The 230,686-nt window shown below is 61.8% G+C and carries 207 protein-coding genes and 1 tRNA gene (1 of these 208 cut by a window edge); 74 read left to right on the top strand and 134 right to left on the bottom strand.

The features are described from left to right. The 3 genes from LJY18_RS21010 to LJY18_RS21000 all read right to left on the bottom strand — a co-directional run. Nucleotides 1–626, bottom strand: the 5' portion of a protein-coding gene (locus LJY18_RS21010) for an efflux RND transporter periplasmic adaptor subunit (protein ID WP_238044123.1). It extends 406 nt beyond the left edge of the window; 626 of the gene's 1,032 nt are visible here — the first part of the coding sequence; its start codon is at nucleotides 624–626; its stop codon lies beyond the left edge, outside the window. Nucleotides 627–725: 99 nt separating this feature from the next. Beyond that, entirely contained in the window at nucleotides 726–1,520 is a 795-nt protein-coding gene (locus tag LJY18_RS21005) for an ABC transporter permease (protein WP_269137902.1), read from the bottom strand. Beyond that, entirely contained in the window at nucleotides 1,517–2,449 is a 933-nt protein-coding gene (locus tag LJY18_RS21000) for an ABC transporter ATP-binding protein (RefSeq protein ID WP_238044121.1), read from the bottom strand. Before LJY18_RS21000 ends, LJY18_RS21005 begins: the two co-directional genes overlap by 4 nt. A 276-nt stretch (nucleotides 2,450–2,725) precedes the next feature. Here LJY18_RS21000 and LJY18_RS20995 point away from each other — a divergent pair, with 276 nt between their 5' ends. After that, nucleotides 2,726–3,613 (top strand): DNA-3-methyladenine glycosylase family protein, encoded by an 888-nt coding sequence (locus LJY18_RS20995; protein WP_238044119.1) that lies wholly within the window; start codon nucleotides 2,726–2,728, stop codon nucleotides 3,611–3,613. Between the two features lie 6 nt (nucleotides 3,614–3,619). After that, complete coding sequence (locus LJY18_RS20990) at nucleotides 3,620–4,117, top strand: methylated-DNA--[protein]-cysteine S-methyltransferase (RefSeq protein ID WP_238044117.1); 498 nt, start codon at nucleotides 3,620–3,622, stop codon at nucleotides 4,115–4,117. Between the two features lie 142 nt (nucleotides 4,118–4,259). Here LJY18_RS20990 and LJY18_RS20985 read toward each other — a convergent pair whose 3' ends face one another. The 4 genes from LJY18_RS20985 to aroC form a co-directional block, all read right to left on the bottom strand. Then, nucleotides 4,260–4,451, bottom strand: a complete 192-nt coding sequence (locus LJY18_RS20985) for a PLDc N-terminal domain-containing protein (RefSeq protein WP_238044115.1) — start codon at nucleotides 4,449–4,451, stop codon at nucleotides 4,260–4,262. 119 nt (nucleotides 4,452–4,570) lie between these two features. Further along, complete coding sequence (locus LJY18_RS20980; protein ID WP_238044113.1) at nucleotides 4,571–5,116, bottom strand: 1,2-dihydroxy-3-keto-5-methylthiopentene dioxygenase; 546 nt, start codon at nucleotides 5,114–5,116, stop codon at nucleotides 4,571–4,573. Between the two features lie 82 nt (nucleotides 5,117–5,198). Continuing rightward, a complete protein-coding gene (locus LJY18_RS20975; RefSeq protein ID WP_238044111.1) occupies nucleotides 5,199–6,347 on the bottom strand; it encodes an MFS transporter in 1,149 nt (382 codons plus the stop codon). Nucleotides 6,348–6,483: 136 nt separating this feature from the next. Next, nucleotides 6,484–7,575, bottom strand: a complete 1,092-nt coding sequence (gene aroC / locus LJY18_RS20970) for a chorismate synthase (RefSeq protein ID WP_238044109.1) — start codon at nucleotides 7,573–7,575, stop codon at nucleotides 6,484–6,486. A gap of 350 nt (nucleotides 7,576–7,925) precedes the next feature. Here aroC and LJY18_RS20965 point away from each other — a divergent pair, with 350 nt between their 5' ends. Together LJY18_RS20965 and LJY18_RS20960 are read left to right on the top strand one after the other, a co-directional pair. Then, on the top strand, nucleotides 7,926–8,915 hold the full coding sequence (locus tag LJY18_RS20965; RefSeq protein WP_238044107.1) for an alpha/beta hydrolase: 990 nt from the start codon (nucleotides 7,926–7,928) through the stop codon (nucleotides 8,913–8,915). A 52-nt stretch (nucleotides 8,916–8,967) separates the two neighbouring features. Next, on the top strand, nucleotides 8,968–9,759 hold the full coding sequence (locus LJY18_RS20960) for a hypothetical protein (RefSeq protein ID WP_238044105.1): 792 nt from the start codon (nucleotides 8,968–8,970) through the stop codon (nucleotides 9,757–9,759). Nucleotides 9,760–10,195: 436 nt separating this feature from the next. On the opposite strand, the gene LJY18_RS20955 is transcribed toward LJY18_RS20960, so the two are convergent. The 4 genes from LJY18_RS20955 to uraH all read right to left on the bottom strand — a co-directional run bounded on the left by LJY18_RS20955 (nucleotide 10,196) and on the right by uraH (nucleotide 17,712). After that, on the bottom strand, nucleotides 10,196–12,706 hold the full coding sequence (locus LJY18_RS20955) for a glycoside hydrolase family 65 protein (RefSeq protein ID WP_238044102.1): 2,511 nt from the start codon (nucleotides 12,704–12,706) through the stop codon (nucleotides 10,196–10,198). Further along, nucleotides 12,696–14,393, bottom strand: coding sequence for a trehalose-phosphatase (gene otsB / locus LJY18_RS22600; protein ID WP_238044100.1), 1,698 nt, complete (start codon nucleotides 14,391–14,393; stop codon nucleotides 12,696–12,698). The genes LJY18_RS20955 and otsB overlap by 11 nt, the downstream gene beginning before the upstream one ends. Then, entirely contained in the window at nucleotides 14,390–16,816 is a 2,427-nt protein-coding gene (gene ppsA / locus LJY18_RS20945; protein WP_238044098.1) for a phosphoenolpyruvate synthase, read from the bottom strand. Before ppsA ends, otsB begins: the two co-directional genes overlap by 4 nt. A gap of 542 nt (nucleotides 16,817–17,358) precedes the next feature. Next, entirely contained in the window at nucleotides 17,359–17,712 is a 354-nt protein-coding gene (gene uraH / locus LJY18_RS20940; RefSeq protein ID WP_238044095.1) for a hydroxyisourate hydrolase, read from the bottom strand. 421 nt (nucleotides 17,713–18,133) lie between these two features. On the opposite strand from uraH, the gene puuE reads away from it, so the two are divergent. The 8 genes from puuE (at nucleotide 18,134) to LJY18_RS20900 (ending at nucleotide 27,124) form a co-directional block, all read left to right on the top strand. Beyond that, complete coding sequence (gene puuE / locus LJY18_RS20935; protein ID WP_238044093.1) at nucleotides 18,134–19,063, top strand: allantoinase PuuE; 930 nt, start codon at nucleotides 18,134–18,136, stop codon at nucleotides 19,061–19,063. Next, nucleotides 19,060–19,575: a 2-oxo-4-hydroxy-4-carboxy-5-ureidoimidazoline decarboxylase gene (gene uraD / locus LJY18_RS20930; RefSeq protein WP_238044091.1), complete on the top strand. Its 516-nt coding sequence runs from the start codon at nucleotides 19,060–19,062 to the stop codon at nucleotides 19,573–19,575. Before puuE ends, uraD begins: the two co-directional genes overlap by 4 nt. Nucleotides 19,576–19,614: 39 nt before the next feature. Further along, nucleotides 19,615–20,610, top strand: coding sequence for an allantoicase (gene alc / locus LJY18_RS20925; protein WP_238044090.1), 996 nt, complete (start codon nucleotides 19,615–19,617; stop codon nucleotides 20,608–20,610). 79 nt (nucleotides 20,611–20,689) lie between these two features. Continuing rightward, nucleotides 20,690–21,193, top strand: coding sequence for an ureidoglycolate lyase (locus tag LJY18_RS20920; protein ID WP_238044089.1), 504 nt, complete (start codon nucleotides 20,690–20,692; stop codon nucleotides 21,191–21,193). 47 nt (nucleotides 21,194–21,240) lie between these two features. Beyond that, nucleotides 21,241–22,509, top strand: a complete 1,269-nt coding sequence (locus tag LJY18_RS20915) for a urate hydroxylase PuuD (protein ID WP_238044087.1) — start codon at nucleotides 21,241–21,243, stop codon at nucleotides 22,507–22,509. Nucleotides 22,510–22,701: 192 nt separating this feature from the next. Continuing rightward, a complete protein-coding gene (locus LJY18_RS20910) occupies nucleotides 22,702–24,252 on the top strand; it encodes a cation:proton antiporter domain-containing protein (protein ID WP_238044085.1) in 1,551 nt (516 codons plus the stop codon). 416 nt (nucleotides 24,253–24,668) lie between these two features. Further along, on the top strand, nucleotides 24,669–26,165 hold the full coding sequence (locus LJY18_RS20905) for a nucleobase:cation symporter-2 family protein (RefSeq protein ID WP_238044083.1): 1,497 nt from the start codon (nucleotides 24,669–24,671) through the stop codon (nucleotides 26,163–26,165). An 86-nt stretch (nucleotides 26,166–26,251) separates the two neighbouring features. Continuing rightward, complete coding sequence (locus tag LJY18_RS20900; RefSeq protein WP_238044081.1) at nucleotides 26,252–27,124, top strand: outer membrane protein OmpK; 873 nt, start codon at nucleotides 26,252–26,254, stop codon at nucleotides 27,122–27,124. 101 nt (nucleotides 27,125–27,225) lie between these two features. Here the strand turns inward: LJY18_RS20900 and LJY18_RS20895 are convergent, their stop codons facing one another. The 3 genes from LJY18_RS20895 to moaA all read right to left on the bottom strand — a co-directional run bounded on the left by LJY18_RS20895 (nucleotide 27,226) and on the right by moaA (nucleotide 30,151). Then, the gene (locus tag LJY18_RS20895; RefSeq protein ID WP_238044079.1) at nucleotides 27,226–28,032 is read right to left on the bottom strand and encodes a methyltransferase domain-containing protein; all 807 of its coding nucleotides are present in this window, start codon (nucleotides 28,030–28,032) and stop codon (nucleotides 27,226–27,228) included. Nucleotides 28,033–28,230: 198 nt separating this feature from the next. Beyond that, complete coding sequence (locus LJY18_RS20890; protein ID WP_238044077.1) at nucleotides 28,231–29,049, bottom strand: substrate-binding periplasmic protein; 819 nt, start codon at nucleotides 29,047–29,049, stop codon at nucleotides 28,231–28,233. Between the two features lie 73 nt (nucleotides 29,050–29,122). Continuing rightward, a complete protein-coding gene (moaA, locus tag LJY18_RS20885) occupies nucleotides 29,123–30,151 on the bottom strand; it encodes a GTP 3',8-cyclase MoaA (protein WP_442964511.1) in 1,029 nt (342 codons plus the stop codon). A 156-nt stretch (nucleotides 30,152–30,307) separates the two neighbouring features. Between moaA and LJY18_RS20880 the strand changes: the two genes are divergently transcribed. Further along, nucleotides 30,308–30,952 carry a TetR/AcrR family transcriptional regulator gene (locus tag LJY18_RS20880; RefSeq protein WP_238044073.1) on the top strand — a complete coding sequence of 215 codons (645 nt, stop codon included), beginning with the start codon at nucleotides 30,308–30,310 and terminating at the stop codon, nucleotides 30,950–30,952. 157 nt (nucleotides 30,953–31,109) lie between these two features. Here the strand turns inward: LJY18_RS20880 and LJY18_RS20875 are convergent, their stop codons facing one another. Together LJY18_RS20875 and LJY18_RS20870 are read right to left on the bottom strand one after the other, a co-directional pair. Then, nucleotides 31,110–31,547, bottom strand: coding sequence for a GlcG/HbpS family heme-binding protein (locus tag LJY18_RS20875; RefSeq protein WP_238044071.1), 438 nt, complete (start codon nucleotides 31,545–31,547; stop codon nucleotides 31,110–31,112). Nucleotides 31,548–31,707: 160 nt separating this feature from the next. After that, a complete protein-coding gene (locus LJY18_RS20870; protein WP_238044068.1) occupies nucleotides 31,708–32,613 on the bottom strand; it encodes a LysR family transcriptional regulator in 906 nt (301 codons plus the stop codon). A gap of 116 nt (nucleotides 32,614–32,729) precedes the next feature. On the opposite strand from LJY18_RS20870, the gene gcl reads away from it, so the two are divergent. The 7 genes from gcl (at nucleotide 32,730) to LJY18_RS20835 (ending at nucleotide 41,308) form a co-directional block, all read left to right on the top strand. Continuing rightward, complete coding sequence (gcl, locus tag LJY18_RS20865) at nucleotides 32,730–34,505, top strand: glyoxylate carboligase (RefSeq protein WP_238044066.1); 1,776 nt, start codon at nucleotides 32,730–32,732, stop codon at nucleotides 34,503–34,505. Between the two features lie 58 nt (nucleotides 34,506–34,563). Further along, on the top strand, nucleotides 34,564–35,346 hold the full coding sequence (gene hyi / locus LJY18_RS20860) for a hydroxypyruvate isomerase (protein WP_238044064.1): 783 nt from the start codon (nucleotides 34,564–34,566) through the stop codon (nucleotides 35,344–35,346). A gap of 11 nt (nucleotides 35,347–35,357) precedes the next feature. After that, the gene (locus LJY18_RS20855) at nucleotides 35,358–36,248 is read left to right on the top strand and encodes a 2-hydroxy-3-oxopropionate reductase (protein WP_238044062.1); all 891 of its coding nucleotides are present in this window, start codon (nucleotides 35,358–35,360) and stop codon (nucleotides 36,246–36,248) included. A gap of 236 nt (nucleotides 36,249–36,484) precedes the next feature. Continuing rightward, nucleotides 36,485–37,756: a glycerate kinase type-2 family protein gene (locus LJY18_RS20850; protein WP_238044061.1), complete on the top strand. Its 1,272-nt coding sequence runs from the start codon at nucleotides 36,485–36,487 to the stop codon at nucleotides 37,754–37,756. Then, complete coding sequence (gene pyk / locus LJY18_RS20845; RefSeq protein WP_238044060.1) at nucleotides 37,756–39,171, top strand: pyruvate kinase; 1,416 nt, start codon at nucleotides 37,756–37,758, stop codon at nucleotides 39,169–39,171. The genes LJY18_RS20850 and pyk overlap by 1 nt, the downstream gene beginning before the upstream one ends. Before the next feature lie 216 nt (nucleotides 39,172–39,387). Beyond that, nucleotides 39,388–40,305 carry an urea transporter gene (locus LJY18_RS20840; protein ID WP_238044059.1) on the top strand — a complete coding sequence of 306 codons (918 nt, stop codon included), beginning with the start codon at nucleotides 39,388–39,390 and terminating at the stop codon, nucleotides 40,303–40,305. A gap of 163 nt (nucleotides 40,306–40,468) precedes the next feature. Beyond that, nucleotides 40,469–41,308: an ion transporter gene (locus LJY18_RS20835; protein ID WP_238044058.1), complete on the top strand. Its 840-nt coding sequence runs from the start codon at nucleotides 40,469–40,471 to the stop codon at nucleotides 41,306–41,308. A gap of 186 nt (nucleotides 41,309–41,494) precedes the next feature. Here the strand turns inward: LJY18_RS20835 and LJY18_RS20830 are convergent, their stop codons facing one another. The 10 genes from LJY18_RS20830 to LJY18_RS20785 all read right to left on the bottom strand — a co-directional run bounded on the left by LJY18_RS20830 (nucleotide 41,495) and on the right by LJY18_RS20785 (nucleotide 53,058). Continuing rightward, complete coding sequence (locus LJY18_RS20830; protein ID WP_238044057.1) at nucleotides 41,495–42,361, bottom strand: hypothetical protein; 867 nt, start codon at nucleotides 42,359–42,361, stop codon at nucleotides 41,495–41,497. 259 nt (nucleotides 42,362–42,620) lie between these two features. Then, nucleotides 42,621–43,601 carry a transcriptional regulator ArgR gene (gene argR, locus LJY18_RS20825; RefSeq protein ID WP_238044056.1) on the bottom strand — a complete coding sequence of 327 codons (981 nt, stop codon included), beginning with the start codon at nucleotides 43,599–43,601 and terminating at the stop codon, nucleotides 42,621–42,623. A 41-nt stretch (nucleotides 43,602–43,642) separates the two neighbouring features. Beyond that, entirely contained in the window at nucleotides 43,643–44,407 is a 765-nt protein-coding gene (locus LJY18_RS20820; protein WP_238044055.1) for an ABC transporter ATP-binding protein, read from the bottom strand. Between the two features lie 18 nt (nucleotides 44,408–44,425). After that, nucleotides 44,426–45,538 carry a succinylglutamate desuccinylase/aspartoacylase family protein gene (locus LJY18_RS20815; RefSeq protein ID WP_238044054.1) on the bottom strand — a complete coding sequence of 371 codons (1,113 nt, stop codon included), beginning with the start codon at nucleotides 45,536–45,538 and terminating at the stop codon, nucleotides 44,426–44,428. Nucleotides 45,539–45,548: 10 nt separating this feature from the next. Next, nucleotides 45,549–46,247 (bottom strand): ABC transporter permease, encoded by a 699-nt coding sequence (locus tag LJY18_RS20810; protein WP_238044053.1) that lies wholly within the window; start codon nucleotides 46,245–46,247, stop codon nucleotides 45,549–45,551. 16 nt (nucleotides 46,248–46,263) lie between these two features. After that, nucleotides 46,264–46,953, bottom strand: a complete 690-nt coding sequence (locus tag LJY18_RS20805) for an ABC transporter permease (RefSeq protein WP_238044051.1) — start codon at nucleotides 46,951–46,953, stop codon at nucleotides 46,264–46,266. A 116-nt stretch (nucleotides 46,954–47,069) separates the two neighbouring features. Then, nucleotides 47,070–47,849: an ABC transporter substrate-binding protein gene (locus LJY18_RS20800; protein ID WP_238044050.1), complete on the bottom strand. Its 780-nt coding sequence runs from the start codon at nucleotides 47,847–47,849 to the stop codon at nucleotides 47,070–47,072. Between the two features lie 573 nt (nucleotides 47,850–48,422). Beyond that, complete coding sequence (gene acs / locus LJY18_RS20795; protein ID WP_238044049.1) at nucleotides 48,423–50,378, bottom strand: acetate--CoA ligase; 1,956 nt, start codon at nucleotides 50,376–50,378, stop codon at nucleotides 48,423–48,425. Between the two features lie 436 nt (nucleotides 50,379–50,814). Further along, nucleotides 50,815–51,390 (bottom strand): hypothetical protein, encoded by a 576-nt coding sequence (locus LJY18_RS20790; protein ID WP_238044048.1) that lies wholly within the window; start codon nucleotides 51,388–51,390, stop codon nucleotides 50,815–50,817. Between the two features lie 114 nt (nucleotides 51,391–51,504). Further along, nucleotides 51,505–53,058 (bottom strand): sigma-54-dependent transcriptional regulator, encoded by a 1,554-nt coding sequence (locus LJY18_RS20785; protein ID WP_238044047.1) that lies wholly within the window; start codon nucleotides 53,056–53,058, stop codon nucleotides 51,505–51,507. Nucleotides 53,059–53,312: 254 nt separating this feature from the next. Between LJY18_RS20785 and phhA the strand changes: the two genes are divergently transcribed. The 6 genes from phhA (at nucleotide 53,313) to ggpS (ending at nucleotide 61,137) form a co-directional block, all read left to right on the top strand. Next, entirely contained in the window at nucleotides 53,313–54,098 is a 786-nt protein-coding gene (phhA, locus tag LJY18_RS20780) for a phenylalanine 4-monooxygenase (RefSeq protein WP_238044046.1), read from the top strand. Between the two features lie 91 nt (nucleotides 54,099–54,189). After that, entirely contained in the window at nucleotides 54,190–54,543 is a 354-nt protein-coding gene (locus tag LJY18_RS20775) for a 4a-hydroxytetrahydrobiopterin dehydratase (RefSeq protein ID WP_238044045.1), read from the top strand. After that, on the top strand, nucleotides 54,540–55,733 hold the full coding sequence (locus LJY18_RS20770; protein ID WP_238044044.1) for an amino acid aminotransferase: 1,194 nt from the start codon (nucleotides 54,540–54,542) through the stop codon (nucleotides 55,731–55,733). Before LJY18_RS20775 ends, LJY18_RS20770 begins: the two co-directional genes overlap by 4 nt. 189 nt (nucleotides 55,734–55,922) lie before the next feature. After that, entirely contained in the window at nucleotides 55,923–57,260 is a 1,338-nt protein-coding gene (locus LJY18_RS20765) for a DUF2254 domain-containing protein (RefSeq protein ID WP_238044042.1), read from the top strand. 233 nt (nucleotides 57,261–57,493) lie between these two features. Then, on the top strand, nucleotides 57,494–58,759 hold the full coding sequence (locus tag LJY18_RS20760; RefSeq protein WP_238044040.1) for an MFS transporter: 1,266 nt from the start codon (nucleotides 57,494–57,496) through the stop codon (nucleotides 58,757–58,759). Nucleotides 58,760–58,866: 107 nt separating this feature from the next. Then, nucleotides 58,867–61,137: a glucosylglycerol-phosphate synthase gene (gene ggpS / locus LJY18_RS20755; protein ID WP_238044038.1), complete on the top strand. Its 2,271-nt coding sequence runs from the start codon at nucleotides 58,867–58,869 to the stop codon at nucleotides 61,135–61,137. Nucleotides 61,138–61,227: 90 nt separating this feature from the next. Here the strand turns inward: ggpS and LJY18_RS20750 are convergent, their stop codons facing one another. The 4 genes from LJY18_RS20750 to LJY18_RS20735 all read right to left on the bottom strand — a co-directional run bounded on the left by LJY18_RS20750 (nucleotide 61,228) and on the right by LJY18_RS20735 (nucleotide 64,820). Next, nucleotides 61,228–61,644 (bottom strand): VOC family protein, encoded by a 417-nt coding sequence (locus tag LJY18_RS20750; protein WP_238044036.1) that lies wholly within the window; start codon nucleotides 61,642–61,644, stop codon nucleotides 61,228–61,230. Further along, a complete protein-coding gene (locus LJY18_RS20745) occupies nucleotides 61,641–62,081 on the bottom strand; it encodes a YciI family protein (protein ID WP_238044034.1) in 441 nt (146 codons plus the stop codon). Before LJY18_RS20745 ends, LJY18_RS20750 begins: the two co-directional genes overlap by 4 nt. 134 nt (nucleotides 62,082–62,215) lie before the next feature. Then, complete coding sequence (gene fusA / locus LJY18_RS20740) at nucleotides 62,216–64,318, bottom strand: elongation factor G (RefSeq protein ID WP_238044032.1); 2,103 nt, start codon at nucleotides 64,316–64,318, stop codon at nucleotides 62,216–62,218. A 178-nt stretch (nucleotides 64,319–64,496) separates the two neighbouring features. Next, a complete protein-coding gene (locus tag LJY18_RS20735; protein WP_238044030.1) occupies nucleotides 64,497–64,820 on the bottom strand; it encodes a hypothetical protein in 324 nt (107 codons plus the stop codon). Nucleotides 64,821–65,368: 548 nt separating this feature from the next. Here LJY18_RS20735 and glgA point away from each other — a divergent pair. From glgA to LJY18_RS20690, 9 genes are all read left to right on the top strand, one after another. Continuing rightward, nucleotides 65,369–66,928, top strand: coding sequence for a glycogen synthase GlgA (glgA, locus tag LJY18_RS20730; protein WP_238044028.1), 1,560 nt, complete (start codon nucleotides 65,369–65,371; stop codon nucleotides 66,926–66,928). Between the two features lie 13 nt (nucleotides 66,929–66,941). Beyond that, a complete protein-coding gene (gene treZ, locus LJY18_RS20725) occupies nucleotides 66,942–68,720 on the top strand; it encodes a malto-oligosyltrehalose trehalohydrolase (protein ID WP_238044025.1) in 1,779 nt (592 codons plus the stop codon). Then, the gene (malQ, locus tag LJY18_RS20720; protein WP_238044023.1) at nucleotides 68,710–70,788 is read left to right on the top strand and encodes a 4-alpha-glucanotransferase; all 2,079 of its coding nucleotides are present in this window, start codon (nucleotides 68,710–68,712) and stop codon (nucleotides 70,786–70,788) included. Before treZ ends, malQ begins: the two co-directional genes overlap by 11 nt. After that, a complete protein-coding gene (locus LJY18_RS20715; protein WP_238044022.1) occupies nucleotides 70,785–73,619 on the top strand; it encodes a malto-oligosyltrehalose synthase in 2,835 nt (944 codons plus the stop codon). Before malQ ends, LJY18_RS20715 begins: the two co-directional genes overlap by 4 nt. Then, complete coding sequence (locus tag LJY18_RS20710) at nucleotides 73,597–73,836, top strand: DUF2934 domain-containing protein (RefSeq protein ID WP_238044019.1); 240 nt, start codon at nucleotides 73,597–73,599, stop codon at nucleotides 73,834–73,836. The genes LJY18_RS20715 and LJY18_RS20710 overlap by 23 nt, the downstream gene beginning before the upstream one ends. Nucleotides 73,837–74,057: 221 nt before the next feature. Beyond that, the gene (gene glgX, locus LJY18_RS20705) at nucleotides 74,058–76,175 is read left to right on the top strand and encodes a glycogen debranching protein GlgX (protein ID WP_442964512.1); all 2,118 of its coding nucleotides are present in this window, start codon (nucleotides 74,058–74,060) and stop codon (nucleotides 76,173–76,175) included. A gap of 17 nt (nucleotides 76,176–76,192) precedes the next feature. Further along, the gene (locus LJY18_RS20700) at nucleotides 76,193–76,993 is read left to right on the top strand and encodes an endonuclease/exonuclease/phosphatase family protein (RefSeq protein ID WP_238044015.1); all 801 of its coding nucleotides are present in this window, start codon (nucleotides 76,193–76,195) and stop codon (nucleotides 76,991–76,993) included. Next, nucleotides 76,990–78,237 (top strand): cardiolipin synthase ClsB, encoded by a 1,248-nt coding sequence (gene clsB / locus LJY18_RS20695; RefSeq protein ID WP_238044014.1) that lies wholly within the window; start codon nucleotides 76,990–76,992, stop codon nucleotides 78,235–78,237. The genes LJY18_RS20700 and clsB overlap by 4 nt, the downstream gene beginning before the upstream one ends. Further along, nucleotides 78,234–79,244, top strand: coding sequence for a lysylphosphatidylglycerol synthase domain-containing protein (locus LJY18_RS20690; protein WP_238044013.1), 1,011 nt, complete (start codon nucleotides 78,234–78,236; stop codon nucleotides 79,242–79,244). The genes clsB and LJY18_RS20690 overlap by 4 nt, the downstream gene beginning before the upstream one ends. Nucleotides 79,245–79,285: 41 nt before the next feature. Here LJY18_RS20690 and glgB read toward each other — a convergent pair whose 3' ends face one another. The 6 genes from glgB to LJY18_RS20660 all read right to left on the bottom strand — a co-directional run bounded on the left by glgB (nucleotide 79,286) and on the right by LJY18_RS20660 (nucleotide 88,289). Next, on the bottom strand, nucleotides 79,286–81,526 hold the full coding sequence (gene glgB, locus LJY18_RS20685; protein WP_238044012.1) for a 1,4-alpha-glucan branching protein GlgB: 2,241 nt from the start codon (nucleotides 81,524–81,526) through the stop codon (nucleotides 79,286–79,288). Continuing rightward, a complete protein-coding gene (gene treS, locus LJY18_RS20680; RefSeq protein WP_238044011.1) occupies nucleotides 81,523–84,852 on the bottom strand; it encodes a maltose alpha-D-glucosyltransferase in 3,330 nt (1,109 codons plus the stop codon). The genes glgB and treS overlap by 4 nt, the downstream gene beginning before the upstream one ends. Before the next feature lie 14 nt (nucleotides 84,853–84,866). Next, the gene (locus LJY18_RS20675; RefSeq protein ID WP_238044010.1) at nucleotides 84,867–86,882 is read right to left on the bottom strand and encodes an alpha-1,4-glucan--maltose-1-phosphate maltosyltransferase; all 2,016 of its coding nucleotides are present in this window, start codon (nucleotides 86,880–86,882) and stop codon (nucleotides 84,867–84,869) included. Between the two features lie 281 nt (nucleotides 86,883–87,163). After that, complete coding sequence (locus tag LJY18_RS20670) at nucleotides 87,164–87,472, bottom strand: hypothetical protein (RefSeq protein WP_238044190.1); 309 nt, start codon at nucleotides 87,470–87,472, stop codon at nucleotides 87,164–87,166. Beyond that, nucleotides 87,451–87,630, bottom strand: coding sequence for a hypothetical protein (locus LJY18_RS22540; protein WP_269137900.1), 180 nt, complete (start codon nucleotides 87,628–87,630; stop codon nucleotides 87,451–87,453). Before LJY18_RS22540 ends, LJY18_RS20670 begins: the two co-directional genes overlap by 22 nt. Nucleotides 87,631–87,932: 302 nt before the next feature. Further along, nucleotides 87,933–88,289, bottom strand: coding sequence for a winged helix-turn-helix domain-containing protein (locus LJY18_RS20660; protein WP_238044009.1), 357 nt, complete (start codon nucleotides 88,287–88,289; stop codon nucleotides 87,933–87,935). A 283-nt stretch (nucleotides 88,290–88,572) separates the two neighbouring features. Between LJY18_RS20660 and LJY18_RS20655 the strand changes: the two genes are divergently transcribed. The 3 genes from LJY18_RS20655 (at nucleotide 88,573) to arsJ (ending at nucleotide 91,297) form a co-directional block, all read left to right on the top strand. Continuing rightward, nucleotides 88,573–88,926, top strand: a complete 354-nt coding sequence (locus LJY18_RS20655; protein WP_238044008.1) for a metalloregulator ArsR/SmtB family transcription factor — start codon at nucleotides 88,573–88,575, stop codon at nucleotides 88,924–88,926. A 23-nt stretch (nucleotides 88,927–88,949) separates the two neighbouring features. Continuing rightward, nucleotides 88,950–89,954, top strand: coding sequence for an ArsJ-associated glyceraldehyde-3-phosphate dehydrogenase (locus LJY18_RS20650; RefSeq protein ID WP_238044007.1), 1,005 nt, complete (start codon nucleotides 88,950–88,952; stop codon nucleotides 89,952–89,954). Nucleotides 89,955–90,067: 113 nt separating this feature from the next. Beyond that, nucleotides 90,068–91,297: an organoarsenical effux MFS transporter ArsJ gene (arsJ, locus tag LJY18_RS20645; protein WP_238044004.1), complete on the top strand. Its 1,230-nt coding sequence runs from the start codon at nucleotides 90,068–90,070 to the stop codon at nucleotides 91,295–91,297. Here arsJ and LJY18_RS20640 read toward each other — a convergent pair whose 3' ends face one another. From LJY18_RS20640 to LJY18_RS20625, 4 genes are all read right to left on the bottom strand, one after another. Beyond that, nucleotides 91,298–92,659 (bottom strand): hypothetical protein, encoded by a 1,362-nt coding sequence (locus LJY18_RS20640; RefSeq protein WP_238044002.1) that lies wholly within the window; start codon nucleotides 92,657–92,659, stop codon nucleotides 91,298–91,300. It abuts the gene before it with no gap. Nucleotide 92,660: 1 nt separating this feature from the next. After that, nucleotides 92,661–93,821 (bottom strand): ACR3 family arsenite efflux transporter, encoded by a 1,161-nt coding sequence (gene arsB / locus LJY18_RS20635; protein WP_300651397.1) that lies wholly within the window; start codon nucleotides 93,819–93,821, stop codon nucleotides 92,661–92,663. Between the two features lie 225 nt (nucleotides 93,822–94,046). Then, nucleotides 94,047–94,352, bottom strand: coding sequence for a chaperone modulator CbpM (locus LJY18_RS20630; protein WP_238044000.1), 306 nt, complete (start codon nucleotides 94,350–94,352; stop codon nucleotides 94,047–94,049). A gap of 3 nt (nucleotides 94,353–94,355) precedes the next feature. Beyond that, nucleotides 94,356–95,309: a DnaJ C-terminal domain-containing protein gene (locus tag LJY18_RS20625; protein ID WP_238043998.1), complete on the bottom strand. Its 954-nt coding sequence runs from the start codon at nucleotides 95,307–95,309 to the stop codon at nucleotides 94,356–94,358. A 1,112-nt stretch (nucleotides 95,310–96,421) separates the two neighbouring features. On the opposite strand from LJY18_RS20625, the gene LJY18_RS20620 reads away from it, so the two are divergent. Then, nucleotides 96,422–96,634: a cold-shock protein gene (locus LJY18_RS20620; RefSeq protein ID WP_069516724.1), complete on the top strand. Its 213-nt coding sequence runs from the start codon at nucleotides 96,422–96,424 to the stop codon at nucleotides 96,632–96,634. Between the two features lie 197 nt (nucleotides 96,635–96,831). On the opposite strand, the gene LJY18_RS20615 is transcribed toward LJY18_RS20620, so the two are convergent. The 4 genes from LJY18_RS20615 to dnaX all read right to left on the bottom strand — a co-directional run bounded on the left by LJY18_RS20615 (nucleotide 96,832) and on the right by dnaX (nucleotide 101,486). Next, nucleotides 96,832–97,980, bottom strand: coding sequence for an acyl-CoA dehydrogenase family protein (locus LJY18_RS20615; RefSeq protein ID WP_238043996.1), 1,149 nt, complete (start codon nucleotides 97,978–97,980; stop codon nucleotides 96,832–96,834). A gap of 333 nt (nucleotides 97,981–98,313) precedes the next feature. After that, nucleotides 98,314–98,913: a recombination mediator RecR gene (gene recR, locus LJY18_RS20610; RefSeq protein ID WP_238043994.1), complete on the bottom strand. Its 600-nt coding sequence runs from the start codon at nucleotides 98,911–98,913 to the stop codon at nucleotides 98,314–98,316. Nucleotides 98,914–99,103: 190 nt separating this feature from the next. Then, a complete protein-coding gene (locus LJY18_RS20605; protein WP_238043992.1) occupies nucleotides 99,104–99,430 on the bottom strand; it encodes a YbaB/EbfC family nucleoid-associated protein in 327 nt (108 codons plus the stop codon). A gap of 4 nt (nucleotides 99,431–99,434) precedes the next feature. Beyond that, complete coding sequence (gene dnaX / locus LJY18_RS20600) at nucleotides 99,435–101,486, bottom strand: DNA polymerase III subunit gamma/tau (protein ID WP_238043990.1); 2,052 nt, start codon at nucleotides 101,484–101,486, stop codon at nucleotides 99,435–99,437. A gap of 558 nt (nucleotides 101,487–102,044) precedes the next feature. Here dnaX and LJY18_RS20595 point away from each other — a divergent pair. Both LJY18_RS20595 and LJY18_RS20590 read left to right on the top strand, forming a co-directional pair. Then, nucleotides 102,045–102,266 carry a hypothetical protein gene (locus LJY18_RS20595; RefSeq protein ID WP_172151094.1) on the top strand — a complete coding sequence of 74 codons (222 nt, stop codon included), beginning with the start codon at nucleotides 102,045–102,047 and terminating at the stop codon, nucleotides 102,264–102,266. A gap of 58 nt (nucleotides 102,267–102,324) precedes the next feature. Next, entirely contained in the window at nucleotides 102,325–102,612 is a 288-nt protein-coding gene (locus tag LJY18_RS20590; RefSeq protein ID WP_238043987.1) for a DUF3509 domain-containing protein, read from the top strand. Between the two features lie 214 nt (nucleotides 102,613–102,826). Here LJY18_RS20590 and LJY18_RS20585 read toward each other — a convergent pair whose 3' ends face one another. From LJY18_RS20585 to LJY18_RS20550, 8 genes are all read right to left on the bottom strand, one after another. Continuing rightward, a complete protein-coding gene (locus tag LJY18_RS20585; RefSeq protein ID WP_238044188.1) occupies nucleotides 102,827–103,330 on the bottom strand; it encodes a hypothetical protein in 504 nt (167 codons plus the stop codon). A 124-nt stretch (nucleotides 103,331–103,454) separates the two neighbouring features. After that, a complete protein-coding gene (locus LJY18_RS20580) occupies nucleotides 103,455–104,165 on the bottom strand; it encodes a hypothetical protein (RefSeq protein ID WP_238043985.1) in 711 nt (236 codons plus the stop codon). Beyond that, nucleotides 104,162–104,758, bottom strand: a complete 597-nt coding sequence (locus LJY18_RS20575; protein ID WP_238043984.1) for an RNA polymerase sigma factor — start codon at nucleotides 104,756–104,758, stop codon at nucleotides 104,162–104,164. The genes LJY18_RS20580 and LJY18_RS20575 overlap by 4 nt, the downstream gene beginning before the upstream one ends. A 1-nt stretch (nucleotide 104,759) precedes the next feature. After that, nucleotides 104,760–106,484, bottom strand: coding sequence for a vWA domain-containing protein (locus LJY18_RS20570; RefSeq protein ID WP_238043982.1), 1,725 nt, complete (start codon nucleotides 106,482–106,484; stop codon nucleotides 104,760–104,762). Nucleotides 106,485–106,564: 80 nt separating this feature from the next. After that, on the bottom strand, nucleotides 106,565–108,004 hold the full coding sequence (locus LJY18_RS20565; RefSeq protein ID WP_238043980.1) for an aminotransferase-like domain-containing protein: 1,440 nt from the start codon (nucleotides 108,002–108,004) through the stop codon (nucleotides 106,565–106,567). A 249-nt stretch (nucleotides 108,005–108,253) separates the two neighbouring features. Beyond that, entirely contained in the window at nucleotides 108,254–109,069 is an 816-nt protein-coding gene (locus LJY18_RS20560; protein ID WP_238043978.1) for an OmpA family protein, read from the bottom strand. Beyond that, nucleotides 109,069–109,389, bottom strand: a complete 321-nt coding sequence (locus tag LJY18_RS20555; protein ID WP_238044183.1) for a DUF4398 domain-containing protein — start codon at nucleotides 109,387–109,389, stop codon at nucleotides 109,069–109,071. Before LJY18_RS20555 ends, LJY18_RS20560 begins: the two co-directional genes overlap by 1 nt. Before the next feature lie 40 nt (nucleotides 109,390–109,429). After that, on the bottom strand, nucleotides 109,430–110,257 hold the full coding sequence (locus tag LJY18_RS20550; protein WP_238043976.1) for a substrate-binding periplasmic protein: 828 nt from the start codon (nucleotides 110,255–110,257) through the stop codon (nucleotides 109,430–109,432). 114 nt (nucleotides 110,258–110,371) lie between these two features. On the opposite strand from LJY18_RS20550, the gene LJY18_RS20545 reads away from it, so the two are divergent. Continuing rightward, nucleotides 110,372–111,310, top strand: coding sequence for an alpha/beta fold hydrolase (locus tag LJY18_RS20545; protein ID WP_238043973.1), 939 nt, complete (start codon nucleotides 110,372–110,374; stop codon nucleotides 111,308–111,310). A gap of 75 nt (nucleotides 111,311–111,385) precedes the next feature. Here the strand turns inward: LJY18_RS20545 and LJY18_RS20540 are convergent, their stop codons facing one another. Both LJY18_RS20540 and LJY18_RS20535 read right to left on the bottom strand, forming a co-directional pair. Beyond that, nucleotides 111,386–112,315, bottom strand: coding sequence for an electron transfer flavoprotein subunit alpha/FixB family protein (locus LJY18_RS20540; RefSeq protein WP_238043971.1), 930 nt, complete (start codon nucleotides 112,313–112,315; stop codon nucleotides 111,386–111,388). After that, on the bottom strand, nucleotides 112,316–113,065 hold the full coding sequence (locus tag LJY18_RS20535; RefSeq protein WP_238043970.1) for an electron transfer flavoprotein subunit beta/FixA family protein: 750 nt from the start codon (nucleotides 113,063–113,065) through the stop codon (nucleotides 112,316–112,318). 319 nt (nucleotides 113,066–113,384) lie between these two features. On the opposite strand from LJY18_RS20535, the gene LJY18_RS20530 reads away from it, so the two are divergent. Then, nucleotides 113,385–115,049, top strand: coding sequence for an electron transfer flavoprotein-ubiquinone oxidoreductase (locus LJY18_RS20530; protein ID WP_238043969.1), 1,665 nt, complete (start codon nucleotides 113,385–113,387; stop codon nucleotides 115,047–115,049). A 71-nt stretch (nucleotides 115,050–115,120) separates the two neighbouring features. Here the strand turns inward: LJY18_RS20530 and LJY18_RS20525 are convergent, their stop codons facing one another. The 5 genes from LJY18_RS20525 to LJY18_RS20505 form a co-directional block, all read right to left on the bottom strand. Continuing rightward, the gene (locus tag LJY18_RS20525; protein ID WP_238043968.1) at nucleotides 115,121–115,690 is read right to left on the bottom strand and encodes a DUF1285 domain-containing protein; all 570 of its coding nucleotides are present in this window, start codon (nucleotides 115,688–115,690) and stop codon (nucleotides 115,121–115,123) included. A gap of 10 nt (nucleotides 115,691–115,700) precedes the next feature. Further along, nucleotides 115,701–116,303: a DUF4823 domain-containing protein gene (locus LJY18_RS20520; RefSeq protein WP_238043967.1), complete on the bottom strand. Its 603-nt coding sequence runs from the start codon at nucleotides 116,301–116,303 to the stop codon at nucleotides 115,701–115,703. Nucleotides 116,304–116,367: 64 nt separating this feature from the next. Next, complete coding sequence (locus LJY18_RS20515; protein WP_238043966.1) at nucleotides 116,368–117,258, bottom strand: radical SAM protein; 891 nt, start codon at nucleotides 117,256–117,258, stop codon at nucleotides 116,368–116,370. 69 nt (nucleotides 117,259–117,327) lie between these two features. Next, a complete protein-coding gene (locus LJY18_RS20510; RefSeq protein ID WP_238043965.1) occupies nucleotides 117,328–118,296 on the bottom strand; it encodes a GTP 3',8-cyclase MoaA in 969 nt (322 codons plus the stop codon). A gap of 89 nt (nucleotides 118,297–118,385) precedes the next feature. Then, nucleotides 118,386–119,024 carry a TetR/AcrR family transcriptional regulator gene (locus tag LJY18_RS20505; protein WP_238043964.1) on the bottom strand — a complete coding sequence of 213 codons (639 nt, stop codon included), beginning with the start codon at nucleotides 119,022–119,024 and terminating at the stop codon, nucleotides 118,386–118,388. 76 nt (nucleotides 119,025–119,100) lie between these two features. Here LJY18_RS20505 and LJY18_RS20500 point away from each other — a divergent pair, with 76 nt between their 5' ends. Further along, nucleotides 119,101–120,234, top strand: coding sequence for an aminotransferase class V-fold PLP-dependent enzyme (locus tag LJY18_RS20500; RefSeq protein ID WP_238043963.1), 1,134 nt, complete (start codon nucleotides 119,101–119,103; stop codon nucleotides 120,232–120,234). A 320-nt stretch (nucleotides 120,235–120,554) separates the two neighbouring features. Here the strand turns inward: LJY18_RS20500 and LJY18_RS20495 are convergent, their stop codons facing one another. From LJY18_RS20495 to LJY18_RS20435, 13 genes are all read right to left on the bottom strand, one after another. Then, nucleotides 120,555–121,337 (bottom strand): TatD family hydrolase, encoded by a 783-nt coding sequence (locus LJY18_RS20495; protein ID WP_238043961.1) that lies wholly within the window; start codon nucleotides 121,335–121,337, stop codon nucleotides 120,555–120,557. 93 nt (nucleotides 121,338–121,430) lie between these two features. Then, the gene (locus LJY18_RS20490; protein ID WP_003245164.1) at nucleotides 121,431–121,787 is read right to left on the bottom strand and encodes a PilZ domain-containing protein; all 357 of its coding nucleotides are present in this window, start codon (nucleotides 121,785–121,787) and stop codon (nucleotides 121,431–121,433) included. Nucleotides 121,788–121,823: 36 nt separating this feature from the next. Next, the gene (locus LJY18_RS20485; RefSeq protein ID WP_238043959.1) at nucleotides 121,824–122,810 is read right to left on the bottom strand and encodes a DNA polymerase III subunit delta'; all 987 of its coding nucleotides are present in this window, start codon (nucleotides 122,808–122,810) and stop codon (nucleotides 121,824–121,826) included. Further along, nucleotides 122,803–123,435, bottom strand: a complete 633-nt coding sequence (gene tmk / locus LJY18_RS20480; RefSeq protein ID WP_238043957.1) for a dTMP kinase — start codon at nucleotides 123,433–123,435, stop codon at nucleotides 122,803–122,805. Before tmk ends, LJY18_RS20485 begins: the two co-directional genes overlap by 8 nt. Before the next feature lie 10 nt (nucleotides 123,436–123,445). After that, on the bottom strand, nucleotides 123,446–124,498 hold the full coding sequence (gene mltG / locus LJY18_RS20475) for an endolytic transglycosylase MltG (protein ID WP_238043955.1): 1,053 nt from the start codon (nucleotides 124,496–124,498) through the stop codon (nucleotides 123,446–123,448). A 3-nt stretch (nucleotides 124,499–124,501) separates the two neighbouring features. Further along, nucleotides 124,502–125,317, bottom strand: coding sequence for an aminodeoxychorismate lyase (gene pabC, locus LJY18_RS20470; RefSeq protein WP_238043953.1), 816 nt, complete (start codon nucleotides 125,315–125,317; stop codon nucleotides 124,502–124,504). Beyond that, nucleotides 125,317–126,561 (bottom strand): beta-ketoacyl-ACP synthase II, encoded by a 1,245-nt coding sequence (gene fabF, locus LJY18_RS20465; RefSeq protein WP_238043951.1) that lies wholly within the window; start codon nucleotides 126,559–126,561, stop codon nucleotides 125,317–125,319. The genes pabC and fabF overlap by 1 nt, the downstream gene beginning before the upstream one ends. A 271-nt stretch (nucleotides 126,562–126,832) precedes the next feature. Continuing rightward, on the bottom strand, nucleotides 126,833–127,069 hold the full coding sequence (gene acpP / locus LJY18_RS20460) for an acyl carrier protein (protein ID WP_025167424.1): 237 nt from the start codon (nucleotides 127,067–127,069) through the stop codon (nucleotides 126,833–126,835). Between the two features lie 196 nt (nucleotides 127,070–127,265). Then, the gene (gene fabG, locus LJY18_RS20455) at nucleotides 127,266–128,009 is read right to left on the bottom strand and encodes a 3-oxoacyl-ACP reductase FabG (protein WP_238043949.1); all 744 of its coding nucleotides are present in this window, start codon (nucleotides 128,007–128,009) and stop codon (nucleotides 127,266–127,268) included. Nucleotides 128,010–128,025: 16 nt separating this feature from the next. Beyond that, nucleotides 128,026–128,961 (bottom strand): ACP S-malonyltransferase, encoded by a 936-nt coding sequence (fabD, locus tag LJY18_RS20450; RefSeq protein WP_238043947.1) that lies wholly within the window; start codon nucleotides 128,959–128,961, stop codon nucleotides 128,026–128,028. A gap of 149 nt (nucleotides 128,962–129,110) precedes the next feature. Continuing rightward, nucleotides 129,111–130,121: a phosphate acyltransferase PlsX gene (plsX, locus tag LJY18_RS20445; protein ID WP_238043945.1), complete on the bottom strand. Its 1,011-nt coding sequence runs from the start codon at nucleotides 130,119–130,121 to the stop codon at nucleotides 129,111–129,113. A gap of 3 nt (nucleotides 130,122–130,124) precedes the next feature. After that, complete coding sequence (gene rpmF, locus LJY18_RS20440; protein WP_079201670.1) at nucleotides 130,125–130,307, bottom strand: 50S ribosomal protein L32; 183 nt, start codon at nucleotides 130,305–130,307, stop codon at nucleotides 130,125–130,127. Nucleotides 130,308–130,320: 13 nt separating this feature from the next. Next, a complete protein-coding gene (locus tag LJY18_RS20435) occupies nucleotides 130,321–130,848 on the bottom strand; it encodes a YceD family protein (protein WP_238043943.1) in 528 nt (175 codons plus the stop codon). 111 nt (nucleotides 130,849–130,959) lie between these two features. Between LJY18_RS20435 and LJY18_RS20430 the strand changes: the two genes are divergently transcribed. Next, nucleotides 130,960–131,538, top strand: a complete 579-nt coding sequence (locus LJY18_RS20430; protein WP_238043942.1) for a Maf family protein — start codon at nucleotides 130,960–130,962, stop codon at nucleotides 131,536–131,538. A gap of 48 nt (nucleotides 131,539–131,586) precedes the next feature. Here LJY18_RS20430 and LJY18_RS20425 read toward each other — a convergent pair whose 3' ends face one another. Genes LJY18_RS20425 through rluC form a run of 3 tightly spaced genes read right to left on the bottom strand, consistent with a single transcriptional unit; the run spans nucleotide 131,587 to nucleotide 134,198 of the window. Next, nucleotides 131,587–132,567, bottom strand: a complete 981-nt coding sequence (locus LJY18_RS20425; RefSeq protein ID WP_238044181.1) for a S49 family peptidase — start codon at nucleotides 132,565–132,567, stop codon at nucleotides 131,587–131,589. Next, the gene (locus tag LJY18_RS20420; RefSeq protein WP_238043941.1) at nucleotides 132,560–133,252 is read right to left on the bottom strand and encodes an HAD-IA family hydrolase; all 693 of its coding nucleotides are present in this window, start codon (nucleotides 133,250–133,252) and stop codon (nucleotides 132,560–132,562) included. Before LJY18_RS20420 ends, LJY18_RS20425 begins: the two co-directional genes overlap by 8 nt. Further along, nucleotides 133,245–134,198, bottom strand: coding sequence for a 23S rRNA pseudouridine(955/2504/2580) synthase RluC (gene rluC, locus LJY18_RS20415; protein ID WP_238043938.1), 954 nt, complete (start codon nucleotides 134,196–134,198; stop codon nucleotides 133,245–133,247). Before rluC ends, LJY18_RS20420 begins: the two co-directional genes overlap by 8 nt. 579 nt (nucleotides 134,199–134,777) lie before the next feature. Here rluC and rne point away from each other — a divergent pair. Next, entirely contained in the window at nucleotides 134,778–137,870 is a 3,093-nt protein-coding gene (gene rne / locus LJY18_RS20410) for a ribonuclease E (protein ID WP_238043936.1), read from the top strand. Nucleotides 137,871–138,062: 192 nt separating this feature from the next. On the opposite strand, the gene murB is transcribed toward rne, so the two are convergent. The 8 genes from murB to LJY18_RS20370 form a co-directional block, all read right to left on the bottom strand. Continuing rightward, a complete protein-coding gene (gene murB / locus LJY18_RS20405; protein WP_238043934.1) occupies nucleotides 138,063–139,082 on the bottom strand; it encodes a UDP-N-acetylmuramate dehydrogenase in 1,020 nt (339 codons plus the stop codon). Next, nucleotides 139,079–139,543: a low molecular weight protein-tyrosine-phosphatase gene (locus tag LJY18_RS20400; protein WP_238043932.1), complete on the bottom strand. Its 465-nt coding sequence runs from the start codon at nucleotides 139,541–139,543 to the stop codon at nucleotides 139,079–139,081. The genes murB and LJY18_RS20400 overlap by 4 nt, the downstream gene beginning before the upstream one ends. Continuing rightward, nucleotides 139,543–140,307, bottom strand: a complete 765-nt coding sequence (kdsB, locus tag LJY18_RS20395; protein ID WP_238043930.1) for a 3-deoxy-manno-octulosonate cytidylyltransferase — start codon at nucleotides 140,305–140,307, stop codon at nucleotides 139,543–139,545. The genes LJY18_RS20400 and kdsB overlap by 1 nt, the downstream gene beginning before the upstream one ends. Beyond that, on the bottom strand, nucleotides 140,308–140,493 hold the full coding sequence (locus tag LJY18_RS20390; protein ID WP_238043928.1) for a Trm112 family protein: 186 nt from the start codon (nucleotides 140,491–140,493) through the stop codon (nucleotides 140,308–140,310). It abuts the gene before it with no gap. A gap of 62 nt (nucleotides 140,494–140,555) precedes the next feature. Then, nucleotides 140,556–141,560, bottom strand: a complete 1,005-nt coding sequence (gene lpxK, locus LJY18_RS20385; RefSeq protein ID WP_238043925.1) for a tetraacyldisaccharide 4'-kinase — start codon at nucleotides 141,558–141,560, stop codon at nucleotides 140,556–140,558. A gap of 13 nt (nucleotides 141,561–141,573) precedes the next feature. Then, nucleotides 141,574–142,002: an ExbD/TolR family protein gene (locus LJY18_RS20380; protein ID WP_238043923.1), complete on the bottom strand. Its 429-nt coding sequence runs from the start codon at nucleotides 142,000–142,002 to the stop codon at nucleotides 141,574–141,576. Then, the gene (locus LJY18_RS20375) at nucleotides 141,999–142,631 is read right to left on the bottom strand and encodes a MotA/TolQ/ExbB proton channel family protein (RefSeq protein WP_238043922.1); all 633 of its coding nucleotides are present in this window, start codon (nucleotides 142,629–142,631) and stop codon (nucleotides 141,999–142,001) included. Before LJY18_RS20375 ends, LJY18_RS20380 begins: the two co-directional genes overlap by 4 nt. Nucleotides 142,632–142,703: 72 nt before the next feature. Further along, nucleotides 142,704–144,917: a DNA internalization-related competence protein ComEC/Rec2 gene (locus LJY18_RS20370; protein ID WP_238044179.1), complete on the bottom strand. Its 2,214-nt coding sequence runs from the start codon at nucleotides 144,915–144,917 to the stop codon at nucleotides 142,704–142,706. Nucleotides 144,918–145,068: 151 nt separating this feature from the next. Here LJY18_RS20370 and LJY18_RS20365 point away from each other — a divergent pair, with 151 nt between their 5' ends. Beyond that, complete coding sequence (locus tag LJY18_RS20365; RefSeq protein ID WP_238043920.1) at nucleotides 145,069–145,602, top strand: DUF2062 domain-containing protein; 534 nt, start codon at nucleotides 145,069–145,071, stop codon at nucleotides 145,600–145,602. 51 nt (nucleotides 145,603–145,653) lie between these two features. Here LJY18_RS20365 and LJY18_RS20360 read toward each other — a convergent pair whose 3' ends face one another. Genes LJY18_RS20360 through LJY18_RS20350 form a run of 3 tightly spaced genes read right to left on the bottom strand, consistent with a single transcriptional unit; the run spans nucleotide 145,654 to nucleotide 148,839 of the window. Next, nucleotides 145,654–146,898 (bottom strand): lipoprotein-releasing ABC transporter permease subunit, encoded by a 1,245-nt coding sequence (locus tag LJY18_RS20360; RefSeq protein WP_238043917.1) that lies wholly within the window; start codon nucleotides 146,896–146,898, stop codon nucleotides 145,654–145,656. Further along, entirely contained in the window at nucleotides 146,898–147,581 is a 684-nt protein-coding gene (gene lolD / locus LJY18_RS20355) for a lipoprotein-releasing ABC transporter ATP-binding protein LolD (protein ID WP_238044176.1), read from the bottom strand. The genes LJY18_RS20360 and lolD overlap by 1 nt, the downstream gene beginning before the upstream one ends. A gap of 7 nt (nucleotides 147,582–147,588) precedes the next feature. Beyond that, nucleotides 147,589–148,839 carry a lipoprotein-releasing ABC transporter permease subunit gene (locus LJY18_RS20350; RefSeq protein ID WP_238043915.1) on the bottom strand — a complete coding sequence of 417 codons (1,251 nt, stop codon included), beginning with the start codon at nucleotides 148,837–148,839 and terminating at the stop codon, nucleotides 147,589–147,591. Between the two features lie 95 nt (nucleotides 148,840–148,934). Here LJY18_RS20350 and LJY18_RS20345 point away from each other — a divergent pair, with 95 nt between their 5' ends. From LJY18_RS20345 to LJY18_RS20335, 3 genes are read left to right on the top strand one after another with little or no spacing between them, the layout of a single operon-like run. Beyond that, on the top strand, nucleotides 148,935–149,513 hold the full coding sequence (locus tag LJY18_RS20345) for a PilZ domain-containing protein (RefSeq protein ID WP_238043912.1): 579 nt from the start codon (nucleotides 148,935–148,937) through the stop codon (nucleotides 149,511–149,513). Between the two features lie 13 nt (nucleotides 149,514–149,526). After that, on the top strand, nucleotides 149,527–149,832 hold the full coding sequence (locus LJY18_RS20340; RefSeq protein WP_238043910.1) for a phosphodiesterase: 306 nt from the start codon (nucleotides 149,527–149,529) through the stop codon (nucleotides 149,830–149,832). Beyond that, a complete protein-coding gene (locus tag LJY18_RS20335; RefSeq protein WP_238043908.1) occupies nucleotides 149,829–150,554 on the top strand; it encodes a glycerophosphodiester phosphodiesterase in 726 nt (241 codons plus the stop codon). The genes LJY18_RS20340 and LJY18_RS20335 overlap by 4 nt, the downstream gene beginning before the upstream one ends. Nucleotides 150,555–150,764: 210 nt before the next feature. On the opposite strand, the gene sthA is transcribed toward LJY18_RS20335, so the two are convergent. The 9 genes from sthA to LJY18_RS20290 form a co-directional block, all read right to left on the bottom strand. After that, nucleotides 150,765–152,159, bottom strand: coding sequence for a Si-specific NAD(P)(+) transhydrogenase (gene sthA, locus LJY18_RS20330; RefSeq protein ID WP_238043907.1), 1,395 nt, complete (start codon nucleotides 152,157–152,159; stop codon nucleotides 150,765–150,767). Between the two features lie 121 nt (nucleotides 152,160–152,280). Continuing rightward, nucleotides 152,281–152,511, bottom strand: coding sequence for a (Na+)-NQR maturation NqrM (nqrM, locus tag LJY18_RS20325; RefSeq protein WP_238043905.1), 231 nt, complete (start codon nucleotides 152,509–152,511; stop codon nucleotides 152,281–152,283). Further along, nucleotides 152,508–153,533, bottom strand: coding sequence for an FAD:protein FMN transferase (locus LJY18_RS20320; RefSeq protein ID WP_238043904.1), 1,026 nt, complete (start codon nucleotides 153,531–153,533; stop codon nucleotides 152,508–152,510). Before LJY18_RS20320 ends, nqrM begins: the two co-directional genes overlap by 4 nt. A gap of 2 nt (nucleotides 153,534–153,535) precedes the next feature. Beyond that, nucleotides 153,536–154,762 carry an NADH:ubiquinone reductase (Na(+)-transporting) subunit F gene (gene nqrF, locus LJY18_RS20315; RefSeq protein WP_238043903.1) on the bottom strand — a complete coding sequence of 409 codons (1,227 nt, stop codon included), beginning with the start codon at nucleotides 154,760–154,762 and terminating at the stop codon, nucleotides 153,536–153,538. Between the two features lie 15 nt (nucleotides 154,763–154,777). Next, complete coding sequence (nqrE, locus tag LJY18_RS20310) at nucleotides 154,778–155,386, bottom strand: NADH:ubiquinone reductase (Na(+)-transporting) subunit E (protein ID WP_238043901.1); 609 nt, start codon at nucleotides 155,384–155,386, stop codon at nucleotides 154,778–154,780. Then, complete coding sequence (locus LJY18_RS20305; RefSeq protein WP_238043899.1) at nucleotides 155,386–156,060, bottom strand: NADH:ubiquinone reductase (Na(+)-transporting) subunit D; 675 nt, start codon at nucleotides 156,058–156,060, stop codon at nucleotides 155,386–155,388. Before LJY18_RS20305 ends, nqrE begins: the two co-directional genes overlap by 1 nt. Further along, nucleotides 156,057–156,845, bottom strand: a complete 789-nt coding sequence (locus tag LJY18_RS20300; RefSeq protein ID WP_238043897.1) for a Na(+)-translocating NADH-quinone reductase subunit C — start codon at nucleotides 156,843–156,845, stop codon at nucleotides 156,057–156,059. Before LJY18_RS20300 ends, LJY18_RS20305 begins: the two co-directional genes overlap by 4 nt. Continuing rightward, nucleotides 156,838–158,049 (bottom strand): NADH:ubiquinone reductase (Na(+)-transporting) subunit B, encoded by a 1,212-nt coding sequence (locus LJY18_RS20295; protein ID WP_238043895.1) that lies wholly within the window; start codon nucleotides 158,047–158,049, stop codon nucleotides 156,838–156,840. Before LJY18_RS20295 ends, LJY18_RS20300 begins: the two co-directional genes overlap by 8 nt. A gap of 3 nt (nucleotides 158,050–158,052) precedes the next feature. After that, complete coding sequence (locus tag LJY18_RS20290; RefSeq protein WP_238043893.1) at nucleotides 158,053–159,390, bottom strand: Na(+)-translocating NADH-quinone reductase subunit A; 1,338 nt, start codon at nucleotides 159,388–159,390, stop codon at nucleotides 158,053–158,055. Nucleotides 159,391–159,663: 273 nt separating this feature from the next. On the opposite strand from LJY18_RS20290, the gene LJY18_RS20285 reads away from it, so the two are divergent. After that, nucleotides 159,664–160,224: a chalcone isomerase family protein gene (locus tag LJY18_RS20285; RefSeq protein WP_238043891.1), complete on the top strand. Its 561-nt coding sequence runs from the start codon at nucleotides 159,664–159,666 to the stop codon at nucleotides 160,222–160,224. Between the two features lie 62 nt (nucleotides 160,225–160,286). Here the strand turns inward: LJY18_RS20285 and LJY18_RS20280 are convergent, their stop codons facing one another. Continuing rightward, the gene (locus LJY18_RS20280; RefSeq protein ID WP_238044174.1) at nucleotides 160,287–161,753 is read right to left on the bottom strand and encodes a glyceraldehyde-3-phosphate dehydrogenase; all 1,467 of its coding nucleotides are present in this window, start codon (nucleotides 161,751–161,753) and stop codon (nucleotides 160,287–160,289) included. A gap of 149 nt (nucleotides 161,754–161,902) precedes the next feature. Between LJY18_RS20280 and mfd the strand changes: the two genes are divergently transcribed. After that, nucleotides 161,903–165,340 (top strand): transcription-repair coupling factor, encoded by a 3,438-nt coding sequence (gene mfd / locus LJY18_RS20275; RefSeq protein ID WP_238044172.1) that lies wholly within the window; start codon nucleotides 161,903–161,905, stop codon nucleotides 165,338–165,340. An 11-nt stretch (nucleotides 165,341–165,351) separates the two neighbouring features. After that, on the top strand, nucleotides 165,352–165,891 hold the full coding sequence (locus LJY18_RS20270; RefSeq protein ID WP_238043889.1) for a CsiV family protein: 540 nt from the start codon (nucleotides 165,352–165,354) through the stop codon (nucleotides 165,889–165,891). A 74-nt stretch (nucleotides 165,892–165,965) separates the two neighbouring features. Here LJY18_RS20270 and LJY18_RS20265 read toward each other — a convergent pair whose 3' ends face one another. From LJY18_RS20265 to LJY18_RS20250, 4 genes are read right to left on the bottom strand one after another with little or no spacing between them, the layout of a single operon-like run. Beyond that, on the bottom strand, nucleotides 165,966–166,703 hold the full coding sequence (locus LJY18_RS20265) for an S-methyl-5'-thioinosine phosphorylase (protein WP_238043887.1): 738 nt from the start codon (nucleotides 166,701–166,703) through the stop codon (nucleotides 165,966–165,968). A 10-nt stretch (nucleotides 166,704–166,713) separates the two neighbouring features. Then, nucleotides 166,714–167,712, bottom strand: coding sequence for a beta-N-acetylhexosaminidase (gene nagZ, locus LJY18_RS20260; RefSeq protein ID WP_238044170.1), 999 nt, complete (start codon nucleotides 167,710–167,712; stop codon nucleotides 166,714–166,716). 25 nt (nucleotides 167,713–167,737) lie between these two features. After that, nucleotides 167,738–168,259, bottom strand: a complete 522-nt coding sequence (locus LJY18_RS20255) for a L,D-transpeptidase (protein WP_238043885.1) — start codon at nucleotides 168,257–168,259, stop codon at nucleotides 167,738–167,740. 48 nt (nucleotides 168,260–168,307) lie between these two features. Beyond that, nucleotides 168,308–169,015 (bottom strand): TetR/AcrR family transcriptional regulator, encoded by a 708-nt coding sequence (locus LJY18_RS20250; RefSeq protein WP_238044167.1) that lies wholly within the window; start codon nucleotides 169,013–169,015, stop codon nucleotides 168,308–168,310. A gap of 268 nt (nucleotides 169,016–169,283) precedes the next feature. Here LJY18_RS20250 and lexA point away from each other — a divergent pair, with 268 nt between their 5' ends. Both lexA and sulA read left to right on the top strand, forming a co-directional pair. Beyond that, nucleotides 169,284–169,892: a transcriptional repressor LexA gene (gene lexA / locus LJY18_RS20245; protein WP_238043882.1), complete on the top strand. Its 609-nt coding sequence runs from the start codon at nucleotides 169,284–169,286 to the stop codon at nucleotides 169,890–169,892. A gap of 194 nt (nucleotides 169,893–170,086) precedes the next feature. Beyond that, a complete protein-coding gene (gene sulA / locus LJY18_RS20240; protein ID WP_238043880.1) occupies nucleotides 170,087–170,560 on the top strand; it encodes an SOS-induced cell division inhibitor SulA in 474 nt (157 codons plus the stop codon). A gap of 119 nt (nucleotides 170,561–170,679) precedes the next feature. Here sulA and LJY18_RS20235 read toward each other — a convergent pair whose 3' ends face one another. From LJY18_RS20235 to LJY18_RS20205, 7 genes are all read right to left on the bottom strand, one after another. Next, nucleotides 170,680–170,913, bottom strand: coding sequence for a hypothetical protein (locus LJY18_RS20235; RefSeq protein WP_238043878.1), 234 nt, complete (start codon nucleotides 170,911–170,913; stop codon nucleotides 170,680–170,682). 77 nt (nucleotides 170,914–170,990) lie between these two features. After that, complete coding sequence (locus LJY18_RS20230) at nucleotides 170,991–171,509, bottom strand: DUF6586 family protein (RefSeq protein WP_238043876.1); 519 nt, start codon at nucleotides 171,507–171,509, stop codon at nucleotides 170,991–170,993. 76 nt (nucleotides 171,510–171,585) lie between these two features. Beyond that, nucleotides 171,586–174,195, bottom strand: coding sequence for a type I DNA topoisomerase (gene topA, locus LJY18_RS20225; protein ID WP_238043874.1), 2,610 nt, complete (start codon nucleotides 174,193–174,195; stop codon nucleotides 171,586–171,588). A 258-nt stretch (nucleotides 174,196–174,453) separates the two neighbouring features. Beyond that, nucleotides 174,454–174,690 carry a DUF1653 domain-containing protein gene (locus LJY18_RS20220; protein ID WP_238043872.1) on the bottom strand — a complete coding sequence of 79 codons (237 nt, stop codon included), beginning with the start codon at nucleotides 174,688–174,690 and terminating at the stop codon, nucleotides 174,454–174,456. Between the two features lie 78 nt (nucleotides 174,691–174,768). Next, a complete protein-coding gene (gene fadA / locus LJY18_RS20215; protein WP_238043870.1) occupies nucleotides 174,769–175,944 on the bottom strand; it encodes an acetyl-CoA C-acyltransferase FadA in 1,176 nt (391 codons plus the stop codon). Between the two features lie 30 nt (nucleotides 175,945–175,974). Then, a complete protein-coding gene (fadB, locus tag LJY18_RS20210) occupies nucleotides 175,975–178,122 on the bottom strand; it encodes a fatty acid oxidation complex subunit alpha FadB (protein WP_238043869.1) in 2,148 nt (715 codons plus the stop codon). Between the two features lie 1,322 nt (nucleotides 178,123–179,444). Continuing rightward, on the bottom strand, nucleotides 179,445–179,882 hold the full coding sequence (locus LJY18_RS20205) for a hypothetical protein (protein ID WP_238043868.1): 438 nt from the start codon (nucleotides 179,880–179,882) through the stop codon (nucleotides 179,445–179,447). A gap of 86 nt (nucleotides 179,883–179,968) precedes the next feature. Between LJY18_RS20205 and LJY18_RS20200 the strand changes: the two genes are divergently transcribed. Further along, nucleotides 179,969–180,409, top strand: a complete 441-nt coding sequence (locus LJY18_RS20200) for a universal stress protein (protein WP_238043867.1) — start codon at nucleotides 179,969–179,971, stop codon at nucleotides 180,407–180,409. Between the two features lie 44 nt (nucleotides 180,410–180,453). Here the strand turns inward: LJY18_RS20200 and LJY18_RS20195 are convergent, their stop codons facing one another. Next, nucleotides 180,454–181,140: a DUF6901 family protein gene (locus tag LJY18_RS20195; protein WP_238043866.1), complete on the bottom strand. Its 687-nt coding sequence runs from the start codon at nucleotides 181,138–181,140 to the stop codon at nucleotides 180,454–180,456. A 63-nt stretch (nucleotides 181,141–181,203) separates the two neighbouring features. After that, a complete protein-coding gene (locus tag LJY18_RS20190) occupies nucleotides 181,204–183,117 on the bottom strand; it encodes an ATP-binding cassette domain-containing protein (protein WP_238043865.1) in 1,914 nt (637 codons plus the stop codon). A 318-nt stretch (nucleotides 183,118–183,435) separates the two neighbouring features. On the opposite strand from LJY18_RS20190, the gene LJY18_RS20185 reads away from it, so the two are divergent. Then, a complete protein-coding gene (locus LJY18_RS20185; RefSeq protein WP_238043863.1) occupies nucleotides 183,436–185,364 on the top strand; it encodes a transglycosylase SLT domain-containing protein in 1,929 nt (642 codons plus the stop codon). 84 nt (nucleotides 185,365–185,448) lie between these two features. Here the strand turns inward: LJY18_RS20185 and LJY18_RS20180 are convergent, their stop codons facing one another. Then, nucleotides 185,449–186,252 carry an MOSC domain-containing protein gene (locus LJY18_RS20180; protein WP_238043861.1) on the bottom strand — a complete coding sequence of 268 codons (804 nt, stop codon included), beginning with the start codon at nucleotides 186,250–186,252 and terminating at the stop codon, nucleotides 185,449–185,451. On the opposite strand from LJY18_RS20180, the gene LJY18_RS20175 reads away from it, so the two are divergent. Next, on the top strand, nucleotides 186,251–186,736 hold the full coding sequence (locus LJY18_RS20175) for a DUF1499 domain-containing protein (protein WP_238043859.1): 486 nt from the start codon (nucleotides 186,251–186,253) through the stop codon (nucleotides 186,734–186,736). The genes LJY18_RS20180 and LJY18_RS20175 overlap by 2 nt on opposite strands. A gap of 74 nt (nucleotides 186,737–186,810) precedes the next feature. Here the strand turns inward: LJY18_RS20175 and LJY18_RS20170 are convergent, their stop codons facing one another. The 8 genes from LJY18_RS20170 to LJY18_RS20135 form a co-directional block, all read right to left on the bottom strand. Continuing rightward, a complete protein-coding gene (locus LJY18_RS20170) occupies nucleotides 186,811–187,746 on the bottom strand; it encodes a chemotaxis protein CheV (RefSeq protein WP_238043856.1) in 936 nt (311 codons plus the stop codon). Between the two features lie 128 nt (nucleotides 187,747–187,874). Then, a complete protein-coding gene (gene yegS, locus LJY18_RS20165; RefSeq protein ID WP_238043854.1) occupies nucleotides 187,875–188,771 on the bottom strand; it encodes a lipid kinase YegS in 897 nt (298 codons plus the stop codon). A 202-nt stretch (nucleotides 188,772–188,973) separates the two neighbouring features. Then, nucleotides 188,974–190,308 (bottom strand): ATP-binding protein, encoded by a 1,335-nt coding sequence (locus LJY18_RS20160; RefSeq protein WP_238043851.1) that lies wholly within the window; start codon nucleotides 190,306–190,308, stop codon nucleotides 188,974–188,976. Nucleotides 190,309–190,335: 27 nt separating this feature from the next. Further along, entirely contained in the window at nucleotides 190,336–190,953 is a 618-nt protein-coding gene (locus LJY18_RS20155; protein ID WP_238043849.1) for a chemotaxis protein CheC, read from the bottom strand. After that, a complete protein-coding gene (locus tag LJY18_RS20150) occupies nucleotides 190,954–191,313 on the bottom strand; it encodes a response regulator (RefSeq protein ID WP_269137896.1) in 360 nt (119 codons plus the stop codon). A gap of 155 nt (nucleotides 191,314–191,468) precedes the next feature. Further along, complete coding sequence (locus tag LJY18_RS20145) at nucleotides 191,469–193,028, bottom strand: FGGY-family carbohydrate kinase (RefSeq protein WP_238043845.1); 1,560 nt, start codon at nucleotides 193,026–193,028, stop codon at nucleotides 191,469–191,471. A gap of 85 nt (nucleotides 193,029–193,113) precedes the next feature. Beyond that, the gene (locus LJY18_RS20140) at nucleotides 193,114–194,700 is read right to left on the bottom strand and encodes a glycerol-3-phosphate dehydrogenase/oxidase (protein ID WP_238043843.1); all 1,587 of its coding nucleotides are present in this window, start codon (nucleotides 194,698–194,700) and stop codon (nucleotides 193,114–193,116) included. Next, a complete protein-coding gene (locus tag LJY18_RS20135; protein ID WP_238043841.1) occupies nucleotides 194,697–196,292 on the bottom strand; it encodes an FAD-binding oxidoreductase in 1,596 nt (531 codons plus the stop codon). The genes LJY18_RS20140 and LJY18_RS20135 overlap by 4 nt, the downstream gene beginning before the upstream one ends. Nucleotides 196,293–196,418: 126 nt before the next feature. Here LJY18_RS20135 and gliR point away from each other — a divergent pair, with 126 nt between their 5' ends. After that, nucleotides 196,419–197,450: an AraC family transcriptional regulator GliR gene (gliR, locus tag LJY18_RS20130; RefSeq protein WP_238043839.1), complete on the top strand. Its 1,032-nt coding sequence runs from the start codon at nucleotides 196,419–196,421 to the stop codon at nucleotides 197,448–197,450. 37 nt (nucleotides 197,451–197,487) lie between these two features. On the opposite strand, the gene LJY18_RS20125 is transcribed toward gliR, so the two are convergent. Further along, complete coding sequence (locus LJY18_RS20125; RefSeq protein ID WP_238043838.1) at nucleotides 197,488–198,702, bottom strand: molybdopterin molybdotransferase MoeA; 1,215 nt, start codon at nucleotides 198,700–198,702, stop codon at nucleotides 197,488–197,490. Next, nucleotides 198,699–199,238 (bottom strand): molybdenum cofactor biosynthesis protein B, encoded by a 540-nt coding sequence (moaB, locus tag LJY18_RS20120; RefSeq protein ID WP_238043837.1) that lies wholly within the window; start codon nucleotides 199,236–199,238, stop codon nucleotides 198,699–198,701. Before moaB ends, LJY18_RS20125 begins: the two co-directional genes overlap by 4 nt. 68 nt (nucleotides 199,239–199,306) lie before the next feature. Here moaB and mobA point away from each other — a divergent pair, with 68 nt between their 5' ends. The 3 genes from mobA (at nucleotide 199,307) to LJY18_RS20105 (ending at nucleotide 200,422) form a co-directional block, all read left to right on the top strand. Then, nucleotides 199,307–199,891 carry a molybdenum cofactor guanylyltransferase MobA gene (mobA, locus tag LJY18_RS20115; protein WP_238043836.1) on the top strand — a complete coding sequence of 195 codons (585 nt, stop codon included), beginning with the start codon at nucleotides 199,307–199,309 and terminating at the stop codon, nucleotides 199,889–199,891. 79 nt (nucleotides 199,892–199,970) lie between these two features. After that, on the top strand, nucleotides 199,971–200,192 hold the full coding sequence (locus LJY18_RS20110; RefSeq protein WP_238043835.1) for a YgdI/YgdR family lipoprotein: 222 nt from the start codon (nucleotides 199,971–199,973) through the stop codon (nucleotides 200,190–200,192). 153 nt (nucleotides 200,193–200,345) lie between these two features. Beyond that, a tRNA-Pro gene (locus LJY18_RS20105) sits at nucleotides 200,346–200,422 on the top strand. A gap of 160 nt (nucleotides 200,423–200,582) precedes the next feature. On the opposite strand, the gene LJY18_RS20100 is transcribed toward LJY18_RS20105, so the two are convergent. From LJY18_RS20100 to LJY18_RS20090, 3 genes are all read right to left on the bottom strand, one after another. Further along, nucleotides 200,583–201,467 (bottom strand): chemotaxis protein CheV, encoded by an 885-nt coding sequence (locus tag LJY18_RS20100; protein WP_238043834.1) that lies wholly within the window; start codon nucleotides 201,465–201,467, stop codon nucleotides 200,583–200,585. Between the two features lie 208 nt (nucleotides 201,468–201,675). Continuing rightward, nucleotides 201,676–201,912 carry a glutaredoxin family protein gene (locus LJY18_RS20095; RefSeq protein WP_238043833.1) on the bottom strand — a complete coding sequence of 79 codons (237 nt, stop codon included), beginning with the start codon at nucleotides 201,910–201,912 and terminating at the stop codon, nucleotides 201,676–201,678. Between the two features lie 89 nt (nucleotides 201,913–202,001). Beyond that, nucleotides 202,002–203,141, bottom strand: a complete 1,140-nt coding sequence (locus LJY18_RS20090; protein WP_238043832.1) for a DUF5610 domain-containing protein — start codon at nucleotides 203,139–203,141, stop codon at nucleotides 202,002–202,004. Between the two features lie 307 nt (nucleotides 203,142–203,448). On the opposite strand from LJY18_RS20090, the gene LJY18_RS20085 reads away from it, so the two are divergent. Further along, entirely contained in the window at nucleotides 203,449–204,702 is a 1,254-nt protein-coding gene (locus LJY18_RS20085; RefSeq protein ID WP_238043831.1) for an OprD family porin, read from the top strand. Between the two features lie 64 nt (nucleotides 204,703–204,766). On the opposite strand, the gene LJY18_RS20080 is transcribed toward LJY18_RS20085, so the two are convergent. Beyond that, nucleotides 204,767–205,975, bottom strand: coding sequence for an ammonium transporter (locus LJY18_RS20080; protein WP_238043829.1), 1,209 nt, complete (start codon nucleotides 205,973–205,975; stop codon nucleotides 204,767–204,769). 393 nt (nucleotides 205,976–206,368) lie between these two features. Between LJY18_RS20080 and LJY18_RS20075 the strand changes: the two genes are divergently transcribed. From LJY18_RS20075 to LJY18_RS20065, 3 genes are read left to right on the top strand one after another with little or no spacing between them, the layout of a single operon-like run. Then, entirely contained in the window at nucleotides 206,369–206,686 is a 318-nt protein-coding gene (locus LJY18_RS20075; RefSeq protein ID WP_238043827.1) for a DUF883 family protein, read from the top strand. Nucleotides 206,687–206,697: 11 nt separating this feature from the next. Next, nucleotides 206,698–207,081, top strand: a complete 384-nt coding sequence (locus tag LJY18_RS20070) for a phage holin family protein (protein ID WP_238043824.1) — start codon at nucleotides 206,698–206,700, stop codon at nucleotides 207,079–207,081. Further along, nucleotides 207,078–207,413, top strand: a complete 336-nt coding sequence (locus LJY18_RS20065; RefSeq protein ID WP_238043822.1) for a hypothetical protein — start codon at nucleotides 207,078–207,080, stop codon at nucleotides 207,411–207,413. The genes LJY18_RS20070 and LJY18_RS20065 overlap by 4 nt, the downstream gene beginning before the upstream one ends. Before the next feature lie 141 nt (nucleotides 207,414–207,554). Here the strand turns inward: LJY18_RS20065 and LJY18_RS20060 are convergent, their stop codons facing one another. Further along, a complete protein-coding gene (locus LJY18_RS20060; protein WP_238043820.1) occupies nucleotides 207,555–207,932 on the bottom strand; it encodes a DoxX family protein in 378 nt (125 codons plus the stop codon). A gap of 324 nt (nucleotides 207,933–208,256) precedes the next feature. Here LJY18_RS20060 and LJY18_RS20055 point away from each other — a divergent pair, with 324 nt between their 5' ends. From LJY18_RS20055 to LJY18_RS20045, 3 genes are all read left to right on the top strand, one after another. Then, the gene (locus LJY18_RS20055) at nucleotides 208,257–209,588 is read left to right on the top strand and encodes a deoxyguanosinetriphosphate triphosphohydrolase (RefSeq protein ID WP_238043818.1); all 1,332 of its coding nucleotides are present in this window, start codon (nucleotides 208,257–208,259) and stop codon (nucleotides 209,586–209,588) included. A 3-nt stretch (nucleotides 209,589–209,591) separates the two neighbouring features. After that, nucleotides 209,592–210,656: an FUSC family protein gene (locus LJY18_RS20050; protein WP_238043816.1), complete on the top strand. Its 1,065-nt coding sequence runs from the start codon at nucleotides 209,592–209,594 to the stop codon at nucleotides 210,654–210,656. 137 nt (nucleotides 210,657–210,793) lie between these two features. Continuing rightward, nucleotides 210,794–212,599, top strand: coding sequence for a hypothetical protein (locus tag LJY18_RS20045; RefSeq protein ID WP_238043814.1), 1,806 nt, complete (start codon nucleotides 210,794–210,796; stop codon nucleotides 212,597–212,599). A gap of 355 nt (nucleotides 212,600–212,954) precedes the next feature. Here the strand turns inward: LJY18_RS20045 and LJY18_RS20040 are convergent, their stop codons facing one another. Then, entirely contained in the window at nucleotides 212,955–213,299 is a 345-nt protein-coding gene (locus LJY18_RS20040; RefSeq protein ID WP_238043812.1) for a YggL family protein, read from the bottom strand. 236 nt (nucleotides 213,300–213,535) lie between these two features. On the opposite strand from LJY18_RS20040, the gene dacB reads away from it, so the two are divergent. Continuing rightward, on the top strand, nucleotides 213,536–214,975 hold the full coding sequence (dacB, locus tag LJY18_RS20035; protein WP_238043810.1) for a D-alanyl-D-alanine carboxypeptidase/D-alanyl-D-alanine endopeptidase: 1,440 nt from the start codon (nucleotides 213,536–213,538) through the stop codon (nucleotides 214,973–214,975). A 27-nt stretch (nucleotides 214,976–215,002) separates the two neighbouring features. Here dacB and LJY18_RS20030 read toward each other — a convergent pair whose 3' ends face one another. The 7 genes from LJY18_RS20030 to recQ all read right to left on the bottom strand — a co-directional run bounded on the left by LJY18_RS20030 (nucleotide 215,003) and on the right by recQ (nucleotide 223,894). Further along, entirely contained in the window at nucleotides 215,003–215,431 is a 429-nt protein-coding gene (locus LJY18_RS20030; RefSeq protein ID WP_238043808.1) for a hypothetical protein, read from the bottom strand. A 107-nt stretch (nucleotides 215,432–215,538) separates the two neighbouring features. Then, nucleotides 215,539–216,702 (bottom strand): MFS transporter, encoded by a 1,164-nt coding sequence (locus LJY18_RS20025; protein WP_238043806.1) that lies wholly within the window; start codon nucleotides 216,700–216,702, stop codon nucleotides 215,539–215,541. A 271-nt stretch (nucleotides 216,703–216,973) separates the two neighbouring features. Beyond that, nucleotides 216,974–217,267 (bottom strand): SelT/SelW/SelH family protein, encoded by a 294-nt coding sequence (locus LJY18_RS20020; protein ID WP_238043804.1) that lies wholly within the window; start codon nucleotides 217,265–217,267, stop codon nucleotides 216,974–216,976. 139 nt (nucleotides 217,268–217,406) lie between these two features. Next, a complete protein-coding gene (locus LJY18_RS20015; protein ID WP_238043802.1) occupies nucleotides 217,407–219,461 on the bottom strand; it encodes a FimV/HubP family polar landmark protein in 2,055 nt (684 codons plus the stop codon). 297 nt (nucleotides 219,462–219,758) lie between these two features. Further along, nucleotides 219,759–221,162, bottom strand: coding sequence for a DHA2 family efflux MFS transporter permease subunit (locus LJY18_RS20010; RefSeq protein ID WP_238043800.1), 1,404 nt, complete (start codon nucleotides 221,160–221,162; stop codon nucleotides 219,759–219,761). Continuing rightward, the gene (locus LJY18_RS20005) at nucleotides 221,162–221,602 is read right to left on the bottom strand and encodes a MarR family transcriptional regulator (RefSeq protein WP_238043798.1); all 441 of its coding nucleotides are present in this window, start codon (nucleotides 221,600–221,602) and stop codon (nucleotides 221,162–221,164) included. The genes LJY18_RS20010 and LJY18_RS20005 overlap by 1 nt, the downstream gene beginning before the upstream one ends. Nucleotides 221,603–221,767: 165 nt before the next feature. Then, entirely contained in the window at nucleotides 221,768–223,894 is a 2,127-nt protein-coding gene (gene recQ / locus LJY18_RS20000; RefSeq protein ID WP_238043797.1) for a DNA helicase RecQ, read from the bottom strand. Nucleotides 223,895–224,049: 155 nt separating this feature from the next. Here recQ and LJY18_RS19995 point away from each other — a divergent pair, with 155 nt between their 5' ends. From LJY18_RS19995 to lapD, 4 genes are all read left to right on the top strand, one after another. Continuing rightward, nucleotides 224,050–224,637, top strand: coding sequence for a UPF0149 family protein (locus LJY18_RS19995; protein ID WP_238043796.1), 588 nt, complete (start codon nucleotides 224,050–224,052; stop codon nucleotides 224,635–224,637). 15 nt (nucleotides 224,638–224,652) lie between these two features. Next, nucleotides 224,653–225,054, top strand: coding sequence for a YbaN family protein (locus LJY18_RS19990; RefSeq protein ID WP_238043795.1), 402 nt, complete (start codon nucleotides 224,653–224,655; stop codon nucleotides 225,052–225,054). A gap of 285 nt (nucleotides 225,055–225,339) precedes the next feature. Beyond that, entirely contained in the window at nucleotides 225,340–226,050 is a 711-nt protein-coding gene (gene lapG, locus LJY18_RS19985; protein ID WP_238043794.1) for a cysteine protease LapG, read from the top strand. A 9-nt stretch (nucleotides 226,051–226,059) separates the two neighbouring features. Further along, nucleotides 226,060–228,000: a cyclic di-GMP receptor LapD gene (gene lapD / locus LJY18_RS19980; protein ID WP_238043793.1), complete on the top strand. Its 1,941-nt coding sequence runs from the start codon at nucleotides 226,060–226,062 to the stop codon at nucleotides 227,998–228,000. Between the two features lie 175 nt (nucleotides 228,001–228,175). Here the strand turns inward: lapD and LJY18_RS19975 are convergent. Continuing rightward, a partial coding sequence (locus LJY18_RS19975; RefSeq protein ID WP_238043792.1) for a VCBS domain-containing protein occupies nucleotides 228,176–230,686 on the bottom strand: 2,511 nt, incomplete at its 5' end.

Raw genomic sequence — 230,686 nt, 5'->3', positions numbered from 1 at the left:
ATCTCGATGCTCTGCTGCAGGCGAATCTGGCTGACGGCCTTCTGCGGGATGCGGAAGTCGACCTTGAGCGGATCGAGCACCTCCAGGTTGACGATATCCTGGCCGGCACTCAGGTAGTCGCCCGGGCTGACATGACGCAGGCCCAGGACCCCGCTGTGCGGTGCATGAATCCGGGTTTTGTCCAGGCGCGCCTGGGCCAACGCCAGGCTGGCGCGGGCAACCTGCTGCTGGGCATTGGCTTCATCCAGCGCTTGGGCATTGCTGGCGCCGCGCTGGAACAACCTCTGCGCACGCTGATGGTTTTTCTCCGCCAGAAACAGATTGGCCTGCGCTTGGGCCCGCTCGGCTCGGGCAATGGCATCGTCCAGGCTGACCAGCAAGGTTCCGGCAGCGACGGCCTGGCCTTCGCGGAAATGCAAGGATGCCAGACGCCCTTCGATTTCCGGACGAATCATCACCGACTCATCGGAGCGCAGCGAGCCGAAGGTGATCAGCTCGTCGCGCACCAGGGCTTTTTCCACCGGCACGACTTCGACCAAGGGGCCTTCAGCCGCATGCGCCAATGGCCAAACGGCCGAGAGCAGTAACAGCGATGCTGCAAATAGAAAGCGCGGACGGGCAGACATAGACAACCCCAGTAATGCCATAGCGGCTGAGTCTAACGGCCTCGCCGCGCGCTTCAGCCGTTCGAGATGTTTCCCGATATTTATTTCAAAAAATAATCGCTACTGACGCATGCCACGTCCGCTGACCAGCAGGCGAATGCACACGCCATAGAGCACTGCGGTGGCTATCAGCATGAAACCGATGGCGACACCGATGCGAATGTCCGACACGCCAAGAATGCCGTAGCGAAACGCATTGACCATGTGCAGCACCGGGTTGACCAGCGACACCGTCTGCCAGAATGGCGGCAGCAGGCTGATCGAGTAGAACACCCCGCCCAGGTAGGTCAGCGGGGTCAGGACAAAGGTCGGAATGATCGAAATATCGTCGAAGTTGCGCGCAAATACCGCGTTGATGAAGCCGCCCATGGCGAAAATTGTCGCGGTCAGCAACACCACCAGCACGGTCACGCCGAGGTGATGCACCTGCAACTGGGTGAAGAACAGCGACAACAGGGTGACGATCAAGCCTACCGCCAGGCCGCGCAACACACCGCCAGCCACATAGCCGATGAGGATGATGTGCGGCGACACCGGCGAGACCATCAGCTCCTCGATTGAACGCTGGAATTTGCTGCCGAAGAAGCTCGACACCACGTTGCCGTAGGAGTTGGTGATCACCGACATCATGATCAGTCCCGGCACTATGTATTCCATGTAGGTGAAGCCGCCCATGTCGCCGATCTGCCGGCCGATCAGGTTGCCGAAGATGACGAAGTACAGAACCATGGTGATTGCCGGCGGCAGCAGGGTCTGCGGCCAGATACGGGTGAAGCGGCGGATCTCGCGGTAGACGATGGTACGCAACGCGACCATGTTGGCGGCGAACTCGGTATTCACATAAGCCGTGCTCATACTGCTACCTTCGCCAGGTTCTTCTCGACCAGGGAGACGAACAGCTCTTCCAGGCGATTGGTCTTATTGCGCAAGCTGAGGACCTCGATGTGCTGCTGGGCCAGTTGGCGGAACAGTTCGGTAATGCCCTGACTCTTGTCGATTTGCACTTCCAGGGTGTGATGGTCGAGCAGTTGCGCCGGATAACCGATCAAATGCGGCGGCACCAGTAACGATTCTTTCAAGTCGAGCAAGAAGGTCTCCACATGCAGCTTCTTCAGCAATTCGCGCATGCTGGTGTTCTCGACGATGCGGCCGTGATCGATGATGCCGATGTTGCGGCACAACTGCTCGGCCTCCTCCAGATAATGGGTGGTGAGGATGATGGTGATGCCTTGCTGGTTCAGCTCGGTGAGAAAACTCCACATCGAGCGACGCAATTCGATGTCGACGCCTGCGGTCGGCTCATCGAGGATCAGCAAGCGTGGCTGGTGAACCAGGGCGCGCGCGATCATCAAACGGCGTTTCATCCCGCCGGACAGTTCGCGCGAGGGCACATTGCGCTTGTCCCACAGCCCCAACTGGTTGAGGTACTGCTCGGCACGCTCCTTGGCGATGCGCGCGGGAATCCCGTAATAACCCGCCTGGGTCACGACGATGTCGAAGACCTTCTCGAACTGGTTGAAATTGAACTCCTGCGGCACCACGCCGAGACAGCGCTTGAGCGCCGACGGCTGCTTGTCCAGGTCATGGCCAAACACATTCACCGTGCCGCTGGTCTTGGTCACCAGGGTCGAGAGGATGCCGATGGTGGTGGATTTGCCGGCGCCATTGGGGCCGAGCAAGGCGAAGAAATCCCCTTCGGCGACATCCAGATCGATGCCATGCAGAGCCTGGAAGCCATTGCCGTAGGTTTTGGTCAACTGCCGGATGGACAGAGCAGTACTCATAAAAATTGCACGCACCTGTAAAAAGAAGAAATCAAAAGATGGGGGCGGCGCCGCTCACTACAAGGGCAACGCGCAGCAAGTCTAGCGCCACAGCGCGGCGAATCGCAGCGTTATCGAGAGAAATTCTGGGTTGCCGGGGAAAACGGCCTCGTACAGAAGCCCATCGGCAGGCCACTCCCCCCTACAAACTCGACTGACAACCGCGAACGAGTACAGCCCGCTTTGAAAGTCAGTTTGGCGCAGACAAGTGCTCCGCACCGGGGTTATCGTCCAGGCATGAATAACCCTTCGCAAGCAACCCTGCTGCTGCCCTACAACGCCCCTTGGGACTGGCAGCAGTTCCACGATCACTTCGCCCTGCGCGCCCTGGCGGGCGTCGAACGGCTGAGCCGCGAGCGTTATTGGCGCAGCTTCCGGCTGGCAAACGTCAGCGGCTGGTTCAGCGTAAGCCCGCAGCCCGGGCATGACGCCCTGGCCTTGAGCTATAGCGCCTCGGCCATCCCCTGTCTGCCTGAATTACAGCAGCGGGTGCGGCGCATGTTCGACCTGGATGCCGAACCGCAGCGCATCGGCAGACATTTCGCCCAGGACCCCTATCTGGCCACGCTGGTCGCCCGCAATCCGGGGCTACGCCTGCCGACGGCCTTCGACCCCTTCGAGCAGGCGGTGCGGGCCATCGTCGGCCAGCAGGTCACGGTAAAAGCCGCGGTGACCATCAGCGGGCGCCTGGTCACCCGCCTGGGCGAGCCGTTACCGGTGAGCGACGGCACCGGCCTCGATCGCCTGTTCCCCAGCGCCGCGGCAATCGCCGGCGCCAACCTGGATGGCATCGGCATGCCGGGTAAGCGCGTGCAGACGCTGCAGCACTTCGCCGGACTGGTCGCCAGCGGCGCGTTGCACCTGGACCTGCGGCATGGCAGCGAAGGCCTGATCGAACGGCTCTGCGCCCTGCCCGGCATCGGTCCCTGGACCGCCGAATACATTGCCCTGCGCGCCTTCGGTGCAGCCGACGCCTTTCCCGCCAGCGACCTGGGTCTGCTGAAAGCGCCACTGTGGGGCGCTGACGGCATCGACGCCAGGCAACTCAAGGCCCGCGCCGAAGCCTGGCGACCGTGGCGCGCCTACGCCGCCGCCCACCTGTGGCACGACTATTCGCAGAGGTGAACAGCCATGTACTACCGCTACCACCACAGCCCCATCGGCCGCCTGCTGCTGGCCGGCGATGAAACGGGGTTGCAGCAACTGTTGGTGGAGATAGACGCCAAGCCCTGGCAGATCGCCGAGCACTGGCACACCGCGGCCGACGAACTGGATGAGGTGTGCCGGCAACTCGACGACTACTTCGCCGGTCGCCGGCAACGCTTCGAACTGCGCCTGGCGCCGCACGGCACGGCCTTTCAACAGGCGGTTTGGCAGGCGTTACAGGGCATTCCTTTCGGCCGGACCAGCAGTTACAGCGCCCTGGCCGAACAGATCGCCCGGCCCAAGGCGGTGCGCGCGGTCGGCGCGGCCAATGGCGCCAACCCTATCGCGGTAATCATTCCCTGCCACCGGGTAATCGGTCGCGACGGCAGCCTGACCGGCTATGCCGGTGGCCTGGCGCGCAAGGCGTTGCTGTTGCAGCTGGAAGGGGCGCAGTTACCGGAGCAGGCAACCCTGGCCCTGTGAGGCAGGCGGTGGGGACGCGCGAATGCGCGTCCCCACCTGAGCAGAAGCATCAAGCGGCAAGGCCAGGGAGTCGCAGGCCTAGCTGGAGCCGGGTGGACCCCGCCAGGCCAACACCCCCCAAACGATCTGGCGAGCCATACGTCTAGAAACGGACGTTGCCACGCGGCCCCATCAGCGCCCAGATGATCAGACCGATCACCGGCAGAAACAGGATCAACAACACCCAGAGCACTTTCTTGCCGACCTCGGTGTTGCTTTTGACGATATTGATAATGGCCCAGATGCTTAGAACCAGAATAACCAGGCCGACAAGGCCATTCATTGTAGAACCCATGAGGACACTCCTGTGTGAAGGGTTGCCCATCTAGGATAGCCATCGATGCCCGGAGTTCCGCAAGCGTTATGTTGTCCAGGCCCTGCGGCGAGGAACAGTAGCAGCCATCAAGCGGCGAATCAGTCATCCAGCCGCGGAAAACGGCTGGCGATATCATCACCGGTGAACTCGCCGACCCAGCCGTCAGCGTTGCCGAACAGGCGGATCATCACGAAGTGCGGATGCTCACCCATGTCGAACCAGTGCCGCATGCCGGCCGGCACCGAGATCAGGTCGCCCTTTTCGCACAACACGGCGAAGACGTAATCATCGATATGCAGGCTGAACAGCCCGCTGCCCACCACGAAAAAACGTACTTCGTCCTCGGCATGCCGATGCTCGTCGAGAAACTTGGCGCGCATCACGGCTTTGTCCGGGTGGTCATCGCTCACGCTGACCACATCAACCGCGACATAGCCGCGCTCGCTCATCAGTTGCTCGATCTGCGGACGGTAGGCGGCGATCACCTGCTCCTGGCTGCAGCCAGGTTCAAGCGGCGCCGAAGCCTGCCAGCGGTCGAAATGCACCCCGACGGCAGCCAGGGTGCTGGCGATATCTTCCAGGTGGGTCAGTACCTTGTTCGGCAAATCGGCAGAAGACTCGTGATAGACGCTCAGGCTGCTCATGGTCAGAATTCTCGTTGGTTATCCGTAGGCTGGGTAAAGGCACGCTGCGAGCCAAAACCCAATGACATCCTGCACGACCGGCTCATGGCCGTGGCTCGTGCATGCGCGTGGCAGTGATGGCCGCGACCAGGGCGATCAGGCTGGCAATGGCGAACGTCCAGGCCGGGCCGATGCTGTTCCAGCTATAACCGGAATAGAGCGCGCCCAGGGCGCCGCCAACCCCGGTCAGTGCAGCATACAAGGCCTGCCCCTGGCCCTGCTGGCGATCGGCGAAACTGCGCTGCACGAAGTGGATGGCCGCCGCATGAAAACTGCCAAAAGTCGCGGCATGCATCAACTGGGCGAACAACAATATCAGCAGATGATCGGCCAGGTTGCCCAGCAGCAACCAGCGCACGGCGGTGATCAGAAAGCTGGCCAACAGCACGCTGCGCAACGAATAACGTGCCAGCAGCTGGGCCATGACCATGAACAGCACGATCTCCGCCAATACCCCGAGAGCCCAGAGTTGGCCGATCAGGCCGCGCGAATAGCCCAGCGACTCCAGGTGCAAGGTCAGGAAGGTGTAGTACGGGCCGTTGCTCAGTTGCATCAGCCCCACGCTGAGGTAAAACGCCAGGATGCCGGGGCGGCGTAACTGCTGGATAAAGCCGCCATCGCCCAGCGCATTGGGGCGCATGCACGGCTCGGCGTTGGGCACCCACCAACTGCTCAGCACGATGCCAGCCATGATCAGGATCAGCGCCCAGGGATAGGCATCCAGGCTGAGCAGTTCGAACAGTTTGCCCAGACCGACCACCGCGACGATAAAGCCGATGCTGCCCCACAGGCGAATCTTGCTGTAGCGCGGCGCCTGCTCCTTGAGATGAGCGAAGGTGATGACTTCAAATTGCGGCAGCACCGCATGCCAGAAGAACGCGTGCAGCCCCATGATCAGGGCCAGCCAGGCGTAGCTCTGGCTGATGAAGATGCCGGCAAAGCACAGCAGCGTGCAGAACGCGCCAAAGCGCACGATCGCCAGGCGCTGGCCGCTGTAGTCACCCAGCCAGCCCCAGATATTGGGCGCGATACAACGCATCAGCATGGGAATCGCGATCAGCTCGCCGATGCGGGCGGCGGAAAAGCCCAGGTGATCGAAGTACAGCGCCAGAAACGGCGCCGTGGCGCCGAGCAACGCGAAATAGAAGAAATAGAAACCGGACAGGCGCCAATAGGGCAATGCGGAAGTCATGACCTGGCCACCGCCGATGGGTTCGAGGAGCGCCGCGACGAAGCCCGATAGTGCGAGTTGCAGGGCGACAACTGCAATTGCTGCAGTTGGGCTGCGCTGCGCTCAGCCTGCGCGGCCCGGCCCAACCTATCCCTGCTCAAAGCTGCGGCAGCACCGGTGTGGTCGCCCGTACATCGGCGTTCTGCGCGCGATGGCGCAGCAGGTGATCCATCAGCACGATGGCCATCATCGCCTCGGCGATCGGCGTGGCGCGGATGCCGACGCAGGGGTCGTGACGGCCCTTGGTGATCACCTCCACCGCATTGCCATCGACGTCGATCGAGCGGCCCGGCGTCGTGATACTCGAGGTCGGCTTGAGCGCCAGGTGGGCGACGATCGGCTGGCCGCTGGAGATGCCGCCGAGAATGCCGCCGGCGTTGTTGGACAAGAAGCCTTCCGGGGTCAGCTCGTCGCGGTGCTCGGTGCCGCGCTGGGCGACGCTGGCGAAACCCGCGCCGATTTCCACGCCCTTGACCGCGTTGATGCTCATCAGCGCATGGGCCAGCTCGGCATCGAGGCGATCGAAGATCGGCTCGCCCAGGCCCGGCATCACCCCTTCGGCAACCACGGTGATCCTCGCCCCGACCGAATCCTGGTCGCGGCGCAACTGGTCCATATAGGCCTCCAGCTCCGGCACCTTGTCCGGGTCGGCGCTGAAGAAGGCATTCTGCTCGACGCTGTCCCAGCTCTTGAACGGTATCTCGATCGGACCGAGCTGACTCATGTAGCCGCGAATGACGATGCCCTGGGTCGCCAGGTACTTCTTGGCAATGGCACCGGCGGCCACGCGCATGGCGGTCTCGCGGGCCGAACTGCGGCCGCCGCCACGATAGTCGCGGATCCCGTACTTGTGCTGATAAGTGTAATCGGCGTGGGCCGGGCGGAAGACATCCTTGATCGCCGAGTAGTCCTTGGACTTCTGATCGGTATTACGAATCAGCAGACCAATAGCGCAGCCGGTGGTCTTACCCTCGAACACCCCGGCGAGGATTTCCACCACATCGTCTTCCTGACGCTGGGTGGTGTGGCGGCTGGTGCCCGGCTTGCGCCGGTCGAGGTCGCGCTGCATGTCCTCCAGCGACAATTCCAGGCCCGGAGGGCAACCATCGACGATGGCGACCAGCGCCGGGCCATGGCTTTCGCCAGCACTGGTGACGGTGAACAACTTGCCGTAGGTATTGCCGGACATTTGCAGGGTACTCCGCGGGAATCAGCACCGGGCCCGGCGCAACGCTTACCCGCGCACGCCCAACCCCTACTCGATAAAGGTCGCGAGTATACCCGCGGCGCCAGCCCAGTTCACCCCAGAAGCCTGTCGGACTTGCCCCTTCCGGGTGAGGAAAAGCCCGGACTGAGGCCGCCTGATCGCAGGTTCGAGGCGAATAGCGGGCCATTTGGCGAGAAAATGCAGGCAAAATGCGCCCTTCAAGCTAAAACAGTGGCATCTGCGCAGCCAGACAGCGTTAAGCCCGGCAGGCCGCTAGAACCTTATGTCGGGGCTGACGTCCAATCCATCTCCATTGCCATTAGTGCCTACCCATGCTGCGAGTTCTCCTCTTGACCCTGACCTTGCTTGCCGGCCTGACCCAGGCTGCGCCCCATACCCTCGAACAACGACCGATTCGCCTGGCAACCGACCAGGGCACCCTGCATGGCACTCTATTACGACCGCTAAGCGACCAGCCGGTACCTGTCGCCCTGCTGGTCGCCGGCTCTGGGCCGACCGACCGCGATGGCAACAACCCCGATGGCGGGCACAACGACAGCCTCAAGCGCCTGGCCCAGGCACTGGCCAAGCATGGCATCGCCAGTGTGCGCTACGACAAGCGCGGAATCGCCGCCAGCCGGGCAGCCACCCCGGACGAGCGCGACTTGACTGTTGAGCAGTATGTCGCCGACGTGGTTGCCTGGGCTCACCTGCTCAAGGCCGATGAGCACTTCAGTCGCCTGATCCTGATCGGCCACAGCGAAGGTGCCTTGATCGCCAGCCTGGCAGCCCCCGCTGCCGCTGCCGATGCGCTGATCTCGATTGCCGGCAGCGCACGCCCCATCGACCAGGTACTGCGCGAACAACTGCACTATCGCCTGCCGCCGAAACTGCTCACGCACAGCCAGCGATTGCTTGACTCGCTGCTGGCCGGCCAACCGACCGATGCAGTGCCCGATGAGTTGCAAGTGCTGTTTCGTCCCAGCGTGCAGCCCTACCTGATATCACTGTTTCGCTATGACCCCAGCGCGGCTTTTGCCCGCCTTCGGATCCCCGCACTGATCGTCCAGGGCAGTCACGACATCCAGGTCGGCGTTGCCGATGCCGAGGCCTTGCACGCCGCCAAGACGGATGCGCAACTGCTGATAATCGAGGGCATGAACCACGTCCTGCGCATCGTCCCGCTGGACGTCAAGGCGCAACTGGCGTCCTATGACAACCCGGGCCTGCCCCTGGCACGATTGCTGACCGAGCGAGTCGTCGGCTTCATCAACGATACTGGCAAAACGCCAGCCTCCAGCGCCGGGCAAAACGGCCGATAAAGGCTGGGCCAGCCCGATACCCGCTGCTGGTATCGCGCACAGGACTGCCACGATGACCGACGCCAATGCCCCACAAGCTGTGCCTGAGGCCAGCGCCCAAGCCGTGGTTGAGAAAGTCCATCCCTGGGCGGATCTCGCACCTGAGCACTTTCGCCTGTTGCGTCTGGCGCCTCTGCCGGTCGACCGTAACACCGGCGCGCGGCCTTTGCGCTTCGTGCAACTGGGCCGGGTGGAACGGCATGCCAAGGGCCTGAGCCTGCTGCGCCTGACCCTGCACCTGCCTGGCATGCGAGTGCGCAAGGAACTGAATCTGCTGGAAGTATGGATCGACCACCGCACCAAGGAAATGCGCCTCGGCCCGGAAAAAGGCCTGCTGGTAGAGCCGGCCAATCGAGGCCTGGGGCGTTTCCTGCTGGCCCAGGGCATCGCCTGGGCCCAGCAACACTGCGCACATTACCTGGTAGAAGGCGCGGCCCTGCCGGCCAAGGACGTCCTCAGCGAAGCGGCCCGACTGCGCCGCGACCACTGCCTGCAAGCCCAGGGCTTCGTCATCGAATACCTCGATCCCCTGCAACTCAACGCCCGTTACAGCGCAGAGCGGGTCAGCAGCCTGCACAGCGATTGGCCTAGCGAAAAGGTGCAGATGGTTGACCTGCTCGATGCTGCGGCCATGTTGCAAAAAGCCGACCAGAGCCTGCGCGAACAGGAGGTCAAGCTGCGCAAGCTGGAATCGCGCCTCGAACTGTTCCGTCGCGAAGACAGCAGCTTGCGCTTCACCATTGCCTGCCTGGTGGCGTTTTGCATGTTTCAGGCCGGTTTGCTGATCTGGATGGCCACGCGCTAAGGCGACCGACCCTTTGCGCGTCCGCCTGGCGGCCAGACCCTCGCAGCCTGTCGGAATTGACCGTCCGTAGTGAGGGAAAGTCCGGTTTGAGGCAGTTTCTGCGCTCTTTTGAGGCGAATAGTCGCTCTATTTAACGAAAAATAGCGCAGAAAATGACCAAGTCCGGCTTTTCCGCAGTAGGACAGTGTTAAGTCCGACAGGCTGCTGGGCTGTCACTCGCCGCAGGCGCTACGCCATGCGCGAGGATGAGGGATCCGACGAGTCTCAGGGGCTGCCGGCTCACGGCTGCTGTAGGACGAGACGCTCGGTTTGACGCCAGCCGCGCCGTGATTGGTGGGCACACCTGCAGCGTTCCTCGTCATCGGCGTCGGCAAGCTGCTCTTGCTGGAGCCGGCGAAGGCATAACGGAGCGACTTTGCGGCGAGCACGACGACCGTCAGGGCGCGGCTTCTCCCGGATTGTGCCGCGCAGGCATGACATCCGCAGCTGCTGAACCGGCCGGGGCCTGCATGGGTGCCCGTGGCGCCGGGCGCCAGCCGCCTTCGGCGAGGTGACAGCCAAACTCCAGGACGTCGCCTGCCTTGAACGGACGCACCTGATTGCGCACGCCGATGCGTGCCGGCCCGGCCCACCCATGCGGCGCGGAAACAGTCAGTTTGTCGCAGCCGATGTCCAGGTAAAGCCAATAGCCGCGATAAAGCAGCTTGAGGTGAAGCCCTTGCAGTTCCGTCGGCAGGCACGGGCTGATCCAGATCGTGTCATCGCGGAACTCGAGTGCGGTCTGACCCCGCTGGATGAGGTCGATGGTGCCCGCCATGGCCCCAAGGTGTATGCCTTCGGGGGTCGTGCCGCCCTGGATGTCGGCAATGTCGCTCTCCAGAGCCTCGGCAAGCAGCGACCACGACCGGGGCCGGTTACTGCGGGCCTCCACCCAGGAATGAACGACGCGGCTCAGCGTAGAGCCATCGGAGGTCCGTGGCACGTAATAGTCAATCGTCTTGCGAACGGTATCCGCCTCTAGGGGATAGCCGAGCTCGCTCATCAGCTCGCGCAGTTCCTCGAAGGAGAAGAGATAGAAGAGCATCAATACATCGGCCTGCTTGGACACCTTGTACCGGTTGACCGTATCGCCTTCGGCCTCGAGGATGCGATCGAGCCGGTGGATATCGCCGTACTTCTCGCGGTAGGCGTCCCAGTCCAGCTCCTCCAGGCGGTCGTAACCTTCGAACTGGGCGATGATGCCGTCGTCCAAAAAGTCGACCCGCATCCTGCGGCTGACATTCTGCCAATGGGCGATCTCTTCTACCTGCAGGCCCAGCAGGACTTCGAGTTCATGACGGCGCTCGCCCCCAAGGTGGTCGAGGGTTTCTACCGCGCGAAGCAGCACCCAGGCCGCCATGAGGTTGGTATAGCCGTTGTTGTCGAGGCCAGGCTCTTCCCGCCACGGGTAGCGGTCGTGGAACTCGTCGGGGCCCATGACTCCGCGGATTTCATAGCGGCCAAGCTCCTCGTTGTAGGACGCGATGCTTGCCCAGAAGCGGGCAATCTCCACGAGCATTTCGGCGCCATAGAAGGACAGGAACTCCCGGTCGCCAGTCGTTTGCCAGTAGCGCCATACGTTGTAGCCAACGGCGGCGCTCACATGCCGCTGCAGGTGCGTACTGTCCGGCGTCCAGCGACCCGAACGGGGATTGAGATGCAGCACCTGGCTCTCCTCGCGCCCGCTGGAGCCACTCTGCCAGGGGTACATCGCGCCGCGGCAGGCCACCTCCCGCGCGAGCCGCCGCGCCTCCGGGAGGCGTCGGTAGCGATAGAGCAGCAGCGCCCTGGTGATCTCGGGAAGGCGGAAGTTCAGGAACGGGAAGATGAACAGTTCGTCCCAGAAGATGTGACCACGGTAGGCCTCGCCATGCAGGCCGCGGGCAGGAATTCCGGTGTCGCAGTCGACCGTATGGGGCGAAGCCGTCTGCAGAAGATGAAAGATATGCAGCCGCAGGATCATCTGCGTGCGCGCGTGGCCTTCGATGACCACGTCGCACCGATCCCACAACGCCCGCCACGCTCGGACATGGGAGCCGAGGAGATCATCGAAAGATCCCGCCTCGCTGATTGCTCTGGCCGCCGCGTCAAGAGGCTCGGAGATCGCGCGGTCCCTCGAGGTGAAGAGCGCGACCACCTTCTCAAGCGTGACCGCCTGCCCCTTCGTCGCGGCGAACGTAATATCCTGCGCGACGAACCCCTCCTCTTCGAGTACCGCGCGCGTGGCTGCGAGCGGCTCGCCGCCTTGCACAATACGGGTACGTGCCGCCTCGGCGATGCGCAGCCGCGACTGGTTTGTCTCGACGACGAGCAGGATCGCGTCTTCGCCCAACGTGCGGCTTTCCAGCGCAGTCAGGTGCTTGTTGTTGAGTTGCCGATAACGCTCGACCCCGGCATTGATGACTCGCCCGTCGAGCGCGGTTCGCACCACGATCCTGCCCGACCAGTTTTCCGGACACAGGGTGACTTCTGTCGCCGCGAGGTGGGGTAGCCCCATGTGCACGAGCCTGCGACTCACAAGCGATGTTTCCCGGCCTTGGGCATCGCGGACCCGCATGCGTCGCTCGAGCAGGCCGCGCTCGAGATCGAGCTCCAGGCTATAGGCGAGGATCTCGATGCGCCGGAGGTTGAACCAGTCGCCGTCCTCGGGGCGGAAGGTCAGCGGCAGCCAGTTTGGCAGGTTGACGAGATCTTCGTTCTCGATGACTCGCCCGGCGATATCGGTCTGCAGCCGATTGTAGCCGCCGGCAAGATAGGTGCCGGGGTAGTGGACGTCGTCCGCCTCGACCTCTCCCGCTGCGCCGCGCGTCGCGAAGTAGCCGTTGCCCAGGGTGCAAAGCGCCTCACGGAGTCCCTCCTGCGCGGGCTCGAATCCTTCATAGGCGAGTTTCCAGCCGCTATCCACCATGGCGCCTGTCCTCCAGCGTGCCGACGAGTTTGCGCAGAAAGCGCTGGACGTCGGCAGGCCGGTCCAGCACGTAGCGGGCGGCGGTCTCACGCGCCGAACACCCCACCAGGATGCCGATGCCGCGCTCGGCCAGCGCCACGAAGGCGTCCTCGTCGGTCGTGTCGTCGCCAAGGTAGAAGGGCAGCACGTCGGGGCCATGCAGCCCGAGCGCCTCCAGCAGCCAGGACACGGCCTTGCCCTTGTCCCAGTCGAAGCGAGGGCGGAGCTCGAAGACCTTCTTGCCGAGTGTCTTGCGCAGATCGGGCGTTTCGGCGAGCAACTGGTCGACGGCGGCCTCGACCATCGGCACCTCGGCCTCGGCAACTTGTCGGTAATGAACGGCAACCGCGAAGCGCTTCGGCTCGACAAGCGCCCCTTGGATCGGCGCGACCGCTTCGCGCAAGCGCTCGGCAGCGCGATCAACGACTGCCGCGAACGCCTCGCCTTGCTCGTGCTGGAGCTCGAGACCGTCAGGCCCGGCGATGTCGAAGCCGTGGCTACCTGCATAGACCAGTTCTTCGAGACCGACGAGCCGCTTGACGTCGGCACGGTCACGCCCAGAGATGATGGCCACGCGGCAAAGGCCGGCAAGTGCCTTGACGGTCGCCCGCATATCCTCGGATAGAACCGCCAGATCCGGCCGTTCGACGATCGGTGTCAGCGTCCCGTCATAGTCGAGGAACACCGCCGCCCGCCTGGCGCTCAGCTCGCGCTCGATCTGCGCATACTGTTCGAGCGCCCGCGGAACCACGGCCACGGCGCGCAAGACGGCCTCTGGAAGAATACTGAGGTGCAGATCGGCGAGATCAGCGACCACGATGTCCGCCCCCTTCGCCTTGAGCTCGGCCGCCTGGTCTGCGCGACTGATGCCGACCACCAGGCCAAAGCCGCCGGCGCGTCCCGCCTGCACGCCGCTGACCGCGTCTTCAAAGACGATGGCGCGCTGCGGATCGACGCCGAGCAGCTCGGCGGCCTTGACGAACAGGTCCGGCGCCGGCTTGCCCTTCAGGCCGAGGCGCGCGATGTCGTTGCCGTCGAGGCAGATGTCGAACAGTTCCTCCAGGCCGGCGACCTCGAGCACCGCGCGCGCATTGCGGCTCGACGATACCAGCGCCGTGCCGATGCGCCGATTGCGCAGCCGCCGAATGAGCGCAACGGCGCTGTCGAAGACCTCGACCCCATCCTGATGCAGGCTCTCGTGGAAATACTGGTTCTTCCGATTGCCGAGCCCACAGACCGTCTCGCGGTCGGGCGGGTCGGACGGCTCGCCTTTCGGCAGGGTTATGCCGCGGGCCTGCAGGAAGCTCTCGACGCCGTCGTAGCGCGGCTTGCCGTCGACATAACGCCGGTAGTCGCGTTCGATATCGAACAGGCGCAATGGCTCCCCCGTTTTCGCGGCGCGCTGACGCAGGTACTCGTCGAAGAGGCGCTTCCAGCTTGCGGCGTGCACCCGGGCGGTCCGCGTGACGACCCCATCGAGGTCGAAGATGGCGGCGGCGAAATCCTCCACGCGCACGCCCCCATCGGCGCAAGGCACGCACTGCTGCCCCGCCGCCCGCGCGGATGGCGACTTGGCAGCCGGCCGATCCCGCTGCGCGACGGCAATCGTCGCGCGCCGCCCTGGTGATGGTCGGGCCGACTTCTTCACGACGTTGGCGCCTGCGGCGCGGCAGCCTGGGCGTCGTGGCGCTGCGCTTCAGCCGCCGCGACGTGGCGCTTGACGGCTATGAAGCTGTCGGGGCTCACGGACATCGAGTCGATGCCGCAGGCGACGAGCAATTCGGCGAAGGCCGGGTGATCGCTGGGCGCCTGGCCGCACAGCCCGACCTTGGCACCGGAGCGGTGCGCGGCCGCGATCACGGTGCGGATCATCCACTCGACCGCCTCATCTTGCTCATCGAACAGCTCGGCGAGCTCGACCGAATCGCGGTCGACGCCGAGCGTGAGCTGGGTCAGGTCATTGGAGCCGATGGAGAAGCCGTCGAAGCGCTCGGCGAACGCCTTGGCCAGCACCACGTTGGAGGGAATCTCGCACATGACGTAGACCTCGAGCCCGTTCTCCCCGCGCCTGAGACCATTCTGCGCCATGACCTCGAGCACCCGGTCGGCTTCCTTGGTCGAGCGGCAGAAGGGGATCATCACCACGACGTTGCTGAAGCCCATCGCCTCGCGCAGGCGCCGAATGGCCCGGCACTCCAGGGCGAAGCCCTCACGGTAGCGTGGCGAGTAGTAGCGCGAGGCGCCGCGGAACCCGAGCATCGGGTTCTCCTCCTTGGGCTCGAACTCGGCGCCGCCGATCAAATTGGCATACTCGTTGGTCTTGAAGTCGCTCATGCGCACGATCACCGGCTTCGGGTGATGGGCGGCGGCGATCCGTGCCAGCCCGAATGCGAGGCGGTCGACGAAGTATTCGGTTTTATCGGCGTAGCCGCGCGTCAACTCGGCGATCCGGCGCTTGGCCTCCTCGTCCCGCAGGGTGTCGAAGCGCACCAGCGCCATCGGGTGAACCTTGATGTGGTTGCTCACCACGAACTCCATCCGGGCCAGGCCGACCCCGTCGGCCGGTAGCCGCCACCAGCGGAACGCGGCTGCCGGGTTGGCCAGGTTGAGCATGACCGCGGTGCGGGTGGCGGGGATGTCGTCGAGCGAGAGGGGCTTGACCTCGAACTCGCCGATACCCGCGTAGACGAAGCCCTCATCGCCCTCGGCGCAGGAGACCGTCACCTCTTGATCGTCATGGAGGATCTCGGTCGCATTGCCGGTGCCGACGATTGCCGGCAGTCCGAGTTCGCGGCTGACGATCGCCGCATGCGAGGTGCGCCCGCCGTGATCGGTGACGATCGCGGCCGCCCGTTTCATGATCGGCACCCAGTCGGGGTCCGTGGTCTCGGTGACGAGAATGGCGCCGTCCACGAACCGCTCAATCTCCTGGGCGCTGCGGATAAAGCAGACCTTCCCTGTGACGACGGCGTCGCCGATGCTCAGACCTTCGACGAGCTTGGCCCCCTTACTCTTGATGCGGTACGACTTGAGGGCCCCCGCCTCCTTGCGCGACTGCACTGTCTCGGGCCGTGCCTGGACGATATAAAGCTGACCTGAGTTGCCATCCTTGGCCCACTCCATGTCCATCGGCATGCCGTAATGCGCTTCGATTGTGCATGCCCAGCGCGCGAGCTGGAGGATCTCCTGATCGCCCAGCACGAAGGACGCGCGTTCCGCCTTCGAGGTGGGCACGTTGCGCGTGGCGTGCTCGGCGCCGGTCGCATAGAGCATTTTGAGCGTCTTGCCGCCGAGCTTTTTTTCGATGATCGGCGTGAGTGCGGTATCGCCGAGGAGCGGCTTGAACACCAGATACTCGTCCGGGTCGACCGTCCCTTGCACGACATTTTCTCCCAGCCCCCAGGCGGCATCCAGGACCACGACCTTGTCGAAACCGGTCTCCGTATCGATCGAGAACATGACCCCGGCACCGCCGAGATCCGAGCGCACCATCTTCTGTACGCCGACCGACAGCGCCACCTTGAGGTGCTCGAAACCTTTGGCCTCGCGGTAGCTGATCGCCCGGTCGGTGAACAGCGAGGCGTAGCAGCGCCGGCAGGCATCGAGCAGTGCCGCTTCACCGCGAACATTGAGGAAGCTCTCCTGCTGGCCGGCGAAGCTCGCGTCCGGCAGGTCCTCGGCCGTCGCGCTCGAACGGACTGCCACGTCCGTGTCGGCGGCGCCGGACCGACTGGAGAGCTGCCGATAGGCGTGGCAGATCTGCTGGGCAGTCGCGTCCGGCCAGTCGCCGCGCAGGAAGGCACGCCGGATGTCCTGGCCGGCCTCCTGGAGCGACGCCTTGCCTGCCTTGAAGTCGTCCAGGGCCCCTTCGATCGTGTCCTTGAGCCGGTTCGCCTCGACGAAGCGCCAATAGGCGTCGGCCGTGGTCGCAAAGCCGGGCGGCACGCTGACGCCCTCCGCACCGAGATGGCTCACCATCTCGCCGAGAGAGGCATTCTTGCCGCCGACGCGCGACACGTCGCTGCGCCCAAGGGCCTCGAACCAGATCACGTGTGGAGCGTCGGCAGTCATAGGTTCCTCCCGGCCCCTGTTCAGCGGCGCATGTGGCACGGATGCACACTGTTGCCGCAGACGGGGTCACTGCTTGATTCAGCAGGAAGCGGCGCCGTTTGCCCATCATGCTGAGATCGTTGCCAGGGGAATATTGCAGCCGCGCGTTAACCTTTTCTTTGATCTCGATTAAGCATCTGGGCCATTTATCGAGTAGCCCGCGAGCAGCTCGCCGACTCAAGCGGAACCGGGTTCAGCTATCCGCAGGGTCGCGGCGCGTCGAAATCACGCCTGGGGCTGCACCATCGGTGGCCGAACACGACGGCGCTGCCAGACTGCCCTTCGACCTCGACAAGACGAACCACTCGCGTCGACAAAGCGAGCCGGCTCGGGTCTGCCCAGCGGCCATGGCTGCGGCGAAATCGGCCATGAACCTGCCTTCGGTCGATGACCTAGCGCCACCCCACCTTTCGACACCGCTCGATACCGGTGGCGGTCGCGGGTCCTTTGGCCTCGAGCAGCCAGCGTAGCGCCTGAGCGGTTTCCGCCGCCTACCGTTGTGCTCAGCTACCGCGATAGGTGGAATAGCTGTAGGGGGAAATCAGCAGGGGGACATGGTAGTGCTCCTGGCCGGCATCGACCCCGAAGCGCAGCACCACTACATCGAGAAATGCCGGATCGGGCAACTGCACCCCGCGAGCCCGGTAATAGTCGCCCGCATGGAAGTGCAGCTGGTAGACACCACTGCGGTAATCGTCGCCCTGCAGAATAGGCGCATCGCAGCGGCCATCATGGTTGGTCACCACGCGGGTGAGCAACTGCAACTGCGCGCCTTCGACCCGATACAACTCAACAGTGATGGCGCTGCCGGGGCAGCCGTGCGCGGCATCTAGAACATGTGTGGTCAATCGTCCCATAGCTATCAGGCATCCACGCCGGCCAATGGCCACGCAGACACCGCACCTCCTCTACTGTTATTGAATATTGAATTCGGCAAATGACTCAGGCTCCAGCGGCCTTGAGCTGCGCGGAGCATAGCATGCCGCCGAATAAATCAAGACACTTTATTGATTTATTGTACACAATCACACCGACAATAACTCCGACAAGCCGCCCAACCTGTTAGGCCCATGCCTGCAAACCCTGCAGATCAGCGCATGCGCCAGGTGCACGGCCCGAGTGCCCACACAGATTCACTGGCGAGAATTGATTTAGCAATAACGCCGATTTTATATTTACAAAGTGATATTCATTTTGTATACAATTACCCCATCACGGTCGCGTCCCTCATCACCCGGGCTACGCAGTGACCGCAACACGCCAAGAAGGAAGACTGCAGTGAGCGCTGACTACCCACGCGACCTGATCGGTTACGCCAACAACCCGCCGCACCCGCACTGGCCTGGCGATGCGCGCATTGCCCTGTCGTTTGTCCTCAACTATGAGGAAGGCGGCGAGCGCAATGTGCTGCACGGCGACCAGGAGTCCGAGTCCTTCCTCTCCGAGATGGTCTCCGCCCAGCCGCTGCAGGGCGAACGCAACATGAGTATGGAATCGCTGTATGAATACGGCAGCCGCGCTGGCGCGTGGCGCCTGCTCAAGCTGTTCGACAAGCACGCGATTCCGTTGACCGTGTTCGCCGTGGCCATGGCCGTCCAGCGTCACCCCGACATGATCAAGGCCATGGTCGCGGCCGGCCATGAGATCTGCAGCCACGGCTACCGCTGGATCGACTACCAGTACATGAGCGAGGCCGAAGAGCGCGAGCATATGCTCGAAGCCATCCGCATCCTCACCGATATCACCGGCGAGCGCCCGCTGGGCTGGTATACCGGCCGCACCGGGCCACACACCCGGCGCCTGGTGATGGAGGAAGGTGGCTTCCTCTACGATTCCGACACCTATGACGATGACCTGCCCTACTGGGATCCGGCCAGCAGCGCAGCCAAGCCGCACCTGGTAATCCCCTACACCCTGGACACCAACGACATGCGCTTCACCCAAGCGCAGGGCTTCAACACCGGCGACGACTTCTACCAGTACCTGAAAGACGCCTTCGATGTGCTCTACGCCGAAGGCGTGGCTGGCGCGCCGAAAATGCTGTCGATCGGCATGCACTGCCGCCTGCTCGGGCGCCCCGCACGCATCGCCGCCCTGGCGCGCTTCATCGAGTACGTCAAAGGCCACGAGAAGGTCTGGTGCGCTCGCCGGGTGGATATCGCCCGCCACTGGCACGCCACCCATCCTTTCAAAGAGAGTGCGAAATGAGCCGTTTCCAAACCCTGACCCCATCCCGACTCAGCCGCGAAGACTTCGTCAAGGTCTTCGCCGACATCTATGAACACTCGCCCTGGGTGGCCGAGAAGGCCTATGACCTGGGCCAGGACGCGAGCATCGACGAGGTCGACGGCCTGCACCAGCGCATGGCCGACCTGCTGCTCAGCGCCAGCCATGAGATGCAGCTGGCACTGATCAGTGCGCACCCGGACCTGGCGGGCAAGGCCGCCATCCAGGGCGAGCTGACGGAATCGAGCACCGCCGAACAGGCCGGCGCCGGCATCCAGCAGTGCACCGCCGAAGAATTCGCCCGCTTCACCCAACTGAACGACGCCTATAAGGCCAAGTTCGGCTTCCCCTTCATCATGGCGGTGAAAGGCAGCAACCGGCACCAGATTCTCGCGGCCTTCGAGGAGCGTATCCACAACGCTCCGGAACAGGAATTCGCCTGCGCCCTGGCCGAGATCAACAAGATCGCCCTGTTTCGCTTGCAGCAGCTCTAGCCCGCCACTCCCCGCCCTCACTGTTAAGGCAGACACGACATGAAAGCTTACGCCGTACCCTTCGAGAAATACGTCAACCTGGCCGACGCGCGCCTCGGCACCCAGGCCATCTCGGTTACCGATGACTGGTTCGCCGACGTCAACCGCTTGTTCCAGCCGACCCCGGCGGTGTGGAAGGAAGGCGTGTTCGATGACAACGGCAAGTGGATGGATGGCTGGGAATCGCGGCGCAAGCGCTTCGAGGGTTACGACAGCGCGGTGATTCGCCTCGGCGTGGCCGGCTCGATCAAAGGTGTCGATATCGACACCAGCTTCTTCACCGGCAACTTCCCGCCGTCGGCTTCCCTGGAAGGCTGCTTCGTCGCCGAAGGCGACCCGACCGAGAGCACCGCGTGGACTGAAGTACTGGGCGCGGTTGAGCTGCAAGGCAACCAGCACCACTACCACGCAATCGACAACGTCCAGACTTTTACCCACCTGCGTTTCAACATCTACCCGGACGGCGGCGTCGCCCGCCTGCGCGTTTACGGCGTGCCGTTCCGCGACTGGAGCAACGTCGGCGACAATGAGCAGATCGACCTGGCTGCCGCCCTCAATGGCGGGCGCGCCCTGGCCTGCTCCGACGAGCACTTCGGCCGCATGAGCAACATCCTCAACCCGGGCCGTGGCATCAACATGGGTGATGGCTGGGAAACCGCCCGCCGGCGCACCCCGGGCAACGACTGGGTGATCATCGCCCTCGGCCATCCGGGTGAAATCGAACGCATTGTCGTCGATACCCTGCACTTCAAAGGCAACTACCCCGACAGCTGCTCGATCCAGGGCGCGTTCGTCAAAGGCGGCACCGACAACCAGATCGAAACCCAGAGCCTGTTCTGGCGTGACCTGCTGCCGAGCCAGAAGCTCGAGATGCACGCCGAGCACGAGTTCACCGAGCAGATCAAGACACTGGGCCCGATCACTCACGTACGGGTGAACGTGTTCCCGGACGGTGGTATCAGCCGCCTGCGCCTGTTCGGCAAAGTGAGCAAGTAAGCTCAGCCTCAATCAACAATAGCTGGGGCGCCTCCGCAATCGTCAGAGGCGCCCTAAGCTGAAGAATAAGTAGACCGTCATGCGCACACTGATCATCGAGCCTTTGAGCAAAGAAGCCTTCGCCCCCTTTGGTGACGTTATCGAAACCGAGGGCAGCGAATTCTTCATGATCAACAACGGCTCCACTCGCCGCTATCACAGGCTGGCCACGGTCGAGACAGCCCTGCCTGAGGATCAGGCGATCATCAGCATTTTCAGTGCCGAAGCCCTGGAGATGCCGCTGACCGTGCGTATGCTGGAGCGTCACCCGCTGGGCAGCCAGGCGTTCATACCGCTGCTCGGCCACCCCTTTCTGATCGTGGTCGCGCCACTTGGCGATGTACCTGAATCAGAGTTTGTCCGCGCCTTCCGCAGCAACGGCAGGCAGGGCGTCAATTACCATCGCGGCGTCTGGCACCATCCGGTGCTGACGATCGAAAAGCGGGATGACTTCCTGGTGGTTGATCGCAGTGGTTCCGGCAACAACTGCGATGAGCATTTCTTTGATGAGCATGAGCAACTGCTGCTCGCTCCCCACCAATAAGAGAAGCCTGGCGCCGGCCTGCCGGCATTGGGAATGAGGTACTGACTGTGGAAGCACATTTGACTGAGTGGCTGAATCTGGGCGTGCGCTGGATTCACATGATTACCGGTATCGCCTGGATTGGCGCATCCTTCTATTTCGTCTGGCTGGAAAACAACCTCAATCGGGTCAACCCGAAAGACGGTTTGGCCGGTGATCTTTGGGCGATCCACGGCGGCGGCATCTACCACCTGGAGAAGTACAAACTGGCGCCGCCGAAAATGCCGGACAACCTGCATTGGTTCAAATGGGAGGCCTACTTCACCTGGCTGTCGGGTATTGCCCTGATGCTGGTGGTCTACTACCTCAACCCGAGCCTGTATCTGGTCAAGCCTGGCGTCGACCTGGCACCGGCAATGGCCATCGCCATCGGCTTCGGTTCGATGATTGTGGGCTATGTGGCTTACCACTTCCTCTGTGATTCGGTCCTAGGCAAGCGTCCGGCACTGCTCGGTGCGGTGCTATTCGTGCTGCTGATCGCCGCGGCCTTTGGCTTCAACCTGATCTTCAGCGGTCGCGCGGCCTACATCCATGTCGGCGCGATAATCGGCACCATCATGGTCGGCAACGTGTTCTTCACCATCATGCCAGCGCAGCGCGCGCTGGTTAAGGCGATCGAAGACAACACCACACCCGACCCAACCCTGCCCGCCAAAGGCTTGCTGCGTTCGCGGCACAACAACTACTTCACCCTGCCGGTGCTGTTCATCATGATCAGCAACCACTTCCCGAGCACTTACGGCAGCGACTACAGCTGGCTGATCCTGGCGGGAATCGCAGCACTGGCCGTACTGGTTCGCCACTACTTCAACACCCGCCACAACAGCAACAAGTTCGCCTGGACCCTGCCAGTGGCAGCACTGGGCATGATCTGCCTGGCTTACGTCACCGCGCCGGTGCGCCCGGCAACCAACACCATCGCGGTGGCTACTCCAGCCAGCCCGCCCGCTGTCAGCGTCGCCAAGGTAGAAGAAGTGCTCGCCCCCTCGCCTGAAGCGGCCCCAGCCGGAGCAGGCACTGCCTTTACCGAGGTCAACAGGGTGATCCAGGAACGTTGTAGCGTATGCCACTCGGCGCAACCGAGCAGCCCGATGTTCAGCGCCGCGCCACTGGGTTTCATCCTCGACACCCCGCAGCAGATCAAGGCCCAGACGGCGAAGATTCAGGCCCAGGCCGTCGCCTCGCAGGTCATGCCGCTGGGCAACATCACCCAGATGACCCAGGACGAACGTGACCTGATCGGCGCCTGGATCGCCCAGGGCGCGCAGATCGAGTAAACAGTGCACAGGACAGGCACGGCCGGTCCTTCGCTCTTTTAGCCCGCCTATGCGCGGGCTTTTTGTTATCTGGCACAACATGCCTGTGCGAATCTATTTGCACCCAAACGGCCCCGCGCTAGACATGGCCTTCTGCTGGCCCGTTACAATGCCCAGCTCTAGCCCGATGCTTCACGCCGATAAGGACAGCCCATGATCGCAGCCACCTGGATCGCCTTCGCCTTTTTCATGGGCCTGGCAGTGCGCGCCATTGGTCTGCCGCCACTGATCGGCTACCTGGCGGCCGGCTTCGTCCTGGCGGTTGTCGGCGAGCCCCTCGGCATAGGCCCGGGCGATGGTGCAGCGCTGGAGCATATAGCCCACCTCGGTGTACTCCTGCTGCTATTCACCGTCGGTCTCAAGCTCAAGCCGAGCAACCTGATCAGGCGCGAGGTGATTGGCGGAGGGCTGCTGCACTTCGCCATCTCGAGCCTGATTTTCCTGCCGGCCATCCTGCTGATCCTCGACCTGCCCTGGCAGGAAGGCCTACTGCTGGCCATCGCCCTGTCCTTTTCCAGTACCGTGCTGGCGGCGAAGGTGCTGGAGGGCAGGCGCGAGCTGCGCGCCTTTCACGGCCGGGTAGCCATCGGTGTACTGATCATCCAGGACCTGATCGCCCTGCTGGTGATGAGCCTGGCCAACGGCGACGCCCCATCACCCTGGGCGCTGCTGGTATTCGCCCTGCCCCTGCTGCGTCCGCTGCTGTACCGCCTGCTCGATGCCAGCGGTCATGAGGAACTGATGGTGCTGCTCGGTCTGCTGCTGGCGCTGGTCGTCGGTGGCTATGGCTTCGAGTTGCTGGGGCTCAGTTCCGAACTCGGCGCCCTGGCGTTTGGCGCCCTGCTGGCCAAACACAAGCGGGCCGTCGAGCTGTCCAATTCGCTGTGGGGCATCAAGGAAGTGTTCCTGGTTGGCTTCTTCCTGCAGATTGGCATCGGTGGCCTGCCGGATACCAATGGCATGATCTTCGCCGTGGTCATGTCGCTACTGCTACCGCTCAAGGGCATGCTGTTCTTCGGCCTGTTCCTGATGTTCCGGCTACGCGCGCGCAGCGCCTTTCTCAGCAGCGTCAGCCTGACCAACTACAGCGAGTTCGGCCTGATCGTGGCCAGTGTGGTGCTGCCACAATGGCTCACCCCCCTGGCCATCAGCGTGGCCCTATCCTTCGTCATTTCCGCGCAACTGAACCGCTTCGTCCACCCGCTCTACGAGCGCCTGGCCAGGCGCCTGATCCCGTTTGAACGCAACATCCGCCATCCCGACGAGCAGCCGATTTCGCTGGGCGATGCGCAGATCCTGATCATCGGCATGGGCCGCACAGGCCGCGCCGCCTACGATCACCTCAAGGACAAGGGCTTCAGGCTGTCCAGCCTGGACTCCGACCCCGGGATGATCGAATTGAGCGCCAGGGCCGGGCGCCAGGTGCAATTCGCCGACGCCGAAGATCAGATGTTCTGGCAGAGCCTGGAGATGCCGGCGATCGAGGCGGTGATCCTGGCCATGAACGACCAGGAAGCCAAGATCATCTCCACCCACAAGCTGCGCGAACGTGGCTTCAAGGGACTGATCGTCGCCCACGCGATGTATGACGACATGGCCCAGCGCATTCAGGCCGCTGGCGCCGACCGCACCTACCTGACCATGAGCGAGGCCGGTACCGGCCTCGCCGAGCACGTTGCCCGTGGCCTCCGAGCGGGTGACTGAGCGGCTGTAAAAAAACGCTCAGCTGGGCCCCGACATAATTCCCCCCGGGGTCACTCGCTGCAGGCAGTGCACCCGGGATGATGGGCGCGACACAAGGCCTGACTGGCTGGCGCTGCGCGCCGAGCGGACCCTACCCGGGTCGCCCTGCGACCCGGGCGCAATCGCGAAATCGATCCCCCCCAGGCGTGAGCAATACGCCATCTGCAGCGGCAACAGATTGCCTGCCATGACACCCGCTGCGCACCGCACCAAATCTTGTACACAATAATAAAATAAATTGTTTCTACCCCTGCGAACAAATTGCTATAGTCGCAAATTCTGACCGAACAGACAGCTTATAGCTGTCGATCAGACAGAGGCGCCGTGAAGCCTCGTGCAAGCCCATGACCATATAAAAACAACTGGCAGGCTCTGACATGACCACGACTCGCACTACGCACGCCCCAGCTCCGCCTGCGGGTAGCAACGACCTGATCTATCAACTCGATGATTGCCCGGCCTTTGTCCCGGCGCTCTTCGCCGCCCTGCAACACGTGCTGGCCGCCTTCGTCGGCATCATCACTCCGACGCTGATCATCGGCGGCGTGCTTGGCCTAGGCGCCCATGTGCCCTACCTTGTGAGCATGGCGCTGTTCGTCTCCGGCCTCGGAACCTTCGTCCAGGCCAAGCGCTTCGGCCCCATAGGTTCCGGCCTGCTGTGCCTGCAGGGCACCAGCTTCGGCTTTCTCAGCGTGATCCTCAGCGCCGGCTTCATCGTCAAGGGCCGTGGCGGCAGCGAGGAGGAAATCCTCTCGACCATCTTCGGCGTGTGCTTCTGCGCCGCCTTCGTCGAAATCGTCTTCAGTCAGTTCATCAACAAGCTGCGCCGGGTCATCACCCCGGTGGTCACTGGCACCATCATCTGTCTGATGGGCCTGTCACTGATCAAGGTCGCGATGACCGACATCGCCGGCGGCTTCGGCGCCCCGGACCTCGGCGCGCTGCATCACCTGGCCCTCGGCGGCCTGGTGCTGGCCACCATCGTTGTATTCAACCGTTTCCAGTCCCAGTCGGTACGCCTCAGCGCGGTGATCGCCGGTCTGGCCCTGGGCTTCGGCGTGGCCTGGTACACCGGCCAGGTGGATTTCTCGCAAATGGCCGAAGTCCCCCTGGTCAGCGTACCGGTACCCTTCAAGTACGGTTTCAGCTTCGACTGGGTGGCCTTCGTGCCGATTGCGGTGATCTTCCTGATCACCCCGCTGGAAACCGCCGGTGACCTGACCGCCAACTCGATCATTTCCAAGCAGCCGGTGAGCGGCCCCCTGTACCTGCGCCGAATCAAGTCCGGGGTGCTGGCCGACGGTTGCAACTCGGCGCTCGCGGCCATGTTCAACAGCCTGCCGATGACCACCTTCAGCCAGAACAACGGGGTGATCCAGCTGACTGGTGTGGCCAGCCGCCACGTAGGCTTCTACATTGCCGGCCTCCTGGTCCTGCTCGGCCTGTTCCCGGCGGTCGGCGCGGTGCTGCAGCTGATGCCCAAACCGGTGCTCGGCGGCGCCACCCTGATCATGTTCGGCACCGTCGCAGTGGCCGGAATCAAAATCCTCACCGAGGCCGGCCTGCACCGCCGCAACGTGCTGATCGTGGCCATCTCCCTCGGCCTTGGCCTGGGCGTGGCTGCCGTGCCAGAGGCGCTGTCGCAGATGCCCGACGACCTGAAAAACATCTTCGGCTCACCGATCACCATCGGTGCCTTCAGCGCCATCCTGCTGAATTTCTTCCTGCCCGAAGAGCATCAAGCGCTGGAAGAGAATGACTACGACCCCGAAGCCCATCTGCACAGCGTGCTGCAAGACCCGCGGCACGCCGAGTCCGACCAACCGTCGAGCACTCTCAGTGACGGCTTCAGTCCGGCCAACCCGGCCAGCTGAACCGCCCTTCGTCATGCCAGCACCGCCCTGTGGTTCGCCGCAGGGCGTCGAGAAACCTTGTAAGTCCAAACAATAAGGAAAACCCGATGAAACTGAAGCACCTGCCTCACTGCATTGCGCTTTCTGCCGGTCTGTTCGGTGGCCAACAGGCCCTCGCTGGCGACCTGCTGTTCTGGCAAGACAACAGCCTGAGCTACCTCTACGGCAGCAACTTCCAGCGCCTCAACTTCAACAGTGGGGAACAGCGTTCGCAGACCACCTTCACCTTCGAGCACGCCAGCGGCTGGGCCTGGGGTGATGTCTTCTACTTCCTCGACTACATCGATGCCGACAACGAGCAGGCCCGCGGCAGCAACTACGGCAACCTCGAGGTCAAGGACAAGAGCGACTTCTACTATATGGAGTTCTCGCCGCGGGTCAGCCTCAGCTGGCTGACCGGCCAGGACCTGTCCGTCGGCCCGCTGAAGGACGTCAAGGCTGCCTTCACTTACGAGAAAGGCAACGGCGGCCCGGGTACCGAGAACTACCTGTACGGCCTGGGCTTCGACTGGGACGCTCCCGGCTTCACCTACCTGAAGACCAACCTGTACCGGGTCAAGATCAATAACCACATCTTCTTCGACCATGACTTCAAGGCCAGCGACGTGGGCAATGGCTACGCCACTCAGCTGACCGTGGCCGGTGCCTACCCCTTCGCCATCGGCGAGCAGGACTTCGTGGTCGACGGCTACATCGACTGGCGCTCGCCATCCAAGGACGCCGGCACCCAGACATCGGTCGGCTCCTCGATCCAGGTCAAATGGGATGCGGGCAAGGCGCTGTTCGGCAAGGAACGCAAGCTCTACGTCGGCACTGAAGTGAACATGTGGCACAACAAATACGGGATCAAGCCCATCGACGGCTCCACCGATGGTTTCGATCAGACCGCCGTACAGGCCCTGGTCAAATACCACTTCTGATGGCAACGAACTGAACCACTGCCGGATAGGCGGCAGCGGGAAGGTAAAGGGCAAGCATGCCTGGCATGCTTGCCCTTTTTTTATGCGTCACGCTCACCACCCTACCTAGGCTTGGTTGCCCGCACGATATGCGCCGGCGAGTCGAACTGCACAGTGCCATCCGCTGTGACATAGCGGCCAAGCGCCTGCTCCGCCTCGGTCAGCACCCGGGCAATCGTCGGCTCATCCAGATTCACCCCCATCACTGGCAACCAGCCGCGGACATCCGCCTCGACCATGGCCCGGATGGCGGGAAAACGCGCCGTGCCGGTGTGGCTCACGATATGCGGCGCGGCGATCCCGGCGTCGCGAAACAGCGCCTCCAGCACCTGGGTGTCGCCGAGCACGAAGGGCGCGCGCAGGGCATCGGCCGCCGCATCGCCGGCGACGCGTGCCAGCACGGCGACTTCCGCCGCATAGGCCGGGGTATGCGCCAGCGAATCCCACACGGCGACCGCCAGGTGCCCGCCCGGGTGCAAGACCCTGAACATTTCGCGCAGGGCTTGTGCAGGGTCGCTGAAGAACATCAGGCCGAACTGGCTGATCACGGCATCGAAGTGCTGGTCGGGATACGGCAGGGCTTCGGCCAGACCCTGTTGCCACTCGATCGCCGGATCGAGGCGTGCGGCCACGGCGAGCATGCCGGGGTTGGCGTCCAGGCCGGCGACCGCACCGTCAGGACCGACGCAGGCGGCCGCGGCCCGAGCCAGCACACCGGTGCCACAGGCGACATCCAGCACCCGCTGGCCCGCCTGGATATTGGCGGCGGCGACCACCCACGGCGCCCATTCCTGGAACAGGGCCGGGACGAAGAATGCCTCGTAGGCGCTGGCCGCCTCGATTTGGACTTGCAAGGCTGGGTCGCTCATCTGAAGGCCCTCCTGCGCTGTGTCGAGGCCGTCGTAGCTGCCCGCGCTACAGGCCACGGAAACCGGCCATGACCAGCTGCCTGGCAGAATCTGCAACTGGCCACGGTCTTCGATTGCTGACGACGGCGATGCGCGCCCGTCACCTCAAGCATAGAAGAGCGCGGCCGGATCCCGCGTGCGGAGCGACCGGCGCGTACCCTACTCGGTCGCCGCCTTGGCCTTCTGGCGCTTGAGGAAATCGACTTTCCACTGCTCCAGGCCCATGTACTCCGAGTCCAGGTTGGCCTCCACCTGGTATTTTTCCTTCAGTGCGGCCACCTCGGCCTGCTGCTCGAGCAGGAAGCGATCGAACTGCTGCAGAACCTCGGGATGCTTGATTGTGGAGAGGTGGAAAGTGCCGCGGGTGTTGGGCAACGCGGGATCGAACACCAAGGCGCCGGGACGAGCGCGGATGTTGTCGAGGTAGTGGGTCGCCACCACCACATTGAAGTAGGCGCCGTCGGTGTCCTTCTTCAGCGTCTGCTGGATCATCCGGCGCAAATCCTCGCTATAGGTCAGCTGGATCTGCTGGGCGTCGATACGCGTCTGATAACCCCAGGGCGTCCAGCCGTTAACCATGCCCAGGCGCTTGAGATGCTCCACTGGCTGTCCCTGGCGTTTTGGCGCAACCAGCACGCCGTCGACATAGGCGACTATCGCCTGACTGTAATGCAGGTCCTTGCCGGCCTTCTGTGTCTGCGCCCAGTTGCTGCTGTCCGGGTATTTGAAATCCACCTCGCCTTGCAACAGGGCCGACAACAAGCGCTTCACCGGCAACGGCTTGTAGCTCAGCTGCACCCCACTGTGCAGGGCGAACAGATCGAACAGCTCGCGGGCAAAGCCCTGATACTGACCCTGACTGTCGATACTGTAATGCGGCGCGAAGGCCATGTCCTCGACGCCGATGACGTAACTTTCGGCATGAGGAGCAGTGCAGAACAGCACGGCGAACAAACTGCAGACGCGAATAGGCTTCACAGCAACCCTCCAGGTTATTGTTGAGTGGGTCTAACAGGTTCTATGGGGCAGCGGGTGGCGGCTATCGAGGAACTCAGCCGCCGGTCATGCTCATGAAACGCAGCACCTGCACCTGCGCATCGGCCGCAAAGTGATGGCGTTCGGGCTTGAGTTGCAGGGCCTCCAGCAAGGCCTCGCGCAGACGCAGGCCGTCACCTGGATGACGGCGAATCAGCGCCTTGAGATCAAGCGCATGGTCATGGCCAAGGCACAGCACCAGCTTGCCTTCGGCCGTGACCCGCACCCGGTTGCAGTCGCCGCAGAAGTTGTGGCTGTGGGGCGAGATGAAACCAATCTGGGTATCGCTGCCGACGACTTGCCAGTAGCGCGATGGCCCGCCGGTCTGCTTGCTGATGCGTATCAGCCCATGGCGCTGTTCGATGCGCGCACGTACCTCGTCACTGGAACAGAAGGTGTCCTGGCGCTGGTGACTGGAGACGCTGCCCAGCGGCATCTCCTCGATAAAGCTGATGTCCAGGGCGCGCGCCATGGCGTACTCCACCAGATCGAGTACCTCGTCGTCGTTGTGGCCCTTCTGCACCACGCAGTTCAATTTGATCTTGCGAAAACCCGCCGTCCGCGCCACTTCGATACCGGCCAGCACCTGCTCGAGCTTATCGCGCCGAGTGAACGCCGCGAAACGCTCGCGCCGCAGGGAATCCAGGCTGATATTCAGCCGCGCGACACCCGCGGCGCGCAGTTGCGGCGCCAGCTCGGCCAGTTGCGAGCCGTTGCTGGTGATGGCCAGGTCGTCCAGCTCCGGGCGCTGGCCCAGGCGCGCCAGCAGGCTCAAAAGATTCTTGCGCACCAGCGGCTCGCCACCGGTGATGCGGATGCGTTTGACCCCCAGGCCGATAAAGGCATCGGCCACGGCGTAGAGTTCTTCCAGGCTGAGAATCTGCGCGCGCGGGGCGAAGACCATGTCCTCGCTCATGCAGTAGGTGCAGCGCAAGTCACAGCGGTCGGTAACCGACAATCGCAGGTAGGTGATGCGTCGACCGAAAGGGTCGAGCAGTTGCGTGTGATCCAAGGCGAGTCTCCTGTACACAAGGAGCCGAGACATTCTTGTTATGAAATTTGGTAGGCAAATAAAAACAGAAAAGCATATTTTTGTACACAATAATCTGACTTCAGGGTCAGCTTGAGCCACCTACAACGCCGGTGCTACCATGCCCGACTGCCGCCCAGCGCCGGGCGGCCCATGGAAGCACAGGGGCTTATGACCAGTATTCGCGAGCGCAACAGAGAGCTGATTTTGCGCGCAGCCAGTGAAGAGTTCGCCGACCAGGGTTTTGCCGCCAGCAAGACCAGCGATATCGCCGCCAAGGCCGGTGTGCCCAAGCCCAACGTCTATTACTACTTCAAGTCGAAAGAGAACCTCTACCGCGAGGTGCTGGAAAGCATTATCGAACCGCTGCTGGAGGCGTCGGCGCCGTTCAATCAGCCCGGCAAACCGGCTGAAGTGCTGACGGCCTATATCCGCTCGAAGATCCGCATTTCCCGCGAGCTGCCTTCCGCCTCCAAGGTATTCGCCAGCGAGATCATGCATGGCGCGCCGCATTTGTCCGCCGAACAGGCCGAGCAGCTCAACGCCCAGGCCCAGCACAACATCTCCTGCATCCAGCGCTGGATCGACCAGGGCCTGATGGCCAAGGTCGATCCGCATCACCTGATGTTCAGCATCTGGGCCGCGACCCAGACCTATGCCGATTTCGATTGGCAGATCGCCACCGTCACCGGCAAGGCGAGCCTGGATGACGCCGATTACGAAGCCGCCGCCCAGACCATCATCCGCCTGGTGATCAAGGGCTGCGAGATCGACGTAAACCAACCCAGCGCCTCCGAGCAGGTCACCCGCGCCTAGGAGCCGCACAGATCGGCAGCCACTGCGCACTGGCCGCCCGATCTGAAGCACAGGCAATCCGCAGGGGGCCACTCGCCGCAGGCAGTGCCCCATGGCTGCTCAGCGCGACGCAAAAAGTTAGCGGTCTGTCGCCTCGCGCAGCGCCGCCCGGATCGACCTACGCCGCCCCCGCATCGGCCTTGAGCCCCACCGCCTGCACCGCACCGATCGCGCACTGCTCGTCGATATCCGAAGTATCGCCGGTGATACCGATGGCGCCGATCACTTCGCCCTGCTCGTCACGGATCAAGACACCACCCGGTGCGGGTACCAGCTTGCCGTCGGCCAGGTTATTCAGCGCACCGATGAAGGCCGGGCGCTGCTGCGCGTCTGCGGCGATGGCACGCGAGCCCTTGCCCAGCGCGACGGCGCCCCACGCCTTGCCGATGGCTATCTGCGGGCGCAGCGGGCTGGCGCCATCTTCGCGCTGCAGGCTGATCAAGTGGCCACCGGCATCCAGCACGGCAACGGTCAAGGGCGCAGCGGACAGCTTCCGGCCAAGCACCAGCGCGTGGTTGCTGATGGTGGTCGCGGTGTGCAGGTTCAAAACGCTCATATCGGGAGCCCTCCTCGAGAAATGGATGGAAACAGGGCCTACACGCGCGACGTCATAACCCGGAGCGGGCAGGCCGGACAAGCCAAACACGAAAACAGTACACAATAAATATTCTTTTTAGTACATTTAAATTGTTTATTGTATACATTCATGGCCTCATTCATCCTTCCCAATATCCCGGAGTGCTGTAGATCGCTTTCAGGTAGTCGATGAAAAATCGCACCTTGGCGGGCAAATAGCGCTGCTGCGGATAGACCGCCTGGATGTCGTAGGCCGGCACGGCGAACTCATCGAGCACCGTCACCAGCTGCCCACGCTTGAGTTCCGCCTGGATCTCCCATGTCGAGCGCCAGCCGATGCCCAGGCCCTGTTTGACCCAGTCGTAAAGGAGTTCGCCATCATTGCAATCGAGATTGCCGGAAACCTTGACCGCCACCTGTTTGCCATCGCGCAGAAAGGTCCAGCCACGCTGCTGGCCACCCTGCAGGTTGAACGCCAGGCAGTTGTGCTGGGCCAGATCCTCGAGGACCTGGGGCGCAGGATGGCGCTGAAAATAGCCCGGCGAACCGCAGACCACCCGGCGATTGGGGAACAGCTTGACCGCCACGTAGTTGGGGTCGGTCACCTCGCCGATACGAATGCCCATGTCGTAGCCCTGACGTACCAGGTCGACCACGCTATCGGTCAGGTTGAACGACAGGTTCAGCTCCGGATAACGCGCCTGGAACGCCGGGGCATGGGGCGCGATATGCCGACGGCCGAACGCCGCAGGCGCCGATACGACCAGGTGCCCGCTCACCGAATGGCCGCCATGGGTGATGCTGGCGTCGGCCTCGGCGAAATCGCGCAGCAAACCGCGGGCACGCTCCAGGTATTGCTCGCCCAGATCGGTCAGCGACAGGCCACGGGTCGAGCGATGCATCAGCTTGACCCCCAGGTGGTGCTCGAGCATGTCGAGTCGCCGGCCCATCACCACCGGGGTCACCCCTTCGACCAGAGCGGCGGCGGCGAAGGTGCCGTGATCGGCCACCAGAACGAAACTGTGCAAAGCCGTATAACGATCCATTCGATACTCCTGGTACTGACAGAAATGCAGATTCCTGCAATTTACCCCATATACACCTTGGCTTCATGCTTTAGGCATGTAGAAAAAATATCGACTAAAGCCTGGAGGGATTTTTCATGGCGCGTATGAGAGCAATCGATGCAGCAGTGGCAGTAATGCGTAAGGAGGGCATAGACGTCGTCTTCGGCGTGCCGGGTGCGGCCATCAATCCGATGTATTCGGCCTTGAAGGCGGACGGTAGCATTCGTCACATCCTCGCCCGCCACGTCGAGGGTGCCTCGCACATGGCCGAAGGTTATACCCGTGCCAAGGCCGGCAATATCGGTGTGTGCATCGGTACCTCCGGCCCGGCCGGCACTGACATGATCACCGGCCTGTACTCGGCCTCTGCCGACTCCATTCCGATCCTGTGCATCACCGGTCAGGCACCCCGTGCGCGTCTGTACAAGGAGGATTTCCAGGCAGTCGACATCGAGTCGATCGCCAAGCCGGTCACCAAGTGGGCGGTCACAGTACGTGAACCGGCGCTGGTGCCGCGGGTGTTCCAGCAAGCCTTCCATGTAATGCGCTCGGGCCGCCCGGGGCCGGTATTGATCGACCTGCCGTTCGACGTGCAAATGGGCGAAATCGAATTCGACGTCGACACCTATCAACCGCTGCAGCCGTACAAGCCAGCGGCCAGCCGTGCGCAGATCGAGAAAGCCCTGCACATGCTCAACGATGCCGAACGGCCGTTGATCGTCGCCGGTGGCGGCATCTACAACGCTGGTGCCGAAGCGCTGCTGCTGCAGTTCGCCGAACTGGTCGGCGTACCAGTGATCCCGACCCTGATGGGCTGGGGCTGCATCCCCGACGATCACCCGTTGATGGCCGGCATGGTCGGCTTGCAGACCAGCCACCGCTACGGCAACGCCACCATGCTGGCCTCGGACTTCGTCCTCGGGGTGGGTAACCGCTGGGCCAACCGGCACACCGGATCGGTTGAGGTGTATACAAAAGACCGCACCTTTGTTCACGTCGATATCGAGCCAACCCAGATCGGCAGGGTCTTCTCGCCGGACTTTGGCATCGTTTCCGATGCCGGTGCCGCCCTGGCCATGTTCGTCCAGGTGGCCAGCGAGTGGAAGGCTGCCGGTCGCCTGAAAGACCGCAGCCATTGGGCTGCCGACTGCCAGGAGCGCAAGAGCACGATGCTGCGCAAGACCAACTTCGAAGACGTGCCGATGAAGCCGCAGCGCGTCTACCAGTGCATGAACAACGCGTTCGGCAAGGATGCCTGCTACGTCAGCACCATCGGCCTGTCACAGATCGCCGGCGCGCAGTTCCTTCACGTCTACAAGCCGCGTCACTGGATCAACTGCGGCCAGGCCGGCCCACTGGGCTGGACCATTCCGGCAGCACTGGGGGTGCGTGTAGCTGACCCGCAGCGCAAGATCGTGGCGTTGTCCGGCGACTACGACTTCCAGTTCATGATCGAGGAACTGGCGGTGGGCGCGCAATTCAAACTGCCCTACCTGCACATCCTCGTGAACAACGCCTACCTCGGCCTGATCCGCCAGAGCCAGCGCGGTTTCGACATGGACTACTGCGTGCAACTGGCCTTCGACAACATCAACTCCGAAGAGGTCGCGGGTTATGGGGTCGATCACATTGCCGTGGTCGAGGGCCTGGGCTGCAAGGCGATCCGCGTACGAAGCCAGGCCGAACTGCGCCCGGCCATCGAGCAGGCCGAAGCCTGGATGGCCCAGTACCAGGTACCGGTGGTGATCGAGATCATTCTCGAGCGGGTGACCAACATCGCCATGGGCACCGAAATCGACGCGATCAACGAGTTCGAGGCACTGGCCACCACCCGCGAAGATGCACCCACCAGCATCATGCCGCTGGACTGATTTGTCCGTTAACCCGTAGCCCGGATTGCATCCGGGCTACCAGAATAAGGAGCATCACATGCCCCGTTTTGCTGCCAACCTGTCCATGCTGTTCACCGAAGTGGACTTCCTGGATCGTTTTGACGCTGCCGCCGCTGCCGGCTTCAGCGGTGTCGAGTACCTGTTCCCCTACGATTTCCCAGCCGAGGCGATCAAGGCCCGCCTGGATGCCAATGGCCTGACCCAGGTGCTGTTCAACCTGCCGGCCGGCGACTGGAGCAAGGGCGAGCGCGGTATCGCCTGCCACCCGGATCGGGTCGAGGAATTCCGTGCCGGTGTCGACCAGGCCATCGCCTACGCCCAGGTGCTGGGCAACAGCCAGATCAACTGCCTGGCCGGCATTCGCCCGTCAGGGTATGACTGCGCGACCGTCGAGCAGTGCTTCGTCGACAACCTCAAGTTTGCCGCCGAAAAACTCCAGGCCGCCGGCATCAAGCTGGTCATGGAAGCCATCAACACCCGCGATATCCCCGGCTTCTACCTGAACAACACCAAACAGGCGCTGGCCATTCGCGAACAAGTCGGTAGCAGCAACCTGTACCTGCAGTACGACATCTACCACATGCAGATCATGGAAGGTGACCTGGCGCGTACCGTCGAGGCCAACCTAGCCGCCATCAACCATGTGCAGTTGGCCGACAACCCGGGCCGCAACGAGCCGGGCACTGGCGAGATCAACTACCGCTTCCTCTTCGAGCACCTGGACCGCATCGGCTACCAGGGCTGGATCGGCTGTGAATACAAGCCAGCCACCACCACCGCTGCCGGCCTCGGCTGGATGAAAGCGCACAACGCGATTTAAGGAGCACTCTCATGGCTAAAATCGGATTTATCGGTACCGGCATCATGGGCAAGCCCATGGCTGAAAACCTGCAGAAAGCAGGTCACCAACTGTTCCTCTCGACTCACCACGACCCAGCGCCAGCTGACTTGTTAGCGGCAGGCGCAATCGCCCTGGCCAACCCGAAAGAAGTCGCGCAGGAAGCCGAGTTCATCATCGTCATGGTGCCGGACACCCCCCACGTTGAAGACGTGCTGTTTCGCAACGCAGGCGTCGCCGAAGGCGTCGGCCCGAACAAAATCGTGATCGACATGAGCTCGATCTCGCCGAGCGCGACCAAAACCTTCGCCGACAAGATCAAAGCGACTGGCGCTGACTACCTCGATGCACCGGTTTCCGGCGGTGAAGTCGGCGCTAAAGCGGCCACGCTGAGCATCATGGTCGGCGGCAGTGAACAAGCCTTCGAGCGCGCCCTGCCCCTGTTCCAGGCGATGGGCAAGAACATCACGCGCGTCGGCGGCAATGGTGACGGTCAGACCGCCAAGGTAGCCAACCAGATCATCGTCGCCCTGAACATCCAGGCCGTCGCCGAAGCCCTGCTGTTCGCCGCCAGGAACGGTGCCGACCCGGCCAAGGTGCGCGAAGCGCTGATGGGTGGTTTCGCCGGTTCGAAGATCCTCGAAGTGCACGGCGAGCGTATGATCAAGGGCACCTTCGATCCGGGCTTCCGCATCAGCCTGCACCAGAAGGACCTCAACCTGGCCCTGGCCGGCGCCCGTGAGCTGGGCCTCAACCTGCCCAACACCGCCAATGCCCAGCAGGTGTTCAGCACCTGCGCCGCCATCGGCGGCAGCAATTGGGACCATTCGGCGCTGATCAAAGGGTTGGAGCACATGGCCAACTTTTCGATCCGCAAGGACTGAGCACGGCCGCGCAGACCGGTTTAAGCCACACCTAACCCGGCCTGCGGGCAACGAGCAACACAGCGGCTGACTGAGCCAAGATAGGTTGGAGCAGTCAGCCGCTGCCCCTTTCGATCTGTCCGGCAGGCGGTGTCACGGCCTGACTGCCGGGTGGGTCGATTCTAGTGCGCAGCGCCCGCTCGCGGACGCTGCGCACTAGAATCGAAATTGAATCCGCGATTACAAGAGAGCCTGTCATGCCCATCGATCCGCAAAGCCTGTTGCGCGAGCTGTTCGCCAGCGCCATCGACGCCGCCCACCCGCGCCAGGTTCTGGCCGACTGCCTGCCGGCCGACCGCACTGGCCGGGTCATCGTCATCGGCGCCGGCAAGGCCGCTGCGGCCATGGCCGAAGTGATCGAGCGCGAATGGCAGGGCGAAGTCTCCGGCCTGGTGGTGACCCGCTACGAGCACGGCGCCAATTGCAGCCGCATCGAGGTGGTGGAAGCCGCCCACCCGGTGCCGGACGACGCCGGAGAACGGGTGGCCCGCCGCGTGCTGGAGCTGGTCAGCGACCTGACGGAAAGTGACCGGGTGATCTTCCTGCTCTCCGGTGGCGGTTCTTCCCTGCTCGCCCTGCCGGCCGATGGCATCACCCTCAAGGACAAACAGGCGATCAACAAGGCGCTGCTCAAGTCAGGCGCCTCGATCGGCGAGATGAACTGCGTGCGCAAACACCTCTCGGCGATCAAGGGCGGCCGCCTGGCCAAGGCCTGCTGGCCGGCCAGCGTCTATACCTACGCGATTTCCGACGTACCGGGCGATGAGCCCACGGTGATCGCCTCCGGCCCGACCGTGGCCGACCCCACCACCTCGGCCCAGGCCTTGGCGATTCTCGGCCGCTACGCCATCGAGATCCCGAGCACGGTCAGCGCCTGGCTGCAGGATCCGCGCTCGGAAACGGTCAAGCCGGGCGATCCCTGCCTCGCGCGCAGCCACTTTCAGCTGATCGCCGCGCCGCAGCAATCACTCGACGCTGCTGCCGCCAGGGCCGAGGCCGCCGGTTTTGCCACGCTGATCCTCGGCGACCTGGAGGGTGAGTCGCGTGAGGTGGCCAAGGTGCATGCCGGCATCGCCAGGCAGGTGCTGCTGCACGGTCAGCCGATCCAGGCGCCCTGTGTGATTCTCTCCGGCGGCGAGACCACCGTGACGGTGCGAGGCAATGGCCGCGGTGGACGCAACGCCGAGTTCCTCCTCAGCCTGACCGACAGCCTCAAGGGCCTGCCCGGGGTCTACGCCCTGGCCGGCGACACCGACGGCATCGACGGTTCGGAAGACAACGCCGGCGCCCTGATGACCCCTGATAGTTACGCGCGTGCGACCGCATTGGGCCTGAGTAGCAGCGACGAGCTGGACAACAACAACGGCTATGGCTACTTCGCCGCCCTCGACGCGCTGATCGTCACCGGACCGACCCGCACCAACGTCAACGATTTTCGCGCCATTCTGATTCTCGAGAGCAAGCAATAATGATCCCGAATAAAAAAGTAAAGATACTCGCCACCCTCGGCCCTGCGATCAAAACCATCGATGACATTCGCCAGTTGGTCGAAGCCGGGGTCAACCTGTTCCGCCTCAACTTCAGCCATGGCGAACACGCCGACCACGCCCAGCGCTACGACTGGGTGCGCGAAGTCGAACAGCAGCTGAACACCCCGATCGGCATCCTCATGGACCTGCAAGGGCCGAAGCTGCGCGTCGGCCGCTTCGAGGATGGCAAGGTCAACCTGCAACGCGGGCAGACATTGCGCCTGGACCTGGACAGCACCCCGGGCAACGCCCAGCGGGTCAACCTGCCGCACCCGGAAATCATCGAAGCCCTGCAACCGGGCATGAGCCTGCTGCTCGACGACGGTCGCCTGCGCCTACGGGTGTCCGCCAAGGAAGCCGACGCGGTGATCACCGAAGTGATTGCCGGCGGCGAACTGTCCGACCGCAAGGGCGTCAACGTGCCGGAGGCCGTTCTGCAGCTGTCGCCGCTGACCGAGAAGGACCGCCGCGACCTGGCATTCGGCCTGGCGTTAGGGGTGGACTGGGTGGCTCTGTCGTTCGTCCAACGCCCGGAAGACATCATCGAAGCGCGCGAACTGATTGGCGACCAAGCCTTCCTGATGGCCAAGATCGAGAAACCCTCGGCCGTGATCCATCTGGAGGAAATCGCCCGCCTGTGTGACGCGATCATGGTCGCCCGTGGCGACCTGGGCGTAGAAGTGCCGGCGGAGAACGTGCCGCGCATCCAGAAGGACATCATCCGCACCTGCCGCCAGCTCGGCAAACCGGTGGTGGTGGCCACGCAGATGCTCGAGTCCATGCGCTTCTCGCCGGCACCGACCCGCGCCGAAGTCACCGACGTGGCCAACGCCGTGGCCGAAGGCGCCGACGCGGTGATGCTCTCGGCGGAAACCGCCTCCGGCGACTACCCGCTGGAAGCGGTGCAGATGATGAGCAAGATCATTCGTCAGGTGGAAAGCGGCCCGGACTTCCAGGCCCAGCTCGACGTCGGCCGGCCGCAGGCCGAAGCCACCGCCTCCGATGCGATCAGCTGCGCGATCCGCAGGATCAGTTCGATCCTGCCGGTGGCCGCGCTGGTCAATTACACCGAATCCGGTGCCAGCAGCCTGCGCGCATCGCGCGAACGACCGACGGCGGCGATCCTCAGCCTGACGCCGAACCTGAATACCGCACGTCGCCTGACGGTGGCCTGGGGAATCTATTCGGTGGTCAACGAGCGCCTGCACAAGGTCGAGGAAGTCACCAGTACCGCCCTGGAAATCGCCCAGGCCCAAGGCATGGCGCAGCGCGGCGACACCCTGGTCATCACCGCCGGCGAGCCCTTCGGCCAGCCCGGCAGCACCAACAGCCTGAGGATCGAAACCCTGCATTGAAGTCATAGGGCGATCCGGGCGGCGTTCGGCTGGGAAGTGGGGCGGCTTCGGAGCGGAGCGACAAGCCGCCATTCATCTGCGCCGCGACGCAAATCCACGTAGTACTGCCCGCAGCGAGTAGCGCCCTACGCCGCCGCTGCATACCGGCCAGCAAACTCCCAGGCGCCCTGATCGGCGCCGCTTTTTTATTCAGGTTTTTATTCAGGCCGAACCCGCATGCACCAGCTCTCTCTGCCACCCCGTGCGCGACATGGCTTGCGCGCGCTGCTCAACGGCTTCAGCCAGATTTTCCTGCTTAGTCACGCCGGCTGCGGCCTGCTGGTGGTGCTGGCGATCCTCATCGGTGCGCCGCACCTGCTCGGCGGCGCCTTGCTCGGCGGCGGCTGCAGCATGCTCACGGCGCGGCGCCGCGGTTACCCGCAGGCCGACATCGACGCGGGGTTATACGGCTACAACGGCATCCTCCTGGGAATGCTGATCAGCGTGCAATTCAGTTGGTCGCCGCTGCTGCCAGTGCTGATCATCCTCGGCGCAGGCCTGTCCAGCCTGGTTCTCGCGCCCTGGATGCGCGGCATGCGCGAACGTCAGTGGCTGCCGGCCTTTACCTTTCCCTTCGTCGCCCTGAGCTGGCTACTGCTGTGGCTGGCGCAGCCACTGCACCTACAGTTGCACGGCTACCCGCTCACCGCGGCGCATGGCCTCGACTGGCTTGCCACCCTGCAGGCACTGCTGCGCGGCCTGGGCCAGGTGATCTTCCTCGACCAGCCCCTAGCCGGGCTGTGCCTGTGGCTCGGTGTGCTGCTGGCCGACCGCCGCGCCGCGCTCTGGGCGCTGCTCGGTTCCGCCGCTGGCTTGAGCCTGGCGCTGTATCAGGGCTGGGAACAGCACAGCGCCCTCGCCGGCCTCTATGGCTACAACGCGACGTTGGCGGCCATCGCCTTGAACCAGATGCATCGCCAGCCGTGGGCGCCGCTGCTGGGAATCTGCCTTGCCCTGCTCCTGCAGCCGGGCTTCGGTGCCCTCGGCCTGCCGCCGCTGACCCTGCCATTCATCCTCGCCTGCTGGCTGATCCAGGCCAGCCAGCGAGTGCTACGCCAGGCCGCCGTCGACTGCACGCCAGCGCGCCCCGACTGAGAGTTTGTGGAAAAACGCGCGCCTACTGCGGCGGCCTCCAAACAAGCGTGGCGGCGCTCGATACGCTCACAACCGCAGAGCGCTTGCATTGCAGCGGTAGAACTCCCTAGGCTGGCGGGCATAGTCGTTGCCAGCCGAGTCGCAAGGGAAAACACAATCCACCATGAGTAGCTCAGACAACTGGCGCCAGCGCCTGTACATCATCATCTTCCACACCGACACCCCCGCCGGGCAACGCTTCGACAATTGGCTGTTGCTGACCATCCTGGCCAGCCTGGTAGTGGTGATGCTCGACAGTGTGAGTAGCGTTCACGATCAACATAGCGCCTGGCTGAAGGCCTTCGAATGGGGCTTTACCGCCTTGTTCGCCATCGAGTACCTCGTGCGCCTGTACTGCTCGCCCAAGCCGCTGCGCTATGCCTTCAGCTTTTTCGGCTTAATCGACCTGCTGGCGATTCTGCCGGCGATCCTCGCCCTGCTTTTCGCCGACGCCCAGTACCTGCTGATCATCCGGGTGATCCGCATGCTGCGGGTGTTCCGCGTACTCAAGCTGAGCCCCTACCTGCGCCAGGCCAATTTCCTGCTCACCGCGCTGCGCGGTAGCCGGCAGAAGATCATCGTGTTCTTCGCCACCATCGCCACCCTGGTAACCGTGTTCGGCACCCTGATGTACGTGGTCGAAGGCCCGGCAAATGGCTTCAGCAGCATCCCCAAAGGCATCTACTGGGCGGTGGTCACCCTGACCACCGTGGGCTTTGGCGACATAGTGCCGAAAACCCCGCTAGGTCAGGCACTGTCGACCCTGGTGATGATCACGGGTTATTCGATCATCGCCGTACCCACCGGGATCTTTACCGCGGAACTGGCAACGGCGATGCGCGCCGACGGCCAACTCGATCATCGCTGCCCGCACTGTGACAAAGATCGGCATGACAGCGCCGCAGCCTTTTGCAACCGTTGCGGCAGTGCGCTGTATCCAGTGCGGGCGCATGAGCAAGCTTGACCCGGCGTTCGCAGACGCGCATTGGCCGGCCCTTGGCAGCAACGCCTGACCAGGCAGCAACATGAGTTCGAAGCGCCGAATCCGCAAGCGCCACTGCATCAGTTGGCTGACTGCGCCGAGGCCGACGCGCAGAAACTGTCGCCCGGGTTAGCCCCCGGGCTGCCACCTGCGTTCGTATCAATACAGCTATTGGCCCTGGTTTTGCTGCTGCCATTGACCCCGCTTGTTGTTGCCACCCTGGTTCGCAGGCTGGCCTTGCGGAACACGCTTGATCGAGCCCTTGCCTTGCAGCTGGCTGTTGCTCTGCCCTCGCTCCCGGCCCTGATCCCGGTAACGGGGATCGCCCTGTCTTCGCTCGCGGTCCTGCCCCTGGTAGCGGGGATCGCCCTGTCTTCGCTCCCGCCCCTGATCCTGGTAACGGGGATCACCCTGCCCTCGCTCCCGGCCCTGACCCTGGTAGCGGGGATCGCCCTGCCTGCGCTCCCGACCCTGATCCCGGTAGCGGGAATCGCCCTGCCCTCGCTCCCGGCCCTGACCCTGGTAGCGGGGATCGACCTGCCCTCGCTCCCGGCCCTGATCCCGGTAGCGGGGATCGCCCTGCCTGCGCTCCCGACCCTGATCCCGGTAGCGGGGATCACCTCGTCCTCGCTCCCAGTCCTGATCCCGGTAACGGGGATCGCCCTTTCTTCGATCATATCCTTGACCCTGGTAGCGGTCGCCGCGGTTATTTCCATACCCCGGCGCGCCTTTTTGCGCGGGGTATTTCTTGTACAAGCGAGGCGGAACATGGCGATAGTCACGCACTTGCCAGGGGCCGTCATAGCGGCTGGACCAGTACCAGCCGCCGTCGCGCCAGCGGTAGTAGTAGCGCTCGCCAAAGTAGAGGTGGGCGTGGCCGAGGCTCACGTAGACCCTCAGCTCCGGGTCCCAGCGCCATTGGCCGTACGGGGGTGGATCGTAGGGCGGCCGATAACCGCCGTACCCCCCTGAATATACGGTGCAGGCAGAGAGCGGCAAAAACAGGATGAACAGGAGCAACAAGCGCAACCTCATGGAGGGGACTCCTTCGCGATGACCTGCTGAATTGGACAACAAACGAAACAGCAAATTGCTATCAGGGCGAAGCGGACTGACCGCCGGCCGGGTCGGCAGATGCCAACGGTACGGGGACAATGGCTGTCACACGACCAGATGGCCGTCAGGCTTCACCACTCATCCCCGCGCCCGCTCCGCTGGAGCCATGCCGGGTTACGGCATGCCGCTAGCGCATAGCAAGCTGCCACCGGCGCACGCCTATGCCCACGATGACAGGTTAACCGCGCTCGACCGGCGCCGAGGTGAGTTCGAAGGGGCTGTTGCTGCGCCGCTGATTGCGGTCTTCGCGCGGGGTGGCGCCGAAGAAGTTGCGGTAGGCGCTGGAGAAGTGCGGGCCGGAGGAGAAGCCACAGGACAGGCCGATCTGGATGATCGACTTGCTGGTCTGCATCAGCAGCTGGCGTGCCTTGTTCAGGCGCAGCTCCAGGTAGTACTGGCTGGGCACCCGATTCAGGTACTGCTTGAAAATGCGCTCCAACTGGCGCCGTGACACGCAGACATGCTGGGCGATTTCGTCGGTGGTCAGCGGTTCTTCGATATTCGCCTCCATCAACAGCACCGCCTGGGTCAGCTTGGGATGGCTGGAGCCCAAACGGTTCTGCAACGGAATGCGCTGACGCTCGCTGCCCTCGCGAATACGCTCGACCACCAGCTCTTCCGAAACCGCGCCAGCCAGCTCGGCGCCGTGATCACGGGCCAGCAAAGCCAGGAGCAAATCGAGCACGGCCAGACCGCCGCATGCGCTGAGGCGATCACGATCCCAGTCGAACAGGTGGCTGGTGGCGATGACCTTGGGGAAACGTTCGCTGAAATCGTCCTGCCAGCGCCAGTGCACGGCGGCGCGGTAACCATCGAGCAGGCCCAGTTGCGCCAGTGGATAGACCCCGGCGGATATCGCGCCGATCACGCAACCAGCACGCACCAGGTGCTTGAGCGCGCTGGACAAGGCCAGGGGCATGGGTGCAGGCGGCTCGTCGGCGAGCAGGAAGAGCTTATGCAAACCGTCCAGCTTGCCCACCCAGGCTTCTCCCGGGAGACGCCAGGCACCTTCGGCCGGGGGCTCGGCGTGAATGAACGACAGTTCGTAGACCACGTCCGGGTGGACACGCTGGGCAACGTGCAAGGCCTCCTCGGCCAGGGCCAAGGTCAGGGGTTTGCAGTTGGGCCAAAGCAGGAAGCCGATTCGATGGGCAGTCATGGGGGCAGTTTAGGCTCTGTTGGCGGACAAGGGTATGCCGCTCACTTAAGGCTACCAGAGAGGAACTGCTGGAGGCGTTCCGATTGTGGATTGACCAACACTTCGCGCGGGTCGCCACGCTCCTCGACCACCCCCTTGTGGAGGAATACCAACTGGTTGGACACTTCGCGAGCAAAGCCCATTTCGTGCGTCACCACCACCATGGTGCGACCTTCCTGAGCCAGATCCTGCATGACCTTGAGCACCTCGCCGACCAGCTCGGGATCGAGGGCCGAGGTCGGTTCGTCGAACAGCATCACTTCCGGCTCCATGGCCAGGGCACGGGCGATCGCCACGCGCTGCTGCTCACCGCCGGACATGTGCGCCGGGTAGGCATCCTTGCGATGGGCCACACCGACCTTGTTCAGGTAATGCTCGGCTTTTTCCCGGGCTTCGGCCTTGGCGATACCGAGGACATGCACCGGCGCTTCCATGACGTTTTCCAGGGCGCTCATGTGCGACCACAGATTGAAATGCTGGAACACCATGGCCAGCCGCGAACGCATGCGCTGCAACTGCTTGGGATCGGCGGCCTTGAGCGCGCCCTCCTTGTTGGCTACCAGCTTCAGCTCTTCGCCGTTGAGCAGAATCTTGCCACCGTGGGGCTGCTCGAGCAGGTTGATGCAACGCAGGAAGGTACTCTTGCCCGAGCCGCTGGAGCCGATGATGCTGATCACGTCACCGGCCTTGGCCGCCAGGGACACGCCCTTGAGTACTTCGTGACTGCCGTAGCGCTTGTGCAGATCCTGAACTTCGAGTTTGTACATGGTTTCCACTCTCTTGAATCAGTCGCTGAGCAAGCGACCCTGGCGAATAGGGGTACGACCGGCGACCTTGGCCAACCATAGACCGGGTTGGGCAAAGCGCATCCGTTCACGAACGTAAAGCACACCGTCGGTGGAGGCGCAGACGGTGCTGTGGCGATCGCTGAGCGGATCGATCACCTCGAACAGCGGATCGCCGGCCTTGACCCGCGCCCCCACCGGTTGCAGAAAACTCACCACTCCGGCATGCGGCGCGCAGGCATATTCGGCACCCTCGAAAGGCGTGGCCTCGCAGCAGTCCACAGGGGCGGCCGGCCAATCGCCGGCGATCAGGCCCTGCTCGGCGAGAAACGCCAGAATACTCTCGGCACTGGCTGCGGCCTGCTTCTTGCCGGTATCGGCCATGCCACCCAGCTCGACCGTGGCCGCCAGGCAAGCCAGCGGAATGGTTGCCGCGGGGAACTGCAGACCCAGGCGCAACCAGGGCAGCGAGCAGGATTCGTCGAACGAACTGCCACCGCCATCCTCGGTCACCAGCACCGCGCCGGCCTGCAGACGGGCGGCCAGCGAGCGCAACTGCGTCCACTGCTGCGGCAGCGTGTAGAGATGCACCACCGCCTCGAAGTCGCAGTGCAGATCCAGCACCACATCGGCATCGCAGGCGTGCTTGAGCAACAAGCGCTGCAAGGCCTGCAACTCGGAAGTTGGCGCAGGCAGCACATCCAGGGCGGCCTGCATCGCCGCGCGGATCAAGCGCACATTGGCCGGGCCATCCGCGCCCAGGCAGCCGTCGAGTGCCGGGGCAATAGCCTCGGTCAAGGCAAAGAAGTCACGGTTGAAATTCTTGCCGCTGGCGAATTCGAAACGCCCCTGCTGGGTCGCCTGAAACAACTGACCCAAGCCGATGGGATTGGCCACCGGCACCAGTTCGATGACGCCGGTCAGGCGGCCTTGGGCTTCGAGTTCGCGCAGGCGCCGCTTGAGTTCCACGGCGACCCGCATGCCCGGCATCTCATCGGCATGCAGCGCGGCCTGGATATAGGCCTTGCACGGGCCGTTGCCAAAGCGGAACACGCTTAAACGCCGTTCCGTGCCGGGGCAGTTCCAGGGCAACACATGATCGATCCGTTGCATGTTCAGTTCCTCAGGCCTTGCGTGGCGCCAGATAGGCCAGCCAGCGGCGTTCAGCATGTTTGAACAGGCGCACCAGGACGAAGGTCAGGCACAGGTAGAACACCCCGGCGGTGATAAACGCCTCGAACGGCAGGTAGTGCTGCGAACTGACGGTGCGTGCCGCGCCAGTGATGTCGATCAGGGTGACGATCGACGCCAGGCTGGTGGTGTGCAGCATCATGATCACTTCGTTGCTGTACTGCGGCAGTGCCCGGCGCAGCGCCGACGGCAGGAGAATTCGCCGGTACAGCTTGGCCCGCGACATGCCCATGGCTTTGGCCGCCTCGATTTCGCCATGCGGGGTCGACTTCAGACTGCCGGCGAGAATCTCTGCGCTGTAGGCACTGGTGTTGATGCCAAACGCCAGGCAGGCGCAGAAGGTCGCACTGGAAAAATACGGCCAGAGGAAACTCTCACGCACCGCCTCGAACTGGGCCAGGCCGTAGTAGATCAGGAACAGCTGCACCAGCATTGGCGTGCCGCGGATCACATAGGTATAGAGCCAGGCCGGAAAGTTCAGCAGCGGTGACTTGGACACCCGCATCAACCCCAGCGGTATCGCCAGCGCCAAGCCGAATGCCAGGGAAATCAGGAGAAGCTGCAGGGTCACCAGTACGCCGCTGAAGTACAGCGGCAGGTTTTCCCAGATCACGTTGTAGTCGAAGATCATGCGTTCGCTCCCATGCTCACAGATCGGCGGCTTTGGTGCCGACCGAGTAGCGCTTTTCCACATAGCGCAGCACCAGCAGGGACACGCTGGTCAGCACCAGATAGAGGGCGCCAACCGCCAGGTAAAAGGTGAACGGCTCACGCGTGGCATCGGCCGCGCTTTTCGCCTTGAACATCATGTCCTGCAGCCCCACCACCGAAATCAACGCGGTGGCCTTGGTCAGCACCAGCCAGTTGTTGGTGAAGCCCGGGATGGCGAAACGGATCATCTGCGGCACCAGGATGCGGAAGAACACCTTGATCCCGCTCATGCCGTAGGCGGCGCCCGCCTCGCTCTGACCTTTGGGGATCGCCATGAAGGCGCCGCGAAAGGTCTCCGAGAGGTAGGCGCCGAAGATGAAGCCCATGGTGAATACACCGGCGATAAACGGATTAATATCGATGTATTCATTGAAACCCAGCAACGGCGCCACCCGATTCACCAGGTCCTGACCGCCATAGAAAATCAGCAGGATCAGCACCAGATCGGGAATGCCGCGAATCACGGTGGCGTAGGTTTCACCCAGCATCGCCAACCACCGGATCGGCGACAGACGGAACGCCGCACCGAGCAAGCCGAGAAAGATGGCAACCGTAACGGACGACAGGGCCAGCAGCAGGGTGAGCCAGGCGCCTTCGAGAATGGTCGAGCCGTAGCCGTCAAGCATGCTCTAGTACCTCATACAGGCGCCGGGCGGCGCCGAGGAGCACAACGAAAAAGTGGCACAAGCACGCTATAGCCTGTTTGCGCCACTGTCACAGATAAGCGACTTGATTGCGGAAATCAGTCGCCGTAGACGTCAAAGCTGAAGTACTTGTCCTGCACTTCCTTGTACTTGCCATTGGCACGGATACCGGCAATGGCTGCCGTGAATTTATCGGCCAGCGCTGTGTCGCCCTTGCGCACGGCAATACCGGCGCCATCACCAAAGTACTTCTGCTCATTGAAATCTGGCCCAACCAGGGCAAAGCCCTTGCCGGCGTCGGTCTTGAGGAAACCGTCGTCGATGTTGACCGAGTCAGCGATGGTTGCGTCAAGGCGACCGGTCTGCAGGTCCAGGAAGATTTCGTTCTGCGAGCTGTAACGCACCACTTCAACACCCGCCGGGGCGAAGACATCGGTGGCATAACGGTCGTAGATCGACGCACGCTGCACGCCGACTTTCTTGCCTTTGAGGTCGACCAGCGGATCATTGATCACGGTGCCGGCCTTCATCGCCAGCTTGGCCGGTGTGTGGTAGTACTTCTTGGAGAAGTCGACGGACTTCAGCCGATCTTCGGTGATGGTCAGCGACGACAGCACGGCGTCGAACTTGCGGACCTTCAGCGCTGGAATCAGGCCATCGAACTCCTGCTCGATCCACTGGCACTTGACCTTCATCTCTTCGCACAGGGCGTTACCGATGTCGTAGTCGAAACCAGTGATGTTGCCTTCGGGAGTCTTGTAGGCGAACGGTGGGTAGGCCGCTTCGATGCCAATGCGCAGGGTCTTGGCCTCATCTGCCATGGACAGCGGGGACAGTACGGATAGCGCCAGTGCGCCGAGAAGTGCAATCTTCTTCATCTTGTGACTCCTTCGAATGGGAATGGATGCGGCTGGCAGTATCTCTGTGAGCGCATATGCACCCAGCCCTGGAGAAATTGTAGAGATCGTCGCCGTCTTTGCCGAGTAACTCGCAGCGACAAGCAGTCCCGGCTGGGTGAGCGGCATTCTAGCGACAGGTCGAAAGTCGATATTTCTTCAATGCGACAAGTAATTACAAAAGACCCGGACGGGCACTGCGGACGTGTTGACAGCCTCCGGCGAATATGCGGAGACAAATGAAAAGAGTAACCTTTAAATAAAGCAATTACCGCGCCTATTTCAGCAAAACCCTTTATTTACGCGGCTTACAGCGCAGATCTAGTATTTAACGCCTGGCTTTTCAACTTCGCGCCAGCACCATATGTTTCCATGCCGCCCAAACTGAGTACGCGGTGTTACCGGCGTGTGGCCTCGGCGCACGCTCAGCCCCGACCTATCCGCCCGAAATATCACAGAGCGCGCATGCGCCGCAGTGGCGCCACGGCAGTGACAGAAAGCAAAACGCCCCGCCTCGGTTCGTGGCCGAGGCGGGGCGCGGTTTAGCGGTGCCGGTTAGGCGACCTGCATGTCGCGATGAGTATCGATGAGGTGCTGCACCACGCCAGGATCGGCCAGCGTGGAGATATCGCCGAGTGCATCGTATTCGCCGGTCGCGATCTTGCGCAGGATGCGGCGCATGATCTTGCCCGAGCGAGTCTTCGGCAAACCGGGAGCCCACTGGATCACATCTGGCGAGGCGATCGGACCGATCTCCTTGCGTACCCAGTTCTTCAATTCCTGACGCAGTTGCTCGGAAGGTTCCAAGCCACCATTAAGGGTGACGTAGACGTAGATGCCCTGACCCTTGAGGTCGTGCGGCACACCCACAACCGCGGCCTCCGCCACTTTCGGGTGAGCAACCATGGCGCTTTCGATTTCGGCGGTACCCATGCGGTGACCGGAGACATTGAGCACGTCATCGACGCGACCGGTTATCCAGTAGTAACCGTCTTCGTCGCGGCGAGCACCGTCGCCGGTGAAATACATGCCCTTGAAGGTCTTGAAGTAGGTATCGACGAAACGGTCGTGGTCGCCGTACAGGGTACGGGCCTGACCCGGCCAGGAGTCGATGATCACCAGGTTGCCCTCGACGGCCCCTTCCAGCAGGTTGCCCATGTTGTCCACCAGCGCTGGCTGCACGCCGAAGAACGGACGGGTTGCCGAGCCTGGCTTGAGCGCGGTCGCGCCCGGCAGCGGGCTGATCATGATGCCGCCGGTTTCGGTCTGCCACCAGGTGTCGACGATTGGGCAGCGTTCCTGGCCGACCGCCTTGTAGTACCAGTTCCAGGCTTCCGGATTGATCGGCTCGCCCACCGAACCGAGCAGGCGCAGGCTGGAGCCATCGGCGCCCTGCATGGCGGCATCGCCCTGGGCCATCATCGCGCGAATCGCGGTTGGCGCGGTGTAGAGGATATTGACCTTGTGCTTGTCGACGATCTTGGCGACGCGGGTGATATCCGGGTAGTTGGGCACGCCCTCGAACAGCAAGGTGGTCGCGCCGTTGGCCAGCGGGCCGTAGACGATGTAGCTGTGACCGGTGACCCAGCCGACGTCGGCAGTGCACCAGTAGACGTCGCCCGGCTTGTAGTCGAATACCCGCTCATGGGTCAGTGCGGCATACAGGAGGTAGCCGGCGCTGGTGTGCTGCACGCCCTTGGGCTTACCAGTGGAGCCGGAAGTGTAGAGGATGAACAGCGCTTCCTCGGCGCCCATTTCTTTCGGCGCACAGACGCTACCGGCAACCGCCATCAGGTCTTCGTACCAGATATCGCGATGCTGGTGCCACTTGATATCGCCACCGGTGCGCTTGCACACGATGATCTTCTGCACGCTGGCAGTTTCCGGGTTGGCCAGGGCGTCATCGACGTTGGCCTTGAGCGGAGTACGCTTGCCACCGCGCAGACCTTCGTCGGCGGTGATCACCACCTTGGACTGGCAGTCGATGATGCGACCGGCCAGCGCTTCCGGGGAGAAGCCGCCGAACACCACCGAGTGGATCGCACCGATACGGGCACAGGCGAGCATCGCCACTACCGCTTCTGGAATCATCGGCATGTAGATGGTCACTACGTCGCCGCGGTGCACGTCCTGGCCGCGCAAGGCATTGGCGAACTTGCACACTTGCTCGTGCAGCTCGCGGTAGGTGATGTTCTTGTGCTCGGACGGGTCGTCGCCTTCCCAGATGATCGCCAGCTGATCGCCGCGCTCTTCCAGATGACGATCCAGGCAGTTGTAGGAGACGTTGAGAGTGCCGTCGGCGAACCACTTGATATCGACATGGTGATCGTCGAACGAGGTCTGCTTGACCTTGGTGAACGGCTTGATCCAGTCGAGACGTTGGGCCTGCTCACGCCAGAAGCCGTCGGGGTTGATCACCGACTGCTGGTACATGGCTTTATAGGTGGCTTCGTCGGTAAGCGACTGAGCCGCCACCTCTGGGCGCACGGGATAGAGGGACGCAGCACTCATTGGATAGACCTCGGTGGGTAGTTGTTTTTCTATGGGGCATTTTGTAACCAGATACCCCTACTTGGGCCATTCGACCATGGTATTACCGCTCTACAACCATGGTCTTGCTCCGCTGACAGCCCGCAATGGCGCTGCAAGTATGTCCCAGCGGCGGTGAAAATATCGGACGTCAACAGCGGATATCCGGCAGCGGTCACAGTAGTCGAAAGTTTTTCACAACCTCTCACGCCAGGCGCCGCGGCAACTGCAAGCGAGCCGCTGAGCGGTCGTCAAAATGCTCGACGGGGGTCGATAACAGACGAAAAAAAGGCGACCCAGAGGCCGCCTACCCAAACATTACGCAAGCGCAATGGGCACCACTTACATCCAGATCACGCAGGATTCGGACAGCTGCAGTTTCCTCTGGCTACCTGGATACAGGCTATTACACCAAGGTCTAGCAAGACTCGGCCGTAGCTTCAGCACGCCGGACCTCCCCCACTGCCCGCACCATGACCAACGCCACGCCAGCGGCCAGCAGCAACAGCGCCGCGAAGCCAGCCATGATATGTAGATAAGGCATGCCGTGGTTCCACGGCCGCGCCACCCCGAGGAAAGCAGCGAACAGCCAGCCACTCATCGACAGCGCCCCCAACAACCCGAGGCGCAGGCGGGCCGGACCGGGCAAGGCGACGAAGGGCGCCTGATGCAACAGGGGAAACCCGTTGCGGTGCAACAGCAGGCCGTTGAGAGTCAGCAGCACCACCACCGTACCCTTGGCCCAGAGCTTCTGATTGAGCAGATAGGCCATGCCTTCGGCGAAATAACCCTGCGCCACCAGCGCCAGTCCGGTTAGCCACAGGGCCAGCAAGGCCATGCCAACCACCTGTTGAACCTCGGCCAACTGGGCGCGCTTACTTGCATCCAACCAGTCCCGGCGCCAGCGCCAGAGCTTGTGGTCGGCCGTCAGCAGGGTTCCGAGGGCGATGCAGGTGGCGAGTAGATGACTGTAGACGAGCAGTGTTTTAAGCATGGAGTTGCCTTCTTGTTGTACAGCCAGGCACTCCCTGCGGCAGAATATTGAAGGCGAATGATGCGGGTTACCATTTGCATTCGCAAGGTGCTTTATGCAGCTTCATGCACCTCGCTACTCCTTGCCCAAGCCATGCTGACGCAGTTTGTTGGCAATGGTGGTGTGCGAAACGCCGAGGCGCTTACCCAGTTGCCGGCTGCTCGGATGGTCATGATACAGGCGCTCCAGCACCGCCTTCTCGAAGCGGCCGAGGATGTCATCCAGGCTACCCTCCAGCGAGAACTCGCCCAGCGGCTGCGGCGCGCCGTAGTCCGGCAGGCGGATATGTTCGAGCTTGACCGTGCCGCCCTCGCACAGTGACACCGCCTGGAACAGCACGTTCTCCAACTGGCGCACATTGCCCGGCCAGTGGTAGTGGCCGAGCTTGTCCAGCACCTGGGGCGCCAGCTTCGGCAACGGACAGCCGATCTGCCGGCTGGCCGAATCGAGGAAGTGATCGACCAACGGCGCCAGGCCGTCCAGGCACTCACGCAATGGCGGGATATGCAGGCTGAGCACGTTCAATCGATGGTAGAGGTCTTGGCGGAATTCGCCCTTGGCGCACAGCTCGGACAGGTCGACCTGGGTGGCGCAGATCACCCGAACGTCCAGGTACACCTCCTCGTCGCTGCCGACCCGACGGAAGCAGCCATCCTGCAAGAAGCGCAGCAGCTTGGCCTGCAGGCGCGGGCTCATCTCGCCGACGCCATCGAGGAACAGGGTGCCGCCGGCAGTCAATTCGAGCAGACCGAGCTTTCCCTCCGGGCGCGCGCCCTCGAAGGCCCCGGGGCCATAGCCGAACAGCTCGGTCTCGGCCATGGATTCCGGCAGTCCCGCACAGTTCAACGCCATGAACGGCGACTGCCCGCGCGGGCTGGCCAGGTGGCAGGCGCGCGCCAGCAGTTCCTTGCCGGTGCCGGTCTCGCCCTCGATCAGCAGCGGCGCATCCAGCGGCGCCATGCGCCGCGCCTCGCGCACCACCGCCGCCATCACCCTGGAGCTCTGGAAGATGCTGTCGAAGCCGCGCAGTTCCTGCTTGCGCACATGGTAGATGCGCTCGCCAACCCGGTCGGCGCGGTGCAGGGTGAGTACCGCCCCGGCCAGGGCATCGCTCTCGTCGTGTTCGGTCTGCAAGGGCGCGATGTCGGCGAGGAACACGTCGCCCTTGACCTTGACCCGCAGGCCGTTGATCCGCGACTTGTTGGCCCGCACCAACTCCGGCAGGTCGAAATCCTCGGCGTAACGCGACAGCGGAATGCCCGGCACCTCATCCACGCGCACGCCGAGCAACTGGGCGGCGGCGCGGTTGGCGGCGACTATGCTGCCGCCCATGTCGATCGACAGCACCGGGAATTCCAGGGCGCCGAGCAAGGCGTTCAACTCCAGATGCCGGCGTTCGCTGGGCATCAGGCCGACGCGCTTGACCCCGAACACCCCGGGGATCGCCTCCAGCTTGGGCCGCAGGGCCTGGAACTGCAGGTTGATCAGGTTCGGGCAGAGCATGTAGATGGCATTGCCCTGTTCGCCGCCGACCTCGCCCCGGGCGACGTTGATGCCGTAGTCGACCAACAGGTTGAGGATGTCGCGCAGAATACCGATCCGGTTCTGACAGTGAATCTTGATACGCATGGCAGGCCCTGAACACATTTTCCGATAGGCCGGGCGCCGACAATCGACAGCCTCGCCTTATTATTCGTCAAGAATATGTGACAGATTAGCCCAGCAGCAAGACGATAGTTGGCCGCACTGACAGTAACGTAATCTTTTCTTTACGAAATCCTCACCCTCCCCCTTCCCAATAGCCAAATTCGCTGCTGCATCACCTCACAATCTGGGGTATCCATTGTCCAACATAACAATGACAGCCCCAGCAGGAGGCAGCGATGAAGAGCACGCAGTATGTGGCTCGGCAACCGGATGAAAGCGGTTTTATCCACTACGGCGAAGCCGAGCATCAAGTGTGGAACACCTTGATCACCCGGCAACTCAAGGTGATCGAAGGGCGCGCTTGCCAGGAGTATCTCGATGGCATTGAGCAACTTGGCCTGCCCCACGAGCGCATCCCACAACTCGATGAAGTGAATCGGGTGTTGCAAGGCGCTACCGGCTGGCGTGTCGCCCGGGTGCCGGCGCTGATTCCGTTCCAGACCTTCTTCGAGTTGCTGGCCAGCCAGCAGTTTCCGGTCGCAACCTTCATCCGTACCCCGGAAGAACTCGATTACCTGCAGGAGCCGGACATCTTTCACGAGATCTTCGGTCACTGCCCGCTGCTCACCAACCCCTGGTTTGCCGAGTTCACCCACACCTATGGCAAGCTTGGCCTCAAGGCCAGCAAGGAAGAGCGCGTCTACCTCGCGCGCCTGTACTGGCTGACCATCGAATTCGGCCTGGTCGACACGCCCCAGGGTCGCCGGATCTATGGCGGCGGCATCCTCTCCTCGCCGAAGGAAACCGTCTACAGCCTCTCCGAGGAACCCGAGCACCTGCCATTCGATCCGATCGAGGCCATGCGCACGCCTTACCGCATCGACATCCTGCAGCCGCTGTACTACGTTTTGCCGGAGCTGAAGCATCTGTTCGAACTGGCGCAGCAGGACATCATGGGCATGGTTCATCAGGCCATGCAGATGGGCCTGCACGCGCCGAAGTTTCCGCCGAAAGCCGCATAGGGGGAAAACCCGCGTGCAGCTTATTCAGCATTCCCCCGCTGCGCGGTTTCCCACCCTACGCTTAGTAAACCCATTGCCCTGGAGAACCCTTATGAGCCTTGCCCAAGCCCAATGCGAAGCCTGCCGTGCCGACGCCCCGAAAGTCTCGGATGAAGAGCTGGCCGAACTGATCCGCGAGATCCCCGACTGGAACATCGAAGTGCGCGATGACCACATGGAGCTGGAAAAGGTCTTCCTGTTCCGCACCTTCAAGCATGCCCTGGCCTTTACCAACGCGGTCGGCGCCATCGCCGAGGAAGTCGGCCACCACCCGGCGCTGCTCACCGAGTGGGGCAAGGTCACCGTCACCTGGTGGAGCCATGAAATGCGCGGCCTGCACCGCAACGACTTCATCATGGCCGCGCGTACCGACGAGCTGGCGAAGAGCGCGGAAGGTCGCAAGTGAGCCATTTTGCCCAGATCGTGCGGGTTCCCGGCGACCCCATTCTCGGCCTGATGGAGGCTTTCCGCGCCGATGACAACCCGGCCAAGCTCGATCTGGGTGTCGGCGTATACAAGGACGCCCAGGGCCTCACCCCGATTCCGCGCGCGGTCAAGCTGGCCGAGCAGCGACTGCTCGAGCAGGAAACCACCAAGACCTATATCGGTGGCCACGGCGATCCGCTGTTCACCCGGCATCTGGCCACCCTGGTGCTGGGCCGCGACTCCACGGCCTTGGCCGAACAGCGCGCTGCCGCCAGCCAGACCCCCGGCGGCACCGGTGCCCTGCGCCTGGCCGCCGACTTCATCGGCCACTGCCTGCCTGGCCGCGGCATCTGGCTGAGCGACCCGACCTGGCCGATCCACGAGACCCTGTTCGCCGAGGCCGGCTTGCGCGTCGGCCACTACCCCTATGTCGGCGCCGACAACCGCCTCGACGTCGAGGCGATGATCGCCGCGCTCAGTCACGTGCCGCAAGGCGATGTGGTCCTGCTGCACGCCTGTTGCCATAACCCGACCGGCTTCGACCTCGGCCAGGATGACTGGCGCCGTGTGCTGGAGGTGGTCAAGGCGCGCGAGCTGCTGCCGCTGATCGACTTCGCCTACCAGGGCTTCGGCGACGGCCTGGAACAGGACGCCTGGGCCGTGCGCCTGTTCGCCGCCGAATTGCCCGAGCTGCTGATCACCAGCTCCTGCTCGAAGAACTTCGGCCTCTACCGCGAGCGCACCGGCGCCCTGCTGGTGTGCAGCACAGATGCGGAAAAACTGCTGGATGTGCGCAGTCAGCTGGCCTCGATCGCCCGTAACCTGTGGTCGACGCCACCGGCCCACGGCGCCGCAGTGGTGGCGACCATCCTCGATGACGCCGAGCTGAAGACCTGCTGGAGCGCCGAACTGGATGCCATGCGCCTGCGAGTGGCCGGCCTGCGCCTGGGCCTGGTCGAGGCCCTGCAACCCTTCGGCCTGGCCGAGCGCTTCGCCCATATCGCCGAGCAGCGCGGGATGTTCTCCTACACCGGCCTGTCGCCCTACCAGGTGCAGCGCCTGCGCGATGAATTCAGCGTATACATGGTCGGCTCCGGTCGCGCCAACGTCGCAGGCCTGGATGCCGAACGTCTGGATGCGTTGGCACAGGCAATCGCCCGGGTTTGCTAAAGCCAATGGCTCGATGCCGCCAGCCAGCATGATCGCGCAGCGGTTACCCAGCAGTAGCCGCTTCGCTAAGCGCAGCGTCATGCTCCTGAGCAGTTCCGCTGTCTTGCTACTCATGCCGGCGTAGGCATCGGGTGAGCCGGGGCCTATAGTTGTATAGTTTGCCCTCCCTTGGTCAGCACGAGACAACCTGTGGTCAACCCTGCCAACCTGCTCTTTCGCGCCTACCAACGCGTCATTCACAGCATGGCGTTCTTCCCCACGCTGATAGCCGTAGGTTTCCTACTGCTGTGCATATTGAACATGGCCATCGAGTACCAGCCCTGGCTGATGGCGCTCAAACAGCGGTTCGACTTTGGCCTGGTGCGTAACCCCGACAATGCCCGGTTGATTCTCGGCACACTGGTCGGCGGCATCCTGACATTGATGGTGTTCAGCTTTTCGATGGTCATGGTGGTGCTCAATAATGCTTCCGCGTCCCTATCACCACGGGTAATCCCAGGCCTGATCAGCAGCAAGAGTCACCAGAAGACCCTGGGTTTTTACCTCGGCACCATCCTTTACGCCCTGCTCCTGATCACTACCATCGAGCAGACCGAGCAACATCAGGCCCCCAGTCTTGGCGTGCTGATTACGCTGGGGCTGGCTATCGCCTGCCTGGGTCTGTTCGTGCACTTCATCCGCTCCATCTCGCAATCGATCCAAGTCGAATACATCCTCAACAACCTCTACACCACCACGCTTGAGAAGCTCACCAGCAGCGTGGACAAGTTGCTCGACGGCAAGGAACTGCCTTGCTGGCCGTCAGACCAACAGTGGGTGGTGGTCAATGCGCAACGCAGCGGTTATTTCAAGACGCTCAATGTCCACACACTCAACCGGCTGCTGATGGACAATGACCTGCGCATGACGGTGCTGGTCCATCGCGGCTTTTTCGTCATGCCCGGCCACCCGTTGCTCAAGCTGGACCGTGAGGTCGATAAGGAGCTGCGTCAGCAGCTGCTCGACTGCTTCGACTTTTTCGTCGAGCAATACGTCAGCACCCACTACGTGTTCGGCTGCAAGCAGATCTCGGAAATCGCAGTGAAGGCCCTGAGTCCCGGCATCAACGACCCGGGCACTGCGATCACCGCCATCGACATGCTCAGCGTGCTGTTCGGCCAGCGCCTGCAACTACCGGATCTGCAAATCGCCCCGCTGGAAGACGAGGCGCCGCGCCTGTTCTTCTTCGAACTGTCGCTGGACCAGCTGCTGCAGGAGATTTTCGGCCCGATACGCACCTATGGCAGCAGCGACCCACAGGTACTGACCAACCTGCTAGAGGCGTTCAAGAACCTGATGTTTCAAAACCCTCGTGCCCACCACAGAGCCGAGCTGATCATCCACGCCCGCAGTGTCGTGGAGACAGCCGACCGGCATATTGTCATTCGCCGTGATCGCGAGGAGTTGAATGACATGATCGAGCGCTTCAACAAGGCCGCCGGGCTCTCACCATCAGCGCTAGCGCCGCTGCAGCTCGAGCAACACTGAGCGCTCTCGCCTACTGCGACCGCCTGGTGTCGCGCTCGAGACGGCGCTCGATCATTTCACCGTCCTGGAGCCAAGCCCGCACCGAGATGGTGCGGACTCCGCCAGGAGGAAAACCAGAAACCGTCCATCAGACTATTTTTTATATACGAATCATAAACTTAACAACAACCCCCAAACCTCATGGCGCGGTTCATGCTTGCTATCAGGCCCATAGTCCCCTAGGGTAGTTCGCCATGTGGTCCCTGATTGCCCCTATCAGCTCATTGCTCGGTGGGGTTGCTTTACTCCTCCTCGGCAATGGCCTGCTCAACACCCTACTGACCCTGCGTGGCGTCGCCGAAGGCTACTCCACCGGGATGCTCGGACTGATCATGTCCGGGTACTTCGTCGGTTTTCTCCTTGGCACCTGGCTGGCGATTCCGCTGGTTCGTCGCGTTGGGCATATCCGTGCGTTTGCCTTTTGTGCCGCGCTGGCGGCCATCACCGCCCTGCTCCACGTCCTGATCATCGACCCCTGGGTCTGGCTGGGTTTGCGCGTGCTCTACGGCCTGGCGCTGGTCAGCCTGTACATGGTGATCGAGAGCTGGCTCAACGCCAAGGTGCCCAATGGCAAACGCGGTCAGGTGTTTGCCGTGTACATGGCGGTCAACCTCGGCGCCCTGGCGGCGGCGCAGCAGTTGCTCAATCTGGCCGACCCCAGCGATTTCGTGCTGTTCGTCCTCGCGGCGATGCTGATCAGTGCGGCGCTGATGCCGATCACTCTGACCCGCCAGATACAGCCCAGCATTCCGGACACCCTGCACACCAACTTGCGCCAACTGGTCGGTATCGCGCCTTTGGCGATTGTCGCCGCCGCCCTTTCTGGCCTGGCTCTGGGTGCGTTCTGGGGGATGGCGCCGGTGTATGCCAGCCTCAACGGCTTCGATGCCACCGGTGTCGGCCTGCTGATGAGCAGTGCGATTCTCGGTGGCGCCCTGCTGCAGTGGCCGATCGGGATTTATTCCGACAAGCATGACCGCCGCCTGGTGCTGTTCTGCGTAGTGGCGCTGTCGGTAGGCGTGGCCCTGCTGATGAGCGTGCTACCGGCCGGACGCCTGCTGCTCGGGCTGATCTTCGTCTGGGGCGGCCTGGCCTTTGCCATTTACCCGATCGCCGTGGCGCAGTTGATCGATCAGTTGCACAGCGATGAGATTCTCGCCGGATCCAGCAGTCTACTGATGGTTAATGGTATTGGTTCTGTCTGTGGGCCCCTGCTGGCCGGCTTGCTCATGCAGCATCTCGGCGCCCAGGCACTGCCGCTGTACTTCGCCGCGACCCTCGGCTTGCTTGCAGCCTATACGTACTATCGCTTGCGCCATGTCACTGACCTGGTCAGCGAACCGGCCGCGCACTTCATGCCGATGCTGCGCACCAGCCATGCCGTGCTGGAACTGATCCCCGAGGCACTGCCGTCGCACCATCCCAGCGATGAGCCCCCAACCGATTTAGAGCAGGAGTAAAGCAACTAGCTTCTGCACAACAAAAGAGGTGACCGCTGTGAGGCGAGTACACCCAACACTTAGCACGTCGGCCCATGTCGGCGCGTCAACTGCATAGGAGACTGCGCATGTTACTTGCCACCGATCTCGATGGAACCTTTCTCGCCGGTGACCCCGAGGATCGCCTGAGCCTTTATCAAATCATCGCCGCCCACCCGGAAATTCAGCTGGCCTACGTCACCGGCCGCAGCCTGGAGTCGGTATTGCCGCTGCTGGCCGACCCAACCCTGCCACAGCCGGACTTCATCATCTCCGATGTCGGCGCCAGCTTTACCCACGGTGATACCCTGCAGCCAATCCAGCCGCTGCAAGGCTTGGTCGATGCGCTCTGGCCCGGTGAAAGTCAGGTCGCCAGCGCCATCGAAGGCTTTGCCCTGGAGCGCCAGGACGTGCCGCAGATGCGCCGTTGCTCCTACTTCTGCACACCTGAAGAGGCTGCCAATCCGGCCCTGCTTGCCGCCGCCCAATCGCTCGGCTGCGACCTGCTCTATTCGGCCGAACGCTTTCTCGACTTCCTGCCTCAGGGCGTCAACAAAGGCAGCAGCCTGCAAGCCCTGGTCGACTGGCTTGAACTGGACCATGACCAGGTGCTGTCAGCTGGCGACAGCTTCAACGACCTGAGCATGCTCAGCGGTGCCTTCAACAGTGTCTGCGTCGGCGAATCGGAAGCCAATCTGCTGCAAGCTACCGAGTCCCACTCGCGCACGCTGCATGCCAGCCGCGCCGGTTGCGGCGGCATTCTCCAGGCGTTCGCCCACTTCGGTTACCTCGGCGAGCACGGTATCGCCGCCGAACGGCGAATCGCCGCCGCACCTGGCAAGTCGGAGTTGGTGATGGTCTACCACCGCCTGCCCTATGAAGAACACCGCGTCGAGGGCAAGCTGCAACGCCGCCGCCCGACTTCGCCGAACGGCATCATCCCCACCCTGCTGAGCTTTTTCGGCGACGGCCGCCCCGGTTCCTGGGTCGCCTGGGCCGTGCATGAGGAAGGTGATGAAACCTTCGACATCCACACCACCGTAGACGCCGAGCGCTACCCCAAGCTCAAGGCCGCCAGGGTCAAACTGAGCAAGGAAGAAGTCGACATCTTCTACAAGCGCTTCTCCAAGGAAGCCTTCTGGCCGACCCTGCACACCTTCTGGGAACGCGCCACCTTCAACGAAGACGACTGGCAGGTGTTCCTCAAGGTCAATCGTGCCTTCGCCGAACGTACAGCCCTGGAAGCCGCAGAAGGGGCCATCGTCTGGCTGCATGACTACAACCTGTGGATGGTGCCCGGCTATCTGCGCGAGTTGCGCCCGGATCTGCGCATCGCCTTCTTCCACCACACCTACTTCCCCTCGGCGGACGTGTTCAACGTCCTGCCGTGGCGCAAGCAGATCATCGGCAGCCTGCTGCAATGCGACTACATCGGCTTTCACATCCCGCGTCAGGTGGAGAACTTCGTTGACGTGGCACGCGGCGTGACGCCGCTGCAAACCGTGAGCCGGCAGAACTGCGCGCCACGCTTCATCACCTATGGCTGTGCCGTGGGCCTGGAGCGCATGACCACCGCGGTCGACACCGGCAGCCGCATCGTCAAGCTAGGCGCACACCCGGTCGGCCTGGATATGGGACGGATCAGCAGCGCCCTGGCGCAACCGAAGATTCAGGAGCAGATGGCCAACCTGCGCAAAGAACTCAGCGGCCTGAAACTGATCCTCTCGGTGGAGCGGCTCGACTACACCAAGGGCATCCTGGAAAAACTCAAGGCCTTCGAGCGCCTGCTGGAGGACAACCCGGAGCTGCTGGGCAAGGTCACCCTGGTCAGCATCTGCGTACCGGCCGCCAGCGAAATGACCATTTATGACGAACTGCAAGCGCAGATCGAGCAAGCCGTAGGCCGCATCAACGGGCGCTTCGCCCACATCGGCTGGACCCCTGTGCAGTTCTTCTTCCGCAGCTTCCCGTTCGATCAGGTGGTGGCCTGGTACGCCATGGCCGACGTCATGTGGATCACCCCACTGCGCGACGGCCTCAACCTGGTAGCCAAGGAGTTCGTCGCCACCCAGGGCCTGCTCGATGGCCATGGCGTACTGGCACTCTCGGAATTCGCTGGCGCCGCCGCCGAACTCAAGGGCGCCTTGTTGACCAACCCGCACGACACCGCGGATCTGGCCCAGGTCTGCTACCTGGCGCTGAATATGCCCAGGACCGAGGCTCAGGCGCGCCTGCGCGAACTGTTCGACATCGTCAACTACAACGACATCCGTCGCTGGGGCGATGAATTTCTCGCCGGTGTAGCCGAACCGGCAGAATCGGCAGAACAGCCGCAGCCAAACCTGACCCTGGTCAGTTAAGGCGAACGCGGTAGACCACGGTGCGCACGGCGCACCTTACGGGCATTGCGGTCCGTAGGGTGCGCCGTGCACTCCCATGTGCCCGCAGGCTCAGTCCATCTGGCTCACCACGCAGTTGATCATCCAAGACACACCGAAGCGGTCGGTGAGCATGGCGAAGCGCGTGGCCCAGAAGGTCTGTTGCAGTTCCATCTGCACCGAACCCTGAGCGGACAGCGCGGCATACAGGCGCTCGGCTTCGGGCACGTTGTCGATCTGCAACGAAATCGAACAGCCCTTGATGCCTTCGTACGGAGACTGCGGCAGAGTGTCGGAGGCCATCAGCGCCTGGCCGCCCACCGTCAGGCAGGCGTGCATGATGCGCTGCTGGAACTCCGCAGGAAGCTCCATATCCTCAGGGCTATCGGCGTAGCGCATCATCTCCAGGGTGCCACCCAGGCACTTGGCGTAGAAGTTGAACGCGGCCTCGCACTGGCCGTCGAACATCAGGTAGGCATTAATCTTCATGAGAGTTCTTCTCCATCGTGGGGGTCGATACGTGCGCGAATACGGGCTTCCTGCTCGCGCAAATAGGGGGTGAATTCGGCGCCAAAGTCTTCCGCTTCGAATAGCTGACGAATCTCGATCTCCGACTCGCCGGGCATCGGGTTGGGGCAGCGCTTGACCCACTCGATGCACTCTTGCAATGAGGATACTTGGAAGATCCAGAATCCGGCGATCAGCTCCTTGGTTTCCATGAAGGGACCCTCGGTCACGCTGCGCTGGTCGCCGGAGAACTTCACTCGCACACCCTTGGCGCTGGGCTGCAGGCCCTCGCCGGCGAGCATCACGCCGGCCTCGGCCAGTTCTTCGTTGTAGCGACCCATGGCCGCCAGCAGCTCCTCGCTGGGCATCACCCCGGCTTCGGAATCCGCAGTTGCCTTGACTATCACCATAAAACGCATCGTCGTTTCTCCTTGCAGCTACCCACCCACGCGGCCAGTGGCGTGGCGTCCGCCCGGTAGTCGAACGCCTCCTGTGCGAATCGACATACTGCCCCGACCTTCTCGCCTCGCTGCGTTCATTACCGGGTACGCCTTCAGCCGGACTTCTTGAGGATGGCCGCGGCGATATGCGCCGGCGCCTCGGCGTAGCGGGCGAACTCCATGGAGAAGCTGGCGCGCCCCTGGGACATCGAACGCACATCGGTGGCGTAGCCGAACATCTCGCCCAGCGGCACTTCGGCGCGCACGATGCGCCCCGTCACGGCCTCCTCGGTGCCGTGGATCAGGCCGCGGCGGCGATTGAGGTCGCCCATGATGTCGCCCATGTATTCCTCGGGCGTGACCACCTCGAGGCGCATCACCGGCTCCAGCAGCACCGCCCCCCCCTGCTGCGACAGCTGCCGGGTGGCCATGGAAGCGGCAACCTTATAGGCCAGTTCGCTGGAATCGACATCATGGGTGGAGCCGTCGAACACCGCCGCCTTGAGGCCGAGCAACGGATAACCGGCGAGCACGCCGTTCTTCATCTGTTCCTCGATGCCTTTCTGGATCGCCGGAATGTATTCGCGCGGGATCGCCCCGCCGACGATCTCGTTGCTGAACAGCAGCCCCTCCTGGCCCTCGTCGGCCGGCGCGAAGCGGATCCAGCAGTGGCCATACTGGCCGTGCCCGCCGGTCTGGCGGACGAACTTGCCCTCGATCTCACAGGTATTGCGGATGGTCTCGCGATAGGCCACCTGCGGCTTGCCGGTGTTGGCCTCGACACCGAACTCGCGGCGCAGGCGATCGACAATGATGTCCAGGTGCAACTCGCCCATGCCAGAGATGATGGTCTGGGTGGTCTCTTCGTCGGTGCGCACCCGGAACGAGGGATCCTCCTGGGCCAGCCGGCCCAGGGCGACGCCCATCTTCTCCTGGTCGGCCTTGGTCTTGGGCTCCACGGCGATGGAGATCACCGGCTCGGGAAAGTCCATGCGTTCGAGCACGATCGGCTTGTTCAGGTCGCACAGGGTGTCGCCGGTGGTGACGTCCTTCATGCCGATCAGCGCGGCGATGTCGCCAGCGCACACCGCCTTGATCTCGGCGCGGTGATTGGCGTGCATCTGCACCATGCGGCCGACCCGCTCCTTCTTGCCCTTGACCGAGTTGAGCACCGCATCGCCGGAGCTCAGCACCCCGGAATACACCCTAATAAAGGTCAGGGTGCCAACGAAGGCATCGCTGGCGATCTTGAACGCCAGGGCCGCGAACGGCTCATCGTCATCGGCATGACGCTCGTCTTCGCGCTCCGGGTCGTCCGGGTGGGTGCCGCGGATCGCGGGAACCTCGCTGGGCGCCGGCAGCAGCTCGACCACCGCATCGAGCAGCAGCGGCACGCCCTTGTTCTTGAACGCGGAACCGCACACCGTCGGCACCACCTCGCAGGACAGGGTACGCAGGCGCAGGCCGTTCTTGATCTCGTCCTCCGACAGCTCGCCACCGTCCAGGTACTTGTTGAGCAGCTCCTCGTTGGCCTCGGCGGCGACCTCGACCAGGTTGGCGCGCCAGTGTTGCGCCTGCTCCAGCAGCTCGGCCGGTATCTCCTCCTCGCGGCCGTTCATGCCCTGATCCTCGGCGCTCCAGTAGATGGCCTTCATGCGGATCAGGTCGATCTGCCCGCGGAACTCCTCCTCCTGACCGATCGGCAACTGGATCGGCACCGGCGTATGGCCCAGGCGCTGCTTGATCTGCGCGACCACGCGGAGGAAGTCGGCGCCGGCCCGATCCATCTTGTTGACGAAGGCGATGCGCGGTACCCGGTACTTGTCGGCCTGGCGCCAGACCGTCTCCGATTGCGGCTCGACGCCGTCGGCACCGCTGAACACCACCACAGCCCCGTCCAGCACGCGCAAGGAACGCTCCACCTCGATGGTGAAGTCGACGTGGCCGGGGGTGTCGATGATGTTGATCCGGTAGCTGTCCAGCTGCTTGCGCGAGCCGGTCCAGAACGCCGTGGTCGCCGCCGAGGTGATGGTGATGCCGCGCTCCTGCTCCTGCGCCATCCAGTCCATGGTCGCGGCGCCATCGTGCACCTCGCCCATCTTGTAGTTGACCCCGGTGTAGAACAGGATCCGCTCGGTGGCGGTGGTCTTGCCGGCATCCACATGCGCCACTATGCCGATATTGCGGTAATGGCTGATGGGTGTAGTGCGGGCCATGACGATCATCTCCATGACTGGCTAAGCGAGGCGCGAACAGGAGAACCACGCGGGCCGGCGCAACAACCGCCGCCCACATCTGAACGCTAGCACCACTGCAAACCGCTGCAGGCGCAATGCACCGCCGCCTATCGGGAGAGCGGCGAAGGCCGTCGGCAAACAGGTCCAGCGCGGACTATTAATAGCCGCCACCGCCGCCATGGGGCCGGCGTGATTTTCCGTACTTCTTGCTCAGGCCGGGCGGCAAACCCTTGCCGCCGCTGCGCCAGCCGCCATCGTGGCGGTCGGACCAGTACCAGCCATCATGATCGTGCCAGCGGTAATAGTAGCCACCCCGGTAATACAGGTGCGGCCAGCCAAGCACCACAAAGACGTCAAGATCGGGATCCCAGCGCCACTCGACCTGGGGCGGCGGCGCATACCCGCGTCCCCCATCGACGTGCAGGGTGCAGGCCGCCAGCGGCAACACCAGAGCGAGGTACAGCAGATAGCGCAGCTTCATCGCGTAGGCCCTCTTGCAGGCTATACCTGCCAGGTTAGACCCGAGTCGCCGTGAACGGTTTCCTGGCGACAGGCGCACGCAGCTGCCTCGCAGCCACGCTGCAAGCGCATAGGGCTCGATCATCATCTGCGTCCGGTCTGCCCGTGCGTGGGACAGGCGGGCGGCATGACGATGCAGCTACTCATGACCGATGGCAAGGTGCTGAGAAACATGACCAGCGGCGGCTCAACGACCAGGGACGAGCCACATCCTTGCGGGCTGATGACTATAGTCAATGGGTAGGTTGAATTTCAGCCATCGGTACATTTCCCGGCTGCGAGGAAAAGAATGGATGAAGTGAAGCCCTGCTCGCAGGGAGAGAACACCCGATTATGTTGCTGGTTCGAAGCTCAGGAAATTACGCGTTTTTCAGCGGCGCACCGAGTCCCGGCTCGGCGGTCGCCATTTTTGCCCGGGTACTTTTTTTCAACAGGGCGTAGGGAGAACATCCCGCGCGCCGCCCGTTTTTTTTAGCTTCCTACCTGGATCACCTGTTTACGGAGGACTCAATGGTAGATTCGCGACTACAGTTCCCAGCTCAAGAGCGTCGCAAGAATAATGCTGCCGCAGCCAACCTGTCCGCCCTGGGCAACCCCAACCTGCACCTTCACAGCTTCCAACCGGGCAGACGCAATATCCTCTTCGTCACCTCCGAGCTGGCCGATCTGGCCAAGACCGGCGGTCTCGGCGAAGTCTGCGCCGCCCTGCCCCGGGCCCTGGCCGGCCTCCATGATGTCCGCGTGCTCCTGCCCGGCTACCGCGAAGTGCTCGACAGCGGCTATCCGATCCGGGTGGTCGGCCGCATCGGCGGACATGCCGCGCTGCCTCCCTGCAAGCTCGGCCGTGTCGATTTCGCCGACGGCCTGATCGTCTACCTGCTGCTCTGCCCGGAACTCTATGAGCGCCCGGGCACCCCCTACACCGACGAAAAGGGCCAGGACTGGGCTGATAACCATATCCGCTTCGCCCGCCTGGGCCTGGCGGCCGCTGAAATCGCGGCGGGCAACAGCGGCATTCTCTGGCGGCCGGACCTGATCCACGCGCATGACTGGCCGGCGGCGCTGGCCCCGGCTTACCTGCACTGGCGCGGCCAGGCCGTGCCCAGCGTGTTCACTATTCATAATCTCGCCTACCAGGGCCTGTACAGCCTGGCGTGCCGCCCCGAACTGGGAATTCCGGCCGCGGCCTGCCGGCCCGAGGGCATGGAATTCCACGGCAAGCTGTCCTATCTCAAGGCCGGCATCGCCTATGCCAGCCGGATCACCACCGTCAGCGAAACCTACGCGCGGGAAATCACCACCGCGGAGTTCGGTTGTGGCCTGGAAGGCATACTCAGGAGCAAGGCGCGCCAGGGCCTGCTTAGTGGTATTCGCAACGGCATCGACGACAGCTGGGACCCGGCGAGCGACCCCCACCTGGTGGCCAATTTCAGCAGCAGCGACTGGCAAGGCAAGGCGGCGAATGCCGCCTACGTGCGCCAGCGCTTCGAGTTGCAGCCCTCGGCCGGACCACTGTTCGTCGTGGTCTCGCGCCTGGTGCAGCAAAAGGGTATCGACCTGACCCTCGCGGTCGCCGCCGACATAGTCGCCGCCGGTGGGCAGCTCGCCGTCATCGGCCGCGGTGAACCGCTGATCGAGCAGCGCATGCGCCAACTCGGCAGCCGTTTCCCCGGACGCATCGGCGTGCATATCGGTTTCGATGAAACTGACGCCCGGCGCATGTTCGCCGGCAGCGACTTCCTGCTGATGCCGTCGCGTTACGAGCCCTGCGGGCTCAGCCAGATGTATGCCCAACGCTTTGCCTCCCTACCGATCGCCCGGCGCACCGGCGGCCTGGCGGACAGCATCGAGGACGGCGTCAGTGGCTTCCTGTTCGACCAGGCCAAGGTCGCCAGCTATCGGCAGGCGATAGAACGAGCGCTCAAGGTCTATGCCCACCCCCGCTTGTTGAATGCCATGCGCTGCCGGGCAATGGCCTCGCGCTTCTTCTGGAGCCAGGCGATCACCCCCTATGCCGAGCTCTACCACAGGCTGCTCGAGCGCCGACGCACGGTCCACGCGCCCGCCTAGAGAGAGAGGAGGCATGTCAGTGCAGCACGCCCGCCGCCAGCAGCACGGGGCTCTTTTGCTCGAGGCCGGGCGAACGCGCTTCTGCCTCTGGGCGCCGGATGCGCAGAGGGTCAGCGTGGCTGTCGAGGGCGGCGCGAGCTGGCCGATGCAGGCCGAGGAGGCCGGCTGGTTCCGTTGTGAGCTCGCCTGCGGCGCCGGTACCCGCTACCGCTATTGCATCGATGGTGAATTGTGCGTGCCCGACCCCGCCTCGCGCGCCCAGGCCGGCGACGTTCACGCGCCAAGTCTGGTGGTCGATCCCCAGGCCTATCACTGGCAGCACCCCGAATGGTGCGGCCGGCCCTGGCACGAGACGGTGATCTATGAACTGCATGTGGGGGCGATGGGCGGCTACGCGGCGATCGGCGAACGCCTCGCCGACCTGGCCGAGCTGGGCATCACGGCAATCGAACTGATGCCCCTGGCGGAATTTCCCGGGGCGCGCAACTGGGGCTACGATGGTGTCCTGCCCTATGCGCCGGAAGCCTCCTACGGCCCTCCGGCAGCGCTCAAGCAGCTGATCGACCAGGCCCACGGCCACGGCCTGATGGTCTTTCTCGATGTCGTCTACAACCACTTCGGCCCGGACGGCAACTTCCTCGGCCACTATGCCAAGGCCTTCTTCCGTCACGACCTACCCACCCCATGGGGCGATGCCATCGACTTCCGCCGCCCGCAGGTGCGCGATTTCTTCATCGACAGCGCCCTGCAATGGCTGCAGGAGTACCGCTTCGACGGCCTGCGCCTGGACGCGGTGCACGCCATCGACGACAAGAGCTTCCTGCACGAACTGGCGGCGCGGGTGCGCGCCGCGCTGGCGCCGCAGCGGCATGTGCACCTGGTGCTGGAGAACGAGGACAACAGCGCCAGCCTGCTGGCGCAAGGCTTCACCGCGCAATGGAACGATGACGGGCACAACGCACTGCACGTGCTGCTGACCGGCGAGACCCAAGGCTACTACGCCGACTTCTGCCACTCGCCCACCCACAAGCTGGCGCGCTGCCTGGCCGAAGGCTTCGTCTATCAGGGCGAGCTAAACCGCCATGGCGAGCCCCGCGGCGAGCCCAGCGGCCACCTGCCGCCGAGCGCCTTCGTATTGTTCCTGCAAAACCACGACCAGATCGGCAACCGCGCCTTCGGCGAGCGCCTGATCGAGCTGGCCGATGCCCAAGCCCTGCGCGCGGCGACCTGCCTGCTGCTGCTCTCACCGATGATCCCGCTGCTGTTCATGGGCGAGGAAATGGCCGTGCGCCAACCCTTCCTCTACTTCACCAGCCACACGGACGCGCTGGGCGACGCGGTACGGATCGGCCGGCGTGCCGAGTTCGCCGCCTTCCCCGCCTTTGCCGACGCCAGCAGCCGTGAACGCATTCCGGCGCCCAATGCCGAGGCCACCTTCACTGCCTCGCGGCCCGACTTCGGCTGTGCCGACCAACCCGGCCACGCCGAGTGGCGCGCGCTGTACCGGCAGCTGCTCAGCCTGCGTCAGCGTGAGATCGTGCCGCGGCTGCCCGGGGCCCGGGCGCTGGGCGCCGAGGTGCTGGCCGAAGCGGCAGTCAGCGCACGCTGGCGGCTGGGCGACGGCCAGGTGCTGCGCATCGAACTCAACCTCGCCGAGCACGCCGTAGCACTGGCCACGGAGCCGCCGGGGCGGCTGTTGTTCGCCAGCCGCGCGGTCCTCGCACAGCGCCAGCGCGGTCTGCTCGCGGCGAACACCGCGCTGGTATTCCTGGAGCCTGGCGATGACGGATAAACGCTTGCTGGCCCTGGCCGGGGCCGCCGGCCTGGTCGTCGACTGGGTGGATGCCGATCGGCGCGCGCAACGCGTGACGCCAGCCGTGCTGCGGCGGATCCTGGCCGAACTGGAGCTGCCTGCCGAGAGCCCGGCGCAGATCGAGGAGAGCCTCGCCCAGCTGCAGCAGGACGCCGACCAGATCAGCCTGCCGCCGTTGCTGACCCTGGATGCCGGCACGCCGCTGGATCTCTCCGCGCGCTTTCCCGCCGGCACGCCGTTCGAGCTGCTGCATGAGGATGGCAGCCGTCACGCCGGCCATCTGGACCAGGCCGGCCGGCTGAACGGCCTCGACGCAATCGGCTATCAGCAACTGTGCATCGGCGACCAGCAGCTGACCCTGGCCGTGGCGCCGGCCCAAGGCACCACCCTTGGCGACCTGACCGGCAGCGCCAGGCCGAGCAGCTGGGGACTGGGCGTGCAACTGTATGCCCTGCGGCGTACCGGCGACGGGGGTATCGGCGATACCCAGGCCCTGCAACAGCTGGTCCGCACCGCTGCGGCGCGCGGCGCCGATGCCGTGGCGATCAGCCCGGTGCATGCCATGTTCAGCGCCGATACCCGGCGCTTCAGTCCCTACTCCCCCTCCAGCCGGCTGTTCTTCAACATCCTGCATGCCGCGCCCGCCAGCCTGCTCGGCGAGGAACCGCTGCGCCGGGCGATAGACGCCGAAGGCCTGGGCCCCGAGCTGGTGCGCCTGGAGCACCTCGAACTGCTCGATTGGCCTGCCGCCGCCCGGGCCAAGCTGCGCCTGTTGCGCCGCCTGTTCCGCGACTTCGTCAGCGGCGATCACCCGCTCCGCGAAGACTTTCTCGACTTCCGCCGGGACGGCGCCGAAGCGCTGGAAAATCATTGCCGCTTCGAAGCCCTGCATGGCTTGCATACCCGCGATGACGAGCCGTGCGACTGGCACTGCTGGCCGGCGCAATTTCACCATCCGGCGAGCCCGGCGGTGGCGCGGTTCGCCGCCGAACACGCCGACGAGGTCAGCTTTCACGCCTTCGCCCAATGGCTGATCAGCCGTTGCCTGGCGCAGGTCCAGCAGGCCGCACGCAGCGCCGGCATGCGCATCGGCCTGATCAACGACCTGGCGGTCGGTGCCGATGTCGGCGGCAGCCAGGCCTGGAGCCGCCAGGCCGAGTTGCTCTCGACCCTGCGCGTCGGCGCACCACCGGACATTCTCAACCGTAGCGGCCAGAACTGGGGCCTCTCGGCGTTCTCCCCGCGCGGCCTGCACCGCCATGGTTATCGCGCCTTCATAGAGATGCTGCGGGCCAACCTGGCCCATGCCGGCGGCCTGCGTATCGACCATGTGATGGGCCTCGAGCGCCTGTGGGTTATTCCCCTGGGCGCCGACCCCGCGGATGGCGCCTACCTGCGCTATCCGCTCCACGACCTGCTGCGCTTGCTGGCCTTGGAGTCCTGGCGGCATCAGGCGCTGATCCTCGGCGAGGATCTCGGCACGGTGCCCGCAGGCTTCAGCGCGGAGCTGGCCGCCCGCGGCGGCCTCGGCATGCGCGTGCTGCTGTTCGAACAGGATCAGCTGCACAACTTCGCGCCAGCGGCCACCTGGCCGGCCGATGCCCTGGCCACCACCAGCACCCACGACCTACCGACCCTGAGCGGCTGGTGGCTGGGCCGTGATCTCGACTGGCGCGAGCGCCTCGGCCTGCTCGACGCGCCGGCCCTGGCCGCCGCGCGCGAGAGCCGCGAGCGCGAGCGGGAGGGCCTGTATGCGACCCTGGCCACGGATGCCGGGATGCCACTGGACGAGCCGCCGACCAGCGCTCAGGTGCTCGACGCGAGCATCGTCTTCCTCGCCCACACCCCGGCGCCGTTGGTGCTGCTGCCGATGGAGGATGTCCTCGGTCTGGAGCAGCAGGCCAACCTGCCCGGCACCTTCGACCAACACCCCAACTGGCGACGGCGCTGGCACGGCGACAGCGCGCACCTGCTCGACGGCAAGCTGGCCAGGCACCGCCTGCAGCTGCTGGCGCGGGCGCGACGGCAGCCGCAGGAGCCCCCATGAAGCCGCTCAGCGCGACCCTGCGCCTGCAGTTCCACCATGGGTTCACCCTGGACGATGCTGCTGCGCTGGTCGACTACTTCGCCGAACTCGGCATCAGTCACCTGTATGCCTCGCCCCTGCTCAGCGCTCGTCCCGGCTCCCGGCACTGCTACGACGTGGTCGACCCGAGCACGATCAACCCCGAACTGGGCGGCGAGCCGGCCCTGCGCCGCCTGGTCGCGGCGCTGCGGCGGCGGGACATGGGCCTGATTCTCGACATCGTCTCCAACCATATGGCGGTGGGCGGTGCGGCCAACCCCTGGTGGCTGGACGTGCTGGAGTGGGGCCAGCGCAGCCCCTATGCGAACTTCTTCGATATCGAATGGCACTCCCCCGACCCGCTGCTCAAGGGCCAGCTGCTGGTGCCCTTCCTGCGCAGCGACTACGGCGAGATGCTGCAGGCCGGCGAGCTGCCCCTGCGTTTCGTCGCCGCGCGTGGCTGCTTCCAGGTTGAACACCATGAGCACCACTTCCCGCTCGACCCGGCCAGCTATGCCGAACTCCTCGAAGCCGCCGAGCATCCGGCGTTGCAAGCGTTGGCGCCACGATTCGCCGCGCTCGCCAGTCAGGCCGGTGCGCGGCAGGCGGCCGTCGATCTCAAGGCCGAACTGGCACGACTGGCCGAGCAGGCGCCGATTCGCCAGGCTCTGGAGGCCATGCTCGGCCGCTACGACTCACGCAGCGAGGCCGGATTTGCGCGCCTGCACCGCCTGCTCGAGCGCCAACACTATCGCCTGGCCAGTTGGCGCACGGCCGCCGACGACATCAACTGGCGACGCTTCTTCGACATCAACGAACTCGGCGGCCTGCGGGTCGAACGCTCGCGGGTGTTCGAGCGGACCCATGGCAAGATCTTCGAACTGATCGCCAACGGCCTGGTCGACGGCCTGCGCATCGACCACATCGATGGCCTGGCCGATCCGCGCGGCTACTGCCGGCGCCTGCGCCGACGCAGCGCGCGCCTGCTCGGGGCGCGCCCGGAAACCGCGGCGCTGGGCCACTTGCCGATCTACGTGGAGAAGATCCTCGGCCAGGGCGAGCAACTGCCAGGCGACTGGCTGGTGGACGGCAGCACCGGCTACGACTTCATGAACCAGGTCTCCCTACTGCAGCACGACCCGGCCGGCGAGGCGCCGCTCGGCGCGCTCTGGAGCGAACTCAGCGGGCGCCCGGCGGACTTTCTCGAGGAGCTGCGCCAGGCCCGTCGGGCGATACTCACCGGCCCCCTGGCCGGCGACTTCGAAACCGTCGCCCAGGCCCTGCTGCAGGTCGCCCGCGGCGACTTGATGAGCCGCGACCTGACCCTCGGCACGATTCGCCGGGCGCTGCTCGAGCTGATCGTGCATTTCCCGGTTTATCGCACCTATATCAATGCCTGTGGCCGCCGCGCCGAAGACCAGCCGTTCTTCCAGCAGGCGCTGCAGGGCGCGCGCAGCACCCTCGGCGAAAGCGACTGGCCGCTGCTCGACCACCTGCAGCGCTGGCTCGGCGGCCAGCCCTTGCGCCAGGTGCCGCCCGGCCCCCTGCGCAAGGCCCGAAAACTCGCCTGCGTACGCTTCCAGCAGCTGACCTCGCCGACGGCGGCCAAGGCGCTGGAGGACACCGCCGGCTATCGCTCGGCACGGCTGCTCTCGCGCAACGACGTCGGCTTCGACCCGCAGCGCTTCAGTGCACCGCCGCAGGCCTTCCACGACGCCTGCCGGATCCGCCAGCAGCGCTTCCCGCGCGGCCTGCTGTGCACCGCCAGCCATGACCATAAGCGCGGCGAGGACACCCGCGCGCGGCTGGCCGTCCTTAGCGAGCGCGGCCCCTGGTTCGCCGCCCAGGTGCGGCGTTGGCTGGCCCTGGCCGCGCCGCTGCGCCAGCATCTGGCCGATGGCCCTGCGCCCTCGCCGGGCGACGAGCTGATGCTGTTCCAGACCCTGCTCGGCAGCTGGCCGCTGGCGCTCGCTGCCGATGACGCCGAGGGGCTGCGGCACTATGCCGAACGGGCTGCCGAGTGGCAGCTCAAGGCCTTGCGCGAAGCCAAGCTGCGCAGCAGCTGGACCACGCCGAACCTGGACTATGAAAACGCCTGCCGCGCCTATCTGCAGGGCCTGCTGAGCGATCCGCGACAGGCCGGCCTGCGTGCCGAGTTCGCCGCCGCGGCGAACGCGATCGCCCCGGCCGGGGCGCTTAATGGCCTGGTCCAGGCCCTGCTGCGGATGACCACTCCGGGCGTACCGGATCTCTACCAGGGCAGCGAATTCTGGGACTTCAGCCTGGTCGATCCAGACAACCGCCGGCCTGTGGACTTCGCCGCCCGCCAGCGCGCACTGGCTCACGGCGCCGCGCCGCGGCAACTGCTGGCGGACTGGCGTGACGGCCGCATCAAGCAGTGGCTGATCGCCCATACCCTGGCCCTGCGCCTGCAACATCCGGCGCTGTTCGCCAGCGGCCGTTACCTGCCGCTGGCGGTGACCGGCAGCCAGGCCGAGCGGGTGCTGGCCTTCGCCCGCGTGCACGCCGGCGAACGGCTGCTGGTGATAGTGCCGCGCCTGGCCAGCGCCCTGCTCGGCGACGCCAGACTGCCCCTGATCCCGGCCGACAAGTGGGGCGACACCCGGGTCAGGCTGCCGACCGCGCTCGCCGGGCAACCCTGGATCGGCCTGTTTGCCGCCGCCCCGGGCATTGGCCGCGGCCAGGATCAACTGCCGCTGGCGCAGGCCCTGGCAGATTTGCCCTTCTGCGTGTTGTGTTCCCCCGCCCCCACCACCGAGGAGCCAACTGATGAGCACCGAAGTGAAGATTGACGAGCAGCAGATCCGTGAATACGCCTATCAGATCTGGCTGACCGAAGGCTGCCCCCAGGGACAGGCGCAGCGGCACTGGGAAATGGCCCGGCAACTGGTCGAAGCCGAGGCCCTGGGCGCAAGGCCGCCCCCCGCGAGCAAGGCCAGAAGCAAGGCGACGCCGGCCAAGGCCAGCGTCCTGAAAAAACCGCGGAGCACTGGCAAGGCCGACACCTGAGACGCGCTCCAGGTCCCGCCGAGCAGCGTGAAAAGCGCGGCGCGGCGACAGAGGCCCTGCGGGAAAGGCAGGAAATGCCTTTTCTGCGCTAGTTGTTCATGGCCGGCAGTGGCCGTCCGTCGCAAGGTGCGGCCCACAACCGGAGTGCCCCTCGTCCCGGCGAGCTCCCAGGAGGTCAGATGCAAAGCAGGCAGAAGAAAACGTCGCAGGCGCCGCAGGTGATGATTCCGTCGCGGATTCGCGAGGGCTTGCCCTTCCCCCTCGGCGCCACCTGGGATGGCCTGGGCGTCAACTTCGCGCTGTTTTCCGCCCATGCCCATATGGTCGAGTTGTGCCTGTTCGATGACAGCGGTCAGGTCGAGCTGGAGCGTATCCAGCTGCCGGAATACACCGACGAGATCTGGCACGGCTATCTCCCCGATGCCCATCCCGGGCAGATCTATGGTTACCGCGTGCACGGCCCCTATGCCCCGGACGTGGGCTTGAGGTTCAACCCCCACAAGCTGCTGATCGACCCCTATGCCAAACAGCTGCTGGGCGAGCTGCGCTGGTCGGAAGCCCTGTTCGGCTACATCCTCGGCTCGCAGGATGCCGACCTCAGCTTCGACCAGCGCGACAGCGCCCCCTTCGTGCCCAAGAGCAAGGTCATCGACCCTGCCTTCACCTGGGGCCGCGATCGTCGCCTGCAGCTACCCTGGGATCGCACCATCCTCTACGAGACCCATGTGCGCGGCTACACCATGCGCCATCCGCAGGTACCCGATGGGCTGCGCGGCAGCTTTGCCGGCCTGAGTGTCGAGGCGGTCCTGCAGCACCTGCGCGAGCTCGGCGTCTCCGCGGTCGAACTGCTGCCGGTGTGCGCCTTCGTCAACGACCAGCACCTGCTGAACAAGGAGCTGAGCAACTATTGGGGCTACAACACCCTGGCCTTCTTCGCCCCGCACCCGCGCTACCTAGCCAGCGGCAAGGTCAACGAATTCAAGGAGATGGTCGCGCACCTGCACCATGCCGGACTCGAGGTGATCCTCGACGTGGTCTACAACCACACCGCCGAAGGCAACGAACTGGGGCCGACCCTGTCGATGCGCGGTATCGACAACCTCAGCTACTACCGCCTGCAGGCCGACGACCAGCGCTTCTACGTCAACGATTCCGGCACCGGCAATACCCTCGACCTCAGCCACCCACGGGTCCTGCAGATGGTCACCGACTCGCTGCGCTACTGGGTTGCGGAGATGCACGTGGATGGCTTCCGCTTCGACCTGGCGACCATCCTCGGCCGCGAGCCGCAGGGCTTCGACGAACGTCATGGCTTTCTCGTCGCCTGCCGCCAGGATCCGCTGCTGAGCCAGGTCAAGCTGATCGCCGAACCTTGGGACTGCGGCCCCGGCGGTTACCAGCTCGGCGGCTTCCCGCCCGGCTGGGCGGAATGGAACGACCGCTTCCGCGACACCGTGCGCGCCTTCTGGAAAGGCGACGACAACCAGCTCGCCGACTTCGCCAAGCGCCTGACCGCCTCCGGCGACCTGTTCGACCGGCGCGGGCGGCGGCCCCACAGCTCGGTCAACTTTGTCACCGCCCACGATGGTTTCACCCTGCACGACCTGGTGTCCTACAACGACAAGCACAACGAGGCCAACCAGGAGAACAACCAGGACGGTACCGACAACAACCTGTCCTGGAACCATGGTGTCGAGGGCCCGACCGACGACCCGCAGATCCGTGCGCTGCGCCTGCGCCAGATGTACAACTTCATGGCCACCCTGCTGTTCTCCCAGGGCACGCCGATGCTGCTCGCCGGCGACGAATTCGCCCGTACCCAGCATGGCAACAACAATGCCTATTGCCAGGACAGCGAGATTGGCTGGATCGACTGGGCGCTGGACGAGGACGGCGCGGCCCTGCTGCTGTTCGTGCGCCAGGCGATCAAGCTGCGCCTGGCCTACCCGATCCTGCGCCGCGGCCGCTACCTGATCGGCGCCTACAATGAAGAACTGGGGGTCAAGGACGTGGCCTGGCTGGCGCCCAGCGGCGAGGAGATGAGCATCGAGCAGTGGCACGATGGCCAGGGCCGCTGCCTGGGCATGCTCCTCGACGGCCGCGCGCAACCCACCGGCATCCGCCGCAGCGGTTCGGACAGCACCCTGCTGCTGATCGTCAATGCGCATTTCCAGCCGATCGACTTCCGTCTGCCGGAGGTGCCCCAGGGTAATGGCTGGCGCCGCCTGCTCGATACGACGCGGGTCGACGGCGACCGCGAAGTCTTCGCCTTTGACCGGGATTACGAGGTCGGCGATCGGACGCTGTTGCTGTTCGAACTGAACCGCTCCACGGACTGAAAGGCAGGAGCAGGCATGTGAATACCGATAACGCAAGGCAAGACAGCGACGGGCGCCGGCTGGAGCACGCCGGGCCGGTACACAGCCTGCGAATCTTGACGGTGAATACGCACAAGGGCTTCACGGTGTTCAACCGCCGCTTCATCCTCCACGAACTGCGCGATGCGGTGCGCAACGTCTCGGCGGAAGTGGTGTTCCTGCAAGAGGTGCTGGGAACCCATGAACGCCACTCGCGGCGCTTTCTCAACTGGCCGCCGACGCCGCAATACGAATTTCTCGCCGACAGCATGTGGAGCGACTTCGCCTACGGGCGCAATGCGGTCTACCCGGATGGCGATCACGGCAACGCCCTGCTGTCGAAGTACCCGATCATCCGCGAGCGCAACATCGACATCTCGATCACCGGACCGGAGTGCCGTGGCCTGCTCCACTGCGTCCTGCAGTTGCCCGCGCAACGCGAGCTGCACGCCATTTGCGTGCACCTGGGTCTGCGCGAACAGCACCGCCAGCAGCAGCTGCAGCTGCTCTGCGAGTTGCTCGACAGCTTGCCGGCCAAGGCGCCGGTGGTGGTGGCCGGAGACTTCAACGACTGGCGGCTGCGCGCCACCCGCCTGCTGGAGGGCGAGGTCGGGCTGCACGAAGTATTCGCCCGGGCCCATGGCCGGGTTGCCCGCAGTTATCCGGCGCGCTGGCCGCTGCTGCGCCTGGACCGCATCTATGTGCGCAACGCCAGCAGTCATGAACCGCGGATCCTCTCGACCCGGCCCTGGTCGCACCTGTCCGACCACCTGCCGCTGGCGGTGGAGATCCGCCTATGAGGTTTCCCTGGCGCGCAGGCAACCGCCTGAGCCTGCTGATCAATGGCGAGGCGTTTTTCCCGCGGGTGTTCGAGGCCATACGCGCGGCCGAACGGGAGGTGCTGATCGAAACCTTCATCCTCTTCGAGGACAAGGTCGGCAGCCAGCTGCAGGGCGAACTGATTGCCGCAGCCGAACGCGGGGTCCGGGTCGAATTGACGGTGGATGGCTACGGCTCGGCCGACCTCAGCAGCGCGTTCGTCACGGCCATGAGCGAGGTCGGCGTGCGCGTGCATATGTTCGACCCACAGCCCCGTCTGCTCGGCATGCGCACCAACCTGTTCCGCCGCATGCACCGCAAACTGGTGGTCATCGATGACCGCCAGGCGTTTGTCGGCGGGATAAATTTTTCCGCCGACCACCTGGCCGATTACGGTCCCGAGGCCAAGCAGGATTACGCCGTCGAAGTCGAAGGTCCGGTGGTGCACGATATCCGCCAGTTCGTCCTGACCATGCTGGCGCCGCCCGCCAAACGTCGGCGCGGCTGGCGGCGGCGAGCCAGAGCGACGCCGGGTAGCCAGGCCGCCGACCAGGCGGGAGCAGGCTCGGGCCAGGCGCAGTTGGTGATCCGCGACAACCGCCAACACCGCATCGATATCGAGCAGCAATACTTGCAGGCCATCCGCGGCGCGCGCCAGCGCCTGCTGATCGCCAACGCTTACTTCTTTCCCGGCTACCGGCTGCTGCGCGAGATTCGCCACGCGGCGCAGCGCGGGGTCAGGGTCGAGCTGATCCTGCAGGGCCAGCCTGACATGCCGATCGCCCGCTTCAGTGCCCGGATCCTCTACGACTACCTGCTGCGCGGCGGCGTGCGCATCCTCGAGTACGACAGCCGGCCGCTGCACGGCAAGGTGGCCCTGGTCGATGACGAGTGGGCCACAGTCGGCTCCAGCAATCTGGATCCGCTGAGCCTCTCGCTGAACCTGGAGGCCAACCTGATCATCCGCGACCGCACCTTCAATCGGCAGTTGTTCGAGCACCTGCAGGCATTGGCTAGCGAGCATTGCCAGGCGATCAGTCAGGCGCAGTTGGCACGCTGGGCCTTCTGGCGAATGCCGCTGGTGTTCCTCGGTTTTCACTTGCTGCGCCACTTTCCGGCCTGGGTCGGCTGGCTCCCCGCGCACACGCCGAAGCTCGCCCTGCTGCAGCCCCATGAGCAGGCCAAGGCGGCCCGCAGCGCCGCCCTGCGGCGCGAGCGACCATGAGCAAGCAATGCCGCATGACGCCCGCCTCGAGCGCCTCGAGCGCCAGGCGCGACTGGTCGGCGCGTGGCAAACTGCTGCTGGGCCTGGCGTTCTTCATTCTGGTGCTGGGTCTGCTGGTCGCCCTCAGCCGCCGCCTGGACTGGCAGGAACTGCTCGCGGCGCTGCGCGGCTATCGCACCGGCACCTTGCTCCTGGCCGTGGCCACCGCCTTCGCCAGCTACGCGCTGTACAGCTGCTTCGACCTGATCGGCCGCGCCTACACTCGCCACCACCTGCCGCTCCGGCAGGTCCTGCCGATCACCTTCGTCTGTTACGCGTTCAGCCTCAACCTCGGCGCCTGGATCGGCAGTATCGGCCTGCGCTTTCGCCTCTACTCGCAGCTTGGCCTGCGTCCGTCGGAGATTACCAAGGTGCTCACCCTCAGCCTGATGACAAACTGGCTGGGCTACAGCGGCCTGCTCGGGGTGGTCCTGGCCTTCGGCCTGATCGTGCCGCCGGAGGGCTGGGAACTTGGCATCCCCGCCTTGCGCCTGCTCGGTGGCGGGCTGCTGGTCCTGCTGCTGGGCTATCTGCTGCTCTGTGCCTTCTCGCGCCGGCGCTTCTGGACAATCCGCGGCCACGAAATCTATCTGCCCTCGCTGCGCATGGGCCTGCTGCAGGTAGCCCTCGGCGCCAGCAACTGGGCGCTGATGGCCCTGCTACTGGACATCCTGCTGCCGGCCCAGCTCGGCTACCCGACCGTGCTTGGCGCCCTGCTCGTCAGCGCCTTCGCCGGGGTAATCACTCATATCCCGGCCGGTCTCGGCGTACTGGAGGTGGTGTTTATCGCCCTGCTGCAGCAGCAGACCTCGATCGGCGTGCTGCTGGCGGGGCTGATCGTCTACCGGGTGATCTATTACCTGCTGCCGTTGGTGCTGGCCGGGCTCGGCTATGCGCTGCTCGAGATGCGGGCCAAGCGCATGCGGCGCAGCAACCGGCGCAAGCAGGCTACGCTCGACAAGCCTTGAGCAAGGCCGCACGGAGTGCGGCAATGCGCAGCCGCCCTGCCCTAGGCCGGGGCAGCGGGCTCTTGCCCGGCGACTGGCCGCAGGATCAGCACCGCCAGGGGCGGCAGGACCAGTTGCAACGAGGCGGCATGGCCGTGGCTAGGCAACGCCTCGGCCAGCTGCATGCCGCCGTTGCCGACGTTCGCACCGCAATAGCATTCGGCATCGCTGTTGAACAGTTCCTGCCAGTGACCGCTGAACGGCACGCCGACCCGATAGGCGTGGCGCACCAGCGGGGTCAGGTTGGCGATGACCAGCAGCGGGTAGCCGTCGCGACTCCAGCGCAGCCAGGCGTAGACGCTGTTCTCGGCATCGTCGCCGATCAGCCACTGGAAACCGGCCGGCCAGCAGTCCTGCTGATGCAGCGCCGGCTCGTCCCGATACAGCCGGTTGAGGTCGCCGACCAGTTGCTGCACTCCGCAGTGCTTGCGGTAGTTGAGCAGGTACCAGTCCAGTTCGCGGTCATGGCTCCACTCGCGCCACTGGGCGAATTCGCAGCCCATGAACAGCAGCTTCTTGCCCGGATGGGTCCACATGAAACTCAGGTAGGCGCGCAGGTTGGCGAACTGCTGCCAGCGGTCGCCGGGCATCTTGTCGATCAGGGCACGCTTGCCATGCACCACCTCGTCATGGGAGATCGGCAGCACGAAACGCTCGGAAAAGGCATAGAGCAGGCCGAAGGTCAGCTCGCCGTGGTGGTGGCGGCGGTGGATCGGGTCGTGCTGGATGTAGTGCAGGCTGTCGTGCATCCAGCCCATGTTCCATTTGAAGGCGAAGCCCAGCCCGCCCTCGGCGGTGGCATGGGTGACCCCGGGCCAGGCAGTCGACTCCTCGGCGATCACCAGGGCGCCGGGCACCTCGCTGGCGACCACGTCGTTGAGGTGGCGAAGGAAGTCGACGGCCTCGAGATTCTCGCGCCCGCCATAGCGATTGGGAATCCATTCGCCTTCGTTGCGCGAATAGTCGCGGTAGAGCATCGAGGCGACCGCATCGACGCGCAGGCCGTCGACATGGAACTCCTTCAGCCAGTGCAGGGCCGAGGCCAGCATGAAGCCATGCACCTCGGTGCGACCGAGGTTGTAGATCAGGGTATCCCAGTCCCGGTGCAGACCCTCGTGGGGGTGGGCGTACTCATAGAGCGCGGTGCCGTCGAACTGCACCAGGCCATGGGCGTCATTGGGGAAATGCGCCGGCACCCAGTCGAGAATCACGCCGATACCGGCCTGGTGACAGGCATCGACGAAGGCCGCGAAATCCTGGCGCGAGCCGTAGCGGCTGCTCGGCGCGAACTGGGAGAGCGGCTGGTAGCCCCAGGAACCGCCGAAGGGGTGTTCCATGATCGGCATCAGCTCGACATGGCTGAAGCCCAGGGTCTGGAGATAGGGGATCAGCCGTTCGGCGAGTTCATGCCAGTCGTACTGGCGGCCCTCTTCCCCGCCTTCGCGGCGCCAGGATCCGGCATGCATTTCGTAGATGGCGATCGGCGCATCGGCCGCCTGAGCAGCGGCGCGCCGGGCCAGCCAGTCGCCGTCGCGCCAGTGGTAGTCCAGCGCGGCGGCCACACGCGAGGCGGTGCCCGGCGGGGTTTCGGTGGCCAAGGCCATGGGGTCGGCCTTGAGCGGCAGCAGGCCTTGGGCGCCGAGAATCTCGTACTTGTACAGCTCACCCGCCTGCAGGCGCGGGATGAACAGCTCCCAGACCCCGGACGGGTGACGCAAGCGCATGGGGTGACGGCGTCCGTCCCAGCCGTTGAACGCGCCGACCACCGAGACCCGGCGGGCGTTCGGCGCCCAGACGGCGAAGCGCACCCCGGCCACGCCCTCGACCGACATCAGCTGGGCGCCCAGACAATGGCCGAGGTCGCGGTGATTGCCCTCGGCGAACAGGTAGAGGTCCATCTCGCCGAGCAGCGGCGCGAAGCTGTAGGGGTCCTCGCCGAGCTGCTCGACGTCCGCCCAGCGGATGCGCAGCAGATAGGGCTGGGGCTGCGCCAGGCGACCGACGAACAGGCCGGGCACCCGGCTCTGCTGGAGCGCGGCGAGGTGCGTTTCGCCATCCCTGGCCAGCACCTCGACCGCCAGCGCATCGGGCAGGTAAACCCGGATTAGCGCACCCTGGGCATCACGGTGCATGCCGAGGATGGCGAAGGGGTCGGGGTGTTCGGCGCGCACCAGCGCCTCGATGTCGTGGTCGGCCGGCAGCAGGGCCGCCAGCGCCTGTGCGCCTGCCTGTTGCTTGCTCATGGCTCACCTCCGGCATTCTCTTGCAGCAGATCGAGCAAACCCTGCAGCGGCACCACCAGCCAGTCGGGTCTGAATTCGGCTTCATAGGCGATTTCGTAGGCGATCTTTTCCAGACTGAACAGGCGCAGGGCGGCTTCTGCGCCGTCCTCCTCGCGCCATGCATGGGGCACCTGCGCCGCCGCCAGCCGATAACCGGCAAGGAAGGCCGCCTGCGAGCGTTGTCGGTAGTCGGCGGTGATTGCCCGGCGAGCCTGATTGGCCTCACTGGAGATGTCGGCACTCAGGGCATTGCGCATGGCCATGGCCGCGGCGTAGTCGATCGAGCGCAACACCCCGCAAACGTCCTTGTACGGGCTGTGCTTGGCCCGACGTTCGGCCAGCGAGCGCATTGGCTCACCTTCGAAATCGATCAGGTAGGCATCACCATGCACCACCAGCACCTGACCCAGGTGCAGGTCGCCATGGACACGAATGCGCAGGCCGCCGACTGCACGCCGGGCGAGGCCCTCGACCTGGTCGAGCAGCAGCGCGGGGTGCTGGCGCAGCCGTTCGATCGCCGCCTGCTGCGCCGGCCCCAGTGTGCCGCGGTGCTGGATGAGGATATCCAGGGCCCGTTCGAGCTGGCCGGCAATACTCCGAGCCCACTGTTCGGCATCCGCCGCGGTGCTGATCTGCGGCGCGAAGTCCGGGTCCGCACTGGGCAGTGCCAGGAGCCGGTGCATCTCACCGAGGCGCTCGCCGAGCAGGCCGGTGAAGCGTTCCAGCTCGTCGAGGGCCGCATAGACGCTGCCACCTTCGGCCGGGTAACTGCTCATCTCGTCGCGGATGGAGCGTTCCAGGCTGCTCTGGGTCCAGGCCCAGGCATCGCCCTGGCTCTCCAGGTAGCGCTGGGCGATCAGCAGGGTGTGCGGTTCGCCGTCCGCCGCAACACGCCGTACTTCGCCCACCACCTCGGCGATATGGGCGAAGCCCTGGGCACTCAGTTGGCAGTTCATCTCCACCTCGGGATGAATTCCGGCGGCGACCCGGCGGATCAGTTTGAATACCAGCATGCCGGCGATCACCACCGAGCTGTTCGACTGTTCCCCGGCAATGTGGCTCACCTCGGGCGCAGGGCCCAAGTCCAGGTCGGCCAGAAGTGGGCGCGCGATAAACTGCAGCTCACCGTCTTCACAGCTCAGCCGGCGTTCTTCGCGCAGGGCCTGGAGCAGCGCCAGGACGAAGCTATCAAGGGTGAAGGCGTCTGTCAGTTGACCGACCCGGTTGCCACGCCGCACCCGCGCCATGGCCAGCTGATGCGGCAGTGCACTGCCGGTTTCTTCTTCGCCGATGTATCCGAACGGCAGCTGGTAGCGCTCCTGGGAGCCCGCCCTGCTCACCTCGACTTCGCTGAGCAGGGCCGGTGGCTGCGCATCGCCGAAGGGTAGCGCATAGGCGATGCGCACCCTCTCCAGTGCCCCGCCCTTGCCGGCGAACCAGCGCCGCTTGGGCAGGTAGGCCGGCAGCGACTCGCGCTCGAGCACCAGCCGGGCCGGGCCCTGCAGCAGATCCTCGAAACGCTTCAGTACCAGGGTCTGGAACTCCGGCAGGGTCGCTATCTGGTGCATGTGCCAGGCCGGCATCTGCGCCTCGGCGGCCAGCTGGAACCAGTAGAAGCCATAGGGCGGCAGGGTAAGCAGGTAGGGCAGCTGACCGATCGGCGGGAAGGCGCTGCCGCCGACCATCTCCACCGGCACCAGGCCGGCATAGGCCGAGAGCTCCAGCTCGGCCGCCTGGGCCGCGCGCGACACATTGACCACGCAGAGGATCAGCTCGTTCCTGCCGCTGGCGTCCTGGTACTCGCGCAGGTAGGCGAGGATGCGCCGGTTGGCCGGGGCCAGCAGCTTCAGGCTGCCGCGGCCGAAGGCCATAAACTGCTTGCGGATCGCCAGCAGGCGGCGGGTCCAGTTCAGCAGCGAATGGGCGTCGTACTGCTGGGCCTCGACGTTGACGGTCTGGTAGCCGTAGAGCGGGTCCATGATCGGCGGCAGCACCAGGCTGGCCGGATCGGCACGGGAGAAGCCGCCGTTGCGGTCGATCGACCATTGCATCGGTGTGCGTACCCCGTCGCGATCGCCGAGGAAAATATTGTCGCCCATGCCGATCTCGTCGCCGTAGTAGAGCACCGGGGTGCCCGGCATCGACAGCAGCAGGCTGGTGAGCAGTTCGATGCGCCGCCGGTCGCGCTCCAGCAGCGGCGCGAGGCGCCGGCGGATGCCCAGGTTGATGCGCGCGCGGCGGTCGGCCGCGTAGTAGTTCCACAGGTGGTCGCGCTCGCGGTCGGTCACCATCTCCAGGGTCAGTTCGTCGTGGTTGCGCAGGAAGATCGCCCACTGGCAGTCGGCGGGGATATCCGGTGTCTGGCGCAGGATATCGGTGATCGGGTAGCGGTCCTCCTGGGCCAGGGCCATGTACATGCGCGGCATCAGCGGGAAGTGGAAGGCCATGTGGCATTCGTCGCCGCCGCCCTGGGCGTTGCCGCCGAAATACAGCTGGGTGTCCTCCGGCCACTGATTGGCCTCGGCCAGCAGCATGCGATCGGGATAGTGGGCATCGATCTCGGCCCGGATCCGCTTGAGCACCACGTGGGTCTCAGGCAGGTTCTCGTTATTGGTGCCCTCGCGCTCGACCAGGTAGGGGATGGCGTCCAGACGCAGGCCGTCGATGCCCAGGTCCAACCAGTAGCGCATGATGCCGAGGAGCGCTTGCAGGACCCGCGGGTTGTCGAAGTTGAGGTCCGGCTGATGCGAGTAGAAGCGGTGCCAGAAGTAGGCCCCGGCCACCGGATCCCAGGTCCAGTTGGAGGTCTCGGTGTCGAGGAAGATGATCCGCGTACCCTCATACTTCTGGCTGGTGTCCGACCAGACATAGTAGTTGCGCGCCGCCGAGCCAGGCTTGGCCTGGCGGGCCCGCTGGAACCAGGGGTGCTGGTCGGAGGTGTGGTTGATCACCAGTTCGCTGATCACCCGCAGGCCACGCCGGTGTGCCTCGGCGATGAAGCGCTTGACGTCCGCCAGGCCGCCGTAGTCGGGGTGCACGCCGCGGTAGTCGGAGATGTCATAGCCGTCGTCGCGCCGCGGCGAGGGGTAGAACGGCAGCAGCCAGAGGGTGTTGACGCCGAGGTCGGCGATGTAGTCCAGCTTGTCGATCAAGCCGTTGAAATCACCGACGCCGTCGTTATTCGAGTCGAAAAACGATTTGACGTGCACCTGATAGATCACCGCATCCTTGTACCACAGGGGATCATCGATGAAGGCCGCAGCCTTGCGCTGTCTGGCTTTGCCCATGGGGGAGTCCTAAATTAGGTGACAGGTTCGATGCGCCAGATGCCGAACGGCAGGTGCCAGGGCTCGATACGCATCCATTGGGTCTTGCCGTGCCAGGTCCAGCGATGGCCGGTCATCAGGTCCTCGCCGTGCAGGGAGGCATCGTCCGGCAAACCGAACTCCCACAGCGGCAGTTCGAAATGCGCCTCCTGGGCGTGGTGCGGGTCGAGGTTGACCGCCACCAGGATGAAATTGTCGAGCCCGGGCGTGCGCTTGCCGAAATACAGAATGTTGTCGTTCCAGGCGTTGTAGGCCTTGAAGCCGAGATGGCTGTGCAGTGCCGGGTTCTCGCGGCGGATACGGTTGAGCTGGGTGATCTCGGCGATGATGTTGCCCGGCGCCGCGTAGTCGCGCGGGCGGATCTGGTACTTCTCCGAATCGAGGTATTCCTCCTTGCCAGGTAGTGCCGCGCTTTCGCACAGCTCGAAGCCGGAATACATGCCCCACAACCCCGAACCCATGGTCGCCAGGGCGGCGCGGATGAGGAAGCCTGGGCGCCCGCTGGACTGCAGGAATGTGGGGTTGATGTCGGGGGTGTTGACGAAGAAGTTCGGCCGATAGCAATCACGCAGCGGCGGCTGATTGAGCTCGGTGAAATATGCCTCGAGTTCGTCCTTGAGGTTGCGCCAGGTGAAGTAGGTGTAACTCTGACTGAAGCCCAGCTTGCCCAGGCGCGCCATCATCGCCGGGCGGGTGAAGGCCTCGGCGAGGAACATCACCTCGGGGTTCTGGCGACGGATATCGGCGATCAGCCATTCCCAGAACGGCAGCGGTTTGGTGTGCGGGTTGTCGACGCGGAACACCTTCACGCCCTCGGCCACCCAGCCGGCGACCACGTCGCGCAAGGCCAGCCAGAGGTCGGGCATGGCGTCCGCCGTGTAGAAGTCGAGGTTGACGATGTCCTGGTACTTCTTCGGCGGGTTCTCGGCATAACGGATGCTGCCGTCCGGGCGCCAGGAGAACCAGCCGGGGTGCTGCTTCAGCCAGGGATGGTCCTGGGAACACTGGATGGCAAAGTCCAAGGCGATTTCCAGACCGTGCTCGGCGGCGGCGGCGACCAGCCGGCGGAAGTCCTCGCGGCTGCCCAGTTGCGGATGAATCGCCTCGTGACCACCCTCCTCGCTGCCGATCGCGTAGGGACTGCCAGGGTCGTCCGGACCGGCATCCAGCTGGTTGTTCGGGCCCTTGCGGTAACTGCGCCCGATCGGGTGGATCGGCGGAAAATAGAGCACGTCGAAGCCCATGTCGCGGATCATCGGCAGGCGCTTGCAGACGTCATTGAAGGTGCCGTGCCGCTTGGGATCATCGGTCTCGGAACGTGGGAACAGCTCATACCAGCTGGCGAATCCGGCCAATGGCCGCTCGACTTCGATGGCGAACTCCGCGCTGCGCACCAAGTGTGCGTGTTCATCCAGGCGGCCCATGGCGGCGGCCATCTCATTGCCCAGGAGGATGGCCAACTGTTCGCTTTCGTCATGGGCCTGGAGCAGCAGTTGCAGCTGCTCGTCCAACGCCGCCCGGGCCTCACCCTGCGCCCGCTGCAAGGTGCTCTCCAGCAGGATGCGCCCCTCCTGCAACTCCAGACCGATCGGCATGCCGGTGTCGTACTTCTTGGTCAATTCGTAGCGGAAGGTTTCGTAGTGATCCCACCAAGCGGCGATGACGAAGCCATAACGACCGACCCGAAAGGGCGTGAATTGTGCTTGCCAGCTGTCGTTGCCCAGTTCGCTGAGGCGCACGCGATGACCGCCTTCTTCGCCCTCGAAGTGCCAGAGCAGCGCAGTTCCCAGCTTCTCGTGGCCATCGGTGAAGATTTTCGCGCTTACGCTAACCGGCTGGCCGACGATCGCCTTGGCGGCGAAGCGACCCTGCTCGAGCGCCGGTTCGATCGACTCGATGGCGATGCGCGGCATGCGCAGCGCCTCCTCCACCGACAGTGTCCTGGGCAGGACACCTGGCTGACGTGGAGCATGCGGGTGAGCATCGTTCATCGGTCATGGACTCGTCATGAGCCCGTCATGAGCTCGTGGACGCAGTCTGCTGACACAGCGCAGTACTGCTGGGCAATGGCACGCACCGCCGGGCTCGCTGCTCAACGGCCTGCCAACACCGGGTTAGTATAGTCAGCCCCTCTCTGCCGGCAGCGCGGATTGCCGCGGATCGACGGTCGGCCGGTCTGGGCCAGGAAGTCGTCAGGTGAGCGGCGGCACCCTGAAACGCAACAGCCCGGCCAATGGCCGGGCTGTTGCTAGGGTGTAACCGTGCTCAGGGTTTACTCGAGTTCGACGTCGACTTCGACATCTGCGTCGACATCTGCATCGACGTCCGGCTCATCGGCGAGGTCCTTGGCGGCCTGCTTGTCGGCCGCGCTCTGCAGGCCCAGGGCCGCCGCCAGCGCCGCTGGCGTACTGGCGACCACTGCCATGGCTTTGGCCAGGCCGGTGGTTTCATCGGACTTGGCTACGGCCGAGGTGGTGGCGCCGCGATTGTCGCTGCGGTTGGCCTCGGCCTTGCCATTGGCCGCACCCAGCCCGGCCGAGGAATGGTCACGCCCGAGACCTAAACCGCCAGCCCCCCCCACACCGCCGCCAGCATGGCCGCCCGCACCACCGCCATGTCCACCAGCACCGCCACCTCCTGCACCACCGCCACCGCCGCCAGCACCACCGCCGCCGCCACCGCCACCACCGCCACCGCCACCGCCACCGCCACCACCGCCACCACCGCCACCTTGGGCATAGGCTGAGCCGATCAATGGATTGAATTCAGGTGCAACCAGCCCCGACAGCATCAACGCGCAGGCTGAAACTGCGAATAACTTGGTGATATTTCGCATGATCGATAACTCCAGAAGATAACCGCACTCGGCGGTATTCACCGCGCAACGTGGGCTAAACCAGCCTCTAGCCGCCTGGGCAGGCCAGTGAAAGACGAATGAGCGAACAAGACTCAATGCTCGCCAGCACTCTATCCGACCGGATGCTACGGAACAAAGTTCAGTGGCAGAACCAGGCGCCAGTTGGCAATTTCCGGACTACTGACTAGCGGGCCGCGGGATCCGCCAACAAGGCGCCAAGATCATCCAGGCCTTCCTGCACGGCGGCCAATGCCTGTGCGCAGAGCTCACGGTAGCGCCGCAGCACACGCACGCCCATCTCGGTCAGTTGGGTGCCGCCACCATGGCGGCCGCCCGCAAGCGTGGTCACCAGAGGTTCCTGGAAACAGCGATTCATGGTTTCGACCAGCAACCAGGCGCGGCGATAAGACATGCCCAGACTACGCGCAGCCGCGCTGATCGAACCCTGTGCCTGGATAGCTTCGAGCAAGTCGGCCTTGCCGGGGCCGATAGCGATATCGGCGCCACAGTGCAGGCGAATTTTCAGGTCGAGTCGGTGCATAGGGGGGCTTGAGCTAGATTGTAGGAGGGAAAGCGTTCACTGCTCGCACTATACCTGCCACTGAGGTCCAGCTGGCGAACCGTACAATGGCCAGCACCCGGGAACCTGTCGGACTTTACGATACATGTGGCTATACGTATATTCGCTTTGCCATATATGGGAGTCGCGCCGAGCAACCGAACGCACTGCTGTTTGTCTGCGCGGTCAGGCGGCCCATCACCCCGTGCGCCGACGCTGCCGGGGCGGGTGCGCATCAAGCTGGAAGCAAACGTTGAGAACCGCAATGGCTGCACACCTGACTCCGACCAGCGTTTTCAAATGCCTGGCTGACGAAACCCGCGTACGCCTGATGCTGCTGATCACGGCGGAACAGGAACTCTGCGTCTGCGAGCTGACCAGTGCCCTTGATGAAAGCCAGCCCAAGATCTCCCGCCACCTGGCGCAATTGCGCACCTGCGGGTTGCTGGCAGATCGCCGGCAGGGTCAATGGGTGTATTACCGCCTGCACCCCAACCTGCCGGCTTGGGTGATCGCCGTGCTGGACGCCACCCTGGGCGCCAACCAGCAATGGCTCAGCCCCGACGCCAAGCGCCTCGAAGGCATGGCTGGGCGCTGCGTTCCAGGCGCAGATAGTTAAATTCATTGCATAAGGAAGCCATCATGACCATCAAAGTAGGCATCAACGGTTTCGGTCGCATCGGCCGCCTGGCCTTGCGCGCCGCCTGGGACTGGCCAGAGCTCGAATTCGTGCAGATCAACGACCCGGCCGGCGACCCGGCGACCCACGCGCACCTGCTCAATTTCGACTCGGTGCACGGCCGCTGGCAGCATGAAGCGAGCAGCGCGGACGACTGCATCCTGATCGGCGGCAAGCGGGTCAAGGTCAGCGCCAACAAGGCCATCGCCGACACCGACTGGTCGGGCTGCGACCTGGTGATCGAAGCCAGTGGCAAGATGAAGACGGTCGCGGTGCTTTCGGGCTACCTGGACCAGGGGGTCAAGCGCGTGGTGGTCAGCGCACCGGTCAAGGAAGCCGGCGCCCTGAATGTCGTCATGGGCGTCAATCAGGACCTGTTCGACCCGGCGCTGCACCGCATCGTCACTGCCGCCTCCTGCACCACCAACTGCCTGGCGCCGGTGGTCAAGGTGATCCACCAACACCTGGGCATCCGCCACGGCTCGATCACCACCATCCACGACCTGACCAATACCCAGAGCATCCTCGACCAACCGCACAAGGACCTGCGCCGCGCCCGCGCCTGCGGCATGAGCCTGATTCCCACCAGCACCGGTTCGGCCACGGCCATCGCGGAAATCTTCCCCGAACTGCGCGGCAAGCTGAACGGCCATGCCGTGCGCGTCCCCCTGGCCAACGCCTCGCTGACCGACTGCGTGTTCGAGGTCGAGCGCGCCACCACGGTGGATGAGGTCAATGCCCTGTTCAAGATGGCGGCAGCCGGCTCCTTGAAGAACATCCTCGGTTACGAGGAGCGCCCGCTGGTCTCCATCGACTACCGCTCCGATCCACGTTCTTCGATCATCGATGCGCTCTCGACCATGGTCATCAACGGCACCCAGGTGAAGCTGTACGCCTGGTACGACAACGAGTGGGCCTACGCCAACCGCACCGTGGAACTGGCGCGGCTGGTCGGGATGGCTCACTGAGGCGCAGTTGTGGAAGGGGCTGTAGCCGCGATTGGCATTGCGCTGTTCGCGGCTAAAGCCCCCAACTAGCTAATCGCACGCGCTACCAAGCCAATCTTCCGAGCAGGATCAACATGCACGCCCTCGCCCGCCTGGCCCCGGACATCCGCCAATACCTGCTGGTGACCGCCAACTACTGGGCCTTCACCCTCACCGACGGTGCGTTGCGCATGTTGGTGGTGCTGCATTTCCATAGCCTCGGCTATACGCCGCTGCAGATCGCCGCGCTGTTTCTGTTCTATGAAATCTTCGGCGTGATCACCAACCTGGTCGGCGGCTACCTGGGCGCCCGCCTGGGCCTGAACCGCACCATGAATATCGGCCTGGGCCTGCAGGTGGCCGCCTTGCTGATGCTCACGGTACCGTCGGTCTGGCTGACCATCCCCTGGGTGATGGGTGCGCAGGCCATGTCGGGCATCGCCAAAGACCTGAACAAGATGAGCGCCAAGAGTTCGATCAAACTGCTGGTACCGGACAGCCAGCAAAGCACCTTGTACACGTGGGTGGCGCTGCTGACCGGCTCGAAGAATGCGCTCAAGGGCGTCGGCTTTTTCCTCGGCGGCGCCCTCCTCGCCCTGTTCGGCTTCGCCGGCGCGGTGCTGGTCATGGCCGCGCTGCTGACGCTGATCTGGTTGGCCAGTCTGATCCTGCTGAAAAAGGACCTGGGCAAGGCCAGCGCCAAACCCAGGTTCCGCGACATCCTGTCGAAAAGCCGGGCGATCAATAGCCTGTCGGCCGCTCGCTTGTTTCTGTTCGGCGCGCGCGATGTCTGGTTTGTGGTGGCGCTGCCGGTGTACCTGTCCAGTGTACTGGGCTGGGATTTCTGGATGGTCGGCGGTTTTCTCGCCGCCTGGGTGATCGGCTACGGCATCGTGCAGTCCTGCGCGCCAGCCATAACCGGCAAGGCCCGCGGCCAGGTACCGGATGGTCGCGCTGCATTTGTCTGGGCCGCCTCGCTGGCCGGGCTGCCAGCTGCCATTGCCCTGGGCTTGTACAGCGACCTGTCGGTGCAGTGGGTGCTGCTCGGCGGCCTGCTGGTGTTCGGTGCGCTGTTCGCGGTGAACTCCTCGCTGCACAGCTACCTGATCGTCAGTTACGCCAAGGAGGACGGCGTGTCGCTGGACGTGGGCTTCTATTACATGTCCAACGCCCTCGGCCGGTTGCTCGGCACCCTGCTGTCAGGCTGGGTCTATCAGGCTTATGGCCTGCAAGCCTGCCTGTGGATTTCCTCGGCCTTCGTCCTGCTCGCTGCGCTGATTTCCCTGGGCCTGCCCAAGCATGCCGAGCCATCCCCCGCCGACTGATTAGTTACAACCCGGCGCACAACCTGACTGCGGCGCCGGATAGACCGGGGCAAAGCCGCCGCCCGGGGTGCGAAAGTTGGTGGTCTGGCCCTGGTACAAGCGCGCCGCCACCCACTGCACCGCGCCATCGTAGGCGTAATCACGAAGATCGAACTTCAGCGCCGGGGTATCGCTGGCCATCACCCGCTGCCCCGGCAGCACCAGGGCCTGGGCCACGTAGTCGCCCGCAAGAATCTCCTGCCAGACGCGCTGGGTCAGTTTGTCGCCACGGTAGGCCGCGCGGCTGCCATAACCGGTGCAGGGTTTGAAAAACAGCTGCTTGCGTTGGCGCCACAGGCGTTCGGCATTGGCCGGATCCACGACCTCGGTATGCGGAATGGCCGCCAGCAGCAATTCCTGAGTGGCCTGGGGCACGTCCAGTGCCTGCAATTGCTCGACATCGCAGAGCAGCGCCAGGTTGCGCTTGTCGGCATACAGGGCATGGGCTTGCGGATGCGGCGTGAGCACGCTGGCGTGTTCAAGATAGGCCTGACGCAATGTGGCGTTGGCGGGGGCGTCGAGGGCGAAATCGGTCAGGCGGTTGTAGACCAGGTCGATGGCCAGCTCGCCATGCCAGAGCATGCCATCCCTCAGGCTCAACTCGGCCGGGTCGGCGATCACCGCCTGCAAGCTATGACGCTGGAACAACTGCTGGAATAGCAGGAACTCCGGGTACAGGTACTGCTGCTCGGGCGCCTCGTCGACGATGGCGATGCTGCGCAGCGGCCGCGCCTGACCGGCCAAGGCCCACTCCTGCTGGAACATGGCGATGATCCCGGCCTCCAGCGTCTCGGCCCGCAATGCCGGCGGCAGTAACTGTTCGATGGCCGGGCAGCAGGCCCGTTGTGCCCGCGCCAGTACGGCGTTGAGCATGGCCCCGCCGGCATTGCTGTTGATCTCGATCAGGCCGAAACCGCCCTCGGTGACATGGAAGTCGTAGCCGAAGAACACCCCCTTGGCGCCGCCCGGATCATGTGCCGCGATGGTCGGCGAACGGGCCAACACCAACTCGCGATAGGCCGGCAGGGCCACCACCGACTCGATGGCGCGGATCACCTCGGCCATGCGCTGCAAGTGCGCCGGGGCGATAAACACCGGATGGGCGGCGAACAGGTAGGGGCAACGCTGCTGCACCAGCTCGGACAGGCCGGGCTGGCCCAGTGTCGACTCCAGAGCGCTGCGCAACGCCTCGCCGTCCAGACTGATGCAGAAGCAGCGACTGTTCAGCGTCTCGATCGAAACGCCGGCCAGGGCTGCCGCAGCGGCGGCTGTCGAGAGATAGTTCGCGTCGTTTTCACACAGGGGGATCATCGGCTTGGTCATATCAGTTTCCGCGTGGCGGGGATTGGCTAACAGGTGCCCCGGAGTGACGTGGCTCTCCTGCGTGGGGTCCTGCAGATTGAGCTGCAGCTGCCGCAGCGCAGCTGGGCGCCGACTGCGGGAACCACCCACGGGTTCGATTGGCGAAGGTGACCAGCGACAACATCACCGGCACTTCCACCAGCACGCCAACCACCGTGACCAGGGCAGCGCCGGAATTGAGACCGAACAACCCGATCGCCACGGCGACCGCCAGCTCGAAGAAATTCGAGGTACCGATCAGGGCGCAGGGTGCCGCCACATTGAAGGGCACTTTCCATGCGCGGGCCGCTAAATAGGCAATGGCAAAAATGCCGTAGGACTGAATCAGCAAGGGCACAGTAATCAAGGCAATCAGTACCGGCTTATCCAGAATGATCGGCCCCTGAAAACCGAACAGCAGCACCACCGTACCCAGCAGCCCGAGCACCGACAGAGGCTTGACCCGAGCGGTGAAACGCGAAACTGCCTGTTCGGCCTCCACGGCGCTGCCAGCATCGGCACTGAGTTTCAGCCGGGTGATCACCCCGGCGATCAGCGGGATCAACACGTAGAGCCCCACGGACAGCAGCAATGTTGCCCAGGGCACCTCGATGTTGGTGACCCCGAGCAGCAGAGCGACCAGGGGTGCGAAGGCGAAGATCATGATCACATCGTTCAGCGCCACCTGCACCAGGGTGTAGGTAGCGTCGCCACGGGTCAGTTGCGACCAGACGAATACCATGGCGGTACAGGGCGCGGCGCCGAGCAGGATCAAGCCGGCAATATATTGGCTGGCGTCAGCCGGATCGATCAGGTCGACAAACAAGTAGTGAAAGAACACCACCCCCAGGCCTGCCATGGTGAAGGGCTTGATCAGCCAATTGACCGTCAGGGTGATGATCAGCCCCTTGGGCCGTTCATGAATGCGCTGGAGGCTGAAGAAATCCACCGACACCATCATCGGGTAGACCATCAGCCAGATCAGCACCGCGACTATGAAGTTGACCGAACCGTATTCATAACCGGCCATGGTCTGGAACAGCTGCGGAAACAGGCTGCCCAGGCCAATGCCGGTAACGATGCACAGCGCGACCCAGACCGACAGATAGCGTTCGAAAAAGCCGATAGGCTGCTTTGTACTCATGCCAGGATCTCTTCCGAGTGCGACAGCGCAGCCAGGCTCTGGCTGCCCTCCGGCTCGTGTCTGAATCGTAGGATCACTGTGTAGCGCGCAGAATCGAATACCTGAACGGCCTTCACTTTGACTCCCTCAATAACTATTGAATGACTGAATTCTGCACGGGTCGATCAACCTGAGGATCCATAGCGCGAGCGAGTGCGCGCCTGCATTCAGGTATGCCAGCCACGGCTACTTTTCGTCGATGCCCGCTTTCCTCAGTCGACTCTTGAGGCGCCCCACCTCCTCGATCAAGTCCACCACCAAGGCAGCCAGTTCGGGGTTGGCATCGAAATCCCGCTCGATCGCCAGCAGGCGCCGGGCGCGGAGCAACTCGGCACTGCTGAAGCGCTGCGGCTGGGTTACTTCGCAGAGCAACCCCGCCTCGACCCGCTCGACGATCCACAATGCATCGACCGAACAGGCCTGGGCCAGTTCATCGAGGTCGAGGGCGACCTCATCCAGCAAAACGCCGGTGACAATCTCAGTGTGTGGCATGGTTCAGACTCCCATGGCCCGGCGCGGGTTGAAGGCCATCTCCCGCGCCATCATTTCATAGAGCTGACGCGCCTTTTCGGTGTCGGCAGGCGGCAGCGCGATTTCCAGCAGCAGATACAAATCACCCGCCGGCTCGCCGGGAATGCCGCGGCCCTTGAGGCGCAACTTGCGGCCACCTTGCGAATTGGCAGGTATTTTCACCTGCACCTTGCCCGATGGTGTGGGCGCCTCGATGCTGGCGCCCAATGCCGCTTCCCACGGAGTGACCGGCAGGGTCTCGTAGACATCGCGACCGTCCACGCGGTAGTGCGGGTCCTGTTTGAAGTGCACCTCCAAGAACAAATCCCCCGCCGCGCTGCCACCGATACCCGGGCTGCCTTGACCGGCCAGGCGGATATGCTGACCTTCCTTGACGCCCTTGGGAATCTGCACGGTGAGGTTATGCTCCTGCATGCTCACGCGGCCATGGGCGTCGGCCCGTGCGCCACGCAGCGTGATGGTGCGTGGCGCGCCCTCATAGGCATCACGCAGGTCGATGACGATCTTGGCGTGATGATCCTCACCACGCCTTGGCCGCGGCCCGGCATGCCCGCCGCGCCCTGTCCGACCGGCAGCAGCGTGCCCAAACAGGTTGGCAAAGAAGTCGCTGAAGTCGCCCATGTCGGCGCCGGAGAAGTCGGCACCGGAAAACTCGAAGCCGGCGTCCCAATTCGGTGGCGGCTGGAATTCCTGACCATCCCGATATCGACCACCGAGCTGATCGTAGGCCGCGCGCTTTTCCAGGTCGCCAAGTACCGCGTAGGCCTCGTTGACCTCCTTCATGCGCAGTTCGGCATCCGCCTCCTTGCTCACATCCGGATGGTATTTGCGCGCCAGCTTGCGGTAGGACTTCTTGATCTCATCCTCACTGGCGCTCTTGTCCAGACCGAGGACCTGGTAGTAATCCTTGAATTCCAACTCGTCGCACTCCCCTGCTGGTTGATGGCTAGACCATGTTCACTCTGCGTTAGCCAGCGATCGGCATCGGCGGGCTTGCACAAAGAGTCACTATTTCACCGGTCGTCAGCCCCTGGCCCACCGACACCATCCGATCATCGATCGCCAAAGCGGGTGTTCTCACTCAGGTTGACGCACTTCTTACAGCCAGTACCGAGAATATTGATCCACCTTTCAGGTTAGATGAACGGACAGACGAAGCAGCTGAACACACCACACAGCTGCCCGCAGGGAAAATTCTGGCGCTTACCCCCTTGTCAGCTGCGGCGGTGGCAGGTCGAGGTTGTTGTGTTGGCGTTAAGCGAATACATGCCCGCACCGCCTTGACTGCACCGCCCTCGCGGGACCCAAACGGCGACACCCTCAGCAGATCACCCGGTAGCACGCTCGAACAGCACCCGACCATGGACCTCATCATCGGCAAGAAACATGGGCCTGCCCGTTGTCCTTGGGAGCGTCGACGACACTTGGGAACTTCCGCGAGTAGCTTTGCACCGAAATTTCCATTGCCGGTGATGACGGCATCGACTGCCTGAATAGGCCGACCGAGCATAATGGTAGAACCTTGCTTGTATTCAGTGCCCTAAAAGATACCCGAACAACCGCCAGCGATAATGATCCAGGGCAGTTCGACAGCATTGACAGGCAACCCGACGCTAATGCGGGCCATGAAAATGCCACTCACTGACTTGAATCGACGCACTCGTGCCACCCCAGCTGCACCGATGACTGATCCGAGAGTCCGCAATGGGCGCTGAAAACAGCTTCATAAACTGCCTCCGCGGCATTGAGCGACTGCATCCGGGGTTCGGAGTGCCGCCACTTGGGCGTACCAGAGGCCCGAGACCGCCCGACCGACCTCGCAACAGACAACTTCGCCGATATATGGGCAAAAAACCGAAAAATAGGTTTAAAAACAACAAACATCGGCGGATTAAGCGATATCTTGCAGAACAATCGGTGTGGATTAATTTCCACTCAAAGCCACTGAATACCGAAAAATCATTGCGTTCATCACCCTCCTGCGGTATTTCTAGTACTGCAATCCGCATCGATTCAATAAGAGATACATCATGGCTAACCGCGAAACTGGCACCGTCAAATGGTTCAACGATGAAAAGGGCTTCGGCTTCATTACCCCGACTAACGGCGGCGATGATCTGTTCGTTCATTTCAAAGCTATCCAAAGCGACGGTTTCAAGAGCCTGAAAGAAGGCCAAACCGTTACCTATGTGGCCGCACGCGGTCAGAAAGGTATGCAAGCTGAAGAGGTACAGGTAGCTTAAGCTTCCTGACCTGTTCAAGAGACGAGCCCCGCACAAGCGGGGCTCGTTTTTTTTTGCCTGCTGAACAGCAACAGCCCTGTCCTGCATCACGCCCACACCCCTGCACCCCTGCGCGAGAAGACACTCAGGACGCTACGCGAAACACCTCACCACAGCTCCGTAAGGCTTTCGCGTCCAATACAGCGCCGAACCCCGCCCTACAACCCCATCTGCTTGCTGATGATCTCGTTCATGATCTCCCGCGAGCCGCCGCCAATCGACAAAATCCGATTATCGCGGTACAGGCGCTCTACCAGACTTTCTCTCATATACCCCATCCCGCCCATTACCTGCACCGCATCGTAGGTCAGCCGGTCGGCAATGTCGGTGGCGAAATTCTTCGCCATGGAGATTTCCTTTATCACACTCTTGCCCGCTGCCATCTTCGCCGCCTGGCGGTAGGTGAATTCACGGGAAACCTCTAACTGAGTAGCCATCTCCGCCAGACGATGCTTGAGCACCTGAAACTTGCCGATTGGCTTGCCAAACGCCTCACGCTGCTTCGCCCACTTCATCGCTTCCTCGAAGGCCAACTGCGCCGTCATATTGGCCATGATCGCCAGCGACAATCGTTCGCTCTGGAAGTTGGCCATGATGCAGGCAAAGCCCATGTTCTCGGCGCCGATCAGGTTCGACACCGGCACCCGGCAGTCGTCGAAGAAGAGTTCGGCGGTATCCGATGCCCACCAGCCCATCTTCTTCAACTTGCGACCGACAGTAAAACCGGGCGTGCCCTTCTCGATCAGCAACAGACTGACACCGCCGAAACCATCGCCGCCAGTCCGTACCGCCACCGTGTAGTAGTCGGCACGAATGCCACTGGTGATAAAAGTCTTGCTACCGGTCACCCGATAGCAATCACCGTCACGTAACGCGCGAGTCTTCAGATTCGCGACGTCAGAGCCGCCGGACGGCTCGGTGACCGCCAAAGCCATGATCTTCTCTCCCGCGAGCACCTGCGGCACTATGCGTTCACGCAGCGCCGGCGCGCCCCACTTAATCACCGGCGGCAGACCAATATCCAGCGAACCAAGGCCCGCGACCAGACCACCGGAACCTGAGCGCATCAACTCTTCACTGGCGGCAACCTTGGCGAAGGTATCGCCCTCGTGGCTGCCACCAAACTGCTCCGGGTACCCGATACCCAGAATCCCGGCGGCACCAGCCTTCAGATACAGCTCACGCGGAAACTCTTCGGCCTCCTCCCACTCATCGATATACGGAAGGATTTCCCGCTCAACGAAGCGCCGCACCGAGTCGCGCACCAGGTGCTGGGACTCATCGAAGTAATCCTGAAAGACAGACATGGGGCAGCTCCCGCAGAGGTTTCCGCGACCATAGCGAGCGCTTGCTTGGTTTACAAGATGTGAGTTGCGCCATCTGCAAGGACGATTAAGCCATGCCCAGCACGAACTAGAAATTCGTCACAGCAGGCCCATGAGACCTGAAGGACGCACGACGGCCAATAACCCTGCCGACAGCTACCCGCAGCCCCCAGCCGTCTTCGGCGGTGCCTTCGCGCAGAAAACCGGGCAGGAGCCAGGGGGACGCCCAGCCATTCAGCCGCGCGCGCTTCGATACACCGCAAAGGCTGCATAGCTGAAGCCGCCCCTACGGGCGGGCCAATCGTAGACAGGGTCTTACAACTGAATCGGTCGCCGCCCGGCAATCGAATGGGCCAAGGTCCCGCCATCGACCAACTCCAACTCACCACCGAGCGGCATGCCATGGGCAATACGCGAGGCGATCAGTCCCTTGTTAGCCAACAACTGGGCAATGTAATGCGCGGTCGCCTCGCCTTCCACAGTCGGGTTCGTCGCCAGGATGACTTCGACAAAACCGCCCTGGGCAATACGGGCCAGCAGATCAGGAATGCCAATGGCCTCTGGCCCCAGGCCGTCGAGCGGGGAAAGGTGGCCCTTGAGCACGAAGTAACGCCCACGAAAGCCAGTCTGCTCCACCGCGTAGACATCCATCGGCCCTTCCACCACACACAGCAAGCTGTCGTCGCGACGCGGGTCAAGGCATAACTGGCAAACCTCATCCTCGCTCAGGCTGCGGCACTGCTTGCAGTGACCAACGCCTTCCATCGCCCGGGTCAATGCCTGAGCCAGGCGCATTGCACCAGGGCGATCACGCTCGAGCATCTGCAAAGCCATGCGCTGGGCAGTTTTCTGCCCCACCCCTGGCAGGATGCGCAGGGAATCGATCAATTGGCGGATCAATGGGCTGAAGCTCATGGGAGTACTCGCTGGCTACAGGAATGTTATGCAAGCTTTTGACTTGGGGATCAACGCCGCTGCCAGGGGTGGTCAGACGACGTGCAGGACAAGGCGCAAGCAGGCGCGGGCACCGGAGTTTACTAGCTGTAAATGAGGATGCCCGTGCCTGCTTGCAACGCAGTCATGTGCGCTGGCTGGACGCCCCGGATCAGAACGGCATTTTGAAGCCAGGGGGCAGCTGCATGCCTGCGGTCACACCGGACATTTTGTCCTGACTGTTCTGCTCGACCTTGCGCACTGCATCGTTGACTGCCGCAGCGATCAGATCCTCGAGGATTTCCTTGTCTTCCTGCATCAGGCTGTCGTCCAGGCTCACGCGCTTGACGTCATGCCGACCGGTCATCACCACGCTGACCAGGCCGGCACCGGATTGACCGGTCACTTCGGCGTTAGCCAACTCTTCCTGCATCTTCTGCATTTTCTCTTGCATCTGCTGGGCCTGTTTCATCAGGCCGCTCATGCCACCTTTCATCATGGTGCTAGTCCTCGGTAATCAGGGAGTTAACTTGAGTATCTACGGGTTCGATACTGTCCACGCGGATAACTGCGGCGAATTGCTGAATCATTTGTTGCACCAGTGGATCGCCGTGGATCGACTCTTCTGCCTCGCGCTGGCGATTGGCGCGCTTGCGTGCCGCGGCCTGAGCCGGAGTTTCCTGTTCGGGTACACACAACTCGATCTGCAGGCTTAACTCGCGCCCATGATACTGATTCAGGGCATCATTCAAACGACGCTGCTGGGTCGCATTGAATAACGCACTGTGTCCAGGATCGAGATGCAGCAACCAGCTATCACCCTCGACCGCCATCAGCGTGCAGTTGGCACCGATACTGCCGGTCATGCCAGACAGGCCAAGCTTGGGAAACAGCTCCAACCAGTCTGCAGCCAGGCCGGTCGCCGGCTTCGCAGCGAGCTGCGGCTCCGGCTCGACGGAGGCAACGGAATCAACCGCGTCGAAATCGTAGTCGAACGACTGCGCATCCATCTCCACATAATCATAATCGCCCGGCGGCGGCTCATCATCGCTGTCGCTACCGACCTCGACCGGCGGCGCAATGCTGGCGGGCTGCACCGCCAACGCCTCGGCTGGCGGCGACGCCGAGACCGGCTCAGCCAGTGGCGCACAGTCCTCAACCGCAGCGGCCTGCTCTTCCCAGGGCAAATTCGTCACTTTAGCAATCGTCGCGGCCGCCGCCGCAGTCGGCGGCGCGGCGACAACCGGGGATGCGGCAACCGCAGCCTCCGATTCGACCGATGCCTGGGGCTCGATCGGCGCAACTGGCGGCTCAGGTGTAACGGCTGCAACCAGCACAGGCGCAGCTTCTGCCTCGACAACGGCAGCCGACACAACCACAGCAGTGCCGGCCACTGGGTTGGGACGGGGATCAGCTGTGGCCTGGCTAATCCCTAGCGGCTTTAGCGCCACCCTCGGCCCATCGCCGCTATCGGCGGGCCGAAACGCCAGCATGCGCAACAACACCATCTCGAAGCCACTACGCGGATCCGGCGCCAACGGCAGGTCACGCCGACCGATCAGGCCCATCTGGTAGTAGAACTGCACGTCTTCGGCTGGCAATACTTCGGCCAATGCCAGCACCCGATCGCGGTCACCCTGGCCGTTGTCGACCGCATCCGGCAGCGCCTGAGCGATAGCCACGCGGTGCAGGACATTGAGAATCTCCGCCAGCACGCCATTCCAGTCAGGACCCTGCTCAGCCAAATGGCGCACGGCGTCGATCAGGCCGCGCGCATCACCCTCGAGCAAAGCATGCAGCACGCCATACACCTGACCGTGATCGAGAGTGCCAAGCATCGCCCGCACGTCCGCAGCCAGCACCTTGCCTTCGCCGAAGGCAATCGCCTGGTCGGTGAGGCTCATCGCGTCGCGCATCGAACCATCGGCTGCCCGACCGAGCAGCCAGAGGGCATCCTCTTCAAACGGAATATTTTCCGCACCCAACACATGGGTCAGGTGCTCCACCACCCGCTCCGGCGGCATGTTCTTCAGAGAGAACTGCAAGCAGCGCGACAGAATGGTCATCGGCAGCTTCTGCGGGTCAGTGGTTGCCAGCAGGAATTTGACGTGGGGCGGCGGCTCTTCCAGGGTCTTGAGCAAGGCGTTGAACGAATGCGAGGACAGCATGTGCACTTCGTCGATCAGGTAGACCTTGAAGCGCCCGCGGCTCGGCGAATACTGCACGTTATCCAGTAGCTCGCGCGTGTCTTCAACCTTGGTACGACTGGCAGCATCGACCTCGATGAGATCGACGAAACGCCCCTCGTCGATCTCCTTGCAGATAGAGCAGACACCGCAAGGTGTCGAACTGATGCCGCTTTCGCAGTTCAGGCACTTGGCGATAATGCGCGCAATTGTGGTCTTGCCAACGCCACGGGTACCTGTAAACAGGTAGGCGTGATGCAGGCGTTGACTGTCGAGGGCGTTGATCAGCGCCTTGAGCACATGGGCCTGGCCGACCATTTCGCGAAACGAGCGCGGACGCCACTTTCGTGCAAGAACCTGATAACTCATCTAAAACCGTCGCGAGATGAAAGCAAAAGTGGGCTAATCGTAACGGAGCATGGGCTAAATTGCATCCGATGCGCCGCTCGACCCTGCTGGGCGACAATCATTGCATCGACTGAGCCCATGAGTTTGCCGACTGCTAGTGGATCGCCGGTATGCCGCCCCTCCGCCAGCTGGCTTCTACCAGGGTATTATCCGTGCCCTGTGCAGATTCAGCTGGCTAATACTTTATCAAGCAGTTACCATCCGGCCCGTTAGTACCACGCTGTAAGTCATTCAGGCCTTCTGGCCCCCTCGATGGAATCCAGGTAAAGAACGCATACGCCCCATCAGGCTATGCCGCACAGTTCCTTACCAGACCCAACCTGCTGACTGATCAGGCCGTCTTGCGCAAGCACTGACTCAGCCTGCCTCCGAAGTACCGACCCGCATAAGCACCAGCCAATACTGAACTTATGTGCGCAGTCCCGCTCCGACCAGACTCATGCCTTCGGCTATAAGTCGAAGCCTGGAGCATTATTTAGCGCAATGACGCGCCCGTTGTTTTAGGAAACACCCCAAAAAATGAATACTCAACACCAAATTCAGGATGCCATTCGCACCCTATCCAACGCCTTTGCGCCATTCGATTGCCGCATTCTTGCCAGCCGCAAGGGTAACTTCAGCTTCACTATCGTCAATCAGGCCGGTATTGCCCAGCATACCCAGCGCCTGTACCCCGAGCAGTACAGCAGCGAGTCCTTGCCGCAGGTAATCGAGCGCGCGCGCCAATCGCTACTGGCCTGACCGAACTTCACCACATCACAGAGGTCTTAAGTGATTAGCCTCAGGATGGAGAACGGTCATGGATAGCATCAATCGCCAATTCGTCGAACAGTTGTTTGCTCCTTTACGCGTCACTTTCAGCCCGCGCCGCCCAGACGGCGGCATTGTCCTCTCCCTCCTGGACGCCGACGATGTCACTGCCTACAGCCGAGTCCTCAGCTCCGCCCAGCGTGACGACGCGCAAGCTTTTGCGCAAAGCCTAGAAGAAATTCGCCTGGAGCTCGCTGTTCGCTCCGGCAATATTCCAGCAGAAATGCGCAAGGCACTGAAAGAACAAAACAGCGTGCTCAACTACCACGTCGACTGAAATAGCCTGTACCGCCAACCCCTCGCACCGCGTAATGCCGCTCACTTGAACCGAGTAAGCGGCATTATTTGTAATATGGGCCGGAGGATTAACCGGGGGATAATTCATCGAAGCGATTGGATCTGCCCATTCGCTTACCGCGCTTGCACCCCAGCCAGAGCAAAACAATTGAAGTGGACTAACCTGGCGCACCAGTGCGACCACTTCATTCCGGCTATCGCTTGAACTCGAACTGCAGTTCGGCGCCTTCTAGCGAATCCAAATAGTCATCGCCGCGCTCATTGGTGATCAGTTTTCCATTGAGCTGAAAGGGGCTTTCTCCTGCCTGTTCTTCCCGGAATAGTGGCGGCAGCAAGGCCGGCGACGGCAGCTCATCCGGGGCGACGAGCGACTCCAACTCTTCAAACAGATCCGCCGGCAGACTCAAGTCCAGATCCGCCCGGGGTGGAGCGACAACAACACTGTCTTTTTTGGCCACCGGCTTGCTGACCACGGCAGGCTTCGGCTTGGGTCGAGCAGGCTCGTTTACTGGCTTGTCGACGGGCTTGGTTAACGGTTTAGGGGCGGGTGTGGGCGCTACATCTGCAGCCGGCGCTGGCACAACGGATGTGGAGGGCTTGGCAGGCGCTTGCGGCACAGCAGTCGTGAACTTTTCATCGTCGCACGCACTCATCGCCAGTAGAGCCAGAAGCAAAAGCAGAAAGCGGAAGCTGATCATCAACAAGCACAATCGCAGTAAGGGTAGAGCACCATGCTCCCCCCTCCTCCGACATCTAGCAAGTCTGCCGTGCAGTGCTTATACGGCTTTTCTCAACCTGCGGCCGACTTATGGCAGCGGCCTGCTAACGGCTTCTCCCGATTCGTTCAAGTTGCGCCTCGATCTCCATCTGCGGGTAATCCAGCTGCAGGCGTTGTTGCAGGCGCCGCGCCTCCTGAGTCTTGCCTGCGCGGCGCAGCTCAAGCAGCTGCATGAGCATGTTTTCCGCATCCCGGGTCGCTGCCATGCTGGCCGCAGGCATAGAACCCAGACTGTCCGGCAGCTCTGCACTCGACGCCGGAGCGTCAGCCAAGGCTTCGGCCTCGGCAGGTGCTTGCTTGACTGCGCCCTCCATGAGGGCTGACATTGACTTATGCTTCTCGATTTTTTGCCGCGGCTCGGCGTAACCAGGCGCCGCCGCTTGCTCGCGCAGCAGAGCAGGCGGCGCTTCGGTATCGGCCATGGGTGCGGCTGGGGCCATTACGGCACGCGGCATCGGCGCAGCAAAGTCATCAGGCGCTTGCTCCAACGTGCGCAAGGTCAGGCTGACGCCAATGCCGACGCTTGCCAAACCAGCCACCGCCAGCGACCAGCGTTGCCGACCAGCATGACCGAACAACCAGCGATGCAGGCGCTGACTCCAGCTCGGCCTAACTGAGGGCTGTGCGGCACGGGCCGCGGCCAGGATCCGCGCATCCAGACCGGCACTGGGTTCGGCCTGGCTCTGGACGCGAAAGTGTTCGAGCAAGGCCCGTTCTTGCGCCACATCTTGCGGGTCGTATTGATCGCGGTTCATACGGGCAACTCCTCGGCGGCCGGGTCAGCCAGCAGCCGGCGTAATTTCTGCAACGCATAACGCAAACGGCTCTTCACCGTTTCCGCCGGCGTGCGAGTCAACTCGGCGATCTCGTGCAGCTCCAGATCGCCGTGGGCGCGCAGCAGGAAGACTTCCCGTTGCTCAGCTGGCAGATCATTCAGCGCCGCCTGCAAGCGCTGCTTATCGCGACTCAGGCCGAACTGCTGCTCAGGATCGCTCTCGCGGCACGGCAGATCATGCAACTGCTCGTCGAACGCCTCATGCTTTGCCTGCAGGCGGCCGCTTTTGCGCCAGTGATCGATCAGCCGATTGCGCGCGATCTGGTACAGCCAGGTCTTGAACAGCACCGCCTCGCGCTGCAGCGACTGGCTGCGGATCAGGCTTATCCAGGTGTCCTGGAAAACCTCCTCGGCCAGCGTCGGGTCGCCGCACAGGCCACAGAGAAAACGAAACAGGCCGAGGCGATGACGCTGATAAAGCAGCGCAAAGGCCTCGGCATCACCCTGGCGATAACGCCGCAACAAGGCGGCGTCCTCTTCGTCGGACAGTGGCACAACAGGATGGGCAGTCACGCTAGTCGACCTTGGCAGCGCTGGGCGCGGGCAGTGAAGACGGAGTTTGCAGGCTTTGCGCCAATTCGACCAGTTGTACGAACTCGCCGCGCAGGCCGAAGCGGTCCTCGCCCTTGCTGCTACGCGCCAGGTCGGCGCTGGCGGCCAGGTCGAACTCACCCATGTACTGGGCGCCTTTGAGCTGCTGGGCAAAGGCCGCGACGGCGGCGGCGAAACGCAAGTCCTCGCTGGCCTGGGCGATTGCCGGCGCACTGCGTTGCGCCTCGATGGGGATTTCCAACAGGCGGCTGCTGCCCTGCTGCGGCGCCTTGTAACGGACGCGCAGCAGCGCCAACTCGCCCTGTTTGCGAGTGGTTATTTCCGCCGGCTGATAGCGCAGCGGCTCCAACCAGCCCTTATTGCCGGCCGGGACTATTTCATAGAGCGCGGTCACCGTATGGCCGGCACCGATCTCACCGGCATCGACCTGGTCGTTGCTGAAGTCTTCCCGCTTCAGCGCGCGGTTTTCATAGCCGAGCAAACGGTATTCACTGACCTGGGCCGGGTTGAACTCGACCTGGATTTTCACGTCCCTGGCCACCACCGCCAGGGTCGAGCCGAGCTGATCGACCAACACCTTGCGCGCCTCGCGCAGGTTGTCGATATAGGCGTAGTTACCATCGCCGGCGTCGGCTAGTTGCTCCATCAGGCGTTCGTTGTAGTTGTCGGTGCCGAAGCCCAGGGTGGTCAGGGCAATCCCGCTCTTGCGCTTGTCGGCCGCCAGTTGCTTGAGGGCCTCAAAGTCGCTGATACCGACGTTGAAGTCGCCATCGGTGGCCAGCAGAATGCGGTTGATGCCGTTCTTGATAAAGCCCTGCTGCGCCTGCTGATAGGCCAGCTGAATGCCCGACTCACCGGCCGTCGAACCACCGGCGCGCAACTGATCGATGGCCGCGCGAATCCTGGCCTTATCGCTGCCGGCAGTCGGCTCCAGCACCACGCTGGAGGAACCGGCGTACACCACCAGGGAGACGCTGTCCTCGGCGCGCAATTGCTCGACCAGCAATTTCAGGGTGCTCTGCACCAGAGGCAAGCCTTCGCGGCGATCCATCGAACCCGAGACATCCACCAGAAACACCAGATTGGCCGGCGGCATGGCCGCCACCGACAGATCCGCCGCCTTGATCGCGATGCGCAGCAAGCGGCTCTGCGGGTTCCAGGGTGTCACCGCCAACTCGGTGCCGACGCCAAAGGGCGTATCGCCCTGCGGCAGCGGATAGGCGTAAGGAAAATAATTGACCAACTCCTCCAGGCGCACCGCCTCGGCTGGCGGCAACTGGCCCTGATTGAGAAAGCGGCGGACGTTGGCATAGCTGCCGGTATCGACATCGATACTGAAGGTCGACACCGGCATTTGGGCCACGGCATGCACCGGATTGTCGGCGATTGTCTGGTACTGCTCGCGATATTGTTCGCGGTACGTCGGCGGCAGATAGTCCGCCATAGGAACACCAGGTTGACCCACCGCCGGCAGCGAAGCGACGACGACATGTCGCTGCAACTCGGTTTTTTTGGCCCGCGGCGACGCCTGGGGCTGCTCAGCGGCCACTACCGCCAAGTCCTGATCAGCAACTTCAACCTGCGACGGCCCCGGTTGGGCGGCATTGCAGGCGGCCAGGGTCAGCAGCAGACTACCGGCAAATCCCTGCAGCAGCGGTTGCGGATGTAACGCACGAATCCTCGACATGACGCATCTCCTTGGGGCGAAAAAGCTCTTCGCCCTGGTAGACGCAATACCTTGCCGATTCGGGTTAACCGCAAGGTCATTCAGCTACTCGCCGTTGCCTCCAGACACAACTGGCTGGCCAGCATGCCCAGGGTCATCAAGGCCCGCTCAGCTTCGCGATTCCAGGGGATGCCACAATTCAGGCGCACGCAGTGATTGAACTGCTCGGTGTTGCTGAAGATCAGCCCCGGCGCGATGCTGATGCCCTGCTGCAAGGCGCGCACGTGCAAGTCCTTGGTGTTGACCCGTACCGGCAGGCTGATCCAGAGGATGAAACCGCCATTGGGCCGAGTCATCTGCGTGCCCTCTGGGAAATACTGCTGGATCGCCAGCTGGAAGGCACTGAGGTTCTTGCGGTATTCCTGGCGAATGTAGCGCAGGTGGCGGTCGTAACCGCCGTTCTCGAGGTAGGCGGCCACCGCCATCTGCGTGACGCTGCAGGCTGAGTGGGTGCTGAACGTCTGCAGGCGCTGGATCTCGTCCTGGTATTTGCCGGCGATGATCCAGCCGATACGCACCCCCGGCGACAGGGTCTTGGAGAAGCTTGAGCAATACACCACCCGCCCTTCCCGGTCATGCGACTTGAGCGCCTTGATCGGCCCCTGCTCAAACATCAGTTCGCCGTAGATGTCGTCCTCGACGATCTGGATATCGAAATCCCCGGCCAGGCGCAACAACTGCTTCTGCCGCGGTTCGGGGATGCTGCCGCCGAGCGGATTGCTCAGGCGTGCAGTCAAGACCAGCGCCTTGATCGGCCACTGACTGGCCGCCAGCTGCAACGCCTCCAGGCTGATCCCCGTGGTTGGATCGCTGGGTATTTCGATCACCTTCAAGCCCAGCAGATCGGCCAACTGCAGCAGGCCGTAATAGGTCGGCGACTCGGTGGCGATCAAATCCCCCGGATTGGTCAACACCCGCAGCGACATCTGCAGCGCATCGACACAACCGTGGGTAATCACCACTTCTGATGGATCGACCACCACGCCGGCATCGCGCATACGAATCGCCACCTGGCGACGCAGCGGCTCGAAACCGGGACTGAACATATAGCTGAAGGCGCGCGGGCTCTGAAACCGGGTGACCTTGGCCAACTGCTGGTGCAAGGCGCGCACCGGCAGGTAGTCAACATGCGGCACCGCCGCACCGAGGGGAAACACGCCCTCGCGGCGCGACTCGGTGAGGATTTGATTGATGATGCTGCTGCGCGTCACCAGGCTGGGACGCTCGACCCGGGCAATATCCGGGGTCGGGGCGGTCAGGGCCGGGGTCTGGTGCACATAGAAGCCGGATTGCGGGCGCGCGCGGATCAGCCCCTGGTCTTCCAGGTTGGCGTAAGCCTGCAAGACCGTGGCATGACTGACATTAAGCTGCGAGCTCATCTTGCGCACCGACGGCACCCGCTCTCCCGGCTGATAGACGCCGCGGCGAATGTCTTCCGCCAATTGCTGGGCGATTCGCTGATAGAGCAACAGACTGGTCATGGCCGCTTTCCCGCTTTATTGAACCAATACAGTAACTCGGAGAACCGAAGGTGCACCGGTACAGTTTCTTGAATTGTGGACGACACAGCGGCGATCCGCCAGTGACTGTAGTGGAACAATTCAATATTACGTCAACTGTTTTTGAATTGCTCACACCCTCAGGAACGTGGCGACCCTGGCAACCAGCTGTGATAAATCGAGTGCAATAAAAAGCCCCGGCGCGCCAGGGCTTTTTGGGTAATACCTGCTTCAGCGTGCGGAGCTCAGTCGCCCCAACTCGTCGGAGAACACAATCTCGACACGACGGTTTTGTGCACGCCCCCTGGCCGACGCATTCTCGGCCACCGGGAAGCTCTCACCATGGCCTTGCACCTCGATGCGCGCGGTATCGATACCCAGATCAACCAGGACATCGGCGACGGTTTGCGCCCGCGCGCGGGACAGTTCGAGGTTTTCCAGCTTGTCGCCACGGCTGTCGCTGTAGCCCTCGATACGCACCACCCGGCGAGGATTGAGCTGCAGGAACTGCACCAACTTCAGTACTGTGCGATTGGCCGAGGCCTTCAACTCGGCCTGCCCTGCATCGAACAACACATCGCCAAGGGTCATCACCAGACCACGCTCGGACTCACCGGCTGTCAGGCTGAGTATCTGCTCTTCCAGCCAGTTGCTCTGCTCCTGCACGCTGAGCAGCTTGGCCTCACGCAGGGCCAGTTGCAGGCGCTGACGCTCCAGTTCGAGCTTGGCCGCCCGATCCTGATTCAAGTTCAGGGCACTGTTTTGTTCGGCGATTTCGCTGTAACGCTGACTGAGGTAGGCGTAATGGCTAACGTCATCCGTACTGCCCCAATAGCTCGAGAGGCGATCTGCACGGGCCAGGGATTCGCCCGCACGGATCACATCTTTCGGTGCACTGCGCAGCACATCGGCGCTCTCCTTCACCGCCTGAAAGCTGCTGCGGGCCGTCTCGAGCGCCTCGCTGCTGCTCTGCTGTTGCGAACCCGCGCAACCACTCAGCAACAACGCCAACAAAGCGCCTCCCAGCAACTGGATCCGAGCACTCATCACAGCGTCCCCAACTGCTTGCGCAGGCGATTGATCCGGTTATTCAGTTCGTTCAGCTGCTCCTGACTTTTCTGCGTCAACACCCGAGCTTCCGCCAGACGGGCATCCAGCTCGGCCTGCTCGGCAAGTACCCGCGCGTCCTTGAAGGCGTCACGCTGCATGGCAGCCTGAGCCTGCAACAGCTTGGCTTCGGCCATTGCCAGTTCGACTACGTGCTCATCGGCACCAACAGCTTTGGCTTGGGCCAAGGCTTGCTCGGTGAGCCGCAATTGCTCGGTAGGCGCCGGGTCGCTGGCGCAACCGGTGAAACCCAGCACCATCAGTGCGGCACATGAAAATCGATTAATCACAAAAAACTTCCTACGGGTTCGGGACGCTTGCGGGTTGCAACTGCTGCTCTTTCCAGCGCATCAAGTTGCGCTGCAGCAGGGTTTCCGGCAGGCCGGCAGCGACCAATTCTGTCATCTTTATCGCCAATTGTCCGCGCAGCCTGGAGTCGTTGCATGCCGAGTTGTGCGACAGGGTCAGGTATAAACCCTCGCTCGAAATAGGCGGATCCAGCACCAGCAGGTCATCTTCCATGCTTAGCGTTTCAGCCAGAGCCAGACCGGGGAAACGCTCGTAGAGGACATAATCGGTACGACCCAGCATCAGCTTCTGAAATGCCTGAGTCAGGCTGGATACACCCTCCAGGGTCAGATTGGCCTTGGCATAGGTGTCGAAAAGCTGACCGAAGCTGTTATTCACCAACGTCCCACCTGTACGGTCATGCAGGTCAGCCCAGCTGGCGTAGGGAAACTCCGCACCTTTACGCACCCAGACCACGCTCGGGGTGAAGAAAAATGCCGGGTGCACATAATCCATGGTTTCCAGACGCGGCAAGGTCAGAAAAGCACCGGCGATCAAATCGACCCGCCCTGTACGCACCTCGTCTTGTGCGCGAGACCAGGGGCCGGTATAGATCACATCGATAACCAGATCCAACTCTTTGGCCAAATGCTTGAGCAAGTCTGCATTGGCACCGATCAGCTGCTGCGGATTCTGCGGGTCACGCCATAAATAAGGCGGATACTCCGGATTACCAGTGGCGACCAAACGTTCGCACTTACCTGCGGCGGTACTCAGTCCTGGCAATAGCACCACGCCAAGAAAAATCAATACAGATTTCAATAACCCACGTTCGAGCATGGCGACTTCTCGACTGAACTTTTGATGGACTTTCAGGGCAAGCGAACACTGATAAATGTAGCCTGCATGTTAGCTTACAAGTGTCTTGATAATAATTCGCGATAAGGGCGGACCATGAAAAAACTGCTACTTGGCTTGCTACTGCTGCTTGGCAGTGCCGCTGCAACACTCTATTTCTGCCCCGCCGCGCTACTGGTTACGACGCAACTGATCGAACAGCAGCGGGCAGATCTCAGCGCCAAACAGTTGACCGTCAACGATCTTAGCATTCATTACTACCAAGGCGGCCCGAGCAACGGCGAAACCATTTTAATGATCCATGGCTTTGCTGCCAGCAAGGACAACTGGCTGCAGTTTGCTCGCTTCTTCACCGAGGACTACCAGGTAATAGCCCTGGACTTGCCCGGCTTTGGCGACAGCAGCAAGCCTTACGCCAGCTACGACATCGGCACTCAAGTCGAACGTCTCGCCGCGTTCACTCAAGCCTTGAAGATCAAGAAACTGCATCTGATCGGCAATTCGATGGGCGGCCATATCAGCGCCCTGTATGCCGCTCGCTACCCCGAGCAAATCCTATCAGTAGCCCTGCTCGCTAATGCCGGCATCGACTCGCCACAAAAAAGCGAGCTGATCGAGCGCCTCGAACGCGGCGAACCCAATCCGCTGATCGTCAAAACCCAGCAACAATTCGATCAGTTGCTGGAGCTCATCTTCGTCCAAGAGCCGAACATGCCTGAGCGCCTCAAGCACTACCTGGCAGCAAGAAGCATCGCTGATAGTGCGTTTAACGAACGGATCTTCGCGCAACTGGTCAGTCGCTATATTCCGCTCGAACCCGTACTGCCGAAGATCCAGGCGCCGACCCTACTGCTTTGGGGGGCGCAGGACAGGGTTCTGGATGCTTCCAGCATCGAGGTCATGCAGCCGCTCCTGCGGCGACCCAGCGTGGTGATCATGCAAAACTGTGGGCACGCTCCCATGATCGAGCGCCCCGAGGAAACCGCCGAACACTACCGTGCGTTTCTGCATACCGTCGCAGCAGAGCTTGAATAGCGCACCGCCAAGACAAATCGCACCCAAGAAAAAACCCGCTCAAGGCGGGTTTTTCATGGAGCCAGGAAAGCCGGCTTACACCAGTTTCTCAAACTCCGGGATGGCCTCGAACAGGTCGGCGACCAAGCCGTAATCGGCCACCTGGAAGATCGGCGCCTCTTCATCCTTGTTGATCGCGACGATCACCTTGGAGTCTTTCATGCCGGCTAGGTGCTGGATCGCGCCGGAGATACCGACGGCGATGTACAGCTGTGGCGCGACGATCTTGCCGGTCTGACCGACCTGCATGTCGTTCGGCACGAAACCAGCGTCGACCGCGGCGCGCGAGGCACCAACGGCGGCGCCGAGTTTGTCGGCCAAGGCATAGAGATGCTTGAAGTTGTCGCCGTTCTGCATGCCGCGGCCGCCGGATACGACGATCTTGGCAGCGGTCAGTTCAGGACGATCGGACTTGGCCAGTTCTTCGCCAACGAATGCCGACTTGCCAGCGTCGCCGCCGATGGCAACAGCTTCAACGGCAGCGGAACCGCCCTCAGCCGCAACCGGATCGAAACCGGTGGCACGCACGGTGATCACTTTCACAGCCGCCGAGGATTGCACGGTGGCAATGGCATTACCGGCATAGATCGGACGCTTGAAGGTGTCCGCGCTTTCAACGGTAATGATTTCCGAGATCTGATCCACGTCCAGCTGAGCGGCAACCCGCGGCAGGATGTTTTTGCCGTTGCTGGTGGCAGCCGCCAGGATGTGGCTGTACCCAGCACCCAACTCGGCTACCAGCGGCGCGACATTTTCTGGCAGCTGATGAGCGAATGCAGCGTTGTCGGCAACCAGGACCTTGGCCACGCCAGCGACTTTGCCAGCGGCTTCGGCAACTGCGCCACAACCGCTACCGGCCACCAGCACATGGATATCACCACCGATGGCTTTCGCCGCGGCAATGGTATTCAAGGTGGCAGGCGCCAGGGCCGCGTTAGTGTGTTCTGCAACAACTAAGATAGCCATTTAGATTACCTTCGCTTCGTTCTTCAGTTTCTCGACCAATTCAGCCACCGACTTGACCTTGATGCCGGCGCTGCGGGTAGCAGGCGCTTCGACTTTCAGGGTCTTGACGGTGGAAGTGGTGGCAACGCCCAGAGCTTCAGGGGTGAGCACTTCCAGCGGCTTCTTCTTGGCCTTCATGATGTTCGGCAGCGATGCGTAGCGCGGCTCGTTCAACCGCAGGTCGGTAGTCACGATAGCCGGCAGGTTCAACGCCACGGTCTGCAGGCCGCCGTCGACTTCGCGAGTCACGTTGACCTTGTCGCCGGTCACTTCCACCTTGGAGGCGAAGGTGCCTTGGGCGTAACCGCTCAGGGCGGCGAGCATCTGGCCGGTCTGGTTGTTGTCGCTGTCGATCGCCTGTTTGCCGAGGATCACCAGTTGCGGCTGCTCCTTGTCGACCACTGCCTTGAGCAGTTTGGCGACGGCCAGGGAATTCAGCTCATCGCTGGACTCGACCAGAATGGCGCGGTCGGCACCCAGTGCCAGGGCGGTACGCAGCTGCTCTTGGGCAGCCGTCGGACCGATCGACACCACGACGATTTCGCTGGCCACGCCTTTTTCTTTCAGGCGTACCGCTTCTTCCACGGCGATTTCGCAGAAGGGATTCATCGACATCTTGACGTTGGCAAGATCAACGCCGCTGTTGTCCGCCTTGACGCGAACCTTGACGTTGTAGTCGACCACTCGTTTGACAGCTACAAGAACCTTCATGGATTCCTCGTTACTCTCCGGTGAATAGGAATGTCGCCAGAAGCGAACATAGCGGGTAATGCAAATCGGCCGGAACCGACCTTCAGCCCAGACGGCGAACGCAAAACCGCCCGTATCTTGACTGCACGGCCTGGCCTGGTCAATACAATGAGTCGGCCAGTCATCCGTGATGTAGTAGGATTCTAACAGGACTACAACATATTCAAACAAACGTTTGTATTGGCCCGTTCGGAGGGTGCAGATATAATGCGCCCGCATCGCCCAGGGAACGAGCCTGATCGCCAAATAAAATTAGAGAGCCTTGAGTAGGAGATAGCCTGTGGAACGCGAGTTTATGGAATTCGACGTCGTCATCGTCGGCGCCGGCCCAGCCGGCCTGTCCGCCGCCTGCCGACTGAAGCAGAAAGCCGCCGAAGCGGGCAAGGAAATCAGCGTCTGCGTGGTTGAAAAAGGCTCCGAAGTCGGTGCGCATATTCTCTCCGGCGCGGTGTTCGAGCCGCGCGCCCTGAACGAACTGTTCCCCGACTGGAAGGAACTCGGCGCACCGCTGAACACCCCGGTCAAGCGCGACGACATCTATCTGCTGAATAACGCGACAAAGGCCAGCCGAATCCCCGACCTGTTCGTGCCCAAGACCATGCACAACCAGGGTAACTACATCATTTCCCTGGGCAATCTGTGCCGCTGGCTAGCGCAACAGGCCGAAAACCTGGGCGTGGAAATCTACCCCGGCTTCGCCGCTCAGGAAGCGCTGATCGATGAAAAGGGCTCGGTCTATGGCATTCTCACTGGCGACCTGGGCGTCGACCGCGAAGGCAATCCGAAAGAGGGTTATTACACCCCCGGCATGGAATTGCGCGCCAAGTACACCCTGTTCGCCGAAGGCTGCCGTGGCCATATCGGCAAGCAACTGATCAAGAAGTACAACCTCGATAGCGAAGCCGACGCCCAGCATTACGGTATCGGCATCAAGGAAATCTGGGACATCGACCCGGCCAAGCACGAGCAAGGTTTGGTGGTACACACCGCCGGCTGGCCGCTGTCGCTGGTCGACAGTGAAAACACCGGTGGCTCCTTCCTCTACCACCTGGAGAATAACCAGGTGGTGGTCGGCCTGATCGTCGACCTGTCCTACAGCAACCCGCACCTGTCGCCGTTCGACGAATTCCAGCGCTACAAGCACCATCCGGTCATCGCCCAGTACCTGGAAGGTGGCAAGCGCGTGGCCTATGGTGCTCGCGCCATCGCCAAGGGCGGCCTCAACTCGCTGCCGAAGATGGTCTTCAACGGCGGCGCGCTGATCGGCTGCGACCTCGGCACCCTCAACTTCGCCAAGATCAAGGGCAGCCATACCGCCATGAAGTCCGGCATGCTCGCCGCCGACGCGGCAGCCGACGCACTGTTCGCCGGACGCGAAGGCGGCGACCAGCTGACCGGCTACGTCGACGCCTTCAAAGCCAGCTGGCTGTACGACGAGCTGTTCCGCAGCCGCAACTTCGGTGCGGCGATCCACAAGTTCGGCGTACTGGGCGGCGGGGCCTTCAACTACCTCGACCAGAATATCTTCGGCGGCAAGATTCCCTTCACCCTGCATGACACCAAGCCGGATTACGCCACCCTGAAACCGGCGGCCGAGTCGAAGCGTATTGACTACCCGAAACCGGACGGCAAGCTCAGCTTCGACAAGCTCAGCTCGGTATTCCTCTCCAACACCAACCATGAAGAGGAGCAGCCCTGCCACCTGAAGCTCACCGACCCGAGCATTCCGCTGACCAAGAACTTGCCGCTGTATGACGAACCGGCGCAGCGCTACTGCCCGGCCGGCGTGTACGAAATCGTCACCCTGGAAGACGGCGAAAAGAAGTTCCAGATCAACGCGCAGAACTGCGTGCACTGCAAGACCTGTGACATCAAGGACCCAGCCCAGAACATCAACTGGGTGGCACCGGAAGGCGCCGGCGGACCTAACTACCCCAATATGTAAGATGCGCAAAAAAGGCTCCCTCGGGAGCCTTTTTCTTGAGCGCCGCAGGGTGCGGCCTTTTTGCCCGGGCCCTAAGGCTCTGGCCCAATCGGGAAGAACTCGCCACTGCTCCACACCCCTAGCCAGGTCTTACCATCGATCTCGCGCGGTACCGCCAGCTCGACCAACTGATAAAACACATTGCGGTGAATCAATGCCTCCAGGTTGCTGCGCACATGCACGTAGGGTGCCGGCTCCTGGGTCTGCTCATCAAGCACCACGCGCAGCGGATGCTCGGCGCCGGCGATGGCCTCCTCCTCGACGTTAGTGGTGAAACGCAGCACCTGCGTCTCACCCTCACCCTCCACCTGCAGACTGACGGCAACGAAGGGCGCATCGTCGACCTTGATGCCGACCTTCTCCACCGGGGTGATCAGGAAGTAATCGTCGCCATCGCGGCGGATGATGGTGGAGAACAACTTGACCATCGGCTTGCGGCCAATCGGGGTGCCCATGTAGAACCAGCTACCGTCACGGGCGATACGCATGTCGATGTTGCCGCAAAAGTCCGGGTTCCACAGGTGCACGGGCGGCAAGCCCTTCTTCTCGCTCTTGGGGATCTGCGCCAGCAGGTCGCCGGCTTTGTTGCCTGGGTCGGTCATGCGAGTTTCCTTAGCGGCTCAGCCCAATCAGGCTGCGGGCATAATCGCGCAGCGGCGGACCGAGCAAATCTTCTGGTTTGGCATCATAGAACGTCAGGAAGCCGCCACGGTTGCGGATTCGCGCGGTATCGACCAGATAATGGGTATTGGTCTCGATCAGCATCAACTGAATGACGCTACGGTCGGTGCCGAGCCGATCCAGCGCCTGCTGATCCGCCCACTCATCCCCGGTGCCGATGCGATCATCGGCATAGGCGAAGCGGCTGTAGAGCAAATAATGTGCGCCGGCCGCGCGCGCCTGGCCCATAGCCTCCTCCAGCCCGGCCGGGCTGCGCGCCCGACGGACCAGCGGGAAATACTCGACGAAGCCCTTGAATGCCTCTTCCGCCACCACATTCGGGCGCGGATAGGCCGCGCCGGGGGGAACGAAGTGCCCCTGGGCGATATAGATGAAGGAGTCCTGTTGCAGGCGCCGCGAGGCCATGCGTTCGGTTTGCCCATGATCGAGAAAACCGGCATCGCGCAATTGATAGGCGGCGCCATCGGCCAGGTCGCTGACCTTCATGCAACCGCCCAGGGCCAACAGCGCCAGGATTAACATCAGACTGCGCATCACTCTCCTCCCGTGCCGGCGACGGAATACCGGCGGATAACGCAGTAATGCAGGTTCCACGCCATCACAGGCCGCGCTGCCACTCCTGACGCAACCCGGCGCCCTGCGGTTGTTCGATGGCGGCGCGCACCTGCGCCAGCAGACGCGGCTTGTCCTCACCCAGGATGCCTTTGAGTACCAGGTAGTTGGAGGCATGGTCGCTGCGAAACACCGTGTCGCGCAGCTCGAGGCCACGCAACAAACGCTCGATCTCAATGAACAGTTGCTGCTGACCCAATGCCTGATAATCAGCAAACGCCTGACGAAAACGCGCCTCGCCCTGGGGAAAGCTGACTACCAGGGTCGAGAGGAACTCCGGTTGCGCGGCATTCATCAGGCGCGCCGAGTTATCGGCATGCTGCCTGCTCAAGCTGATGCCACCAAGACCATTGAGGATCATCACCGAACGCGTAATCCCTGCCTGGCCTAGCTTGTCGAGGGCACTCAGGCTGGACTCGAACGTTTCGCCCTTGTTGACCCGCGCCAGCACCTCATCGTCACCCGACTCACAGCCCACATAGGCCATACGCAGCCCGGCATCGGCTAGCTCCTTTAGTTCATCGACCGATTTCTTGCGCAGATTGCGCGGCAGGCAATAGCTGGAGACCCGCTCGACATCCGGCATGTACTCACGAATGGCCGACAGGATGACCAGCAAACGTCGCGTCGGCAGCACCAGGGCATCACCATCGGCAAGAAACACCCGCTGCACGATCAGCCGCTCGCCAGTGCGGCGAATTTCGTCCAGCACCTCCCGCTCATCCCGAGCTCGGAATTTCTTCTGCTCTTCGGTGTACATCTCACAGAAGGTGCAGTTATTCCAGGAGCAGCCGTTGGTCACCGGCAGAATCAGCGAGTGGGCCTCGCTTGGCGGGCGGAATACCGGTTCGATATAGGCAATCGGAAAATCAGTCATACTTTTTAGCGTCAAGCCAGGATGCCTTGCACAACCGATAGAAATCACCCCTTTTGCGGCTTGCGACTCTCACCCTCCAATAATCTTCATGACGGTCACGCCCCCGGAAAAGGCAACCTCTTGCTTGTCACCCAGCGCCTTGACCAACAACCCCTGCAAGGCAGGTAAAGCCTGGTGACGCGGCTTATCGAGCAGGTCGCCGACATAGTGGCGATTGCTCGACGACAGACAGCCATGCAGCCAACCAGTCGACGACAGGCGCAAACGTGAACACGTCCGGCAGAACGGCACACTTTCATTGGCAATCACACCGAAAAAGCCCTGCCCTGGTACCTCGTAGCGCAACGCAGTCGCATCCACCGGCGCATCGGCCTGGATATAGTCATAGCGCTCGCCAATCATGGCCAACAGCTCGGGCATGCCGACGAACTGACGCAGGAAACTGTTGCCGTCACGCGCCAGATGGCCCATGCGCATCAGCTCGATAAAGCGCAGCTCGAAACCGCGCGCCAGACAATACTCCAGCAATGGCAGAACCTGATCGAGGTTCTGCCCGCGCAGCGGCACCATATTGAGTTTGATCCGCATGCCGGCGGCATGCGCTTCGTCCAGCCCCGCCAAGACAGTGGGCAGATCACCACCCCGGGCAATGGTCCGGAAAGCAACGGGATCAAGGGTATCCAAGGATATGTTGAGGCGGCGGATGCCGTTTTCCAGGAGCAACGGCAGCTTGCGCGAGAGCAACTGGCCGTTGCTGGTCAGACTGATATCGGCCAACCCTAGCGGGCTGACGCCGCGCAGAAACGCCTCAAGCTTTGGACTGACCAAGGGCTCGCCACCGGTAATACGCAAACGCTCGATACCCGCGGCTTCGATCAGGTAGCCGACGCCGCGCACCATGGCCTCGGCGGACAGCTCGTCCTGCGCCGCGACCAGGCGCTTGCCGTCGGGCACGCAGTAGGTACAGGCGTAATTACAGGCGGAGGTCAGACTCACTCGCAGATTGCGAAAGCGTCTACCTTGGCGGTCAACAATCATGGAGGGCTCCGATTAACGTTACTCGGAGTATATCGCCCCATTCCGCTACGGCACATGCACTGTATGCGCTATCAACCGGACGAATACCGTCAACTAGTCGGAGTTTCGCTGTCACGTTTGCGCTTGTTGCCCATGCGCACGCCGATATCCATGAGGAACTGGAAGAACCCCTCCTGATCTTCCAGGACATTGCTCCAGAACGGCGAGTGATAGAGCGCCACGGCGCCATGCACCAACGCCCAAGCCGCGCAATAATGAAAATATGGCGGCACGTCTTCCAGCTTGCCTTCGGCGATACGGCCCTTGATCAGCTGAGTCAGACGCTCAAAGTTGGAGGCGCGGATCTTGTGCAGCTGCTCGACCAGTTCCGGCACTTGATTGCCCTTGACCACCTTTTCTTCCAGGCGGTCGAACAAGCGGTAGCGTTGCGGATCGCGCATGCGGAACTCGAAGTAGGCGCGTGACAGCGCTTCCTTATCACGGTCGATGTCGGCCGAGTGCAGTAACTCGTTCAAGTCACGCTCGTAGTCGAGCATCAAGCGCAGGTAGATCTCCGCCTTGGACTTGAAGTGCTTGTAGATGGTGCCTTTGCCGATACCGACGGCATCAGCGATCATCTCGACAGTAACGCTGTCTTCACCCTGCTCAAGGAACAGTTTCAGCGCGGTGTCGAGAATTTCCTGTTCGCGGCGGCGAAACTCACGGACCTTACGGGGTTCATTCTGCATAAGAAGGACTAAGAGGTCGAAAATCGAAGCAGAGTATTATGCCTAACTAGCGCAAAATTGCACGGATCATCCGACCATGTATGGCATTCATGACGAGTTTCCGCAACTTCCCGGTCTTCGTTACCTGAACCACGCCGCAGTGGCACCCTGGCCACAGCGTGCAGTGCTGGCGGTCAAGCGTTTTGCCGAACAGAACGCCCAGGTTGGCGCCCGCGACTATGCGGAGTGGCTGACAATGGAGTACAGCCTGCGCGAACGCCTGACGCGCCTGCTCAATGCCCCCGGCAGTGACGATATCGCGCTGGTCAAAAGCACCTCGGAGGCGTTGTCCTTCGTGGCTTTCGGCCTGGACTGGCATGCGGGCGATCAGGTGGTGATCAGCAATGAGGAGTTTCCCTCCAACCGTGTGGTCTGGGAGGCGCTCAAGCCGCAAGGGGTCGAGGTAATCAAGGTCGACCTGCATAGCGGCGACCCAGAGACCAGCCTGCTCAGCGCCTGCGGCCCGCGTACCCGGTTGCTGTCGATCAGCGCCGTGCAATACGCCAGCGGCCTGCGCCTGGACCTGCAGCGCCTCGGCCAAGGCTGTCAGCAACGCGGCGTATTGTTGTGTATCGATGCGATCCAGCAGCTCGGTGCCCTGCCCTTCGATGTCCAGGCCTACCAGTGCGCCTTTGCCATGGCCGACGGACATAAATGGCTACTCGGCCCGGAAGGGCTTGGCGTGTTCTATTGCCGCAGTGATCTGCGCGCCCAGCTTGAACTGCATGAGTACGGCTGGCATATGCTCGAACACCACGGCGACTACCTGTGCCAGGACTGGCAACCCGCGCACTCGGCCAGACGCTTTGAATGCGGCAGCCCGAATATGCTCGGGGCCATGGCGCTGGAGGCCAGCCTGTCGCTCCTCGAGGAAGTCGGCATGGTCGAGGTCGGCAAGGCCGTACAGGAGCGTGCGCAATGGCTGCTCGACGGCCTGGCCGGCATGCCTGGCATCACACTGCACAGCCCGACTGAGCCGTCTCGTCGCGCCGGCATTGTCACCTTCAACCTCGCCGGCTGGGATAACCAGTCACTTTTCCAGCGCCTTAGGTCTGAGCAGGTGATTTGTGCGCAACGCGGCGCCGGCATCCGCCTGTCCCCACATTTTTACAGCGAGGCGCGGGTCATAGAGGAAACCCTGAGCCTGCTGCACCAGCTTGCAGCAGGGTGAGGACTCAACAGCCGATCAGGTATTCCAAATCTGTTTAAAAAATGAGCCTAATGGGCCTGGACGTTCGGCAAACTTCGCCAATACTCAGAAGTACTGGCGCGCGGCATCTCCCCCCAAGTGTCCCGCCAGGCAAGGTACCGTGGACCGCGTGCCTTGATTTACTCCTAATGGTCTTAACCCGGATTCCCCCCCAGAACCCGGGTTTTTTTTGCCTCGCCGATTATCCTCGGTGTACGGCCTTCGACGAGTAGCGCCCTTCTGATCGCGGATTACCTCAGACTGACCGTATTCCGCTCGCCGGTCATCCGCCAGCACAAACCTCAGGCAACCCGCGCAAGCGGGAACAGACGTTTGAAGTTGGCGCTGGTCTGCTCGGCCAACTCCTCGAAACTCACACCCCGCAACAGCGCCAGATACTCGGCCACGTCGCGTACATATTCCGGCAGATTTGGCTTGCCGCGGTGCGGCACCGGCGCCAGGTAAGGCGAGTCGGTTTCCACCAGCAAGCGATCGACCGGGACCTGGCGGGCGACTTCGCGCAGTGCCTCGGCATTACGGAAGGTGACGATACCAGACAGGGAAATATAAAAGCCGAGATCCAGCGCCGCCTTGGCCATCGCCCAGTCTTCGGTGAAGCAGTGCAACACCCCGGCCTGCGGCAAGGCGGCCTCGCGCAGCAGGGCCAGGGTATCGGCACGTGCCTCCCGGGTATGCACGATCACCGGTTTGCCGGTGATCTGGGCGGCCTGCAGGTGCAGGCGGAAGGCCTGCTGCTGCGATTCCGCAGCTTGCGGTTCGTAGTGGTAGTCCAGCCCGGTTTCACCGATGGCCACCACTCGAGGGTGGTTCAGTTCGGCCAGCAACCAGTCCAGGACTGGCGCAGCACCCGGATCGAGATCCAGAGGATGAACCCCGACCGAGCAATCGACATCGGTATACCGCTCGGCCAGGCTTTTGACCGCCGCAGCATTCTCGGCACTGACACCGATACAGAGAAAATGACCAACGCCGCGCGCCCGCGCTGCATCCAGCGCAGCATCAAGGGAGCCGCCATGGGCAGCCAGATCGAGGCGATCGAGGTGACAGTGGGAATCGATAAGCATGGCAAGCCTCAAGCGACAAGCTGCGAGCCACAAGCAAAAAACCGAAGCACAGCAGCTTACTTGGGATTTGCAGCTTGGGGCTTGCGCCTGCGGTTACATGGTATGGGTTGGCCGATCCGACTTCAGCGCACCCGCCAGATAGGTCTCGATCTTGTTCCGCGCGGTGTTGTCACCGTCATTGAACTGCACACCGACGCCTGCCGCGCGATTGCCCTGCGCCCCCTTGGGGGTGATCCACACCACCTTGCCGGCGACCGGGATCTTTTCCGGTTCATCCATCAGGTTGAGCAACATGAACACTTCATCGCCAAGCTTGTAACTCTTGTTGGTCGGGATAAACAGCCCACCATTTTTGATAAAGGGCATGTAAGCGGCATAGAGCACGGATTTGTCTTTGATGGTCAAAGACAGGATTCCGTTACGCGGGCCCAAATTAGGTGGCAAGCTCATGCGGCGTTCCTGGTTTTCATTACTTGATGGCCGATTCTAGCCCGGTCCGGGCAAGCTTGCCCACTGCACCAGCAGGGCTTCGAGAAGCAGGACACGATTGAGGTTGGCTTTGCCTATGACTTTCTGCCGCTGCACCAGCAACCAATCCTGCATCTTCAAGACTTTCGGCTGAGGCGTTTTCTCCGCCAGGTACTGTACGACCTTGCGCATATCGGCTGGTCCCAGCCCGGCCTCGTCACGCGCCAGCTGATATCGCAGGGTCAACTGCGCCCAGTCACAGAACCAGTCGAACAATAGCTGCAAGGACACTGCGTTCCAGCTTTCGGCCAATTGGCTCGGCGCGATTTGCTGCTTGAGCAGCTTCTTGACCCCGTCGACCACCAGGGCACGCTGCTGACGCACGCCCTGGGTGTGCATACGTGCGGCGACCAATGGTGAGCCTGCCGCCAGGCAGAGCAACTCGGCGCGCTCCTCATCGCTACACTCCGGCAGCGCCTGTGCCAGCCAGGCCTGGCTCATTGCCTGGCTCGGCAATGGACAGGCCTGCTGAACGCAGCGACTGCGCACCGTCGGTAGCAAGCGACTGGGCTGGTGACTGATCAACAGCAGAACCGTATCGCCGGAAGGCTCTTCCAGACTTTTCAGCAGGGCGTTGGCAGCGTTCAAATTCATCGCTTCGGCCGGTTCGACCAGCACCACCTTGCGGCCGGCGAGTTGAGCGGTCTGCACCACGAAGTTGACCAAGTCACGCACCTGATCGACCTTGATCGCCTTGTCGACCTCTTCCGGCTGCAGAATGTAGTTGTCTGGATGGGTGCCGGCAGCCAGCAAATGACAGGACTTGCACTGACCACAGGCATCCAGACCCACTGGCCGCTGACAGAGCAAGCGGGCCATCAGGCGCTCGGCGAGGGCACGCTTACCGATACCGGCGGGCCCATGCAGCAGGTAGGCATGGGCATGCTGCGTGCGCCCAGCGAGTTGCTGCCAGAGCGTGGCTTGCCAGGGGTAGGCATCAGCCACGGCACAGCTCCACTATTTGCGCCAACATGGCGTCCAGATCCTGCTGCACCTGACTCAGCGATTGCGCGGCATTCAAAATCCGATAACGCTGAGGCTCCTCACTGGCACGGCGCAGATAGGTCTGGCGCACCGCTTCGAAAAACGCCCGCCCTTCCTGCTCGAATCGATCCAGTCGGCCACGTGCCGCAGCACGGGCCAGACCGACCTCTACCGGCAAATCGAACACCAGGGTCAGATCCGGACGCAGATCGCCCTGAACGAAGCTTTCCAGCACCGCAATACGCACCTCCGACAAACCGCGACCGCCACCCTGATAGGCATAGGTGGCATCGGTGAAGCGGTCACAGAGCACCACACAGCCACGGGCCAGCGCGGGACGAATCACCTGAGCCAGATGCTGGGCACGGGCGGCAAACACCAGCAGCAATTCGGTATCGGCCGCCATCGGCTCATCGCTCGGCGCCAGCAACAGCTCTCGGATGCGCTCAGCCAGCGGTGTACCGCCCGGCTCGCGGGTCAGCAGTACCTCCACACCTTGCGCTCGCAGACGCTCGGCCAGGAACTCGCGGTTAGTGCTTTTGCCAGCGCCTTCTGGGCCTTCCAGAGTGATAAACAAACCGCTCACAAGCTGTCCTTTATTGATTGTTCGACTGCACTGGGGCAGGACTTGAACGGTAATCCGCGCGGCGCGTGAGCTGGTACTCGCGCACTGCACGGTTGTGTGCCTCGAGGGTGTTGGAGAATACATGGCTGCCGTCGCCGCGAGCGACGAAATACAGGCTCTTGCCCGCCACCGGATGCAACGCGGCATTGATCGCCTCGCGCCCCACCATGGCAATCGGCGTCGGCGGCATGCCATCGATCACATAGGTGTTATAAGTCGTCGGCTCACGCAGGTGAGCACGGGTCAACTTGCCGTTATAGCGCTCACCCAGGCCATAAATCACCGTGGGGTCGGTCTGCAGGCGCATACCGATGCGCAGACGCCGGATAAAGACACCGGCAATCTCACCCCGCTCCTCGGGCACCCCGGTTTCCTTTTCGATTATCGAGGCCATGATCAAGGCGTCATAGGGCTCCTTGTAAGGCAGGCCATCGGCGCGGCCCTGCCACTCCTCGGCCAATATCTGCTCCAGGCGCACATAGGCCTGCTTGAGCAGATCGAGATCGCTCATGCCACGCACGAAACGGTAGGTATCGGGGAAGAAGCGCCCTTCCGGATTGACCCCAGGCTGATCCAGGCTTGCCATCAACTGGGCATCGCTCAACCCTGCCAAGGTCTGCTCAAGCTTGTCTTGGCGCTCCAGGGCCGCGCGGACCTGACGAAAATCCCAACCTTCCACCAGGGTCAGGCTGTACTGCACCACCTCGCCACGCCGCCAGAGACCGAGCAAATCGCGCACGGTAAGTTCAGGGGTCAGGGAATACTCGCCACTGTGCAGAGGTTGCCCCCTGAGGTTGAAGCGCCAGTAGAGCCGCAGCCAGAATGCATCATGCAAAACACCGTCAGCCTGCAGACGATTGAGCACACCGCCCGGCGTAGCGCCTGCTGGCACTTCAAGCATCAACTCCTCGGCCAGATTCAGCGGTTGCTCGAGCGCCAAGTGTTGTTGCCAGGCGACAAAGACCACCAGCAATCCCACCACCAACACGCCACCCTCAAGCAGCAACAACAATTTACGCATCATGAATCAGCTGTCCAGTAGGTCGCAGGCTATGACCTGCAGTTTACGGGTCAGCGGGCCAACCGGCCACACATGCCGCTGCAGAGCACGGACAGGCCAGACGCCGTAGAGACTGTTGCAGAGAAAGACCTCGTCGGCCCGCAGCAACGCCTCGAGATCTATATCGCGCACAGCGCAGCGCACACCCTGGCTCTCTGCCTGCGCCAGCAGTTCGGCACGCATCACCCCAGCCACTCCGCAACGGGAAAGATCGGGCGTGAGCAAGACACTATCCTGCACCAGAAACAGATTACTGAAGACGCCCTCGATCACCCGCCCAGAGGTATCCAGCATCAAACCTTCGGCCTGTTCGGCGTCGTGCCACTCGGCACGCGCCAGCACTTGTTCGAGCCGATTCAAATGCTTCATCCCAGCCAGCAAAGGCTGCTCGGCCAATCGTGTAGCACAGGGAAACATACGCACACCCAGCCCGGCATTGCAGGCGGGATAAGCTGGTTTGGCGCTGCTCTGTAGGATCCGTCGCGGCAAGCCAGGCTGTGGCGGCGCATAACCGCGCAAACCGTCGCCGCGCGTCACGATCAACTTGGCCACGCCATCGCCCAGCTCACGACTGAACGCCAGCAGCTCCTCCCGCACCACAGCCAGATCGAGATCGATCAACAAGCGCGCACAACCTTCGCCAAGCCGTGCCAGGTGCCGCTCCAGCAATGCGGGATTGCCGCCACTGACGGCGATGGTCTCGAACAGTCCATCGCCGTAAGCCAGACCACGATCTTTGACGGAGAGCCACTCCATCGGCTGACCGTCGATCCAGCTCGGCATCAACCGACGTACCGGCGGAACACCAGCGAGCCATTGGTACCGCCAAAACCAAAGGAATTGGACAGTACTACATCGATCGGCATGGCTTTGGCCTGGTGCGCAACGAAGTCGAGGTCACAGCCCTCGCTAGGCTCATCCAGGTTGATGGTGGGTGGCGCCACCTGATCGCGAATGGCCAAGATGCTGAAGATTGCCTCGACCGCGCCAGCCGCGCCCAGCAGGTGACCGGTCATCGACTTGGTCGAGCTGACGGCAAGCTGATAGGCATTTTCGCCAAATACCGACTTGATCGCCGCGACCTCAGCCTTGTCTCCCGCAGAGGTCGAGGTGCCGTGGGCATTGATGTACTGCACCTGATCGGTATTCAGCCCGGCGTCGCGCATGGCATTAGCAATGCAGCGCGCGGCACCGGCACCGTCCTCCGGTGGTGAAGTCATGTGATACGCATCGCCGCTCATGCCGAAGCCGATCAACTCGGCATAGATGGTCGCGCCTCGCGCCTTGGCATGCTCCAACTCTTCCAGGACCAGTGCACCGGCACCATCCGATAGTACGAAGCCGTCGCGATCCTTATCCCATGGACGACTGGCCCTGGCCGGGTCGTCGTTGCGCGTGGACAGTGCCCGCGCCGCAGCAAAACCACCAATGCCCAAACCACAGGCAGCCATCTCGGAACCACCAGCAACCATCACGTCGGCTTCACCATAGGCAATATTGCGTGCGGCCATGCCGATGCAGTGGGTACCCGTGGTACAGGCCGTGGCGATCGCATAATTCGGCCCCTGCAACCCAAGATGGATCGACAGGAAACCGGAAATCATGTTGATGATCGAGCCAGGGACGAAAAATGGCGAAATACGCCGCGGGCCCAGTTCATGCAACAACTTGCAGTTGTTCTCGATATTGGTCAGGCCGCCAATACCTGAACCAAGTGCCACACCGATACGCTCACGGTTGGCGTCGGTTACTTCCAGCCCGGAATCGCGCACAGCCTGAAAGCTTGCGGCCAGACCATACTGTATAAAAAGATCGAGCTTGCGCGCCTCTTTGGCGGACAAATACTCCTCGACATTGAACCCTTTGACCGAACCACCAAAACGGGTGGTATAAGCGGAAAGATCCATGTGCTCTAGGGGGGCGATGCCACTGCGTCCGGCCAAAATACCCTGCCAGCTGCTCGTCACATCGTTACCCAGCGGCGACAGCATGCCCATACCGGTAACCACGACGCGTCTACGCGACACAGCAATCTCCTCTTTTTCGGTTATTCAACACCTACCCACACCCTTACCCAGATAGCAGATAACGAGCAAAGAACAGGCAAGACACTCCACCGCGCGGCGCAGCAATAGCCAAAGACCGCCCCGCTGGGCAAGCGCACTAAGTGAGTCAGCCAGGCCACACTTCGATGATTGACCTGCAAGGCCCATGGCCGCTTTCAACGGCCCGTCAAAGAAAAACCGCACGCCCGATGAGGGCTGTGCGGCTTTTCCAGGTCGGGAGTCGACGATCAGCTTATTGCGCGTGCGCGGTCACGTAATCGATGGCTTCCTGAACGGAGGTGATCTTCTCAGCCTGCTCATCCGGGATTTCAGTTTCAAATTCTTCCTCGAGAGCCATCACCAGCTCAACAGTATCAAGGGAGTCGGCACCCAGGTCTTCAACGAAGGAAGCGCTGTTGGTTACTTCGTCTTCTTTGACGCCAAGTTGCTCGGCAACGATTTTCTTGACGCGTTCTTCGATGGTGCTCATACCGTATTTTCACTCCTAATTGGAAAAATCCAGGCAGCTGGTCCGCGGCCAAGTGTATATAAAGGGTTTTTAGCTTTTCAAGCAGAATGCAAGATTGCCCCAGATCACTTCAACGATCCACCTATAAACCGACTGCAGCTCTAATAACGGATTTTAGACAGCATCTATGACAGTTTTCAGAAGGCCTCAGTCACATTCAGCTCATGTACATTCCACCGTTCACAGGGATAGTAGCTCCTGTGACGTAGGCTGCGCCATCGGAGGCGAGGAAAGCGACCACTTTCGCAATCTCTTCGGCCTGCCCCAAACGACCCAGCGGAATCTGTGCCAGCAGCGCGTCACGCTGTGCTTCCGGCAGTTCACGAGTCATATCAGTATCGATAAAGCCAGGCGCCACAGCATTTACAGTGATTGACCGCGAGCCGACTTCACGTGCCAGGGCACGACCGAAACCTTCCACCCCGGCCTTGGACGCAGCATAGTTCACTTGCCCAGCATTGCCCATGGCGCCGACAACCGAGCCGATATTGATGATGCGCCCGAAGCGGGCCTTGGTCATACCGCGCAGCACTGCCTTGGACAACCTGTACAGGCTATTCAGGTTGGTATTGATGACATCGAACCACTCATCATCCTTCATGCGCAGCATCAGGTTATCCCGGGTGATACCTGCGTTGTTGACCAAGATCAACGGCTGTCCGAGGTGTTGCTGAATGTGTTGCAGAGTCGTGGCAACCGATTCGTCGCTGCTGACATCAAGCACTAGGCCAGCCCCCTCGATGCCATGTTCTTTCAGGTATTCGGCAATTCGCTCGGCGCCAGACGGCGAAGTCGCCGTCCCGATCACAACGGCGCCCTGCCGCCCCAATTCCAGCGCAATGGCTTGACCAATGCCGCGACTCGCGCCAGTGACCAATGCAACTTTACCTTGCAGGCTCATAGAAACCCCTCTTAATTCAGGCCAAGGCCGCACGCGCGGCGGCAAAGGCGTCTGGAGTGTCCAGACTATACGTATTGATTCCCTTGACGCAGCGCTTGTTCAGCCCTGACAGCACCCTGCCTGGACCGCACTCGAGCAGATCAGCCACGCCTTGTTCGGCCATACAGACAATTGATTCAACCCAGCGCACCGGACTATACAGCTGCGCCAGCAGATCGGCCTTGAGAGTATCAAGGTCTGCGACCACGCGGGCACTGACGTTCTGAACCAACGAAATCTGCGGCGCTTGCCAGACAACAGCTGCAACCGCCCCTGCGAAGCGCTCAGCAGCCGGGCGCATCAGCGCGCAATGCGACGGCACGCTAACCGGCAGCGACATGGCACGTTTGGCGCCACGCGCCTTACACGCATCGACCGCACGCGCCACGGCCGCAGCCGAACCTGCGATCACCACCTGGCCAGGCGCATTGAAATTCACTGCACTCACCACTTCGCCTTGCGCCGCTTCGGCGCAGGCAGCCAGTACGTCGGCATCGTCCAGCCCGAGGATTGCCGCCATACCGCCCTGACCCGCAGGCACCGCCTGCTGCATCAGCTGGCCACGCAGCTCAACCAGCTTCACAGCTTCAGCGAACCCCAGACTCCCTGCAGCAACCAGCGCAGAGTATTCACCCAAGCTATGGCCGGCCACGAAAGCCGGTTGCAAGCCGCCTTCAGCGCGCCACAGGCGCCACAAGGCAGTGGATGCCGTAAGAATAGCCGGCTGAGTTTTATCGGTTTGATTGAGTTGCTCTTCCGGACCCTGTTGGGTCAAGGCCCAAAGGTCGTAGCCGAGCACGTCGGAGGCTTCGGCAAAAGTATCGATAACAATTTGCTGTGAGCCATGCCCAGCCAGCATCGCCAGCGACTGCGAGCCTTGCCCAGGAAAGACGAATGCGAGGGATGCAGACATGTAAACGAGCCTCTATGGTCTTATCGTCGAATAAATTCGCGCTTGGCAGAGTCAAGCGCAACAATCTGACAGTTGGATGACAGGCCACCCGCCGCGGTCACATTAACAGGCGACACAATAGCCAGCACCCGCAAAACCGCAAAACCGGCTCAGAGCAACATATCCTCGAGCCGACCATGCAGACGCTGCGGTAAATCGTCCTCGATTTCCTTCAGCGCACAGCGGATGGCACTCTTGAAACCTTCAGTGCCTGCCGAGCCATGACTCTTCACCACAATACCCTGCAGGCCGAGCAAGCTTGCACCGTTGTGCTGCGCCGGCGCCAACTCGGCACGCAGGCGGCGCAATACCGGCATCGCCAGCAGGCCTGCCAACCGCGAAACCAGATTGCGCCTGAACAACACCTCGATACGCACCGCAATCATCGCCGCCAGGCCTTCGCTGGACTTGAGCAGAATATTGCCCACAAAACCGTCGCACACCACTACATCGGCTTCGCCACGATATAGCCCGTCGCCTTCGACAAAGCCGATGTAATTCAAACCACGGGCCTGCTGCAAAAGACCCGAAGCAAGCTTGACCTGCTGATTGCCCTTGACCTCTTCGGTGCCGACATTGAGCAACGCCACACGCGGACTCACCACCCCCAACGTCTCAGCGGCCACCGCACCCATTACCGCGAACTGGTAGAGCTGCTCGGCACTGCAGTCGACATTAGCCCCCAGGTCAAGCAAGTGACAGTAACCAGTCCGGGTTGGCACAGCCGCCACCATGGCCGGACGATCGATCCCTGGCAGGGTTTTCAGCAGATAGCGCGACAATGCCATCAGAGCCCCGGTATTGCCCGCACTGACACACGCCTGAACGTGCCCGTCTCGCAGCAAACCCAGAGCCACCCGCATAGACGAATCGGACTTGCCACGCAGAGCTAGCGCTGGACGCTCATCCATGGAGATCACTTCGCCAGCATGCTCGACATGCAGGCGTGCGCGATCGACGCCAGGATTACGGGCAATCAATTCTTCAATAAGGGGGGCTTGGCCGACTAGGACCAGGTGCAACGAAGGGTACTCAGCCAGACAGGCAATGCTGGCCTGAACAATGCTGTGGGGACCGAAGTCCCCACCCATTGCATCAATCGCGATGATCGGAGCGGACAAGATTTACTCGTCAGCGCCCTTGTCGATCACTTTGCGACCACGGTAAACACCTTCCGGCGATACGTGGTGGCGCAGATGGATTTCACCGGTGCTTTTCTCAACGGACAGCGTACTGGCATCGAGAGCATCGTGCGAACGACGCATGTCGCGGGCGGAACGGGATTTTTTGTTCTGCTGAACAGCCATAACTAATTAACTCCTAAACGTTTGGGTCACGCTTTAACTGCGCCAATACACTGAACGGGTTGGACCGCGTTACCTCGTCCTCGCTCGGACCGGGCTCTACGAGGCCGACCGGCTGCTGGCAATCTTTAGGGTCATGAACCGGGACAATGGGCAAGGCGAGCAACAACTCATCCTCAACCAGCGCCAGCAGATCCAATGGATCTTCACCCAACTCCAGCGCGTCATAGCCTTGCGGCACGGACTGGGTATTTGCACCTTCTTTCACCACAGCGTAATCACATGCACTATGGATCGGCAGGGCAACCAGTTCCAGACAACGCTGGCAAACCATCTTGACCTCAACCTCGAGCTCACTATGGAAAACCACAGCATTACGCTCATCACGCTCGAAAAAAAACTTCGCGCGCACCATGCCTTGGTTATCGGCAAGTGGGTCGCAGAGTCGCGCCAAATCGGCTAGCGGTACCTCGCCTTCAAGCGTGGCACCACGATCAGCCAACTTTCGCGGATCAACATGAGGTGGAATCGGTGCATTCGACATAGGCGCCGCATTCTATGGATGCACTCTGCCCCTGTCAAAGGATATTCGGCCTGTCCAGCACGAAGAGTGCCGACTAGAATTGCCCGCTTATATAAAAGGAGATGCAAAGACATGCTACCCCTGGTGCTCGCATCCAGCTCACCGTATCGCCGAGAATTATTGACCCGCTTGCGCCTGCCCTTTACTTGGGGCGCGCCGGCGATCAACGAAGCCCCCCACCCCAATGAAGACGCCGGCACACTGGTACGCCGCCTGGCAGAAGAAAAAGCTCGCGCCCTCAGCCCCAAACACCCGCAGCACTTGATTATCGGCTCGGATCAGGTCGCCGTACTTGACGGCCAGATTGTCGGCAAACCGGAAACACATGAACGAGCCCACGCACAACTACTCGCCGCAAGCGGCAACAGCGTCACCTTCCTCACTGGCCTGGCCCTGCTCGACAGCCAAAGCGGCCACTGCCAGATCGACTGCATCCCCTTCACCGTATACTTTCGCCAACTGAGCGACGCGCAGATCACCCGCTACCTAGAGGCAGAGCAACCCTACGACTGCGCCGGCAGCTTCAAGGCCGAGGGACTGGGCGTCAGCCTGTTTCGCAGCACCGAAGGCACTGACGCCACCAGCCTGATCGGCCTTCCACTGATCCGCCTGGTGGACATGCTCCTGAAAGCCGGTATTGATATCCCATAATGCAACAGGCCCGATCAATGACCGGGCCTGCGTGCAACGCGAAATCAACTAGCGCAGGTTTGGCCCCTGAAAACCCATCCACATGGCCAGATTCTCGGCAACGCTAGCACCAAGGCGCTTGGCAAACCGATCGAACGGCGACTCCTCGACCGTGAAATCGACCAACTCCTTCTCGCCGATAATTTCACGCGCGACATAACTGGCATTGCCCAGAGCATCGATCAAGCCCAACTGCAACGCCTGCTCACCCGACCACACCAAGCCTGAAAACAGCTCGGGATGTTCCGCCGACTTAAGCCGATCGCCGCGACCCTGCTTGACGCTTTCAATAAACTGCCGATGCGTGGTGTCCAGCACCCCCTGCCAGAACTGCGCCTCTTCATCGTTCGGCGGCTGAAACGGGTCGAGAAACGCCTTGTGTTCGCCGGAGGTATACACACGACGATCGACACCCAGTTTTTCCATGACCCCGACAAAACCGAAACCGGTCGCCGTCACGCCAATCGACCCGACCAGACTGGCCTTGTCGGCATAGATCTCATCCGCGGCACTGGCAATGTAATAGGCGCCAGAGGCACCGAGATCGGTGATCACCGCATACAGCTTGATCGCCGGGTACTCGGTCCGCAGGCGACGAATCTCATCATAGATATAGCCCGACTGTACCGGACTGCCGCCCGGACTGTTGATCCGCAGGATCACACCCTTGGTATTCTCGTCCTCGAACGCGGCGCGCAGGCTGCCGACTATGTTATCGGCGCTGGCCATCTCCTTATCGGCGATCATCCCGCGCACCTCGATCAATGCGGTATGACTCGCACCACTCTTGACGCTCTCCTTCAGGTTGAGCAGCGGCGCAATTAGCGCCAGCCCAGCAAACAGGTAAATAAATGTCAGCGACTTGAAGAAAATCCCCCAACGCCGCGTTCGACGCTGCTCCTGAACGCCAGCCAACAATGTTGTTTCCAGCAACTTCCAGCTTTTTTCATCACCCTCGCTGGCAGCCGATGCTTTCCATTCATCAGACATATTCACCCACCTCAACTGGTTGCCCACTTACACGCCGATCGAGCCAGGCATGTAATTCCATGAAATTATCTATTGCCAGCGCCGGACCATGCTCACGCAACACCGCCAAGGGCTGAGCCCCATAACCTACTGCCACGGAGTTCATCCCCGCATGCCGAGCCATCTGCAAATCGAACGATGAATCACCCACCATCAAGGCCCGATCCGCAGAAACACCACAATGCTCGAGGATCTCCTCCAGCATCAGCGGACTCGGCTTGCTCGCCGTTTCGTCGGCACAGCGAGTGACATCGAAGTAATCCAGCCAGCCACGCCCCTCCAGCACCCGCTGCAAGCCATGACGACTCTTGCCCGTTGCCACCGCCAAACGATAGCCCTGCGTACGGAACATCTCCAGCGCCTCGGCCACCCCTGGGAACAACGCCGAGGGCTCGGTCTCCAGCGCCAGGTAGCGCTCGCTATAACAGCGACGAAAGCGCTCGACGAGCACCAAGTCAAGCAACTCTGGGTACAGACAGGCTATCGCCTCCGGCAAACCAAGCCCGATAATGCCCTTGACCTGCGCGTCGCTGCACCGCGCCAGACCAGTAGAATCCGCCGCCCAATGCATCGATTCGACGATACGATCAATGGAGTCGACCAGTGTGCCGTCCCAGTCGAAGATCAACAACTCATAGTCAAGCACTGAGACGCTCCAGCGTGCGCACCCAGACCACATCGACCGGCGCCTCCAGCCTGAGCTCACCACCATCGGGCAGCGGCACGACCAATGCGTAGGCATGCAGGAACAGACGCTTACCGCCCAGCTCGCGGATCTCGCGACTGAACTCATCATCGCCGTACTTGCTGTCGCCGGCGATACAATGGCCGGCATACTGGCTGTGCACGCGAATCTGATGGGTGCGCCCGGTCACCGGCTTGGCCTCGACCAAGGTGGCGAACTCACCAAAACGGCGCAGCACGCGAAACAGTGTCAGCGCCTCCTTGCCTTCATCGTTGACCTCGACCATGCGCTCACCCGAACGCAGGTTGCTTTTCTGCAAAGGTGCGTTGACCCGCTTCTTGGCAGTCGCCCAGTGCCCGCGAACCAGCGCCATATAACGCTTGTCCACGCCGTCACCACGCAAGGCCTCATGCAGATGCCGCAGCATGCTGCGCTTCTTGGCGATCATCAGAAGCCCGGACGTATCGCGATCGAGACGATGAACCAGCTCCAGCTCCTTGGCGTCCGGCCGTAGCTGGCGGAAAGCCTCTATCACCCCGTAGTTGAGACCGCTGCCGCCATGCACGGCGATGCCAGCGGGCTTGTTCAGCACGATCAAGGCCTTGTCTTCATAAACGATGGCCGCCTCAAGCCGCTCGAGCAAGCCCTGCGCCAAGGGCGCCGGCTCATCGCGCTCGGCCAGCCGCAGCGGCGGGACGCGAATGATGTCGCCCGCTTGCAACTTGTACTCCGGCTTGATGCGCCCCTTGTTTACCCGCACCTCGCCTTTGCGCAAAATGCGGTAAATCAATGTCTTGGGCACACCCTTTAACTGAGTGCGGAGGAAGTTATCGATGCGCTGGCCGGCGAGTTCCGGCGCAACCTCGAGCAGCTGAACGCCGGAGGTTGTAGAAGTAGGAATTGTCATCGCGCAATCATAACAATTTTTTATGGATTTGAAGCACTTAATCATTACTGCTATAGTCGCGAACGCCGCCAAAAGCGGTCCGGTTTGCGGATGATCGCCAAAACTGCCATCCCCAACCGATGCAATCCATTTAGGACGTAAGGCCGTCCGACGGGTTATTCAGAGATAGGATGCCGCAAAGGCTGCGGATAACTCGGAAATAAAGCCTTAAGCCATGATGCGCAGCCGCCCCCATTGGGCGTTTGCGGTAAAAGCCAACCCGCTGCGGATTTTATGCGAGCGGCACCCGATTTTCAGTGATACGTGTAGGGTGGAGACGTACAACCGTCGGTCTGCGTAGCAATTAGCTTTATCGAAGACGCTTCATCTCGTCCGCTACCGACAGTTGATTCCTCCTCCTGACTAGTGCTTTCTGTCACAACAGCGAGCAGGAGATGTCCGTCGCGACCCAGCCCAACTGGCTGACTGTCGTTTGACAATGAAACGATTTACGACCGTTTCTGACGCGCCTGACACCGACCCTGAGAGTCGTGTGTGCCGAACGCCGCTTCCGCCAGCACCGGAAACCGACGGTACAACATGAAAAGAATGCTGATTAACGCAACTCAACCCGAAGAGTTGCGTGTTGCTCTGGTCGATGGCCAGCGCCTGTATGACCTGGACATAGAATCGGGCGCCCGCGAGCAGAAGAAGGCCAACATCTATAAAGGCCGCATTACTCGCGTCGAACCCAGCCTCGAGGCCGCGTTTGTCGACTTCGGTTCGGATCGCCACGGCTTTCTCCCCCTCAAAGAAATCTCCCGCGAATACTTCAGCAAGCCCACCGAGGGTCGCGTCAACATTAAAGACGTGCTCAAGGAAGGCCAGGAAGTTATCGTTCAGGTCGAGAAAGAGGAGCGCGGCAACAAGGGCGCAGCCCTGACCACCTTCATCAGCCTGGCCGGTCGCTACCTGGTATTGATGCCGAACAACCCGCGCGCTGGTGGTATTTCGCGCCGCATCGAAGGCGAAGAACGCAACGAACTGCGCGAAGCGCTCAATGGTCTGGTCGCCCCGAGCGACATGGGCCTGATCGTACGCACCGCCGGCCTGGGTCGTTCCAGCGAAGAAATGCAGTGGGACCTCGACTACCTGCTGCAACTGTGGAACGCCATCAAGGAAGCTTCACTTGATCGCGCCGCCCCCTTCCTGATCTACCAGGAAAGCAACGTGATCATTCGCGCGATCCGCGATTACCTGCGCCAGGACATCGGCGAAGTACTGGTCGACAGCGTCGAAGCCCAGCAGGAAGCCCTCAGCTTCATCAACCAGGTGATGCCGCAGTACGCCAGCAAGATCAAACTGTACGAAGACAGCGTGCCGCTATTCAACCGTTTCCAGATCGAAAGCCAGATCGAAACGGCCTTCCAGCGCGAAGTGAAGCTACCGTCCGGCGGCGCCATCGTTATCGACCCGACGGAAGCCCTGGTGTCCATCGACATCAACTCGGCGCGCGCGACCAAAGGCAGCGACATCGAAGAAACTGCGCTGCAGACCAACCTCGAAGCGGCCGAAGAGATCGCCCGCCAGCTGCGTCTACGCGACATCGGCGGCCTGATCGTGATCGACTTCATCGACATGACTCCGGCCAAGAACCAGCGCGCCGTGGAAGAAAAGGTCCGCGAAAGCCTGGAAGCCGACCGCGCCCGCGTCCAGGTCGGGCGCATCTCGCGCTTCGGCCTGCTGGAAATGTCCCGTCAACGCCTGCGTCCATCGCTCGGCGAGAGCAGCGGCATCGTCTGCCCGCGCTGCAATGGCCAAGGCATCATCCGTGACGTCGAATCACTGTCACTGGCGATTCTGCGCCTGATCGAAGAAGAAGCCCTGAAGGACCGTACCGCCGAGGTTCGTGCCCAGGTACCGATTCCGGTTGCCGCCTTCCTGCTCAACGAGAAGCGCAACTCGATCACTAAGATCGAACTGCGCAGCCGTGCACGCATTGTCATCCTGCCGAACGATCACCTGGAAACGCCTAACTTCGAAGTGCAGCGCATCCGTGACGACAGCCCGGAAGCACAATCCACCCAGTCCAGCTATGAAATGGCTGCCACCGAAGTGGAGGAAGTACAACCGGTTGCCGCCACCCGCACCCTGGTTCGCCAGGAAGCAGCGATCAAGGCCGCCCCACAGCGCACCGCACCGACCCCGACGTCGACGCCGACCCCAGCGGCCGAAGTCAGCACTCCTGCAGTCGCCAGCCAGCCGAGCCTGTTCAAGGGCTTGGTAAAGTCGCTGGTCAGCCTGTTCGCCGGTAAGGAAGAAGAAGCCAAACCCGCGGTGATCGAAAAGAAAACCAGCGAACGCCCACAGCGTGGCGATGAGCGCCGCAACGGTCGCCAGCAAAACCGCAGCCGTGGTGGACGCCGTGACGAAGAGCGCAAGCCACGTGAAGAGCGCGCTCCGCGCGAAGAGCGGGCACCTCGCGAAGAGCGTCAACCGCGTGTGGCACGCGAAGAGGCGCAACCGCGTGTAGAACGTCCAGCACGTGAAGCTGTTGAAGTTCGCGAGCCGCAGGAAGTTCGCCAGTCGCGCCCACCACGCGAAGGCCAGGAAAAGCGTCGCGAACGCAAGCCACGCGAAGATCGCCCAGCACGCGAACTGCGCGAGCCGCTCGATGCAGTACAAAACACTGACAGCAGCAGCGACACCAGCAGTGCAGAAGTGCCAGCCGAGCGCCCTCAGCGTGAGCCGCGTCAACCGCGCGCCCCGCGCGAAGAGCGTCAACCCCGCCCTGAAATCGCCGCAGCCGTCGATGATGAAGTACTGAGCAACGAGGACGCCCAGCTAGACGAAGAGCCAGAAGGCGCAGAAAGCGCAGAAAGCGCAGAGGGTGAGCGTCCGCGCCGCCGTTCGCGTGGCCAGCGTCGTCGCAGCAATCGCCGCGAGCGTCAAAGCGATGCCAGCGGTAACGTGATCGAGGGCACTGAAGAAAGCGCGGAAATCAACGCTGAAGCCACGGCCCCACTGGCCGTTGCCGCAACCGTTGCCGCCGAGCTTAGCGCAGAGCTGGTCAGCTCAGAGCCTGCCGCCAGCGAACAACCCACTGAGGAAGCTCCGGCTCAACCCGCTGCAGAGCCAGAACTGCCAGCAGTCGAGCAATTGACCGAAGCAAAGACCGATACGAGTGAAGAAGCGGCAGTCGTGGCGCCAAGCGCACCACCAGTCGTTGAAGCAACTCCTGAAGTCCCCGCTGAAGCAGCCACTCCCAAACCAAGTGAAGAAGTGGCTGAAGTGGCGGTCGAGATCGTTGCCAGTGAGCCGACTGAGGCAGTTGAGCCAGTAATCACAGTGAGCGAAGAGATCACAGAAACTGTCAGCATTGCGCCAAGCGCCACCGGTCGCGCACCGAACGACCCGCGCGAAGTGCGTCGTCGTCAACGCGAAGCCGAGCGCCTGGCTCGTGAAGCTGCCGAAGCTGCAGCCGCCCAGCCAGCCGAAGTAGCAGCAGAAACCAGCCCAGCTGAACCTGCAGCCACAGACCGTGACGAAGCTACTGAAGCAGCTAACGAAGCAGCAGTGACGGAGACCAGCGAGCCGGAGCGCACGCCAGCCAGCGCACGTGATGCTGATGCCGCAAGCGAAAGCGAAACTGAAAAGAACCAGGATGAGCACGCGGACAAGCCGCACGCCTGAGACTATTCAGTGCAATAAAAAAGGGGATGCTTCGGCATCCCCTTTTTCTTGCTTCGGTACACGCTAACGGTGCAACACGATTCTTTCGGATGGGCCGGGGTTAGGCCACAGTCGCCAGACAAGCAGTCTTGGCCGGCTGAAGCCCACCCGGGCAGGCCCTACCGATGCTTGAGCATCTTCGCCGGCTACGGCTTAAAGCACGTTAGGCTCGATTTCCAGATCAACCGCAAAGCGCTTGAATACATCAGCCTGGATGCGCCGCGCCAGCGCCAACAACTGCTTGCCGGTGGCCTGACCATAATTGACCAGCACCAGGGCTTGCAGCCGATGCACCCCGGCATCGCCCTCACGAAAGCCTTTCCAGCCAGCGCGCTCGATCAACCAGCCTGCGGCCAGCTTGACCCGACCATCGGCCTGCGGATAAGCCACCAGGTCAGCATGTTCGACGCTCAGGCGCTGCGCCAGCTCAACCGAAACCAAAGGATTCTTGAAAAAGCTGCCGGCATTACCCAGGATTGCCGGATCCGGTAATTTCTCGCTGCGGATAGCACAGATGGCCTGACTGACATCGACCGCCGTCGGCACCGCTATGCCCTGCTCTGCCAGACGCTGGCGCAGCGGGCCGTAATCCAGGTGCAGCCCGGCCGTGCGACTGAGGGCAAAGCGTACGCGCAGGATCACCCAGCGCCCCGCCTCACGCTTGAACAGACTGTCGCGGTAGGCAAAAGCACAATCATCCAGAAAAAACTCGCGCACCTCACCACTGCGGCGATCCAGGGCGGTCAAACCGGCGAACACATCTTTCAACTCGACACCATAGGCGCCGATATTTTGCATCGGCGCGGCGCCGACCGTCCCTGGAATCAAGCTGAGATTCTCTAGCCCCACCAGACCTTGCTGCAGAGTCCACTGCACAAAGGGGTGCCAAGGCTCACCGGCCTCCGCTTCGACCAGCACCCGCTCGCCGCCATCCTGCACCACACGAATGCCGCGACTGACCATGCGCAGCACCAGCGCCTCGACATCGGCGGTAAACAGCATATTGCTGCCACCACCAAGCAGCAGTACGGGCAACTGCTGCCGCTCTGCACAGGCCAACGCCTCGCGCACCTGATCGTCGTCACACGCCTCGGCAAACTCGCGTGCCGCAACATCCACGGCAAAGCTGTTATAGGCCTTGAGCGAAATCCGCGGCTGCACGCAAAGGCTCATGGCTGCACCCGCAATTCGCGGAGCAAGCCATCGCAGGCCTGCTCGAGCAGGTCCAGGACCAGTTCGAAACCTTCGTCGCCACCATAATAGGGGTCCGGCACCTCATCCAGCGCCAGATCATAGCGACGCAGGAACAGATCCAGCTCGGCTGTGCTACCAGCTGGAAGCAAGCGCTGCAGGTGCTCGAGGTTGCTGTTATCCATGGCCAGAATCAGATCGAAACGACTGAAGTCACTAACCGATACCTGACGCCCGCGCAGGGCGGAAAGGTCATAACCGCGCAACTGCGCCGCTTGCCGCGTGCGACTGTCTGGCGGTTTGCCGACATGCCAATCGCCGGTACCGGCGGAATCGACCTCGACGGCCGCCTCCAGCCCCAGCTCACGCAACTTGTGACGCAGCACCGCTTCGGCGGTTGGCGAGCGGCAGATATTGCCCAGGCAGACAAACAAGATCCGCATCAAGCCCCCAGCAATCGGCGCACGCGCTCTAGATCGTCCTGGGTGTCGACTCCAGCCGGCGGAGCCTGCAGGGCATCGGCGACATGAATGCGCACGCCATGCCAGAGTGCACGCAGCTGCTCCAGACACTCGGTGTCTTCCAGCCAACAAGGACCCCAGGCGACAAAATCGTGGAGGAACTGCGCGCGATAAGCATAGATACCGATATGCCGACGGTAGGGTACGTCGGCCGGCAACTGCTCGCGACTGACGGCAAAAGCGTTGCGCGCCCAAGGTAATGGTGCACGACTGAACGTCAGCGCCAGGCCATTGCAATCGCTCACGACCTTGACTACGTTGGGATTGAACAGCGCCTCCACCTCATCGATCGGTTCGGCCAAGGTGGCGATTGCCGCTTGCGGATTGGCCGCCAGGTTGGCCGCCACTTGATCGATAATCGCTGGCGGAATAAGCGGTTCGTCACCCTGCACGTTGACCACGATGGCATCAGCCGCCAGGCCCAGTGCTGCGGCTACTTCGGCTAGGCGATCGGTGCCGGAGTTATGGTCGAGACGGGTCAACAATACTTGAGCGCCAAAGCTGCGGCATGCCTCAACGATACGCGCATCGTCGGTCGCCACCACCACTTGCTGGGCACTGCTTTTGCACGCCTGCTCCCAGACATGCTGGATCATCGGCTTGCCGGCAATGTCCTGCAGCGGTTTTCCGGGCAGGCGACTAGAGGCATAACGCGCCGGAATCACAACGGTAAAAACACGGTTCATTTATTTATCCAGACGCTCGTCGACATTGAGAGTACGAGCCTCGCTTTCCAGCATCACCGGAATACCGTCACGTACCGGAAAAGCCAGAGCATCGGCCTTGCAGATCAATTCTGACTTGTCGGTGGCGAGCTTCAACGGCCCCTTGCACAGTGGGCATGCCAATATATCGAGTAATTTCGGGTCCATGGGAGATCCTTGCCGTAGAGGGGCTGCAATGAATGGGACGGCACTCGCAATAGCCAGCGGGCTTAGCGAGCGAGAGGCAGCAAAGCAGTCAATTGCGCATCGAACCAGGCAATGAAGGCCGCCGAGGGCTCGGCATCCACCACCAGATACCACCAGTCATCGGCGGCAAAAGTCCGGCATTTGACCGCATCTTTTTCCGTCATGACCACAGGTAACGCCGGACTGAATTTCAGCAGCTCTGCGCTGTACTGCGCATGGTCGGCGAAAGCATGCGGAATAGGCCGCCAGTGTAGCGTTTCGAGCGTTTTGAAGAAACGCTGAGGGTTACCGATACCGGCGACAGCATGCAACGGCTGTTGGGGTGAGAAATGCGTCAGCGGGTACTGCTCGCCACTGCGCAGATTGACCAGCGCGCGCGGGCGCAAGCCGAAGGCGTATCCACCCTGCGGATCGCCACTGGCACCGTTGTAAAGCAGCGCATCGACGCTCAGCAGACGCTCGACCGGCTCGCGTAACGGCCCAGCAGGCAGGCAACGACCATTGCCCAGACCGCGCGCCGCATCGATCAGCACCAACTCCAGATCACGAGCCAGGCGGTAGTGCTGCAAACCATCGTCACTGAGAATCAGATCCAGCGGCTCCGCTGCCAGCAAGGCCGCAACCGCACGCCCCCGGTCGGGATCAATCATCAGGGGCACACCACTGCGCTGCACAATCAGCAACGGCTCGTCACCGGCAACGCGGGGGCATTGATCAGCCTGCACACGCCAGGGCAATTGCGGTGGCTTGGCGCCGTAGCCACGGCTGACCACGCCGACCTTGAGGCCACGCTGGCGGCAATGGTCGATCAACCAGAGAATCAACGGGGTCTTGCCAGTGCCGCCGACGGTGATATTTCCCACCACCACGACTGGCACTGCGGCGCGGTAGATCACGCCCGTACCTGCGAGAAAACGGGCCCGCCGGCGCACCACTACGGCACGGTAGAGGTGCTCGAGTGGGCGCAACAGGGTCAGCGCCGGATGTCCGGCGTACCAGGCAGCCAGCAGGCGGTCGGACAGACTCATTGGAGAACAGCCCTCAAGGCGCGGCCTGCACCTCGACCGTGGTAATGCGCAGATGGGCGAAGCCCAACTTACCTGCAGCATCCATGGCCGTGATCACCGCCTGATGAGGGGTCTTGCCATCGGCACTGATAGTCAGCGGCAGGCTGGTATCGCCCTCCGATTCCTTTTGCAGGGCCGCCATCAATCCATCCAGGTTACTCTTCAGCAGTTGCTTGCCATTCAGCGAATAACTACCGTCGACTGCGATCAGAACCTCCAACTGCTTGAGTTCGGTCTGCTCCAGGGGCGTGCCACTGACAGCCTCAGGCAGATCGACCTTGAGTTGGGTCTCACGGGTAAAGGTGGTAGTGACCACGAAGAACAGCAGCAGGATGAATACCACGTCGATCAGCGAAGCCAGGTTGATCTCGACGTTCTCCCGCGGTTTGCGCCGGAATTTCACGCCTTGCCCTCAGCAAAATCGACATCACGATCACCTTGCACGACTTCCACCAGCTTGATCGCTTCCTGCTCCATGCCGACCACCAGCTCATCGATTCGGCGCTGCAGATAACGGTGAAAGAACAAGGCCGGAATGGCCACCATCAAACCGGCTGCCGTGGTGATCAATGCCGTGGAAATACCGGCCGCAAGCAGCGCCGCATTGGCCATCCCGGAGCCCATGAAGGAGCTGAATATCTCGATCATACCCAGCACGGTACCGAGCAAGCCGAGCAGCGGCGCGATACCGGCGATGGTGCCCAAGGCATTGAGATAGCGCTCCAGATCGTGGATAACCCGCGCGGCAGCCTCTTCGATGCACTCCTTCATGATCTCGCGACCATGCTTGGAATTGGCCAGGCCGGCAGCCAGAATCTGCCCCAAGGGCGAGTTGGCACGCAGCTCCTTGAGCTTCTGGTTATTCAGCTTCTTATCCTTGATCCACCGCCAGACCTGACCAAGCAGGTGTGGCGGGGTGATGCGGCTCGGCCGCAGCGTCCACAGACGCTCGGCAATAATGCCGGCAGCAGCAATGGAGCACAGCATTATGGGCAGCATCATCCAGCCGCCAGCTTTAACCAGTTCCCACACGGTGGCATATCCCCTTTGGAAAAGTGGCGCCACTCTAGCATAGGGGCGGCATGTCGCCGACCGCTGCGGTTCTCATTTTTCTCGCCAAAATCGCGCACGCTCGCGCAACCCTCGCCCCTGGGTAAAGGCGCCCAACCGAATCTGAAGAGCCCCGTACTCGACCGCGTCATAGAGTTGCGCGGACTGCGCCTGGTAACGCGCAACCACACTGGCATGCGGATGACCGAATGGGTTGTGCTGGCCGCGAGAAATCAGTGCTGCACGCGGTGCCACAGCCGCCAACAACTGATGCGAGGATGAGCTGCGACTGCCATGATGCGGCGCCAACAACCAGTCCGCGCGGACATCCATACCGCTGTCGAGCAACGCACGCTCGGCACTAGTGTCGATATCGCCGGTCAATAGCAGCCGTTCGCCAGCCGCTTCAACCAGCAACACGCAGGAAGCCTGATTGCCATTGGTTGCCCCGGCCCAACGCCAGGTAGTGAAGCGCACCCCATCCCACTGCCAGCTGCGCCCCGCCTCACAGGCTTCGACCTCAGTCATCCCGGCCAGCGCTGCAGCCTCGCCACTCACGACCCGCTTGACCGCCATGCCGCGCTGAATCGCCAGGGCACCACCGGAATGATCGTTATCGGCATGGCTGATCAGCAACATATCCAGTTGAGCCACCCCCAGGCCGCGCAGTGACGGTAGCACCACGCGCTCGCCCATATCGAAGTCGCCGAAACGCGGACCGGCGTCATACAACAGCGCATGTTCGCGGGTGCGCAGCAAGACGGCCAGGCCTTGACCAACATCGAGCATCCATACCTCGGCCTGGCCATGGACCGGTCGCTCTGTCTCGATATAGAACAGGGGTAGCAACAAAACCCAGCCCAGGCTGCGCAATGGCACACCGGCCGGCAGTAGCAACAGCAAAGCGCCCAGCGCCACCAGCAGCCAAGCCCAGAGTGGCAATGTCTCGGGCAACCAGACAGGTAACCAACTGGCAATCTGCGCCAACACCAGGAACAGCAACTTGAGCAAACCACCAGCGAGCCATAGCAGCGCCTCGCCCAGCCAGGGCAGCGGCAACAGCAAGGTACCCAACAGTGCCAACGGCACCACAGCCAGGCCGACCCAGGGCACGGCTATCAGATTGGCCAGCGGACCACTGGCACTGACCGGCAATCCCAAGGCCAGTAACAGCGGCAGCAGACCTACGGCCATCGCCCACTGCGCCCGCCCCAGCGTCTGCCACCATGGCCATTCGCCCAGCCGACCACTGAAAATCAGGATCAGCAAGAGCACCGCGCCGAACGAGAGCCAGAAGCCCGCTTGCAGGCTGGCCAGGGGCTCCAGCAGTAAGACCACGACCAACGCCATCAACAGCGGCAAGAAAATCCCTAGATGACGAAAGCGCCAACGCCATAGCAGCACCAGGCCGATCATCACGCAAGCACGCCGAACCGGCACCTCGAAGCCGGCCAGCATGCCGTAGCCGAGCGCACCGGCGAAGGCCAGTGCACAGGCACATGGCAACCACGGCCACTGGCGTGGCCACCAGCCCAAACGTGCCAGCCCGGCAATCAAGCCATACAACAGCCCGGCAAGCAGCCCGACATGCTGACCGGAAATCACCAGCAAGTGCACCGTACCGGTGTCTTGCAGCACCCGCCAATCGGCCACCGACAAGCCAGAGCCATCACCCAGCACAAGGGCCGCCAGCGCGCCCTCGCGACCATGGGCATCGACTGCGAGCAAGCGCTGGCGCAACCCATCGCGCCAACTGACAAGCCCACTGGCAGCGCTCACCAGCTGGCCGCTCTTGACCGTGCCAGTTGCACCAATGCGTTGCGCCAGCAGCCAGGCCTCGTAATCGAAAGACTGCGGATTAACCAGACCACGTGGCCGCTTGAGGCGCACAGCCAGACGCCAGGTATCGCCGCCCCGCAGTTCTGGGCCGCCATACCAGGCCAAGCGCAGTCGTTGAGGCAATTCGGCACGCCGCGACCTGGCCTGCTGCAATTGAAACCTGACGACGCCATCGCGCACATCGGGCAGGCCGACCACCCTCCCCTGCAGCCACAGGGTGCGGCCATCGAGTTCCGGTGCCAGCTTGTCGTCCAAGGCCGACTGCGCCGAGATGCACGCCCAACTGAAGCCAAACAGGAAAAATGCTAGCGGATAGCTGCGAAAAGGCAGCAACATCAGCCCCAGAATCGGCAACAGCCATAACACCCAGACCGGCGGCAAAACCGGTAACAATTTTACTAGCAGCAACCCCGCCACCAGCGCAGTCATCCCTACGCGCATAACCACTCACTCCATGAGCTGCGATTCTGTTGATCTACCCCACATGCGACCCTGAATTATTTGCTGTGACAAAGTGTGAAAGCAGGTCACCACAAATCTGTGCATAATATTGGCGCTGTTAGCCTGCCAGAGAGCCACGATGCCGCGTCGTTTATTCAAGCGCTACATGCCTCATCCAGACCGCATCAAGGCCAACAAATCTCTGCGCTTTCTCGGCGACCTTATTCACGACCCCAACCTCTGGCACCTCAACCGCCACTCGGTGGCGCGCGCCGTGGCCGTCGGCCTGTTCTGGGCCATGATCCCCATGCCCCTGCAAATGGTCGCTGCCGCACTGGTCGCCATTCCTGCACGCGCCAATCTGCCCATCTCCGTTGGACTGGTCTGGCTGACCAACCCGATAACCATGCCTCCGGTGTTCTATTGCAGCTATAAATTCGGCGCATGGATGACCAACACCCCCACTCTGCGCATGCCCGACGAAATAACCTTGAGCTGGGTCGGCCATATGCTACAGACCCACTGGCAGCCTCTGCTCCTTGGCTCTTTCGTGCTCGGCTTGATCTTTGCTGCGTTGGGCTACCTGGCCACCAACACCTATTGGCACTGGTGGGTAAGGCGCAGCTGGCGCAAGCGCCAGGAAAAACGCCGCGACAGTAAGCAGGAGAACTGAATGCAAAAAGCCGTTACTGAGTAACGGCTTTTTGCATTAACAGAGACTAGCTCATTCGTAGCGCAAGGCGTCAGCCGGCTGGATACCGGCTGCACGCCAGGACGGATAGAGGGTGGCGAGAAAACTCAAGGCAAAGGCCGCGCCACAGATCAGCAGGACATCGGTGAGCAGCAATTCAGACGGCAGGTTACTGATAAAGTAGACATCCGAGCTGAGTACCTGCTGACCACTGAGACGCTCGATCCAACCGACCAACTGGCTGACATTCAGCGCCGACAATATGCCCAGCACGGCGCCAATCAGCGTGCCTACCATGCCTATCACCGTGCCCTGCACCATGAAGATGCCCATGATCTGCCCGGGGGTCGCACCCAGGGTGCGCAAGATGGCGATATCCCCGCCCTTGTCGGCGACTACCATGATCAGGGTGGCAATGATATTGAACGCAGCCACCGCGACGATCAGCAGCAACAGCAAGCCGATCATGGTCTTTTCCATTTTCATCGCACTGAACAGGCTGCCCTGGGTCAGCGTCCAGTCGCTGGCCCGATAGCCGTCACCCAGTTCGCTGACGATCGCGGCAGCGACCTGCGGCGCCTGGTAGAGGTCCTGCAACTTCAAGCGCACGCTGGCTACCTGACCAGGCTGCAAGCGTTGAATCTGCCCAGCATCGGCGACATGCAACAAGGCCAGCGAGCTATCCAGCTCGGCACCGACCTTGAACACCCCGACCACATTGACTGCCTGCATACGCGGCGTGATACCACCAGGCACCGAACTGGCCTCAGGCACGATCAGCGCCAAGCGGTCGCCGATCTTCAGTTGAAAGCGCCGGGCGGTAATTTCGCCGATGACCACACCGAACTCACCGGCCTGCAGATCGCTCAGGCGACCCTGGGTCATGTGCTCGGCAATGATCGACACCTGCGGCTCCAACTCGGGATCGATGCCCTGCAACTGAATCGGCTGCATCGACCCGCGGTAGGACAACATACCGTCCAACTCGGCAAAGGGCACGGCGGCCAACACTTGCGGATTGCGTTTGGCAGCCGCGGCCACCGTCGACCAATCATCCAGCGGCTCGAGCCCTGAGATAACCGCATGGGGCACCATGCCGAGGATGCGCGAACTCATTTCCTTCTGAAACCCGTTCATCACCGACAGCACCACGATCATGGCTAACACCCCCAGGGCGAGTCCAATCATCGAAGTCAGCGAAATAAAGGAAATGAAATGGTTACGCCGCTTGGCCCGGGTATAGCGGGTACCGATGTAGAGACTCAGAGGGCGAAACATCAGACGGCCACCAACTTGCCGTCTTCCAGGCGCAGGATGCGATCCATCTGCTGAGCCAGTTCCAGGTCGTGGGTCACCACCAGGAAAGCGGTGCGCGACGCGCTGCTTAATTCCCTCATCAGATCCTGAATACCCTGGGCGGTGTGATGATCGAGGTTGCCGGTCGGTTCATCGAGCAGTACCAGCCCCGGCCGATTGACCAAGGCACGGGCGATCGCCACGCGCTGGCGCTCGCCGCCGGACAGCTCCGCCGGCTTGTGTGCCAGGCGATGGCCGAGCCCGACCCGTTCGAGCAGCGCGGTTGCCCGTTGACGCGCCTCGGCTATCGGCGTACGCCCGATCAGCAGGGGCATGCAGACGTTCTCCAGCGCAGTGAACTCCGCCAGCAGGTGATGGAACTGATAGACGAAACCCAGCGAGCGGTTGCGCAGCAGACCCCGCTCTTTTTCACTCAGCGCCGACAGCTCCTCACCTGCCAGCCAGACACTGCCGGTACTGGGTGTATCCAGGCCGCCGAGCATGTTCAATAAAGTGCTCTTACCCGATCCCGAACTGCCAACGATGGCTACCCGCTCGCCGGGGTGCAGCTCCAGCTGCAGGCCTTCCAGCACCACCACCGACTGAGGGCCTTCCTCATAGCTTTTACCAAGGTTGCGACAACTCAACACCGCACGATCCTGCATAACCTGATCACTCATAACGCAAAGCCTCCGCTGGCTGGGTGCGCGCCGCGCGCCAGGCCGGATATAGGGTGGCGAGAAAACTTAGAACCAGCGCAGCGGCGCAGACCAGCAGTACATCCGCGAGCATCAGTTGCGATGGCAGGTAGTCGATGAAATAGACGTCAGCATTGAGAAAGCGCATGCCCAGAGCACGCTCCAGCGCGGCGATAGCGGCGCTGATATTGAGCGCAGCAAAGATCCCCAGCAGCGCACCAATGACAGTACCGACCACGCCGATCACCGTGCCCTGGACCATGAAAATGGCCATGATTTGCCCAGGCGTAGCTCCAAGGGTACGCAGGATGGCGATGTCGCCCTTCTTGTCCGTCACCACCATGACCAGCGTCGAGATGATGTTGAACGCGGCAACCGCGACGATCAGCAGCAACAGCAGACCGATCATGGCCTTCTCCATACGGATCGCCTGATACAGGTTGCCGTGGGTGCGGGTCCAGTCGCGGGCGTAATATTCACGCTCACCCAGGGTTTGCGCCAACTCCCAAGCCGTGCGCGGCGCCTGAAACAGATCACCGACCTTCAAGCGAATGCCCTGCACCTGGTCGGCTTGGCGGCGCTGCAAGCGCGCCAGATCCTGCACATGGGTCATCGCCACGTAACCATCGATCTCGCCGGCACCCACATGAAAGATGCCAACCACGGTAAAACGCTTTAGCCGCGGAAACATACCCGCTGGCGTTACTGTGACTTCGGGCGCGACGAAAGTGATCTTGTCGCCCAGAGTGACGCCCAGCTTGGCGGCGGCCTTGTCGCCAATGACGATGCCAAAGGCGCCGGGCTCGAGGTCTTGCAGGCGGCCTTGCTGAAAGAAATCACCAATGATCGAAACCTTCACTTCCTCAGGCGGATCGATGGCGTTGATCAACACCTTCTGCACCTTGCCCTCATGCGTGAGCAAGCCTTGCATCTGGCTGAATGGCGCGACGGCGACCACCTGCGGGTTTTCCATGGCCTTGTCGGCAAGACTGCGCCAATCATCGATGGGCGAAGCAGACTCGATAGTGGCATGCGGCACCATGCCGAGCACACGCGTGCGCATCTCATGATCGAAGCCATTCATCACCGACAGCACTACAATCATCACCAGCACGCCGAGTGCCAGCCCGATCATTGAAGTCAGGGAAATAAAAGACACGAAGTGATTACGACGCTTGGCGCGCGTATAACGCGTACCTATATATACGAACAGAGGTCTGAACATGTCGGGGGCTGATTCGCGGGAAAGAGGAACGTCCTTGTGGCGGGGCTTGGCAAGCGGCCTTACACTCAGACCACTACTGCTGCCATGGGTTCGCCATGTCGATTCAAGATGAAGATGACCGCCGCGAATACTATCGTATCGACGATACGATCGCACTGGAATTCACCCCGCTGTCCAGTGCCGAAGCCCTGGCCAGCGACGAGCTTCATGACAGCTCACCACTGTTCAACCTGCTCAGTGAACTGCACCTGCTGGACTTCGAGTCGCAGCACTTATTGCGCCATATCAGTGAGCGCGACCGCACCTTGGCCAACTACCTCAAGGTAATCAACAAGCGCATCGACCTGCTCGGCCAAGCTGTCGCCCAGAGCCTGCTGCGCGACATCGGCACACCGAGGCAGGTCTGCCTGTCCGAGGGCGGCGTGAGTTTCAGCAGCAGCCAAAACCTCGCTATCGGTAGCCATCTGGCGATCAAGATAGTGCTGATGCCGCAGGCTCTGGGCCTGCTATTGAGGGCCAAGGTGATTCACTGCCAGATGCTCTCCGAACAACAGTTCGAGATCGGCACCGAGTTCGAAGCCTTGACCGACGCGCAGCGCCAGTTACTGGCCCGGCATATCCTCCAGCGCCAAGCCTTGGAGCGCCGCCAGGCCCGTGAACAGCCCCAGCCCTAGTGACGAGAACCCTATGCCACGCCTTTTCCTTGCCCTAATAGTATTGTGCCTGTCGTTCGCCGCTAACGCCGACAGCCTGCAGATTCCCCTCGGCCAGCAAGGTGCCGCCATCGTTCAACTGCCGCAGCGCGGAGAGTCGCAGCGCTCGGTACTGGAGCGCTTCGGCCTGGCCGATGAAGAACGCCCTGCAGTCGGCAGCCCGCCGATTAGCCGCTGGGATTACCGCGAGTTCAGCGTGTACTTCGAATACGACCACGTCATCAACAGCGTGCGCCACCATCAGCCACGCATCAGCTACCCGACCAAGGAGCAACCGTGACCCTGATCTATGGCCACCGCGGCGCCAAAGGCGAAGCTCCGGAAAACACCTTGATTAGCTTCCAGCAATGCCTGGAGCATGGTGTGCGACGCTGCGAGCTGGACCTGCACCAGTCGCGCGACGGCGAGTTGATGGTAATTCACGACCCGACCCTAAAGCGCACCACCGGCCATCGCGGCAAGGTGGTCGAGCACGACGCCGCCGAACTGGCCAGCTATGACGCCCGTAAAGGCGGACCTGGCTGGAAGACCCCATGCCCTATTCCTCGCTTGGCCGAGCTGTTCGAGAAATGCGATTTCGAGCACTGGCAACTGGAAGTCAAAAGCGCCTCGAAAGCCCGCGCCGCGAAGATGGTCGAAGCGATTGCCGAGCTGACTGCGCGTTATCAGCTGACCGATAAAGTCACGGTCACCTCAAGTTCAAGGGAGGTGCTCAGCGCCCTCAAGCGCCTGACACCGCAGCTTGCCCGCGGCCTGGTGGCGGAATATGCCTGGCTCGACCCGCTTAAGGTGGCCCAGCACTATGGCTGCAGCCTACTGGCGTTGAACTGGACCCTGTGCACCCCGGAACGCCTGCTCAAAGCGCAGAAAGCCGGCTTGCATGTCTCGGTCTGGACGGTCAACGAACCGGCACTGATGCGCCGGCTGGCTGATTTCGGCGTGGACAGCCTGATTACCGACTTTCCCGGCCTTGCGGCGCAGACGCTGCAGCCAAGCTCGTAGATTGGGCCTAATGCGAAACTCGAGATGCAGCGCCCCCTGGCGCCGTTGGATGGGTTACCCGCGCTAAAGAGCAGGCAATAAAAAACCGGCCACAGTGGGCCGGTTTTTTATTGCTGCCTGGTCAGAAACTCTCCCGGTTAGGCCAGCGCCATGCCGAGGAATCACTGAACGGATCTTCCCCGACCGGCTCAGGCCACCGATCGGAGTCGTTCAAAAAAGCCGGTTGAGACCGTCGAACGCCGCTACCCGATAGGCTTCAGCCATGGTCGGGTAGTTGAAGGTAGTGTTAACGAAGTACCTGAGGCTATTCGCCTCACCCTTCTGATTCATGATCGCCTGGCCGATGTGCACGATCTCCGAAGCCTGATAGCCGAAGCAGTGCACGCCCAGCACTTCGAGCGTTTCGCGATGGAACAGGATCTTCAACATACCGACCGGCTCGTTGGAAATCTGTGCCCGCGCCATACTCTTGAAGAATGCCTTACCCACTTCATAGGGGATCTTGGCCTGGGTCAGCTCGCGCTCGTTCTTGCCGATCGAGCTGATCTCCGGGATGGTGTAGATTCCGGTCGGCACATCATCGACGAAACGCCAGCTGTCATTCTCGACGATATTGCCAGCCGCGGAACGCCCCTGATCGTAGGCTGCACTGGCCAGACTCGGCCAACCAATCACATCACCAGCCGCGAAGATATTCGACACCTCGGTACGGTAATTATGGTCGACTTCTATCTGCCCGCGGCTGTTGACCTTGATGCCGATGTTTTCCAAGCCCAGTTGATCGGTGTTGCCGGTACGGCCGTTGCACCAGAGCAAGGCATCGGCCTTGATCTTCTTGCCCGACTTGAGATTCAGGATCACCCCGTTGTCGACACCCTCGATGCTCTCGTACTCTTCGTTGTGGCGGATCAGCACGTTGGTATTGCGCAGGTGATAGCTCAGCGCATCGGAGATTTCCGCATCGAGAAAACTGAGCAACTGATCACGGTTATCGATCAGATCGACCAGTACACCGAGACCGCTGAAGATCGACGCATATTCGCAACCAATGACCCCGGCCCCATAGATAATCAGACGCCGAGGCGTATGACTGAGGGTCAAAATGGTATCGCTCTCGTAAACCCGCGGATGGTCAAAATCGACATCCGCCGGACGATAGGGCCGCGAGCCCGTTGCAATGATGATCTGCTTGGCCACCAGCTTTTCCACCACGCCATTGGCGCAGACCACGTCGATGGTCTGTTCGTCGGCAAAGCTACCCGTGCCGAAGAACAGGTCAATGCGATTGCGCGCGTAGTATCCGGTGCGCGAGGCCACCTGCTTGCTGATAACCCGCTCGGCACTTTTCAGCACATCGGGGAAGGAAAACCAGCGCGGTTCGCCGATCTGACGAAACATCGGGTTGGTATTGAATTGCATGATCTGGCGCACCGAATGGCGCAAGGCCTTGGACGGGATGGTGCCCAGGTGGGTGCAGTTGCCGCCGACCTCACGGCGGCTATCAACCACTGCCACCTTGCGCCCTGCCTTGGCAGCATTCATTGCCGCGCCCTCACCCGCAGGGCCAGAACCCAGCACCACTACATCGTAGTTGTAGACCGCCATGTTTACTCCTTCAGATCAAACCGGAGCGCTTGTGCCGCACTCTCGGCAGGGCCAGCACTGCATCAGCAGCCTGGCAATCGATACGTGATAACAGCCTGACATGCAGGCCGGCGAATGGCGATTAGCGCTTGGTCGCGTCGTAGGCGAGCTCGCGAGTATTGGTCTCGGTCGGCGAACTGTTGATCTCTTCGCACTTCTCGCGACTACCGCCGCAAATCGAGCACTCTTTCTCGATGCCCAGATTGGCAATACCGCCACAGGAACCGGCTATCGGTTTACGCCCCATGATCACACCCACTGCCATCAGCGACACCACCAACAGCATGGTGAAAAATACGATCAACCAAATCATTGTTCTTCTCCTGCAGCGAACTGCTGCTCGAAAGCCGTGGTACCCCGTGTGACGAAGCCCGTGCCCTCGCGGGTCACGAAAAACGCCGCGATGCCGGCCTGTTCAGCGTAGGCCAAGCCTTGCTCGGGCCCCAGCACCATCAACGATGTCGACAAGCCATCGGCGCGCAAGGCCGATGAATCAGCGACCGTCACCGCTGCCAGCTTGTGGGTGATGGGCGCGCCGGTGTGCGGATCAAGCGTATGCGAGTAACGCACGCCATTTTCCTCAAAATAATTACGGTAATCACCCGAGGTGGAAATACCGTAACCATCGAGTTGCAGAACTCTCTGTGCGACTCGCTGATCATCGAGTGGCGCCTCGATAGCGATGCGCCAGGGCTGCCCATCCGGCTTCTTGCCGACGGCCTTGAGCTCCCCGGTGACCTCCACCAGATAGTTAGCGACGCCCAATTCAGCTAGGCGAACGCTGATCTTATCGACCGTATAACCGGCAGCCATGCTGTTGAGATCCAGCTGCAGATCGACATCCTTGCACAGTCGCTGCCCGTCTATGCGCAAATTCCGATAACCACTGTGTCGACGCGCCTCAGCCAGCTCATCGGCGGTCGGCACCCGTTCGACCCGCGCCTGCGGACCGAAGCCCCACAGGTTGAGCAACGGCTCGATGGTCGGATCGAAAGCACCACCACTTTCCTCGGCCAACTGAAGGCCCATGCGCACAACCTCGAGCATTCCTGCGGGAGCCGCCATACAGCTACCCGCCGGCGCCCGGTTGAACGCCGAGATAACCGAGTCGTCTCGGTAGGTGGACATCTGCTGGTCGACCTCGGCAAGAATCGCCTCGGTCTCGGCCTTGAGGATCAGCCCATCGGCAACACCCTCGCCGGTGACATATTTGACCGAATAGGTGCTGCCCATGGTCGGGCCGCCGAACTCTTCGACCGTCTCAGAATGCAAACAGCCCGTTAGGGCTGCCGCAAAAGCGACAGCGATAACGGGCTGGAATACCACTAATTTCATGCCTAGCCGCCGAAGTCGTCGAGCAGGATATTCTCCTCCTCCACACCCAGGTCGACCAACATCTTGACCACGGCGGCGTTCATCATCGGCGGGCCACACATGTAGAACTCGCAATCCTCCGGAGCCGGATGCTCCTTCAGGTAGTTCTCGAACAGCACGTTATGGATGAAACCCTTCATGCCGCTCCAGTTGTCTTCCGGCAATGGATCGGACAGCGCCAGGTGCCACTTGAAGTTGGGATTCTCCGCCTGCAACTGGTCGTACTCTTCGACGTAGAAGGCTTCACGCATGGAGCGTGCGCCATACCAGAAGCTGATCTTGCGCGTCGACTTGAGGCGCTTGAGCTGATCGAAGATATGCGAACGCATCGGCGCCATGCCGGCACCGCCACCGATGAAGACCATCTCGGCATCGGTATCCTTGGCGAAGAACTCGCCGAAGGGACCGTAGACGTCGATCTTGTCGCCCGGCTTGAGGCTGAACACATAGGAGCTCATCTTGCCCGGCGGCAGATCGTCCTTGCCTGGCGGCGGTGAGGCGATGCGGATATTGAACTTCACCAGACCGACTTCTTCCGGGTAGTTGGCCATGGAGTAGGCACGGATCGTGGTCTCTTCGACCTTGGATACGTACTTCCACTGGTTGAACTTGTCCCAGTCACCGCGATACTCCTCCTGGATATCGAAGTCCTTGTAATGCACTACATGCGGAGGGCACTCCAGCTGGACATAGCCGCCGGCGCGGAAGTCGACGTTCTCGCCTTCCGGCAATTTCAGCGTCAGTTCCTTGATAAAGGTGGCCACGTTCGGATTGGACAACACCGTACATTCCCACTTCTTCACGCCGAAGACTTCTTCAGGCACCTCGATCTTCATGTCTTGCTTGACCGGCGTCTGGCAGGACAGACGCCAGCCAGCCTTGGCTTCGCGGCGAGTGAAGGCAGCTTCTTCGGTCGGCAGCATTTCGCCGCCGCCGCTTTCCACCACGCACTTGCACTGAGCACAGGTGCCGCCGCCGCCACAGGCCGACGAGAGGAAGATATTGTTGGCCGCCAGGGTCTGCAGCAGCTTGCCGCCAGCAGGAACCACAATGGTTCTTTCGCCATTGATCTCGATGCTCACGTCACCGCTGGAAACCAGCTTGGCGCGTGCAGCCAGAATAATCAGCACCAACGCCAGCACGATGCCGGTGAACATGCCGATGGCGAGAAAGATTTCGTAATTGATCATCTATTCATCCCGTCCTTACAACTGCACGCCGGAGAAGGACATGAAGCCCAGTGACATCAGACCGATGGTGATAAAGGTGATGCCCAGCCCCTGTAGACCTGCCGGTACGTCGCTGTACTTGAGCTTCTCACGGATGCCCGCCAACGCGGCGATCGCCAGAGCCCAGGACAGACCTGAACCGAAGCCATACACGGTACTTTCAGCCAGGTTGTAGTCACGCTCCACCATAAACAGAGTGCCGCCCATGATGGCGCAGTTAACCGTAATCAGCGGCAGGAACACACCAAGGGCGTTGTACAGCGAGGGCACGTACTTATCCAGAAGCATCTCGAGGATCTGCACGATGGCTGCGATCACACCGATATAGCTGAGCAGACCAAGGAAACTCAGGTCCACTTCCGGCAAGCCGGCCCAAGCCAGCGCCCCGTCTTTCAGCAGGTAGGTGTAAATCAGGTTGTTCGCCGGCACAGTGATGACCTGCACCACGACAACCGCGATACCCAGGCCAATCGCCGTCTCTACTTTCTTCGAGATGGCAATAAAGGTGCACATGCCGAGGAAGAAGGCCAGCGCCATGTTCTCAACGAACACCGCCTTGGCCAGCAAGCTGATGTAATGCTCCATTAATAGGCCTCCTTATTCGATACTTGCGGTGCCATCTTGAAGCTCGGCTGCTCGAGCTGATCTTTCTTCCAGCTGCGCAGCCCCCAGATAAACAGGCCGATCAGGAAGAATGCCGAAGGCGGCAATAGCAGCAAACCGTTAGGCTGATACCAGCCACCGTCGTTGATGACCGGAATGATTTCAAAGCCCATCAGCTTGCCACTGCCAAACAGCTCGCGAACGATGCCCAGCATGACCAGCATGGCGCTGTAACCCAGACCGTTACCGATACCGTCGAAGAACGACAGCACGGGTGGATTCTGCATGGCAAAGGCTTCGGCACGCCCCATCACGATGCAGTTGGTAATGATCAGACCAACGAACACCGACAGCTGCTTGGACAGACTAAAGGCATAGGCCTTGAGCACCTGATCTACCACGATCACCAGCGAGGCGATGATCACCATCTGCACGATCATCCGAATCGAGCTCGGTATCTGACTGCGTATCATCGAGATGAACAAGTTGGAGAACCCGGTCACCAAGGTCAGGGCAATCGACATCACCAAGGCGGTTTTCAGGTTCGAGGTGACCGCCAAAGCGGAGCAAATACCCAGAATCTGCAAACCAATCGGATTGTTGTTGAAGATTGGATTGAGCAGGACTTCTTTAATAGTCGGCTGCGACATGATCAAGCCTCCCCTGCGCGCAAGTTAGCGATAAACGGACCGAAACCATTCTGGCCAAGCCAGAACTTCAGCAGATTGTCCACTCCCTTGCTGGTCAAGGTCGCGCCGGCCAATGCATCGACCTGATGCTGCGCATTCGGGCTTTGTGGGTCGACGCCGCCTTTGACCACCGCAACGGCAAGTTTGCCGTCCTGGTCAAACAGGGTCTTGCCTGGCCACTGACCTTTCCACTTCGGGTTATCCACTTCGCCACCAAGGCCCGGGGTCTCGGCATGCTGGTAGAAGCCCATGCCTGCCACGGTATTAAGATCACCCTTGAGTGCAATGAAACCGTACAGCGTTGACCACAAACCGTAGCCGCGTACTGGCAGAATCACGGTATCGACCTGGCCATCCTTCTCCACCACATACACCGTGGTGTAACGCTCCAGGCGCTTGATCGAAGCGATATCCTGCTCACCCGGCAGAACACTGGAAAGCTTGGGGTCCTTCGAGGCTTTCAGCGGATCGAAGGTGACGGGATCCTTGGCATCGGAGAACTTGCCGCTTTGCAGATCCACGAGCTTGGCGCTAATGGTGCCCTTGAACATGCCTTTGACTTGCGCACTCGACATACTCGCATCGCCCAGCCCGGCGATGGCCAGGATGCTGCGCTGTTTATCCAGCAGACGGTTGTCCACCTGGATCGGCTTGAGCGCCACAGCAGCACCGGCGACGAACACCGAGCACACCAGGCAAACCAGCAGGGCCACCGTCAACGTGCGTGCGGTAGATTCTTTTTGACTAGACATTGCGTGCCAGCCTCCGCTTGATATTGGCTTGAACGACGAAGTGGTCGACCAGCGGTGCGAACAGGTTGGCGAACAGAATCGCCAGCATCATGCCTTCCGGGAACGCAGGGTTGACCACGCGGATCAACACCACCATGACACCGATCAAGGCACCGAAAATCCACTTACCGGTATTGGTCATGGACGCCGACACCGGGTCGGTGGCCATAAAGAACATACCGAAGGCAAAACCACCGACCACCAGATGCCAGTACCACGGCATGGCGAACATCGGATTGGTTGCCGAACCGAGTGTATTGAACAGCAGGCTGAGACCGATCATGCCCAGCATCACGCCGGCGACGATGCGCCAGGAAGCGATCTTGGTAATCAACAGTACAGCGCCGCCAATCATGATCGCCAGCGTACTGGTTTCGCCCAGGGAACCATGGACGGTGCCGAGGAAGGCATTCAGCCAGGTGATCCCATTGCTCAGTACATTCTCGATACCGCCAGCGGCGGCCAGGCTCAGCGAAGTCGCGCCAGCGAAGCCGTCGACCGCAGTCCAGACCGCATCACCCGACATTTGCGCCGGGTAGGCGAAGAACAGGAAGGCACGGCCGGTCAGCGCCGGGTTGAGGAAGTTCTTGCCAGTACCGCCAAACACTTCCTTGCCGATCACCACACCGAAGCTGATACCCAGCGCCACCTGCCATAACGGAATGCTGGGCGGCAAAATCAGGGCGAACAGCACGGAGGTAACGAAGAAACCTTCGTTGACTTCATGCTTGCGGATCGAGGCAAACAGCACTTCCCAGAAACCACCGACGATGAAAATCACCGCATAGACCGGCAGGAACCAGGCGGCGCCCTGGACAAAGTTGTCCCACAGGCTGTTCGGGTCGAAACCGGCCAGCGCGCTGATCAAGGCAAAGTGCCAACCTTCCTGGGCCGCCAACAGCTCGGGGCTCTGGGCGAAAATCAGGTTGGCCTGGTAACCGGTGTTCCACATGCCGAAGAACATCGCCGGGAAGGTACACAACCAGACAATGATCATCATGCGTTTGAGGTCTATGCCGTCACGCACGTGGGCCGTGGTTTTGGTCACGCTACCGGGGCGATACAGGAAGGTGTCGACCGCCTCGTACAAGGCGTACCACTTCTCGTACTTACCACCCTTCTCGAAGTTGTGCTCGATCTTGTCGAGGAATTCGCGAATACCCATGGGTTAACCCTCCTTCTCGATACGGGCGAGGTTATCGCGCAGGATCGGGCCGTATTCATATTTGCCGGCACAGACATAGCTGCACAGCGCCAGATCTTCTTCGTCGAGCTCGAGACAGCCAAGCTTCTGGGCCATTTCGGTATCACCAACGATCAAGTAGCGCAGCAGCTGCGTCGGCAGCACATCCAGCGGCATCACTTCTTCGTAGTTGCCGACCGGCACCATGGCGCGCGGGCTTCCGTTGGTCGTGGTGGAAAATGCGAATTTCTTCGCCGCCGCCAACTTGGAAACAAAAACATTCAACACCGAATGCTTGTTCACCCCGGCGCGCAGGTAATGCAGCATCTCGCGGTCATCACCCTCTGCCAGGCACGACACCTGCAAGTGATAACGCCCCAGATAGGCAAATGCACCCTGCGCGGTACGCCCGCCAAGTACCGAACCGGAAACCACGCGGTTAAAGCCAGACTGCAATTGACCTGCGGTCAGCTCATCCAGACTGGCGCCCAGGCGAGTACGCAAGAGACGTGGCTGCTCAACCACTGGACCCGCCAGGGCGACAACACGCTCGACCCACAACTGCCCGGTCGCGAACAACTTGCCGACGGCAATCACGTCCTGATAGTTGATCGTCCAGACACTCTTGCTGGCACTGACCGGGTCAAGAAAGTGGATATGGGTGCCTGGCAGACCAGCCGGGTGCGGACCGGCAAACACCTCGGTCTGCACCTTGCTCAGTTGCTCACCCGGCAGGCTGCTGTTAGCGGCCTTGCACAGGAAGATCTTGGCCAGATTGCTCAGCACCTTGAGGCCGTTTTCGAAATCAGCGGCATATTCGCCGATGACCACCGCAGGATCGGCCGCCAATGGCTGGGTATCCATGGCTGCGACGAAAATAGAGCTAGGGACTGCATCTACTGCAGGCACCTTGCTGTATGGACGAGTGCGCAGTGCAGTCCAGAGACCAGACTGCAGGAGGTTTTCACGCACCTGCGTGTCACTCAAACCGTCCAACTGGGTCAGCGGATAGCTGGCGAAGGTCACTTGCTCATCGCCGTCCAGGTCGATCACCAGCGATTGCAACAAACGCTTATCACCACGATGAATCGCACTGACCACCCCGGCGCCAGGCGCAGTGTAATCAACCCCTGCCGACCTCTTATCGGAGAACAGCACTTGACCGAGTTTGACTCGATCTCCGACCTGCACCTGCATCGTCGGCTTCATATCGTGATAATCGAAGCCGACGATAGCGACACTGCGCACCGGCCTTGCAGCCTCGATACGCTGCGCCGGCGCGCCTGTTATGGGCAAATCAAGCCCATGTTTCAATTTGATCATAGGTTTGCCTAACCACTGATTTATAAGCTTTTTTTAGAATACGGGCGGCATCTGGGTGCTTAATAGCCAGACCCACACCAATAACGTGATTGGCGCGGGTAATGATGCCGAGCGCGGGTAAAAAATCCGCTTGATTATAAAGACGCGCCCCTCAACTGACCACCCAAGCGCTTGCTTTTTTTGGGCTTTCTGCAATAGGCCGCAACAGTCGACAACTTGACTCAAAATGCCGCACTGATGACATTCAACCATTGCGCCCCGAGGATGCTCATCATGCGCCGACTGTTGCTACTTGCCACATTGCTATTGCTCAGCCCCATCCTGCTCGCCGCTGCGGACGAGCGCTTGCGCCAGGCGAATTTCGCGCCACATACAACCCTGGAGCGAGCCAGCCTGGAGCGCAAGAATCAAAGCGTTCTGCGCTACCTGTGGGTCGACGTCTACGCCGCCGCCCTCTATGCAGAACCCAAGGTCAGTGCAGCGCAGGCCCTGGAGCGCCAGCGCAGTCTGCGCCTGGAGCTCTTTTACTTCCGCAACATCGAGCGCACCGACGTGATCGAAGCCGCCTGGATCACGCTAAAGAGACAACAGGACCAACCTACGCTCGAACGCCTGCGCAGCGATCTGGACGCCTTGCACGCCACCTTCCGGGACATCAAGCCAGGCGACCGCTACGCCCTCAATTACAACGCTGACAGTGGCCTGAGCCTGGAGCGCAACGGCAAAACCGCCTTTGCCAGCAGCAACCCTGAACTGGCTCGCGCCTACCTGGGCATCTGGCTAGCGCCCAACGGACTCTCGGAGAGCCTGCGCAGCAGCCTGCTCAACGACTAGCCAACAAGCCTGAACAAAAAACGGGAGCCAAGGCTCCCGTTTTTTTCAATCGCCGCTAGCGCTTAGCGCGGAAAAGCCGGCGGATTGACTCCAGCCATGTCTTCCATCACGCGAACCACCTGGCAGCTGTAGCCAAACTCGTTGTCGTACCAGACATAGAGCACGACCCGATTGTCATTGGCAATGGTCGCTTCGGCATCCACCACGCCGGCGTGACGCGAGCCGACGAAGTCGGTGGAAACCACCTCCTGGGAATTGACGAAGTCGATCTGCTTGTGCAGATCCGAGTGCAGCGCCATGTAACGCAGGTACTCGTTCATCTCTTCGCGGGTCGCAGCCTTCTCCAGGTTCAGGTTGAGGATGGCCATGGACACGTTCGGCGTGGGTACGCGAATGGCATTACCAGTCAACTTGCCCTTGAGTACCGGCAATGCCTTGGCAGCGGCAGTGGCAGCACCGGTCTCGGTGATCACCATGTTGAGCGCGGCACTTCGGCCACGACGACTGCCCTTGTGGAAGTTGTCGATCAGGTTCTGGTCGTTGGTGTACGAATGCACGGTTTCAACATGACCGTTGATGATGCCGTACTTATCATTCACCGCCTTGAGCACCGGCACGATGGCATTGGTGGTGCAGGACGCTGCAGAAATGATCTTGTCGTCAGCGGTGATATCGCCATGGTTGATGCCATGCACGATATTCTTCAGCTCGCCTTTACCCGGCGCGGTCAGCACCACGCGATCGATGCCCGGACAGGCCAGATGCTGACTCAGGCCCTCGGCATCACGCCACACACCGGTGTTATCCACCAGCAGCGCATTGTTGATACCGTACTGGGTGTAATCCACATCGCCAGGTGACTTGGCGTAAATCACCTGGATCAGGTTGCCATTTGCGGTGATTGTGTTGTTTTCTTCGTCGACAACGATGGTGCCGTCGAACGGGCCGTGAACGGAGTCACGACGCAGCAGACTGGCACGCTTCTCCAGATCGTTATCAGCACCCTTGCGCACAACAATCGCCCGCAGGCGCAGGCCGTCGCCCCCCCCGGTTTTCTCGATCAGGATGCGCGCCAGCAGGCGGCCGATACGACCGAAGCCGTAGAGCACCACGTCGGTGCCCTTGCGAGCCACGACATTCTGCTGACCGGCGACCGGCTCCAGCTCGTCACGCACGAACTGCTCGATGCTGCGGCCATTGGCCGCCTCCAGGTACTTGGCCATCATGCGGCCCAAATCCACGGAAGCCGCGCCCAACTTGAGTTCGCTCATGGTCTTGAGCATCGGAAAGGTGTCATGCACCGACAACTCGGCATCGCCATCCAGGCGGTGGCGGGCGTAGCGGTGGGCTTTGAGAATCTGAATGACCGAACGGTTGATCAGGCTACGACCGTAGATCGAGGTGACTACGTTGTTGTTGCGGTAGAGTTGACCAATCAAGGGAATCATCGCTTCCGCGAGGGCTTCACGATCGATCCACTCACCGAGACACTGGTCGGGCTTCTGATTCACGGGCAGTACCTTCCATATGTAGGGGCTGAAAAAAGGGGCTACATTATGACGGCGTAGCCGACCGCCGGCAATCTGCAACGGACGAAACACTGACAGCAATCAGCGCGGATAGTTACAATCGCGGACCCTGTCGTCATGACCGTGAGCCGCCCGTGCCTGTAACGCCCGTGTCCATACTGCGCCTACCGTCCCTCCCCGCCACTGCCGGGAAACAACACTGGGGCAATCTGCCCGGTGCGGCCTTGAGCCTGGCGATTGCCGAAGCCGCCAGCGCTGCCAAGCGCTTTACCCTGCTGCTGACTGCCGACAGCCAGAACGCCGAGCGCCTGCAGCAGGAGCTGAGCTTCTTCGCCCCAGAATTGCCGGTTCTGCATTTCCCCGACTGGGAAACCCTGCCCTACGATCTGTTTTCGCCGCATCAGGACATCATCTCCCAGCGAATTTCCGCACTCTACCGCCTGCCGGAACTGAAACATGGCGTGCTGGTAGTGCCGATCACCACCGCCCTACACCGCCTGGCCCCCAAGCGTTTTCTGCTCGGCAGCAGCCTGGTGCTGGACGCCGGCCAGAAACTCGACGTCAACGACATGCGCACCCGCCTGGAAGCGGCAGGCTACCGCTGCGTCGACACGGTCTACGAACACGGCGAATTCGCCGTGCGTGGCGCACTGATCGACCTGTTTCCGATGGGCAGTGACCAGCCGTTTCGCATCGACCTGTTTGATGACGAAATCGAAACCCTGCGCACCTTCGATCCAGAAACCCAACGCTCGATCGACAAAGTCGAGTCGATCAAACTGCTGCCGGCCCGTGAATTCCCACTGGAGAAAAAGGCCGTTAGCGATTTTCGCGGACGCTTCCGTGAACGCTTCGACGTGGATTTCCGTCGTTGCCCGATCTATCAGGACCTGACCACCGGCATTACCCCGGCCGGCATCGAGTACTACCTGCCGCTGTTTTTCGAAGAAACCGCAACCCTGTTCGACTATCTGCCACAGGACACCCAGGTATTTTCCCTGCCCGGGGTGGAAAAAGCCGCCGAGCACTTCTGGAACGACGCGCGCAACCGTTATGAAGAGCGCCGGGTCGACCCCGAGCGTCCGCTGCTGCCGCCAGCCGATATTTTCCTGCCGGTGGAAGACTGCTTCGCCCGCCTGAAAGATTGGCCACGAGTCGTCATCAGCCAGGAAGACATCGAACCCGGCGTCGGCCGCCAGCGCTTCAACGCGCAGCCCCTGCCCGATCTGGCGATCCAGGCCAAGGCCGGCGAACCACTGGCCGCTCTGCGCCGCTTTATCGAAGACTATCCAGGCCGTGTGCTGTTCTGTGCCGAGTCCGCCGGGCGGCGCGAAGTGCTGCTGGAGTTGCTCGCCCGCCTCAAGCTCAAGCCCAGGGAAGTGGCCAACTGGCCGGAGTTCACCGCCAGCGAGGAGCGCCTGGGCATCACCATCGCCCCGCTTGACGACGGCCTGCTGCTCGACGACCTGGCGCTGATTGCCGAAAGCCCACTGTTCGGACAACGGGTGATGCAGCGCCGCCGCCGCGAGAAATCGCGTGACGGCGGCGACAACGTGATCAAGAACCTCACCGAACTGCGCGAAGGTGCGCCCGTGGTGCATATCGATCACGGCGTCGGACGCTACCTGGGCCTGGTCACCCTGGAAATCGACGGCCAGGCGGCCGAGTTCCTCGCGCTGATGTACGCAGAGGAAGCCAAACTCTATGTACCGGTCGCCAGCCTGCACCTGATCGCCCGCTACACCGGCAGCGACGACGCCCTGGCTCCGCTGCATCGACTCGGCTCGGAGATCTGGCAGAAAGCCAAACGCAAGGCCGCCGAACAAGTACGCGACGTGGCGGCCGAACTGCTCGACATCTATGCCCGCCGCGCCGCCCGCGAGGGTTACGCGTTCGCCGACCCGCAGCTCGATTACGTGACTTTCAGCGCCGGCTTCCCGTTTGAGGAAACCCCGGATCAGCAAACCGCCATCGATGCGGTGCGCGACGACATGCTCGCCGCAAAGCCGATGGATCGACTGATCTGCGGCGACGTCGGTTTCGGCAAGACCGAAGTGGCCATGCGCGCCGCCTTCATCGCCGTGCACAGCGGTCGCCAGGTCGCCGTGCTGGTGCCGACCACCCTGCTCGCCCAGCAGCATTACAACAGCTTTCGCGACCGCTTTGCCGACTGGCCGGTGAACGTCGAGGTGATGAGCCGCTTCAAGAGCGCCAAGGAAGTCGCGAGCGCCGTGCAGCAACTGGCCGAGGGCAAGGTCGATATCGTCATCGGCACCCACAAACTGCTGCAGGGTGATGTCCAATTCAACAACCTGGGCCTGGTGATCATCGACGAGGAACACCGTTTCGGCGTGCGCCAGAAGGAACAGCTCAAGGCCTTGCGCAGCGAAGTGGACATCCTCACCCTCACCGCCACACCGATTCCGCGCACCCTGAACATGGCCGTGGCAGGCATGCGCGACCTGTCGATCATTGCCACTCCGCCGGCGCGCCGGCTGTCGGTGCGCACCTTCGTCATGGAGCAGAACAACCCGACCATCAAGGAAGCGCTGCTGCGCGAGCTGCTGCGTGGCGGCCAGGTCTATTACCTGCACAATGACGTGAAGACCATCGAGAAATGCGCAGCTGACCTCGCCGAACTGGTGCCGGAAGCGCGTATCGGCATCGGCCACGGGCAGATGCGCGAGCGCGAGCTGGAACAGGTGATGGGCGACTTCTACCACAAGCGCTTCAACGTGCTGATCGCCTCGACCATCATCGAGACCGGCATCGACGTGCCCAGCGCCAACACCATCATCATCGAGCGTGCCGACAAGTTCGGTCTGGCCCAGCTGCACCAATTGCGCGGCCGGGTCGGGCGCAGCCACCACCAGGCCTATGCCTACCTGCTGACCCCACCGCGCAAGCAGATGACCGACGACGCGCAGAAGCGCCTCGAGGCGATTTCCGGCGCCCAGGATCTGGGCGCTGGTTTCCTCCTGGCTACCCACGACCTGGAAATCCGCGGCGCCGGCGAGCTGCTCGGCGACGGCCAGAGCGGGCAGATCCAGGCGGTCGGATTCACCCTGTACATGGAAATGCTCGAGCGCGCGGTGAAAGCCATCCGCAAGGGCGAACAACCCAATCTCGAGCAACCGCTAGGCGGCGGCCCGGAAATCAACTTGCGGGTAGCGGCGCTGATCCCGGAAAACTATCTGCCGGACGTGCATGCGCGGTTGATCCTCTACAAGCGCATCGCTTCGGCCGCCGACGAAGACGGCCTGAAAGAGTTGCAGGTGGAGATGATCGACCGCTTCGGCCTGCTGCCGGAGCCAACCAAGAACCTGGTACGCCTTACCCTACTGAAACTGCAGGCGGAAAAGCTCGGGATCAAGAAAGTCGACGCCGGCCCGCAAGGCGGCCGTATCGAATTCGCCGCCGACACCTGCGTCGATCCGCTGACCCTGATCAAGCTGATCCAGGGCGCCCCCGCCCGCTACAAGTTCGAGGGTGCCACCCTGTTCAAATTCCAGGTACCGATGGAGCAGCCGGATCATCGATTTAATACCCTGGAAGCGCTGTTCGAGCGCCTGACTCCGCCAGCTTAAAGGACTGACCCATGCGCGCGCGCCGCACCCTGGCTTTGCTGCCGCTTATCCTATTCTCGCTACTGAGCAGCACTGCCGCCGTTGCCGAGACTCTGTATCAGGTTGAAGTCATCGTCTTCCGGCAAACAACCCAACAGCTGCCCGCCGCCCGCCCCGCCCCCGACGACTGGGCACAAGGCGCATTGCCGATCGACCCCAACCAGGAGCGCACCACCTCACTGAACAATGAAGCGGGCAAACTCACGCCTGCGAACGGCTATCTAGTGCTGCTGCACAAAGCCTGGGCACAGAACATCGGCGCCAGCCCCAGCAGCGTGGCGCTGAGCACGGGTACTGAACAGTTCGGGCATTTCCCGTTAGAAGGCACCCTGAAGCTCAAGCAGGATCGCCTCATCGACCTGGACGCCAACCTGTGGGTCAATCGATTCGATGACAGCGGCGCGCTGAGCAGCAGCGAACTGCTCAAATACAGCGCCCACCTGCAAAGCGGCGAACTGACCTTCCTCGATCACGGCAGCCTCGGCCTGCTGGTGCGCATCAGCCCGCTTTAATCGGTACCCGTAGCGCCTTGCCTGCACAAAAAAAGGGTCGCGATAGCGACCCTTTTTATTCACAGCCAGTATGCTCAGCCGGCCAGCACATGGGCCAATACGGCCTTGACCCGGCCCATACCCTCGTCCAAAGCGCGCTCGATAGCAGCCATGGTGATCAATGCATCGGACTTCCCCGCTGCCGGGTTCACCACCAACGCCAGACAGGCATAAGGCAACGCCAGCTCGCGCGCCAGCACCGCCTCCGGCATCCCGGTCATACCGACGATATCGCAACCGTCACGCTCCATCCGGGCGATCTCGGCAACCGTCTCCAGGCGCGGACCCTGGGTGCAACCATAGACACCCCGGTCACTGAATGCGCAGTGCTCGGCAACCAGCGCCGCGGCTAGTTTTTCCCGCAGTTCGGCATCGTAGGGGTGGCTGAAATCCACGTGGGTGACATGCTCCAACTCCCCCTCATAAAAAGTGTGCGCACGCCCGGAGGTGTAGTCGATGACCTGGTGCGGCAGACAGAAGTGTCCAGTGCCCATGGCCGCCTCGATGCCACCAACCGCATTTACCGCAATAATCGCCTTGGCGCCCGACTGCCTCAGCGCCCAGAGATTGGCGCGATAGTTCACCTGATGCGGTGGGATCCGGTGCGGATGACCATGACGGGCAAGAAACAACACTTCCCCACCGGCATACTCACCTCGCAATATCGGCGCCGAAGGAGCGCCGTAGGGTGTGTCGACATGCAGCGCAGCTTTGATGGTCAGCCCATCCAGCTGGGTCAAGCCAGTACCGCCGATGATGGCGTAGACAGTCATCAAACTCTCCTCAATCAATTAATTGCGCGGCGCGTAATGCGCCGACTGCTTCCAGCCATCGCGGGCTCTGCCGGTATTCCGTACCAGGGAAAGCCTGACGACGCATACGCGCCAGACTTGGCGGCGTGACAACCTGTAAACGCTGTAATGCGCTCAGCGCCAACTCGGCGGCAGCGCGATCATTGCAGACCAAGCCCATGTCGCAGCCTGCCGTTAGCGCCGCCTCAATGCGACAAGCTGCATCGCCCACCACATGAGCCCCCGCCATCGACAAATCATCGCTGAAAATCACCCCAGTAAACTGCAACTCTCCACGCAAAATCTCCTGCAGCCAGCGCCGCGAGAAGCCGGCAGGCTGGTCATCGACCTGCGGGTAGATCACGTGCGCCGGCATCACCGCGGCCAACTGCCGGCTCAAGTGAGCGAACGGCTGCAGATCGCTGGCGCGAATCTGTTCGAGGCTGCGCTCATCGACTGGAATCGCCACATGGGAATCGGCTTCGGCCCAGCCATGCCCGGGAAAATGCTTACCGGTCGCAGCCATACCCGCCGCGCTCATTCCGCGAATAAAAGCAGCCGCCAGCTGGGTGGCGCGCTGTGCATCGGTTTCAAAGGCCCGACTGCCAACCACGGCACTGCGCTGATGATCCAGATCCAGCACCGGCGCAAAGCTCAGATCCAGCCCCACCGCCAACACTTCCGTGGCCATCAACCAGCCGCAGTGCTCGGCCAAGACAACAGCATTGGTGTTATCGGCAATTGCGCGCATCGCCGGCAATCGCACAAAACCCTGGCGCAAACGCTGTACCCGGCCACCCTCCTGATCGACCGCCAGAAGCAGATCCGGCCGTACCGCACGAATCGCGGCCGACAGCTCGCGCACCTGCTGCGGGTGCTCGATATTGCGCCCGAACAGGATCAAGCCAGCCACTTCGGGCTGGCGCAGAATCTGCCGATCCTCGGCGGTCAACCAGGTGCCGGCGATGTCCAGCATCAATGAGCCTTGCATGGGTGAACTCACAAATAATCCTTAACTAGAGTGTCGCCGCCGCCCAGACTGGACATGACGCCTCGTCGATCTGCACGACACATTGAACAGGGACGAGCGGGAACAGCGACAGTAGATCGGCATTACGCAGCCGTACACAACCGTGGGAGCGTGGCACACCCATGGGCTCAGTGTCCGGCGTGCCGTGTAAATAGATATAACGACGGAAGGTATCGACCTCCCCCAGTCGATTGCGCCCCACCTCACAGCCACTGAGCCAGATGATTCGCGTGAGAATCCAGTCGCGCCCGGGAAACTGAGCAGCCAGCGTTGGCGACCAGAGCTCGCCAGTCCAACGCCGGCCCCGCAATACCGCACTCAGCGGCAAGCCTTCGCCGATCTTCGCCCGTACTCGATGCATTCCGCGCGGCGTGCAGCCGGAGCCATTGAGCTCGCCTGGACCATTGAGGGCGGTAGACACAGGCAGGCGCAATAACAGCTGCCCGTCGGCAAAGCCGTACAGGCACTGATCAGCAAGAGAGATATGCAGAAAGTCGAGGTCGCGCATGGGCGACTAGCTTAGCGGATCGGGCTGGCCAAGCCCACCAGCGCAGTATCAAACCTTGGCGAGAAGGCCAGCGCTCTTGACTCGCGGCTTGAGCTGGGCAGTTGCGAGGGCTTCATCGCTCAAGCCGCTTTCCGAACGCATGCCGGCCGCAAGGAACGGCACCATCATGCGCATGACCTGTTCGATCGACGTATTAACCCCAAAATCGGTCTCGGCCATGGCGCGCAACGCCTTGATCCCGGACATGCTGAACGCCGCAGCGCCGAGCATGAAATGCACGCGCCAGAACAGCTCAAGCGGTGGGATACGCGGTGCGGATTCATGCACCAAGAGCATGTAACGGCGAAAGACCTTGCCGTACACCTCTTCCATATACTTGCGCAGGTGGCCCTGACTCTGACTGAAGGCCAAACCCAACAGGCGCATGAATATCGACAAATCGTTACCACTACGCGGTTTCACGGCCAGCGCCTGATCGACCAGCAACTCAAGCAACTCCTCAAGACTGACCTTAGTCTCCTGCTTGGCCTGACGGCGATCGAGCTCTCGTTCGAGACTGCTGCAGAACGGGCCGAGGAAACGGGAAAACACGGCCTGAATCAGTGCTTTCTTGGAGCCAAAATGATAATTCACCGCGGCCAGGTTGACCCCAGCCTTGCCGGTAATCAGCCGCAATGAAGTTTCCGCAAAACCTTTCTCTGCGAACAATTGCTCCGCCGCATCGAGAATGCGTTCAACGGTTTCCGACTGAGCCATCACTATCCACCTGACAAACACTTGTTTGAAACATACGTTTCGACCTGCCACTTTGTCAAGTCGCGTCAGCCATTTTTTGGCCGGGCGGTCATGCATCCACAGCTGACAAGGCCTGACCCAGCGCTGGCGCACTTGCCATCAACCAAGTAACGCGTAGAAAGACTGATACCGCTAGCAGCGAATTCAGCGAAGAAGGGAGAAAGGAGGATTGCCAACCCCTGCCTACTGTATATAATCCCAGTCACTGTATAAAAAAACAGAGTCCGACATGCTGAAACTGACGCCACGCCAAGCTGAAATTCTCGCCTTCATCAAGCACTGCCTTGACGACAACGGCTACCCGCCAACCCGTGCGGAAATCGCTCAGGCACTTGGCTTCAAGTCACCCAATGCCGCCGAGGAGCACCTCAAGGCCCTGGCCCGCAAAGGGGCCATCGAAATGACCCCAGGCGCCTCACGTGGCATCCGCATTCCCGGCTACGAACCCAACAACACGGAAGAAGGCTTACCCGTGATCGGCCGCGTCGCCGCCGGCGCGCCCATTCTAGCGCAACAGAATATTGAAGACTCATGCCGGATCAACCCCGAGTTCTTCCACCCCAAGGCCGACTACCTGCTACGGGTGCGCGGCATGAGCATGAAGGACATTGGCATACTCGACGGTGACCTGCTGGCCGTGCATACCACCCGTGAAGCACGCAACGGGCAGGTAGTGGTAGCTCGCATCGATGACGAAGTGACGGTGAAACGCTTCAAGCGCGAAGGGAACAAGGTCTGGCTTATTGCTGAAAATTCCGAGTTCGCCCCGATTGAAGTGAACCTGGAAGAACAAGAGTTGATTATCGAAGGGTTGAGCGTCGGCGTTATCCGGCGCTAGCTAGCCCCTACAACCCAGGGCAATGCAGTACCGACAAGTAAGGACAAACAAACGCCCACCGCGCACCACTCGCCCAGACTGGGTGCGCTGGAACGGGACACGCCAAGGTCTGCGAGGCCGTTTCAACCCCACGATCGTTGACACCACGAGGGCATGCGCAGGTCGTTTTCCCAGCACCTGCCAGAGGAGGTTTTATGCAGTTCCCGCAATCGCTAAAGCGTACACAGTTGCCGCTGTTCGACGGGCTCATGGCCTCAACAGTGACGCCGCTGCTGAACCCGGTAGTGGAGTCACCTTGGCAGGAGAACCCCGAAGCCTTCAGTGAAATGTCGCTACGTGGCGCTGCAGGTCACTGCCTGAACTTGCTCGCACCAATTCTCCGCGAGCTGAGCCAGAATAACGATGCGCGCTGGCTGAGCCTGATCGCCCCGCCCAGCAGCCTGACGCAAACCTGGCTGCGCGAAGCCGGGCTCAACCGCGAGCGCATTCTGTTACTCCATCCCCGCGGCAAACAAAGTGCCTTACAACTGGCTCAGGAGGCACTGAAACTGGGCCGTAGCCATACCGTCGTTAGCTGGCTTCACCCTCTTGAACATTATGCTCGGGAGCAACTGGAGCAGGCCGCACGACAAGGCAAGGCGCAAAGCCTGAACATCAGCCTTGGGTAAAATTCGCGAGTAATGGCACAAGGACTGTGCACGAGACGATACCATCAACCAGGCACATAAATCCGCCACTAGACCCAGCTGCCAACAACCATATCAGCGTCGATACAACACAGCCGCATTCAATGCAGCACGCGCGGGCCTTGTGCGTGGTCAAAGTCACCTTCAGCCAACTTCCCGGCCATTTGCACACCGACACTGAGCATAGCCTTGGCTACCTCGACGTGCTGCCCCTGCAGGAACTCCTTGGCATCAGCGGAAAAGTCCAGCACCACCAGGGTTTCTTCGTCGTCTGCACGACGCAGTGCAATGCGCCCATCGGGCAACTCGACGATCTCAAGGTAGGATGTAGGCATAGGGCTGGTTCTCCACGAAAGGCCGGCATTGTAACAGTCGACCAAGGCTCACCCTAGCCCGCTTATCCAAACTCGACTCACCACTCACTCAACGAATCACGAAAGCGCTTGGCCAACCCCTTCAACTCCTGCCGCCAAACCTCCAGCGTTTCACGCGCCAGTGGTGGCTCCTCCTGATCCAGGCTGACTGCCACAATCAAGGGAGTGCGCGGGTCAACCTTGACCTTTTTCGCCGCCTGAGGTGGCTGAAACAGCTCGCCATATGCCTGCAGCAACTGAGCCAGCCAGGTTTCCGGCTGCTGCGCCAACTCGACAAGCTCGGCCAACTCAGGGCTGGGGGCAGCATCCAGCAGCGCCTTATCCAGCAACTGCTCGGCTCGTGGTGTATTACTTTCAGGCAGGCGGTAGTAACCGGCGATCTCATGACACAGCCCCAGCAGCGCCCCATAGAGATGGAATAGCGCGGCCTCACGCTCAGCCTGTATCAGGGCCAAAGAGTTGACTGCTCGCCCCTCCTGCGCGGCGCGCCAGGACTCCAGCGACAGACCGGCATAGAAGAGTTTCTGGTTGGTACGGGTGTACAGTTCATGGGCCATCAAGGCGCCCTCCACTACAGACCGATCAGGCCACTATACGCGCGCCTGCTGCCTGCAGGCGCGCACCCTGTCCCGATCAATGCTTCTCTTCGACCTTCCACTTGCCGCCATCATAGAAGGCACGCCAGCCGGTAGGCTTGCCATCGACTTCAGTCTGCACGTACTGCTCTTTGGTCTTGCGACTGAAGCGAATGACCGCTGCGCGACCCTCAGGGTCTTTCTTTGGCGCATCACAGAGGAAGTGATACTTAGGGTCGATCTCGTCCTTGTGCGGGATCAGCTCCAGCACCAGCGGCGCACGGGTCTCGCGATTTTTCGGGAACTGACTGGCCGCCAGGAACAAGCCCGCCGCGCCGTCGCGCAAGATATAGGTGTCATTGACCTTCTCGCACTTGAGCTCCGGCATCTTCACCGGATCCATCTTCGGCGGAGCAGCCTCACCGCTTTTCAGCAGTTTGCGGGTGTTCTTGCACTCAGCGTTGGTGCAACCGAAAAACTTGCCGAAACGCCCGGTCTTCAGCTGCATCTGGCTGCCGCACTTGTCGCACTCCAGACTTGGGCCTTCGTAACCCTTGATCCGGTATTGACCCTGCTCGATCTCGTAGCCCGTGCAATCCGGGTTGTTACCGCAGATATGCAGCTTGCGGGTCTCGTCGAGCAGGTAGGCATCCATGGCGGTGCCGCACTTCTGGCAGCGATGCTTGCCGAGCAGCACCAGCGATTCCGACTCACCCTCATCGTCTGCGGCGATTTCATCGCCAGGCACCAGGTTGATGGTCGACTTGCAGCGTTCTTTCGGCGGCAGGGCATACCCGGAGCAACCGAGGAAGACCCCGGTGGAGGCGGTCCGAATCATCATCGGCCGACCGCACTCCCGGCATGGGATATCGGTCGGCGTCGGCAGATTGGCGCGCATGCCGCTGTCGCTGGCCTCGGCCACTTCGAGTTTCTTCTTGAAGTCGCCGTAGAACTCGTCGAGCACATGCTTCCACTCGCGCTCGCCCTGGGCCACATCGTCCAGGTTCTCTTCCATGCCGGCAGTAAAGCCGTAGTCCATCAGGTTGGAGAAACTTTCACTCAGGCGTCCGGTAACGATGTCGCCCATCTTTTCCGAATAGAAACGCCGGTTGTGCAGGGCGACATAGCCGCGATCCTGAATGGTCGAGATGATCGCCGCATAGGTCGACGGACGACCAATACCGCGCTTCTCCATCTCCTTGACCAGGCTGGCTTCCGAATAACGTGCAGGCGGCTTGGTGAAATGCTGACTCGGGTCGAGTTTTACCAGCTTGATCGCATCCCCCGGGGCCATGTCCGGCAAGACACCGTCGTCGCCCGGCTTGCTCATTTGCGGCAATACCCGGGTGTAACCGTCGAACTTGAGAATGCGGCCCTTGGCGCGCAACTCAAACTGCGCTGCAGTGACGGTCACGGTAGTCGACAGGTACTCGGCAGGCGGCATCTGGCACGCCACGAACTGGCGCCAGATCAGCTCATACAGGCGCTCTGCGTCACGTTCCATTTTGACTAGCTGGGTTGGCTTGAGGTTGACATCAGACGGACGAATCGCCTCGTGCGCCTCCTGGGCCCCTTCCTTGCTGCTGTAGGCAATCGGATTGGCCGGCAGGTATTTCTTGCCGAACTCGCCTTCAATGAAGTCACGCACCATGCTCACGGCATCAGCCGACAGGTTGGTCGAATCGGTACGCATGTAGGTTATGTAACCGGCCTCATACAGACGCTGGGCCATCATCATGGTCTTCTTCACCCCGAAGCCCAGGCGGTTGCTCGCCGCCTGCTGCAGGGTAGACGTGATGAACGGTGCCGAAGGTTTGCTGCTGGTCGGCTTGTCTTCACGCTTGGTAATGCTGTAGCTGGACGCTTCGAGCGTGGCCAGGGCAGCCATCGCCTGAGCCTCGTTCAGCGGCTTGAAGGCAGCACCGTTTTCGCGGGCCACCTCGAAGCGCACATTGGCACCCTTGGCCGTGCCGAGATCGGCGTGCACTTCCCAATATTCTTCAGGAACGAAGGCGCGGATCTCTTTCTCGCGCTCGACCACCAACTTCACGGCCACCGACTGCACCCGGCCCGCGGAAAGACCACGTGCAATCTTGGCCCACAGCAATGGTGAGACCATGTAGCCCACTACACGGTCGAGGAAGCGCCGTGCTTGCTGGGCATTGACCCGATTGATGTCCAGCTCGCCCGGTTTGGAAAAGGCCTCTTGAATGGCCTTTTTGGTGATCTCGTTGAATACCACGCGCTTGTAGCGGCTTTCATCACCACCAATGGATTCGCGCAGGTGCCAGGCAATAGCTTCCCCCTCGCGATCCAAGTCGGTTGCGAGATAGATGGTGTCGGCATCCTTGGCCAACCGGCGCAGTTCTTCGACAACCTTTTCCTTGCCCGGGAGAATTTCGTACTTGGCCTTCCAGCCATGTTCGGGGTCGACCCCCATGCGCGCCACCAGTTGGCGCTTGGCCTTTTCCTTGGGCGTCAACGCCGGCACTTCACCAGCCGCCGCCTTGCCCCGCTTGACGGGTTCCTTGGCAGCACTTGCCGAGCCGCTGGTAGGCAGGTCACGGATGTGGCCGATGCTCGACTTCACCACGTACTGGTCACCCAGATACTTGTTGATGGTCTTGGCCTTGGCCGGGGATTCCACGATGACCAGCGATTTGCCCATGGATTGGAAGTTTCCTGAAATTCGATAAATGAAAGGCGAGAGGCGCCATACAGACTGCTGAAAATAGTGCGCGCCAATCACTGGCGAGGTGAATTCAACCGAAGAAGCGGAGTTTACATGCTGCAAAGAAGCATTCTGTGGCCGCATTCAACGCTGCACGATCCCACACATGGTTTTTTCACCAGCCGGCCAGCGCGGCACCGCTATATATAGTGGCGTTCAGGCTGAGGTCAAGCGCAGCAATAACGCAACCTGCGTTCAGGGCCGGCCGAAAAGGCTTGTTTCGGCCTCAATCAGAGCAAAACGTGGCACCCGTTCGCCGTCCACTTCGACGCTTTCGCAAAACATCTCCAGCGGGCGCACCCACAAGCCGTAATCGCCGTATAGCGCCTGATAGACCACTAGTTGCTGTTCTGTCTCGGAATGCCGGGCCAAGCCAAATACGCGGTACTCGGGCCCCTTGTAGTGGCGATAAAGGCCGGGCTGAATTTGCATCGCTAAATTCCTTGAATTTTTTTCCCGCCGACAAACAAAAACCGGGGCACTAGGCCCCGGTTTTACGCCCACAAACGCTTAGAGGCGTTCGAAGACGGTAGTGATGCCCTGACCCAGGCCGATGCACATGGTCGACACACCAAAAGTGCCACCGTTCTGCTTCATCACATTCAACAGGGTACCGGAGATACGCGCACCGGAACAACCGAATGGGTGACCAAGCGCAATCGCACCGCCGTGCAGGTTGACCTTCTCTTCCATCTTGTCGAGCACTTTCAGATCCTTCAGCACAGGCAGTGCCTGGGCCGCGAAGGCTTCGTTGAGCTCGAAGAAGTCGATGTCATTGATGGTCAGACCAGCCCGCTTGAGAGCTTTCTGGGTGGCCGGCACCGGACCGTAACCCATGATCGCCGGATCGACACCAGCGACCGCCATGGCACGTATCACGGCCATCGGCTGAATGCCCAGATCCTGGGCGCGCTGGGCAGACATGACGATCATGCAGGAAGCGCCGTCGGTGATTTGCGAGGAAGTACCCGCAGTCACGGTGCCGCCTTTCGGATTGAACGCCGGCTTCAGGGCAGCCAGGCTTTCCAGGGTGGTCTCAGGACGAATGGTTTCGTCGTAGTCGAAGACTTTCAGGAAGCCGTTCTCGTCGTAGCCTTGCATCGGGATGATTTCATCCTTGAACTTGCCTTCGACGGTAGCCTTGTGCGCCAGGCGGTGCGAACGCTCACCAAAAGCGTCCTGCTGCTCGCGGCTAATACCGTGCATCTTGCCAAGCATTTCCGCGGTCAGACCCATCATGCCGGACGCCTTGGCGGCATACAGCGACAGGTGCGGGTTCGGATCGACGCCATGCATCATGCCGACGTGGCCCATGTGCTCCACACCACCGATGACGAACACGTCGCCGTTGCCGGTCTGGATCGCCTGCACGGCAGTGTGCAGCGCGCTCATGGAGGACCCACACAGACGGCTGACCGTCTGCGCAGCGCTGGTGTGCGGGATCTGGGTCATCAGCGACGCCATGCGCGCGATGTTCCAGCCCTGTTCCAGGGTCTGGTTGACGCACCCCCAGATCACGTCTTCCACTTCGGCCGGATCGACCTTGGTGTTGCGTGTCAGCAAGCCGCTGATCAGGTTGGCCGACAGTGTTTCGGCACGGGTGTTGCGATGCATGCCGCCCTTGGAACGTCCCATAGGGGTACGACCGAAGTCGACGATCACTGCATCTCTAGGATTCAGGCTCATAAATTCACTCTCGCTCTAGTCTGTCCGCGATTAACCGAAAAACTTCTGGCCGTTGGCGGCCATTTCGCGAAGCTTGGCAGTCGGGGTGTACAGCGCGCCCAGATCGGCGTACTTGTCGGCCAGGGTCACGAATTCGGCGACACCGACGCTGTCGATGTAACGCAGTGCGCCACCACGGAACGGCGGGAAGCCAATACCGTAGATCAGACCCATATCGGCCTCGGCAGCAGTCTCGACGATACCGTCTTCCAGGCAACGAACGGTTTCCAGACACAGCGGGATCATCATGAAGTTGACGATGTCTTCATCGGACACTTCACGCTGCTCGGTGACGATGGACTTGAGCAACTCATAAGCCACAGGGTCGATGACCTTCTTCGGCTTGCCACGCTTGTCCATTTCGTACGAGTAGAAACCTTTGCCGTTCTTCTGGCCCAGGCGATCCGCTTCATACATCACGTCGACCGCGGTACGGCCTTCGACCGCCATGCGATCCGGGAAGCCTTCGGCCATCACGTCACGACCGTGATGACCGGTATCGATACCGACCACATCGGAGAGGTACGCCGGGCCCATGGGCCAGCCGAACTTCTCCATCACCTTGTCGATGCGCACGAAGTCGACACCGAGCTCAAGCAGTTTGGAGAAACCGCCGAAGTACGGAAACAGCACACGGTTGACCAGGAAGCCCGGGCAGTCGTTGACCACAACCGGGGTCTTGCCCATCTTCTTGGCGTAAGCCACGGTAGTGGCAACCGCCACCTCGCTGGACTTCTCACCACGGATGACTTCAACCAGCGGCATCATGTGCACCGGGTTGAAGAAGTGCATTCCGACGAAGTTTTCCGGACGCTTGAGCGCCTTGGCCAGCAGGCTGATGGAAATGGTCGAGGTGTTGGAGGCGAGAATTGCATCGTCCTTCACCACCCCTTCCACTTCGGCCAGGACCGCTTGCTTGACCTTGGGATTCTCGACCACGGCTTCGACGACGATGTCGACGTTACCGAAATCGCCATAGGACAGGGTCGGACGGATGGCGTTGAGGGCTTCGGCCATCTTCGCGGGGGTCAGGCGGCCCTTGGCCACACGATTGCCGAGCAACTTGGAGGCTTCGTTCAGACCCATCTGGATACCGTCTTCACGGATATCCTTCATCAGGATCGGCGTACCCTTGACCGCCGACTGGTAGGCGATACCGCCCCCCATGATGCCGGCACCAAGAACGGCGGCCAGCTTCACGTCTTTGGCGATTTCGTCGTACTGCTTGGCTTTTTTCTTCAGCTCCTGATCATTCAGGAACAGCCCGATCAGGCTGGCGGCAACCGGGGTTTTGGCCAGTTTGACGAAACCGGCGGCTTCCACTTCCAGCGCCTTGTCACGGCTGAAGTTGGCAGCTTTCTGAATGGTCTTGATCGCTTCGACCGGGGCCGGATAGTTCGGACCGGCCTGGCCTGCAACGAAGCCCTTGGCGGTTTCGAAGCACATCATCTGTTCGATGGCATTCAGCTTGAGCTTATCCAGCTTCGGCTGACGCTTGGCCTTGTAGTCCAGTTCGCCGGAGATAGCGCGCTTGACCAGGTCCAGCGCAGCGGCCTGGAGCTTGTCGGCGACCACTACGGCATCGACCGCACCCACTTTCAGGGCATCGTCTGCACGGTTCTCTTTGCCCGAGGCAATCCACTCGACCGCGTTGTCGGTACCGATCAAACGCGGCAGGCGCACAGTGCCACCGAAACCTGGGTACAGGCCCAGCTTGACTTCCGGCAGGCCCACTTTGGCGCTGTCGACCATGACGCGGTAATCCGCGGCCAGGCACATTTCAAAACCACCGCCCAAGGCGATGCCATTGATTGCGACCACAGTCGGCACACTGAGGTCTTCAAAATCACTGAAGATCTTGTTGGCTTCGAGGTTGCCAGCCACCAGCTCTGCATCCGGCAACTTGAAGTTGTCGACGAACTCGGTGATGTCGGCGCCGACGATAAATACGTCTTTGCCACTGGTGACAATCACGCCTTTGATCGAACCATCAGCCTTGATTGCATCAACCGACTGACGCAATTCGTTGAGGGTTTGACGGTTGAACTTGTTGACGGATTCACCCTTGAGGTCGAATTTCAATTCGACGATGCCGCTCTCAAGAGCCTTAACCGTGATGGCTTTACCTTCGTAAATCATCAACTGATCTCCACGGTATGGAAGCTAAACAGTACACATCGGAGCCAACCAGCTTGCTACCCCACGGCTCAGCCGTTTCAGAGTAGCCCTATGAGCCTGGCACACCCGCCGATGCGATAGTCGGACTGAATTGGTGCTGCATTTTTAAGCAAACACTCAATTCATACGCCCGTTTGATTCGGGTGCGCCCACCTTCAAGGAAAAGCTGCAAATTGTCAATTGGTCGCTTGCAGCTGTACCCATCAGTGACAGACTGAATGAGAATAACCCTTGATTAATCGGCACATATCGACGCAATAACATGGCGATTGGCGCCGATAATCCGGTAATTACAGATTATTAACCGACATTCATGATCCGCCACATCGCCGCCAAAAAGCCTCCCAACCGAAACACTGGTCGCAATACGGACGGTCAGAGTGCATGAACCAACCACCATAAATCGAAGCCCGTCAGGGCATCCTGCCCATATCCAGCCACTGCCTCCCGGCCACTTTACTCATCGCCCTGCTCGTCTACACACACCCAGTGTCAAGCTCCGCACCCGTGCCGACTAGCCCTATTGCACCCGGCCGAGACCGCATCAACAATGCCTAACCGCACGATAAAAAACCTGCAACGGCATGGAAGACGATCAAGGCGCTGCACACACGTCCATACACCCCGAGGCGCCTTGCGTCTCGGCACAACAAGCGCAGAGCAGCCCGGGAAGGGTTATCACGCTAGGCGTGGCACCGCACACAGCATCACGCCGGAGTCGGCCATAGCAGACTCTGGATAGGTTTGAGATCTTGAATAAACGGATTAGCCGATCAGGCAACCAGTCGCCGAGCGAGGCCAGTCAGCATAGGAGGCGCTCACCAACAGACCCGACGAAGACCGAAAGCATTGCGCTCTCAGCACGAATAACAATTGCAACGCCATCAGCGGCAACCCGTGCACTGCAACCCAAGGGATAACTGGCGTGCGGCAGGCAGCCGAGCGGGCAGTCAGCAACTGACAACAATTGCACTGTGCCAGGCGCCATACAGCTAAATCGAGAAACCGGGCCGCGTCAGCAGCATATGGCGCTATATTGATAAATCACTGCGCACTTACAAAGTAACCAGCGCGTCATCCCGACCAACACCTATGCCGACTGCATCGTGTACAGGCCTGGAGAGGCCCCATCCACTACACGGACATGCAGCGCAGAGCCAGGGTGCACTCGGCGCATGGCCCATCCGACTTTCCCGGCCTGCCTGGCCACATTTATTGCCCGATGCTTGCGTCGGGTTTTCTTTGTTCATTGCCTGACAACCAGATGGTTCGGTGAGCGGCCCTCAAGCACGCGCCAGCAAGAAACTGGCAATCTTCTGCAGCGCGTCAGGCGCCTCCCGCTCCCCCCAATACAGCGCAATCATCTGCGCGGTTGCCTCGACCTTGTACACATCGACCGGAAGGCTGGTCAATTGCTCGGCCAACGGCGCATCGACACAAGGCTCGCGCCATCGATTCAGCCACTGACCGGGCTCAGCCTGCCAGTAGCACCAGCAATCCTCATGCCCACGAAGCCGCGCCCGGTGATATTGCGGGCACTGGCCTGGCGGCTCAACGGCCAACCAGTGCGGCCACTGCTCGCGCGACAACTGCATCGCCAACCCCATGCGTCGAGCTTGCAAACGCACATCCATCCGCCCACGCTGTCGCCGCGACGGCATCAGCATGGCCAGTGGGCTAAGCACAGAAGCCAGAAGCAACAATATGATCCATGTGGGCATAAATTTATCTCGCTGGTATAACCCTGTTACAAGCGCTCAATGCGGCCATACTTATCACCATCGGTCACCCTTAGAAGGATCCACCAATGCCTTACCAGCACATTCTGGTCGCTGTCGACCTAACCGAAGAATGCGACCCCGTCATGAAGCGCGCACAGAAGCTGGCCTCGAGCACACACGCAAAATTATCCGTGGTCCATATTGTCGAACCCATGGCCATGGCGTTTGGCGGTGATGTGCCCATGGATTTGTCGATGCTGCAACAGCAGCAATTCGAGCAAGCCCGCGAACGCCTGGACAGCTTTGCCGGTAAATATCCCGACCTGGGCGCAGATCAACGCCATCTGGCCTACGGCCAGCCCCGCCAGGAAATACACCGCCTGGCCGAAGAGCAAGGCTGCGACCTGATCATCGTCGGCAGCCATGGCCGTCATGGCCTGGCGTTACTGCTCGGCTCCACTGCCAATGACGTGCTGCACGGCGCGCCCTGCGACGTGCTGGCTGTACGCCTGAAGAAACCCGAGTAAGCGTGCACCGGGCGAATGAGGCGGCATGCCTCATTCGCCCAGGATCATTCGAAATGGTCGCCCGCACTCATGACCAACGGACGGATCTTCTGCAACTGGGTTTCCAGTGAGTAGGTCATGCTCGAGGACATGGAAAAGAAGGTCAAAAAGGCCTTGAGGTTCGAGTCGCCGTCACAGGTGTCGTGAATTCGCTGCCAGAATGCCTGATTGACCAGCTGCAACTGCTGGAACATGCGCACCAAGCCCTTGAGCTCCCAGTCCGCAAGACGCCCTTCACGGAAATTGAAGTACTGCCGCGCCAGGTACAGCGAAACGGCGCGCAGGATGAACTCCTGATTATTGGCAAACGGCAAGTGATTCTGCGCCATCGGCTTGAGCTTACCCAACACCGGACAAGCACTGGTTGCCATAATCACGCCGAGCAGCGCACGCAACCCCTCTTCCAGGCCCACCTGCTTGGTGTACTCACGCTCCGGCGTGCGCACCCAGACCATGGCTTTCTTGAAGGCCGGCAGGCCTTGAAAATCCTCGATCACCCGATGCAGATCGACCGCTGCCGGACAGTGACTGAAGTCATTCCTGCTCAGCGGACAATTGCTGCACTGCTGGCAGTCCAGTCGCGTCCAGCTGGGTGCGGCCTGGGCCTGAGCGGCATCATACACACGGTCCAATTCGATCCTGTAACTGAACTCGTGGTTATCGTCGAGAGTAATCCTGTACTCGATGGCCATGCGTGTCTCCGCCAGACGTTTGAGGTTTAGCTTGGGAATAATCGGCTACTGAGGCAGTCGGGCTCAGCCTTCCAGTTCAGCCCAACGCTCCAGCAGTTTATCCAGTTCATGCTGCTGGCTTTGCAAACGAGCCAACACCTCGGCACTTTTTTCCGCAGATTGCTGGTAAAAAGCCGGGGCACTGATCTGCGCCTCCAATGCAGCTATCTGCACTTCCAGCGCGTCGATCTGCGCGGGAAGCAACTCCAGTTCACGCTGCACCTTGTAGCTGAGCTTCTTCTTTGCAACCGGAGCCACCTCGGGTGCTGGGGCAGGCGATGCTTCGACTACTGCTGTCGCCAATTCGGCCTTACCGCCCTTGGTCTCACCAACCCCAAGCAAGCGCGGCGAACCGCCTTGACGCAGCCAGTCCTGATAACCGCCAACGTACTCGCGAACTTTGCCTTCGCCTTCGAAGACCAGGGTGCTGGTCACCACATTGTCGAGGAATGCCCGGTCGTGGCTGACCATCAGTACGGTGCCCTTGAACGTCAACAACACCTCTTCAAGCAACTCGAGGGTTTCCACGTCGAGGTCGTTGGTCGGTTCGTCGAGTACCAGCAGGTTGGCTGGCTTACTGAATAGCTTGGCCAGTAACAGGCGCGCACGCTCGCCCCCGGACAACGCCTTGACTGGCGTGCGAGCACGCTGCGGACTGAACAGGAAGTCGCCCAGGTAGCTCAGCACGTGCCGGCTTTGCCCATCGATATCGATGAAGTCGCGGCCTTCGGCGACGTTATCGATCACGGTTTTTTCCAGGTCGAGCTGATGACGCAACTGGTCGAAGTAAGCCACGTCGATGCGCGTGCCCTCCTTGACGCTGCCACTGCTCGGTTGCAAGCCGCCGAGCATCAATTTCAGCAACGTGGTCTTACCGGTACCGTTGGCGCCGAGCAGGCCGATACGGTCCTCACGCTGAAGCACCATGGAGAAATCGTTGATCAGTAACGGACCACCTGGATGGGCAAAACTCACACCCTCCAGCACCATCACCTGCTTACCGGATTTATCGGCAGTATCGAGCTGGATATTGGCCTTGCCGGTACGCTCACGACGCTCGCTGCGCTCAACCCGCAGGGCCTTCAAGGCCCGCACGCGCCCTTCGTTACGGGTGCGACGCGCCTTGATGCCCTGGCGAATCCATACCTCTTCCTGGGCCAGGCGCTTGTCGAACAGCGCGTTGGCCGTTTCTTCGGCGGCCAGAGTGGCCTCTTTGTGCACCAGGAAACTGGCGTAGTCGCCATCCCAGTCGATCAAGCCGCCGCGATCCAGTTCGAGGATGCGCGTGGCCAGGTTCTGCAGGAAAGCCCGGTCATGGGTAATGAACAACACGGCGCCGTTGAAACCCATCAATGCCTCTTCCAGCCAGGCGATGGCGCCGATGTCCAAGTGGTTGGTTGGCTCGTCGAGCAACAGGAGATCTGGTTCGGAGACCAGCGCCTGGGCCAACAGCACCCGGCGACGCCAGCCACCGGAGAGCTCGGCCAGGGTCTTGTCGGCCGGCAACTGCAAACGACTCAAGGTGCTATCGACCAGTTGCTGCAGCCGCCATCCGTCGCGGGCTTCGAGGTCATGCTGGACATGCATCAGCTTGTCCAGATCGGCATCGGTGACGATGTTCTGGCTCAGGTGGTGATACTGCGCAAGCAGTTCCCCAACACCGTCCAGGCCCTGGGCCACTACATCGAAGACTGTCCGTCCGTCGGCAACTGGCAGCTCCTGCGGCAATTCACCAATCTTCAGTCCCGGTGCGCGCCAGACCGAGCCGTCGTCGGGCTTCTGGTCACCCTTGACCAGCTTCAACATGCTGGATTTACCGGTGCCATTGCGGCCGATGATGCACGCCCGCTCGCCGCGGGCAATCTGCCAAGACACCTTGTCCAGCAGCGGCATGGCGCCGTAGGCCAGGGAAACATCGGTGAACTTAAGCAGGGTCATGGTACGCCTCGACGATACAGCGACTGGCAAACAAGCATGTAACAGCGACGAAAGTGCAATAAACGAATGGTGATCTTCGCGTTGCAGCCCGACGCTGTGAATGTTTATCAGCGCAAAAACTTATTTATCGGTGCCATCAGGCTTCCGACAAAAACTGGGCGCGTATTCTAACCGAGAAGCGCATCGAGGTTGCGGGCAATTTTCATTGCGGCACCAGTCGGCAGCGCGCCTTTCGCCTGCCCCCGGCAAAAGGCTAAGCTAGATGAATCAGGCGCCGGTCTTACCGTCGCTCCTCTTATTTGCTTATCCGGATGTGTCATGCGCGGTCGCCTGTTTCGCCTGCTTTCCTGTTTAATCATCACCGCCGCGATAACCGCAACGGCTCAGGCCGCCAGCCTGGCCCAGCAGCGCCAGTACTATGACGAGGCCAAGGCGGCCTTGGCCAAAGGTGACAAAGCCCCTTATCAACGCTATGCCCAGGCCCTGCGTAATTATCCGCTGGAGCCTTACCTGGCCTATGACGAGCTGACCGCCCGACTCAAATGGGCGAGCAACGACGAGATCGAGAAATTCCTGGCCGAACATGGCGACCTGCCACAGGCTAGCTGGATGAAATTGCGTTGGCTGCGCTGGCTGGCCGAGCGCGGCGAGTGGAAAACCTTCATCAACCACTATGATCCCGCACTGAACTTCACCGAACTGGATTGCTTGTACGGCCAATACCAGCTGGGCCACGGCATGCTTGCCGAGGGTTTTGCCACGGCCGAAAAACTCTGGCTGGTCGGCAAGTCGCAACCTAATTCCTGTGACAGCCTGTTCGATCAATGGGCCGCCAAGGGCCAACTCACCGAAGAAAAACGCTGGAAGCGCGCCAAGCTGGCTGCCGAAAGTCGTAACTACGGCTTGGCCAGTTACCTGATCAAGGGACTGCCAACCCTGGGCAACCACGGCAGCCTACTGCTTGAAGTGGCGCAGAAACCCAGAATCCTCAGCCAAACCGCTCGCTTCAGCCCCAGCGATGCAGCCATGGCCGATGTGGTCGGCCTCGGCCTGCGTCGCCTGGCCCGGCAAGATCCGGAACAAGCCCTGACATTGCTGGAGGGCTATGCCAAGCGCATGAAGTTTTCCAGCGACGAACAAGTTGCCATCGCTCGTGAAATTGGCCTGACCCTGGCAAAACGCTTCGACCCACGCGCGCTCAAGGTCATGGCGCAGTATGACCCGCAACTGCGTGACAACACTGTCAGCGAATGGCGCGCACGCTTACTGCTGCGCCTCGGCCGCTGGGACGAGGCACTCCAGTTGACCCGTAAAATGCCCGAGGAGCTGGGCAAGACCAACCGCTGGCGTTACTGGCAGGCACGCAGCCTGCAACTGGCCCAGCCCAACAGCCTGGAGCCGAAAGCGCTCTACCAAACCCTGGCCAAGGAGCGCGATTTCTATGGCTTCATGGCCGCCGATCAGGTCAAAGCGCCCTACCAGCTAAATAACAAGCCGCTGCTGCTTTCAGCCAAGACCGTACAAAAAGTGCGCAACGCCGCGGGTATTCGCCGTGCCATGGAATTCCACGAACGCGGCCAAATCGTCGATGGCCGCCGCGAGTGGTATCACGTCAGTCGCCTGTTCAGCCGCGATGAGTTGGTTGCCCAAGCGCGCCTGGCATACGACATGGAGTGGTACTTCCCGGCGATTCGCACCATCAGCCAGGCGCAGTACTGGGACGACCTAGAGGTGCGCTTCCCCATGGCCCACCGCCAACCGCTGACCATTGAGTCGAAGAAACGTGGCCTGCATTCCAGCTGGGTATTTGCCATTACCCGCCAGGAAAGCGCCTTCATGGCCGATGCCAAGTCCCATGTAGGCGCCATGGGCCTGATGCAGTTGATGCCGGCGACCGCCAAGGAGACCGCCCGCAAATTCGGCATACCCTTGAGCAATCCAAGCAATGCCCTGCTGCCGAATGTGAACATCCAGCTCGGCGCGGCCTACCTGAGCCAGATCTACGGGCAATTCAACGGCAACCGCGTGCTCGCCTCCGCCGCCTACAACGCCGGCCCCGGCCGTGTACGCCAGTGGCTGCGCGGCACCAACCACCTGGCGTATGACGTCTGGATCGAGAACATCCCGTTCGACGAAACCCGCCAGTACGTGCAGAACGTGCTGTCTTATTCAGTGATCTACGGACAGAAGCTCAACGCCCCGCAACCACTGATTGCCTGGCACGAGCGTTATTTCGACGATCAGTAGGCGGTGGCAGAAAGTCAATCCGGATGAGGTGCTCAGGCACCCCTTCACACATGTATTGGCAGCTGACAGCTTGAAGCTTGCGGCTTACTCCAACACCTCAACCGACATACCGAGCTGCAGTTCACCGACACCTTGGTTGATCAGATTCTGACCGAAGTACACCTCGCCATCACGGGCGCGATAGGTCTTCAGCGTGGAGAGCGGTTCCCGGTCGGCACTGCGCTCGCCGGTCAGCGGATCGAGGGTCGTGAGAATGCAGCGAGAGCAACCCTTGGCCACGCGAAACTCGATGCCACCAATGCGGATACGCCGCCAACTGTCCTCGGCATAGGCCGCTCCGCCCTCGACCACCAGATTCGGTCGAAAACGCAGGATCTCCAGCGGTCGCCCGACCCGCGCCGACAGATCATCCAGTGAAGCCTGACCAATCAGCAGCAAAGGGAAGCCATCGGCGAAACCGACCTTCTCTTGCGTGCTGAGATTACCCTCGATAAACCGGGCGCGCTCGGCAGGCACATGGACCAGCCGGCAGGGCTTGCCGATAAATCGGCTCAACCACTCGGCCGCCTCATCGCCCGCATCCGGGACATACAGGCTGTCGCTCCAGATAAACACACCGCGCAACGCAGCATCAGCGCCTGGCGAAGGCACTTCGAGCACAGGAAAACCGGACGCGCTCAGGGTCAGGCCTCCCGCGGCATTGTGCCGTGCCAGCAATTGACTCATATGCGGCAATGCCCGCTGGGTAAGAAAGCGCCCGTTCTGTGCATCGACTACCATCCAGCGACGGTCACCGACCACACCCAGGGCATCCAGCTGAATTTCAGTCAGTGGTTCGGCGATGGCGGACTTCAGTGGATAACGGTACAACCCGGAGAGACGTAACATGAGCCAGCTTCCAGTTCGGCAAAAAGTCCTTATACGAGTAACCCGGCCCACTCACAAGCCTGCGCTGGGTATTGCTCTGCTCGTCCTGCTGAGTGCCTGCAGCGGCAGCCCGCCCGACAATCTTGGGGTGCACGATGGGCGCCTGACGCCCTGCCCTGAGTCGCCCAACTGCGTCAGCAGTCAGGCCAGCGACGAAGAGCACCGGATCGAGCCGCTGCCGCTAAAGGGCAGCCCGAGCCAGACGCAGGCGCTGATGGTCAAGCTATTGGCCGACGAACCCCGCGTGCGCCTGATCGAGCAGGACGCAAATTACTTGCGTGCCGAATTCAGCAGCCAGGTGCTGCGCTTCGTCGATGATGTGGAGTTCCTGATCGGCGAGAAGGCCGTCGATGTTCGCTCGGCCTCACGTTTGGGCTACTCGGACCTGGGCGTCAACCGCAAGCGCATCGAGCATCTGCGCCAACGTCTCGGTGAGCAGCCGTAGTGGCTGCTGGCCGCTATCGGCGCTAGGCAAAAACGGCGGGCTGTCGCTTCGAGCGGATCGCCGCCCGAGCCGCCCTACGCGCTTGCCTCGTCCAGCATCAGGCGTTCGCGTATCACGTCGACCAGTTTGTCCGGCTGGAACTTGGAGAGGAAGTTGTCGCAACCGACCTTCTTTACCATGGCCTCGTTGAAACTACCCGACAGCGAGGTATGCAGCACAACATAGAGATCCTTCAGGCGCGGATCCTGACGGATCTCGGTGGTCAGGCGATAGCCGTCCATCTCGGGCATTTCCGCATCGGTGAAGACCATCAGCAGTTTGTCGGTCATCACCTCACCGGCTTCGGCCCATTTTTTCAGCATGTTCAAGCCTTTCAGGCCATCGGTGGCCACATGCATCTTCAAACCTAACTGCGACAGGGTGTCGCGCAACTGCGCCAGGGCCACGTTGGAGTCGTCTACCAGCAGCACCTCGCGCCCGCGCGCGCGCGCCAGCACAGGATCGGCCAGACGGTCGCCGGAAATCTTGGCGTTGTAGGGCACGATCTCGGCCAGCACCTTTTCCACGTCGATGATTTCCACCAACTGTTCTTCGACCTTGGTGATCGCCGTCAGGTAATGCTGACGACCCGCACTACCCGGTGGGGGCATGATGGATTCCCAGTTAAGGTTGAGAATGCGATCGACGCCGCCAACCAGAAAGGCCTGCACGGAGCGGTTGTATTCGGTAACGATGATGGTGCTGTGCTCATCCGGCACTATCGGACGCATGCCGATGGCCTGCGACAGGTCGATGACCGGCAGGGTCTGGCCACGCAGATTGACCACGCCACAGACGAAACGATGGCGGTGAGGCATCAGCGTCAGCTTGGGCATCTGCAGGACTTCCTGCACTTTGAACACATTAATTGCGAACAACTGCCGCCCGGCCAGGCGAAACATCAGGATTTCCAGGCGGTTCTCGCCCACCAGTTGGGTGCGTTGATCCACCGAGTCGAGAATGCCAGCCATTGCGCGCTCCAAATTGTTTATCGAATCGAGTTACAGCAAGGGTATCGGCAAGGAGCGACAGTGCTGAAGCCGACCGGGCGCCATCTTGCACGAGCCGGCGTAACGGTGCCAGCCAAGGGCCATCGACATCACTCACGCAGTAGCGGTGAACCCACCGGCAAATGCACCCGCAACGCATTACGCCGCGCTGAAAAATGCAGGTGCCGGCTTTCCAGCGGCTCGCCATCCAGATTCAAATCCAGACCCTCCGGCGCCTCGATCTCCACCCAGGGCAAGCGCGCGCTGAGTGCAACGCTTTGCAAGCCGTTGATCCCACCGGACAACAAGGTGCCCAAGGTGCCAACCACGTCCTCCGCGGCCGGGACGATGCAGATGTCCAGCAAACCGTCATTCACTCGCGCATCCGGGCAAAGCACATGCCCGCCGCCGGCCTGTTGCCCATTGCCGATGCCCATGGCGATGAACTCGCCCTCCCAGAGGAAATCCGGCCCGGTGAAGCGACCAAAGGCCGAACGCACCTCGGCAAAGCGGCTCAAGCCGGTGAGAAAGTAGGCCGCGCCGCCGAGGAGGCGCTTGAGGTCTTCGGAGGTGTTGGCGGTGACATTAGAGCCAAAACCACCCGTAGCCATGTTGAGGAAAAGCTGACCATCGACCTCGCCCAGGTCGATCGGCTGCGCTGGCGCATCCAGCAGTGCCAGCGCCTCCAGAGGACTCAACGGCAGCCCCGCAGCATTGGCGAAGTCGTTGGCGGTTCCCAGCGGCAGCAGCACCAGGCTGGCCTCGGTGTGCGCCAGCGCCATCGCCTCGGCCACCTCGCGTAACATGCCGTCACCACCTCCGACGATCAATCGCGGGTAGCCTGCTTGTAGGGCCTCGTTAACCAATCGACGGGCGTCACCCGCCTCCCAGGTGACCCGCACGTCCAGCTGCCAGCCATCCTCTCGACGCGTTGCCACCGCGGCGCGCACCTCTTGGTTGCCGGCTTGCTTGCCATGCAGGATCAGTAATGCTCTGCGTTCACTCATAACCAGCGCCTTGGGGACCAATTGAACCGAGTCTGAGAGCTTGTGCAAAACTCTCGCCTGCTACAGCCGCCGCCAAACGATCGCTGCGGCACTCGATATGTTCACAACCTCTGAGTGGACAATGAAAAGCCTGCAAAGGTGCGGCAGCACTCACCCGCATCAAGAGCTCCTGCGGTTTATCGTCCAGCCAGAGCAGTATGCATCACTCGCCCGCTTGCAGTTCGTCCGCGCTATCGCCCTGCAGCGGCTGGCAGCGCGGCAACCAGACGGTAAACACTGCCCCCTTGCCAGGTTCGCTCTCGACCTCCAGGCGGCCATGGTGTTTGGCCACGATACTGTAAGACACCGAGAGCCCAAGGCCGGTGCCTTGACCGACCGGCTTGGTGGTGAAAAAGGGGTCGAACAAGCGGGTCAGATGCTTAGGGGCAATGCCACTGCCACTGTCGCGCACCCGCACGAACACCCAATCATCCTGAGTTCCGGTTTCCAGCCAGATAGTGCCCTGCCCTTCGATAGCATGGGCGGCGTTGATGATCAGGTTCATGAATACCTGGTTTAGCTGCGAGCCGAGACACTGCACCGGCTGAAGTTCGCCATAGTTCTTCACCACCTCGGCCTTGAACTTGATCTCGTTCCAGATCACGTTGAGCGTGCTGTCGAGACCTTTGTGCAAATCAGCTTCCTGCCAGTCGCCCGAGTCGATATGGGAGAAATCGCGCAGATCCTGGACAATCTGTTTCACCCGCTCCAGGCCCTGGCGTGACTCACGCACCAGGTCGGCCATGTCACTGCGCAGAAAATCGAAATCCAGCGCCTGGTTGGCCTGCTCCAGTTGCGCGCCCAAGGCCGTATCCTGGTGTTCGACTGCCGCCGCCTGATAGGTCTCGATCAGGCGGAACAGATCACTGACATAGCGCTCCATGCTGCTGAAGTTGGAATAGACGTAACCCACCGGGTTATTGATCTCGTGGGCAACCCCGGCGGCCAACTGGCCGATCGCCGCCATTTTTTCCGACTGCAGCAGTTGCGCCTGGGTGTCTTCGAGCTTGCGAATCAGTCGCGCCTGCTCGCCTTGTTCCGCGCGCAGCAATTGATTGAGGTGTTCAAGCTGCAGATGCTGAGCCGCGGTTTCAGTGGCATCGGAGATGGTCAGGCAGACATATTTGACGGTGCCTGTGGCCTCCAGCATCGGCGAGAAGGTGCAATTCTGGTACATCATTTCGGTCGAGCCGGTAATGGGCCGGCTGCCGGAGAAACTGAACAGGTGCGGGCGTTGCTGCCAGGACGTGAACGCCAGGTTGTGCAAGGCGAACACCCCGTCGACTTTCTTCTGTACCCATAGCCGCGGCAACTCCGGAAACAGATCGAACAGCGACTGCCCCCTGACCTCATCGCTGCCCTTGCCACTGTGGATCGCCATGAAATCGTTCCAGAACGCGACCCGATACTGGCTATCGAGTAACAATACGCCGAGGTTGATGCTCTGCAACACAGCCACCAACTCCGCGGGCAATACTTGTTCTGGTGCAGACGTCATCTCGCATCCTTATTCCGATGATCAGCGCTAGATATCACTCAACAACTGATCGATGACTTTGATAACGGTGGCCACCGTGTCTTCGGTGATGCACACCAGCAGATCACAATAGAACCTGTGGGTCGCCACTTCGAAATGGATCTCCAGCACCAGCGCCTGATGGCCACGCAACTCCTCGGCACCGAGCACCTCCTGCAGCGAACGTCCTCGCGACAGCAATGAGGGCGACCCGTAACTCACCTTGATATCGACCTGCTGCGCCAGACCATTGATACAGGCCCCGGTAAGAATATTGGTGACGTCCAGCATCAGCTCATCCTGAATGCTGTGTTTTTCCACCCCTTCATAGCCCATCAAGTCAGCCAGCTGATCGGCACCATTGTCACCAAAGCAGACCATCACCTCGCCGCGCAGGCGACCGAGAAAAGACTGACGGGTAATGATGGCCGGCTGACTGGCGATCGTCAGCTGACTGAGCAGGCTGATATTGGTCACGTCGACGGCATGGATGCTGGGTACCGACAGGGTGACGAAGGTTTCGGTCAAGCGGGCCAGGCGGTCAGCGCCCTGACCCATGGCCACGTTCATCAGTTCCTGCAAAGCATCGCGCTGGTCTTCACTCAGCTTCGCTAGCTGGCTAGTCATCTAGATCAGCCCTACTTCATACAGCGCCGCCTGCATGGCCTCGGGGGTAATGGGTTTCTTGATGAATGCTGCCGCCCCCAGGTCGCGCACGCGCTTCTGGGCTTGAGGCTGAATATCGGCGCTGATGACGATGACGATGGCATTGGCATCCTCGCGTTTGAGTTGCTCCAGGGTACGAAAACCGTCCATCACCGGCATGGTCAGATCGAGAAAAATTACCTCGGCATGACCTGCATGGAATGCCGCCAAGGCTTCTTCACCGTTAGTGGCCTGGGTTACAACGGCCTGCAAATCCGTCGGCAGGGCTTTGAGCACCAGTTTTCGTGACATGGCCGAATCATCGACTATCAGTATTTTCAAACGGGCGACCCTCTGCTTCTTATGATTCTTATGGCTTCGAGTACAGCGCGTGAAAGCATGCTGCATGGCCACCCTATCACGGTTGTTATTTGCACCTTAGTCGAGCCCCGGCCTTTTGCCATGCTAGCTCTCAAGCGTGCCAACTGGCCCGCGGCTTACGCCGGATAGCCGGTGATGGCTCGAATGCGCAGATACAGTGGCTTGAGCTGCTTGTACATGCGCAAGTAGACCTCGCGATACAGCTGCTGGTAGATGCGCTGCGCCGCCGGGTTGGGTTGGAATACCTCGCCGACCCGGGTCATGGCCGCGATAGCACTGGGGAAATCCGGGTGCAGGCCAAGGCCGACTGCGCAGTCGATGGCCGCGCCCAGGCCGGAGGTTTCGTAGACATGCGGGCGCTCGGCCGGCAGGCCGAAGATATCGGCGGTCAGCTGCATGGCCGCATCGCTCTGCGAGCCACCGCCGGACACTCGCAGCCGGGTGATCCTGGTTCCCGAGCGCTTCTCGATCTTCTCTTTGCCCTGCCGCAGGGCGTAGGCCAAGCCCTCGAGAATGGCGCGATAGAGATGCGCGCGGGTATGCACATCGCCAAAACCGATGATCGAACCCTTGGCCTCCAGCCCCGGCTCGCGAATACCCGGCGACCAGTAGGGTTGCAGCATCAGGCCCATGGAGCCCGCCGGTACGGCATTGACCAGCTCATCGAACAACGCTTCGGGCTCGACACCCAGCGCCTTGGCGCGCTGCATTTCGCGCTGGCCAAACTGCTGTTTGAACCAACTGACCATCCAGAAGCCGCGGTAGATCATCACTTCGGTGTTGAAGTGATCGGGAAGCGCCGCAGGGTAAGGCGGGATCAGCGCAATGGTTTCCAGGTAGGTGCGCCGCGTGGTGTTGATGGTCGCGGTGGTGCCGTAAGACAGGCAGGCGATATGCGGCTCCAGCACACCCGCACCGAGCACTTCGCAGGCCTTGTCGGCACCGGCGGCGATCAACGGCAAGCCTTCGGGAATACCGGTATGGCGGCTGGCGGCGGCGCTGATGCTGCCGAGCCGCTCGCCTGGCTTGCACAGTTGCGGCAACTGCTCGCGGCGCACCGGCATGGCCTGCCACTTCCAGTCACGCGGCGCGGCCCATCGCAGACGCTTGTAGTCGAACGGCAGGTAGCCCACGCAGCAAGCCAGCGAATCGACGAAGCGACCGCACAGACGATGGCTGAGAAACCCGGAAAGCAGCAGGACTTTATCGGTTTGCGCCCAGATCTCCGGCTGGTTCTGCGCGACCCAGTTGACCTCGGCCTGGGCACGAAAATGATCGACCGTCGGTTGCGCGCCGATCAGCTTGAACAGCCAGCCCCAGGGCCCCTTGATCCTGCCCCGGACCTCGGCCTGACGCTGATCGAGCCAGAGGATCGCCGGGCGCAGTGGCTGGCCCAGTGCATCGACATGGATCAGCGTGCCGCGCTGGGTGGTCAACGCCACGCCCTTGATCAGGCGGCGGTCGATATCCACCTGTGCCCACAGGCGCTGGCAGGCTTCGCCCAGGCTGGCCCAGAAATACTCCGGGTCCTGCTCGGCCCAACCGGGCTGGCTGGAAGAGTAGGCATCGAGCTCCACCTTGCCCTTGCCGAGCAGATTGCCGCGCAGGTCGAACAACAGCGCACGCACGCTCTGGGTGCCGTTATCGATGGCCAGCAGGTAGCTTTTTTCGCTCAAGACAGAGTCCTTCTCGTTATTCATACAGTCGATGGGGAGGGCGCTGCGCGCAACTCGACAGCATGGGTTGAGCTTGCGATACCCATCACGTCCCTGTCGGCAGGCTGTAGCACTGCCGCCAGAGCGCCAGATAGTCACTCTGCTCCTGCTCCCAGCGCTCATCGTCCCAAGCCAGCCGCGCCTGGCACAGCGCTCGGATGCACGGCAACTCGGCCCGCGCACCACCCGCCAACAGCAGGCCGATACGAGTACGGCGCAGCAGCAGATCGTCCAGGTGCAGCACCAGCTCGTTCTGCGCCGCCCAGGCCAGTTCCACCCAGAGCGTGTCGCTGCCGGCTACCCGCTCGCTACCAACCTCATCGAGCAACGCCAACAGGCCAGGCAACTCGCGACCATGACGGCCGGCCAGGCGCCGCTGCTGACTGGGGGTGAGCGTGGGCATCGCGGGCAGCACGCCGGGGCGAAAAGTTTCGCTCCCCTGGTCGTCCAGCGGCCGGCCGAGCATCTCGGCGCAAGCCCGCAGCACTTCCAGGGCCAGCAGGCGGAAGGTGGTCAGCTTGCCGCCGGCCAGGGTCACGCAACCGGGCTCGAGCCACAGTGCGTGTTCACGGGTTTCGTCCGAGGGATTACGTCCTGCGGCGCCGTCGCTGACCACCGGCCGCACCCCGGCCCAAGTCGACAGCACGTCACTGGCCGTGATTGCCGCAGCGGGAAACTGCTGGGCGCAGGCGGCAAGCAGGTAATCCACCTCATCGCTGCTAATGCGCGCTTCCTGATCCAGTGGCTCCGAGTGATCGAGATCGGTGGTGCCGACCACAGTCGCGCCTTCCCAGGGGAAGACGAACACCGGACGCCGGTCCGCGCCGTGCATGAAGCTGAAGGCATGTGCCACCGGCAGACGCCAGGCCGGCAGCAACAGATGGCTGCCGCGCAGCGGACGCACATGCCCGCCGGATGTCGCACGCAACCGATCCGTCCAGGCACCGGTGGCCTGGGCCACGACCCGGCTGCGAAAGGTGAAACGCCGACCGCTTTCACGATCCTCGCCGAGCAGACCCACCACTCGACCGTTGTCGCGCAGCAACTCGACAACCTTGACCCCGTTGAGCGCCTCGCCACCGTCGCCACGGGCCTCGCCCAGCACGCGCATGACCAGGCGGGCGTCATCGGTCACCGCATCGAAGAAGCGCGTGCCGCCTAGCAGGCCGTCTTGCTTGAGGCCCGGCGCCAGATAGCGCAGCTCCTGCAGCGGGTAGTACAGATGATTGCGCTTGCCAGCCAGGGCGTCGTACAGCGCCAGCAGCCCGCCGAACACTTTCGATCCAGGAAACTGTCCCTGGTAATGCGCCATCACGAAGCTCAGCGGCTCGACCAGCCCGGGAGCTTCCTGCAACAGCCGCTGGCGCTCGCGCACCGAGTCGCGGGTCAGGCCGAGCTGGCCCTTGGCGATATAACGCAGACCGCCATGGACCATCTTCGACGAGCGACTGGAGGTTCCCCAGGCGAAATCGCGCTGCTCCAGCAGCAGGCAGGTCCAGCCGCGCCGCGCCGCCTCGCGCAGAATGCCGGCGCCGCTGATGCCGCCACCGATGACGATCAGGTCCCAGTCGCGCGCGGCCAGCTCGGGCAGCGCGCTCTCGCGCCAGGCTGCGTTCCAGGTAGGCGTACTCATGGCTCGATCAGCACGCCGGGAGCCAGGCGCTGCTGCGGGTCAAAGTGCGCGGACAGAGCCTTGAGTGCCGCCATGCCCAGCTCGCCCTTCTCCACAGCCAGATAGGGCGCGTGGTCGCGACCGACGCCATGCTGATGACTGATGGTGCCGCCGTTGTCGACGATGGTCTGGCTGGCGGCGTGCTTGAGCTTTTGCCAGCGCGCCATGGCCTGCTCGTAGCTGTTACCGGGGCGGAACAGGTAGGTGGTGTAGATGCTCGATCCCTCACCGTAAACGTGGGACAGGTGGGTGAACACGTGCACCCGCTCGCCCTCTTCACTCAAGCCATTGCGCAGGCTGGCCTCGACCTTGTTCAGCAGGCTGTCGACATTGCTCCAGTCGGTGGCGGTCTCCAGGGTGTCCACTGCATAGCCGGCACTCCACAGGCCATGGCGCAGGTAGGGGAAGCGAAAGCGGTTCTCCGCCCACTTCTTGCCCAGCAGGGTGCCACTGAACACGCCGCCGTAGCGCTTGAGCAATGTCTTCGCCTGTCGCAACGAGGCGGCGTTCTGCACCCGGCTGCCGGTGACGCCGAAGGTCAGCATGCACTTGCCGTCGCGGGCGCCGCGCAGGGCCAGGTATTTTTCCAGCCAGGCGATCTGTTGCGGATGACCGGCCAGCGCCAGCTGGGTCCTGGTTTCGCTGGCATTGGACAGGCGCAGCATGGACAGCGGCACCCGCGCCTGGGCCAGGTTGCGGATACCGGCCGCTGCCTGCTGCCAGGTGGGCATGAACACCGCGTAGAAGTGCTCCTGCTCGGCCAGGCGACTGATGCGCACCTTGACCTCGGAAATGATGCCGAAGCGCCCTTCCGAACCCATCAGCATTTCCCGCAGGTCGGGTCCGGCGGCGGAAGCCGGGAAGCTTGGAAGCTCCAGGGTGCCGGCGAAGGTCTCGACCTTGCCGCCGGCGAACAGCTGCTCGATCCGCCCGTACCGCAGCGACTGCTGGCCACTGGAACGGCTGGCCACCCAGCCGCCGAGAGTCGACAGCTCCCAGGACTGGGGGAAGTGGCCGAGGGTGAAGCCACGGGCGCGCAGCTGACTTTCGACCTGCGGGCCATTGGCGCCGGGACCGAAGGTGGCGATCAGGCTGTCCTCGTCGATCTCGATCAGCTTGCCCATGCGTTCCAGCGACAGGGTCAGCACCGGCCTTTGACTAACTTGCGGGTTGATATGCCCGGCCACCGAAGTGCCGCCGCCGTAGGCAATCACGATCGAATCGTGCTCGCTGGCCCAGGCCAGCAACTGGCGAATCTGCGCGGCGCTTTCCGGGTAGGCGACGCCATCGGGAAACACCCCGAACTCGCCGGAGCGCATCGCCAGCCAGTCCGCCAGGCTCTGGCCACGGGCGTGGCGCACCCGCTCCTCGGCATCCTGGCTGATCAGCGGGTGGGCCGGCAAACGCGAGGCCGGCACCTTGGCCAAGACCTGCTCCAGGCTGGCATCCGCCAGTGCCTGGCCCGGGCCGATCAGGTCGGCAAGAAAGGCCTCGCCATGGCTCGGCAATTCCACCACTGTAGCCTCATCGCCCCAGCCGTTCCAACGTCGCATCTGCCTCTCCCTCTGGATATTTCGGTCGCCATCATTGACTGCCTATACTAGCCAGCCGCCGCACGGCGTCACTGTCGGATCGGGACAGGCGTTGTCGCCAATCAAGCCATTGCGAATAAGACTCTTATGCATAATCTCGGCTACACCTCGGTTCCCGCCCTGCTCAAATACCTGCGCCACGCCGAACAGCTGGGCCTGGATATCGCCCAGGCGCTGGCGGCGGCGGGCCTAGAGGCCGACGATCTCGCGGACAACGGCAAGCGCATTGCCGGGGCAGTCCACCAACGTCTGCTCGAGCACCTGATCGAGGTCTCCGGCGACCCGCTGTTCGGCCTGCATTGTGCGCGTTTCGTGCAGCCCGGCTCCTGGAGCGTGCTCGGCTACATCGCCATGAATTGCGCCACCCTCGGCGAAGCCATGAACCGCATCGTGCCCTATGAAAAACTGGTGGGCGATATGGGCGTCAGCCGGATCGAGGCGAGCGCCGATCACGTCAAGTTGATCTGGAGCTGCCGCCACGAGAGCGCGCCGATCCGCCGGCATATGGTCGAGGAGGTACTGGCGTCCTGGCTGCTCTATGCCCGCTGGATCGCCGACATGCAGCGTTCACCAAAGGAAGTCTGGTTCGAGCACGCCTTGCCCGAGGGCGTGGACAGCGCCGAGTACAGCGCGGTATTCGGCTGCCCGGTGCGCTTCGAGCAACCCTGCAGCGCCCTGCTCGTCCCGCTGGACTACCTGGGCATGCCGCTACGCCAGGCCGACGCCAACCTGCTGCGCACCCTAGAAGAACATGCCCTGACCGTGATGGCCGGCCTGGATAACCACGAAGCGCTGCCGCAGCGGGTCAAGAACGCCCTGCGCCTGCAGCTCAAGGACGGCCTGCCGCGCAAGGAACGGGTGGCGGAACAATTCAACATGACACTGCGCACCCTGCAGCGTCATCTGCAGCAGGCCGGCACCAGCTATCAGCAGATCCTCGACCAACTGCGCCAGGAGCTGGCCGCGCACTACCTGCTGCGCAGCGAGCTGGCGATCCAGGACATCGCCAGTTACCTGGGCTTCACCGAGTCGCGCTCCTTCCACCGCAGTTTCAAGGGCTGGACCGGCCAGACCCCGGGGCAGTTTCGCGAAAGCCAGGGCAAGGCCGGCAACGCCTAAACAGCCCAACACTTAGTGCGCCTGCATCTGCCCAGCTTTAGCCGAGAATCTCGCTCAACGGGATAAAGCGCAGGCTGTCGCCTTCGGCCAGGGTCGTGCCCTCCAGCACCTCGGCCAGCCCCTCGGCCCAGGCGGCGCTGCGCAGGACCCCGGAACTCTGGTTGGGATGCAGCACCACGCGACCATCTTCCAAGCGCGCGCGCAGGTATTCGCGGCGCTTGCCCGGCTTGCTCCAGGTGAAACCGGCCGGCATGGCAAAGCCCAGCGGATCGACCCGCTGCACGCCCATACGGCGCAGCAGATAGGGCCTGGCCAGCAGGCCGAACGTCACCAGGGTCGAGGCCGGGTTGCCCGGCAGGCCGATTACCGGCACGCCACGGAACTGGCCGCAGGTCAGCGGCTTGCCCGGCTTGATCGCCAACTTCCAGAGGGTTAGTTCGCCCTCTTCACGCAACGCCACACCGAGGAAATCCGCCTCGCCCACCGACACTCCGCCGGTGGACAGGATCAGGTCGACATCGCTCAACGACGCCAATGCCGCGCGGGTCAGTTCCAGGTCGTCGGCGAGAATGCCACCATCCACCACCGCACAGCCGAGGCGCTGCAGCCAGCTCATCAGCAGACGGCGATTGCTGTTGTAGATCTGCCCAGGCCCCAGCGGCAGGCCCGGCTCGACCAGTTCGTCGCCGGTGGACAGCACCGCTACCCGCAGACGCCGGCGCACGCTCAGCTCGGCGATCCCCAGCGAGGCCGCCAGGCCCAGTTCGATCGGGCCAAGGCGCGCGCCCACCGGCAACAGATGGTCGCCGACCTGGGTTTCCTGGCCTTTTGCCCTGACGTTCTGGCCGAGTCGCAGTGGCTGGCTGAAATGCACCCGGCCATCCGCCTCGACCACCACGTTCTCCTGCATTTCCACCGTATCGGCGCCGGCCGGCAGCGGCGCGCCGGTGAAGATCCGCGCGCAACTGCCGGGCTGCAGCGGCTGCGGCGCGTTACCGGCCTGGATACGCTGGCTGACGACCAGCGGCTCGCCCGTCCAGTCGGCCAGGCACAGGGCGTAACCATCCATCGCGCTGTTGGCCCAGGGCGGCAAGTCCAGCCCGGCAATCAGTGGTTCGGCCAGCACCCGGTCGTCGGCATCGGCCAGGGCAACCTGCTCGTACTCACCGATCGGCATCGTCTCGGCCAGCGCCAGCAGACGTTGCAGCGCGGCCTCGACCGGCAGCAGGCCGGATTGCTCGCCGCCGTTCACCCGCGGCTCTCGCAGGCAGCCGCCTGCTTCAGATGGGCGACAAAATTACAGGGACCATGGCGGGCGTCGAGCTGCTCGGCGAGGATGCCATCCCAGGCGGTGCGGCAGGCGTTGGTCGAACCCGGCAGGCAGCACACCAGGGTGCCATTGGCCAGGCCGGCCAGCGCACGGGACTGGATGGTCGAGGTGCCGATATCGGCTACGGAAATCTGCCGGAACAGCTCGCCGAATCCATCCACCTGCTTGTCCAACAGGCAGGCCACGGCTTCCGGGGTGCTGTCGCGGCCGGTGAAGCCGGTGCCGCCGGTGATCAGCACCACCTGCACCTGATCGTCGGCGATCCAGGTCGCGACCTGGGCGCGGATCTTGTACAGATCGTCCTTGAGCAACACCCGCGCCGCCAGGCTATGCCCAGCCGCCTGCAGGCGGTCGATGAACAGCTGACCGGAGCTGTCGGTTGCCTGAGTACGGGTGTCGCTGACGGTCAGCACGGCAATATTCAAGGGCACGAATTGCGCCTCGGCCTTGTGGTTCATGGCAGGCTTCCAGTTGTCTGAGAGAATGCGCGATGTTATATCACAGGCCCACCTTTGGAGGCTCTGCCATGCCCGCCACTCCTGTTCTGCCGAACTGTTCCGTGCTGCTGTTGTGCGGTGGACGCGGACAACGCATGGGCGGCCAAGACAAGGGCCTGATCGAGTGGCAGGGCCGTCCACTGGTCGCCTGGCTGCATGATCTGGTGCGACCGCTCAGCGACGACCTGATCATCTCCTGCAACCGCAACAGCGAACGCTACAGGGCCTTTGCCGACCGCCTGATCAGCGACGACGACGAGCACTTCCAGGGTCCACTGGCCGGCATCCGCGCCGGCCTGCAAGCGGCCCGCCACGACTATCTGCTGGTGCTGCCGTGCGACACGCCCCTACTCGACCGTGCCTTGCTCGATGAGCTACTGGGGCATGCCGGCAGCCACCCGGTCATGGTGCGGCAAGGCGACTTCTGGGAGCCCTTGTTCAGCCTGATCCCGAAATCCCTGGGCAGCACGCTCGAAGACGCATGGCTGGCCGGTGAACGCAGCCCGCAACGCTGGCTATGCCGCCATGATCCGATTGCCGTCGTTTGCCCGCCCAACGATCCACGCCTGGCCAACCTGAACACTCCACAACTGCTCGCGCAGAAGAACAAATGAATGCCCATCACTGAACTTGGCCACCAATTATCCGTCAGACGCTCAGTACACAGCCTCTCTAAACACAAGGAAACATGTCATGACTCAGCGGATCCTTCCCGCCTGCCTGCTCGCCTTGGGCCTGGCCGCACTGGCCGGCTGCGCATCGCCATCGGTAATCACCCTCAACGATGGCCGTGAAATCCAGACCATCAACACACCCGACTTCGATGATGAATCGGGCTTCTACGAATTCGAACAGCTCGACGGCAACCGCGCCAAGGTCAACAAGGATCAAGTGCGCACCATCCGGGAGCTGTAAGTACAGCCTGCACCCAGGCGGCCACTGCAGTCGATTGATGGCCCCTGCGTACAGGCTAAGAACCAAAAGTACTCAAAGAGCGCCCTGCTACTGGAAAAAATATCAGCCTAACCCCTTGTGCAACAAAACTTTTTCAGTAAAATGCGGCCTATTCGGAGTGTAGCGCAGCTCGGTAGCGCGTCTCGTTCGGGACGAGAAGGTCGCAGGTTCGAATCCTGTCTCTCCGACCAAATCCCAGTTTCAACTTGCCTCGTGCAATTTCTGAAACAAGCAAAACAAAGCCCGCCTCGTGCGGGCTTTGTTTTGCCCATTGCAAACGCCACTGCTCATATAAATACGCACCATGGACAGATCCAGGGTGCGTATTTACGTGCTCAGATGCAGCACACCTCAGGCGAGGCTTTGAAACGCGTGCAGTAGCGCCTTGCTCAAGTCGACAGTGGAAAACTTGGTGAGCACATCGTTGGCGCCCACCGAGCGGGCTTTTTCGGTGTTCATGGTGCTGTCGAGCGAGGTGTGCAGCAGCACATAAGTCTGGCCGATGTCGCTGCGCTGGCGAATTTCCCGGACCAGGCTGTAACCATCCATCTCCGGCATTTCGATATCCGAAACCAGGACTTCGATCGGCAGGCCGGCCTGGTGCTGGGTCAGCAACACGTCCAGCGCACTGGCGGCGCTTCTCACCGCCTGGCAATCCAGATCGAGCTTGCGCAACGTGACCAGCGTTTGCTGCAAGGCCACGTGGGAGTCGTCCACCACCAGGACACGACGACCGCGCAGCAGTTGGCGCTCGGCCTCCGTGAGCAACTGCTCATCGACCTCCTCCGGGAGTGCGGGGGTGATCTCGTGCAGGACCTTCTCGATGTCGAGAATCTGCACGATGGCGCCGTCGATCTGGGTGACCCCGGTGATGAAGGCACGCGCGCCGGTACCGGCCGGTGGCGGACGCACGTCGCTGGTGGAGCACTGGACGATGCGCTCGACACTTTGCACCTGCAGGCCCTGACGCGAACGGCTCAGCTCGGTGACGATCAGGCAACCGTCCCGGCTGTCGGTCTCGGCGGAGGAGCCAATCGCCCGCGCCAGGTCGACCACGATCAAGGATTCACCGCGCAGGGTCGCCACCCCACGTACATGGGGATGGCGATTGGGCAGCTTGGTCAGTGCCGGACAAGGAATGATTTCCTTGACCTTCAGCAGGTTAATGCCTAACAACCGGCCACTGTGCAAACGAAACAACAGCAGCGATAACGCATCCCCCAGCACCACACTCATCAACCATCCTCCGTAGTTTATTCAGGCTTTAACATGCTCAAAGCTTAACAGCTGAGCCAGGTCCGCCGCTTCGACCATAGCCACAGCCTCCTCGCAACAGGCCAGAGCAGCGCTCACCCATGTTGCCGGAAGCGAGTGGGCCACTGAAAAGCATGCACCACCGGGACAGGCTGAATCGTTATCGACCGACAGCACCGGAACTAAACCCTCAGCGCAAGAGTTCTACTACCTGCTCGGCCTCGAACGGCCAGTTGAGCTCGGCCCCGGTATCGCAGCGACGCAATACGGGGATACGCAAGGCATAGCGCTCGACCCAGTCTTCGCGCTGGACGATGTCGATCAGTTCGACCTGCAAACCATGTTCGACGAAAGGCATCAGCATCGCCTCGGCGACATCACATAAATGACAGCCAAGGGTACCGAACAGTTGGCATTCTGGGAGCATCCACAGGCCTCCATAATTGGGACTTGCAGTCTAGCACCGCGCCCTGCCGACGTAAGGCTGCGGCACCATCTGATCCTTTGGGGCAGGCATCAACCTGCGGTCGGTAGCGCTGCAGGGTCGAGCAATCCTTGCAGACCATCAAGCAAACGGCTGTTAAGCCGTTCGGCCTTTTCCAGGTGGGCCGGGTCGAGACGCGGATCCAGGGCAAAACCGCCCTTGAGCAGTTCCTGCAAGCCACTGCGACCATCCTCAAGCAGGTTATCGACGTTGCGCAACGCCTCAAATAGGCCCTTGGCATAATCAATCAACGAGCTATTAACCGCACTGGCCGCCTGACCGCCCTGCTCGGCCACGGCGCTGTAGGCGTCAGTGGCCTGGCGCACGCTGCTCTGGGTCAGACGCAGGGACATCGAGGCCAGCTGTTCGCCATCCATGTCCAGCGCCATGGCGCGATCGAAAGCCCCCGCCAGGTCGCCAGCATAGAATTTGTCGGAGAGGTCCTGCACCTGGCCGAACAACTTGTCCAGGGCCGCACGCTCCTGCTCGTCCAGCTCACCTTCGACGCTGACCTGCCAGGCACCGACCTGCACGCTGCCGGACTGATGGCTGGCAACCAATGCAGCAGCGTTGCCATCGCTGGTGGCGGCAACGCTGGTTTGTGACCAGCTGGCCGAAGCCTGGGCGATGGAGATGTACAGGCGATCGCCATCGCGGGTGGTCACTGCCATTTCGAAGGTTTGCGCGACGGCGGCGGTACGCTCGCTGGAGACAGCGACCCGGGTATTGCCGGCGGCCTCTAGGGCGGCCGGGTCAAAACGTTTGCCGAGGTCGCCCAGGCCATCCTGGATGCGCTGATAGGTGTCATCGATATCGGCCGCCACCTTGCCTTGCAATACGCCCAAACCGTCGAGAATCTTGCGCGCCTCGGCAAAGCCTTTTTCCACGCCGTCACGGGCCTGGGTCATTAACGCTTGCAGCTTGGCGGGTTCGGCGCCAGCGGCCTCTTCCCTCTCCAGGCGCTGCCCGATAAAACCGAGGACCACCGAGGCGACCTTGTCTGGGCTGAAGGCATCGCGCTTGCCACTTAGCGCATCCGGCTCCAGGCCGAGCCGCTCGGCCAGACGATTGGCCAGGGTCTGCTGCGCGAAGGCTTCATTGCGTATGGCGGTCGGGGTGTTCAGCAGGGACGAACGTGAAGCTGACGAAGCGAGCGGGCCAAGAGGGTTCATGACGACGTACCAGAGCAGGATATCCACTCGGTTGACGGCCGCGAGCCGGCAAACTTGAGCGGCGGCGGGCACTGAACGACCAGCGGCGACCAGAGCCAGGTGGAGAACGTCGCCTGACGCATCACCCATGCCCCCAACGCCCACGAACGCTAGGCTGATCAGACTCGGTAGTCACACGCAAGTTCCTGATTGATAAAGCCTGCCGACTAAAGTCTAAAGGCTGGTCCGGCCCGCTCGTGGTTTATTCCGCAACGCCGTAACAGGTCGGTCATGCGCCGGTCTGCACACCATCATGGAGACAATAATAATGAGTAAGACGCGCCTCGCCCAAGCAGTGGCATTTGCCACCCTGGGCGCCAGCCTCACCCTACCGTCCCTGGCTCACGCCGAATTCATCAAGGACAGCACTGCCAGCCTGCAGCTGCGCAACTTCTACATGAACCGTGACCTGCGCAACACTACAGCAGCGCAGCAATCCAAACGCGAGGAGTGGGCGCAGGGCTTTATTTTCAAAGCCGAGTCCGGTTTTACCGAAGGTACCGTAGGCTTCGGCCTGGACGCCTATGCAGGCCTGGGCCTGAAGCTCGACTCATCGGACGAACGTGCCGGCACCAACCTGCTGCCCAATAGCTTTGGCAACGAAGGCCCGGACGAATACTCCGAGGCCACCGCGGCGCTCAAAGTGAAAATGTCGAAGACCGTGGCCAAGGTCGGTGGCCTGATGCCAAAACTGCCAATCGTCTCCTCCGGCGATTCACGCCTGCTGCCCCAGGTATTCAACGGCGGCATGATCTCCTCCCAGGAGATTGACGGCCTGACTCTTAACGGCGGTCAGCTGCGCGAGGTGAATTTCCGCAACTCCACCGACAGTCAGGACATCAGGGCCAGCAACGTCAGCGGCGAAAGCGACCGCTATAACTTCGGCGGCGGCGATTACAAGTTCAACGGCGGCAATACCACGGTCGGCCTGTGGTACGGCGAACTCGAAGACATCTATGACCAGAAGCTTTACAACCTGGTGCATATACAACCGATTGGCGACTGGAAGCTCGGCGCCAACCTGGCGTATTTCGACTCCCAGGACAATGGCAAGAAGCTCGGTGGCAAGCTGGATAACGACCTGACCTCAGTCAACCTTTGGGCCGGCCTGGGTGCGCACACCTTCCGCCTGGGTTATCAGGACGTCGGCGGCGACAACGCCTTCCCCTTCCTCAATGAGACCGACCCCTACATCGTCAACTACCTGCAGATCCTCGACTTCACCCGCAAGGACGAGAAGTCCTGGCAAGCACGCTACGACATCAATTTCGCCGCCTATGGCGTACCCGGCCTGGCAGCCTTTGTTCGTTATGTAACCGGTGAAGACTTCACCGGAGCAGGCGGGCGCGACGGCAAGGAATGGGAACGCGACCTGGACATCAGCTACACGGTGCAGGAAGGCCCGCTGAAGAACCTCGGCGTGCGCTGGCGCAATGCGATGGTGCGCAGCAATGCTGCCGCCACCGGTGGCGACCTCGACGAAAACCGCCTGATCGTCAGCTACAGCATCCCGCTGCTGTAAGCCGGGTTGCAAACAAAAAGCCCGCTCATCCGAGCGGGCTTTTTGCGTGTTGGATCGCCTTTGATCAGTCTTCGCTGACCGAGCCGATCTTGTGGATCGACAAGTCGGCGCCATTGAACTCTTCTTCCTGACCCAAGCGGATGCCGACCAACGCCTTGAGCGCGCCATACACCAGCAAGCCACCGGCCAACGCCACCACAACGCCGAGTGCGGTACCGACCAGCTGACTGCTCAGGCTGACACCACCCAGGCCGCCCAAGGCCTGCTGACCGAAAATCCCGCAGGCGATCCCACCCCACACGCCGCACAGGCCGTGCAGTGGCCAGACGCCGAGCACGTCGTCTATTTTCCAGGTGACCTGGGTCGCGGTGAACGCCCAGACGAACAGGGCTCCGGCGATGGCGCCAGTGGCCAGGGCGCCAACCGGGTGCATCAGGTCGGAGCCGGCACAGACCGCCACCAACCCAGCCAAGGGGCCGTTATGCAGAAAGCCCGGGTCATTGCGCCCGACCAGCAAGGCCGCCACAGTGCCGCCGACCATCGCCATCAGCGTATTGACCGCCACCAGGCCGCTGACGCTGCCCAGGGTCTGCGCACTCATCACGTTGAAGCCGAACCAGCCGATGATCAGGATCCATGAGCCCAGGGCGAGAAATGGAATATTCGATGGTGCGAACGCCACCAGCTTGCCATCGCGATAGCGCCCGTTACGCCGCCCCAGCAACAGCACCGCCCCCAGGGCCAGCCACCCGCCCATCGCATGCACCACCACCGAGCCGGCGAAGTCATGGAAAGGCGCGCCGAACTGCGCCGCAATCCAATCCTGAACACCGTAGTTGCCGTTCCAGATCATGCCCTCGAAGAACGGATAGACGAAGGCCACGATCAGAATAGTGGCGCACAGTTGCGGACCGAACCGGGCGCGCTCGGCGATACCACCGGAGATGATCGCCGGGATCGCTGCGGCGAAAGTCATCAGAAAGAAGAACTTGACCAAGGCATAACCGTTGCCTTCGGTCAGCACGCTCGCTGGTTCGAGGAAAGTCACGCCATAGGCAACCCAATAGCCTATAAAGAAATAGGCTAGGGCTGAAACGGCGAAGTCGGAGATTATCTTCGACAAGGCGTTGACCTGATTCTTCTGGCGGACCGTACCCACCTCGAGAAAGGCGAAGCCGGCGTGCATGGCCAGCACCATGACCGCGCCAAGGAGGATAAACAGGGTGTTGGAGCCGTGAATCAGGGTTTCCACAGCACTATTGATGTTGTCCATCAGCGAAGAAAACTCCGTGGTTAGGGAAGATGCACCAAAGGGGGTCGCTTATTGATGCAGACGCACCATCTGGCAGCACAACAAGCGACCCACTCCATGTAGCACAGTCATACAGGGCAGCAGAACAGCCCCACTCAAACCTGCACCAAAGGTATTTAATCTATATTTATTAGAGACTTATAAATGCACCATGGCATCCAGGCCGACCCTTGGCGAGCCCCATAAAGGAGCGTCAGGCCAAAAGTGCGCACCAGCACAATGCAAGCGCTGTACCAGTACTCGATCGATGCGCAGGCGAAACCGCCCTGCCAGATAAAAAAGGAACCCAACCCCCACACCACACTCGAACCTCTTACACTGAACACTGAACAAAACCGTTCAAGGAGAAACTCGATGCCTCGTAATAACGCCAACGCCGCAAGCCAGGACGAACTGCTCAACGAATTTCAGGCACTGGTAAGCGACACTGAGAAATTGCTGCAACATTCGGCCAGCCTGGTTGGTGAGCAAGCCGAAGAGCTGCGCGAACAGATTCGCACCAGCCTCGGCCGTGCCCGCTCCACCTTGAACAACGCAGAAGACTCGCTACGCGACCGTGGCAAGGCTGCAGTCCAGGCAACCGAGGGTTATGTGCAGTCCCATCCCTGGCAGACTCTGGGTGTGGCCGCCGCCATCGGCTTGCTGCTGGGCATGCTGATCACGCGGCGCTGATGAGAGAAGACATGGACGCCACACCACCCGCTACACCCAGCCGCGGCGGCTCGCCGCGGCGCTTTGCCGGGGCCCTGCTCGGCTTATTGCATGGCCATATCGCACTGTTTGGCGAAGAACTGAAAGAACAGCAAAGCCATACACTTCGCCTGCTGGTACTGGCTAGCCTGAGCCTGGTGTTTGGCTTGCTACTGATGGTTGGGCTGTCCGCTGCGCTGCTGATCAGCTTCTGGGATAGCCATCGGCTGACCGTGATCATCCTTCTGTGCGCGGCTTATACCTTGGGCCTGCTGGTTTGCCTGCTGCGCCTGCTGGCGCACCTACGCAATGCCCCTCCACCGTTCAGCGCCAGCCTCGAAGAACTGGCCCGCGACCGCGAGCAACTGCTGCCATGAGCCTACCTGAACTACCTGCCAAGGCTTCGCGCAGCGAGTTGCGCAAAGCCATGCTGCGGCTGCGCCTGGAGATGCATCGCCAGGAACTGCGCCATGAAACGCTGGTAATGCTGCAGCCGCTGCGCCAGGCGCAGTATTTCAGCAGCCATTGGCGCGAAGAGCTGGGCAACAGCAACGCACCACTTTGGGTCGCCGGTGGCGCCCTGCTCCTGGCAACGCTGGGTATCCGCCGCGGCAACTGGCGGCGCTGGCTGCGCATTGCCCTGATCGCCTTCCCGCTGCTCAGGCGCAACCCGCCGCGAGACACTGACAACCAGGCAAAAGCCCCATAGGCATGCCACTGGCCACAATCTTGCCGGGCAGAACCCTACGCCGTGCTTCGCGGCGTTTTACTGCCTGCCCATTTGGGTCGCCGCCTCAAGAGTTCTCACGGATAAATCCGCCCCGTACAGCAGGTCATTGGGACAGCGCAACTACTTACCGCGCTGGGCATCGACACTGAAGGCGCCCGCACCTTGCACATAAAGCAGAAGCAATCCGCCAGCCATGGCGAGGTTCTTCATGAACATGATCATTTGCGTCTGGTCGGCAAAGTTACGATGAAAAATCACCGCGGACGCTATGCAGAAAGCTGACAGCGCCAGCGCCGCCCAGCGAGTAAGAAAACCGAAGATCAGTGCAAGGCTGCCGCCGATTTCCAAAGCGATCACCAGCGGCAACAGCGCGCCGGGAATCCCCACGCTCTCCATATAGCCCTGGGTACCGGCATAACCGGTGATCTTGCTAAATCCGGCTAACAGAAAAATATGGGCCAGCAGCAGCCGAGCGACCAAGACGATTGCATTATTCATACATCCTCCATCATGAGAAAAGCCGCTATAGCGAACCCTTACGGCCTGCTTCAGTGGATCACCCGATATTCGCTGTTGCGGGAGGTGCAGAGGTGCTGGACTCGCTTTCGCGTAACAAGCCCCAGCTGGCAGGATGCCTGCATTCGCACCTTGATCTGATCTTAGCAACGCCCCCCCCTTTCGCCACTCGAAGCCATATTTCGCGGCGCCACAGTCATGCCCGCATGCAATCTTTTACGGTACGTGCAAAGCCTGGATACTTGCAGGAAAGCCCGGCAACCCCGAAGCTAGGGGCCATCTGCCACTTAATGGCGAGGACTGGCCTTGGACTGGCAAACACTGCTCAACCGCGAACGACTCGGTAAACCTACGCACAGCGCCGATGAATTGGGCCGCACCCCTTTCCACAAGGATCATGACCGCATCATCTTCTCCGGCGCCTTTCGCCGCCTGGGACGCAAGACCCAGGTACACCCGGTGTCGAGCAACGACCATATCCATACGCGCCTGACCCACTCGCTGGAAGTCAGCTGCGTCGGACGCTCGCTGGGCATGCGCGTCGGCGAGATGATTCGCACTGAACTGCCCGCCTGGTGCGAGCCAAGCGATCTGGGCATGGTCGTGCAGTCAGCGTGCCTGGCCCATGACATCGGTAACCCGCCATTCGGCCATTCCGGCGAGGATGCCATTCGCCACTGGTTTCAGCAGGCCGCAGGGCGCGGCTGGCTGGATGCGATGAGCGCGGCCGAGCGCGGTGACTTTCTCAGTTTCGAAGGCAACGCCCAGGGCTTTCGCGTGCTCACCCAACTGGAATACCACCAGTTCGACGGCGGTACGCGGCTGACCTATGCGACCCTCGGCACCTACCTGAAGTACCCCTGGACCGCGCGTCATGCCGAAGCGCTCGGCTACAAGAAGCACAAGTTCGGCTGTTACCAGAGCGAGCTGCCACTGCTTGAACAGATCACCCAGAAACTCGGCCTGCCGCAACTGGAAGAACAGCGCTGGGCGCGCCATCCGCTGGTCTATCTGATGGAGGCGGCGGACGACATCTGTTACGGCCTGATCGACCTGGAAGATGGCCTGGAGATGGAGCTGCTCGACTACAGCGAAGTCGAGGCACTGTTGCTCGATCTGGTCGGCGATGACCTGCCGGAAACCTACCGCCAGCTTGGCCCGCAGGATTCCAAGCGGCGCAAGTTGGCGATCCTGCGTGGCAAGGCCATCGAACACCTGACCAATGCTGCTGCCCATGCCTTCGTCGAGCAACAGGAGGCCCTGCTTGCCGGTACGTTGCAGGGCGATCTGGTCGAGCACATGCACGGCACTGCCAAGCGCTGTGTGCAGAGTGCCAAGGAGATGGCGCGGGAGAAGATCTTCCAGGACAAGCGCAAGACCCTGCACGAGATCGGCGCCTATACCACCCTGGAAATCCTCCTCAATGCCTTTTGTGGCGCCGCACTGGAACAGCATGGCGGACGCACACCATCGTTCAAACACCGGCGCATCCTCGACTTGCTCGGCAACAATGCGCCGGATCCACACGGATCGCTGTATAACTCGTTTCTGCGCATGATCGACTTCATCGCCGGCATGACCGACAGCTACGCTACTGAAATGGCCCGTGAAATGACGGGACGCTCGAGTCCGGTGTAACCCATGAAAAGCGTACTACGCAAAACCTTCAGCTGGCATGCCGGACCGCCGGCCTGGGGACCGGCGATGGTCGCCGGCTTCGGCTGCGCCCTGCCCCTGTTACTGGGTTTGTTCAGTGGCCATCCAGGCTTTCTCTGGGCATCGGTTGGCGCCTTTCAGGCCGCCCAGGCCAACCCTCTGCACCGCCTCGGCATGCTGCGCATGTTGATGCTGATAGGCCTCGGCGCCTGCAGTGCCGGCCTGGGTTTCTGGGCGGCCAGCGATCCGCTGATCAGTCTTGGCCTGTTCGCTGCCTTTGGCTTCTTGCTCGCCTGGCTGCAGCGCTTTGGCAGCGAGGCCGGCAAACTTGGCATAGGCCTGGCCGTCTGCCTGTGCCTGGGCCAGGGTCAACAAGGCCTGGGCCACCTGGATAAACCACTCGCCATCGCCATGCTGTTCATCCTCGGCGGGCTCTGGGTGATGCTCCTGGCGTTCGGCCTGCGCGGCATGCATGGCCTGCGCATGTGGCCATACATGCCGCGCTTCGTCAGCCTCCTCAAAGTGCTCAAACGCCACGCCAAGCGCTTGCCGCAGCAACAGTGGCGCCTGCATGCGCTGACCTGCACCCTGGCCTTCTCGCTCGCCGGCCTGATCGTCAACCTGGCCGGACTGGAACGCGGCTACTGGTTGACCTTGACCGTGGTTACCACACTGCAACTGGAATTCCAGGGCAGCTTGGTGCGCGCCCTGCAATCGAGCTTGGCCAGCCTGGCTGCTGCGGGGTTATTGATTTTACTCGGGCATAGCCTGCAGGACCCGCCGCTGATGGTCGCCACCCTGCTGCCACTGATCGCCCTCAGCCGTGCCGTTCAGGCCAACCACTACGGCTTATTCGTGTTGCAGACCACCGTCTGCTTCGTCTTGCTCGCCGAAAGCCTCGCGCAGGATTGGCAGCTTGCCGAGGTGCGCTTGCTCAACGCCCTGTTTGGCGTGGTACTGGCATTGTTCGTCGCCCTACTCATGCACGGCTTGAGTCAGTTGCTGGGCAAACGCGCGAAGCGCGTTGCGGCGTTGCGGCGAACGCCTTGAGTCGGTCATCGAGCCTGTTCGACCAATCGCAGCGCTAAGCAGAGATATTTTTATAATTAATCGCCCTTAGCAGGCAACACTACAGCCCCTTCACTATGCTCCCTGGGTTCCTAGCGCACTTCACGGAGAGACGCGCGATGCCCAGGACTCCCACCCGCAAAGACCGCCGCTTCCCCCTGCACCTACATATCAGCGTGCTGTTCACCTTGCTGTTAGTGCTGATTGGCATAGTGCTGGGGCTGTTCAACTATCAGCAGAACTCGCAGATTATCTTTTCCAGCAGCGCCAAGCTGTTCGAGCGCATCCAGCAGGATGTGCAGAAGGACCTGCGCCACACCTACCAACCCATCAACCACCTGCTCAGCATGCTGGTGCTCAATCGCGCGACCCAGGCGACCGATCTTGAGGGCCGCCTGGCGCTGCTTGAACCGATGGCCCAGGCCCTGCGTGACAACCGCAAACTGGCCTCGCTGTACCTCGGCTATGCGGACGGCGACTTCTTCATGCTGCGGCCACTGCGCAGCGAGACGATGAAGCAGTTCCTGGCGGCACCCGAGCAGGCAACCTATCAGGTCTGGTCGATCGACCGCAGCGAAACCGGGGATGAGGCCCATTACCTGTTCTTCGACGATGCGCTGAACCTCATCAGCCAGCAGCAACGCCCCCTGCAAGCCTTCGATCCACGCAGCCGCAGTTGGTATCTGAGCGCCAGCAGCCAAGCTGAACAGATCACCACCGCGCCTTATGTGTTCTTTTCCACCCAGCAAGTCGGCACCACCTTGGCCAGACGTGCCGGACCGACCAGCATTCTGGCTGCGGACCTGACGCTATCCGACCTCTCCACGACCTTGGCCCAGCACCAGGTAACGGCCAACAGCCAAATCATCCTGTTCGACGCCGAGGGCAATACCGTGGCCTATCCAGACAGTGCACGCCTGTTGAAGATGCATGACGGTGAAGCGCACCTGACCCCGGCGCGCGATCTCAGCCCGGAACTCGCGACCCTCCTGGCCGATGGCCCGGACGCCCCCCACCAGAGCATTCTGCAGCTGCGCGAACGACGCTGGGTCGTTTCGCGCAGCCATATACTGGAAGGTGGACCGCAAGGTTTATACTTGGCGCTATTGGTGCCGGAAGACGAACTGCTGGCCGACGCCTACCGCATCCGCTGGCAAGGCGCACTTATCACTCTGACCACTTTGCTGCTGTGCCTACCCCTGGGCTGGCTGGCTTCGCGCATTATGGCCAATCCCTTGCGCGCCTTGGTGCTAGAGGCCGAGGCCATCCGCCGTTTCGACTTCGACTATGCATCCAGCGGTCACTCGCCGGTGCTGGAAGTGGATCAGCTGGCTGAGTCCATGCTGCGGATGAAGGCGACCATTGCCAGGTTTCTCGACATCTCCGCCAGCCTCTGCGCCGAAACTAGCTTCGATACCCTGATTGAGCGAATCCTGCAGGAAAGCCTGGCCGTCAGCGGGGCCCACGGCGGCCTGATTTACTTGCTCGATGCCGACAGCGGGCGCCTGCAGCCTCATGGCCTATTTCTCCACGGCGCGCAGCACAGCCTCGACAAGCACGGCATTCGTGGCTACGACAAGGCCGCCAGCCAGATGCCCACCTGGCTGCAGCAACCGGCCAACGGCGACAAGAGCTGTATCGCCTCGCTGGGCTTCGACCAGGCCGGCGACTACCGAAGCCTGCTGCAAACCCTCGACAGCCCGCGCGTACACCTGGTTGCCACCGGCCTGCATAACCATAAGGGCGACCGCCTGGGCGTCCTGGTACTGCTGCACTGCGACCATGGCGAGCCAGCCGACCGGGCCATGCAAAGCCCCGAAAGCGTGGCGTTCATCGAGGCGGTGTCTGAAGTAGCGACGCGCTGTATTGAACGCCAGCGGCTGCTAGATAGGCGCAAACAGTTGCTCGACTCCTTATCCAACTGATCGCCCGCGCCATCGACGCCAAAAGCCCCGACTTCGCAGGCCACTGCCAGCGCGTAGTGAAATTCACCCGGGTGCTTGCTCACCCTCGTTGACCCGAGACTGCCTGGCTATTCGTGCGCACGAAAACCTGTCGGCGCTAAGACAAACGCTTCATGCAGGCACAACAGATCGACGAGATTGATAACTGCGCGGTACTGAGCAAGGCTGGGCTGACAGACAAGGCGGCCGCTGGGCTTGATAAACTCTTGCCGAATCAGATTGTCATACAGGAGAGAGGGGGGGTGTAACGAAAAAGCCTGCATGGAATGGAAGGTGAAGCAACGGCTGGGCATATTGCATGCCCAGCCGGCGAACATCAGGCCGGAGTATTGATAGTGCTTTCCGGATACCAGACATCCATCAGCGGGCTGACAGTAATGTCGACCAGCTCATCACGACCCTTCAACCAAGCTTCGACCTGGGCACGCTGCTCTTCGCTGACCGAGCCACGCTTGGCCAGGCATACCAGACCATAGTCATCGCCGCCGACATAACCAAGACCGTTGGCGGTCATGGCGTCACGCAGAAACTGATCGAGGAATGCATCAATGGCCTCTTCGGCCAGATCGTCTTTGAAGTTCAGGTTCAGCTCAAAACCCAGCTCCTGGAATTCATCCACGCAGAGTTTTTTGCGCAGACGGCGGGAACGGTTAGTAGCCATGGAACAATCCTCAAAAGTGATAACGCGCGGCACTTTAGCAGCTTGCCGTGTGAATTGCCCGCCTCTCTGCCAGCCAGGCGACAGGCGCTACACTGAGCAAAGCATTTACGCCGGTCATAGAGCAGCGCAAGCATCTCGGCCCTCGGGCATAATGTGCGGCGACTCACAAAACCTTGAAGACACCTTCCGTACATGTCACTCGTGACCACCATCCCTCAACTGGAGGGTATCTACCCATGATCAACACCTTGCGTACGCTGGTTATCGCCGGCTTGCTCCTGCCGTTCGCCCTGCCCTTGCAGGCCACCGCCAACAGCGGTCTGTCACATAAGGTTCAGCAATCGCTGAAAGCCAGCAAGATCAGCACCCAATCGCTGTCGGTGGTCACCCTGCCGCTTACCGGCCCCGGCAACAGCACCTTCTTCAACGCCGACGTGTCGATCAATCCGGCTTCGACCATGAAACTGGTGACCACCTTTGCCGCGCTGGAACTGCTCGGCCCGACACACCAGTGGAAAACCGAGTTCTACACCGACGGCCCGCTGAAAGACGGCGTACTGCACGGTAACCTGTTCCTAAAAGGCGGTGGCGACCCCAAGCTGAACATGGAGCGACTCTGGCTGCTGCTACGAGACCTGCGCGCCAACGGCGTGCACCAGATAAGCGGCGATCTGGTACTTGACCGCAGCCACTTCAACCAGCCCGCGCTGCCGACTTTCAACGATGACGGCGGCGACACCAACAAACCTTATCTGGTCACCCCCGACGCCTTGCTGGTCAACCTCAAGGCAGTGCGCTTCGTCGCGCGTAACGACGGCGGCAAGGTGCACATCGCGGTCGAACCACCGATTGCCGAGATCCGCATCGACAATCGGGTCAAGGCCCTGCCATCAGCCAAGTGTCCAGGCTGGCCGGATGTGCGCTACAACCCGGTGAAACAGTTCGACGGTACTACCGTGATCGTCACCGGCAAGCTGGCAGAAGGCTGCAGCGCCCAGACCTACCTGTCCCTGCTCGACCACCCTGATTATACCGCCGGCACCGTGCGGGCCATCTGGCAGGAACTGGGCGGCAAGATCCTCGGCAAGGATCGCCTCGCCGATGTACCGCAAGATGCGCGCCTGCTTGCTCGCGCCTTCTCCCCGGACCTGGTGGAGATCATCCGCGACATCAACAAATACAGTAACAACACCATGGCCCGTCAGTTGTTTCTGAGCCTCGGCGCGCAGTTTCGCAATGAGGCCGACGGCGACGACGCCAAGGCTGCCCAGCGGGTGATCCGCAGCTGGTTGGCGCGCAAGGGCCTTACTGCCCCGCACCTGGTCATCGAGAACGGCTCCGGGCTGTCGCGTGACGAACGCGTCAGCGCGCGTGAAATGGCCCAGCTACTCCAGGCTGCCTGGAAAAGCCCCTATGCCGCCGAATTCATCAGCTCCCTTCCGCTGGTGGCCATGGACGGCACCATGCGCAAACGCTTGCACCGCACTGCCCTGGCCGGTGAGGCGCATATCAAGACCGGTACCCTGAACAATGTACGCGCCATCGCCGGCTACAGCCGCGACAGCAATGGCAACAGTTGGGCGGTGGTGGCGATTCTCAATGATTCGCGGCCCTGGGGCGCATCATCGATTCTCGACCAGGTACTGCTCGACCTCTATCGCCAACCCAAACCCTGAACACGGAGGTAGGCGGCTACCCGGCATTCAGCCGCGCAAGCCGCCTTCGCGCTCCCAGGCGCAACGCACCCGAAGCTCGCCCTCCTGAGGACTGTGACCAGCGTTGTCCGACTCCCAGCGGAAGGTATGGGTGCCGTTCAGTTCGGTTTCCAGATGCACCACGGCGCTGGCCCAGTACAAGCGTTTGAGCAGCGTTTCGAACTGCTCGACCCACAGACTCCACTCGTACTCGACCGCGCGGTAACTGGCACCGAAGTGAATCACCTGGGTCTGATACAGACCTTCTCCGGGCTGCTGGCAAAAGGCAAACATCTCGCGACCCAGAAATGGCCAGGCCTCGCCAGCCGGCAACTCACCCAGCACCTGGTGGTTGATCTCACGGCGCCGGCGACTCTGCGCCGGGCTATCGGACGGCCAGTCGCGAATGCAACCATAAACAATGGATTCGGACTCCACACGGGTACTCCAGAAAATCAAGGCTGCCTTCTATCACAGCACCGAATGCCGAGAAAGGAACTGCTGGGAAACTTTGTCACTTTGCCGGCCGACTCACACTCGCCTGATCAGGAATGGCGGGGGCCGTGGCGCATGACCCAGGCCAGCGCTGTCATCAGCAGCGCCAGGCTGGTCAGCACCATGAACGGCAATTGATAGTGACCCGCCAGGTCGCGCGCCAGACCGGTCAGGACCGGCGTCAGGCACGCCATGCTGTAGCCCATGCAGAGCATCATCGCGGTCCAGCGACTGACCGCCAGCGGCGAGCCCGCCTCGTACAACGGCAGCACCAGGGACAAGGCAAATGAGCCGCCAAGACCGAAGCCGATGCTCACCGCCCAGAATTCTGGTGCGAAGGTCGGCACAAAGGTGATCATCGCCAGGCTGAGGGATGACACCAAGCCACAGCCGACCAACAAGGCATAGCGATTGCCGAAACGCTGGGCCAACCAGGGCAACAGGAACGCGCTGGGCATGCCCATCAGCATCGAAATACTGAATAGCGCATTGCTGTGCAACAGGGTCAAGCCTGCCTCGTGGTAACGCGCCACCGCCCAGGTTGCCAGGGCATAGAACAGACCGGCCTGAATCGCGAAAAAGCAGCTGATCAGCCAGGCACGTGGTTGATTCCAGGGCAAACCGCTACCGGCTTCTGCAGCCTCTGAGGACTCCACGCGATTGGGCAGCCACAGCCACAACAGCAACCCCACTACCGCGGGCAAGGCCCAGACCGCCAGCCCCCGGGGCCAACTGTCGCCGAACAGTTGCGTGGCTGGCGCCGTCAGCACGGCGCCAGCCGCGCCGCCTACAGCCATGCTCAAGGAATACCAGCCGACTACGGTGCCCATCTGACCAACGAAGTGGCGCTTGATAAAGCCTGACAGCAACGGTCCGGCAATCGCAATCGCAGCGCCGAGCAGCACCGCACTGGCTATCAGCACCGTACTGGACTGGCCAGCCAGGCGCATCAGCAAGGCGGCCGAAATCACCCCCATGCACAAGGCGATGGTGCGCTCCAGTCCCAGGCGCAGAGCCAGGCGCGGCGCAACAGGTGCCAGCAGTCCCATGCACAGTACCGGCAATGCCGTGGTCAGACTGATCAGGCTCCGGTTCAACGCCAACTCGTCGGCAATCCGTTCGATCAGCGGCGCCAGCGAGGTGATCCCAGGGCGCAGATTGATCGCTGCCACCACCAGCGCCAACAGCAACAGCGCTCTAGAGGGCGCGTTCAATTGGCCGCGATCCGGGTCGATCGCAAAGACAATGGAGACCAGGTTTCATGCGTGCTTTTCACTAGAATCAAACATCCTTTCAGCTAGCCTACAGAGCTGGCAACCCTAGCGCCGAGACAGTTTGAGAACAAGCCCAGGAACAAAAAAGCTGACCGATCGATCAGCCAAACCAGCTTCGCGGAATTGTTACGACCCAGGGTGGCCGGGCTCAGTAAGTTGCCCTGATCGCCAGAATGCTCATCAATCCAGCAAAGCGCTGCCGCGCGAGCGATCAGGTATCGACCGAACGATCAGCGTGGCCAAGATCCCGGGTCGGATCGATCAAATCGCGCAAGCGCTGCTTGAGCACCTTGGCTTCGGGAAAACCACCGTCGGCTTTGCGTTCCCATATCTGCACACCATCACAGGTGATGCGAAACACCCCGCCGGTGCCAGGTTGCAGGCTGACCCTGTCAAGATCATCGGCAAAGGTCGACAGCAGCTCCTGGGCCAGCCAGGCCGCGCGCAACAGCCACTGGCACTGAGTGCAATAGATGATGGTCACTTCGACTTTGCCGCTGGACATAAAACACTCTGCCTTCGTAAACAATCATGATAACCCCGCCCGACACTCTAGCCTGCAACGAAAAAGGCCCGTTTACCTTGCGCGGGTAAGCGAGCCTTTTAGATGAAGCTGAAGTCTGCTGATGGCTTGAACCGTGCCTTCAGGCAATTTTCGCCAGCAACTCGCGAGCTTCCTGTTTTTCCTCGTCATCCCCATCGTTGATGACTTCATTGAGGATGTTACACGCGCTTTCCAGACTGCCTTGATCGATGTATGCCAGTGCCAGGTTGAGCTTGGTCAGATTATCGTGGTTCCCGGCCAACTGATCGAGGTCGTGCAACAGGTTGCTGTCACCGGCCGGGGGTTGGTTAAGGAAACCTTCGCTCAGATCTTCCTGCAACCAGTCATCTGCCGATGCTTCTTCGACCAGCATGGTCTGGGCAAATGGACTGCGTGCATCGCGATGACCAGCCGACTCAAAGGCCTCCGGCACGTCGTCACGTTCGGAAAACTCCGGCACCGAGGCTGCACCCTGCTTTCGCATGCTGGTTGGAAACGGACTCACCAGGTCCCAATCCGCGTCCAGCGACAGGTCATCCAGATTGAGCTGAAAATCATCGTCCAGTAGCCCTTCCTCTTGCACCGGCGCTTGCAACGGCGGCTCGTCCAGCACCAGCGTGGCATCGTCCAGCATCTCGCCAGTCACCAAGGCATCGCGCAACCCGGGATGACGCGCCTTGAGCTGATCGATACGCGCCGCAGTGAAACCGGCAGCGCGCAATTTCGCTTCTTCTTCGGCGAAGGCCTGGGCATTACCTTGCTGGGCCAACACCTCCAGCAGACGGAAGCGAATATCACTGCGCTCCGGCTGCACATCCAGCGCCTTGCCGAGGATCACCGCGGCCTCACCGAAGCGGCCATAGGCGATGTAGATATTCGCGCCTTCCAATGCATCCGGGGGAGTAGCTGCAGCAACCGCTGCCTGGCTGACCCGTGCAGCTGGAGGCACGCTTTTCAGCAGCGGCGCATCAGGCTCAGGCACCGTCACCACAGGCTCGGGTATTGGCTGAACCTGTTGAGTCAAGGGTGACGATGGCTGCCGGTTACGCCAGAACAGCCCTAGCAGGCCAGCGAGCAGCAAGACCAGCGCAGCCGCAGCGACGCTGAACCAGTTGCGACTCGGCGTCTCGGCTGACTCGCCTAGCTCAACCCGCGAAGGTTCCGCCGCGACAGGTGCCGTAGACGTTGGTGCCAGAGCAGGACGCGCCACTAACTGGGTTTGCAATTCAGCCAGCTGCCGGTCCTTGTCGCCCACCTGTTCCTGCAGCTGCTGCAACTGCGCCTGCAGATCAGTGATGCTCTGGTGCAGCCTGAGGTTCTCCTCTGCCTGGCTGAGCAACTCCTGATCCAGGCGACGTTGCATTTGTGCCACCTGCTCAACCTGCGGGTCGACTGGCGGGTCGACTGGCGCAAAGGCTTCTGCACTGGCAATCGGCGCACTACCCGCCTGGGCTGAATCCGGTAGCAGCAAGTCGGCCCCAGCCTGCAGGCGGTTAATGTCACCACGACCGAATGCCTGCGGATTGAGCGCATGGATATCGCGCATCAGCGCCTGCTGCGAGGTCTGGCTACCGGCAGCGCGCAAGCCGGCGGCGATCTTCCACAGGCTGTCGCCACTGACAACCTGATAACGCGCACCCGCTTCGGCTGCCGGCATAACGCGAGGTGCAGTGGCAACAGCGGTCGCTGCCGAAACCACCGGCCGCTCGGACGCTGCCCGTACCTTTGGCACGGCGGCGACAGTACGGTAGGCCGATGAACCGGGCGGATCGAGCAACAGGGTATATTCGCGCAGCAGCGCGCCATTGGGCCGCGCCACTTCGACTATGAAGTTCAAATAGGGCTCACGCACCGGCTGACTCGACACCACACGAATCACGCTTTTGCTGCCGCGCAGCAAAGGGGTGAAGCGCAGATCATTGAGAAAGAACAGACGATCGACACCAGAGCGACTGAATACATCGGCAGAAGCAAGCCGCACCAGCAGATCACCGCTGGAAAGATCGGCAACTTGCAACAATTCGATTTCAGCCTCTAGCGGCTGATTAAGTGCTGAATGCAGGGTGATTTCGCCCAGCCCCAAGGCTGGCACTACACCGGAATAGAATGCCGAGCTTGAAGCAAGGCCGAACAGCAATTGCCGGACTCGAGACATATGAACTCTCCCGCTGACTCCGCTCCCGAGTCGTCACACCACTCCACGCCTAGGCGTGCGTATCCGTCAGTGGTGAAAACAGTGGGTGCAGCAAATTCGTACGTCGGGGAGACACTCCATGTCGAACCCGGCTAATAGGTGAGTATGGCCATGATTTTCCAGCGTGCACGCCTGAACAGGTGTCCTGTTAGTGCTCGCCGAGTAATAAGGCAGGTGGCCATCATACGCAAATGCACTGGAGAGTAGTCAATAAAATGACCCAGACAGCCACCCAGCCTGCTGGCAGCGTACCGGCTGTCAGCGCCTCGTCGAGCGCACGCGCCAAGCTGCCAGCACAGTCAGAGCAAAGACCGCCGCCATCAGCCAGAAACTCTGCTGGAATGCTACGGCTTCGGCAACCAGGTCGCCCCCTTCGCTGCGATGGCGCCACTCGAGAAAAAACGTCAAGAGGTTGACGCCAAACGCACCACCCAGTTGTCGGACGAAGGTAATCGCACCGGCACCCAGCGCCAGTTCATGTGCGCTGAGGATGTCCAGCGAACCCGTGCTCAGCGCTGGCAACAGCAATCCGAGCCCGACCCGCCCGACACAGGCCCAGAAGCACAGCACGGCAAACGAGGCGCCTTGCTCAAGCCAACCGAAACCTGCAGCAGACAAGGCGAAAATCAGCAACCCGCTGACCAGCAGCAAGGCTGCCGACTGCCGATCGCTCAGCCAGCCACCGACAAATGAAGCGGCGCCCATCAGCACTCCCGTGGGCAATAGCAGCAAACCGGCGCGTCCGGCGCTATAGCCTTCGACTGTTTGCAGGTACAGCGGAATCAGGTAGGTCGAGCCATACAGGCCCATACCCAAGGTCAGGGCCACCCAACTGGCATTACGAAAGCCCGGGTTACGCCACAATCGCAACGGCAATAGCGGCTTGGCGCTACGCCAACTCCGGGTGAAAAAAGCAATGAACGCCAATGTACCTAGCAGGCCAGGCAGCCAGACTCGCGGCGCAAGCCAGGCAAAGCGCTGAGCCTCGGCCAGGGCTTCGAGCAAGGCAAACAAGCCCACACACAACAAAATGAACGCCCATATATCCAGAAAAGGCGTGGTTTTATCCCGCTGACTGGGCAACAACCACTGCCCGCCCAGCATCGCCAAGGCGCACATGGGTAGTGGCAACCAGAACACGGCACCCCAGCCAAAATGATCGACCAGATAGCCGCCAATGGTCGGCCCCACCGTAGGCGCGACCATCACCCCCAGGCCGTAAAGTCCCAAGGCCATGCCTCGACCGCCGCCAACGAATACGCGAAAGATCAACACCATTGCCAATGGCTGGACGATCCCGGCACACAGCCCCTGGACGATGCGCAGGGCAATCAGCTGCCAGGCTTCGTGGGCAACCAGTGCCAGCAATGAACTGAGCACGAACAGCAGCAGACCGAACTGCGCAGTGCGCCTGGCGCCAAAACGCGAGTGCGCCCAAGCGGCCAATAACAGACCGGCCGTCATGGCTGCGAGAAAACCGGTGGACAGCCACTGCGCCTGCGGCCGGCCAATCGAAAAATCCAGCATGATCGCGGGCAGGGCCACATTGATACTGGTCGAGGCCAGGACCATGGCCATGCTGCCGATCATCAATATGCCCAGCAACCAGCGCGGGTAGCGTGGACCGAAACGCGCCTGCAAGTCCGCCAGGTCTTGCCCCATCAGCGTTTTTCCAGGTTACCCAGAATCCGTGCGTGCACTTGCTGGCATCGGCGCAGCTCTTCTTCGTCTATACCGGCGAAGAGCTCTTTGCGTAGCTGGGTGGAGATAGCCTCGATCTTTTCGATCAACGGCTGCGCCGGCGGGCTCAGAGCGATTTTCTTGGCGCGGCGATCTTCCGGTACTGCCTGCCGGGTAACCAGCCCCTGGGCTTCCAGGCTATCGAGCAGCCGGGCCAGGGTTGGCCCTTCGACCCCCACGCTTTGCGCCAGCTCACGCTGGGTCGGCAGCTCTTCAAAGCGCGACAGGTGCAAGAGCACCAGCCAGCGCGCCTGTGACAGTCCAAGCCCGACCAGGCGCCGATCGAGTTCGGCGCGCCAGGAGCGGGATAACTGGGCTAATTGCATGGCGAAACGATGTGGATCCAATTGCGTATGCGGCATGGTTAAACGGCTCTTTCAAATATAAAAAACTAATTATTAGTGAGCTAACCATAACCACACCCCCAAGAGCAAGACTTCAGGGATCTCTCGGGTGTTTCACCCTTTCGCACCCTGAGATTCAAGCGAGTCCCGCAGACCAGCTATCGGCACTCGCCCCAGGCGCACTCAGGTGCCGAACTCGGCCTGCAATGCGGCACGCACGCAGTACAAGACACCATCCTCGGCCCGCCCGACGAACAACCTGCTGACTTCAGCCACTGGCGGCAGCTCGCCTTCACCATCGAGAAAGGCATCCTGGATCTCGCCGAGCAGTTCTTCCGGCAGATCCAGCGCTTGCTCCAGGGATAGCTGTTGGCGGCCGATGGCCTCGGCCAGCAGGCTGTAGACGTTCTTTTCGCTGCACTTGAGTTGACTGGATATCTGCAGCGGGGTCATGCCGGCACGGGCCAGGCTGACCAGTTCATGACGCAGGTCGAGCACCACTCGTGGCGCTTCGGCATTACCGCCCAGCACTTCAAGGAAAGCCTCGCCATAGCGTTCCAGCTTGCGCGCACCGACCCCGCTGACCTGAGCCATTTCGGCTAGGCTGCCAGGCTTGCTGCGCAGCATTTCCAGCAGGGTGGCATCGGGGAAGATCACATACGGCGGCACCGCATGTTCCTCGGCCAACTTGCGGCGTAACGCGCGCAGGGCTTCCCATTGTTCGCGCTCGTCGCCACGCACCAGTTGGCTGGCAGCACTGCTGGAGGTCTTTGCCGTGAGCTGCGGTTTCAGGTCGCGGCGCAATTGCAGCGCCACCTCACCGCGCAACAAGGGCCGGCAGCTATCGGAGAGACGCAGGCCGCCGTAGCCTTCAAGGTCGACATCGGCCAAGCCGCGCGCCACCAACTGGCGGAACAAGGAGCGCCACTCACCCTCGCTGAACGCCTTGCCGACGCCGAACACTGTCAGGTGCTGATGGCCAGGAGCGCGCACCTTCTCGTTGTCGCGCCCGAGCAGCAGGTCGACCAGATGACCGACGCCGTAGCGCTGACCGCTGCGGTAGATCGCCGAGAGTGCCTGGCGCGCCGGCTCGGTGGCATCCCAGGTCTGCACGCCATCAATGCAATTGTCACAATGGCCGCAGGGGTTGGGCATGTCCTCATCGAAATAAGCCAGCAGCGTCTGCCGCCGGCAGCGCGTTTCCTCACAGAGCGCGAGCATGGCATCGAGCTTGTGCTGTTCGACACGCTTGTGCCGTTCGTCGCCTTCGGAGTTGTTGAGCATCTGCTTGAGAAAGATCACGTCCTGCAGCCCATAGGCCATCCAGGCGTCCGCCGGCAGGCCATCGCGGCCGGCGCGACCGGTTTCCTGGTAATAGGCTTCCAGCGACTTGGGCAGGTCCAGGTGGGCAACGAAGCGTACGTTGGGCTTGTCGATGCCCATGCCGAAGGCGATGGTTGCCACCATGATCAGGCCTTCCTCGTTGAGAAAGCGCTTCTGGTGGTAGGCGCGCAGCTCGTTGGCCAAGCCGGCGTGGTAAGGCAACGCCGGAAAACCCTGCTCGGAGAGGAAAGCCGCCATATCGTCGACCTTCTTGCGCGACATGCAATAGACGATGCCGGCATCGCCCTTGCGCTCGGCGAGAAAAGCCAGCAACTGCTTGCGCGGCTGCTCCTTGGGCACGATGCGGTAGAAGATATTGGGCCGGTCAAAGCTTGAGAGAAAGCGCTCGGCATCCTGTAAATGCAGGCGCTGCACGATTTCTTCACGGGTGCGCATATCCGCCGTGGCGGTCAGGGCAATGCGCGGCACCCGGGGGAACAGCTCGGCGAGTTGGCCCAGCTGCAGGTATTCCGGGCGGAAGTCATGGCCCCACTGCGACACGCAATGCGCTTCGTCGATGGCAAACAGGGCGATGTCCAGACGCTGCAGGAACGCCAGCATGCGCGGTTGTACCAGCCGTTCCGGGGCCAGGTAGAGCATTTTTATCTCGCCGCGGTTGATCCGCTCGGCGATCTCGCGTTGCTGCTCGGCATTCAGGGTTGAATTCAGGGCCACTGCCGCCACCCCCAACTCGTCGAGGGTGGCGACCTGGTCGTCCATCAAGGCGATCAGCGGCGACACTACCACCGCCAAACCCTCGCGCAGCAGGGCCGGCACCTGAAAACACAGCGATTTGCCCCCCCCCGTCGGCATCAGCACCAGGGCGTCGCCGCCGCCCGCCACGCGCTCGATGATCGCACCCTGGCGGCCACGGAAGCTGTCATAACCGAAAACGTCTTTGAGGATGCGCAGTGCGTGGTCGAGCATGAAAGGTCTCCGAAACGAGCCGCGCATTATACGCACCTGCTTACCGGACTGAGTTTTGATCTGTTTTTTCGCTGCGCATTCTTCTAGAACTATGGCCGCTGCAGCAGGTCTGGACTAGAATCCATCCTCGTTTACTTCTTCAAGGTAGCCCCACGATGTCCTTCGCCGAGCAACTGTCCCGCCTGCAAGCCTTCCTCGACGCCGATGAGCTGCACGAAGAGGCTCTGGACTACGTGGCCGCCCACGGCTACCTCACCGCCTTGTCGATCTGTCCAGACCCGGTACCGGAGCGTGAGTGGATCGATGCTCTGTTCTCCGAGCCACCGCATTACCGCAGCGACGAGGAGCGCGACGATATCGAAGCCACCCTGGTGCAACTGCAGACGCATATCGCCCGCCAACTGGCCAGCGACGATGATCCGGAAGTGCCTTGCGAACTCGATCTCGGCGACGACCCGGACGACTCGGATCTGCGCGGCTGGTGCATCGGCTTCATGGAAGGAGTGTTCCTGCGTGAAGCCGCCTGGTTCGACGATGCCGAAGACGAAGTCAGCGAACTGCTATTGCCGATCATGGTCGCCTCCGGCTTGTTCGAAGAGCAGGCAGAGTTCGCCGAGATCGCCAGCGACCGCGACCTAGTAGACAGCATGGTCGAGCAAATTCCCGAACTGCTGACTGCACTGTTTCTGCTGTGCCATGCCCCGGAAGAAAAGCCAGCCCTGCTCAAACCCCGTCACCATTGAGTCTGCGCCACTGTCATGGCGCGTGACGTAAAGGAAAACCGTAGTCCGCTGATTCGCTACGCACTGCTCACCCTGGGTTGGCTGTGCGTAGCACTCGGGGTGATCGGAATCTTCCTGCCCGTCTTGCCAACCACGCCGTTCCTGTTACTGGCCGCCGCCTGCTTTGTACGCAGTTCAAAGCGCTTCTATCTGTGGCTGGTAATGCATCCCAGGCTTGGCCCTTGGATCCGCGATTACCTCGAAGGCCAGGGCATCCCGCTCAAGGCCAAGGTCTACAGCATCAGCCTGATGTGGCTCAGCATCGCCCTCTCCTGCTACCTGGTCCCCCTGTTCTGGGCACGCGCCTTCATGCTGACCAGCGCACTGTTGGTCAGCCTCTATATCCTCAGGCAGAAAACCTTGCCCAACCCGCGTTGACCGCGCGCGCTATCCAGCTATTGAGCAGGCGCACTGCGATCCGTAGGGCTTCGCTCGCCGCAGGCAGTGCGCCACTGGTTCACCGACGCGAACCAAATCCTGGCGGGCTGTCGCTGCGCGACGAGCGGAACGCCATTCTGCAAGGTGCAGCGCTGCACCTTGCCGCGGGCACCTGGATGGCCTCGCTGCGGAGCTCGATATTTTCACAAGCCCTGACTAGGCCATGCACGGCAAAACCGCGGGATGCCGCCTAAACTCCAGCCATCATTGGCGGAGAAGCAACAGATGTGGCCATGGCAGCGCATTCCAGGATGGCAACAGCGCGGGCATTGGCTGGCGCTTGCGCAGGTTCTGTTGCTTGGCGCCTTGATCGGGCTGAGCCAGGCCGTGGCCGCTTGGGCCTACTGGAACTTCAGTCGGCTCATCGATACCGCCGAAAAACGCTACGGCAACCTGGGCAACGCCAGAGTCCGGATCTTGGCCTGGGAAACCTTGTTCAAGGACAGCGCCCACCTCGCGGAACAGGTCAAGCTGGACAACGTCAATCGTTTCTTCAACCGGCAGATTCGCTTCGCCGACGACATCCGCGTCTGGCAGCAGGTCGACTACTGGGCCACGCCCATCGAATCCCTGATCAAGGGTGCCGGCGACTGCGAGGACTACGCCATTGCCAAGTACTTCAGCCTGCGCCGCCTTGGCATCTCCAGTGAGAAGCTGCGTATTACCTACGTCAAGGCCCTCAGGCTGAACCAGGCGCATATGGTGCTGACCTACTACTCCAGCCCGGCCGCCGAGCCTCTGGTGCTGGACAACCTGATCAATCAAATCCGTCCCGCCTCACAGCGCCAGGATCTGCTGCCGGTGTATGCCTTCAATGCCGAAGGCCTGTATTTGCCAGGCTCGCGCAGCAAGAAGAGCGACAGCAAGAAACTCTCGCGCTGGCAGGATTTATTGAAAAAAATGCACACAGAGGGCTTCGCCATTGGCGAAGGTTAGGAGAACGTCATGTCCCTGCTCAAGCAACTGTTTCTTGCCATCTGCCTGTTCCTGGTGGTGGCCTTCACCGGCAGTTTCATTGCTGGGGTTGAAAACTCCCGCGAGCAATTGATCAGCCAACTGGGCTCTCACGCCCAGGACGCAGCCACAGCGCTCGGCCTATCGTTGACGCCGCATGTGGACGATCCGGCGATGATCGAGTTGATGGTCAGCTCGATTTTTGACAGCGGCTACTTCACCAGCATCCGCGTGCTAAGCATCCCTGACGAGCGGGTCATGGTGGAGCGACAGAGCGATACCGACACCAACCAGGTACCCCGCTGGTTCGTCCGCCTGGTCGACCTGCAGCCCCAGGCTGGCGATGCCCTGATCATGCGCGGCTGGGAGCAGGCGGCCCGGGTCGAAGTGCTTAGCCACCCGCAGTTCGCCATCGCCAAGCTGTGGGACAGTGCCATTGGCAGCTTGCTCTGGCTGCTGCTCTGCGGCCTGGTCAGCGCGATTCTCGGCGGCTGGTTGCTGCGTAGCCAGTTGCGCCCGCTGGATAGCATGGTGCAGCAGGCCCAGGCCATCACCCGCCGCGAATTCCTGACCCTGCCCAAGGTACCGCGCACTCCCGAACTGAAGCGTGTGGTACTGGCCATGAACCAGATGGTGGACAAGCTCAAGGCGCTGTTCGCCGAAGAAGCCGCCCGCAGCGAGAAGCTGCGCGAAGAAGCCTATCAGGACAGCCTTACCGGCCTGGCCAATCGACGCCTTTTCGACATCCGCCTGGCCAACCTGCTAACAGTCACGGAGCAGAGCGCCGAAGGCTATCTGATCGTACTGCGGGTCAATGACCTCGCCGGCCTCAACCAGCGCTGGGGCGGCCAGCGCACCGATGCACTGATAGTCGCCATCGCCGAACTGCTCAAGAGCCTGCTCAACCCGCCCACCCGCGCTCATTGGCTGGCCGCGCGCAGTCGCGGCGGTGAGTTCACCGTACTCGCACCCGGCCACGGCCGTCTGGAGGCCGAGCAACTGGCGCGCGAACTCCACGAAGACTTGGAAAACCTGCGGCAAACCGACGCCAGCGACTGCGCACCGGTGGCGCACATCGGCATGACCGTCTTCAGACCAGGCGAAGCCATCGGCCAGGTACTGGCCCGGGCCGACCAGGCATTGGCCCAGGCTCAGAGCGACCCGAGCCTGCCATGGGGGCGCCTGATCGAATTCGCCAGCCAGCCCGGCCAAGGCCTGCATGAATGGCGCCAGCTGATCGATGACGCCTTGCTCAATGGCAAAGTGCAGCTGTATTTCCAGCCGGTGGTGAAATGCACCGATCGCAGCCATGTGCTGCATCAGAAGGTCCTGGCACGCTTGCTCGACCCACGGGGCGAAACCATAGTCGCCGGACGCTTCCTGCCCTGGATCGAGCGCCTGGGCTGGTCCGCACGCTTTGACCTGGCCATGCTCGAACACAGCCTGGCGCACCTCGCCCGGCACCCGCAGCCCCTGGCTTTGAGCCTGTCCAGCAAGACCCTCCACGAACCGGAAAGCCTGGCACGCCTGCTCGCCATACTCAGACAGCATTCCCAGCAGGCAGCGCTGCTGACCCTCGAAGTGGACGAACATCATCTACCCAGACCTGCCGAGTTCGAAAGCCTGAGCCAGCGCATCCGCGACACCGGCTTCCAGCTCGGCCTGCAACATTTCGGCGGACGCTTCAGTCTGATCGGCAACCTGACCCACCTGGGCCTGGCCTACCTGAAAATCGACGGCAGCTACATCCGCGCCATCGACCGGGAGAGCGACAAACGCCTGTTCATCGAGGCAATCTTCCGTGCCACCAACAGCATCGATTTGCCGCTGATCGCGGAGATGGTGGAAACCGAAGGAGAACTTGCAGTGCTGTGCGAACTGGGCATCCACGGCGCCATGGGTAGGCTAATCGGCGCGCCTGCGCCGCGCTGACCTGCCGACGCCCGCAGCCCCGTAGCCCGGATAGCCCCCAGCGCAATCCGGGATCCCCCCCGGCTTGCGGCGGCTTCGCTTTTTCCAACCTCGTGGGGCGGATGCAACCCGCCAAGTCTTCACATATGCCTGCACCCATGTCGGGTTTCACCCGCCCTACAGACTGTCCGAAGCCTTAGACGGTATCGACCTTCAGCGTGCCATCGCCGAGCATACTCAGCATCAGGTCAGCCTCGTTGCCCACGTTGTAGCTGGCGTACAGATCGACACCATCGAGCACTATGGTCTGCTCAGCCGCGGCAGCAGGGTCCGCAACCGCGGTGCTGCTGACCTTGAGCACGGTGTCGCCAGCGGACAGGGAGATATCGATATAGCTGAGCAGATTGCCGAGATCATTGGAAGCGCCATGCTCGCCCACCAGCAGTTCAGACAGATCCAACTGGTCGCCCCCCGAGTTGAAGCCCGCCACGAAGTCGGTGACGGTATCGGTGCCGCTCTCCCCGGCCTGCCACCTGAAGATATCGGCACCCGTACCACCGCTCATGAGATCGTCACCCAAGCCGCCGATCAGTAGATCATCATCATTCTCGCCGATCAGGATGTCGCCACCTGCGCCACCAATCAGTGTGTCCATCTCACCATTGCCAACCAACACCACACCGCTATCGGCATCGGTTCCGTCGATAGACGCAGACACCACGGCATTGGGATCAAGCATGGTAATTGTCAGTTCGTCGTCAAGGAGCGTCGTATCACCGTCTCGATCCGTTGCGGCGAGATCAAAGTTAATCGCCAGATCTTCGACCGTGATGGTTTGGTCATACGTTATGTTATTGATATTAAAGTTCGGCGAGCCACTCACGTAGTCAAGCTGAAGTTCGTTAAACCCAGTCCCAACATAAATGAAATAGGTATTGCTAAGAGCATCAAAACTCCATGTTCCTGCCTGATCAGCATCAACAATAACTGTGATTCGTTCGCTTCCTTTTGGTACCGAGAGATTCTGCACTCCTAGCTCAGCATCGTTGAAATCAAATGCCACACCATCGAAAGCAAGCATAAGTACAGCCGCCGAGGCAGGCCCAGTCCATTGCTGTAGATTGAAACTGACTAAGCTTTGCTTATGTTGGAAGTCCATCAGCATCCATTCGCCTGCCCCAATTGTCGGGTTGTCTATGCCAATACCATTATTCGACGCGTTGACCGGTTCACTGGAATCCTCATCGCCAGCATAAATGGTTAGCGAGCCATCAACTGTCGATATCTCACCAACAGGACCGAAAGCACCAAAGTCCTCCCCCGTGACCGTCGTAGTCGAAATCACCGTATTCGAAACCATATCGAACGTATAGGTACCATCCGGATTAACCGTCAGAGTGAAGAACTGACTGCCTTCTGGATTATCCAGGCTGCTGAAGGCCTGAAACTCTACACTGCCGTCACCGCCATCAGACACCGCATTAGTTGTCGTTGTGTAGTAGAAGCTGAACAGCACCGTGTTCAGACCATCCGTCGTTGTCACATCTACCTTGGTCACTCCCATTTCAGCAGTGTCCGTTTGCACAAAGCTGACTGGATCGCCGCTATATGTGCCCCCCGCACTCAACGCCACTGACAAGAAATCCAAACCATCTGCGCCAAAGGTGGCGTTGTAGAATCCGTCGAAGGCGACAGTCGTAGCGCTCGACAGTACTGCATCCATGACCGAGATGAACTGCGGCACATCGTCGACGATCTCGATGACCAGGCTGGCCGGCGCCGAGCTGGTCGTGCCGTCGGACACGCTGAGGCTGAAGCTGTCGCTTTCGATCCCCACCCCGTCAGTGGTCGGGCTGGTCAGTTCATAGCTGTAAGTCGCCACCCCGGTGGCCGCGTTGTAGCCGGTCACCGTCAAGGTACCGTTCGTACCGGCAAAGGTGCTGCCGGCCAGGCTGCCGATGGCTACGGTCACGCCATTGATGGTCACGCTCTGGATATCGTCCAGACCGTCGGCGTCGCTCAGGGTGAAGGTACCGCTGGCGAACTCGCCATTGCCGGCGGCATTGGAGCCGGTCGCCAAGCCGGCTTCGAACACCTGGTCGTTGGCCCCGCCGTTACCCGGGTCGATGTTCAACTGCGGCCCGTCGTTGGTGCCGGTGATGGTGATGGTCAGGGTCGCAGTGTCGAGATCGCCATCTGCGTCCTGCATCGTGTAGCTGAAGGTCTCGGTCAGGGTCTCGCCGCTGTCCAGGGCCTGCACCGCCGGGTTGGCGTTGTCCAGCAGGTAGCTGTAGCCGCCGCTGCCGGTGTTGCTGAAGCTGCCATAGCTGGCCGAGGTGCCAGCCCAGCCGACGAAGCTGGTCGGCGTATCCGCCCCCGGCTGGCCATTGGCGTGCAGGTCATTGACCAATACGTTGCCGCTGATCGCGGCCTCCGCGCCTTCGGCCACGCTGTTGCTGTCGTCCACCGCGTTGGGCAGATCGTCGACGATCTCGATGACCAGGCTGGCCGGCGCCGAGCTGGTCGTGCCGTCGGACACGCTGAGGCTGAAGCTGTCGCTTTCGATCCCCACCCCGTCAGTGGCCGGGCTGGTCAGTTCATAGCTGTAAGTCGCCACCCCGGTGGCCGCGTTGTAGCCGGTGATGGTCAGGGTGCCGTTGGTGCCGGCGAAGCTGCTGTCGGCCAGGCTACCGATGGCCACGGTCAC

It is taken from the genome of Pseudomonas sp. MMS21 TM103, from assembly GCF_022132145.1.
Lineage (GTDB): Bacteria > Pseudomonadota > Gammaproteobacteria > Pseudomonadales > Pseudomonadaceae > Aquipseudomonas.
This window is presented reverse-complemented; position numbering and strand designations above follow the sequence as displayed.

Coding starts and splice junctions, on each gene's coding strand:
- LJY18_RS21005 (WP_269137902.1), bottom strand. CDS start 1,520: ATGAGCACGGCTTATGTGAATACCGAGTTCGCCGCCAACATGGTCGCG.
- LJY18_RS21000 (WP_238044121.1), bottom strand. CDS start 2,449: ATGAGTACTGCTCTGTCCATCCGGCAGTTGACCAAAACCTACGGCAAT.
- LJY18_RS20995 (WP_238044119.1), top strand. CDS start 2,726: ATGAATAACCCTTCGCAAGCAACCCTGCTGCTGCCCTACAACGCCCCT.
- LJY18_RS20990 (WP_238044117.1), top strand. CDS start 3,620: ATGTACTACCGCTACCACCACAGCCCCATCGGCCGCCTGCTGCTGGCC.
- LJY18_RS20985 (WP_238044115.1), bottom strand. CDS start 4,451: ATGGGTTCTACAATGAATGGCCTTGTCGGCCTGGTTATTCTGGTTCTA.
- LJY18_RS20980 (WP_238044113.1), bottom strand. CDS start 5,116: ATGAGCAGCCTGAGCGTCTATCACGAGTCTTCTGCCGATTTGCCGAAC.
- LJY18_RS20975 (WP_238044111.1), bottom strand. CDS start 6,347: ATGACTTCCGCATTGCCCTATTGGCGCCTGTCCGGTTTCTATTTCTTC.
- aroC (WP_238044109.1), bottom strand. CDS start 7,575: ATGTCCGGCAATACCTACGGCAAGTTGTTCACCGTCACCAGTGCTGGC.
- LJY18_RS20965 (WP_238044107.1), top strand. CDS start 7,926: ATGCTGCGAGTTCTCCTCTTGACCCTGACCTTGCTTGCCGGCCTGACC.
- LJY18_RS20960 (WP_238044105.1), top strand. CDS start 8,968: ATGACCGACGCCAATGCCCCACAAGCTGTGCCTGAGGCCAGCGCCCAA.
- LJY18_RS20955 (WP_238044102.1), bottom strand. CDS start 12,706: ATGGTGGATAGCGGCTGGAAACTCGCCTATGAAGGATTCGAGCCCGCG.
- ppsA (WP_238044098.1), bottom strand. CDS start 16,816: ATGACTGCCGACGCTCCACACGTGATCTGGTTCGAGGCCCTTGGGCGC.
- uraH (WP_238044095.1), bottom strand. CDS start 17,712: ATGGGACGATTGACCACACATGTTCTAGATGCCGCGCACGGCTGCCCC.
- uraD (WP_238044091.1), top strand. CDS start 19,060: ATGAGCCGTTTCCAAACCCTGACCCCATCCCGACTCAGCCGCGAAGAC.
- alc (WP_238044090.1), top strand. CDS start 19,615: ATGAAAGCTTACGCCGTACCCTTCGAGAAATACGTCAACCTGGCCGAC.
- LJY18_RS20920 (WP_238044089.1), top strand. CDS start 20,690: ATGCGCACACTGATCATCGAGCCTTTGAGCAAAGAAGCCTTCGCCCCC.
- LJY18_RS20910 (WP_238044085.1), top strand. CDS start 22,702: ATGATCGCAGCCACCTGGATCGCCTTCGCCTTTTTCATGGGCCTGGCA.
- LJY18_RS20905 (WP_238044083.1), top strand. CDS start 24,669: ATGACCACGACTCGCACTACGCACGCCCCAGCTCCGCCTGCGGGTAGC.
- LJY18_RS20900 (WP_238044081.1), top strand. CDS start 26,252: ATGAAACTGAAGCACCTGCCTCACTGCATTGCGCTTTCTGCCGGTCTG.
- LJY18_RS20895 (WP_238044079.1), bottom strand. CDS start 28,032: ATGAGCGACCCAGCCTTGCAAGTCCAAATCGAGGCGGCCAGCGCCTAC.
- moaA (WP_442964511.1), bottom strand. CDS start 30,151: ATGTCTCGGCTCCTTGTGTACAGGAGACTCGCCTTGGATCACACGCAA.
- LJY18_RS20880 (WP_238044073.1), top strand. CDS start 30,308: ATGACCAGTATTCGCGAGCGCAACAGAGAGCTGATTTTGCGCGCAGCC.
- LJY18_RS20875 (WP_238044071.1), bottom strand. CDS start 31,547: ATGAGCGTTTTGAACCTGCACACCGCGACCACCATCAGCAACCACGCG.
- LJY18_RS20870 (WP_238044068.1), bottom strand. CDS start 32,613: ATGGATCGTTATACGGCTTTGCACAGTTTCGTTCTGGTGGCCGATCAC.
- gcl (WP_238044066.1), top strand. CDS start 32,730: ATGGCGCGTATGAGAGCAATCGATGCAGCAGTGGCAGTAATGCGTAAG.
- hyi (WP_238044064.1), top strand. CDS start 34,564: ATGCCCCGTTTTGCTGCCAACCTGTCCATGCTGTTCACCGAAGTGGAC.
- LJY18_RS20855 (WP_238044062.1), top strand. CDS start 35,358: ATGGCTAAAATCGGATTTATCGGTACCGGCATCATGGGCAAGCCCATG.
- LJY18_RS20850 (WP_238044061.1), top strand. CDS start 36,485: ATGCCCATCGATCCGCAAAGCCTGTTGCGCGAGCTGTTCGCCAGCGCC.
- pyk (WP_238044060.1), top strand. CDS start 37,756: ATGATCCCGAATAAAAAAGTAAAGATACTCGCCACCCTCGGCCCTGCG.
- LJY18_RS20840 (WP_238044059.1), top strand. CDS start 39,388: ATGCACCAGCTCTCTCTGCCACCCCGTGCGCGACATGGCTTGCGCGCG.
- LJY18_RS20835 (WP_238044058.1), top strand. CDS start 40,469: ATGAGTAGCTCAGACAACTGGCGCCAGCGCCTGTACATCATCATCTTC.
- LJY18_RS20830 (WP_238044057.1), bottom strand. CDS start 42,361: ATGAGGTTGCGCTTGTTGCTCCTGTTCATCCTGTTTTTGCCGCTCTCT.
- argR (WP_238044056.1), bottom strand. CDS start 43,601: ATGACTGCCCATCGAATCGGCTTCCTGCTTTGGCCCAACTGCAAACCC.
- LJY18_RS20820 (WP_238044055.1), bottom strand. CDS start 44,407: ATGTACAAACTCGAAGTTCAGGATCTGCACAAGCGCTACGGCAGTCAC.
- LJY18_RS20815 (WP_238044054.1), bottom strand. CDS start 45,538: ATGCAACGGATCGATCATGTGTTGCCCTGGAACTGCCCCGGCACGGAA.
- LJY18_RS20810 (WP_238044053.1), bottom strand. CDS start 46,247: ATGATCTTCGACTACAACGTGATCTGGGAAAACCTGCCGCTGTACTTC.
- LJY18_RS20805 (WP_238044051.1), bottom strand. CDS start 46,953: ATGCTTGACGGCTACGGCTCGACCATTCTCGAAGGCGCCTGGCTCACC.
- LJY18_RS20800 (WP_238044050.1), bottom strand. CDS start 47,849: ATGAAGAAGATTGCACTTCTCGGCGCACTGGCGCTATCCGTACTGTCC.
- acs (WP_238044049.1), bottom strand. CDS start 50,378: ATGAGTGCTGCGTCCCTCTATCCCGTGCGCCCAGAGGTGGCGGCTCAG.
- LJY18_RS20790 (WP_238044048.1), bottom strand. CDS start 51,390: ATGCTTAAAACACTGCTCGTCTACAGTCATCTACTCGCCACCTGCATC.
- LJY18_RS20785 (WP_238044047.1), bottom strand. CDS start 53,058: ATGCGTATCAAGATTCACTGTCAGAACCGGATCGGTATTCTGCGCGAC.
- phhA (WP_238044046.1), top strand. CDS start 53,313: ATGAAGAGCACGCAGTATGTGGCTCGGCAACCGGATGAAAGCGGTTTT.
- LJY18_RS20775 (WP_238044045.1), top strand. CDS start 54,190: ATGAGCCTTGCCCAAGCCCAATGCGAAGCCTGCCGTGCCGACGCCCCG.
- LJY18_RS20760 (WP_238044040.1), top strand. CDS start 57,494: ATGTGGTCCCTGATTGCCCCTATCAGCTCATTGCTCGGTGGGGTTGCT.
- ggpS (WP_238044038.1), top strand. CDS start 58,867: ATGTTACTTGCCACCGATCTCGATGGAACCTTTCTCGCCGGTGACCCC.
- LJY18_RS20750 (WP_238044036.1), bottom strand. CDS start 61,644: ATGAAGATTAATGCCTACCTGATGTTCGACGGCCAGTGCGAGGCCGCG.
- LJY18_RS20745 (WP_238044034.1), bottom strand. CDS start 62,081: ATGCGTTTTATGGTGATAGTCAAGGCAACTGCGGATTCCGAAGCCGGG.
- fusA (WP_238044032.1), bottom strand. CDS start 64,318: ATGGCCCGCACTACACCCATCAGCCATTACCGCAATATCGGCATAGTG.
- LJY18_RS20735 (WP_238044030.1), bottom strand. CDS start 64,820: ATGAAGCTGCGCTATCTGCTGTACCTCGCTCTGGTGTTGCCGCTGGCG.
- glgA (WP_238044028.1), top strand. CDS start 65,369: ATGGTAGATTCGCGACTACAGTTCCCAGCTCAAGAGCGTCGCAAGAAT.
- treZ (WP_238044025.1), top strand. CDS start 66,942: ATGTCAGTGCAGCACGCCCGCCGCCAGCAGCACGGGGCTCTTTTGCTC.
- malQ (WP_238044023.1), top strand. CDS start 68,710: ATGACGGATAAACGCTTGCTGGCCCTGGCCGGGGCCGCCGGCCTGGTC.
- LJY18_RS20715 (WP_238044022.1), top strand. CDS start 70,785: ATGAAGCCGCTCAGCGCGACCCTGCGCCTGCAGTTCCACCATGGGTTC.
- LJY18_RS20710 (WP_238044019.1), top strand. CDS start 73,597: ATGAGCACCGAAGTGAAGATTGACGAGCAGCAGATCCGTGAATACGCC.
- glgX (WP_442964512.1), top strand. CDS start 74,058: ATGATTCCGTCGCGGATTCGCGAGGGCTTGCCCTTCCCCCTCGGCGCC.
- clsB (WP_238044014.1), top strand. CDS start 76,990: ATGAGGTTTCCCTGGCGCGCAGGCAACCGCCTGAGCCTGCTGATCAAT.
- LJY18_RS20690 (WP_238044013.1), top strand. CDS start 78,234: ATGAGCAAGCAATGCCGCATGACGCCCGCCTCGAGCGCCTCGAGCGCC.
- glgB (WP_238044012.1), bottom strand. CDS start 81,526: ATGAGCAAGCAACAGGCAGGCGCACAGGCGCTGGCGGCCCTGCTGCCG.
- treS (WP_238044011.1), bottom strand. CDS start 84,852: ATGGGCAAAGCCAGACAGCGCAAGGCTGCGGCCTTCATCGATGATCCC.
- LJY18_RS20675 (WP_238044010.1), bottom strand. CDS start 86,882: ATGAACGATGCTCACCCGCATGCTCCACGTCAGCCAGGTGTCCTGCCC.
- LJY18_RS22540 (WP_269137900.1), bottom strand. CDS start 87,630: ATGCCCAAGGTGGCGGTGGTGGCGGTGGTGGCGGTGGCGGTGGCGGTG.
- LJY18_RS20660 (WP_238044009.1), bottom strand. CDS start 88,289: ATGCACCGACTCGACCTGAAAATTCGCCTGCACTGTGGCGCCGATATC.
- LJY18_RS20655 (WP_238044008.1), top strand. CDS start 88,573: ATGGCTGCACACCTGACTCCGACCAGCGTTTTCAAATGCCTGGCTGAC.
- LJY18_RS20650 (WP_238044007.1), top strand. CDS start 88,950: ATGACCATCAAAGTAGGCATCAACGGTTTCGGTCGCATCGGCCGCCTG.
- arsJ (WP_238044004.1), top strand. CDS start 90,068: ATGCACGCCCTCGCCCGCCTGGCCCCGGACATCCGCCAATACCTGCTG.
- LJY18_RS20640 (WP_238044002.1), bottom strand. CDS start 92,659: ATGACCAAGCCGATGATCCCCCTGTGTGAAAACGACGCGAACTATCTC.
- arsB (WP_300651397.1), bottom strand. CDS start 93,821: ATGAGTACAAAGCAGCCTATCGGCTTTTTCGAACGCTATCTGTCGGTC.
- LJY18_RS20630 (WP_238044000.1), bottom strand. CDS start 94,352: ATGCCACACACTGAGATTGTCACCGGCGTTTTGCTGGATGAGGTCGCC.
- LJY18_RS20620 (WP_069516724.1), top strand. CDS start 96,422: ATGGCTAACCGCGAAACTGGCACCGTCAAATGGTTCAACGATGAAAAG.
- LJY18_RS20615 (WP_238043996.1), bottom strand. CDS start 97,980: ATGTCTGTCTTTCAGGATTACTTCGATGAGTCCCAGCACCTGGTGCGC.
- recR (WP_238043994.1), bottom strand. CDS start 98,913: ATGAGCTTCAGCCCATTGATCCGCCAATTGATCGATTCCCTGCGCATC.
- LJY18_RS20605 (WP_238043992.1), bottom strand. CDS start 99,430: ATGATGAAAGGTGGCATGAGCGGCCTGATGAAACAGGCCCAGCAGATG.
- dnaX (WP_238043990.1), bottom strand. CDS start 101,486: ATGAGTTATCAGGTTCTTGCACGAAAGTGGCGTCCGCGCTCGTTTCGC.
- LJY18_RS20595 (WP_172151094.1), top strand. CDS start 102,045: ATGAATACTCAACACCAAATTCAGGATGCCATTCGCACCCTATCCAAC.
- LJY18_RS20590 (WP_238043987.1), top strand. CDS start 102,325: ATGGATAGCATCAATCGCCAATTCGTCGAACAGTTGTTTGCTCCTTTA.
- LJY18_RS20585 (WP_238044188.1), bottom strand. CDS start 103,330: ATGATCAGCTTCCGCTTTCTGCTTTTGCTTCTGGCTCTACTGGCGATG.
- LJY18_RS20580 (WP_238043985.1), bottom strand. CDS start 104,165: ATGAACCGCGATCAATACGACCCGCAAGATGTGGCGCAAGAACGGGCC.
- LJY18_RS20570 (WP_238043982.1), bottom strand. CDS start 106,484: ATGTCGAGGATTCGTGCGTTACATCCGCAACCGCTGCTGCAGGGATTT.
- LJY18_RS20565 (WP_238043980.1), bottom strand. CDS start 108,004: ATGACCAGTCTGTTGCTCTATCAGCGAATCGCCCAGCAATTGGCGGAA.
- LJY18_RS20560 (WP_238043978.1), bottom strand. CDS start 109,069: ATGAGTGCTCGGATCCAGTTGCTGGGAGGCGCTTTGTTGGCGTTGTTG.
- LJY18_RS20555 (WP_238044183.1), bottom strand. CDS start 109,389: ATGGTGCTGGGTTTCACCGGTTGCGCCAGCGACCCGGCGCCTACCGAG.
- LJY18_RS20550 (WP_238043976.1), bottom strand. CDS start 110,257: ATGCTCGAACGTGGGTTATTGAAATCTGTATTGATTTTTCTTGGCGTG.
- LJY18_RS20545 (WP_238043973.1), top strand. CDS start 110,372: ATGAAAAAACTGCTACTTGGCTTGCTACTGCTGCTTGGCAGTGCCGCT.
- LJY18_RS20540 (WP_238043971.1), bottom strand. CDS start 112,315: ATGGCTATCTTAGTTGTTGCAGAACACACTAACGCGGCCCTGGCGCCT.
- LJY18_RS20535 (WP_238043970.1), bottom strand. CDS start 113,065: ATGAAGGTTCTTGTAGCTGTCAAACGAGTGGTCGACTACAACGTCAAG.
- LJY18_RS20525 (WP_238043968.1), bottom strand. CDS start 115,690: ATGACCGACCCAGGCAACAAAGCCGGCGACCTGCTGGCGCAGATCCCC.
- LJY18_RS20520 (WP_238043967.1), bottom strand. CDS start 116,303: ATGCGCAGTCTGATGTTAATCCTGGCGCTGTTGGCCCTGGGCGGTTGC.
- LJY18_RS20515 (WP_238043966.1), bottom strand. CDS start 117,258: ATGACTGATTTTCCGATTGCCTATATCGAACCGGTATTCCGCCCGCCA.
- LJY18_RS20510 (WP_238043965.1), bottom strand. CDS start 118,296: ATGATTGTTGACCGCCAAGGTAGACGCTTTCGCAATCTGCGAGTGAGT.
- LJY18_RS20505 (WP_238043964.1), bottom strand. CDS start 119,024: ATGCAGAATGAACCCCGTAAGGTCCGTGAGTTTCGCCGCCGCGAACAG.
- LJY18_RS20500 (WP_238043963.1), top strand. CDS start 119,101: ATGTATGGCATTCATGACGAGTTTCCGCAACTTCCCGGTCTTCGTTAC.
- LJY18_RS20495 (WP_238043961.1), bottom strand. CDS start 121,337: ATGCTTATCGATTCCCACTGTCACCTCGATCGCCTCGATCTGGCTGCC.
- LJY18_RS20490 (WP_003245164.1), bottom strand. CDS start 121,787: ATGAGCTTGCCACCTAATTTGGGCCCGCGTAACGGAATCCTGTCTTTG.
- mltG (WP_238043955.1), bottom strand. CDS start 124,498: ATGATGCGTAAATTGTTGTTGCTGCTTGAGGGTGGCGTGTTGGTGGTG.
- pabC (WP_238043953.1), bottom strand. CDS start 125,317: ATGCCGAGCTGGATCGACGGTCAGCCGATGGAGTGGCTCTCCGTCAAA.
- acpP (WP_025167424.1), bottom strand. CDS start 127,069: ATGAGCACCATCGAAGAACGCGTCAAGAAAATCGTTGCCGAGCAACTT.
- fabG (WP_238043949.1), bottom strand. CDS start 128,009: ATGAGCCTGCAAGGTAAAGTTGCATTGGTCACTGGCGCGAGTCGCGGC.
- fabD (WP_238043947.1), bottom strand. CDS start 128,961: ATGTCTGCATCCCTCGCATTCGTCTTTCCTGGGCAAGGCTCGCAGTCG.
- rpmF (WP_079201670.1), bottom strand. CDS start 130,307: ATGGCTGTTCAGCAGAACAAAAAATCCCGTTCCGCCCGCGACATGCGT.
- LJY18_RS20435 (WP_238043943.1), bottom strand. CDS start 130,848: ATGTCGAATGCACCGATTCCACCTCATGTTGATCCGCGAAAGTTGGCT.
- LJY18_RS20430 (WP_238043942.1), top strand. CDS start 130,960: ATGCTACCCCTGGTGCTCGCATCCAGCTCACCGTATCGCCGAGAATTA.
- LJY18_RS20425 (WP_238044181.1), bottom strand. CDS start 132,567: ATGTCTGATGAATGGAAAGCATCGGCTGCCAGCGAGGGTGATGAAAAA.
- rluC (WP_238043938.1), bottom strand. CDS start 134,198: ATGACAATTCCTACTTCTACAACCTCCGGCGTTCAGCTGCTCGAGGTT.
- rne (WP_238043936.1), top strand. CDS start 134,778: ATGAAAAGAATGCTGATTAACGCAACTCAACCCGAAGAGTTGCGTGTT.
- murB (WP_238043934.1), bottom strand. CDS start 139,082: ATGAGCCTTTGCGTGCAGCCGCGGATTTCGCTCAAGGCCTATAACAGC.
- LJY18_RS20400 (WP_238043932.1), bottom strand. CDS start 139,543: ATGCGGATCTTGTTTGTCTGCCTGGGCAATATCTGCCGCTCGCCAACC.
- kdsB (WP_238043930.1), bottom strand. CDS start 140,307: ATGAACCGTGTTTTTACCGTTGTGATTCCGGCGCGTTATGCCTCTAGT.
- LJY18_RS20390 (WP_238043928.1), bottom strand. CDS start 140,493: ATGGACCCGAAATTACTCGATATATTGGCATGCCCACTGTGCAAGGGG.
- lpxK (WP_238043925.1), bottom strand. CDS start 141,560: ATGAGTCTGTCCGACCGCCTGCTGGCTGCCTGGTACGCCGGACATCCG.
- LJY18_RS20370 (WP_238044179.1), bottom strand. CDS start 144,917: ATGACTGCGCTGGTGGCGGGGTTGCTGCTAGTAAAATTGTTACCGGTT.
- LJY18_RS20365 (WP_238043920.1), top strand. CDS start 145,069: ATGCCGCGTCGTTTATTCAAGCGCTACATGCCTCATCCAGACCGCATC.
- LJY18_RS20360 (WP_238043917.1), bottom strand. CDS start 146,898: ATGTTTCGCCCTCTGAGTCTCTACATCGGTACCCGCTATACCCGGGCC.
- lolD (WP_238044176.1), bottom strand. CDS start 147,581: ATGCAGGATCGTGCGGTGTTGAGTTGTCGCAACCTTGGTAAAAGCTAT.
- LJY18_RS20350 (WP_238043915.1), bottom strand. CDS start 148,839: ATGTTCAGACCTCTGTTCGTATATATAGGTACGCGTTATACGCGCGCC.
- LJY18_RS20345 (WP_238043912.1), top strand. CDS start 148,935: ATGTCGATTCAAGATGAAGATGACCGCCGCGAATACTATCGTATCGAC.
- LJY18_RS20340 (WP_238043910.1), top strand. CDS start 149,527: ATGCCACGCCTTTTCCTTGCCCTAATAGTATTGTGCCTGTCGTTCGCC.
- sthA (WP_238043907.1), bottom strand. CDS start 152,159: ATGGCGGTCTACAACTACGATGTAGTGGTGCTGGGTTCTGGCCCTGCG.
- nqrM (WP_238043905.1), bottom strand. CDS start 152,511: ATGATTTGGTTGATCGTATTTTTCACCATGCTGTTGGTGGTGTCGCTG.
- LJY18_RS20320 (WP_238043904.1), bottom strand. CDS start 153,533: ATGAAATTAGTGGTATTCCAGCCCGTTATCGCTGTCGCTTTTGCGGCA.
- nqrF (WP_238043903.1), bottom strand. CDS start 154,762: ATGATCAATTACGAAATCTTTCTCGCCATCGGCATGTTCACCGGCATC.
- nqrE (WP_238043901.1), bottom strand. CDS start 155,386: ATGGAGCATTACATCAGCTTGCTGGCCAAGGCGGTGTTCGTTGAGAAC.
- LJY18_RS20300 (WP_238043897.1), bottom strand. CDS start 156,845: ATGTCTAGTCAAAAAGAATCTACCGCACGCACGTTGACGGTGGCCCTG.
- LJY18_RS20295 (WP_238043895.1), bottom strand. CDS start 158,049: ATGGGTATTCGCGAATTCCTCGACAAGATCGAGCACAACTTCGAGAAG.
- LJY18_RS20290 (WP_238043893.1), bottom strand. CDS start 159,390: ATGATCAAATTGAAACATGGGCTTGATTTGCCCATAACAGGCGCGCCG.
- LJY18_RS20285 (WP_238043891.1), top strand. CDS start 159,664: ATGCGCCGACTGTTGCTACTTGCCACATTGCTATTGCTCAGCCCCATC.
- LJY18_RS20270 (WP_238043889.1), top strand. CDS start 165,352: ATGCGCGCGCGCCGCACCCTGGCTTTGCTGCCGCTTATCCTATTCTCG.
- LJY18_RS20265 (WP_238043887.1), bottom strand. CDS start 166,703: ATGACTGTCTACGCCATCATCGGCGGTACTGGCTTGACCCAGCTGGAT.
- nagZ (WP_238044170.1), bottom strand. CDS start 167,712: ATGCAAGGCTCATTGATGCTGGACATCGCCGGCACCTGGTTGACCGCC.
- LJY18_RS20255 (WP_238043885.1), bottom strand. CDS start 168,259: ATGCGCGACCTCGACTTTCTGCATATCTCTCTTGCTGATCAGTGCCTG.
- LJY18_RS20250 (WP_238044167.1), bottom strand. CDS start 169,015: ATGGCTCAGTCGGAAACCGTTGAACGCATTCTCGATGCGGCGGAGCAA.
- lexA (WP_238043882.1), top strand. CDS start 169,284: ATGCTGAAACTGACGCCACGCCAAGCTGAAATTCTCGCCTTCATCAAG.
- sulA (WP_238043880.1), top strand. CDS start 170,087: ATGCAGTTCCCGCAATCGCTAAAGCGTACACAGTTGCCGCTGTTCGAC.
- LJY18_RS20235 (WP_238043878.1), bottom strand. CDS start 170,913: ATGCCTACATCCTACCTTGAGATCGTCGAGTTGCCCGATGGGCGCATT.
- LJY18_RS20230 (WP_238043876.1), bottom strand. CDS start 171,509: ATGGCCCATGAACTGTACACCCGTACCAACCAGAAACTCTTCTATGCC.
- topA (WP_238043874.1), bottom strand. CDS start 174,195: ATGGGCAAATCGCTGGTCATCGTGGAATCCCCGGCCAAGGCCAAGACC.
- LJY18_RS20220 (WP_238043872.1), bottom strand. CDS start 174,690: ATGCAAATTCAGCCCGGCCTTTATCGCCACTACAAGGGGCCCGAGTAC.
- fadA (WP_238043870.1), bottom strand. CDS start 175,944: ATGAGCCTGAATCCTAGAGATGCAGTGATCGTCGACTTCGGTCGTACC.
- fadB (WP_238043869.1), bottom strand. CDS start 178,122: ATGATTTACGAAGGTAAAGCCATCACGGTTAAGGCTCTTGAGAGCGGC.
- LJY18_RS20205 (WP_238043868.1), bottom strand. CDS start 179,882: ATGCCCACATGGATCATATTGTTGCTTCTGGCTTCTGTGCTTAGCCCA.
- LJY18_RS20200 (WP_238043867.1), top strand. CDS start 179,969: ATGCCTTACCAGCACATTCTGGTCGCTGTCGACCTAACCGAAGAATGC.
- LJY18_RS20195 (WP_238043866.1), bottom strand. CDS start 181,140: ATGGCCATCGAGTACAGGATTACTCTCGACGATAACCACGAGTTCAGT.
- LJY18_RS20190 (WP_238043865.1), bottom strand. CDS start 183,117: ATGACCCTGCTTAAGTTCACCGATGTTTCCCTGGCCTACGGCGCCATG.
- LJY18_RS20185 (WP_238043863.1), top strand. CDS start 183,436: ATGCGCGGTCGCCTGTTTCGCCTGCTTTCCTGTTTAATCATCACCGCC.
- LJY18_RS20175 (WP_238043859.1), top strand. CDS start 186,251: ATGAGCCAGCTTCCAGTTCGGCAAAAAGTCCTTATACGAGTAACCCGG.
- LJY18_RS20180 (WP_238043861.1), bottom strand. CDS start 186,252: ATGTTACGTCTCTCCGGGTTGTACCGTTATCCACTGAAGTCCGCCATC.
- LJY18_RS20170 (WP_238043856.1), bottom strand. CDS start 187,746: ATGGCTGGCATTCTCGACTCGGTGGATCAACGCACCCAACTGGTGGGC.
- yegS (WP_238043854.1), bottom strand. CDS start 188,771: ATGAGTGAACGCAGAGCATTACTGATCCTGCATGGCAAGCAAGCCGGC.
- LJY18_RS20160 (WP_238043851.1), bottom strand. CDS start 190,308: ATGACGTCTGCACCAGAACAAGTATTGCCCGCGGAGTTGGTGGCTGTG.
- LJY18_RS20155 (WP_238043849.1), bottom strand. CDS start 190,953: ATGACTAGCCAGCTAGCGAAGCTGAGTGAAGACCAGCGCGATGCTTTG.
- LJY18_RS20140 (WP_238043843.1), bottom strand. CDS start 194,700: ATGAGTACGCCTACCTGGAACGCAGCCTGGCGCGAGAGCGCGCTGCCC.
- LJY18_RS20135 (WP_238043841.1), bottom strand. CDS start 196,292: ATGCGACGTTGGAACGGCTGGGGCGATGAGGCTACAGTGGTGGAATTG.
- gliR (WP_238043839.1), top strand. CDS start 196,419: ATGCATAATCTCGGCTACACCTCGGTTCCCGCCCTGCTCAAATACCTG.
- moaB (WP_238043837.1), bottom strand. CDS start 199,238: ATGAACCACAAGGCCGAGGCGCAATTCGTGCCCTTGAATATTGCCGTG.
- mobA (WP_238043836.1), top strand. CDS start 199,307: ATGCCCGCCACTCCTGTTCTGCCGAACTGTTCCGTGCTGCTGTTGTGC.
- LJY18_RS20110 (WP_238043835.1), top strand. CDS start 199,971: ATGACTCAGCGGATCCTTCCCGCCTGCCTGCTCGCCTTGGGCCTGGCC.
- LJY18_RS20100 (WP_238043834.1), bottom strand. CDS start 201,467: ATGAGTGTGGTGCTGGGGGATGCGTTATCGCTGCTGTTGTTTCGTTTG.
- LJY18_RS20095 (WP_238043833.1), bottom strand. CDS start 201,912: ATGCTCCCAGAATGCCAACTGTTCGGTACCCTTGGCTGTCATTTATGT.
- LJY18_RS20090 (WP_238043832.1), bottom strand. CDS start 203,141: ATGAACCCTCTTGGCCCGCTCGCTTCGTCAGCTTCACGTTCGTCCCTG.
- LJY18_RS20085 (WP_238043831.1), top strand. CDS start 203,449: ATGAGTAAGACGCGCCTCGCCCAAGCAGTGGCATTTGCCACCCTGGGC.
- LJY18_RS20080 (WP_238043829.1), bottom strand. CDS start 205,975: ATGGACAACATCAATAGTGCTGTGGAAACCCTGATTCACGGCTCCAAC.
- LJY18_RS20075 (WP_238043827.1), top strand. CDS start 206,369: ATGCCTCGTAATAACGCCAACGCCGCAAGCCAGGACGAACTGCTCAAC.
- LJY18_RS20070 (WP_238043824.1), top strand. CDS start 206,698: ATGGACGCCACACCACCCGCTACACCCAGCCGCGGCGGCTCGCCGCGG.
- LJY18_RS20065 (WP_238043822.1), top strand. CDS start 207,078: ATGAGCCTACCTGAACTACCTGCCAAGGCTTCGCGCAGCGAGTTGCGC.
- LJY18_RS20060 (WP_238043820.1), bottom strand. CDS start 207,932: ATGAATAATGCAATCGTCTTGGTCGCTCGGCTGCTGCTGGCCCATATT.
- LJY18_RS20050 (WP_238043816.1), top strand. CDS start 209,592: ATGAAAAGCGTACTACGCAAAACCTTCAGCTGGCATGCCGGACCGCCG.
- LJY18_RS20045 (WP_238043814.1), top strand. CDS start 210,794: ATGCCCAGGACTCCCACCCGCAAAGACCGCCGCTTCCCCCTGCACCTA.
- LJY18_RS20040 (WP_238043812.1), bottom strand. CDS start 213,299: ATGGCTACTAACCGTTCCCGCCGTCTGCGCAAAAAACTCTGCGTGGAT.
- dacB (WP_238043810.1), top strand. CDS start 213,536: ATGATCAACACCTTGCGTACGCTGGTTATCGCCGGCTTGCTCCTGCCG.
- LJY18_RS20020 (WP_238043804.1), bottom strand. CDS start 217,267: ATGTCCAGCGGCAAAGTCGAAGTGACCATCATCTATTGCACTCAGTGC.
- LJY18_RS20015 (WP_238043802.1), bottom strand. CDS start 219,461: ATGTCTCGAGTCCGGCAATTGCTGTTCGGCCTTGCTTCAAGCTCGGCA.
- LJY18_RS20010 (WP_238043800.1), bottom strand. CDS start 221,162: ATGGGGCAAGACCTGGCGGACTTGCAGGCGCGTTTCGGTCCACGCTAC.
- LJY18_RS20005 (WP_238043798.1), bottom strand. CDS start 221,602: ATGCCGCATACGCAATTGGATCCACATCGTTTCGCCATGCAATTAGCC.
- recQ (WP_238043797.1), bottom strand. CDS start 223,894: ATGCTCGACCACGCACTGCGCATCCTCAAAGACGTTTTCGGTTATGAC.
- LJY18_RS19995 (WP_238043796.1), top strand. CDS start 224,050: ATGTCCTTCGCCGAGCAACTGTCCCGCCTGCAAGCCTTCCTCGACGCC.
- LJY18_RS19990 (WP_238043795.1), top strand. CDS start 224,653: ATGGCGCGTGACGTAAAGGAAAACCGTAGTCCGCTGATTCGCTACGCA.
- lapG (WP_238043794.1), top strand. CDS start 225,340: ATGTGGCCATGGCAGCGCATTCCAGGATGGCAACAGCGCGGGCATTGG.
- lapD (WP_238043793.1), top strand. CDS start 226,060: ATGTCCCTGCTCAAGCAACTGTTTCTTGCCATCTGCCTGTTCCTGGTG.